The 188,717-nt window shown below is 69.9% G+C and carries 160 protein-coding genes, 1 tRNA gene and 3 pseudogenes (1 of these 164 only partly in view); 70 read left to right on the forward strand and 94 right to left on the reverse strand.

What is annotated here, in order from left to right:
- On the forward strand, window positions 1-318 hold the 3' portion of the coding sequence (locus tag BCR15_RS08980) for an NAD(P)-dependent oxidoreductase (RefSeq protein ID WP_068751862.1). Its footprint begins 291 nt before the window's first position; the window shows 318 of its 609 coding nt (coding positions 292-609); its start codon lies beyond the left edge, outside the window; it ends in the stop codon at window positions 316-318.
- Window positions 319-397: 79 nt separating this feature from the next.
- On the opposite strand, the gene BCR15_RS08985 is transcribed toward BCR15_RS08980, so the two are convergent.
- Window positions 398-2,098: a fumarate hydratase gene (locus tag BCR15_RS08985; protein ID WP_068751863.1), complete on the reverse strand. Its 1,701-nt coding sequence runs from the start codon at window positions 2,096-2,098 to the stop codon at window positions 398-400.
- 112 nt (window positions 2,099-2,210) lie between these two features.
- Here BCR15_RS08985 and BCR15_RS08990 point away from each other — a divergent pair, with 112 nt between their 5' ends.
- From BCR15_RS08990 to BCR15_RS09025, 8 genes are all read left to right on the forward strand, one after another.
- The gene (locus tag BCR15_RS08990) at window positions 2,211-2,939 is read left to right on the forward strand and encodes an SDR family oxidoreductase (RefSeq protein WP_068751864.1); all 729 of its coding nucleotides are present in this window, start codon (window positions 2,211-2,213) and stop codon (window positions 2,937-2,939) included.
- A 45-nt stretch (window positions 2,940-2,984) separates the two neighbouring features.
- Entirely contained in the window at window positions 2,985-3,401 is a 417-nt protein-coding gene (locus tag BCR15_RS08995; RefSeq protein ID WP_068751865.1) for a hypothetical protein, read from the forward strand.
- Window positions 3,402-3,570: 169 nt separating this feature from the next.
- Entirely contained in the window at window positions 3,571-5,154 is a 1,584-nt protein-coding gene (locus BCR15_RS09000; RefSeq protein ID WP_228383361.1) for an ABC-F family ATP-binding cassette domain-containing protein, read from the forward strand.
- A complete protein-coding gene (locus BCR15_RS09005; RefSeq protein ID WP_068751867.1) occupies window positions 5,144-6,211 on the forward strand; it encodes a serine hydrolase domain-containing protein in 1,068 nt (355 codons plus the stop codon). The genes BCR15_RS09000 and BCR15_RS09005 overlap by 11 nt, the downstream gene beginning before the upstream one ends.
- A 30-nt stretch (window positions 6,212-6,241) precedes the next feature.
- Window positions 6,242-7,318, forward strand: a complete 1,077-nt coding sequence (locus BCR15_RS09010) for a branched-chain amino acid aminotransferase (protein ID WP_068751868.1) — start codon at window positions 6,242-6,244, stop codon at window positions 7,316-7,318.
- Between the two features lie 16 nt (window positions 7,319-7,334).
- Window positions 7,335-7,868 (forward strand): hypothetical protein, encoded by a 534-nt coding sequence (locus tag BCR15_RS09015; protein ID WP_068751869.1) that lies wholly within the window; start codon window positions 7,335-7,337, stop codon window positions 7,866-7,868.
- A gap of 67 nt (window positions 7,869-7,935) precedes the next feature.
- Window positions 7,936-9,090 carry an LLM class flavin-dependent oxidoreductase gene (locus BCR15_RS09020; protein WP_068751870.1) on the forward strand — a complete coding sequence of 385 codons (1,155 nt, stop codon included), beginning with the start codon at window positions 7,936-7,938 and terminating at the stop codon, window positions 9,088-9,090.
- Window positions 9,091-9,101: 11 nt separating this feature from the next.
- A complete protein-coding gene (locus tag BCR15_RS09025) occupies window positions 9,102-9,698 on the forward strand; it encodes a CE1759 family FMN reductase (protein ID WP_068751871.1) in 597 nt (198 codons plus the stop codon).
- A 1-nt stretch (window position 9,699) separates the two neighbouring features.
- Here the strand turns inward: BCR15_RS09025 and BCR15_RS09030 are convergent, their stop codons facing one another.
- Genes BCR15_RS09030 through BCR15_RS09050 form a run of 5 tightly spaced genes read right to left on the reverse strand, consistent with a single transcriptional unit; the run spans window position 9,700 to window position 13,794 of the window.
- Window positions 9,700-10,164: a hypothetical protein gene (locus BCR15_RS09030; protein ID WP_068751872.1), complete on the reverse strand. Its 465-nt coding sequence runs from the start codon at window positions 10,162-10,164 to the stop codon at window positions 9,700-9,702.
- A gap of 32 nt (window positions 10,165-10,196) precedes the next feature.
- Entirely contained in the window at window positions 10,197-11,099 is a 903-nt protein-coding gene (gene mshB / locus BCR15_RS09035) for an N-acetyl-1-D-myo-inositol-2-amino-2-deoxy-alpha-D-glucopyranoside deacetylase (RefSeq protein WP_197971734.1), read from the reverse strand.
- A 44-nt stretch (window positions 11,100-11,143) separates the two neighbouring features.
- Window positions 11,144-11,779, reverse strand: coding sequence for an HAD-IA family hydrolase (locus BCR15_RS09040; protein ID WP_068751874.1), 636 nt, complete (start codon window positions 11,777-11,779; stop codon window positions 11,144-11,146).
- An 18-nt stretch (window positions 11,780-11,797) separates the two neighbouring features.
- Window positions 11,798-12,802, reverse strand: coding sequence for a Gfo/Idh/MocA family protein (locus BCR15_RS09045; RefSeq protein WP_068751875.1), 1,005 nt, complete (start codon window positions 12,800-12,802; stop codon window positions 11,798-11,800).
- Window positions 12,799-13,794: a Gfo/Idh/MocA family oxidoreductase gene (locus BCR15_RS09050; protein WP_068751876.1), complete on the reverse strand. Its 996-nt coding sequence runs from the start codon at window positions 13,792-13,794 to the stop codon at window positions 12,799-12,801. Before BCR15_RS09050 ends, BCR15_RS09045 begins: the two co-directional genes overlap by 4 nt.
- An 81-nt stretch (window positions 13,795-13,875) precedes the next feature.
- Here BCR15_RS09050 and BCR15_RS09055 point away from each other — a divergent pair, with 81 nt between their 5' ends.
- Window positions 13,876-14,505 (forward strand): cation efflux transmembrane domain-containing protein, encoded by a 630-nt coding sequence (locus BCR15_RS09055; RefSeq protein WP_228383362.1) that lies wholly within the window; start codon window positions 13,876-13,878, stop codon window positions 14,503-14,505.
- Between the two features lie 220 nt (window positions 14,506-14,725).
- On the opposite strand, the gene BCR15_RS09060 is transcribed toward BCR15_RS09055, so the two are convergent.
- Together BCR15_RS09060 and BCR15_RS09065 are read right to left on the reverse strand one after the other, a co-directional pair.
- Window positions 14,726-16,498, reverse strand: a complete 1,773-nt coding sequence (locus BCR15_RS09060) for a DUF5671 domain-containing protein (RefSeq protein ID WP_068751877.1) — start codon at window positions 16,496-16,498, stop codon at window positions 14,726-14,728.
- Window positions 16,499-16,509: 11 nt separating this feature from the next.
- The gene (locus tag BCR15_RS09065) at window positions 16,510-16,935 is read right to left on the reverse strand and encodes a hypothetical protein (protein ID WP_068751878.1); all 426 of its coding nucleotides are present in this window, start codon (window positions 16,933-16,935) and stop codon (window positions 16,510-16,512) included.
- 108 nt (window positions 16,936-17,043) lie between these two features.
- On the opposite strand from BCR15_RS09065, the gene BCR15_RS09070 reads away from it, so the two are divergent.
- The 3 genes from BCR15_RS09070 to BCR15_RS09080 are packed head-to-tail and all read left to right on the forward strand — an operon-like array spanning window position 17,044 to window position 21,023.
- A complete protein-coding gene (locus BCR15_RS09070) occupies window positions 17,044-19,404 on the forward strand; it encodes a glycogen debranching protein (RefSeq protein ID WP_068751879.1) in 2,361 nt (786 codons plus the stop codon).
- A gap of 2 nt (window positions 19,405-19,406) precedes the next feature.
- Window positions 19,407-20,411: a diacylglycerol/lipid kinase family protein gene (locus BCR15_RS09075; RefSeq protein ID WP_078919956.1), complete on the forward strand. Its 1,005-nt coding sequence runs from the start codon at window positions 19,407-19,409 to the stop codon at window positions 20,409-20,411.
- 18 nt (window positions 20,412-20,429) lie between these two features.
- Window positions 20,430-21,023, forward strand: a complete 594-nt coding sequence (locus BCR15_RS09080; RefSeq protein WP_068751880.1) for a DUF4126 domain-containing protein — start codon at window positions 20,430-20,432, stop codon at window positions 21,021-21,023.
- On the opposite strand, the gene BCR15_RS09085 is transcribed toward BCR15_RS09080, so the two are convergent.
- On the reverse strand, window positions 21,020-21,598 hold the full coding sequence (locus BCR15_RS09085) for a hypothetical protein (RefSeq protein WP_068751881.1): 579 nt from the start codon (window positions 21,596-21,598) through the stop codon (window positions 21,020-21,022). The genes BCR15_RS09080 and BCR15_RS09085 overlap by 4 nt on opposite strands.
- Before the next feature lie 73 nt (window positions 21,599-21,671).
- On the opposite strand from BCR15_RS09085, the gene BCR15_RS09090 reads away from it, so the two are divergent.
- A complete protein-coding gene (locus tag BCR15_RS09090; RefSeq protein ID WP_068751882.1) occupies window positions 21,672-23,747 on the forward strand; it encodes an NAD(+) synthase in 2,076 nt (691 codons plus the stop codon).
- Window positions 23,748-23,769: 22 nt separating this feature from the next.
- Window positions 23,770-24,135, forward strand: a complete 366-nt coding sequence (locus tag BCR15_RS09095) for an ArsC/Spx/MgsR family protein (RefSeq protein WP_068751883.1) — start codon at window positions 23,770-23,772, stop codon at window positions 24,133-24,135.
- Between the two features lie 91 nt (window positions 24,136-24,226).
- Here the strand turns inward: BCR15_RS09095 and ald are convergent, their stop codons facing one another.
- A complete protein-coding gene (ald, locus tag BCR15_RS09100; protein ID WP_068751884.1) occupies window positions 24,227-25,354 on the reverse strand; it encodes an alanine dehydrogenase in 1,128 nt (375 codons plus the stop codon).
- A gap of 263 nt (window positions 25,355-25,617) precedes the next feature.
- On the opposite strand from ald, the gene BCR15_RS15090 reads away from it, so the two are divergent.
- The 4 genes from BCR15_RS15090 to BCR15_RS09120 all read left to right on the forward strand — a co-directional run bounded on the left by BCR15_RS15090 (window position 25,618) and on the right by BCR15_RS09120 (window position 30,452).
- Entirely contained in the window at window positions 25,618-26,478 is an 861-nt protein-coding gene (locus tag BCR15_RS15090) for a septal ring lytic transglycosylase RlpA family protein (RefSeq protein ID WP_068751885.1), read from the forward strand.
- Window positions 26,479-26,712: 234 nt separating this feature from the next.
- Window positions 26,713-27,717: an ABC transporter permease subunit gene (locus BCR15_RS09110; protein WP_197971735.1), complete on the forward strand. Its 1,005-nt coding sequence runs from the start codon at window positions 26,713-26,715 to the stop codon at window positions 27,715-27,717.
- Window positions 27,718-27,730: 13 nt separating this feature from the next.
- Window positions 27,731-28,657, forward strand: a complete 927-nt coding sequence (locus BCR15_RS09115) for a carbohydrate ABC transporter permease (protein WP_068751886.1) — start codon at window positions 27,731-27,733, stop codon at window positions 28,655-28,657.
- 34 nt (window positions 28,658-28,691) lie between these two features.
- The gene (locus BCR15_RS09120; protein ID WP_068751887.1) at window positions 28,692-30,452 is read left to right on the forward strand and encodes a type 2 periplasmic-binding domain-containing protein; all 1,761 of its coding nucleotides are present in this window, start codon (window positions 28,692-28,694) and stop codon (window positions 30,450-30,452) included.
- A 148-nt stretch (window positions 30,453-30,600) separates the two neighbouring features.
- Here the strand turns inward: BCR15_RS09120 and BCR15_RS09125 are convergent, their stop codons facing one another.
- The 4 genes from BCR15_RS09125 to BCR15_RS09140 form a co-directional block, all read right to left on the reverse strand.
- Entirely contained in the window at window positions 30,601-31,203 is a 603-nt protein-coding gene (locus tag BCR15_RS09125; RefSeq protein ID WP_068751888.1) for a DUF624 domain-containing protein, read from the reverse strand.
- Between the two features lie 9 nt (window positions 31,204-31,212).
- Window positions 31,213-32,667 carry a glycoside hydrolase family 43 protein gene (locus BCR15_RS09130; RefSeq protein WP_068751889.1) on the reverse strand — a complete coding sequence of 485 codons (1,455 nt, stop codon included), beginning with the start codon at window positions 32,665-32,667 and terminating at the stop codon, window positions 31,213-31,215.
- Entirely contained in the window at window positions 32,667-35,453 is a 2,787-nt protein-coding gene (locus tag BCR15_RS09135) for a glycoside hydrolase family 3 protein (RefSeq protein ID WP_068751890.1), read from the reverse strand. Before BCR15_RS09135 ends, BCR15_RS09130 begins: the two co-directional genes overlap by 1 nt.
- 205 nt (window positions 35,454-35,658) lie before the next feature.
- Window positions 35,659-36,621: a LacI family DNA-binding transcriptional regulator gene (locus tag BCR15_RS09140; protein WP_068751891.1), complete on the reverse strand. Its 963-nt coding sequence runs from the start codon at window positions 36,619-36,621 to the stop codon at window positions 35,659-35,661.
- Between the two features lie 125 nt (window positions 36,622-36,746).
- Here BCR15_RS09140 and yicI point away from each other — a divergent pair, with 125 nt between their 5' ends.
- Complete coding sequence (gene yicI / locus BCR15_RS09145) at window positions 36,747-38,966, forward strand: alpha-xylosidase (protein WP_068751892.1); 2,220 nt, start codon at window positions 36,747-36,749, stop codon at window positions 38,964-38,966.
- A 565-nt stretch (window positions 38,967-39,531) separates the two neighbouring features.
- Here the strand turns inward: yicI and BCR15_RS09150 are convergent.
- Window positions 39,532-40,428: an iron-sulfur binding domain-containing protein gene (locus BCR15_RS09150; protein WP_408647397.1), complete on the reverse strand. Its 897-nt coding sequence runs from the start codon at window positions 40,426-40,428 to the stop codon at window positions 39,532-39,534.
- Window positions 40,419-41,639, reverse strand: a complete 1,221-nt coding sequence (gene wecC / locus BCR15_RS09155; RefSeq protein ID WP_068751893.1) for a UDP-N-acetyl-D-mannosamine dehydrogenase — start codon at window positions 41,637-41,639, stop codon at window positions 40,419-40,421. Before wecC ends, BCR15_RS09150 begins: the two co-directional genes overlap by 10 nt.
- Before the next feature lie 129 nt (window positions 41,640-41,768).
- On the opposite strand from wecC, the gene BCR15_RS09160 reads away from it, so the two are divergent.
- The 9 genes and pseudogenes from BCR15_RS09160 to BCR15_RS14650 all read left to right on the forward strand — a co-directional run bounded on the left by BCR15_RS09160 (window position 41,769) and on the right by BCR15_RS14650 (window position 54,133).
- Entirely contained in the window at window positions 41,769-43,016 is a 1,248-nt protein-coding gene (locus BCR15_RS09160) for a glycosyltransferase family 4 protein (RefSeq protein WP_068751894.1), read from the forward strand.
- Between the two features lie 25 nt (window positions 43,017-43,041).
- Window positions 43,042-44,703 (forward strand): glycosyltransferase, encoded by a 1,662-nt coding sequence (locus tag BCR15_RS09165; protein ID WP_176715218.1) that lies wholly within the window; start codon window positions 43,042-43,044, stop codon window positions 44,701-44,703.
- Entirely contained in the window at window positions 44,696-45,610 is a 915-nt protein-coding gene (locus BCR15_RS09170; protein ID WP_078919957.1) for an ABC transporter permease, read from the forward strand. The genes BCR15_RS09165 and BCR15_RS09170 overlap by 8 nt, the downstream gene beginning before the upstream one ends.
- Entirely contained in the window at window positions 45,597-46,484 is an 888-nt protein-coding gene (locus BCR15_RS09175) for an ABC transporter ATP-binding protein (RefSeq protein ID WP_068751896.1), read from the forward strand. Before BCR15_RS09170 ends, BCR15_RS09175 begins: the two co-directional genes overlap by 14 nt.
- Window positions 46,485-46,540: 56 nt before the next feature.
- A complete protein-coding gene (locus BCR15_RS09180; RefSeq protein WP_083196595.1) occupies window positions 46,541-48,514 on the forward strand; it encodes a CgeB family protein in 1,974 nt (657 codons plus the stop codon).
- Window positions 48,515-48,520: 6 nt separating this feature from the next.
- Window positions 48,521-50,476: a glycosyltransferase gene (locus tag BCR15_RS09185; protein WP_068751898.1), complete on the forward strand. Its 1,956-nt coding sequence runs from the start codon at window positions 48,521-48,523 to the stop codon at window positions 50,474-50,476.
- Window positions 50,476-51,213, forward strand: coding sequence for a DUF6270 domain-containing protein (locus BCR15_RS14645; protein WP_228383363.1), 738 nt, complete (start codon window positions 50,476-50,478; stop codon window positions 51,211-51,213). Before BCR15_RS09185 ends, BCR15_RS14645 begins: the two co-directional genes overlap by 1 nt.
- The gene (locus BCR15_RS14370) at window positions 51,210-52,850 is read left to right on the forward strand and encodes a heparinase II/III domain-containing protein (RefSeq protein WP_078919959.1); all 1,641 of its coding nucleotides are present in this window, start codon (window positions 51,210-51,212) and stop codon (window positions 52,848-52,850) included. The genes BCR15_RS14645 and BCR15_RS14370 overlap by 4 nt, the downstream gene beginning before the upstream one ends.
- Before the next feature lie 105 nt (window positions 52,851-52,955).
- Window positions 52,956-54,133, forward strand: a pseudogene (locus tag BCR15_RS14650) (IS3 family transposase).
- A gap of 51 nt (window positions 54,134-54,184) precedes the next feature.
- Here BCR15_RS14650 and wecB read toward each other — a convergent pair.
- A complete protein-coding gene (gene wecB / locus BCR15_RS09195) occupies window positions 54,185-55,336 on the reverse strand; it encodes a non-hydrolyzing UDP-N-acetylglucosamine 2-epimerase (protein WP_068751899.1) in 1,152 nt (383 codons plus the stop codon).
- 84 nt (window positions 55,337-55,420) lie between these two features.
- Window positions 55,421-57,301, reverse strand: a complete 1,881-nt coding sequence (locus BCR15_RS09200) for a glycosyltransferase family protein (protein ID WP_078920459.1) — start codon at window positions 57,299-57,301, stop codon at window positions 55,421-55,423.
- A gap of 227 nt (window positions 57,302-57,528) precedes the next feature.
- Between BCR15_RS09200 and BCR15_RS09205 the strand changes: the two genes are divergently transcribed.
- Entirely contained in the window at window positions 57,529-59,094 is a 1,566-nt protein-coding gene (locus BCR15_RS09205; protein ID WP_068751900.1) for an asparagine synthetase B family protein, read from the forward strand.
- Window positions 59,095-59,104: 10 nt separating this feature from the next.
- Here BCR15_RS09205 and BCR15_RS09210 read toward each other — a convergent pair whose 3' ends face one another.
- Window positions 59,105-59,851 (reverse strand): GAF and ANTAR domain-containing protein, encoded by a 747-nt coding sequence (locus BCR15_RS09210; protein WP_068751901.1) that lies wholly within the window; start codon window positions 59,849-59,851, stop codon window positions 59,105-59,107.
- A gap of 171 nt (window positions 59,852-60,022) precedes the next feature.
- On the opposite strand from BCR15_RS09210, the gene BCR15_RS09215 reads away from it, so the two are divergent.
- Window positions 60,023-61,432: a sodium:proton antiporter gene (locus tag BCR15_RS09215; protein WP_068751902.1), complete on the forward strand. Its 1,410-nt coding sequence runs from the start codon at window positions 60,023-60,025 to the stop codon at window positions 61,430-61,432.
- Window positions 61,433-61,454: 22 nt separating this feature from the next.
- Here BCR15_RS09215 and BCR15_RS09220 read toward each other — a convergent pair whose 3' ends face one another.
- Window positions 61,455-64,169: a phosphoenolpyruvate carboxylase gene (locus BCR15_RS09220; RefSeq protein WP_197971736.1), complete on the reverse strand. Its 2,715-nt coding sequence runs from the start codon at window positions 64,167-64,169 to the stop codon at window positions 61,455-61,457.
- A 49-nt stretch (window positions 64,170-64,218) separates the two neighbouring features.
- Here BCR15_RS09220 and BCR15_RS09225 point away from each other — a divergent pair, with 49 nt between their 5' ends.
- Window positions 64,219-64,515 (forward strand): helix-turn-helix transcriptional regulator, encoded by a 297-nt coding sequence (locus BCR15_RS09225; protein WP_068751903.1) that lies wholly within the window; start codon window positions 64,219-64,221, stop codon window positions 64,513-64,515.
- On the opposite strand, the gene dnaB is transcribed toward BCR15_RS09225, so the two are convergent.
- Window positions 64,496-65,848: a replicative DNA helicase gene (dnaB, locus tag BCR15_RS09230; protein WP_068751904.1), complete on the reverse strand. Its 1,353-nt coding sequence runs from the start codon at window positions 65,846-65,848 to the stop codon at window positions 64,496-64,498. The genes BCR15_RS09225 and dnaB overlap by 20 nt on opposite strands.
- 567 nt (window positions 65,849-66,415) lie before the next feature.
- Here dnaB and BCR15_RS09235 point away from each other — a divergent pair.
- The 4 genes from BCR15_RS09235 to fumC all read left to right on the forward strand — a co-directional run bounded on the left by BCR15_RS09235 (window position 66,416) and on the right by fumC (window position 70,755).
- Window positions 66,416-66,730, forward strand: a complete 315-nt coding sequence (locus BCR15_RS09235; RefSeq protein ID WP_068751905.1) for a metal-sensitive transcriptional regulator — start codon at window positions 66,416-66,418, stop codon at window positions 66,728-66,730.
- A gap of 26 nt (window positions 66,731-66,756) precedes the next feature.
- On the forward strand, window positions 66,757-66,966 hold the full coding sequence (locus tag BCR15_RS09240) for a heavy-metal-associated domain-containing protein (protein WP_068751906.1): 210 nt from the start codon (window positions 66,757-66,759) through the stop codon (window positions 66,964-66,966).
- A complete protein-coding gene (locus BCR15_RS09245; protein ID WP_332061135.1) occupies window positions 66,963-69,146 on the forward strand; it encodes a heavy metal translocating P-type ATPase in 2,184 nt (727 codons plus the stop codon). Before BCR15_RS09240 ends, BCR15_RS09245 begins: the two co-directional genes overlap by 4 nt.
- 220 nt (window positions 69,147-69,366) lie before the next feature.
- Window positions 69,367-70,755, forward strand: a complete 1,389-nt coding sequence (gene fumC, locus BCR15_RS09250; protein WP_068751907.1) for a class II fumarate hydratase — start codon at window positions 69,367-69,369, stop codon at window positions 70,753-70,755.
- A 336-nt stretch (window positions 70,756-71,091) separates the two neighbouring features.
- Here fumC and BCR15_RS09255 read toward each other — a convergent pair whose 3' ends face one another.
- Complete coding sequence (locus tag BCR15_RS09255; RefSeq protein ID WP_141680094.1) at window positions 71,092-72,384, reverse strand: glycosyltransferase; 1,293 nt, start codon at window positions 72,382-72,384, stop codon at window positions 71,092-71,094.
- A gap of 54 nt (window positions 72,385-72,438) precedes the next feature.
- Between BCR15_RS09255 and BCR15_RS09260 the strand changes: the two genes are divergently transcribed.
- Window positions 72,439-73,509 carry a glycerate kinase gene (locus tag BCR15_RS09260; RefSeq protein WP_068751909.1) on the forward strand — a complete coding sequence of 357 codons (1,071 nt, stop codon included), beginning with the start codon at window positions 72,439-72,441 and terminating at the stop codon, window positions 73,507-73,509.
- Window positions 73,510-73,512: 3 nt separating this feature from the next.
- On the opposite strand, the gene cydC is transcribed toward BCR15_RS09260, so the two are convergent.
- Complete coding sequence (cydC, locus tag BCR15_RS15550; RefSeq protein ID WP_408647398.1) at window positions 73,513-75,099, reverse strand: thiol reductant ABC exporter subunit CydC; 1,587 nt, start codon at window positions 75,097-75,099, stop codon at window positions 73,513-73,515.
- A gap of 147 nt (window positions 75,100-75,246) precedes the next feature.
- Window positions 75,247-77,127 (reverse strand): annotated as a pseudogene (cydD, locus tag BCR15_RS15555) (thiol reductant ABC exporter subunit CydD); the annotation flags it as partial.
- Here cydD and BCR15_RS09270 point away from each other — a divergent pair.
- Window positions 77,078-77,623, forward strand: a complete 546-nt coding sequence (locus tag BCR15_RS09270) for a DUF4395 domain-containing protein (protein WP_068751911.1) — start codon at window positions 77,078-77,080, stop codon at window positions 77,621-77,623. The pseudogene cydD and the gene BCR15_RS09270 sit on opposite strands and share 50 nt — an antisense overlap.
- A 65-nt stretch (window positions 77,624-77,688) precedes the next feature.
- Here BCR15_RS09270 and cydB read toward each other — a convergent pair whose 3' ends face one another.
- Window positions 77,689-78,762: a cytochrome d ubiquinol oxidase subunit II gene (cydB, locus tag BCR15_RS09275; RefSeq protein ID WP_068751912.1), complete on the reverse strand. Its 1,074-nt coding sequence runs from the start codon at window positions 78,760-78,762 to the stop codon at window positions 77,689-77,691.
- Between the two features lie 11 nt (window positions 78,763-78,773).
- Window positions 78,774-80,258 carry a cytochrome ubiquinol oxidase subunit I gene (locus BCR15_RS09280; RefSeq protein WP_068751913.1) on the reverse strand — a complete coding sequence of 495 codons (1,485 nt, stop codon included), beginning with the start codon at window positions 80,256-80,258 and terminating at the stop codon, window positions 78,774-78,776.
- A gap of 79 nt (window positions 80,259-80,337) precedes the next feature.
- On the opposite strand from BCR15_RS09280, the gene BCR15_RS09285 reads away from it, so the two are divergent.
- A complete protein-coding gene (locus BCR15_RS09285; RefSeq protein WP_068751914.1) occupies window positions 80,338-80,694 on the forward strand; it encodes a BlaI/MecI/CopY family transcriptional regulator in 357 nt (118 codons plus the stop codon).
- Between the two features lie 16 nt (window positions 80,695-80,710).
- On the opposite strand, the gene BCR15_RS09290 is transcribed toward BCR15_RS09285, so the two are convergent.
- The 4 genes from BCR15_RS09290 to BCR15_RS09305 form a co-directional block, all read right to left on the reverse strand.
- The gene (locus tag BCR15_RS09290) at window positions 80,711-81,757 is read right to left on the reverse strand and encodes a PPK2 family polyphosphate kinase (RefSeq protein ID WP_068751915.1); all 1,047 of its coding nucleotides are present in this window, start codon (window positions 81,755-81,757) and stop codon (window positions 80,711-80,713) included.
- A gap of 56 nt (window positions 81,758-81,813) precedes the next feature.
- Window positions 81,814-83,331: a potassium/proton antiporter gene (locus BCR15_RS09295; RefSeq protein WP_068751916.1), complete on the reverse strand. Its 1,518-nt coding sequence runs from the start codon at window positions 83,329-83,331 to the stop codon at window positions 81,814-81,816.
- 241 nt (window positions 83,332-83,572) lie between these two features.
- Window positions 83,573-84,424 carry a VOC family protein gene (locus BCR15_RS09300; protein WP_068751917.1) on the reverse strand — a complete coding sequence of 284 codons (852 nt, stop codon included), beginning with the start codon at window positions 84,422-84,424 and terminating at the stop codon, window positions 83,573-83,575.
- A gap of 27 nt (window positions 84,425-84,451) precedes the next feature.
- The gene (locus tag BCR15_RS09305; protein WP_068751918.1) at window positions 84,452-85,687 is read right to left on the reverse strand and encodes an ROK family transcriptional regulator; all 1,236 of its coding nucleotides are present in this window, start codon (window positions 85,685-85,687) and stop codon (window positions 84,452-84,454) included.
- A 76-nt stretch (window positions 85,688-85,763) separates the two neighbouring features.
- Here BCR15_RS09305 and xylA point away from each other — a divergent pair, with 76 nt between their 5' ends.
- The gene (xylA, locus tag BCR15_RS09310) at window positions 85,764-86,933 is read left to right on the forward strand and encodes a xylose isomerase (protein WP_068751919.1); all 1,170 of its coding nucleotides are present in this window, start codon (window positions 85,764-85,766) and stop codon (window positions 86,931-86,933) included.
- Window positions 86,934-86,943: 10 nt separating this feature from the next.
- Entirely contained in the window at window positions 86,944-88,335 is a 1,392-nt protein-coding gene (gene xylB, locus BCR15_RS09315; RefSeq protein ID WP_068751920.1) for a xylulokinase, read from the forward strand.
- Window positions 88,336-88,679: 344 nt separating this feature from the next.
- Here xylB and BCR15_RS09320 read toward each other — a convergent pair whose 3' ends face one another.
- The 8 genes from BCR15_RS09320 to BCR15_RS09355 form a co-directional block, all read right to left on the reverse strand.
- On the reverse strand, window positions 88,680-90,659 hold the full coding sequence (locus tag BCR15_RS09320; RefSeq protein ID WP_068751921.1) for an ABC transporter ATP-binding protein: 1,980 nt from the start codon (window positions 90,657-90,659) through the stop codon (window positions 88,680-88,682).
- Window positions 90,656-92,401 carry an ABC transporter ATP-binding protein gene (locus BCR15_RS09325; RefSeq protein WP_068751922.1) on the reverse strand — a complete coding sequence of 582 codons (1,746 nt, stop codon included), beginning with the start codon at window positions 92,399-92,401 and terminating at the stop codon, window positions 90,656-90,658. The genes BCR15_RS09320 and BCR15_RS09325 overlap by 4 nt, the downstream gene beginning before the upstream one ends.
- A complete protein-coding gene (locus tag BCR15_RS09330; protein WP_141680095.1) occupies window positions 92,386-92,988 on the reverse strand; it encodes a TetR family transcriptional regulator in 603 nt (200 codons plus the stop codon). Before BCR15_RS09330 ends, BCR15_RS09325 begins: the two co-directional genes overlap by 16 nt.
- A gap of 387 nt (window positions 92,989-93,375) precedes the next feature.
- Window positions 93,376-93,828 (reverse strand): cupin domain-containing protein, encoded by a 453-nt coding sequence (locus tag BCR15_RS09335; protein ID WP_068751924.1) that lies wholly within the window; start codon window positions 93,826-93,828, stop codon window positions 93,376-93,378.
- A gap of 69 nt (window positions 93,829-93,897) precedes the next feature.
- Window positions 93,898-94,767 carry a DUF4031 domain-containing protein gene (locus BCR15_RS15290; RefSeq protein WP_068751925.1) on the reverse strand — a complete coding sequence of 290 codons (870 nt, stop codon included), beginning with the start codon at window positions 94,765-94,767 and terminating at the stop codon, window positions 93,898-93,900.
- A gap of 14 nt (window positions 94,768-94,781) precedes the next feature.
- Entirely contained in the window at window positions 94,782-95,021 is a 240-nt protein-coding gene (locus BCR15_RS09345) for a MoaD/ThiS family protein (RefSeq protein ID WP_068751926.1), read from the reverse strand.
- Between the two features lie 39 nt (window positions 95,022-95,060).
- Window positions 95,061-96,185, reverse strand: coding sequence for a molybdopterin-synthase adenylyltransferase MoeB (gene moeB, locus BCR15_RS09350; RefSeq protein ID WP_068751927.1), 1,125 nt, complete (start codon window positions 96,183-96,185; stop codon window positions 95,061-95,063).
- Window positions 96,186-96,217: 32 nt separating this feature from the next.
- The gene (locus BCR15_RS09355) at window positions 96,218-97,243 is read right to left on the reverse strand and encodes a LacI family DNA-binding transcriptional regulator (RefSeq protein ID WP_068751928.1); all 1,026 of its coding nucleotides are present in this window, start codon (window positions 97,241-97,243) and stop codon (window positions 96,218-96,220) included.
- Window positions 97,244-97,415: 172 nt separating this feature from the next.
- Between BCR15_RS09355 and BCR15_RS09360 the strand changes: the two genes are divergently transcribed.
- The 4 genes from BCR15_RS09360 (at window position 97,416) to BCR15_RS09375 (ending at window position 103,756) form a co-directional block, all read left to right on the forward strand.
- Window positions 97,416-98,837, forward strand: coding sequence for a nitronate monooxygenase (locus BCR15_RS09360; protein WP_197971739.1), 1,422 nt, complete (start codon window positions 97,416-97,418; stop codon window positions 98,835-98,837).
- Between the two features lie 214 nt (window positions 98,838-99,051).
- On the forward strand, window positions 99,052-102,075 hold the full coding sequence (locus tag BCR15_RS09365; protein WP_068751929.1) for a glycoside hydrolase family 2 TIM barrel-domain containing protein: 3,024 nt from the start codon (window positions 99,052-99,054) through the stop codon (window positions 102,073-102,075).
- A 3-nt stretch (window positions 102,076-102,078) separates the two neighbouring features.
- Entirely contained in the window at window positions 102,079-102,531 is a 453-nt protein-coding gene (locus BCR15_RS09370) for a NanQ anomerase/TabA/YiaL family protein (RefSeq protein ID WP_068751930.1), read from the forward strand.
- 19 nt (window positions 102,532-102,550) lie between these two features.
- Complete coding sequence (locus BCR15_RS09375; RefSeq protein WP_197971740.1) at window positions 102,551-103,756, forward strand: amino acid permease; 1,206 nt, start codon at window positions 102,551-102,553, stop codon at window positions 103,754-103,756.
- 74 nt (window positions 103,757-103,830) lie between these two features.
- Here BCR15_RS09375 and BCR15_RS09380 read toward each other — a convergent pair whose 3' ends face one another.
- The 4 genes from BCR15_RS09380 to nadA all read right to left on the reverse strand — a co-directional run bounded on the left by BCR15_RS09380 (window position 103,831) and on the right by nadA (window position 108,291).
- On the reverse strand, window positions 103,831-104,640 hold the full coding sequence (locus BCR15_RS09380) for a DUF559 domain-containing protein (RefSeq protein ID WP_068751931.1): 810 nt from the start codon (window positions 104,638-104,640) through the stop codon (window positions 103,831-103,833).
- 137 nt (window positions 104,641-104,777) lie between these two features.
- A complete protein-coding gene (nadC, locus tag BCR15_RS09385) occupies window positions 104,778-105,644 on the reverse strand; it encodes a carboxylating nicotinate-nucleotide diphosphorylase (RefSeq protein ID WP_068751932.1) in 867 nt (288 codons plus the stop codon).
- Entirely contained in the window at window positions 105,641-107,263 is a 1,623-nt protein-coding gene (gene nadB / locus BCR15_RS09390; RefSeq protein ID WP_141680096.1) for an L-aspartate oxidase, read from the reverse strand. Before nadB ends, nadC begins: the two co-directional genes overlap by 4 nt.
- Window positions 107,260-108,291: a quinolinate synthase NadA gene (gene nadA, locus BCR15_RS09395; RefSeq protein WP_078919970.1), complete on the reverse strand. Its 1,032-nt coding sequence runs from the start codon at window positions 108,289-108,291 to the stop codon at window positions 107,260-107,262. Before nadA ends, nadB begins: the two co-directional genes overlap by 4 nt.
- A gap of 63 nt (window positions 108,292-108,354) precedes the next feature.
- Here nadA and BCR15_RS09400 point away from each other — a divergent pair, with 63 nt between their 5' ends.
- Window positions 108,355-109,071, forward strand: coding sequence for an NUDIX hydrolase (locus BCR15_RS09400; RefSeq protein ID WP_068751933.1), 717 nt, complete (start codon window positions 108,355-108,357; stop codon window positions 109,069-109,071).
- A 27-nt stretch (window positions 109,072-109,098) separates the two neighbouring features.
- Here BCR15_RS09400 and BCR15_RS09405 read toward each other — a convergent pair whose 3' ends face one another.
- From BCR15_RS09405 to BCR15_RS09465, 13 genes are all read right to left on the reverse strand, one after another.
- Window positions 109,099-110,802, reverse strand: a complete 1,704-nt coding sequence (locus BCR15_RS09405; RefSeq protein ID WP_068751934.1) for an amylo-alpha-1,6-glucosidase — start codon at window positions 110,800-110,802, stop codon at window positions 109,099-109,101.
- Window positions 110,802-111,653: a carbohydrate ABC transporter permease gene (locus BCR15_RS09410; protein ID WP_068751935.1), complete on the reverse strand. Its 852-nt coding sequence runs from the start codon at window positions 111,651-111,653 to the stop codon at window positions 110,802-110,804. Before BCR15_RS09410 ends, BCR15_RS09405 begins: the two co-directional genes overlap by 1 nt.
- Before the next feature lie 3 nt (window positions 111,654-111,656).
- Complete coding sequence (locus tag BCR15_RS09415; RefSeq protein ID WP_197971741.1) at window positions 111,657-112,580, reverse strand: carbohydrate ABC transporter permease; 924 nt, start codon at window positions 112,578-112,580, stop codon at window positions 111,657-111,659.
- Window positions 112,577-113,866: an extracellular solute-binding protein gene (locus tag BCR15_RS09420; RefSeq protein ID WP_068751936.1), complete on the reverse strand. Its 1,290-nt coding sequence runs from the start codon at window positions 113,864-113,866 to the stop codon at window positions 112,577-112,579. Before BCR15_RS09420 ends, BCR15_RS09415 begins: the two co-directional genes overlap by 4 nt.
- Window positions 113,863-114,819 carry a DMT family transporter gene (locus tag BCR15_RS09425; protein ID WP_068751937.1) on the reverse strand — a complete coding sequence of 319 codons (957 nt, stop codon included), beginning with the start codon at window positions 114,817-114,819 and terminating at the stop codon, window positions 113,863-113,865. Before BCR15_RS09425 ends, BCR15_RS09420 begins: the two co-directional genes overlap by 4 nt.
- 355 nt (window positions 114,820-115,174) lie before the next feature.
- Window positions 115,175-116,182, reverse strand: a complete 1,008-nt coding sequence (locus BCR15_RS09430) for a LacI family DNA-binding transcriptional regulator (protein WP_176715219.1) — start codon at window positions 116,180-116,182, stop codon at window positions 115,175-115,177.
- 14 nt (window positions 116,183-116,196) lie between these two features.
- Window positions 116,197-117,606, reverse strand: coding sequence for a GH1 family beta-glucosidase (locus BCR15_RS09435; protein WP_068751939.1), 1,410 nt, complete (start codon window positions 117,604-117,606; stop codon window positions 116,197-116,199).
- On the reverse strand, window positions 117,603-118,511 hold the full coding sequence (locus BCR15_RS09440) for a carbohydrate ABC transporter permease (RefSeq protein ID WP_068751940.1): 909 nt from the start codon (window positions 118,509-118,511) through the stop codon (window positions 117,603-117,605). Before BCR15_RS09440 ends, BCR15_RS09435 begins: the two co-directional genes overlap by 4 nt.
- The gene (locus BCR15_RS09445; RefSeq protein ID WP_068751941.1) at window positions 118,511-119,446 is read right to left on the reverse strand and encodes a carbohydrate ABC transporter permease; all 936 of its coding nucleotides are present in this window, start codon (window positions 119,444-119,446) and stop codon (window positions 118,511-118,513) included. The genes BCR15_RS09440 and BCR15_RS09445 overlap by 1 nt, the downstream gene beginning before the upstream one ends.
- 74 nt (window positions 119,447-119,520) lie before the next feature.
- Entirely contained in the window at window positions 119,521-120,831 is a 1,311-nt protein-coding gene (locus BCR15_RS09450) for an ABC transporter substrate-binding protein (protein ID WP_176715220.1), read from the reverse strand.
- A gap of 209 nt (window positions 120,832-121,040) precedes the next feature.
- Entirely contained in the window at window positions 121,041-122,552 is a 1,512-nt protein-coding gene (locus BCR15_RS09455; protein ID WP_408647384.1) for a lysine--tRNA ligase, read from the reverse strand.
- A 50-nt stretch (window positions 122,553-122,602) separates the two neighbouring features.
- The gene (locus BCR15_RS09460; RefSeq protein WP_141680097.1) at window positions 122,603-123,247 is read right to left on the reverse strand and encodes an HAD family hydrolase; all 645 of its coding nucleotides are present in this window, start codon (window positions 123,245-123,247) and stop codon (window positions 122,603-122,605) included.
- Window positions 123,244-123,528 (reverse strand): cell division protein CrgA, encoded by a 285-nt coding sequence (locus BCR15_RS09465; RefSeq protein WP_068751945.1) that lies wholly within the window; start codon window positions 123,526-123,528, stop codon window positions 123,244-123,246. Before BCR15_RS09465 ends, BCR15_RS09460 begins: the two co-directional genes overlap by 4 nt.
- Window positions 123,529-123,625: 97 nt before the next feature.
- Between BCR15_RS09465 and BCR15_RS09470 the strand changes: the two genes are divergently transcribed.
- Window positions 123,626-124,405, forward strand: coding sequence for a DUF881 domain-containing protein (locus tag BCR15_RS09470; RefSeq protein WP_228383364.1), 780 nt, complete (start codon window positions 123,626-123,628; stop codon window positions 124,403-124,405).
- 45 nt (window positions 124,406-124,450) lie between these two features.
- Complete coding sequence (locus tag BCR15_RS09475) at window positions 124,451-125,089, forward strand: aminodeoxychorismate/anthranilate synthase component II (RefSeq protein WP_068751946.1); 639 nt, start codon at window positions 124,451-124,453, stop codon at window positions 125,087-125,089.
- Here the strand turns inward: BCR15_RS09475 and pknB are convergent, their stop codons facing one another.
- The 12 genes from pknB to BCR15_RS09530 all read right to left on the reverse strand — a co-directional run bounded on the left by pknB (window position 125,090) and on the right by BCR15_RS09530 (window position 137,392).
- Window positions 125,090-126,988 carry a Stk1 family PASTA domain-containing Ser/Thr kinase gene (gene pknB / locus BCR15_RS09480; RefSeq protein ID WP_068751947.1) on the reverse strand — a complete coding sequence of 633 codons (1,899 nt, stop codon included), beginning with the start codon at window positions 126,986-126,988 and terminating at the stop codon, window positions 125,090-125,092. It abuts the gene before it with no gap.
- Between the two features lie 67 nt (window positions 126,989-127,055).
- On the reverse strand, window positions 127,056-128,483 hold the full coding sequence (locus BCR15_RS09485) for a peptidoglycan D,D-transpeptidase FtsI family protein (protein WP_068751948.1): 1,428 nt from the start codon (window positions 128,481-128,483) through the stop codon (window positions 127,056-127,058).
- On the reverse strand, window positions 128,480-129,874 hold the full coding sequence (locus tag BCR15_RS09490; protein ID WP_068751949.1) for an FtsW/RodA/SpoVE family cell cycle protein: 1,395 nt from the start codon (window positions 129,872-129,874) through the stop codon (window positions 128,480-128,482). Before BCR15_RS09490 ends, BCR15_RS09485 begins: the two co-directional genes overlap by 4 nt.
- Entirely contained in the window at window positions 129,874-131,301 is a 1,428-nt protein-coding gene (locus BCR15_RS15430) for a PP2C family protein-serine/threonine phosphatase (RefSeq protein WP_068751950.1), read from the reverse strand. Before BCR15_RS15430 ends, BCR15_RS09490 begins: the two co-directional genes overlap by 1 nt.
- Window positions 131,301-131,762: an FHA domain-containing protein FhaB/FipA gene (locus BCR15_RS09500; RefSeq protein WP_068751951.1), complete on the reverse strand. Its 462-nt coding sequence runs from the start codon at window positions 131,760-131,762 to the stop codon at window positions 131,301-131,303. The genes BCR15_RS15430 and BCR15_RS09500 overlap by 1 nt, the downstream gene beginning before the upstream one ends.
- 2 nt (window positions 131,763-131,764) lie before the next feature.
- Window positions 131,765-132,478: an FHA domain-containing protein gene (locus tag BCR15_RS09505; RefSeq protein ID WP_068751952.1), complete on the reverse strand. Its 714-nt coding sequence runs from the start codon at window positions 132,476-132,478 to the stop codon at window positions 131,765-131,767.
- A gap of 242 nt (window positions 132,479-132,720) precedes the next feature.
- A complete protein-coding gene (meaB, locus tag BCR15_RS09510; RefSeq protein WP_068751953.1) occupies window positions 132,721-133,749 on the reverse strand; it encodes a methylmalonyl Co-A mutase-associated GTPase MeaB in 1,029 nt (342 codons plus the stop codon).
- 10 nt (window positions 133,750-133,759) lie between these two features.
- Window positions 133,760-133,885 carry a hypothetical protein gene (locus tag BCR15_RS15300; protein ID WP_256094548.1) on the reverse strand — a complete coding sequence of 42 codons (126 nt, stop codon included), beginning with the start codon at window positions 133,883-133,885 and terminating at the stop codon, window positions 133,760-133,762.
- Between the two features lie 22 nt (window positions 133,886-133,907).
- Window positions 133,908-134,168, reverse strand: coding sequence for a PqqD family peptide modification chaperone (locus tag BCR15_RS09515; RefSeq protein WP_068751954.1), 261 nt, complete (start codon window positions 134,166-134,168; stop codon window positions 133,908-133,910).
- Window positions 134,165-135,019, reverse strand: a complete 855-nt coding sequence (locus BCR15_RS15305) for an acyltransferase family protein (RefSeq protein WP_068751955.1) — start codon at window positions 135,017-135,019, stop codon at window positions 134,165-134,167. Before BCR15_RS15305 ends, BCR15_RS09515 begins: the two co-directional genes overlap by 4 nt.
- Before the next feature lie 49 nt (window positions 135,020-135,068).
- Window positions 135,069-135,524: a nucleoside deaminase gene (locus BCR15_RS09525; RefSeq protein ID WP_068751956.1), complete on the reverse strand. Its 456-nt coding sequence runs from the start codon at window positions 135,522-135,524 to the stop codon at window positions 135,069-135,071.
- A gap of 260 nt (window positions 135,525-135,784) precedes the next feature.
- Window positions 135,785-137,392, reverse strand: coding sequence for an alcohol dehydrogenase catalytic domain-containing protein (locus BCR15_RS09530; protein ID WP_068751957.1), 1,608 nt, complete (start codon window positions 137,390-137,392; stop codon window positions 135,785-135,787).
- A gap of 139 nt (window positions 137,393-137,531) precedes the next feature.
- On the opposite strand from BCR15_RS09530, the gene BCR15_RS09535 reads away from it, so the two are divergent.
- A complete protein-coding gene (locus tag BCR15_RS09535) occupies window positions 137,532-138,470 on the forward strand; it encodes a sugar-binding transcriptional regulator (RefSeq protein WP_068751958.1) in 939 nt (312 codons plus the stop codon).
- On the opposite strand, the gene BCR15_RS09540 is transcribed toward BCR15_RS09535, so the two are convergent.
- Entirely contained in the window at window positions 138,467-139,126 is a 660-nt protein-coding gene (locus BCR15_RS09540; RefSeq protein WP_068751959.1) for a ThuA domain-containing protein, read from the reverse strand. The genes BCR15_RS09535 and BCR15_RS09540 overlap by 4 nt on opposite strands.
- Before the next feature lie 3 nt (window positions 139,127-139,129).
- Window positions 139,130-140,206 carry an NADH:flavin oxidoreductase gene (locus BCR15_RS09545; RefSeq protein WP_068751960.1) on the reverse strand — a complete coding sequence of 359 codons (1,077 nt, stop codon included), beginning with the start codon at window positions 140,204-140,206 and terminating at the stop codon, window positions 139,130-139,132.
- 52 nt (window positions 140,207-140,258) lie between these two features.
- On the opposite strand from BCR15_RS09545, the gene BCR15_RS09550 reads away from it, so the two are divergent.
- On the forward strand, window positions 140,259-140,468 hold the full coding sequence (locus tag BCR15_RS09550) for a DUF5302 domain-containing protein (protein WP_068751961.1): 210 nt from the start codon (window positions 140,259-140,261) through the stop codon (window positions 140,466-140,468).
- Between the two features lie 125 nt (window positions 140,469-140,593).
- Here the strand turns inward: BCR15_RS09550 and scpA are convergent, their stop codons facing one another.
- From scpA to folP, 3 genes are all read right to left on the reverse strand, one after another.
- Complete coding sequence (scpA, locus tag BCR15_RS09555; RefSeq protein ID WP_068751962.1) at window positions 140,594-142,777, reverse strand: methylmalonyl-CoA mutase; 2,184 nt, start codon at window positions 142,775-142,777, stop codon at window positions 140,594-140,596.
- A gap of 1 nt (window position 142,778) precedes the next feature.
- Complete coding sequence (gene mutA, locus BCR15_RS09560; protein ID WP_068751963.1) at window positions 142,779-144,650, reverse strand: methylmalonyl-CoA mutase small subunit; 1,872 nt, start codon at window positions 144,648-144,650, stop codon at window positions 142,779-142,781.
- A gap of 111 nt (window positions 144,651-144,761) precedes the next feature.
- Window positions 144,762-145,649 (reverse strand): dihydropteroate synthase, encoded by an 888-nt coding sequence (folP, locus tag BCR15_RS09565; RefSeq protein ID WP_068751964.1) that lies wholly within the window; start codon window positions 145,647-145,649, stop codon window positions 144,762-144,764.
- Between the two features lie 212 nt (window positions 145,650-145,861).
- Here folP and BCR15_RS15310 point away from each other — a divergent pair, with 212 nt between their 5' ends.
- A complete protein-coding gene (locus tag BCR15_RS15310) occupies window positions 145,862-145,984 on the forward strand; it encodes a hypothetical protein (protein WP_256094549.1) in 123 nt (40 codons plus the stop codon).
- Window positions 145,985-145,988: 4 nt separating this feature from the next.
- On the opposite strand, the gene BCR15_RS09570 is transcribed toward BCR15_RS15310, so the two are convergent.
- Window positions 145,989-147,416 carry an alpha-amylase gene (locus BCR15_RS09570; RefSeq protein WP_068751965.1) on the reverse strand — a complete coding sequence of 476 codons (1,428 nt, stop codon included), beginning with the start codon at window positions 147,414-147,416 and terminating at the stop codon, window positions 145,989-145,991.
- A gap of 172 nt (window positions 147,417-147,588) precedes the next feature.
- Between BCR15_RS09570 and BCR15_RS09575 the strand changes: the two genes are divergently transcribed.
- Window positions 147,589-148,017 (forward strand): hypothetical protein, encoded by a 429-nt coding sequence (locus BCR15_RS09575; protein ID WP_068751966.1) that lies wholly within the window; start codon window positions 147,589-147,591, stop codon window positions 148,015-148,017.
- A gap of 95 nt (window positions 148,018-148,112) precedes the next feature.
- Here the strand turns inward: BCR15_RS09575 and BCR15_RS09580 are convergent, their stop codons facing one another.
- Window positions 148,113-149,189, reverse strand: coding sequence for a transaldolase family protein (locus tag BCR15_RS09580; protein WP_068751967.1), 1,077 nt, complete (start codon window positions 149,187-149,189; stop codon window positions 148,113-148,115).
- Window positions 149,190-149,315: 126 nt separating this feature from the next.
- Window positions 149,316-150,062: a GntR family transcriptional regulator gene (locus BCR15_RS09585; RefSeq protein ID WP_068751968.1), complete on the reverse strand. Its 747-nt coding sequence runs from the start codon at window positions 150,060-150,062 to the stop codon at window positions 149,316-149,318.
- 242 nt (window positions 150,063-150,304) lie between these two features.
- Here BCR15_RS09585 and iolC point away from each other — a divergent pair, with 242 nt between their 5' ends.
- From iolC to BCR15_RS09620, 7 genes are all read left to right on the forward strand, one after another.
- A complete protein-coding gene (gene iolC, locus BCR15_RS09590) occupies window positions 150,305-151,303 on the forward strand; it encodes a 5-dehydro-2-deoxygluconokinase (protein ID WP_068751969.1) in 999 nt (332 codons plus the stop codon).
- Window positions 151,300-152,175 (forward strand): 5-deoxy-glucuronate isomerase, encoded by an 876-nt coding sequence (gene iolB / locus BCR15_RS09595; protein ID WP_068751970.1) that lies wholly within the window; start codon window positions 151,300-151,302, stop codon window positions 152,173-152,175. The genes iolC and iolB overlap by 4 nt, the downstream gene beginning before the upstream one ends.
- Window positions 152,176-152,195: 20 nt before the next feature.
- Entirely contained in the window at window positions 152,196-154,076 is a 1,881-nt protein-coding gene (gene iolD / locus BCR15_RS09600; protein WP_068751971.1) for a 3D-(3,5/4)-trihydroxycyclohexane-1,2-dione acylhydrolase (decyclizing), read from the forward strand.
- A 31-nt stretch (window positions 154,077-154,107) separates the two neighbouring features.
- On the forward strand, window positions 154,108-155,622 hold the full coding sequence (locus tag BCR15_RS09605) for a CoA-acylating methylmalonate-semialdehyde dehydrogenase (protein WP_068751972.1): 1,515 nt from the start codon (window positions 154,108-154,110) through the stop codon (window positions 155,620-155,622).
- A gap of 23 nt (window positions 155,623-155,645) precedes the next feature.
- Entirely contained in the window at window positions 155,646-156,839 is a 1,194-nt protein-coding gene (locus BCR15_RS09610) for a Gfo/Idh/MocA family protein (RefSeq protein WP_068751973.1), read from the forward strand.
- 87 nt (window positions 156,840-156,926) lie between these two features.
- Window positions 156,927-157,307: a phage holin family protein gene (locus BCR15_RS09615; RefSeq protein WP_068751974.1), complete on the forward strand. Its 381-nt coding sequence runs from the start codon at window positions 156,927-156,929 to the stop codon at window positions 157,305-157,307.
- A gap of 117 nt (window positions 157,308-157,424) precedes the next feature.
- Window positions 157,425-158,552 carry a zinc-binding dehydrogenase gene (locus BCR15_RS09620; protein WP_068751975.1) on the forward strand — a complete coding sequence of 376 codons (1,128 nt, stop codon included), beginning with the start codon at window positions 157,425-157,427 and terminating at the stop codon, window positions 158,550-158,552.
- A 208-nt stretch (window positions 158,553-158,760) separates the two neighbouring features.
- On the opposite strand, the gene BCR15_RS09625 is transcribed toward BCR15_RS09620, so the two are convergent.
- Window positions 158,761-159,624, reverse strand: coding sequence for a sugar phosphate isomerase/epimerase family protein (locus BCR15_RS09625; RefSeq protein WP_068751976.1), 864 nt, complete (start codon window positions 159,622-159,624; stop codon window positions 158,761-158,763).
- A gap of 164 nt (window positions 159,625-159,788) precedes the next feature.
- Here BCR15_RS09625 and iolG point away from each other — a divergent pair, with 164 nt between their 5' ends.
- A complete protein-coding gene (iolG, locus tag BCR15_RS09630) occupies window positions 159,789-160,775 on the forward strand; it encodes an inositol 2-dehydrogenase (RefSeq protein WP_068751977.1) in 987 nt (328 codons plus the stop codon).
- A gap of 24 nt (window positions 160,776-160,799) precedes the next feature.
- On the opposite strand, the gene BCR15_RS09635 is transcribed toward iolG, so the two are convergent.
- The 8 genes and pseudogenes from BCR15_RS09635 to BCR15_RS14655 all read right to left on the reverse strand — a co-directional run.
- Window positions 160,800-161,405: a histidine phosphatase family protein gene (locus BCR15_RS09635; RefSeq protein WP_068751978.1), complete on the reverse strand. Its 606-nt coding sequence runs from the start codon at window positions 161,403-161,405 to the stop codon at window positions 160,800-160,802.
- 79 nt (window positions 161,406-161,484) lie between these two features.
- Window positions 161,485-162,480, reverse strand: a complete 996-nt coding sequence (locus BCR15_RS09640) for an ABC transporter permease (RefSeq protein WP_068751979.1) — start codon at window positions 162,478-162,480, stop codon at window positions 161,485-161,487.
- Between the two features lie 18 nt (window positions 162,481-162,498).
- Entirely contained in the window at window positions 162,499-164,001 is a 1,503-nt protein-coding gene (locus BCR15_RS09645; protein ID WP_068751980.1) for a sugar ABC transporter ATP-binding protein, read from the reverse strand.
- Between the two features lie 62 nt (window positions 164,002-164,063).
- Window positions 164,064-165,092: a sugar ABC transporter substrate-binding protein gene (locus BCR15_RS09650; RefSeq protein WP_078919972.1), complete on the reverse strand. Its 1,029-nt coding sequence runs from the start codon at window positions 165,090-165,092 to the stop codon at window positions 164,064-164,066.
- A 118-nt stretch (window positions 165,093-165,210) separates the two neighbouring features.
- On the reverse strand, window positions 165,211-166,092 hold the full coding sequence (locus BCR15_RS09655; RefSeq protein WP_068751981.1) for a sugar phosphate isomerase/epimerase family protein: 882 nt from the start codon (window positions 166,090-166,092) through the stop codon (window positions 165,211-165,213).
- A 100-nt stretch (window positions 166,093-166,192) separates the two neighbouring features.
- Window positions 166,193-167,197 carry a Gfo/Idh/MocA family protein gene (locus BCR15_RS09660; RefSeq protein WP_068751982.1) on the reverse strand — a complete coding sequence of 335 codons (1,005 nt, stop codon included), beginning with the start codon at window positions 167,195-167,197 and terminating at the stop codon, window positions 166,193-166,195.
- A 20-nt stretch (window positions 167,198-167,217) separates the two neighbouring features.
- On the reverse strand, window positions 167,218-168,150 hold the full coding sequence (locus tag BCR15_RS09665; RefSeq protein WP_068751983.1) for a TIM barrel protein: 933 nt from the start codon (window positions 168,148-168,150) through the stop codon (window positions 167,218-167,220).
- A 143-nt stretch (window positions 168,151-168,293) separates the two neighbouring features.
- Window positions 168,294-168,473 (reverse strand): annotated as a pseudogene (locus tag BCR15_RS14655) (hypothetical protein); the annotation flags it as partial.
- A gap of 125 nt (window positions 168,474-168,598) precedes the next feature.
- Between BCR15_RS14655 and BCR15_RS09670 the strand changes: the two are divergent.
- Genes BCR15_RS09670 through BCR15_RS14945 form a run of 4 tightly spaced genes read left to right on the forward strand, consistent with a single transcriptional unit; the run spans window position 168,599 to window position 171,679 of the window.
- Window positions 168,599-169,153 (forward strand): type 2 periplasmic-binding domain-containing protein, encoded by a 555-nt coding sequence (locus BCR15_RS09670; protein ID WP_197971742.1) that lies wholly within the window; start codon window positions 168,599-168,601, stop codon window positions 169,151-169,153.
- A 14-nt stretch (window positions 169,154-169,167) separates the two neighbouring features.
- Window positions 169,168-170,169, forward strand: a complete 1,002-nt coding sequence (locus BCR15_RS09675; RefSeq protein ID WP_068751984.1) for a carbohydrate ABC transporter permease — start codon at window positions 169,168-169,170, stop codon at window positions 170,167-170,169.
- A complete protein-coding gene (locus tag BCR15_RS09680; protein ID WP_068751985.1) occupies window positions 170,166-171,059 on the forward strand; it encodes a carbohydrate ABC transporter permease in 894 nt (297 codons plus the stop codon). Before BCR15_RS09675 ends, BCR15_RS09680 begins: the two co-directional genes overlap by 4 nt.
- Window positions 171,056-171,679 (forward strand): hypothetical protein, encoded by a 624-nt coding sequence (locus BCR15_RS14945; protein WP_078919973.1) that lies wholly within the window; start codon window positions 171,056-171,058, stop codon window positions 171,677-171,679. The genes BCR15_RS09680 and BCR15_RS14945 overlap by 4 nt, the downstream gene beginning before the upstream one ends.
- A gap of 82 nt (window positions 171,680-171,761) precedes the next feature.
- Here BCR15_RS14945 and BCR15_RS09690 read toward each other — a convergent pair whose 3' ends face one another.
- Together BCR15_RS09690 and BCR15_RS09695 are read right to left on the reverse strand one after the other, a co-directional pair.
- The gene (locus BCR15_RS09690) at window positions 171,762-173,687 is read right to left on the reverse strand and encodes a glycosyltransferase (RefSeq protein ID WP_068751986.1); all 1,926 of its coding nucleotides are present in this window, start codon (window positions 173,685-173,687) and stop codon (window positions 171,762-171,764) included.
- A 21-nt stretch (window positions 173,688-173,708) separates the two neighbouring features.
- Window positions 173,709-174,383, reverse strand: a complete 675-nt coding sequence (locus tag BCR15_RS09695; protein WP_068751987.1) for a FadR/GntR family transcriptional regulator — start codon at window positions 174,381-174,383, stop codon at window positions 173,709-173,711.
- A gap of 162 nt (window positions 174,384-174,545) precedes the next feature.
- Here BCR15_RS09695 and BCR15_RS09700 point away from each other — a divergent pair, with 162 nt between their 5' ends.
- On the forward strand, window positions 174,546-175,088 hold the full coding sequence (locus BCR15_RS09700; RefSeq protein ID WP_068751988.1) for a gluconokinase: 543 nt from the start codon (window positions 174,546-174,548) through the stop codon (window positions 175,086-175,088).
- A 94-nt stretch (window positions 175,089-175,182) separates the two neighbouring features.
- Here BCR15_RS09700 and BCR15_RS09705 read toward each other — a convergent pair whose 3' ends face one another.
- The 5 genes from BCR15_RS09705 to BCR15_RS09725 are packed head-to-tail and all read right to left on the reverse strand — an operon-like array spanning window position 175,183 to window position 181,950.
- A complete protein-coding gene (locus BCR15_RS09705; RefSeq protein ID WP_068751989.1) occupies window positions 175,183-176,433 on the reverse strand; it encodes an endo-1,4-beta-xylanase in 1,251 nt (416 codons plus the stop codon).
- Window positions 176,430-178,739, reverse strand: a complete 2,310-nt coding sequence (locus BCR15_RS09710; RefSeq protein WP_068751990.1) for a glycoside hydrolase family 3 N-terminal domain-containing protein — start codon at window positions 178,737-178,739, stop codon at window positions 176,430-176,432. Before BCR15_RS09710 ends, BCR15_RS09705 begins: the two co-directional genes overlap by 4 nt.
- 29 nt (window positions 178,740-178,768) lie before the next feature.
- Window positions 178,769-179,632 carry a carbohydrate ABC transporter permease gene (locus BCR15_RS09715; RefSeq protein WP_068751991.1) on the reverse strand — a complete coding sequence of 288 codons (864 nt, stop codon included), beginning with the start codon at window positions 179,630-179,632 and terminating at the stop codon, window positions 178,769-178,771.
- Complete coding sequence (locus tag BCR15_RS09720; RefSeq protein ID WP_068751992.1) at window positions 179,629-180,636, reverse strand: carbohydrate ABC transporter permease; 1,008 nt, start codon at window positions 180,634-180,636, stop codon at window positions 179,629-179,631. The genes BCR15_RS09715 and BCR15_RS09720 overlap by 4 nt, the downstream gene beginning before the upstream one ends.
- Window positions 180,637-180,639: 3 nt before the next feature.
- Window positions 180,640-181,950 carry an extracellular solute-binding protein gene (locus BCR15_RS09725; RefSeq protein WP_068751993.1) on the reverse strand — a complete coding sequence of 437 codons (1,311 nt, stop codon included), beginning with the start codon at window positions 181,948-181,950 and terminating at the stop codon, window positions 180,640-180,642.
- Window positions 181,951-182,108: 158 nt separating this feature from the next.
- Between BCR15_RS09725 and BCR15_RS09730 the strand changes: the two genes are divergently transcribed.
- Both BCR15_RS09730 and BCR15_RS09735 read left to right on the forward strand, forming a co-directional pair.
- On the forward strand, window positions 182,109-183,197 hold the full coding sequence (locus BCR15_RS09730) for a LacI family DNA-binding transcriptional regulator (protein WP_068751994.1): 1,089 nt from the start codon (window positions 182,109-182,111) through the stop codon (window positions 183,195-183,197).
- An 11-nt stretch (window positions 183,198-183,208) separates the two neighbouring features.
- The gene (locus BCR15_RS09735) at window positions 183,209-184,144 is read left to right on the forward strand and encodes an aldo/keto reductase (RefSeq protein WP_068751995.1); all 936 of its coding nucleotides are present in this window, start codon (window positions 183,209-183,211) and stop codon (window positions 184,142-184,144) included.
- Between the two features lie 79 nt (window positions 184,145-184,223).
- Here BCR15_RS09735 and BCR15_RS09740 read toward each other — a convergent pair whose 3' ends face one another.
- Both BCR15_RS09740 and BCR15_RS09745 read right to left on the reverse strand, forming a co-directional pair.
- Complete coding sequence (locus BCR15_RS09740; protein WP_068751996.1) at window positions 184,224-184,625, reverse strand: hypothetical protein; 402 nt, start codon at window positions 184,623-184,625, stop codon at window positions 184,224-184,226.
- An 18-nt stretch (window positions 184,626-184,643) separates the two neighbouring features.
- Window positions 184,644-185,336 carry a hypothetical protein gene (locus BCR15_RS09745; RefSeq protein WP_141680100.1) on the reverse strand — a complete coding sequence of 231 codons (693 nt, stop codon included), beginning with the start codon at window positions 185,334-185,336 and terminating at the stop codon, window positions 184,644-184,646.
- A gap of 170 nt (window positions 185,337-185,506) precedes the next feature.
- On the opposite strand from BCR15_RS09745, the gene BCR15_RS09750 reads away from it, so the two are divergent.
- Both BCR15_RS09750 and BCR15_RS09755 read left to right on the forward strand, forming a co-directional pair.
- A tRNA-Leu gene (locus BCR15_RS09750) sits at window positions 185,507-185,589 on the forward strand.
- Between the two features lie 239 nt (window positions 185,590-185,828).
- A complete protein-coding gene (locus BCR15_RS09755; RefSeq protein WP_068751998.1) occupies window positions 185,829-186,959 on the forward strand; it encodes a tyrosine-type recombinase/integrase in 1,131 nt (376 codons plus the stop codon).
- 357 nt (window positions 186,960-187,316) lie between these two features.
- Here the strand turns inward: BCR15_RS09755 and BCR15_RS09765 are convergent, their stop codons facing one another.
- Window positions 187,317-188,021: a TIGR02391 family protein gene (locus tag BCR15_RS09765; RefSeq protein ID WP_068752000.1), complete on the reverse strand. Its 705-nt coding sequence runs from the start codon at window positions 188,019-188,021 to the stop codon at window positions 187,317-187,319.
- Between the two features lie 117 nt (window positions 188,022-188,138).
- Between BCR15_RS09765 and BCR15_RS09770 the strand changes: the two genes are divergently transcribed.
- Window positions 188,139-188,615 (forward strand): DCL family protein, encoded by a 477-nt coding sequence (locus BCR15_RS09770; protein WP_083196596.1) that lies wholly within the window; start codon window positions 188,139-188,141, stop codon window positions 188,613-188,615.
- Window positions 188,616-188,717: the final 102 nt, after the last annotated feature.

Genomic DNA, 188,717 nt, shown 5'->3' on the forward strand with positions numbered 1-188,717 from the left:
ATCGTCGGCGGGGCGGGGTCGCTCGAGGTCGAGGGAGGATCGCGGCTGAAGGACCTGCCCGGGTTCCCGCCCGAGTACTACCCGGAGGCCGACACCTTCACGACCGTCCTCGAGGAGTACCGCGCGTCGTCGGGCCTCGACTGGACGCTGCTCTCGCCCGCGCCGGTCATCTCCCCGGGTGAGCGGACCGGGTCCTACGTCGTCGGCGGGGACTCGCCTGTGGGCGACACGATCAGCGCGGAGGACTTCGCCGTCGCCGTGGTGGACGAGCTGGAGGAGCCCAAGCATCGGGGGCGCCGGTTCGCCGTCGCCAACTGAGCACCTGGTCGGGACCCTTCGAGACGCGTGTCGCCGTCCGGCGGCGACACGCTCCTCAGGCATTCGGATGGGGCCAGGATCAGAGGCCGACGCGCTTCGGGATCGTCAGCGCGATCGGCTTGTTCACCTCGGCGAAGAAGTCGTTGCCCTTGTCGTCGACGATGATGAAGGCCGGGAAGTCCTCGACCTCGATCCGCCACACCGCCTCCATGCCGAGTTCCTCGTATTCGACGACCTCGACGTGGCGGATGCAGTCCTGCGCCAGGCGGGCCGCCGGGCCGCCGATCGAGCCGAGGTAGAACCCGCCGTGGGCGTTGCAGGCGTCGGTGACGGCCTTGGAGCGGTTGCCCTTCGCGAGCATCACCATGGAGCCGCCCGCCGCCTGGAACTGGTCGACGTAGGAGTCCATGCGTCCCGCCGTCGTCGGGCCGAACGAGCCCGACGCCATGCCCTCGGGCGTCTTCGCGGGCCCGGCGTAGTAGACGGGGTGGTCCTTGAGGTACTGCGGCATGGGCTCCCCGGCGTCGAGGCGCTCCTTGATCTTGGCGTGCGCGATGTCGCGGGCGACGATCAGTGGGCCGTTGAGCATGACGCGCGTCTTGACCGGGTGCCTGCGCAGCTCGTCGAGGATCTCCGGCATGGGCCGGTTGAGGTCGATGCGGACCGCGGCGCCCTGGCCGGTGCCGGTGATGCCGTCGGTCTGCGCGTCGAGCTCCTCGTCGACGTGCTCGGGCATGAAGCGGGCGGGGTCGAACTCGAGCTGCTCGATGAACACGCCGTCCGGGGTGATCTTGCCCAGGCACTGCCGGTCCGCGGAGCAGCTGACGGCGATCGCGACCGGCAGCGACGCGCCGTGGCGCGGCAGCCGGATGACGCGGACGTCGTGGCAGAAGTACTTGCCGCCGAACTGCGCGCCGATGCCGAGCTTGCGGGTGAGTTCGAGGACCTCGTTCTCCAGCTCCACGTCGCGGAAGCCGTTGGCCGCCATCGAGCCCTCCGTGGGCAGCGTGTCGAGGTACTTCGCGGAGGCGTACTTCGCGGTCTTCAGCGCGAACTCGGCCGACGTCCCGCCGACCACGATCGCCAGGTGGTAGGGCGGGCAGGCCGCGGTGCCGAGCGAGCGGAGCTTCTCCTCCAGGAAGGTCATCATCGACGCGGGGTTCAGGACAGCCTTCGTCTCCTGGTACAGGTAGCTCTTGTTCGCCGAACCGCCGCCCTTGGCCATGAACAGGAACTTGTAGGAGTTCTCGTGACCGACCGCCGTGTCGGCGTACAGCTCGATCTGCGCGGGCAGGTTGGAGCCGGTGTTCTTCTCCTCCCACATGGTCAGCGGCGCGTTCTGCGAGTAGCGGAGGTTGAGCGTGGTGTAGGCGTTGAACACGCCCATCGACAGGGGACGCTCGTCGGTGCCCTCGGTGAGCACCTGCTGGCCGCGCTTGCCCATGATGATCGCGGTGCCGGTGTCCTGGCACATCGGGAGCACGCCCCCGGCGGCGATGTTGGCGTTCTTCATGAGGTCCAGGGCCACGAACTTGTCGTTGGGGGAGGCCTCGGGGTCGTCGAGGATGGTGCGCAGCTGCTGCAGGTGCGCGGGGCGCAGGTAGTGCGCGATGTCGTGCATGGCCGTCTCGGCCAGCAGCGTCAGCGCCTCGGGCGCGACCTTGAGGAACCGCCGCCCCTCGGGCCCCTCCACCGTCTCCACACCCTCGGTGGTGAGCAGCCGGTAGGGCGTCTCGTCGTGCCCGATCGGCAGCATGTCGACGTAGCGGAACTCGGGCATGGGACCTCCCTCAGCGAACGGTCCGACCAGTCTCGCAGACCGGTTCGCAGCGACCCACGGTGGGGGTCGTTTGGGGGTAACGCCGGGCCCGCGCGGGGAGTAGTTTCGTCCCATGACGATGTTCAGGCTGGACGGGAAGCACGCGCTCGTGACCGGCGCGAGCCGGGGGATCGGGTTCGAGGCCGCGCGGCAGCTGCGCGAGCTCGGCGCCGAGGTGACCATCGCGGCCAGACGGCCGGAGGAGTTGCGCGCCGCGGCCGAACGCATCGGCGCCCGCTGGGTGCCCGCCGACGTCAGCCGCCTCGTCGACGTGCAGCGGGCGGTCGACGCGGCGGGCGACGTTGACATTCTGGTCAGCAACGCCGGAGGGCCGCCGCCCGGGCTGCCGAGCCAGGTGGACGAGGAGGCGTGGGCCACCGGCTTCGAGACGACGTTCATGTCGACGGTGCGGCTCGTCGACGGCGTCCTGGCCGGCATGCGGGAGCGCGGCTGGGGCCGGATCATCGCCATCACGAGCCTGACGGTGCGCCGCCCTGCGCTGAACCTGCCCGTCAGCAACGCCATGCGGGCAGCGGTGACCAACCACCTGCGCACGCTGTCGCTGGAGGTCGCCGCCGACGGCGTGACGTGCAACGCCGTCGCGCCCGGCTACACCGCCACCGAGCGGCTCAAGCGCCTCCACTCCGACGCCGCCGAGGCGCGCCGCGTGCAGGAGTCCATCCCGGCGCGGCGCTTCGGGGCCCCGGCCGAGGTGGCCGCCGCGATCGCGTTCCTGGCGTCGAACGAGGCGGCGTACATCACGGGCCAGGAGATCGTGGTCGACGGCGGCTTCACGATCTGATCGGCCCGGGGTGTCGCGAGCGGCGGACCCGTCTAGGCTGACGGCGTGGCGGAGGAACTGAGCGACAGGCAGCGGGCGGCCCGGATCAGGCACGAACTGAGCCAGGGGCACGCCCGAGCCGAGGCCGCCCAGGCGAAGGTGCTCATCGACGGGTTCATCGCGGAGGCGCGGGCCCGGGGCATCGAGCCGCGGCCGCTCAAGGCAACGCTGCTCAGCGGCCACGTCGTCAAGTCAGACAAGGTCGGCTGGTACCTGCGCAACAACCACTCCGTGGCCATCGACGTCGACGGCAACTACTACACGATGACCGTGCCCGGCGGGCTCATGGAGCGGGTGCGCGGCGTGAAGCTGGAGCCGACGCTCGCGCCGCTGGTCATCGGCCGCGGCGGCCGGGACGGCGAGACGGGCGACCTCAAGGAGTTCCTGGCCTGGGTGCTCGCCGGCGAGATCAAGCAGGACTGAGCACCCCACACTGCTGCCCCGCCGCGCCTTTCGTGGCATCATGGGCGGGTCGTGTCCCCGCCCGAGGAGAGAACCGCGATGACAGATCTGATCGGCACCGCCGCCCTGCGCTGACGCCGTCGAGCCCCCGCTCCGGTCTCAGCGCACCCGCTGATCGATCGGAGTTCTGGTGTTTTCTGTCACGTTCAACCACGTCCGCCTCGCCTGGCCGGACGGCTCCCCCTGCCTCGACGACGTCACGCTCGCCTTCTCGCCGGGTGTGACGGGCATCGTCGGCGACAACGGGTCGGGGAAGTCCACCCTGCTCCGGCTCATCACCGGCGAGCTGACCCCGACGGCGGGGAGCGTCACCGTGGACGGGGCGGTCGGGGTCCTGCCGCAGAACCTGATCCTGCGCACCGACGACACCGTCGCGGAGCTGCTGGGCATCCGGGCCCGCGTCGACGCCCTGCGGGCCATTGTGGCCGGAGACGTCGATCCCGCCCACTTCGACGCGGTGGGCGACGACTGGGACGTCGAAGCCCGCGCCGTCGCGGAGTTGGCGGGCGTCGGGCTGGACCTTGACCTCGACCGCCCGGTGGGCACTCTCTCCGGTGGTGAGGCGATGCTCGTGGCGCTCGTCGGCCTCGCGGTCCGGCGCCTCGACGTCGTGCTGCTCGACGAACCCACCAACAACCTCGACCGCGACACCCGGGCCCGCGTCTACGACCTCCTGTCACGCTGGCGCGGGACGCTCGTCGTCGTCAGTCACGACGTCGCGCTGCTGCGCCGCGTCCACCAGATCGTCGAGGTCCGCGGCGGTGGGGTCGCGGTGTTCGGCGGGGGGTGGGACGTCTACCGCGAGTCGGTCGCGATCGCGCAGGAGGCCGCCCAGCGCGCCCTCCGGACGGCGGAGCAGCAGGTGCGGACCGAGCGCCGGCAGAAGATCGAGGCCGAGAAGCGCCTAGCCAGACGGGAGAACGCCGGCAAGCCGGCGGCTGAGCGCGGGGTCAGCAAGGCCGCCCGCGACTTCTACGCCAACCGCTCCGAGAAGGCGGTGGGGAAGGCCCGTGGCGAGTTCGACGCCAAGATCGCCGCGGCCAGGTCCGCCGTCGACGATGCCGAGGCCAGGGTGCGCGACGACGACCGGGTCCGCATCGACCTGCCCGACCCTGGTGTCGGAGCCGGACGGCGGCTGGCGGAGATCGTCGACGCCGCCGGGACCGCGCACGTCATGCAGGGCCCGGAACGCGTCGCGCTCGTCGGCCCCAACGGCGTGGGAAAGACGAGGCTGGTGGAGTCGCTGGTGAGATCGATCAGCGCCCGCGTCGGCTACCTGCCGCAGCGCCTGGACCACCTCGACGACGCGCTTCCCGTCCTCGACTGCGTCCGCGCCGCGGCCCCCGCCGTCGAGCCCGCGACGATCCGCAACCGCCTGGCCCGCTTCGGCCTGCGGGGCGACTCCGTCCTTCGCCCGCTCGGCACTCTCTCCGGCGGCGAGCGGTTCCGGGCCGCGCTCGCCGCCCTGCTGCTGGCCGAGCCGCCGGCGCAGCTCCTGATCCTCGACGAACCCACCAACAACCTCGACCTCGCCACCGTCGAGGTCCTCGTCGACGCACTGGCCGGGTACCGCGGCGGGCTGCTCGTCGTGTCGCACGACGACGAGTTCCTCGCGAGGCTGGGCGCGGTCCGGACCCTGGTCCTCGGCTCGGACGGGACACTGGTAGAAGGCCACGATGCGGCGCGGAGAGAGAGGAACGACGATGGACATTAACCTCACCGGCCTGGACGGGGCCCTGGCGCAGCGCTCGTTCACGGGCGTGATCGCCGTGTACGCGGACGGGCGTCGCGTCGCGGAACGATGCGCGGGCTACCGTCATCGCGCGCATCGCGTGCCCATGACCATCGACACCCGGATCGCGGTGGCAAGCGGATCCAAGGCCTTCACCGCCCTGGCCGTCATGCGGCTGGTGGACGACGGGCGGCTCCGGCTCGACCAGCCCGTTCGGGAGATGCTCGGGGCGGATCTCCCGCTGATCGACGCAGCCGTGACGGTCGAGCACCTCCTCACCCACACGTCGGGGATCGGCGACTATCTCGACGAGGACGGTGACTGGGAGGTCTCGGATCACGTCCTCACGGTCCCCGTCCACACCCTCACGACGGCCGAGGCGTTCCTCCCCCTCCTCGACGGTCACGCGCAGCGGTCGCGGCCCGGGGAGCGCTTCTCCTACTGCAACAGCGGCTACATGATCCTCGGCGTCATCCTGGAGCGGATCACCGGCGACACCTACCACGAGGCGGTCACCCGGCTCGTCCTCGAACCGGCCGGGCTCACCCGGACGGGTTTCCTGCCCCTCAACGAGCTCCCCGCGGATGCGGCGGTCGGCTACATCCATGACGAGGGCGACCTCGCCAACACCCTCCACCTACCGGTCCTCGGCAATGCCGACGGCGGAGCATTCACCACCGCTCACGACCTGCACCAGTTCTGGACGGCGTTCCTGGACGGACGGATCGTCGCCGTGGACACCGTCGCCGCGATGACGCGGCCGCGACACGACGTCCCCGGCGAAGGGCTGCGGTACGCGATGGGCTTCTGGGTCCACCCGACCCGTGACGTCCTCATCCTCGAGGGCTACGACGCCGGGGCCTCCTTCCGGTCCAGCCACGCCCCGGTCCATGGGCTCACGGTGAGCGTGCTCGGCAACAGCTCGGAGGGCGCCTGGCCGGTGATCGGCGCGGTCGCGGGCCTGCTCGACGCCGCGCTCCAGCACGCCGACGAGGTGGGCGATCCCCCCAGCGGCGCTGACGTGGACCGCCCGCGATAGCGCGCGCAGCGCGGTCTACCATCAGTGACCATGGCCATGTTCTCGCTCACCCGCACCACGACCCCCACCTCGGACGCCGCCCGGCTCGCGGCGCTCGCCGACCCCGGGTTCGGCCGCTACTACGTGGACCACATGGCGATCATCGACTACCAGGCCGGCGACGGCTGGCAGGAGCCCCGCATCGTGCCCATGAGCGAGTGGGCGCTGCACCCCGCCGCGGCGGTCCTGCACTACGGCCAGGAGATCTTCGAGGGCCTCAAGGCCTACCGCCGCGACGACGACTCGGTCTGGCTGTTCCGCCCCGAGCGCAACGCCGCGCGGTTCGTCCAGTCCGCGAAGCGCATGGGCATGGCCGTCCTGCCGGAGGAGCTGTTCCTGGCGTCGGTCAACGAGCTCGTCGAGCTGGAGCGCGACTGGGTCCCCGTCGGCGAGAACGAGCAGAGCCTCTACCTGCGGCCGTTCATGATCGCGTCCGAGCCGTACCTGGGCGTGCGGGAGGCGAACACCTACCGCTTCGCCGTCATCGCGACCCCGGCCGGCCCGTACTACTCGGAGCCGGTCAAGCTGTGGATCACCCCGAACTACACGCGCGCGGCTCCCGGCGGAACCGGCACAGCGAAGTGCGGCGGCAACTACGCGGCCAGCCTGGTCGCCACGCAGGAGGCCGCGGCCAACGGCTGCGGCCAGGTCCTGTGGACCGACGGCGCCGAGCACAAGTGGGTCGAGGAGTGCGGCACGATGAACATCATGTTCGTCACCGACGACGGCCAGCTCCTCACGCCGTCGCTCGGCTCCATCCTCGCCGGCGTGACCCGCGAGTCCATCCTGGCCCTCGCCGCGGAGCACGGTTTGGAGGCCGTCGAGCGGCCCATCTCGGTGGACGAGGTCCTCGACGGCGTGGAGTCCGGCCGCATCCCCGAGGTGTTCGCGTGCGGCACGGCCGCCGTCGTCACCCCGATCACCGGGTTCAACTCGCCGGACCGCGGCGTCCAGACCGTGGCCGACGGCACGCCGGGCACCAAGACGCGCGAGATCCGCCAGCACCTGGTGGACATCCAGTTCGGGCGGGCCGAGGACAAGTTCGGCTGGACCCGGAAGGTCGGCTGACCAGGCCCGTGACGTCATGAGCATCCCCCCGCCGCCGCGACGCCGGCCGTGGGCCCCGGCCCTGGCTGCGGTCGGGGCGGGGCTGCTCGTCGTGGCCGTGGCGCTCGGCGTGTGGGTGGGCCGGGGCTTCAGCGAGATGGTCCCCGCGCCGTCGGACATCAAGACCGTCGCCGGTGACACCGTCGTCACCATCGACGACGGCGAGACCCTCATCCTGTACGCCCCGCGGCGCATGATGCCGACCTGCGACATCACCGGCCCCACCGAGCAGGTGCCCGACATCGAGCTGCGCGGCGCCACCTACTCGTTCCCGGTCGACGGCGTGTCCTACGAGTCGATCGCGAAGATCGGCGGGTCGGGCCAACCGGCGGGCGAGTACACGGTGGCGTGCGTCGAGGACGGGCTGATCGTCGCGCCGCCGCTGGACGTCGGCCACATCGTCGCCGTCGTGTTCGCGCTGCTGGGCGTCTTGGCCATCGGCGGCCTCGGGGTGGTGGCGGTCGTCGTCGGACTGGTCGTCCGGCAGATGAACAGGCACCGCACCGCCTGAGGAATAGTTTCACTTTCAACTTGTTGTGTTACCGTAGACAGGCACACAACAGGGTTGGGAGCACCACATGCAGTTCGGCATCTTCACCATCGGCGACGTCACCACGGACCCCACCACGGGCCGCACGCCGTCGGAGCACGAGCGCATCCGCGCCACGGTCGAACTGGCGAAGAAGGCTGAGGAGGCGGACCTCGACGTCTTCGCCACGGGCGAGCACCACAACCCGCCCTTCGTGGCGCCCGGCAACCCGCCGATCCTCATGGCCTACCTCGCGGCGGCCACCGAGCGGCTGATCCTCTCGACGGCGACCACGCTCATCACGACCAACGATCCGGTCCGCCTCGCCGAGGACTACGCCTACGTCCAGCACCTCTCCGGCGGCCGCGTCGACCTCATGATGGGGCGCGGCAACACCGGCCCCGTCTACCCGTGGTTCGGCAAGGACATCCGCGACGGCATCGCCTTGGCGGTCGAGAACTACGCGCTGCTGCACCAGCTGTGGCGCGAGGACGTCGTGACGTGGGAGGGACGGTTCCGCACCCCGCTGCACGGCTTCACCGCGACCCCGCGGCCGCTCGACGGCGTGCCGCCGTTCGTGTGGCACGGCTCGATCCGCTCGCCCGAGATCGCCGAGCAGGCCGCGTACTACGGCGACGGCTTCTTCCACAACAACATCTTCTGGCCGTCCAGCCACACGCGCCGCATGGTGGACCTGTACCGCCGTCGCTTCGAGCACTACGGCCACGGCCGCGCCGACCAGGCCATCGTCGGGCTCGGCGGGCAGGTGTTCATGCGGAAGAACTCCCAGGATGCCGTGCGCGAGTTCCGCCCCTACTTCGACCACGCCCCCGTCTACGGCGGCGGCCCGTCGCTGGAGGAGTTCACGCGCGAGACGCCGCTGACCGTCGGCTCCCCGCAGCAGGTCATCGAGCGGGTCCTGGGCTTCCGCGAATACGTGGGCGACTACCAGCGCCAGCTGTTCCTCATGGACCACGCGGGCCTGCCGCAGAAGACCGTCCTCGAGCAGATCGACATGCTCGGCGAGGAGGTCGTGCCCGTGCTGCGCAAGGAGTTCGCGGCGCTGAAGCCGGCCCACGTGCCGGACGCGCCGACGCACGCGTCGCTGGTCGCGGCCCGCGGGGCCGTGGCGGCGCCGGAGCGGACCGAACCGTCGGTCGACCGCTGGACCGGCACCCGCGCCGAAGACGACAACAAGCTCTGAGGAAGGACCCCATGTCTCGCATCGTCGTGATCTCCGGCGGCCTCGGCACGCCGTCGTCCACCCGTGTCCTCGCCGACGACATCCTCGCCCACCTCCGCGACGACCTCGCCGCCCGCGGCGAGACGCTGGAGGAGACCGTCGTCGAGCTGCGCGAGCTCGCGCACCCCGTCATGGACGCGATGCTCACCGGCTTCCCGACCGGGGAGTTGGCCCGCGTCGTCGACGCCGTGGCCGAGGCCGACGCGCTGGTCGTCGTCTCCCCGACCTTCTCCGCCTCCATCAGCGGGTTGGTGAAGAGCTTCTTCGACATCCTGGAACCGGACACGCTCGCCGGCACGCCCGTGCTGCTGGCCGCGACCGGCGGCACCGAGCGGCACTCGCTGATGCTGGAGTTCGCGATGCGGCCGCTGTTCAGCTACCTCGGCGCCGAGCCGGTGCGCACGGCGATCTTCGCCGCGACCGCCGACTTCGGAGCGGGGTCCGCTGCCTTGCGAACGCGCGTGGCGAGGGGTTCGGCGGAACTCGCCGACGCCGTCGCGGGCGCCGGGCGTCGATCCTCACGGGAGACCGCGGGGTTCGTCGACTTCCAGCAGCTGCTCGCCGGCTGAGTCAGCCCTGCGGCTGGGCGAGCGCCTCCGCCATCGATTCGGGCCCCCAGGTCAGGATCTGGGCCGACGGGATGGCCATGAGCATGACCGCGTTGCCGTTGCCGACCCACACCGTGGTGTCCGGCGACGGCGTCGCGAAGACCTCGTAACCGGACTCCTCCGCGCTGGCGCGCACGGCCTCCAGCACCGCGGCCGGATCCTCGTCGGCGACCATGACGCTCACCTCGTCGGCGCTGGTCACCAGCGAGTCCTCGGGCAGGCGGATGCCGACGGGTACCCGCACGGTCTGCGGGCCCACCGTGATCTCCTCGGTGTTCACCTCGCCGGTGAACACCTCGCCCGACAGCTGCGCCTCCGAGGATGTGGCCGGGACGGGAGTGGCGCTGGGCGCCGACCCGTCGTCGGCGCACGCCGTGACGGCGAGCGCGAGGATCGCGAGGACGGCGGCACTGACCCGGGAACGCATGCCGTCCACTCTAGAGGCCGGTGGCCGACCGATCAGCAGGCGGCGGCCTCGTCGTCCAGGCCGGCGAACAGGCAGGTCGCGGGCGCGTCGCTCTCGGGGAACGGCTCCCCTGCCCCCAGCAGGTAGGCCTCGCCGGAGCCCGGCAACTCCTGCATGATCCGGTAGAACTGCCAGAATGGATGCTCGATGTCGACCTGGCTGCGGTGCGCGCCCAGCGCCCGTCGGCACACCCCGAGCCAGGGTGCCGTCTCGATCACCGCGACGATCTGAGCGGGGTCAGGGCCGAAACTGTCGGCGCCGCGCTCCTCCTCGGGCCACAGCTCGAGTCCGCGCTCCTTGGCGATGGCGTAGGCCTCCACCCAGCGCTGCGTGTTGTGCGTGTTCCACACGATCCGCTGGATGCGCCACGGCGCGCCGAGGTCCGGCCGGTGCGACGGCGACGCTGCGAGCACGCTGGCGTACATCAGCACCCGGTGCGCCTGGATGTGGTCGGGGTGGCCGTAGTTGCCGTGCGGGTCGTAGGTGACGGCGACCTGTGGCCGGCGGTCCCGGATGACCTCCACCAGGTGGTCCGCGGCCTCGAGGAGGTCGGCTCGCCAGAACGCGTTGTCCGGCATGGTGTCGGGGACGGCCGCGCGGCCGTCGGGCCCGGTGGTCATGCCGGAGTCGTGGTAGCGGCCCGGCCCGCCGAGGTACACGTGGTCGTTGACCCCCACCTCGCGGAGGGCCTCGTCGATCTCCGACATGCGGTGTTGGCCGAGCTCGGCAGGCGTGTAGTGCTGCCACTCGGGGAGCATGATCTCGCCCAGCTCGCCCAGGGTGCAGGTCACGAGCGTGACCTGGCCGCCCTCGTCCAGGTAGCGCGCCATGGTGGCGACGGACTGGCTGGACTCGTCGTCGGGGTGGGCGTGGACGAGAAGAAGTCGGTGGTTCACGGCGGACAGTCTACGCGCCCTGCCGAGGGTAATCCAAGCTTCAACTACCGGGCTGGTGCGAGCCCGAGCAGCGGACGGAGCTCGTCGAGGGTTGCGACGGAGTGGTCCGCCTCGTCGTCGACGGGGGCCTCGGGCGACTCCAGCGTCGCGGTGGCGAGCCCCGCGCCGGCGGCCGCCTCGGCGTCGATGGGGCGGTCACCGACCGCCAGGCACTGGGCGGGATCGAGGCCGTGCCGCTCCAGCATCGCGCGGTACATCGCCGGGTCCGGCTTGCGCGGATAGCCGTCGGCGGTGGAGATCAGGTCGTCGACCTCCAGGCCGATCCCGGTGAGCAGGGACTCGGCGCTGGTGCGGTCGCGATGCGTCACGACGAGGTTGAGGCCGCCGGCAGCGCGCACGTCGTGCAGCAGGGCTGCGGCGCCGGGCATCGCGGGGGCCGGGGTGGCCCGCCAGCGGGCCTTCAGCGCCTCCTCCGCGGCTTCGAACGCGGCCTCCGGTACGCCGAAGCGTGCAGAGAGGTGCGCAACGGCGTGCCCCGTCGACACCCGCGTCAGCCGCGACACCTCGTGGACGTCGACCGAGCCGCCGTGATCGGCGACGACCGCAGCCAGCGCACGGTCGAGCTGCGGGTAGGTGTCGACGAGGGTGCCCCCCATGTCCCAGAACACGTGTCGGTACATGGCACCCAAGCCTAGGCGTCAGGGGAGCGGGTCGCCCATGAGATCGCGGGCCCGCTCCATCAACGCGATGGTGCTCAGGGTGGCGTCCAACGGCCGGAGGGGGGACTCGGTCAGGCCGGCGCCGATGCAGCGCGCCACCTCGACCGCCTCGTGGAACAGGCCCACGTGCGCGACGCGCTCCTCCTCCCAGCGCAGGACCTCGCCGTCGCGGAACCGCACCTCGACGGGGCCCGGGTGGTAGAACGGCCCGTCGAGGACCAGCGTCGCGTCCGAGCCCGCGATGACGGCGGTGGTGGGGGTGTCGGCGACCATCGACGCGTGCACCGTCACCTGCCGCGCGGCGTCGTCGGTGAGGAGGGCGGCGAACTGGCCGACGGAGCCCGTGGCGTGGCGCTGCCCGGTGGCCGCGACGACGTCGAGGCCGGGGAGCACCCAGTCCACGAACATGAGCGGGTAGGTGCCCAGGTCGTTCATCGCGCCGCCGGCCTGCGCCGGGTCCATGGCGCGGTGGTGGTCGACGAGGTACTCGCCCATCTCCGCGGACACGGACTCGATGGTGCCCAGCAGGCCGGAGTCGAGGACCTGACGCACGACGTCGTAGCGCGGCAGGGCAAGCGTCCACAGCGCCTCCATGCAGAACAGGCCGCGGGTGCGGGCCAGCTCGACGAGCGCGGCGGTGTCCGCCAGCCGCGGGGTCATCGGCTTCTCGACCAGGACCGCCTTCCCGGCCTCGAGCGCGAGCCGCGCGTGCTCCAGGTGGTCCAGGTGACCGGTGGCGACGTAGACGACGTCGACATCCGCCGCGACCAGGTCCTCGTAGGACCCGAAGGCCGCATCGATGCCGAACTGGTCGGCGAACTCCCGCGACCGCCCCATCGTGCGCGACCCCACCGCGACCACCCGTTGGGCAGTGTTGGCGAGGAGAGTGGAGACGAACTGGTGGGCGATCCAGCCGGTGCCGAGGATGCCCCAGCGCAGGCTGGGCACCTCGCCGGCGGGTCGCGGCTCGGGGAGCCGCCTCACCGATCGACCTCGACGAACCGCCCACCCGAGTACATCGACTCGACGACGGCCTCGCCGACCAGCGTGGCCCGCTCGGCGTCCGCGAGGGTGGCCAGCGTCGACGGGCGTCCGGCGCGCACGGCGTCGACCCACTCCTGCAGCTCGAGGCGGTAGGCGTCGGCGAACCGGGGCCGCCAGTCGGCCGCCAGCGGCGTCGACGTGGCCAGGTCCGCGTTGACGAGCAGTTTCGCGGGCTCAGCCAGGGTCAGCACCCCGGTCTCGCAGACCGCGTCGCACCGGATGTCGTAGCCGTAGCGGGCATTGAGGAAGACCTCGACGGTGCTGAGCGATCCGTCGGCGGTGCGCACCAGGATGAGGAACGGGTCGGCGAGGTCGACGGCCGTCGAGCTGGGGTGTCCCGCGTGCCAGGCGACCTCGGTGATGGGGGCGTCCAGCAGCCACGGGATGAGGTCGAGGTCGTGGATGGCGGAGTTGAACACGACGCTCTCGTTGGTGGCGCCGGGGCCGGACGTGACGCCGCGGCCGACGGAGTGGATCATCAGCGGGCGACCGTGCCGGCGGGAGCGCAGCGCGTCCTTCATCTGCACGTAGCCGGGGTCGAAGCGGCGCATGAAGCCGACGGCGACGCGCGGCACGTCGTCGCCCACCGTCCGGCGGTGGTGCGCGATGACGTCGCCGCAGGTGGCGGAGTCATAGGCGAGGGGCTTCTCGACGAGGACGTGCTTGCCGGCGTCGAGGCAGGCCTTCACCTGGTCGGCGTGCAGGAAGTCCGGCGAGGCGATGACCACGGCGGCCACGTCGTCGGCCGTGATCAGCTGCTGCGGATCCTCGTACACGCGGGCGCCGGCGATGCCGGCGATGGCCGCTTCGGCGCGCGCTTTGTCCGGATCAGCGATGGCGACGACGGTGGCGCCGGAGATGAACCGATGGAGATTCTGAGCGTGATCGGCGCCCATGATTCCTGCGCCGATGACCCCGATGGAGAGACTCATTTGTCCTGACCTTTCTTGGGTGATCCCAGCGTACGCGATCCGTCGTCGGTGGGGAAGAGGCCGGACGGTAGCGTGTCCGCCGTGCACGAGATCGACCCCACCCGCGTCCGCGCGCTGAAGCGCACAGTCCTCATCGTCGCCCTGCTGAACCTGGGCTACTTCTTCGTTGAGAACGCCGTGGCGCTGGCCATCGGGTCGGTGTCGCTGTTCGCGGACTCCGTCGACTTCCTCGAGGACACGGCCGTCAACCTGCTGATCTTCCTCGCGCTGGGGTGGCCGCTCGCGCACCGCTCGGTCGCCGGCAAGGTGATGGCCGGGGTGATCCTCGTGCCCGCCGTCGCCGCGTTGTGGCAGGCGATCGCGAAGTTCCAGAACCCGGAGGCGCCGGATCCGCTGTCGCTGGTCCTCACCGCCGGAGGCGCCGTCGTCGTCAACACCATCTGCGCTGTGCTCTTGCTGCGGCAGCGCGACCACGGCGGCTCGATGACGCGCGCCGCGTGGCTGGCTGCCCGCAACGACGTGATCATCAACATCGGGATCATCGTCATGGGCGTGGTGACCCTGACCCTGGTGCGCAACGGCTGGCCGGACGTCGTCCTCGGCCTCGGCATCGTCGCGTTGAATCTGCGCGCGGCGAAGGAGGTCTGGGAGGTCGCGGAGGAGGAGAACCTGGCGGCCAAGGCGTTGGCCGGCGAGGTCGACGACGACTGACCCCCGTCGGTGTGCCGCTGGCGCTGCTCCCGCCGGCCGTCGCGCTCGGGGATTGAGCCTGACACGCGGTCCCGGGGCCGTGGTTGAGCCTGACACGCGGTCCGGGGGCCGTGGTTGAGCCTGATCCACGGATCGACGAGGATGTCAGCGCTATCAGACCGAATTCGCGCGTTGAGCCTTGCCGCAGGCTCAAACCATTCAGCCAGACCGCGTGTCAGGCTCAACGCACCTCGCCAGACCGCGTGTCAGGCTCATCGACGGCGGGCTCGGCCACGGCGGGGGCGACGAACGCCCGACGCCCCGACAGGTCCACCGGGATCACCCGGTAGCCTCCACCGTCGGCGACCACGACCACATCCGCACCCGGGTACTCGCCCAAGGTCGCGGCCAACCCCGCGAGATCCCACGGGGCCGCGGCCGCATCCAGCCGGCCCCACACCTCGACGCGCGAGCTCGTCGCCCGCGTCAGCTCCCGATCCAACTCCGGCCCGACGGCGCCCACGAGCACGACGCTCCGGGGGCCGGTCACCCGCACGGTCGCGCCGGCCGCGCGATCCTGCCGGAACACCGCCCCGTGGTACGCCGAGACGGCGGCGGCGCCCACCAGCGTCCCCAGCCCGTAACGCGACGACCGCAGCGTGACCCCGCTGACGGACCCCGCGACGACGTCCTGCAGCACGATCACCGCGACGGCGATCAGCGCCACCACCGCGGCGATCCCGGCCAGCCCGAACAGCACCACCAGGTAGACACGGCGCGTCGGCGACACCAGCTCAGAGTCCGGCGACACGGCCGCCGCGCGCCGGACCCGCGACCAGAAGATCCACCACACCGGCACCCCCACCACGAGGAGGGTCACCGCGGCCAACAGCGTGTTCATGACCGTCATGCCGACGTCCACGCCGGGCGTCAGCGCCTCGATGAGGCTCACCAGCACCGTGCCCACCCCGACGGCGGCCGCGGCCAGACCGATGCCGGCCACGAGGTACTCGTACACGCGGCGGGGTTCGGTTCGCCCCTCGGCGGTGCCGAGGACGGTGCGGTGGTACCACCACACCACCAGGCCGACGACGACCGCCGCGGCCTCGACCGCCGCGCTGTCGAAGTGCTGCGTGGCCGACGATCCCTGCCGGTCACCGACGAACCACACCAGCACGCTCCACAGCAGCCGGCTGCCGCCGACCAGCGCCATGATGAGCCCACCGCCGACACCCAGCGGGAGGACGACCGCCAGCCAGAGCGGCCGACGGGGCAGCCGGATCGCCGCCGTCGCCCAGTAGCGGACCCACAGCAGTCCGCCGGCCAGGACCGCGCCGAGCGACTCGCCCAGCACCCCGAGCGGCCGGCCGTAGCGCTCGAGCCCCAGGAGCAGATCCAGCGATCCACCGAGCGTGTTGACCAGCCCGGCGACCCCCATGACCAGCCCCAGCACGGAGCCCAGCAGAAGGTGAGGGGTGTTGCGGTCGCCGTCGAGCGTGCGTCTGGCGAGCCACCAGTGCACGGCCCACACGGCGGTCCAGGTCAGCACCACCGCGACGCCGTCGGCGTCGAGGTCACCGTCGCCGAGGGCCGCGAAACCCACCTGCGGCAGGGCCGTCGCCGCGACGAACGCCGCGACCAGTGCGGCCAGCGTCACGTAGGCGATGTAGAGACCCGAATCGCGTTCGGCGGGGTCGAGGCGGTGGGAGCGGCGGGTGGCCCACGCCAGCACGGCCAGCAGGGGACCGCCGACGAAGACGAACGCCAGTCCCCGGGCCAGCTCGGCGTCGGGATCCACCCACTCGGGCACGTCGGCGCCGAGCAGCATCCCGAGCAGCTCCGCGACCCCGATGGCGACGACCATCACGAGCGCGAAGAGCAGGACGTACTGGAAGAAGCGCCTGACGCTGCGGGCGTCGATGCCCGGCCCGCGCCGTCGTGCGGCGGCGACGACCAGCACGATCAGCCCCACGATCAGCGCCAGGGTGAAGACCAGACTGAACACCTGGAACATGTCGGATCGCCTCACTTACACGAGAAGATGGGCCAGGGGTGGCCGGTGAGGATCCAGCCGTCGCCGTCGGCGCGCAGGTCGAAGACTTCCCGGTGCGTCGACGAGTCGAGGAACCCGCCGGCCTGTTCCGTGACGTCGAGGACGACGCGCGCGGTCTGGCCGGTGGCCGTCGACTCCGCGACCGCCATGCTGATGCGGCTCGGGCGGTAGACCTCGGGCAGCGGCGCGCGGCAGCCGAGGGCGGGGTCGAGGTAGTCGACGGCCTCCTCGTCGTCGCCGTCGATGACGGCGAGCACGAACAGCTGCACGGTCCCCTCGGGGGTGGCGGGGTCCAGTTCCGGCGGCTCCCGCGTCGCAGTGAGCAGGCCCGCGATCACCGCCAGGGCCACCACCAGCCCGGCCACGACCGCGAGGACCAGGTTCGGGCGGTTGGTCATGGCACCAGAATCCTCCTGACTGGGGGTGTTGGCGCAGGTATCCGAAAACTGCGCCCGCCCGCCCGCGGAGGGCTGCCCGTGTTGGTGCACCGTGACACAATCATCGCCATGACACGCGTGATCGCGCTCGACAGGCGCACCTGGGCCAAGGCCACCTGGCCGCTCGGCACCCACCCTCACGCGGAGGGCGTGACCTTCGCGGTGTACGCCCCGGCGGCCACCAGGGTCCAACTCGAGATCTATCCCGAGGCGCTGGGCGCCCGGGCCACCAAGACATTCCTCCTCGCCAAGGGCCGCGACGGCATCTGGCGCGCCCTGCTGCAGGGCCTCCAGTTCGGGGCGCTGATCGGCTTTCGTGCCTGGGGCCGCAACTGGCCCTACGTCAAGGGATGGAAGCCCGGATCCGACCTCGGGTTCATCTCGGACCTCGACGAGCACGGCAACCGCTTCAACCCCAACAAGGTCCTGTTCGACCCGTATGCCCGCGAGGTCACGCATAACGTCTTCACCGACCAGCTGCATGACTTCGGCGTCAACGACGGCGTGTTCGGCACCGGCGGGGAGATCGTCGACGGCGTCCCCCGCCGCAACATCGACACCGGGCCCTACGCGCCCAAGGGCGTCCTCATCGCCGACTACACGCCGGTGACACCCAAGCCGCGCATCCCCAGCGAGAAGAACGTCATCTACGAGGTGCAGGTCGAGCAGCTGACCGGCCACCCGTCCGTGGCCCGGCTGTCGGAGCTGCTGAGCCGCGAGCCCGGGTTCGAGGGCGTCGTCGACATCCCGCCGGAGTTCCAGGGCACCTACAAGGGCGCCGGGATGATGGCGCCGTACCTCAAGGCGCTGGGCGTCACCACCGTCGAACTGCTGCCCGTGCACGAACAGAACGCCTCCGAGTCGGCCCGCGAGGGCGCCACCAACGCCTGGGGCTACATGACGTTGTCGTTCTTCGCGCCCAACCGGCAGTACGCCGCCGACAAGAGCTGGTGCGGACCGACCCGCGAGTTCAAGGAGATGGTCTCGGCGTTCCACGACGCCGGGCTCCAGGTCTACCTCGACGTCGTCTACAACCACACCGCCGAGGGCGGCAACTGGAACGGCGACGTCAACACCACCGGCTTCACCAGCCTCGGCGGCTTCGCCACGGCCGAGTACTACCAGATGACGTCGGACAAGCGGCTGATCGACGGCGCCACCGGCACGTCGAACCAGGTCAACTACTCCTCGGAGGCGGCCCGGAACCTGGTGCTCGACTCGCTGCGCTACTGGACGCAGGACATGCAGGTCGACGGCTTCCGCTTCGACCTCGCGACCGTGCTGGGCCGGCTCCCCGACGAGGCGCACCCCGACGACTGGGCCAGGCAGAAGCGCTTCTTCTCCGATCACCCCCTGCTGGTCGACATCGCCGAGTTCGCCCGGCAGGAGCGCATCGAGGTCATCGCCGAGGCCTGGGACCTGTGGGGCTACGAGGTGGGCAACTTCCCCCGCGGCTGGGGCGAGTGGAACGGCCGCTACCGCGACGCGGTGCGCCGCTTCACCAAGGGCGACGCGAACACGGTGGCGTTCACCGACATGTTCAACGGCGACTACCACCACTTCCACGACAGTGGCGGCGCGCAGAAGACCATCAACTTCATCACGGCGCACGACGGCTTCAACATGGCGGACCTGGTGTCGTACCAGGAGAAGCAGAACAACCAGGAGCCGCCGTTCGGCCCGTCCGACGGCGGATCCGACGACAACCTGTCGTGGGACTCGGGCGGCTCGCAGGCCCTGCGTCGCCAGCGGCTGCGGAACCTGTGGACCATCCTGTTCTTCTCCCGCGGGGTGCCGATGATCGTGGCCGGCGACGAGTTCGGCCGCACGCAGAACGGCAACAACAACCCGTGGGCGCTGGACTCCGTGGCGATGCGCAACAACTACGCCATGATCCCGACCAACGCGCCGCAGCGGGTCCCGGTGGCCGAGGGCATCGACGTGCCCTACCACGACAACCTCGGCGTCTACGAGACCGCAGAGCACGTCAACGGCCAGTTCCGGTTCGCCACCTTCCTCGCCAACCTCCGGCAGCGGCACGACGCGCTGCAGCAGCGGCGGTGGGGCGACATGGTGGCCGACGACAAGGACGTGTCCTACCTGTTCCACACGCCGTCGGGTGACGGCTATCCGAGCGAGGGGGACCGGGCGGTCGCCGTGCAGATCGACTCCCCGGGCGATGACTTCTGGGTCATGATCAACATGGCCGACGTCGACATCGACTTCAGGGTCCCGCCGCCCCTGGAGGGTCACATCTGGCGCCGGCTCATCGACACCTCCACGTTCGCGGAACCGGCCTGCAACCACTGGCCCGAGGGTGAGGGCATGATCGTGGCGGACGGCACCACCGTCGCCGCATGGTCCGTGGTGGTGTGGCAGGAGCAGCCGATCCCCGACGGCTCCCGAGAGATCCCGGTGTGGAAGGACTGACCATGAGCGAGCAGGGCGTGGGCGGGCAGGTCGCCGGCAGCGGGCGGCGCGCCGCCGTCGTGTTCAACCCGACGAAGATCGACCGCGGGCACCTCGAGAAGGTCGTCGAGGCGGCCGAGCGGGAGGCCGGGTACGAGCCGTCGCTGTGGCTGGAGACGTCCGCGGAGGATCCCGGCGTCGGGATGGCGAAGCAGGCCGTGTCAGAGGGGTGCGACGTCGTGTTGGGTGTCGGCGGCGACGGCACCATCCGGGCAGTGGCCGAGGGCCTGCACGGCACCGGCGTGCCGCTGGGGCTCTGCCCGCAGGGCACCGGCAACCTCCTGGCCCGGAACCTGGAGTTGACGCTGGACAACCTGCCCGAGTCGGTGTCGACGGCGTTCGCCGGGGTGGCGCGCGAGGTCGACCTCGCCGTCGCCGAGTGGCGGCGCGCCGACGGGACCCGCGAGGAGCACGCGTTCGTCGTCATGGCCGGCATGGGGCTGGACGCCCAGATCATGTCCACCACCGACGAGGAGCTGAAGAAGCGGGTCGGGATGCTCGCGTACGTCAAGGCCGGCGTCGAGTCGCTCAAGCGCAACCACCGCATGCGGCTGCAGTACCGGCTCGACGACGACCCGCCCCGCCGTGCGCGGGTCCACACCGTGCTCGTGGGCAACTGCGGTTCGATCGGCAACAACGTGCTGTTGATGCCGGAGGCCGCGGTGGACGACGGGGTGCTCGACGTCGTGGCCGTGGTGCCCGAGGGACGCTTCGGGTGGGTCCGCGTGGCGTGGAAGGTGCTGGTCGACAACGCGCTCTTCCGCGGGCGGAAGAAGAAGCAGAACGACGACCGCGAGCTGAACTACCAGCAGTGCAGGCGCATCGAGGTGTGGCTACGCGAGCCCGAGGAGATCGAACTCGACGGCGACCACTTCGGTGAGGTGATGTCGGTCGCGGTCCGGGTGGAGCCCAAGGCGCTGCACGTGATGATGCCGCCCGACTGGGAGCCGCCGTCGTCCGACGACTGAGCCGACATAATGAGCGCCATGGAACTCCTCCCCATGACGTTCGCCTCCGGCTGGGCCTCGGGCATCAACGCGTACGCGACGGTGTTCGTCCTCGGGCTGCTCGGCCGCTACGCCGGCACGGGCGGCGTGCCTGAGGGGTTCATGCGCACCGACGTCCTCGTCGTCATGGGGATCCTCGCGCTGCTGGAACTGGTTGCCGACAAGATCCCCGTCGTCGACTCCTTCTGGGACGTGCCGTCGACCGTGATCCGCCCCATCGCCGGCGCCGTCATCGGTGCGCTCATCGCCGGCGCCCAGGGCGACCTCCTCACGATCTCGCTCGCGGCGGTCGGCGGGGTGACCGCGCTGCTCAGCCACCTGTCCAAGGCGGGCATCCGGCTGGCGGTCAACACGTCGCCCGAGCCGGTGTCCAATGTCGCGGCGTCGGTGGCGGGGGACGTGGGCGTCGTGGGCGTCTCCACGCTCGCGGTGCTGTTCCCGGTGGCCGCGGCGGTGGTCGCTGCGGTGCTGCTGGTGATCATGATCGGGTTGGCGTGGGTGTTGATGTCGCGGGTGCGGCGTGGCTGGGAATGGCTGAAGGCCCGCTGGCCCTCGGGGGTGCCGTCGGCCTAGCGCCGGCGGACGAACCAGACCGCGATCCCGGCCGCGACCAGCACGGCCATCACGCCCCCGAGCAGCGCCGGGTCCGCGGCCAGGCCGACCTCCGAGGGACCGGGCGCGACCGGGTCTCCCGGCGAGGGGGCGACCGCCGTCGGCTCGCCCAGCGCAGCTGTGAGGGCATCAACAAAGTCTGCGTTGACGGGGCCGGAGCCGTCGCACAGGGAGGAACGCCACGCGGCGCCGTCGGCCTGCGCGAACAGGATGATCTCCATCCCCTGCTCGATGCCCTCCCAGCCGCAACTGGCGCCGTCGACCGCGGTGAGCACGTCGACGGTGCCCGGCGGGTCCCCCTTCCAGGCCTCGGTCAGCTGGACGGTGTAGGTGGCGTCGTCGGTGCTTGATGACGGCCGGGCGGGCCGGTCGACGGCGACGACGGTGCCGCGCGCGACGACGTCGGCCATCTCCGCCTGCTCCGCGGGGGTCATCGCGACGCAGCTGCACGCGGCGGCCCGGGGCGCCTGCTGCCAGGAGAGCACGAGTGTCGCGGCGAGCATGGCGACCACGAGGAGGAATGCCTTGACCTTCATCCCCCCAGAGTGACACGGCAACCACGTCGGGAACCAGGGCGCAGGCCCACTGCGGCGTGCAAGACTGACCCGCATGGACTTCTCCTCGCTGTACCGCCACGGGTTCGCGCGGATCGCGGCCTGCACGCTCCCGGTGACCATCGCGGACCCCGCCGCGAACGCGCGCGCCATCGCCGTCGAGGTCAGGGCCTGTCATGACGACGGCGTGGCGGTCGCGGTCTTCCCCGAGCTGTCCCTGTCCGGGTACGCCATCGACGACCTTCTCCTCCAGGACGTCCTCCTCGACGCCGTCGATGACGCCGTCGCCCTCCTCGCCGAGCTCACCGCAGACCTGCTGCCTCTGGTCGTCGTCGGCGCGCCGCTGCGGGTCGGGAACCGGCTCTACAACTGCGCGGTCGCGATCCACCGCGGGCAGGTCCTCGCCGTCGTCCCGAAGGCCTACCTGCCGAACTACCGCGAGTTCTACGAGAAGCGCTGGTTCGCCGACGGCGCCGACGACAGCCTCCCCGCCACGATCGTCCGGCCCGGCTGGCCCACCGAGTTCGGGGAGGTCCCCTTCGGCACCGACCTGCTCCTCGACGCCACCGACCTCCCCGGCCTGACCGTCCACATCGAGGTCTGCGAGGACATGTGGGTGCCGATCCCGCCGTCGGCCCAAGCCGCCCTCGCGGGGGCGACGGTGCAGCTGAACCTGTCGGCCTCACCCATCACCGTCGGCCGCGCGGAGGACCGCCACCTCATGGCCCGCTCGGCGAGCGCCCGCCACAACTCGGTCTACGCCTACGCGGCCGCGAGCTTCGGCGAATCGACGACGGACCTGTCGTGGGACGGCATGACCATGGTCTACGAGATGGGCGACCTGCTCGGCCAGACCGAGCGGTTCCCGCACAGCGCGCAGCGCACGGTGGTCGACGTCGACCTCGACCGGCTGCGCCAGGAACGCATCCGCCAGGGGTCCTTCGACGACAACCGGCGAGCCCTGGGTCTCGGCCCGGACGTGCGGATCGTCGAGTTCACCGTCGACCCGCCGTCGGGCGACCTGGGGCTCCGCCGGCCGCACGACCGATTCCCGTTCGTCCCCGACGACCCCGCCCGGCTGCACCAGGACTGCTACGAGGCGTACAACATCCAGGTCTCCGGGCTCGAGCGCCGCATGAAGGCCATCGGCGGGGGCGACGCGTCGAAGGCGCCCAAGATCGTCATCGGCGTCAGCGGTGGGCTGGACTCGACGCACGCGCTGATCGTCGCGGCGAAGGCCTGCGACCGGCTCGCGCTCCCGCGCACCCACATCCTGGCGTTCACGCTGCCGGGTTTCGCCACGTCGGCCCACACGAAGAACAACGCGACCCTCCTCGCCGAGGCGCTGGGGGTGACGTTCGAGACGGTCGACATCACCGCCATGGCCACCCAGCTGCTCAAGGATCTGGGGCACCCGGCCGGGCGAGGGGAGCCGGTCTACGACGTGACGTTCGAGAACGTGCAGGCCGGGATCCGGACCGACTTCCTGTTCCGGGTCGCGAACCAACGCGGCGGCATCGTGCTCGGCACGGGCGACCTGTCCGAGCTGGCGCTCGGGTGGTGCACGTACGGCGTCGGGGACCAGATGAGCCACTACGGCGTCAACGCCGGCGTGCCGAAGACGCTCATGCAGCACCTCATCAGGTGGGTGATCTCGAGCGGACAGTTCGAGGAGGCCGGGGTCAACGAGACGCTGGCGTCGATCCTCAACACGGAGATCTCGCCCGAGCTCATCCCGGTGGGGGAGGGGGAGAAGCCCCAGTCGACGGAGGACTCCATCGGCCCCTACGCCCTGCACGACTTCACACTGTTCGGGATCCTGCGTCGCGGGTACCGGCCCAGCAAGATCGCGTTCATGGCGCATCACGCGTGGCGCGACGTCGAGGCCGGGCTTTGGCCCGCCGGCTACCCCGAGGCCGACCGCACGGCCTACGACCTGCCCACCATCAAGCGCTGGATGGGCGTGTTCCTGCGGCGCTTCTTCGCCCACCAGTTCAAGCGCTCGGCGATGCCCAACGGACCGAAGGTGCTGTCGGGCGGGTCGCTGTCGCCGCGGGGGGACTGGCGGATGCCGTCGGACGCCTCGGCGACGGCGTGGCTGGCCGAGCTGACCCAGAACGTCCCCGACTGACGCCTACTCGAGGAGGAGATCCATGGCCGATCTGACCGTTCTGCACAACCCGCGCTGCTCGACGTCGCGGGCGGCCCTCGCGGCCGCCGAGGCCTCGGGTCTCAACCTCGAGGTGCGCAACTACCTCAAGGAGCCGCTAGACGAGGCCGGCTGGCTGGCGGTCATCGACGTGCTCGACGCCGACCCCAGCGAGCTGGTGCGCCGCGACAAGACGTTCGACGAACTGGGCCTGAGCGACGACGACGTCGCGAGCGCGGACCAGGTCGCGCGGGTGTTGGCGGCTCACCCGGCCCTCGCGCAGCGCCCGGTGCTCATCAGACACGACGGGGTGCGGGAACGGGCCATCATCGGCCGGCCGCCCGCTGCGGTCGCGCCCTTCCTGTCGTAGCGCTGCGTCACCCGCACTTTTCTCGCTGTGGGGCTTCCTGCGTGCATATGCACAGGAGAAGCCCCACAGCGAGAAAAGTGCAGGCCACCCGTCAGCCGGCGGGACTCTCGAGCACATCCGCCGCGTCGACCCACTCCCGCCCGAACGCCTCGGCCACCGGCCGCGACACCAGCGCGCCCCCATGCGTGGACAGGCCGCGGGCCAGGGACTCGTCGGCCCGCATCGCGTCCCGCCAGCCGCGGTCGGCGATCGCCTCGACGTAGGCCAGGGTCGCGTTCGTCAGCGCCCACGTCGACGTGTTCGGCACCACGCCGGGGATGTTCGAGACGCAGTAGAAGGTGGAGCCCTGCACGTCGAACGTGGGGTTGTCATGCGTGGTCGGCCGCGACGACTCGAAGCAGCCGCCCTGGTCGATCGACACGTCCACCAGCACCGAGCCGGGCTTCATCGATGCCACCATGTCGTCGGTGACCAGCTTCGGCGCCCGCGCCCCCGGCACCAGCACGGTGCCGATGACGAGGTCCGCTCCCAGCACCTGTTCGCGCACCGCCAGCGTCGACGACGCGATCTGGTGCACCCGGTTGTCCCAGCGCCAGAAGCTCATCCGCAGCTTCTGCAGGTCGGTGTCGAGGAGGGTGACGTCGGCGCCCATGCCGAGCGCGATATTCGCGGCGTTCTGCCCCGCGACACCGGCCCCCAATACCACGACCTTCGCGTTCGCCACCCCACCGATGCCGCCGAGGAGGACACCGCGACCGCCCTGGTTCTTCATCAGCGCGTGGGCCCCGACCTGCGGCGCGAGGCAGCCCGCGACCTCGCTCATCGGATACAGCAGGGGAAGCAGCCCCGACGACAGCTGGACCGTCTCATAGGCGATGGCCGTGGTCCCGGCGGCCAGCAGCGCGTCGACGAGCGGCTCATCGGCGGCCAGGTGCAGGTAGGTGAACAGCACGAGGTCGTCGCGCAGGCGGTGGTACTCCTCGGCGACAGGCTCCTTCACCTTGAGGACCAGTTCGGCGTCGCCCCATGCGGTGTCGGCGTCGGCAACGATGGTGGCTCCGACGGCGCGGTAGTCGTCGTCGCTGAACGACGAGCCCGTCCCCGCGCCGCGCTCGACGAGCACCTGGTGCCCGCGCTGCGTCAGCTCATGGACTCCGACGGGGGTGATGGCCACCCGGAACTCGCTGTTCTTCACTTCGCGCGGCACGCCGATGCGCATCTGGGCTCCTTCGCCGATCCGTGGGGCCGCGACGGTGCGGCCGACGATTCAGGCTAGCGCCGCCGCCCGGTCGCGTGTGGCGGGAACGCGGCCAAACCCTCAACCGTCACTTCTCAGTTTCACTCCGTGCTCATCGCGCATCGCGCCCAGTCAACGCAGGTTCCGCCCGATCCTGAGAGATTTCGCTGAGAATCTCTTTGGATTCTCAGGAATTCGGTGTTACGGTCGCTGCTCCCCGGCTCCGCGGAAAGGACCCCGACCCCATGCTCAAGCGCTTCCTCATGGTGACCCTCGCGGTCATCCTGGGCGCCGTGACGCTCGGCACCGTCGCGCCCACCGTCGCCCACGCCAGCACCAACCCGTACACGCAGCCGGGCCAGCACTACGTCAACGGCCGCTACTGGCAGACGGAGTGCGACATGTATTCCGACACGGTCGTGCGCTGCCGCACGGAGATCTGGGCCACGAAGGTCGTCAGCGAGTACGGGAGCCTCACCACCCGCAACGGCTGGGTGTTCAACAACCTGACCTACCTGCCCTCGGATCGCGCCCAGTGGGGGACCAACCCGCTCGCCCGCACCGGCTCGTGGACCGGCGCCGACGGTCGCCAGTGGCGCACGGAGTGCGACACCGAAGTCACCGGGCGCAACGGCTGCCGCTCCTACGCGACGGCGGACGTCATGAGCTACCAGGACGGGCGCTTCGTCCAGCGCAACGACGTCGAGGTCTTCAACAACATCGTGCAGTTCACGGCGTCGGGCATCGCTCCGGTCACCGCCATCCCGCCGCGCACCCCGAACATCGCGGGTTTCCCGTCCGAGCCGGACGTGTCGTCGATCCCGGTCCAGACGTGCAAGGCGTCCTACTACTCCTACGGGTCGGTGACCGCCAACGGCGAGCGCTACAACCCCGACGGCCTCACCGCGGCGCACCGCACGCTCCCGTTCAACACCATGGTGCGCGTGGTCAACCGCGCCAACGGGCGCAGCGTGACCGTGCGCATCAACGACCGGGGCCCCTTCGTCTCGGACCGCTGCCTCGACCTGTCGCGCGGTGCCATGAGCGAACTCGGCGGCATCTCGTCCGGCGTGATCACGGTCGACTACCAGGTGCTCCCGGGCTGACCCGGGTCCTTCCCCCTTCGACGGCGTCCGCTCAGCGGGCGCCGTCGCTGCGTTTCGAGGCTTCTGCGCTCAGCCACAAGCCCTATTGCGACGAGACCCGTCCCGGGTTATCATCAGTCATCGAAACGCTTCGCCAACGGAGGCAGAGAGAGTGATGAACGACCCAGCACCCGCACGGGGCCCCCGGCCCGCCGTCGAGGCCGCCGCGGCGCCCCGCTCAGTAAGGGCCGGCCGGTGACGGTCGCGGCGCCGATCCAGCCGCCGAAGCCCGAGGCCGTCTCCTCGGCCAAACGGCGGATCCGCCGGGCTGATGAGGGCCCCGCCCGCCCCGTGGCAGGGCGTCGTCGCGCGGGGTTCGTCATGTTCCTCAGCATCCTGCCGTTCCTGGTGCTGGTCTTCCTGTTCTCTTACTTCCCGCTCTACGGCTGGATCTACTCCCTGTACGACTACCGCCCCGCGCGAGGCCTGTCGGGCAGCGAGTTCGTGGGCCTGCAGTGGTTCGAACTGCTGGTCGGGTCGCCGACGCAGGTGTCCCAGATCGCCCAGGTGATGACGAACACCCTGGCCATGAGCTTCCTCGGCATCGCCACGTCGGTGCTGCCACTGGCCTTCGCCGTGTTCCTCAACGAGATCCGCTCCACCTGGTTCAAGAACATCATCCAGACGCTCACCACCCTGCCGAACTTCATCTCCTGGGTGCTGGTGTACATGATCGCCTTCTCGATGTTCTCGACGACGGGCCTGGTCAACACCGTGCTGCTCGACTCGGGGCTCATCACGATCCCCATGAAGTTCCTCGACACGGACCAGAACATCTGGCTCACGATGACGCTCTGGAGCATCTGGAAGGGCCTCGGCTGGGGCGCCATCATGTACCTGGCCGCCATCGCCGGCATCGACCAGTCGCTCTACGAGTCGGCCAAGGTCGACGGCGCGGGCCGCTTCCAGACCATGTGGTACATCACCGTGCCGCAGCTGATGCCCACGTACTTCGTGCTGCTGCTGCTCTCGATCGCCAACCTGCTCAACAACGGCATGGAGCAGTACTACGTGTTCCAGAACGCGTTCAACCGCAACACCATCCAGGTGCTGGACCTCTACGTCTACAACGTGGGCATCACGGGCAACAGCCTGTCGATGGCCACCGCGATCAGCATGCTGAAATCGATCATCTCGGTGATCCTGCTCCTGTCCGTCAACGCCCTCGCCAAGCGCGTGCGCGGGTCGTCCCTGATCTGAGCGGAGGCCCCCCATGACCACCCTCGCCCAACCCCTCACCCGCATCCGGGAAGAGAAGGGGTCCTACGCCTTCAAGGCCGTCAACTACCTCATCTTCGCGACGTTCGCGGTGCTGTGCGCCTACCCCTTCTATTACCTGATCATCAACTCGATCAGCGCCAACGACATCTCCGCCCTCGGCGACGTCCGCTGGTGGCCGATGGGCATCCAGCTCGAGAACTACGTGCAGGTGTTCAACCTGCCGGGGTTGCCGCAGGCCGCGCTGGTGTCGATCGGCCGCACGGTGCTGGGCACCGCCGCGACCGTCATGGCCTCGGCGTTCCTCGGCTTCATGTTCACGCAGGCCCGGCTCTGGAAGCGTCAGTTCTGGTACCGCGTGATCATCGTGACGATGTACTTCAACGCGGGCCTCATCCCGGTCTTCATCATCATGAAGACCCTGGGGCTGACCAACAACTTCTGGGTCTACATCCTCCCGTTCATCGTCCAGCCCTTCAACATCATCCTCGTCAAGACCTACGTCGAGTCCATGCCGGACTCGCTGCAGGAGGCCGCCGAGGTCGACGGCGCCAACATCTTCCAGATCTTCTTCCGCGTCATGCTCCCCAACATGACCCCCATCCTCGCGACCGTGGCGATCTTCTCCGCCGTCGCGCAGTGGAACAGCTTCCAGGACACGCTGATCTACGTCACGGACCAGAGCCTGTACACGCTCCAGTTCCTGCTCTACATGTTCATCAACCAGGCCGCGAGCCTCGCGGCCGCCGCACAGCAGGCGGGCGGCAACCTCGGCAGCGTCGCCTCCGCGGCAACCCAGCAGACCGCCACGTCGATCCGCATGACCGTCTCGGTCATCGTCGTCCTGCCGATCATCTTCATCTACCCACTCTTCCAGCGGTTCTTCGTCAAGGGGATCATGCTCGGCGCCGTCAAGGGCTGACGGGCCGGCACCCGGCTTTCAGAAAGGGAAAACAATGCAGTTTCGCAAGGTAGCGGCATTCGTGGTCGCACCCGTGATAGCGCTCTCGGCGCTCGCCGGGTGCGGTCCGGACCAGGAGGGAACCCAGCCGTCGTCATCGGCGGCGGCCAACGGGGAATTCCCGTCGGAGTGGTCCGAGGAGATCACCATCGACGTCTTCGCGGGCCTGGCTAACGCCATGGGCGAGCAGCCCGGCTGGTTCGCCAAGATCGTCAAGGACAAGTTCAACATGAAGTTGAACATCATCGCCCCGAACGTCGCGGGCGGCGGGGACACGCTGTACAACACGCGCGTCGCGGCCGGTGATCTGGGCGACCTCATCGTCACCGACAAGGGCAAGAAGCTCGACGAACTCGTCGACGGTGGCCTGCTGCTCGACGTCTCCGAGTACTACCCGGCGATGTCCAACGCCGCCAAGTACGACGAGGCCATCACCCGCCTCAACGAGGGCAAGGACGGGACGTACGCCTTCCCGACGCAGGTGTCGTCGCTCAAGGCGACCGATCCCAGCGAGGGCATCGACCCCACCTTCGGCCCGTTCGTCCGCTGGGACTACTACGCGGAGCTCGGCTACCCGGAGGTCGGCACGCTCGAGGACCTCCTCCCGGTCCTCAAGCAGATGCAGGACGCCCATCCCACCGCTGAGAACGGCAAGAAGGTCTACGGCCTCTCGCTGTTCAAGGACTGGGACGGCAACATGATGAACAACGCCAAGCAGCCCACGACGTTCTACGGCTACGACGAGGTCGGCATGGTGCTCGCCAAGGCCGACGGCTCGGACTACCAGTCGATCATCGACGACGACTCGCAGTACGTGCGCAGCCTCAAGTTCTTCTACGAGGCCAACCAGATGGGGCTGCTGGACCCCGAGTCGACGACGCAGAACTACGACACGCTGTTCTCCAAGTACCAGAACGGCCAGGTGCTGTTCTCCTGGTGGCCCTGGCAGGGGCAGTCGGCGTTCAACACGACCGAGAACATGGCCGCGGGTGAGGGCTTCATGCTCGCCCCCGTCGAGGACCTGAAGGTCTTCTCCTACGGCGCCGAGCCGTTCGGCGGCAAGCAGGTCCTGGCCGTCGGGTCCGAGGCCGAGGATCCCGAGCGCGTCGCCGCGTTCATCGACTGGCTGTACTCGCCCGAGGGCACCTACTCCAACAACAGCCAGACCATGGGTGCCGCGGGTCCCAAGGGCCTGACCTGGGATCTGAACGACGAGGGCAAGCCCGAGCTCACCGAGTTCGGCATGAAGGCCCTGGCCGGTGGCGGCGCCGACGTGCCCGCCGAGTGGGGCGGCGGCACCTATCAGGACGGCGCCTCGTGGCTCAACACCACGCTGGTGCTGCCGATCGACACCGACCCTGAGACGGGCGCTGCGTTCAGCTACAAGATGTGGGAGACGTTCCAGGAGGCGACGTCGAACCCGCTGTACGAGGACTGGTCCGCAAAGATGGGCGACGCTCCCACGACGATGGACTACCTCCGCGACAACGACAAGCTGATGGTGGCGCCCGGCGCCAGCTTCACCGCCCCTGCGGACAGCTCGGAGATCGAGACCCTGCGCAACCAGGTGAAGGCGATCATCGTGCAGGAGTCGTGGAAGATGTCGTTTGCGTCCAGCGAGGCTGAGTTCGACTCGCTGCTGGCGGGCATGCAGGAGACCGTCAAGGGCCTCGGCTACGACAAGGTGCTCGAGGTGGACATGGCCAACGCCAAGGCGCAGAACGAGCTGCGCGAGGAGGCGGCGGCCCGCTCCTGATCCAGGACTCGTGGGGGGTGTGCGGGGTATCCCGCACACCCCCCTCTACGTGTACCCGGGCAGTGACCTGCAATGTTCTCGCTGAGGAGCTTCCTCCGTGCATATGCACGCAGGAAGCTCCACAGCGAGAAAGTTGCGGGCACCTCGCTCAGCTGTGGCGGGCGAAGGCGCCGCGGAAGATGAACGCCATGCCGTAGGCAGCCAGCGAGCAGCCCAGCGTGAGCATGATGTACACGAAGCCCGGCACCACGACCGTCAGCGCGACACAGCCCGCGACGACAGCCAGCAGCCCCAGCGTCCGGATCGACTGCGCAACGGGCAGCAGCAGGGAGTTCTTCAGCGTCTGGCCGAGCGCGTTGCGGTACGCGGCGACCTGCGCCAGCCCCCACAGGGTGGCGGCGAAGAAATAGCCGGCCCCGATGGCGGCCAGGAAGCCGGCCCCGCCCGAGACGGGGCTGTCGAAGGAGAACCAGAACGCCGAGGCGAACGCCAGCAGCGCCGCGGGCACGGCCAACACGAGGTAGACGGCGGTGGCGGGCCCGAGGTTGGCGCGGAGCGCGCGGAAGTAATCCGCGATCAGGTTGCCGCGCTCCTCGTCGGCGTAGCGCATGGTCACCTCGTAGAGCGCGCTGGTCGCGACGCCGATGGTGACGATCGGCACGCAGGAGACGAGGTAGATGGCGTTGAGCGCCATGAAGGCGAGCAGCGTCGTGATGCCCTGGACGTTCCTGCTCCCGGGATCGATCTGCACCGCGACCCCTCAGCTCTGCGTCGGGCGGTAGGCGAAGTGCGTCACCCGGGGCCGCCCGACGACCGCCTGCACCGCGACCAACCGGCCCGTGAACCCCCCGGCGATCTCCGTCGACAGGTGGCGCCCGTCCAGGGACGCCAGCTGCCGCCAGCCGCCGTCGGCCCACGCCTCGAGGTCGACGACGTCGGGGCCGCAGGGCTCGTACATCATGAGGCCGGCGGCCGGGTGGGCCGCGACGCGGAGCCGGACCGCCGCCGGGTCCTCGACGGCGCAGCGCCCGAACTCCTGCTCGAACGGGGCGCTGCGTCCGACGGCGCGGACGGAGTCGCGGTCCGCCTCCACGGCGTAGACGTGGGCGTCGTCGAGGTAGATCAGAAGGCGGGCCGTGCCGGCGGTGACGTCGAGCGTCGCCTCACACTCCCAGGCCAGGTCCTGGACGCGGATGCCGACGGGGCGCGCCGGGGCGCCGCCGGCGCTGAGCGTCAGGGCCCCGCCGTCGACGGCCACGCCGTCGAGCGATCCCTGCGGCGACACCCAGCGGGGCCCCAGCGGGCCGGTGAAGTCGGCGTCCAGCGCGGTGTCGGCCGCGAAGGCGGGGGCCAGGTCCTCCCGGAACACGGGCCACCCGTCGACCCATTCGACGGGGCACAGCATGGTCTCGCGCCCGATCACGTGGTACTCGGGCGTGTAGCCGCGCGGGCGGGTGCCGTGGTAGCACGCCCACCAGCGGCCGTCCCACTCGAGGAGGTCCGCGTGCCCCACGGACTGCACCGGGTGGTCGGTGGAGCGGTGCGTGAGGATCGGGTTGGACGGGTGGGGCTCGAAGCCGCCGTCGGGCCGCCTCGACCGTGCCACGGACACGCAGTGCCCGCGCTCGGTGCCGCCCTCGGCGATCAGCAGGTACCACCAGCCGTCGACGCGGTAGAGGTGCGGGCCCTCCGGGGCCTTCATGCCGGTGCCGGACCACAGCGAACGCCGCTCCGAGAGCACCTCGCCGGTCGCGGGATCGATGGTCACCTGCGCGATGCCGTCGTCGAAGGCGCACCAGGTGAGGTAGCAGGTGTCGTCCTCGTCCCACGCGAGGTCGGGGTCGATGCCGACGGTGCCCGGGACCACGACGGGATCGGACCACGGCCCGGCGGCGTCGTCGGCCGTGAAGATGAGCTGCCCCTCGCCGGCCTGCGCGATGTTGGTGGTGGCGAACCAGAACCGGCCGTCGCGGTACCGCAGGGTCGACCCGTAGATGCCGGCGGAGGCGCGGCGGAAGGTGGCGAGGTCGAGCTGGTCGGTGCGGTGCACGACGTTGCCGAGTTGCGTCCACGCCGCGAGGTCGGTGGACCGGAAGACGGGGGCGCCGGGGAACAGCTCGAACGACGAGGTGGCGAGGTAGACCGCGTCCGGACCGGCGCACATCGTCGGGTCGGAGTAGAACCCGGGGATGGCGGGGGTGAGGTTGTGGTGCATCAGTTCTCCTGTCGGATCTCGGCGAGCTCGACGGTACCGGTCAGGCGTACCTCGAGGGAGGTCGCCCCGGGCGCCGGACAGTCGACGACGACGTCGTGCCACTCACCGCGACGCTCCTGCTCCGGCGTGCCGAGCACGCTCGCGCCGCCACAGCGGATTTCGACGTCTCCGCCGAGGCCTGTCGTCACGCGCAGCCTCATCGCCAGCCGCGCCGGCAGCGGCTCCACCGACGGCCAGCCGAGCCGCCCCGCGCCGGACCTGGCCCGGTACGCGGTTCCGCGCACGTGGTCGACGGCGACGCCCACGACCCCGGACCAGTCCGGGGCGTGCCAGGCGACGAGCGGTAGGGGCAGGGGCGCGTCGGGGGTCGCGGGCGCGGTCGTCAGCTCCAGGGACGGCCCTGCCATGCCGGCCGACGACGCCGCCACGATCCGCCACGTCGTGGCGGGGAGGTCCAGACCCCGGGCAGCGGTCCAGGTGCGGAGTCGCGCGGGGTGGAGCTCGACCGGCACTGTCGCCTCCTCGCCCGGGGCGAGGACCACCCGCTGGTGCCCGAGCAACCGGCGGCCGATGCGGTCGTCGGTGCTGGCCGCGTAGACCTGCACCAGCTCGTGCGCCGGCCGGTCGCCCTCGTTGGCCACGCGGACCACCGCGGGGCCGGCCAGGCCGTTGGGAAGGCTGATGTCGCGGTATTCGACGCGGCCGTAGGTCAGCCCGTGCCCGAGCGGGTAGCGGGGTGTGTGCGGGCTGTACCACCAGGTCATGCGGGCGTCGATGATGTCGTAGTCGAACAGGTCTCCCGCGTGCTTGGCGTCGGCCCACCAGGTCTGGGGGAGCCGGCCGGCAGGCTCGGCGCGGCCGTCGAGCACGTCGAGCAGCGCGTGTCCCAGCTCTTGGCCCGCGTGGCTGGACCAGACGACGGCTCCCGCGCGGTCCGCGAGGTCGCCAAGCGTGTACGGGTAGGACGAGATGACGATCAGCGCGGTGGCGGGGTTGGCGGCGAGTGCGGCCTCGACGAGGCGTCGCTGCGCGTCCGGCAGGTCCAGCGACGGCCGGTCCGTGGTCTCGCGGCCGTTGATGTGCGGGTCGTTGCCGACCACCATGAGCACGGCGTCGGCGCCCGCGGCGGCCCGGGCGACCTCCTCGGCGCCCGAGCTCACGACCTCCACGTCGAACCGCTCGGCCGCCGCGAGATCCTCGGCGGTGCTGCTCGCCAGCCCGCCCCACGCCTCCACGCGAACCCAGCGCCGGCTGCCGCGGTGTTGCAGCGACCAGGAGCCGTCGTCGTGCACGTGCCTGGCGAACACCTGGTGGGTGACCCATCCCTCGGGCCGCGTGGCGTCGACGTGCACCATGCCGTCGTCCGAGCCGCGCCACAGCAGCCCGGTGGCGTCGTCGGCGAGCGTGAGCATGTCGTGGCCCCGGTCGGTGACGGCGACGACGTCGTCGCCGGGCTGGTCCGCGACGAGCGCCCCGTCGGCGGCACGGGTGAGCGTCAACCCGGTGGTGCGCGAACGCAGCCGCAGCCGGTCCGCTCCGTCGTGCGCCGTGACTGGGTGCGCCTCCCCGGCCGCGTCCGCTGCGCTGACCATGTAGGGCGGGGTGCCGGAGTACCAGTCGTGTTTGACGACGGTGGCGAGCGGACCGACGACCGCCAGCGTCGACCCGGCACGCAGCGGCAGCAGTCCACGGTTCTCCAGGACGGTCACCTGGGCGGTGGCGGCGCGCCGGGCGAGGTCGCGGTGGGCGGGGGTGTCGATGTCGTCGGCGGTGATGTGGGCGTACGGGTCGGCGTCGGGCGTGAACTCCCCGGTGCGGGCGCGGGCCAGCAGCACGCGGCGGGCCGCGCGGCGGACGTCCGCGACGTCGAGCAGGCCCTGCTCCAGCGCGGCGGTGATCGCGGCGACGGTGTGCGAGGAGTCGGCGTCGCGGTCGGTGAACGAGTCCAGCCCGGCCCTGATGGCCGCGGCGTGCGACTCCGCGTCCGTGGCGTACGCGCGCTCGGCGCCGGTGAGGTTGGTCGGCGCGTAGGCGTCCGAGACCGCGAGCAGGTCCGGTTGGGCCGCGCGCACCGCCTCGTAGAGCTCGGCCGAGGTGTGCGCGGGACGTCCGTTGACGAGGTTGTAGGCGGCCATGATGCCCCCAGCGGCGCCGGAGGCGAGGGGGCCGAGGAACGGGGGAAGGTCGTATTCGTGCAGCACGCGCGGCGGCAGGCTGGACGACGACGTGCACCGGTCGGTCTCGTTGTTGTAGGCCAGCAGGTGCTTGAGCGTGGGCACGGTCTTCCACACGGTCGCGTCGTCGCCCCGCAACCCGGCTGCATACGCCTCGCCGCACCACGCCGTCACGTGCGGATCCTCCGAGGAGCCCTCCTCGCCGCGACCCCACAACGGGTGGCGCAGCGGGTTGACGACGGGGGCCCAGCAGTTGAGCGAGACGCGCTCCGGGTCGGCCGCGCGCTTGGCGCGCAACTCGGTGCCGACGGCGTCGCCGATCTCCCGCAGGAGGTCGGCGTCCCAGGCCGCGGCCATGCCGACCGGCTGGGGGAACACCGTCGCCGTCCCGAGCCAGGCGACGCCGTGCAGCGCCTCGGCGCCCGTGTGGAACGCGCCCAGGCCGTGGTCCGGCATGGCGGGGTTGGCCTGGTGGAGGAGGGCGACGCACTCGGCGTCGCCGAGGCGCGCCAAGAGGTCGTCGACGAGTGCCTCGAGGGAGGGGGCGTCATGGGCCATGAGGTCGAAGCCTTTCGATGTGTCGGCGGCGATGCCGGGACGCTGCGGTGTCACGATCAATCATGCCCCACCCCGCCTGAATGCAACAGACCGGCTGCGCGATCGGGATCCAGGCTTGCGCCGACCCCGGCCGGATGGGTTAAGCTTTGTCGAAATGATTCGACGCCGAATCGACGCCGTCGTCAGACCCCCGCGCAGCGGGCTGGAGGGGAACCATGGGGTTGCTGGAGCGCACCCGGGCCGTGGGCCCGGCGCGCGGTCACTCGACGCGCGGCGCCACCAGTCGACGTTCCGGCAGCGCGTCCCCGGTGACCAGCCCCATGAGCATGTCGACGGCGGTCGATCCGATCGTGGTGCCGGGGATGTCGATGACGGTCATGTGCAACAGCGGTGCCAGCAGCAGCGTCTTGGGGCCGATCGCGACGATCTCCACCGACTCAGTCACCTCGGGCCCGCGGCGGAGCAGCGCCTGGATGACGCCCGGCAGCGCGGACTCGTTGTGCACGACCAGCCCGGTGTACCCGGCCTCGATCACCTCGTCGATGAGGCGGGCGGCTGCCACCGGGTCGTCGTCGGCGGCCAGGCGGCGCAGCTCGATGCCGCGGGCCTCGGCCTCGCGCTCGGCCCCGCGCGCCAGCCGCACCGCGTACGACGTGCCGCGGCTGACGACCTCGGGCGACGAGCCCAGCAGCGCCACCCGGCCGTGCTTCGCCAGCCTGCGGATGGCCAGCGAGCCGGCCGCCTCGAAGTCGAAGTCGATGCAGCTGAGCGTGCCGGGGTCCTCGGGGAGCCCGATGAGCACCGACGGCTGCCGCAGCGTCATGAGCGTGGGAATGCGGGAGTCGCGGGACTCGACGTCCATGACGATGAACCCGTCCACCATGGACCGCAGCGACACGCTCTCGATGCCGCTGGCGTCCTGCTCCGTGACGAGGAGGACGTCGTGTTCGTAGTGGCGGGCCCGCGTCGCGATGCCCGCGACGAACTGCATGATCACGTCGACGTTGACGCCCGGGCGCAGTGGCGAGACCAGACCCAGCACGTGGGTCTTCGACGACGCGAGCGCGCGTGCGCCGGCGTGCGGGCGGTAGTTCAGCTCCTCGATGGCCTTGAGGACCTTCTCGCGCGTCGCGCCGGAGATCGGCCGCCGGCCGCTCAGCACGTAGGACACCGTCGACTGCGAGACCCCCGCCTTGCGGGCCACCTCTTGAATGCCGGCCATCTTCACCCCTCGTCCCGGAGCGGCGGGGGACCTCCCATGCAGCCCCGCGGGCCGGCGCCGTCCAGCATCGGACGGCATCAGAGTACGGCCGCGCAAGCGTTTCGACCAACCCGGAAGGACCCACGATGAAGTTCACCGACGGCTACTGGCAGCTGCGGCCCGGCGTCACGGCGCTGAGCCCCCGCAGCATCGCCGAGATCGTGGTGGAGGAGGGGCGCCGCCTGGTCGCCCACACCCCGACGCGCGTGATCGAGCATCGCGGCGACACCCTCAACTGCCCCCAGCTGACCATCAGCATCGATTCCCCCGCCGACGGTGTCATCGGGGTCACGATCGAGCACTGGGACCAGCCCGAGGTCGGCCCGCGGTTCGCGCTCGCGGGAGCGGCCCCGGAGGTTACGGTCACGGAGGCCGAGGGGTCGGTGTCGCTGACGAGCGGCACCCTGACCGCGACCCTCGGCCGCGACGTGCCGTGGGACCTCAGCTTCGACGGCGCGAGCGGCCACCTGACCTCGTCGACGGGGCGGGCGCCGTCGGCCCTCACCACCCCCGACGGGTCCTTCGTCCGCGAGCAGCTCGCCATCTCGCCCGGCGAGCACCTGTTCGGGCTGGGGGAGCGGTTCGGGCCGCTGGTCAAGAACGGGCAGAGCGTCGAGATCTGGAACGCCGACGGCGGCACCTCCAGCGAACAGGCGTACAAGAACGTGCCGTTCTACCTCAGCGACCGCGGCTACGGCGTCTTCGTCGACACCCCGGACCACGTCTCGTATGAGCTGGCGTCCGAGTTCGCGTCGAGGGCGCAGTTCTCCGTGCCCGGGCACCGCCTGCGTTACCTCGTCATCGACGGCCCCACCCCGGCCGACGTGCTGCGCCGGTACACGGCCCTCACCGGCCGCCCGGCCCGGGTGCCCGCGTGGAGCTACGGCCTCTGGCTGTCGACGAGCTTCACCACCGACTACGACGAGGACACCGTCAACTCGTTCATCGACGGCATGGCCGAGCGCGACCTGCCGATGTCGGTGTTCCACTTCGACTGCTTCTGGATGCGCGCCTTCCACTGGACCGACCTCATCTGGGACCCCGCGACGTTCCCAGACCCCGAGGGCATGCTGGCGCGGCTGCACGAGCGTGGGCTGAAGGTGTCGGCGTGGATCAACCCCTACATCGCGCGGCGTTCGGTGCTGTACGCCGAGGGCAAGGACCTCGGCTACCTGGTCAAGCGGCCCGACGGGTCGGTGTGGCAGTGGGACATGTGGCAGGCCGGGATGGCGCTGGTCGACTTCACCAACCCCGACGCCACCGCCTGGTTCGTCGAGAAGCTGCGCGGCCTGCTGCGCCAGGGCGTCGACGCGCTCAAGACCGACTTCGGGGAGCGGATCCCCACCGACGTCGTCTGGCACGACGGCTCGGACCCGCAGCGCATGCACAACTACTACGCGCACCTCTACAACAAGGCCGTCTTCGACCTGCTGGTGGAGGAGCGGGGCGAGGGCGACGCCGTCGTGTTCGCCCGGTCGGCCACCGCGGGCGGGCAGCAGTTCCCCGTGCACTGGGGAGGGGACTGCGAGTCGACGTTCTCGGCGATGTCGGAGTCGCTGCGCGGCGGGCTGAGCCTCGCGGCGTCGGGCTTCGGCTTCTGGAGCCACGACATCGGCGGCTTCGAGGGCACCCCTGACCCGGGCGTGTTCAAGCGGTGGCTGGCGTTCGGGCTGCTCAGCTCGCACAGCCGGCTCCACGGGTCCAGCTCGTATCGCGTGCCGTGGGCGTTCGACGACGAGGCGGTCGACGTGGCGCGCCAGTTCATCCGGCTGAAGATGCGGCTGATGCCGTACCTCGGGCAGCTGGGGGAGGTCGCGCACCTGGAAGGGCTGCCGGTGATGCGGCCCCTGTTCCTGGAGTTCCCGGAGGATCCGGGGGCCGCGATGGTGGACCTGCAGTACATGCTGGGCGACCAGCTGCTGGTGTCGCCGATCTTCTCCGACGACGGCCGCGTCACCTACTACGTGCCAGCCGGGCGGTGGACGAACGTCCTCGACGGCGGCGTCGTCGAGGGGCCGGGGTGGCGGACGGAGGCGCACGGCTTCGACTCGCTCCCGCTGCTGGCCCGCCCGGGGGCGGTCATCCCGTGGGGTGCGGTCGCGGACCGGCCGGACTACGACTGGGCCGAAGGCGTCGAGCTGACCGCGTACGGGTTCGAGCCCGGGATGTCGCGGGTGGTGGAGATCCCGCGGCCGGACGGGTCGGTGTCGCGGTTCGAGGTCGCGGCGGATGACGACGGGCAGGTGTCGGCTCGGCTGCTCGACGGCTCGGCTCCGGTCAAGGCTTGGACCCTCACCGTCCGCTGATCCGGCCCGTTGAATCACCGCGCAGCTGCCTCGGGGCCCGGAATGTGTCGACTGCGCGCGGTGATGATCTGCAACTTTCTCGCTGTGCGGCTTCTTGCGTGCATATGCACGCAGTCGGCTCCACAGCGAGAAAAGTTGCTGGTGCTCTCCCGCAATAGGGGTGCGGCGTGGCCAGTCTTGTCTCGTTCCCTGAGGATGGCCGCCCGCGCAGCGGCGTGGCCAGTCTCGAAGGGTCGTAACGCGACGTTCTCGCGTTTCTGAGGCTTCGAGGCCGCTTCGCGGCACCTCAGCCAGCGGGTAACCAGCGGCGTGGCCAGTCATTCCCCGATCCCTGAGGATGGCCGCCCGCGAAGCGGCGTGGCCCGTCTCGAAGGGTCGTAACGCGACTTTCCCGCGTTTCTGAGGCTTCGAGGCCGCTTCGCGGCACCTCAGCCAGCGGGGAGACAGCGGCGTGGCTGTTCGTTCTCCGTTCCCTGAGGATGGCCGCCCGCGAAGCGGCGTGGCCAGTCTCGAAGGGTCGTAACGCGACCTGCCCGCAGTCTTGGGGGGTCACCGAGCGCACCGCCTACGGCAGGGTCAGCCCCTTCGCGACCCCGACCGCCAGCCCGTCCGCAACCAGCGACGCCGCACACGCCGCCAACTGGTCGCGGTCGGGCCACGCGACATCCGACAGCCGCACCTCCCCATGCCCGCGCAGCGCGGCCATGATCCGGCCGCGACACTGCCGGTCCGTACCCTCCCACGACTGCGCCCGCCGCTCGGGCCCGTCCCAGGCGGGGCGGCCGGCGGCCAGCCACGCGCACGATCCCGCGACCGGGCACTCCCCGCAGCGCGGCGACCGCGCCGTGCATACCAGCGCGCCCAGCTCCATCACCGACACTGACCACAGAGCAGCGTCCGCGTCCGCGGGCGGCACGAACTCCCACGCACGCCGTCGCTCGGCGGCGGTCTCGTGCGCCCCCGGGAACTCGACGCCCCCGTCGAGCCGCGCCAGGACCCGCCGGATGTTCGTGTCGAGCACGAGCGAGCGCCGTCCGAACGCGAACGCCAGCACTGCCGCCGCCGTGTACCGCCCGACCCCGGGCAGCGCCAGGAGCGCCGCCTCGTCCTCCGGCACCTCGCCGGCGTGCAGGTCGACGACGGCGCGGGCCGTCTCCTGCAGCCGCAGCGCGCGCCGCGGATAGCCGAGCCGGCCCCAGGCGCGCAGCACGTCGGAGGTCGGCGCCTCCGCGAGCGCGGCCGGTGTGTCCCACCGCGACATCCACGCCTCCCACAGGGGCGCCACCCGAGCGGCGGGCGTCTGCTGACACATCACTTCGCTGACCAGCACCCCCCAGGGGGTGGTGCCTGGCGCGCGCCAGGGCAGGTCGCGTGCCGCCGTCGAGAACCACCCCGCCAGCCGCGGGGCGAGGTCGCCGGCCGGATCGGCGTGGGGCGCGGGCGGCGTGGAGGTCAGCGCCAGGTCCCCCGCGTGTCGATGACCCGCTTGCCGGACAGCCGCTCCCGGTCGAGCTCCTTGAACTCCCGGTGGTCCACCAGCAGGACGACGACGTCGGCGCGCTCCAGCGCCTCGTCGAGACCCACCAACTGCACCGGGCCGCCGGCGAGCTTGGCGGGCAGCTCGGTCACGTTGGGTTCGACGGCCAGCACCGTCGCCCCCGGGACAGCGCCCGGCAGGGCGGCGGCGATGTCGAGGGCCGGCGACTCGCGCAGGTCGTCGATGTCCGGCTTGAACGCCAGGCCCAGCGCCGCGATCACGGGCTGCTCGAGCCCCTCGGCGGCGGCGCGCACCTTGTCGAGGACCCACTCCGGCTTGCCGTCGTTGACGAGGCGCGCGGTGTGGATGAGCTTCGACGTCTCGGGCGCGGAAGAGACGATGAACCACGGGTCGACGGCGATGCAGTGCCCGCCGACGCCGGGGCCGGGCTGCAGGATGTTGACGCGGGGGTGCTTGTTGGCGAGTTCGATCAGCTCCCAGACGTCGATGCCGATCTGGTCGCAGATCAGCGAGAGCTCGTTGGCGAACGCGATGTTGACGTCGCGGAACGAGTTCTCGGTGAGCTTGGCCATCTCCGCGGTGCGGGCGTCGGTGAGGTGCAGCTCGGCCTTGCAGAACGAGGCATACAGCTCGCGGGCGCGCTCCGCGGCGGCGGGGGTGAGGCCGCCGATGATCCGGTCATTGGTGACAAGTTCCTCCATGACGCGGCCGGGCAGTACGCGCTCGGGGGCGTGCGCGTACTCGACCCCGGTGAGCTCCGGCCGGGCGGCGGCGATCCGGGCGGCCATGTGCTCGGTGGTGCCGGGCGGGGAGGTGGACTCGAGGATGACGAGCTCGCGGCCGGTCAGGTGCGGCAGCAGCGAGTCGGTGGCTGCGTCGATGTAGCGCGTGTCGACCCGGTAGCCCTCGGCGAAGGGGGTGGGGACGGCGACGATGTAGACGTCGGCGGCGGGCGTCTCGGCCTGGGCGCGCAGGTGTCCGGCGGCGACGGCGTCGGCGACGAAGCCGCCCAGCGCGGGTTCCACGAACGGCACCTCGCCGCGGTTGACCGCGTCGACGTGCTTCGGATTGACGTCGACTCCCACCACGTCGTACCCGTTCGCGGCGAGGATCGCGGCCGTGGGCAGACCGATGTAGCCGAGGCCGATGACGGCGACCACGCGGTCTGTGGACATGAGAAACCCCCGATTTGTTGTTGGACGCACCAGCGCAAAGATTAGCCCAGCGCCCATCCTCGGTTAGGCTGGCGGTTGGCCGGAGCGCGGCATCGGTAATCGACCAACCACCTAGGGGGCACGGGAGTCTTGCGCATTCTCGTCGTCGCCCAGTACTTCCCGCCGAGGCGCTCCACGTTCTCCTCGCGGTGGTCGTGGCTGACGACGAAGCTGGCGGAGGCCGGGCACGACGTCGACGTCGTCGCCCTCATGTCCGCCGCCCGCCAGCTCGGAAACCTTCGCTACGCACTGCTGGCCGACCCGCCGCCGGACCGGGTCACCATCCATCCCGTCCTGCCGCCCCTGCAAAGACACAGCTCCGGCGTGGCCGCGCGCGCCGTGATCGACTTCGTGATGGGCATCCAGTCCTTCCGCCGCGCGATGCGCGTGCGCCGCACCGACGTCGTCGTTGCCTCCGCACCCACCGCGGTCACGATCCCGATCGGATGGGCCGTCGCGGCCCTCAAGCGGCGTCCCTTCGTGCTGGACCTCCGCGACGCCTGGCCCGAGCTGATGGACAATTGGCGGGAGTGGGACGACGACGGGCGCGGGCTCCCCGGCCATCCCGTCAAGCGGCTGATGGTGGGGGCGTCCACGGTGGTGGTGGGCCCGCTGCTGCGCGCGCTGCGCGCCGACGCTGATGCGGTGATCGTCACCACCGAGGGCCTCGCGCGTCGGCTGCGGGAGGCCGGGCTGTCCCGGGTGCATGTGGTGCGCAATACGTCGTCCAAGCCGTGGGCCTACCCGCTGCCGGCGCCGGCGCTTGAAAGCGAGACGCTGAACGTGCTGTACCTGGGCAACGTGGGCCGCGCCCAGCTGCTGGCCACCGCCATCCGCGCCGCCGCAGTGGCGAAGCAGCGTGGGGTGCCGGTGCGGCTGCGGTTCGTCGGGTCCGGGCCGCAGTGGGAGGCGGCGCACGACATCGCCCGCGACACCGACGCCCCCGTCGAGTTCTACGAGCGCGTGCCGACCCACCAGGTGCTGCCGCACTACGAGTGGGCGGACACCGTGCTGGTGAGCCTGCGCGATTGGGAGCTGCTGGCGGAGACGGTGCCGTCGAAGCTGTACGAGATCATGCTGTCCGGCCGCCACATCACCGCCTCGGTGGCGGGGGAGACCGCGGAGCTCATCACCGAGCTCGAAGCGGGCGACGTGGCCGCACCCGAGGACGTCGAGGCCCTGGCCGATCTCTGGGCCGCCCTCGCCGCGGACCGGTCCCGGCTCGCCGTCCCCGCCACGGGGCGCGCCTGGGTGGAGCGTGAGTTGAGCGTGGACAAGCTGGCGACGACGTTCGCCGACGTGTTGGAGGAGGTGGCCGATGCCCGGGGGGCGCGTTGACCAAGCCAGACTCGTGGCCTCGACGGTGGGCCGCAACCTCGTGGACGATCCGCTGGGCTTCGCCCTTCTCGTGGGGCGCCGGTTCGGGTCGCGGAAGCGGGGGGTGCTGTCGCGGACCGAGACGGGGCTCGCTGGGGCGCTCGGCGCCTACCTCGCGGACCGACCCGAGGTGGCGGCTCGCGCTCTGCGGTCGCGGCGCCCGAGTCGCGCGACGCCGCTGGACCGCCTCGCTGCCCGGCTGGCTGTGGCCGTCGGGGACGCCGAGGCGATCCCGCCGCGGCTGCGCGACGACGCCCGCGTGCGCTCGGACCAGGCGTGGACCCGCGGGGAGCTGACGCAGGCGGTCGCGGCGCTCGGCGACGCGGACAGCGTGGTGGCCAGGCGCCGCCGCTCGGAGTTGGCACTGCTTCAGCCGGGCTTCCGCCTGCAGGTGGACATCCGGCCCCAGGGGGCCGCGGTGGAGACCACGCGCGTCCTCCACATCCTCACCAACTCGAAGCCGCACACCCACTCCGGCTACACGGCCCGCAGCCATGCCGTGCTGCGGGCGCAGCGCGCCGAGGGACTCACGGTGGCGGCGGCGACGCGCATCGGGTACCCGGTGACGATCGGCACGCTCAACGCTGCCCCCGTCGACTGGATCGACGGCATCGCCTACCACCGGCTGTTGGCCCCTGGCCTCCCCGTCGACGCCCGGCGCAGGCTCGAACTGCAGGTGGCGGCGCTGGATCCGCTGGTCGAGGCGTTCGGCCCCGGCGTCATCCACACCACAACTGACTTCACGAATGCCCTGGTGGCCGAGGCCGTGGCCCGTCGGCACCACCTGCCGTGGGTGTACGAGATGCGAGGGCAGCTGGAGCTGACGTGGATCGCGGCGCTTCCGGAGCCCTGGCGTGCCGACGGCGAACGCAGCGAGCGCGTGCGCCTGCTGCGCGCCAAGGAGGCCGAGCTCGCCGCCGCGGCCGACGCCGTCGTCGTGCTGTCCGAAGTGCAGGCCGAGGACCTGGTGTCGCGGGGCGTGGCTCGGGACCGGATCTCGGTTGTCCCCAACAGCATCGATCCGACCTTCCTGGCGCGGACCAACACGCCCGCGCAGGCCCGGGCCGACCTCGGGCTGCCGACGGACGGCGTGTGGGCGGGCACTGTCTCCTCCCTGGTCGACTACGAGGGCCTCGACACGTTCCTGCGGGCGCTCGCCGAGGCGCGGCGGCGCGGGATAGACCTGCGTGGCGCCATCGTCGGCGACGGGGTCTCTCGTCCGGGCCTCATCGCGCTGGCACGGGAGCTCGGCATCGAGGACAAGGTGCTCTTCCCGGGCAGGGTCCCGGCCGCTGAGGCCATCCGCTGGCACGAGGCGCTGGACATGTTCGTGGTGCCGCGCCGCGACACCCCTGTCTGCCGGATGGTCACCCCGATGAAGCCGGTTGAGGCCATGGCCCTGGGCAGGCCGGTGGTGGCGAGCGACCTCCCGGCGCTGCATGAGCTCGTGGGCCGCGACGCCGGCACGTTGGTACCGGCCGACGACGTGGCCGCGTGGGCCGACGCGCTCGGTGTGCTCGCGCAGGATACCGCCGCCCGCACCGCGAAGGGGGAGGCGGGCCGTTCGTCGGCTGCGCTGAGGACGTGGCAGCATGGCGCGGTGACGTACGCAGAGATCTACCGGCAGCTCGGGGTGTCGCGTGGCTGACGCGGACGGTCAGGGCGGCAGGCGGCTCAAGCACAGGGGCGCAGAACCCGCCGTGCCCCGCCGTGCCCACCCCGACTCGACCGACCACCTTTCACCGGTCAGTGGGCGTCCACCGTTCCGGGAGTACCTCTCGCAGTTGGTAGAGCGGCGGCACTTCATCGGCATGCAGGCCTGGTCCCAGAGCACGACCCAGCACCGCGGCATGCTGCTGGGCAATGTCTGGCTTGTGCTGGCTCCCGCGCTCGACGGGCTCATCTACTTCATGATCTTCGGGCTGATCCTCAGGGCCGGCGGCGCCATCGAGAATTTCTTCGGTTACCTCGTCATCGGCGTGTTCCTGTTCACCTACACCTCGCGCACGATCAACTCCTCGGCCACGTCGATCCACAACAACCGCGGGCTGATCCGGGCGTTCACCTTCCCTCGGGCGGTGCTTCCCGTAGCGGCGACGCTGCGTGAGACCTTCGCGATGCTGCCTGTGCTCGTCACGCTCATCGTGCTTCTTGTCGCGGTGCCCCCTCATGCGCTCCCGACCGCAGCGTGGGTCCTCCTGCCTGTGGTGTTCCTCGTCCACGCTGTCTTCAACCAAGGGATCGGGTTCCTGCTCGCGCGCATCGCTACGGCTTTGCCTGACGCTCGTCAACTCATCCCGTACCTGCTTCGGCTCTGGTTCTACGGATCCGCCGTGATGTTTGCCGTTGACCGGTTCGACAGCGTTCCCTGGATCGGACAGTTGGTGCGCATCAATCCGATGTATCAACTCTTGACGATCTATCGATCGCTGTTACTCGACGCGACCATCCCTCCCATTGGGCAGTGGGTGACTGTCACACTTTGGGCGCTGGGTGCGCTCGTAGTCGGAGCGTTGTTCTTCTGGCGGGCTGAGGTGTCCTATGGCCGCGAGTGAGGCGCCGGGCCGGATCTCAGTGCTGGTCGACGATGTGTCGGTGCGGTACCGGACCGAGACCTCCAACGTGGACGCGTTGCCGCCGGCTAAACGTGTCCTCGCCAGGGCCGGCCAGGCCATCGGGCTGACCACCTACACCGGGGTCGACGCCCTGAAGGGCATCAGTTTCGTCGCGCGTGAGGGTGAGCACATCGGCCTGGTTGGTGCGAACGGGTCTGGCAAGTCGACGCTGCTGCGCGTGATCGCCGGAGTCGAGCCTCCCCGCACCGGTCGCGTGCTTGCTGAGGCCACGCCGGTTCTCCTGGGAGTGAGCGCGGCGATGATGCCGGCCCTGACAGGGGAGAGGAATGTTCGGCTCGGCCTGTTGGCGCTCGGCTTCCATCCCGACGAGATCACCGAGATCATGCCCGGGGTGATCAAGCTCGCCGGCATCGGCGATGCCATCCACCGCCCCATGAAAACGTACTCCTCCGGCATGGGCGCGCGGCTGCGGTTCGCCATTGCGGCGGCGGCGCAGCCGAGCATCCTGCTGATCGATGAGGCGCTCGGGACGGGCGACGCCGCCTTCGCGGACCGCAGTAAGCGCAAGATCGATGAACTCCGCGCTGGGGCGGGCACTATCTTCCTGGTGTCGCACGCTGCGCAGACCATCGAGGAGATGTGCACCCGCGCCATCTGGCTGCACATGGGTGAGCTCATCATCGATGGACCTGCCGTGGAAGTAGCCAGAGCATACCGATGGTGGGCACACTTGGTCGCCAAGGAAGATTTTCAGGCAGCCGACGAAGCGTTCACCCTGGCTCGCCAAGGACGCCCCAGAATCCCGCCCAGTAGTGGTTCCAAACCGCTCTCAAATCACGAAGGACCCGCGTGACGCACGATCGACTACGCCGCTTTGGGAAACACCTAAAGCTCCCCAGAGCCCGGGTGATGCTATTGGTCCTCGCCTTGCTGATAGGCGGCGTCACCTTCTGGATTGCCCTGGACGCGTCATTAGGGATTCCGCGCTCTGCGACAGTCGCGATCGTTGCGGCTATCTCCCTCTCGGCCCCACTGGTAGCGACCCAGAGACTCTCAAGGACTCTTGCCCGGAGTCTTAGGGAACAGCGTGTGCAGCACAAGACGATCGTCAAGGAGCTCTCGAGGGTCCTCTACTACGCCAAGGAGTTGAAGCCAGACCGGGACAGTTTGACGACTGCACCCCGCGGAACAGCCAAGGTTGCTCCGAGCGTGCATGCAGCGGCGCCCGCCAGATCCGATGCTTCCCCCAGCCTCACCCCCCCTCGAGCCGCACCCTCCACTCCCAAGGCTGCAGGGGGGGACATCGCGTCGTACGTGCCGGTAGCGGCTTCGGAACGGGCCCGATGGAGCGAGGACCACACGGCGGGACGTCGCTATACGCCTACTCAAACCGATCCCCCTTATCGAACGACAGGACTCCCGTTCACCCGAGATGTCGTCGTCGCGATGATCGCGGACGATTTCACTTTCAACAGTTTCAAATACGAGTTCGACGTTAAAAGGCTGACGCCGACGAATTGGCGATCGGTGTTCGAGGACAGTCAACCCACGCTCTTCCTATGCGAATCCGCCTGGCAGGGGGGATCCCCGCAGGAACACCCCTGGCAGGCCAAGGTCTACGCCTCGATCAGATGGCCTCAGGAGAATCGGGTCGACCTGCTCAGTATTCTTGACTATTGCAGGGCTGCAGGTATTCCGACGGTATTTTGGAATAAGGAAGATCCCACGCATTTCTCGGATCGGATTAACGACTTCGTTCGGACTGCGTGCCTGTTCGACTATGTCTTCACTACCGCTGAGGAGTGTGTGGATGGGTACTTGAAGCACGCTGGCGCACGGCACGCGGATGTCCTCCCCTTCGCTGTGCAGCCCATGTTGTTCAATCCGCAGGGCTCCCAGGACGCGCGGGACGATGTGAACTTTGCCGGCACATGGTACGCAATGTACCCCGAGAGATCGCTCGTGGCAGAGCAGATCATGGATCTCGTGCTCGGCACAGGGCGCGAACTCGTGATCTACAATAGAATGTTCGCTGATAAGTCCGCGCGATATGCCTACCCCGAACGGTATAGCCAGTACATCCGCCCGGCTATTTCTTATCAAGAGACTGCTCGGGCCTTCCGGCGCTCTCAGTACGGTATAACTCTAAATACCGTGACGTCATCGCCGACCATGTTCGCACGGCGTATCTTCGAACTTGCAGCTTCTGGAGCCGTGGTCCTGTCTAACTCCTCCCAAGGTGTTCGGAACTTCTTTGGCGACTCAGTCATATATGCCGATGTCGAACCCGAGCGCTTTCTGTCGCTGACGGAGGACGCTCGCCGAGATCTCCAGAGGAGGGCTATGGCCATCGCGCTCGATAACACCTACGGGCATCGAGCCGAAACCATTCTTGGCGCCCTCGGCATGAAGTTCGAGAGTCGATATGCGTCTCCACAGCTGGCCGGAGTAGTCGAAACCCAAGCAGAATTTGACGCGTTGTACTCTCAATGGGCGTCGCGCCCTGACTTCGGAGATCTTCTGACAGTGGTAGGGCGCAACTCTGACCATGGACTCATCATGGACCTGATGCGTGAGAAGCGACCGCATGTAGTCGTCGTGGCGGAAGACGATGTCGCGAGCGGGAGAGTTCGCACGAGAAGCGTTATGAATCGTCCCGGTGCTATCCTCACTAAGCGCAACCGCCCTGTGCCGTCGATTGAGGACGTGAAATGGCTCCAGGCGCACTCCGTGTATGAACAGTCCGTCATAGAGTTGGCTGGCTCCGCCTCGAGTCGCTTCAGATTCGGACCGGCGAACCCCAGCGCCACCCCGTACGTGCCCGCGGCGCAGCTAGGGACATACCTGTTGCGTCCGGCAGAGTCTTTCAGCTACATGGTGTAGGAAATCATGATCACACCCACGTTAAGCATCGTCGTCCCCACCTACAACTGCTTCGACAAGATGCGGGAGTCGCTGTCCTCGCTTGAGCGAATAGCACAACTGGTAGCGCTTCAGCTCGTTATTGTTGACGATCGCTCAAATGACATGACATATGAGCACCTTCAGGAATGGGTGGACTCCCGCCCCTATGCTCAACTGACGCAACTGGCCGTAAACTCGGGAAGCGCCGCAGCTCCGAGAAATGCAGGTATTGAGCTCGCGGACGCGCCTTACGTGTACTTCCACGACGCGGACGACGTTCTTCTCCCAGAAGGCCTGGCTGCCGCGTTGAACCGGGCCCTTGCATCGGGAGCCGACGTAGTGCGTGGTCCGCTTGTAGTGCGCGAGGGGAACAGCGGCGAACGTCTGAGTGACGATATCCCGGAATGGGAGTCGCTCAAGACCGACACCGAGAAGCTGCGCGCGATAGTCAGGCGTCAGAGCCTGACCTGCAGCTCGATCTTTCGTCGCGCGTTGTTACGAGAGCATCAGATCAGCTTCGATCCCGGCCGGCGCATCGGCGAGGATATCGTGTTCACGGCCCGCGCTTTGGTCGCTGCCCGCTCTGTGCTTTTCGAAAGACAGCCACTTCGCATCTATGTGAAGTCCCACGAGCCTCGTACAGCCTCTGTTACTCAACGAATCACTTCTGCTGATTTCGGGGACTTCGTCAGGTCCTGGGAGGATGTCGAGAATATCCTCGATCTGCGTGGAATCAGCTTCGTGCGAGAGCACGGACTCGCCTCGATCCAGTACGCCGTCCGTCAGTACATTTGGTTTGGAACCGAGCCTCTGACGGAGTCCGATTTCCGGCAGTTCTCCGATTTCTGCCTCAAGCACTGGTCAGCCATCTCAACGATGCGGTTCGCTGATCGTGTATCGGACGTACTGGTCCACGCGCGCAGAGGAGATCACGCCTCGTTTACTCGCGAGACTCGACTGCGACTAGTCGTTGCGGGACACGACCTCAAGTTCATGTCGACCGTGCTCCCGGCCCTTGAAAAGCGTTGCATTGTGCGTACCGATCTCTGGGGCGGCCACAATGTGCATGATGAGCACGTCAGCAAGGAGATGGTAGCCTGGGCCGACATAGTGTGGGCCGAATGGCTACTAGGGGCATCCGTCTGGTATTCTGAGCAGCTAACGCCACAGCAACGGCTTATCATTCGCGCGCATCGCTCCGAGATGGTGGCGGATTATGGTGATCGTGTTCGATGGGACCGAGTCCATGCTGTCGTGACCATCGCACCGCACACCCTGTCGGCATTCCGGGACCGTTTTGACATCCCGAATGAGAAGATGTGGCTCTTGCCGAATAGCTTTGACTGTCCGAGCTACCGAGTCGATGACGAGCGGCGTTCACACTCCACTATCGGAATGATCGGGGCTGTTCCCCGGCTCAAGGGATTCCGCCGTGCACTGCGCGTGCTTGCCAAGGTGCGCCAGTCCGTGCCTGAGGCGGAGTTGCACGTCTTTGGCCGACGGCCGGAGGAGCTGGAGTGGCTGATGCGTGACCCCGCTGAAAGAGCATACTTCGAGGGCTGTCGCACGTTCATCGAAGAGGCGGAATTGATGGGCGCTGTCGTGTACAGGGGGTGGGTGGACACTAAGCATGCACTAACTGAAGTGTCGCTAGTGGTCTCTTGCAGCGATTATGAGGGCATGCAGGTTGCAGTTGGTGACGCGTTCTGCGCAGGCGCCGTGGCACTCATTCTGCCGTGGGAGGGTGCTCGGGAGTGTTATCCAAGCGAGTTCGTCGTGTCGGACGAGAGGGTCATGGCTGAGCGTATCGTCGAGTACATGGAGAACGAGGGGCTTCGACGTCAGCACGCGATGCAAGGACGTGAATGGATTCAAGATCGATATCACGCACAGCGCACAGAAGAAGAAATCGAAAGACTGCTGTCAGAGATTAGAACCTAATGGCATCGACCGCGATTAGCATTTCCATATATGGGAGTTGCGTATCCCGGGATACAGTAGATCTTTCGACATCCCGCGGCGCCCGTGTCTCCAGATATGTCGCACGGCATTCTCTTCTGTCCTACGGGACCGACGCCAGTAGGTATTTCCCCAGTCGCCTACCGTTAGAAAGCCCTTTTCAGCGGCGACAGGTAGCGGCTGACATTGAAGGACACCAGTTGGACAATTTTGTCAGCGAAGTGACTCATGGTGATCTCATTCTCTGGGATCTCATTGATGAACGGCATGGTTGCGTGCGGTTCGCAGATGGGTCGTACGTCACGCGTAGTGTCGAGATGCTTGCATCTCCCAGTCTACGGCGAGTGCTCGAGCTAGGCCGACTGATCGCGTTCGGGACGGAGGAGCATTATTCTATGTGGACGCATGCGGCAGATCAATTTGTCCATCGCCTGAGGCGGATCGGCGTGATCGACCAAACGGTCATGCTGGCGCCGGACTGGGCGCTCTCGACGGTGTCGGGCGTACCGACACCCGCTTCTTGGGGGTTCTCAGCCGATATGGCGAACGCTTCATATGGGCGCTATTACCGCCATGTTGCCGAGTTGGGGGTACGTCAGGTCATAGTCACTGACACGCTGGCGGATGAACAGCATCGGTGGGGGCTCGCGCCGTTCCATTATGCGAATAGTGTCTATGCCAGACTGTGGCGCGATGCAACAGATTGTGACGAGATATGACAGCGCTGCTGGCCGATGAGTGGGATACTCTTCTCCGCGAGTATGACGGTCGCTTCCCTGACGAGACGCCGCCGGGGTGGGAGGTTCTGATCGCGCATGGAAAGTTTACGGCGACATTCCCCAACCGTGTGACTCACGAATGTCGATTGGACAGCTATGAGTCGTTTTGGAACGTCTCGCCGGTCACGGACCCGACGACCAGCACCCTCTGGCGGAACTCGCTGCGCTATCTGTTAGAGATCGACGATAATGCCGAAGGTTGGTCGGTAATTGTCAATGTCCTCCAAGCTTTCATTCAGTACATCGACCGGCTAGCTCCATCCTATGATGAACTGCGCTCGGGCAGCTTGGATCATCAAATGTCACTAGGACTGAGAGTTGTTGGGAGATTGCGCTCCCGACTCGTCGCCTCAGTGCTGCCTGACTGGTCCCGTCGCGAAGTCGATGATGTTCTCTGCAACGTTGTCGCTCGGCTGGCATTGATCATCCAGGAAGCAGTTCAGTTCCTGGACAACAATCACGGCGTGATGTTGGCAATCGCGTGTGAGCAAGCCAGTCTCGTCTTCCGAGACGTGGCCGGAATCGCGGACATCAGAGCCCGCAGCGACCGTTTCTTGTCTTCATGCCTTGATATAGTCTTCGACGAGCAAGGCATCGCCCGTGAGAACACGCCGCTCTACCAGAAGATGTACGTTGAATTGCTTCGACAAGTGGTTTCTTTTCGGACTTGGTCGCGTGATTCGGCGGATGCATCGAGCCAGTTGATCACTCGCATGGCGGACCGGGCTGAGCAGGCGTTGGCGCTCATGCTCCTGCCGAATGGGCACGTCCCAGCGATAGGGGACTCTTCAGGCGGAGGTTGTTCCTACCTGCCTCAAAGCGGTACCCTCTTTAGCGCCGACAGTGGCTGTTATTTCACGAAGACTGATGAGACCTATGTATCGGCCGTCTGTGGATTTCGAGGAGTCATTCACAAACAGGCTGACGACATGTCTATGACGCTTTGGCATCGTGGGATGAGTTTGATCCGCGACGCGGGAATCATTGGCTACGACGAGAACGACTCCCGCGCAGTGGCGGTGCGTTCGCAACGAGGCCACTCGGGATTCTTCTTGCAGAGGTTTGATGGTCTCAGCGCTCGCCAGCTTATATCATTCGGACGAAACACCTCACGTATACTGGGCCATATTGAGCTCACCCGCACCCCCTCCTCGGATCTGTTGACCATGGAGAAGGTGCATGATGGACGTTCAGCCCTCCGGCGCGTGATGGAAATTGATCGCCAAGAGAATCGGATTTCGTTGGTGGATTCGGTCGTTTCACGTCCGTCGGAAGATGATCAGAGGATCAGTCGGTTTTTGGTTGATCCATCTCTGTCCTTGCGGGTAGGTCCGGATGGGTTGCGGCTGACCGGCGGGGGTCGGTGGCTAGCCATTCGAGCGATTGGCGAATACGATCTCGTAGTTGTCCGTGGGCATGAAGGAGCAATGTCCGACGGGTGGGAGGGATCACAAAGTCTCACCAGGGGCTTTGTTTCTAGCGCGCCCTACTCGAGTGAACCGACGTGGGCGGTGGAGTTCCATCATCGTGGCCGGCACGCGGGATCCTGCATCCAGTTCGACATTTCGTTCGGGTGATGCAGCGTCGCCCCAGCGTTGGTCTTGGACAGGCTTAGGACTGCTGCAGGAGTTGGTGACATCTGATCTGTGACGCCGTGGGGCGTCGCTGGAAGGATGTGTACCGTGCCTAAGCCCTACCCCCAGGAGTTCCGCGACGATGTCGTCAACGTCGCTCGCCGACGTGAGGCCGGTCAGACGATCAAGCAGATCGCGGCCGACTTCGGGATCGCCGAGTCATGTCTGCGCAACTGGATGCGCGCCGCTGGCGTCGACGACGGGGCTCAAGCCCGGCACCACGGCGACGGAGAACGCCGAGCTGCGCGAAGCGAAGAAACGGATCCGGCTGCTGGAGCAGGAGAACGAGGTCTTGCGCCGGGCAGCGGCGTATCTGTCGCAGGCGAACCTGCCGGGAAAATGATGTACCCGCTCGTGCGTGAGCTCGCCGCCGACGGGATTCCCGTCGCGGTGACGTGCCGGGTCCTCAAGCTCGCCCGCCAGCCCTACTACCGCTGGCTCACCCATCCGATCGGCGAGCGAGAGCTCGTTGCCGCGTATCGGGCCAACGCATTGTTCGACGCTCACCGTGACGACCCGGAGTTCGGGCACCGTCTGCTGGCGGACGAGGCCCGCGACGCCGGTCAGGCGATGGCGGACCGCACCGCCTGGCGGATCACCTCTGCCAATCGCTGGTGGAGCGCGTTCGGGAAGAAACGAGGCGCCAACGGGAAGAAGCCGGGACCCCGGCCCACGACGACCTCGTCGAACGCGACTTCACCGCCAAGGGACCGAACCAGGTGTGGCTGACCGACATCACCGAACACCCCACCGGCGAGGGCAAGCTCTACCTGTGCGCGGTCAAGGACCTCTGGTCCGGCCGGATCGTCGGCTACTCCATCGATGCCCGCATGAAGTCCCGCCTGGCCGTGCAGGCGCTGAACAACGCGGTCACCGCCCGCGCAGCGCTAGGCGTCGACGTCGCCGGCTGCATCGTGAATTCCGACCGCGGGTCGCAGTTTCGGGCACGCAAGTAGCTCGCCGCGCTACGGCACCACAGGCTCGTCGGCTCCATGGGGCAGGTCGGGACCAGCGCCGACAACGCGGCCATGGAGTCCTTCTTCGCCCTCCTACAGAAGAATGTCCTGGACCGCCGTCGCTGGGCCACCCGACAGGACCTGCGGATCCAGATCGTGACCTGGATCGAACGCACCTACCACCGCCGACGACGACAGACCCGACTCGGCCGCTTGCCCCCCATCGAATACGAGACGATCATGACCACACCGGCCCTCCAGGCCGCCTAACCCAACCTGTCACCAAGACGTGCAGCAGTCCCCTCTTCTTGCTGCCTTCGATCAGACGCTGCTGGGAGTGAAGTCTGAGAGTCGCTTGCCTACCGCTAGCAATTCGCAGATGGCGGCCACACTTCTTTCAGCAGCCCGTCCGTCCCCGTAAGGGTTGGTAGCCCGGGCCATCGACTCATAGAGCGCCAGATCGTCGATGAGGGACGAAGTCGCCTCAACGATCTTGGAGACTTCGGTGCCAATTAGCTTCACGGTTCCTGCTTCGACCGCCTCGGGCCGCTCGGTGTTATCGCGGAGCACCAAGACCGGCTTGGCCAGGCTGGGGGCCTCCTCCTGGACGCCGCCAGAATCGGTCAGGATGATGCGTGCCCATTTCTGGGCGTGTACAAATTCTGAGTATTCAAGTGGATCTGTAACGACCACGTTGTCGAGATCCTTGACGGCAGGCTCAACCTGTTCCCGCACCAAGGGATTCTTGTGAGCGGGGAAGACAACAAGGTACTCGGGATAGTTCTGCGCGACGGTGGCGACAGCCTCGCCGATACGGCGCATCGGCTCGCCCCAGTTCTCACGTCGATGTGTTGTTAGAAGAATCATCGGTCGGTCAGCCTCGTGCTCCTTGCGCAGCCGCTTGTCACTGAACTGCACATCATGGGCTGCCGTCCAGTTGAGCGCATCAATGACGGTATTCCCCGTCACCACGATCTTTGCCGGGTCAACGTTTTCGCGTAGCAGGTTGTCGCGCGAGGTAGTCGTGGGGGCAAGGTGAAGTGACGTGACCTGTCCCGCGATCCTGCGGTTGGCCTCCTCTGGGAACGGGGAGTGGATGTCGCCTGACCGGAGGCCTGCCTCGAGGTGAACCACCGGGATCAACCGATAGAAGCAAGCGATGGCTGCGATGGCCACTGTGGTGGTGTCGCCCTGGACCACAACCGCGTCGGGTTTCGTCTCTTCCAACACTGGATCGAGCAGGCTCGCGATGCGCGCTGTGAGCTCATTCAAGGTGCTGCCGTGCTTGAACACCTTGAGGTCCAGATCAGGTTTGATGCCGAACCAGCGGTTGACCTGATCCATCATTTCCTGGTGCTGGCCTGTGCTGACCACGAATGGCTCGAGCACCGGCGACGCTTCGAGTGCCTTGATGAGCGGGGCCATCTTCACCGCTTCCGGGCGAGTGCCGTAAATGACCATTACCCGCTTCATGCATCCTCCTGGGTTCAGCGTGACAGAGACGAATGTTCTCTGAGCATAGGCTGCGGCCGGGCCGCATATGAAGTCACGGTCCCGTCACAGCTCGACGGTGGCGAGGGGGAGCCCGGGCAGATGCACGTCGGACTTCAGGAACGACTCGTCGTCGGCCGTCCACGTGTGATCCTCCGGGCGGCCGCTGCGCCACTGCACGAAGTTGAACCGGTCCGCCGCGTAGATCCGGCCACCCTCCGCCAGCGCGCGCTCCAGAAAGTCCGAATCCTCGCCGCGGGTGCGGGGCGCGAAGCGCAGCGTCCGAGCCAGGTCACGCGCGGCGGTGAGCGTCGGGCCCGCCACGAAGTGCGTGTACCGGTGCTCGTTGACCTCCTGCGTCAGGACGGTGACGTCGCGCGCCGCCAGGTGCACGAACCGGCAGTGCTTGCCCACCACCTCGGCGTCGGAGTAGCGCATGGCTCGCAGCAGATCGGCCAGGTAGTCCGGGCCGTACCAGTCGTCGTCGTCCATCTTCGAGACCACCTCGCCGTCGGCGCGGTCGAGGAGCGCGTTGAGGCAGTCGCCGAGGGTGTCGTCGGTGCCCATTGGCAGCACGGTCACGTTCTCGATCCCCAGCGCCCGGGCCTTCGCCGCGACGTCGCGATCCTCGAAGTTGTGCGTGGCCACGAGCAACTGAAGGTCCACGTCGCGCTGCGCGGCCACCCTGGCCAGCACATGGTCGATCTGATGAGGGCGGTTCGTGGCCACGAGCGCCGACACCGTCGGCAGCCGGACGGGCTCGTTGGGGATCCCCACGGACTCCAGGATCGTGTCCACGCGATGGCCGTACGTGTGGGCCTTCCACAGGTTCCGCTGCCCGACGTGCACCATCCGGGCGCGCGCCATCTCGTCGGTGACCAGCGAGCCGATCGCGGACTCCACCTCGGCCGGGGTGGAGACCTGCGCCACGCCGTCGCCCAGGAACGCGGCCAGCGACGGTGCCGGGGTCGAGACCACGGGTGTCCCGCAGGCGGTGATCTCCAGGACCCTTCGGGCGAACATCGTCGGCGACGTCGTGACCGTGTTGACGTTGAGGAACACCTTGTAGGACCGGTAGGCGCTCAGCATCTGGTCGTAGTCCAGGCTGCCGACGACGTGCGAGGCGTACGGCTCCGGGAACTGGTACTTCTCGTCGTGGTCGAGGAAGCGGGAGAAGATGTCGAACTTGACGTCCTCGGTCTCGGCCTTGAGGGCAGCGTCGAAGAGCAGCCGCATCTGCTCGCGCCGCTCCGGGTACTTGTGGGCGAACCACGTGCCGGCGAACGCGATACCCCGCGGCTGGTGCTCCCGCGACATCCGCACCGGGTTACAAACCCGGTCCGCGACGGCGAAGGGGATGACGCCCACCCGGTCATGGCCCAGACGCTCCCGATAGGCGGGCACGCACTCGGCATCGGTGGTGAACACCCAGTCGAACAGTGCCGCGGTGTCGAGGAAGTCCTCGAAGTGCGTCGGGTCCTCCTTGTTCCAGAAGACGCTGGGGATCCCGCGACGCCGCGCCTCGGCCGCCAACTCCACCACCGCGGGCCGCGGCGCCGACGTCCCCGTCAGGTGGTACTGCCACGCCTTCCCGTTGCCCGCCCACGCCGACTCGACGAACAGCAGGTCCAGGTCCTCGGCGTCGAGCTGCTCGCGCCACGCGTCGGGGGAGAGCAGCACCTGGTGCCACTCGTATCGGAACGAGCCCAGCGTGAACGCATCGGCGATGATGCCCACCCGGAGCCGGCGGCGCGGCTCCGCCTCCGGGTACTGCCACGGCTGGAAGGAAAGCCGGCCGTCGGAGTCCTTGAACAGGCGGTCGGGGCGCCCGGCGCCGGGGCGACGACGCCGCCGCAGGAACTCCCGCAGCTGGCCCACCCCGCCCGCCCGGAGGTGCCAGAGCGCGGTGCGGACCTGCGCCAATGCCGTCGTGGACTCCTGCATCATGACTCCCTGCCCTGCCCCTCCGTCGGGCCAGAGCACCACCATATGGCGAGCCCCCGCGCGGGACGAATCCGCCCCAGCTATTCCCCCGGGGGGTCTCCCGGAGGTATGGTGCCACCCGAGTCGAGAAGCGGCTCACCCTCCGTGGAGGACCCGCTTGTCGTGTGGGCTCTCCCGTCGTCGCCCGGGGAGCCACCGTCGGCCCCTCCCGCATCCGAGAGGTGAGTCCGATGAGTGGCATTGCCGGAGCGATCGCGCTGACCAGCCGGGCGCGGCCCGACGTCGAAGCGGTCAGCCGCATGGTTCAAGCCCTCCAGGGGCACCACTGGGGACCGCGGCGCATGTGCGGCGACAGTCGAGTCATCCTCGCCCATCGACACGGCGACCTCCCCGACACCCCGGACGGCCTGCAGCCGGTCGTCGATGGCGCGACCGGAGTCGCGGCGATCATCGACGGCCACCTGGTCAACCGGGCGGAACTCATCCGCGGCCTCGGCGACACGATCCGGGGCGACGCCGTCGACGACGCCCGGCTCGTCATCGCCGCCTACGCTCGCTGGGGGAAGTGGTTCGTCGAGCGACTCGAGGGCGACTTCGCCCTCGTCCTGGCCGACCGCGCCCGCCACACCACCCTCCTCGCTCGCGACCGCTTGGGGGTGAAACTCCTCTACGTCGCCGAGGCGGGGGGCGTCGTGTGGTTCGCGTCGACGATGCCCGCCCTCATCGCGTCCCGGGTGGTGGACTCCACGGTCGACCGCGACGCCGTGCGCGAGTTCATCGCACATGCGGGCCGGGTCGCGTCGCCGGGCACTGTGCTCACCGGGGTCCAGAAGCTGCCGCCGGCCACCCTCAGGATCATCGACGCCGACGGCGAGACGCGCGACCGCGTCTACTGGCAGCCGCCCGTCCGGCCCCAAGTCGCGGACACGACCCCGTCCCGGGACCGGGTCGACGCCCTCCACGAGGCGCTGCGGGCGGCGATCCGCCGTCGTCTCCCGGACACAGGCCCCGTTCACGTGCCGCTCTCGGGCGGCCTGTACTCGAGCCTGTTGGTCGCGCTGCTCACCGACTGCCACCTCGGGCCGGTGCACACCCTCAGCCTCGGGTTCGACGGAGTCGGCCACCGGGACGGGGACGAGCTGCACCATGCCGGTGTCGTCGCGCGCCGCTACGGGACCAGGCACCAGGCGCTGCAGGTGCCGGTGGGGGAGCTCGCCGCGACGGTCCACGGCGCCGTCGACGACATGATCGAGCCCCTCGGGGACCCCGAGGCCGTCGCCCTGCACCTCGCGTCGCGAAACCTCCCGGACCCGACGCGACCGGTGTGGTTCGGGCACGGGCCGGCGGAGGCGCCGCGATCGCCCGAGCGGCTCCGCGACCTGGCCGAGGGGCCGCTGGTGCGGATCGACAGCATGACGCGGGGGTGGTCCGTGCAGGCCGAGGTGCCGTTCCTGGACCGCGCCGTCGTCGAGCTGGTGGCCGCGGACCCGGCCGGGGCGGCGCCCGGCGAGACCCCCAGGCTCGTCTCCACATTGGCGCGGGAGGTTCTCCCGCCCCGGATCGCCGCCCGACCCCGGCACTGCCCGGCGCTCCCGGCCGCGGCATGCCTCGACGGGCCGCTGCTGGACCTGGCCCGCGACACCCTCCGCTCGCGGGCAGCACAGGAACGGGCACTGGTGCAGCCGTTCCTGCTCGAGCGCTGGCTGGCGGCACCGCAGCGGCGCGGCGGGGCTGCGGGCTCGGCGCTCTGGGCGCTGACGGTCCTCGAGTTGTGGCTGCAGCGCCACGCGGCGTGACCGCGCGCGATCAGGCGGACGGTTGGAACGGCAGCTCGCCCGTGGTGACGACGCGGTCCGCGATCACCGACATCTTGAGGTTCAGGTGCTGGCTGGCCAGCCGCAGCAGGTTGAGGGCCGTCTCGCGCGTGATCATGTGGCGCCCCATCAGGACGCCGATCGCCATCGCGATCTCCCGATTGGTGCGCAGCGCGGCCTCCAGCTGCTCGGCCCGCTCCCGGCTGACGGCCACCGAGGTGCCCATCGACGCGAAGGTGGCCAGGACCACGGCCTGATCCGAGTCCCAGGACTCGGTGAAAGCGCCCTCGCGGTCCGCGTACATGTTGAGACTCGCGATCGTGTGCGCCGCGTCGATGAGGTGCAGCGGCTGCGCGAAGATGCTGCGCACGCCGAGGGCTTCGGCACCCGCCGAGTAGGCGGGCCACCGGTCGTCGGTCCGAAGGTCTGGGATGTGGTAGGGCCGCTTGTCGCGGATGGCGTCGAGACAGGGACCGATGTTCAGGTCGTACTGCAGGTCGTCGAGGCGCTGCGCCAGCTCGTCGCTCACCACGAGCGACTTGAACCCCGGCCCCTCCTGCACCGTGATGGTCGCCCACCGGGCACCGGGAATCAGCTCGATGGCGGCTTCGACGATCGCCGTGGTCGTCGGTCGGGAGTCGTCGCGCAGGCGTGCGGCCATGGTGTCGAGCCGGGCCGCGACGTCGGTCACGCCCCAGCGCCGGGCGCCCGTCGGGTCCGGCAGACTTCCGTCCTTCACAGTCCCCACCTTCCTGCGTCGGCGTCGTGTCCGCGACGACACGCCCACGGTACCCGCCCCCCGCGGGCCATCCAGAATCGCGGGGTGGGCCGGAGCCCCCGAGCGCGCGGGTTTACCCTGAGAGCTCGAGCCGGGCGCCCCCGGGAGGGCGCCCGGCGAAGGAGCCCGACGATGACCTATCCGTGGTGGAGCATGCTCCCCTTCGTGGCGATGCTGGCCGCCATCGCGATCCTCCCCCTGCTTCCGCACACCGCCCACCACTGGGAGAAGCGGGCCGTACAGCTGGGGCTGGCGCTCGCGCTCGGGATCCCGGTGGCCATCGCGGTGTGGACGTTCGACGACCCGTGGCGCGTCGGCCACGCCCTCTATGAGTACGTGCAGTTCATCTCGCTGCTGCTGGCGTTGTTCGTGGTCTCAGGCGGGCTCTTCCTCAAGGGCGACATCGAGGCAACGCCACGCAACAACACGATCTTCCTCGCCATCGGGGGCATCGTCGCGTCGTTCGTCGGCACCACCGGCGCCGCCATGCTCCTCATCCGCCCCCTGCTCAACACCAACCAGGAACGCAAGCACCGGGTGCACACCGCCCTGTTCGCGATCTTCATCGTGGCCAACTGCGGCGGCCTCCTCACGCCGCTGGGCGACCCGCCGCTGTTCCTGGGCCTGCTGCGCGGCGTGCCGTTCACGTGGACGTTCACGCTGTGGCCCCAGTGGCTGTTCGTCCTGGCCCTCATGCTGTTCAGCTACTACGCGCTCGACCGCCGCATCTACGCCACCGAGGCTCCCCAGGACGTCGCGTTCGACCGCAGCAACGTCCAGCCGCTGGGGATCCGGGGCAAGCTCAACTTCCTCTGGTTCGCGGTGATCATCGCGGCCGTCGCGTTCGCGCCGTCGATGGACCTGCACGCCATCGAGACCGGCCACGCCGTTGCGGGGGACTGGATCCCGGTGCGCGAACTCATCATGTGGGGCGCGGCCGCCGCGTCGCTGTTCACCACCCAGCGCAGCGTCCGCTACGGCGACAACGAGTTCAGCTGGGGGCCGATCGCAGAGGTGGCGGCCCTGTTCGTCGGCATTTTCCTCACCATGATCCCGGCGCTGGAGTACCTGGGCCAGCACGCGAGGTCGCTGCCCCTCGACGAGATCACCCTGTTCCTCTTCACGGGCGGGCTGTCGTCAGTGCTCGACAACGCGCCGACGTACGCCACCTTCTACGAGATGGCGTCGCAGCTGCCGGCACCCGCCGGGGTCGCCATGATCGGCACGACCCCGCCCGTCCCCGAAACCTATCTCGTGTCGATCTCGCTGGGCGCGGTCTTCTGCGGCGCCCTGACCTACATCGGCAACGGCCCGAACTTCATGGTGAAATCAGTGGCGGAGTCGCGGGGGGTAAACATGCCGTCGTTCGGCGTGTACGTGATCCGCTCGATGCAGTACCTGGCGCCGACGCTGCTGGCGATGATGCTGCTGATGATCGCCGACCACCCCGCCGCCTGGGCGGCCGGCGGTGCGGTGGTGGCGTGGATCGTGGCGCGTGGTGTCGCGGACATCCGCCGCTCGACAGCGGCCGTCCGGGCCTGAGACGGCGGGCCCCCGGCCGAGGCTAGCCCGTGTTCTGCAGGCCGGCCGCGGCGCCATTGACCGTCAACAGCAGCACCCGCGTCCACACCTGACGCTCGGCGTCGTCGATCGGAGCCTCCGGATCCCGGATCAGGCGCAGCGCCCGCAGCTGCAGGTGGCTCAGCGCGTCGATCGACGGAGCCCGCAGCCCGACCCGCCCGTGCAGGAGCGGCTTGGCCTCCAGCAGCTCGCGCTGGCCCATGGTCTCCAGCACCAGCCGCCTGGTGAGGTCGAGTTCCTCGAGGACCCGCCGTGTGACATCGGGCTGCCCGCCGAGCGCCAGGAAGGACTCGGCCAGCCGTGGGTTGGCCTTCGCCAGGCTCATCTCCGCGACGTCGATGAGGCTCGCGAACAGCGGCCACTCGCGGTACGCGGCGCGCAGCCGCTCCGGGTCGCCCACGGCGGCCAGGCCCGTCCCCAGGCCGTACCAGCCGGGGATGTTGGCGCGGATCTGCGACCAGGCGAACACCCAGGGGATGGCCCGCAGATCGCTGAGGTCGCGGCCCTCGGTGGCGCCACTGCGGCGCGCGGGGCGAGAGCCCAGCCGCAGCTCACTCAGCTCGTCCATGGGGCTGGACTCGGCCACGACGTCGGCGAAGCCGGGGGTCCGCACCAGGTCCCACCACGCCTCGCGGGACGCGCGCTCCACGGTGGCCGACACGTCGGAGAACCGGTCCGCCGCGTCCCGGTTGCGGGCGGTGGCGTCGTCGGTGTCGGCAAGCAGCACGGCAGAGGTCAGCCGCTCCAGGTGCGCCTGGGCCAACGTCTCATCGGCGTAGCGCGCGAAGATCACCTCGCCCTGCTCGGTCACCTTGAACCGGCCGGCGACGGAGCCGGGCGGCTGCGCGAGGATCGCGCGGTGCAGCGGGCCTCCGCCGCGGCCGAGGGAACCGCCGCGGCCGTGGAAGATCGTCAGGTGCAGGCCATGGCCGTCGGCCCACTCGACCAGCTCGCTCTGCGCGGAGTACAGCGTCAGGGTGGCGCTCGCCGGTCCGACGTCCTTCGCCGAGTCCGAGTACCCCACCATGACCTCGACGTGTCCGCCGGTCTGCCCCAGCCACACCTTGGTGCTGTCCGTCGGCAGCCACCGCTCGAGGATCCCCACGGCGCCGCTCAGATCCGCGCCAGTCTCGAACAGCGGCACGACGTCGAGCCGCAGCCGGCCCTCGCCGACGGCCAACCGGCCGAGCGCGCGGACGCCCACGAGATGCTCCGCCTTCTGCGTGAAGCTCACGACGTAGCGGCCGCACGACCGCGGCCCCCACCGCTCCTGCAGCCAGGACATCACCCGCAAGGTGTCGAGGACCTCGCGCGTCTTGTCGGTCACCGGCTGCACATGCTCGGGCCAGCCCTCCACCGCCAGCCGGTCCAGCAGCGCGAGCCTGGCTTCGTCGTCGGCGGGCTCGTCGTCCAGCTGCCCGAGCAGCTCGTCCAGCGCCGCCTCGTGCACGGCGCTGTGCTGGCGCACCTCGAGTTCGGCGAGGTGGAACCCGAAGGTCTCGGTCAGCCAGATGAGGTGCTGCAGCTCGCCGAACGCGGCCCGGTCGTCGCCGGCCTGGCGCAGCGAGTCCTGAATCAGCCGCAGGTCCGCCAGCAGGTCGTCGGGGCTGCGGTAGGCGAGTTCGATGCGGCCGCGCCGGGTGGCGTTGAGCCGCTCCGCGGCGAAGAGCAGCTTCTGCCGGTGCGGTTCGTTGGGCGACGACGTGCGGATGCCCGCGAACACTTCCGGGGCCGCGACGGCGTCGCGGGCGAGTTCGTTGGCCAGCTCCGGCGACGGCGGGGTGGCGTCCTCGCTCATGGTCAGGGTGCGCGCGATGCGCTCCGCCCCCGTCGCGAGCGCCCGCAGCGCGTGGTCGGCTTGGATCGCGGCGGTCTGCCGCGTGACCTCGGCCGTGACGAACGGGTTCCCGTCGCGGTCGCCGCCCACCCAGGACCCGAAGCGCAGGAAGGCCGGGACCGCGGGGTCGCGGCGGCCGGCGTCGCCGTCGGAGATCACCATCTCGACGGAGCGGTACAGCCGCGGCACGGCGTGGAAAAGCGTTTGGTCGAACACCTGCATCACGGCGCGGACCTCGTCGGCCGGCTGCGGCGGGGTGGTGCGCAGCGGCGAGGTGCGCGACAGGATGTCGACCTCCTCGAGCATCCGACGGCGGGCCGCCGCCCGCTCCTGCGTGCCCGCGGCGACGTCGTCGAATCGGTCGAGCTGGGCGCCGATCCGGTCCAGCGCCGACGACACCGCCCGGCGCCGCGCCTCCGTCGGGTGCGCCGTCAGGACGGGATGGACGCGCAGGTCTCGGACGCGGGACGCGAGCTCGCCGAGGGCGGCGACGGCGGGCCACATGTCGGGCGTGGCGTCGCCGGAGCGGGGGTCGGCGCCGCGCAGCAGCCGGGATCGGTGGCGCTGCTCGGCCAGGTTGATCAGGTGGAAGTGCACCGTCAGTGCCTGCGCGAGGCTGGCCGCCTGCTGGGCCGTGAGCGCCTCGATGATCCGGGTCGGCTCGGCCGGGTCGCCTCCGTCGGCCGCGCCCGCCGCCGCCTCTTCCAGGCGGTCCATGAGGCCCGCCAGCTCGTCGCGGCCCGACTCCGTCAGCACCTGCCGGTGCAACGACGTCAACAGGGCGATGTCCGCTGTGAGCAGCGTGTCGGGGGTGGCATCGGGACGGGGGGCGGCCAGGGTGGCGTCAGCGGTTTCGGGCACGATGGATGCCTTCCGTTTCGTGAATTGTTCCGTGGGTATTATTCAGCACATGCCCTCTGAGTGGACATTCCTCTCCAACTACGGACACGTGCTGGTGGCCCTGGCGCGAGATCCGGACGCCCGCATGCGCGACGTCGCGGAACAGGTGGGCATCACCGAACGCGCCGTGCAGCAGATCGTCGCCGATCTCGTCGAGGAGGGGTACGTCGAGAAGGTGAAACTGGGCCGGCGCAACCAGTACCGCCTGGCGGACCACAGGAACTTCCGGCACCGCCTCGAGTCTGAAGTGCGCATCGAGGACTTCCTCACCCTCATGACCGGGAGCGTCACATCGGGGCGTTGGTGAACCGGCTGTAGTGGCCCTGGAACAGGGCATCGATCTTCCCGGTCTCGCCGTTGCGGTGCTTGGGGATGTGGAATGCGGCCAGCCCGCGCTCCTCGTCGGTGGGGTTCTGCGAGTACATCTCCGGACGGTGCAGCATGAGGACGATGTCCGCGTCCTGCTCAAGCGAGCCTGACTCACGCAGGTCGGACAGCTGGGGGATGCCGTCCTTGCGCTGCTCGGTGTTTCGAGACAGCTGCGACAAGGCGATGACGGGGATCTCCAGCTCCTTGGCGAGCAGCTTGATCTGACGGGAGAACTCGGAGACCTCCAGCTGGCGCGACTCCACCTTCTTGCCCGAGCTCATCAGCTGGATGTAGTCGATCGCGAGCAGCTGCAGGTCGTGCTTCTGCTTGAGCCGGCGGGCCTTCGCGCGGATCTCCATCATGGTGAGGTTCGGCGAGTCGTCGATGAAGAAGTTCTTCTCGCCCAGGATGGCGGACTTGTCGGTGACGCGCTGCCAGTCGTTCTCGTCCATCTTGCCGCCGCGGATCTTGCCCAGGGGCACCGACGCCTCGGCGGAGAGCACCTTCATGACGATCTCGGTGCGGCTCATCTCGAGAGAGAAGAACGCCGCGGTGAGGTTGTGGTGGATGGCCGCCGAGCGGCACACGTCGAGCGCGAAGGTGGACTTACCGACGCCGGGGCGCGCAGCGACGATGATCATCTGGCCGGGGTGCAGGCCGTTGGTGATCCGGTCGAGCTCGATGAACCCCGTGGGCACTCCCGAGAGCGCGTCCCCGGAGGACGCGATGGCCTCCATCTCGTCGAAGGTGGGCTCGAGCAGTTCGCGCAGGGACTTGTAGTCCTCCGACGCCTTCTTCTCCGTCACCTCGAACAGCGTCTGCTGGGCCTCGTCGACGATCTTGTCAACATCCCCCTGGCCCTGGTAGCCGAGCTGGGCGATGCGGATCGACGCGTTGACGAGCCGGCGGAGGACGGCCTTGTCGCGCACCAACTCCGCGTAGTAGATGGCGTTGGCCGCGATCGAGACCGACGCCAGCAGGTCGTGCAGGTAGACCGGCCCGCCGACCTTGGCCAGCTGCCCCTGCTTGCCCAGCTCGCCGGCGACGGTGATCGGGTCCGCGGGCTCGCCGCGGCCGTAGAGCGTGATGATGGCGTCGAAGATGATCTCGTGATTGGGCCGGTAGAAGTCCGCGCCGCGCAGCACCTCGACCACCTCGGAGATGGCGTCCTTCGACATCATCATCGCGCCCAGGACGCTCTGCTCTGCCGCCAGGTCCTGCGGGGGAGTGCGATCCAGCTCGCGGTCGTCGAAGACGGCTGTCTGCGACATGGTCCCTCCTTGAAGCCCGACGGATTCCGGCCACAGGACAGGCTAGGGCACGCCTCCGACAGGATCCGGCGGAGCCCTGTGGGCAAGCCTGTGCACGGGGTGTGGACAGGCTGTGGACGGCTGCCAGGTCCCGGCCCGCGACCTGTGGACAGATATGTGCGTGAGCGGCCACTGGACCGTTATCAAATCGTTATCTTTGCCGCACAGGATGGTGCCCGGGGGATTTGTCCACATATCCCCCGCGGGCCCCGCGTTCGACGCCTGTTCGACGGCGCAACTGCGCCTGACGTGCGCTCTTGCGGAAAAAGCCAGCTGACTAGGCGCGTTGCTAATTCTTACCTTCGGGGGCTGGACGCCGTCGCTCCGTTGGTGCTAATGCGGAGCGGTTCGGCAGGGCGGAGGACTGCGTGGTGGCCCACTGTCCACAGGGTCGGGTCCGGAACTGTGGACAAATCGCTGCAGGTACCAGACCCCGGTGGGGAATGGCGACTCCTCGCATGCGATGATGAATCTACTTGAAGCCGATACCCCCAAGGGGTATGGTGGCGTACGAGAAGGGGGACTTGCATGACTGAGATCACCGAAGCCACGTGTCATCACGCGAACCACGGCTACACGCCCGAGAAGGCGGCCTACCTACGTCGGCTGCGCCTCATCGAGGGCCAGGCCAGGGGCATCGCGCGCATGGTGGAGGAGGACCAGTACTGCATCGACATCCTCACCCAGGTCGCAGCCGTCACGAGCGCGCTCAAGGCGGTCTCGCTGGGTCTTCTCAACGATCACCTCTCGCACTGCGTCGCGGACGCCGCCCGTCAGGGTGGGCCCGAGGCCGACGCCAAGATCGACGAGGCGATGCAGGCCATCAAACGCCTGGTCCGCTGACCCACCTACCGAACAGGGGCTTCACCATGATCACCAAGTACACCGTTTCCGGCATGACCTGCGGCCATTGCGTCAAGAGCGTCACCGAGGAGGTCTCGGAGGTCGACGGCGTGTCGAACGTCTCCGTGACCCTCGATGGCGGCCAGATGCTGGTCGAGTCCGATGAGCACGTCCCCTTCGACGCGATCATCGAGGCCGTCCGCGAGGCCGGCAACTACACCGTCGTCGAGGCGTGAGCGGCACCACCACGGTCCAGCTCGACATCCAGGGGATGACCTGCGCCTCGTGCGCGGCCCGGATCGAGAAGAAACTCAACAAGGTCGACGGTGTCATCGCCACCGTCAACTACTCGACCGAGAAGGCCACCGTCGAGGCTCCCCCCGGTATCTCGACGGACCGTCTCATCGAGGTCGTCACGCAGGCCGGCTACGGCGCCACCATGCCGGTGCCCGAGGCCGTCAAGGCCGACGAGGCAGCTGAGCTGAAGCCGAGGGTCCTGTGGGCCTTCGCGCTGAGCATCCCCGTCGTGGCGGTGTCGATGCTGCCGGTCCTGCAGTTCCCGGGCTGGCAGTGGGTCGCGCTGGTCCTCAGCGCCGTCGTCGTCCTGTGGCTGGGCCGCAACTTCCATCGCGCCGCGTACGTCAACGCGCGGCACGGCACCACCACCATGGACACGCTCGTGTCCATGGGCACCCTCACCGCCTTCGCCTGGTCCGTCTACGCCATGGTCTTCGGGCACGCCGGCATGATCGGGATGAAGCACGAGTTCTCCTTCGACCTCGCGCAACAGGACGCCCTCGGGTTCATCTACTTCGAGGCCGCCGTCACGATCATCTCCTTCCTGCTGCTCGGCCGCTACATCGAGGCCCGCGCGAAGAGCGAGTCGGGCGCCGCGATGCGGGCCCTCCTCGAGGTGGGCGCCAAGCAGGCGTCGCTGCTGGTCGACGGCGAGGAACGCCGCGTCGACGTCAAGACGCTGCGGGCGGGCGACCTCATCGTCGTGCGCCCCGGTGAGAAGGTCGCGGCCGACGGCGTCGTCGTCGAGGGCCGCTCCGCCGTCGACGCCTCCATCATGACCGGCGAGTCGTTGCCGGTCGAGGTGGAGCCGGGCACCGACGTCGTGGGTGGCTCCGTCAACACGACGGGCCGGCTCGTCGTGCGGGCCACCGCCGTCGGGGAGCAGTCGCAGCTCGCGCGCATCGCTCGGATGGTCGAGGAGGCGCAGACGGGCAAGGCGGACGTCCAGCGCCTCGCGGACAAGGTCTCCGGGATCTTCGTGCCGGTCGTCATCGCCATCTCGGCACTGACGCTCGCCGGACACCTGCTGGTGGGGCACGGCGTGACGATGTCGCTGTCGGCGGCCATCGCCGTGCTGATCATCGCCTGCCCGTGCGCGCTGGGGCTCGCGACACCGTCGGCGCTCATGGTGGGCACCGGTCGCGGCGCCCAGCTGGGCATCGTGATCCGCGGACCGCAGGTCCTGGAGCGCGCGCGCCGGGTGCAGACCATCGCGTTCGACAAGACCGGCACCATCACCACCGGGCAGATGTCCGTGGCGCGCGTCGACACCGCCGAGTCGGTGGGGCGCGACGAGCTCCTCGAGCTGGCCGCCGCCGTCGAGTCCGGGTCCGAGCACCCGATCGCCCAGGCGATCGTCGCGTCGGTCGACCAGAACCGCCCCGTGGAGGACTTCCGCAACACGCCCGGTCGCGGCGTGGAGGGACGCGTCGACGGCCGACTGGTCTACGCCGGATCGCCGGCCTACATCGCGGCGCTCGGGCACCCGGCCGTCGAGTGGCCGGACGCGCCGATCGGCAGCATCGTCGAGGTCGCGGACGAGTCGCGGGTGCTGGGGCGCATCGTCGTGGCGGACACCATCAAGCCGTCGGCGGCGCGGGCCATCGCGCAGCTCAAGGACCTGGGCCTGCACCCGGTGCTGCTGTCCGGCGACAACGAGCGCACGGCCAGGGCCGTCGCGGCCGAGGTCGGCATCGACGAGGTGCGGGCCGGCGTGACCCCCGAGGGCAAGGTCGACGTCATCAAGGAACTGCAGGCCGACGGCCGGCAGGTCGCGATGGTCGGCGACGGTGTCAACGACGCCGCGGCCATCGCGCAGGCGGACCTCGGAATCGCCATGGGCACCGGGACCGACGCGGCCATCGCGGCCGGCGACATCACGCTGATGCGCCACGATCTCGTCGCGGCCGTCGACGCTGTGCGCCTGTCGCGCGCCACGTTGCGCACCATCAAGTCGAACCTGGTGTGGGCCTTCGGCTACAACACGGCGGCCGTCCCGCTCGCGGCGCTGGGCATGCTGACGCCCATCATCGCGGGCGCCGCCATGGCGTTCTCGAGTGTGTTCGTGGTGCTCAACAGCCTCCGGCTGCGGGGCTTCCGCAGCATCGCGGAGCGCTGACCCGACGAAGGTGAAGAGTAGGTCAAGAAATTCGTGAATCCGGGTGAAGGATCGAGGATTTACGCAGACGGGCCGAGTTCAGCTAGTGTTTCTCTCGACGCCGTTGCTGGTGTCCCGCAAGACCGCCCGGCCGCTGCCGCCCCCCCAAGGGCAGCGGCCGGGCTTTTTTCTGCCCGTCGTTCCCGGCTGGGAGCGCCCGGGATCGGGGTAGGTTGGGGTCATGGCTACCCGCATCGAAACTGACTCCATGGGGCCCGTCCAGGTCGACGCCGACCGCTACTGGGGCGCCCAAACCGAACGCAGCCTCCACAACTTCGACATCGGCCGCGACACCTTCGTCTGGGGCCGCGCCATGGTCCGGGCGCTCGGCGTCCTCAAGAAGGCCGCGGCCCTCGCGAACGCCGAGCTGGGCGAACTGCCCGAGGACCGCGGCAGCCTCATCGCCCGCGCCGCCGACGAGGTCATCGAGGGCCGGCTGGATGCCGAATTCCCGCTGGTCGTGTTCCAGACCGGCTCCGGCACGCAGTCGAACATGAACGCCAACGAGGTGATCGCGAACCGGGCCATCGAACTCGCCGGCGGGGAGCGCGGCTCCAAGGCTCCTGTGCACCCCAACGACGACGTCAACCGCGGCCAGTCGTCGAACGACACGTTCCCCACCGCCATGCACATCGCCGTGGTGTCGGAGCTGAACTCCCGGCTCTACCCGGCGGTCGCCCGCCTGCGCGACGTGCTGGCCGAGAAAGCCGAGCAGTACGACGACGTCGTCATGGTCGGCCGCACCCACCTGCAGGACGCCACCCCCGTGCGCCTCGGCCAGGTGATCGGCGGATGGGTCGCGCAGCTGGACTTCGCCGTCGAGGGCATCCGACACGCCGATTCGCGCGCCCGCGACCTCGCCATCGGCGGCACCGCCGTCGGCACCGGGCTGAACGCGCACCCCGACTTCGGGCGGCTGGCGGCGTCGAAGATCTCGGAGGAGACCGGGCTGGAGTTCCGGCAGGCCGACAACCTGTTCGCCGCGTTGAGCGCGCACGACTCGCTCGTCGAGGTCAGCGGCCAGCTGCGCGTGCTGGCCGACGCACTCATGAAGATCGCCAACGACGTGCGGTGGTACGCCAGCGGGCCGCGCAACGGCATCGGTGAGCTCAACATCCCGGAGAACGAGCCGGGGAGCTCGATCATGCCGGGGAAGGTCAACCCGACGCAGTCCGAGGCACTGACGATGGTGGTCGCGCGCGTGTTCGGCAACGACGCCACCGTCGGCTTCGCCGGGAGCCAAGGCAACTTCCAGCTCAACGTGTTCAAGCCGGTGATGGCGCACGCGGTGCTGGAGTCGATCCGGCTGCTCGCCGACGGGGCGCTGTCGTTCACGGAGCACTGCGCGGTCGGCATCGAGCCGAACCTGCCGCGCATCGAGCAGAACCTGTCGACGAATCTCATGCTCGTCACCGCGCTGAACCGGCACATCGGCTACGACAAGGCCGCCAAGATCGCGAAGCAGGCGCACAAGGAGGGCACGTCGCTGCGGGAGTCGGCGCTGGCCAACGGCGTGAGCGGTGAGGACTTCGACCGCTGGGTCATCCCGGGGGACATGACGGGTCGGTAGTCGCGGTCGCGGCTGCGGGTCGCGGGCCCGTCGGGTGCTGACCCCCGCCCGCCTCCCGGCCGCCCGCTCACCTGGCACGACACGCCGTCGAACTCCGTCGTCGGCGCCCCCTACGACGGTGAGGGGCGAGTTCGGCTGTCATTCGTGCTGTCGACCGCCGGTCCCGCCCCAGCCCTGCGCCCAACACGAATAGCAGGCTCGCACGACCCTCGGCCGTGTGGAGGCGGCCGAGGTCCCAGTTCATCGGCGTGTCGTGCCGGTCAAGCCGGCCGTCGGTTCCGCGCGGCCGACGGCGGGGGTGCGGGGGCGGGGGTAGGGGTCGGAGGAACGATGCCCTCAGCGCGACCCCGCCTGTTCCGCGTACAGCCGGAGCATCTCCGCCGCCTGCGACTCGATGCTCCACTGCGACGCCAACTCGACGGAGCGCGCCGACGCGTGGGCGCGCCACTCCTCGTCGGGCAGCCGGTCGATGACGCGCATGATCCCTGCGGCAAGCGACGCCGGCGTGGGGCGCGTGATCTCACCGTTGACGCCAGGCTCGACGACCAGTGTCAGCTCGTGGTCGACGCTGACGATCGGCAGCCCCGCCAGCGCGGCCTCGTGGAGGACCAGCGCCTGAGTGTCGGTGAGGCTGGGGAACGCGAACACGTCCGCCATGCCGTAGAACGCGCCTAGGGCGTCGCGCTTCTGCTCGCCGGGCAGGATGATCCGGCCCGCCGCGCGACCCTCGGCCAGCACCTTCTTGATGCGCGTGTACCGCTCCCAGTCGCCGACGATGCACAGCCGCGCGTCGGGGCGCTGCGCGTGCACCAGCTCGAACGCCTCGGCCAGCAGCGGGATCCCCTTCTCCGGCGCGATCCGGCCCGCGTACAGCACCATCGGGCCGTCGGGGTGGGGGATCGGCGGCGGGCCGGGCGGCAGCGGATCGACGCCATTGGGCACCACCCGGATGTTGGCGTTGGGTGTGATGAGCCGCAGCCGGTTGGCGGTCTTGGGCGACGGCGTCGTGATGAGGGCGGCCGACTCCAGCATCTTCTCGCAGACGCTGAGCAGCGACGCCGTCGAGCGGCCCCGATCCTCGTAGCGGATCTCGGCGAGTCGGATGTCCTCGGCGCTGACGAACTCGCCCTTCGTGAACCGCGCGAACGCCCGCAGCACGCCCGTCAGCATGGGGAGGACGGCGGAGTAGTGGTCGGCGTAGGCGTCGAAGTCGGTGTGCCAGGTGATCATCAGCGGGATGCCCAGGCGGCGGGCCGCCCACGTCCCGAGGACGCCGACCGTGCCGAACCCGTGCACGTGGATGACGTCCGGCGCGAGCTCGCCGATGCGGTCGATGGTGCGGTCGAACTTGCGCCCGCTCGCCACCCGGGTGGGCATCTTCGGCACCCGCACCGACGGGAGGCGGATCTCCGTGCGCCCGGGGCGGCCGTGGTGCGGGTTCGGGCCCTTGGCCTCCGGCGCCACGACGATGACCTCGTGCCCGGCGTCGAGCAGGTTACCCTCCAGCTGCTGCACGGCGAACATGAGGCCGTTGCTGCCCGGGCCGTAGTTGTCCGTGAACTGCGCCACCCTGAGGCGGCGCGGGGGCAGCTCGGCAGCTGCTGGCGCTGGCGCTGCGGGAGAGGTCACCCGGCCACTCTATCGGCTCCCCCGCGCCCGGCCAGCACCTCTAGGCTCGTGGCCATGAAGGTCGTCGTCGCTCCTGATTCCTTCAAGGGAACCCTCACCGCGCTCGAGGCCGCCGAGGCGATCGCCGCCGGATGGCGCTCCGTGCGCGACGGCGACGAGCTGATCCTGCGCCCCATGGCCGACGGCGGGGAGGGCACGCTCGACGCCTTCGCGTCCGTGCCGGGGGCCGAGCGGGTGCCGGTCGAGGTGGTGGACGCCGTCGGCCGGCCGCGGTCGTCGTCGTGGCTGCGCCTGCCCGACGGGACGGGCGTCGTCGAGCTCGCGGACGCATGCGGCATCGTCGGACTGGACCCGCTGGCACCGCGCGAGGCGCACTCGACGGGGTTCGGCCTGGCGATCCGGGCGGCCCTGGAGGCGGGGGTGTCGCGGCTGCTGCTGGCGATCGGCGGGAGCGCGTCCACCGACTGCGGCGCCGGCATGCTCGTCGCGCTCGGTGCCCGGCTGGTCGACGCAGCGGGCATCGAGGTGGTGTCGCCGGGCAACGCGGCGCTGGGGCGCGTCGTCGGCGTGGATGTCAGTGGGATGCTGCGGCCGCCGTCGGGTGGTGCGGTCGTGCTGTCCGACGTGACCAACCCGCTGCTCGGCCCCCTTGGCGCGGCGGCGGTATTCGGGCCGCAGAAAGGCGGCATGGGGATGGTCGACGAGCTGGAGGATAACGTCGCGCGGTTCGCCGGGCTCCTGGGCGGGGATCCGGAGGTGCCCGGCGCGGGCGCCGCGGGAGGAGTCGGGTTCGCGCTGCAGTGGTGGGGGGCGACGACGGCGTCGGGGGCGTCCGCTGTCGCGGAGGCGGTCGGACTGGCGGATGCCGTCGCGGGCGCGGACCTCGTCGTCACCGGCGAGGGGCGGTTCGACAGCCAGTCCGCCGGGGGGAAGGTGCTCTCGGTGGTGCGGGCTGTGGCGGGTGACGCGCGCGTCGCCGTCGTCGCGGGGCGGATCGACGCGGACGTCGCGGGGTTGGCCGGGGCGGTGTCGCTGTGGGAGCTGGCGGGGGAGCGGGCGCTGTCGGATGCGGGCGGTGTCGCGGTGGAGGCGGGTCGGGCGTTGAGCCTGAATGTGGGGTCGTAGGGCTCAACCCACGCCCGCAAGCCGCGTGTCAGGCTCAACCCCCACCGCGACGACGCGGGTGCAGCGGGCGATCACGTCGGGGTCGTGCGTGATGATCAGCATCGGAACGTCGGCGAACTCGCGGAGGGCGTCGTCGATGAGGGCGTCGGCGGTCGCGCGGTCGAGGTGCTCGGTGGGCTCGTCCAGGATGACGACGTCGCGGGGACCGACCAGCAGCCGCGCTATCGCCAGTCGACGGCGCTCGCCCCCGCTCAGCGTCGACCCCGCCTCCCCGACGCGACGCGCCGGGTCCAGCCCCAGCCCCGCGCGGGCCAGCGCGAGGCGGATGTCGTCGTCGGTGGCGTCGCGACGACCGATGCGCACGTTCTCCGCCACCGTCGTCGCGAAGATGTGCGCATCCTGGGCGAGGTAGCCCACGCGGCCGCCCCGCGCGACCTCCCCCGAGAGGGGCGGGATGAGCCCCATCACGGTGGCCGCGACCGTCGTCTTGCCCGCCCCCGACGGCCCCACCAGCGCGACCCGCTCGCCGGGCGCCACCGACAGCGACAACCCGCTGACCACCGGCCCGCCGCCGGGCCACCCGACGGTGACGTCGCGCAACGCGAGACCGGCCCCGCCCGCGTCACCGGGCACGGCGTCGCCGCTGCCCACCGGCGGTTCGGACAGGAGCTCCTCGACCCGCGACAGCGCCGAGCGCGCCCGCGTGTGGGTCTGCGCGGCCTGCGCGAACGTCGCCAGCACCTCGTGCAGCGCCAGCGGCGTGAGGACGAGGACCGCCAGCAGCCGCGGGTCGAGATCTCCGCGCGCGACCGCGCCGGTGCCGAACCACAGCGCCGCCAGCACCGCGACCCCGGCCGCCACCACCTGACCGCCCCCCGCGACGCCGCGCACCCACGCACCCCGCGACTCCACCCGCCGCAGCTCCTCGTCGACGGCGTCGGCGCGGCTCAGCGCGGCGCGCTGCTGCCCGTACGCGACCAGGTCGACCGCGGTGAGCGCCAGCTCCCGGACCCGGTCCGCCAGCCGCCCGCGAGTGGGCACCGCGGCGAGGTCCGCGGCCAGGGACGCGCGCTGTGTCCACCACGGCAGGATCGCGCCGGCCAGCACCGCCGACCCGAGCAGCACCAGCCCGCTCGGCACGTCGATGAGCGCCATCGCCACGCTCGCGCCCACGACGACGACCGCCGCGGACAGCGCCGGGATCCACACCCGCACGACCACGTCCTGCACGGCCGTGACGTCGGCGACGATGCGGGTGAGCAGGTCACCGCGGCGGCGCCCGATGAGCGTGGTGCGGCTCAGCGTCGCGTAGACGCGGACGCGCAGCGCGCCCTGCAGCCGCAGCGCCACGTCGTGCCCCACGAGCCGCTCGACGTAGCGGAACACGCCGCGGGAGATCCCGAACGCCCGGACGCCGACGGCGGCGGGCTGCAGGTAGAGCACCGGCGGCGCCAGCGCCGCGAACGAGATGAGCCAGGCCGAAACCCCCATGAGCGCCACCGACGACGCCGACGCGAGCGCGGCCAGCAGCACCGCCAACGCGAACCGGGTGCGCGCCTTCGGCACGGTCGCGAGCAGGTCGAGCAGCAGGGACCGGCCGGGCCTGGGCGGGAGCGACTCGTCCGGCGCGGCGTCGTCGACCCGTGCAGCCCGGCTCTCCGCGGCCTGGGCGGTCATGGGCGCCGGGAGGGGAGAGGCAGAAGTCTCAACCGCGCGGGTCGCGGCCGCCACCACCCGGTCCGCCGCGGCCAGCACCGCGGGCCGGTGGCTCACGATCAGCGCCGCCGCCCCCGTCGCGCGGACGGCGTCGACGGCGGCCGCCTCCGTGTCGGCGTCCAGCCCGGCGGTGGGCTCGTCGAGCACCAGGAACCGCGCGCCCCCGACCCTGATCCGGACCAGCGCCCTCGCGAGCGCCACCCGCCGGCGCTCCCCGGCCGACAGGCCCTCGCCGTCGTCGCCCACCGGCTTGTCGGGCGGGAAGTCCGCGCCCGCGTCGGCGAGGGCGCGGCGGACGTCGTCGACGGTGGCCCCAGCCGCGCCGAGCGCCACGTTGTCGCCCACGGTGCCGGCCACGATCCCGGGTTCCTGCCCGACCCACGCCACCTGGGACCGCCACGTGGCCAGGTCCAGCTCCGCGAGGTCCACGCCGTCGACGCTGACCCGGCCCGACGTCGGAGCGAGGAACCCCATCGCCATTGCCAACGCCGTCGACTTCCCGCCCCCGGACGCGCCGCTCACCGCGACGACCTCGCCCGGCGCGACCTCCAGCGTCAGCCCCTCGACCGCCGGCTGCGCGGCCCCGGGATAGGTGAACGACACATCGTCGAGGCGCAGCGGCCCGACGACGGGAGCCGGGCGGCCGCCCCGCCGCGGGCCCGCCTCGTCGATGATCCGGAATGCGGCGTCGGCGGCGGCGACCCCGTCGGCGGAATCGTGGAAGTGCACCCCGACCTGCCGGACGGGCAGGAACGCCTCGGGAGCGAGGATGAGGACGAACAGCGCCGTGGGGAAGTCGATCTCGCCGTACACGAGCCGGAAGCCGACGGTGACCGCGACGACCGCCACCGACAGCGTCGCCAGGAGCTCCAGCGCGAAGGAGCTGAGGAAGGAGACGTAGAGCGTCTTCATGGTCGCGTCGCGGTACTGCTCCTCGCTGATCTCCACGCCGCGGCGCTGCGCCCGGGCGCGCGCGAACGCCTGCAGGGTGGGCAGGCCCGCGACGAGGTCCGCGAAGTGGTTGGCCAGCCGGTCCGCGACCGCGAAGCTGCGGCGGGTGGCCTTCTCAGTGGTCCAGCCGATGAGCGCCATGAAGACGGGGATGAGCGGCAGGGTGAAGGCGATGATGATCGCAGAGCGCCAGTCGGCAAGGAGAATGGCCCCGCCCACGAGGAGCGGGACGGTCGCGGCGAGGCCGAGCTGCGGGAGGTACTTGGCGAAGTACCCATCCAGCGCGTCGAGGCCCTGCGTGACGATGCGGATCAGCGACGCCGACGTCGTGGCTCCCGCGGGGGAGTTGAGGCGGGCGGCGAGGAGGTCGCGGCGGAGGTCGGACTTGACGGCCGCGGCGGAGCGGTGAGCGAGGGTGGAGCTGAGCCAGGACAGGATTGCGCGGCCGGCGAATACGGCGGCCAGGACGGCGAGCGCCGCCGGCCAGCCCGGGGGGAGCGCGCGGGTGGTGAACGCGGTGGTCACCCAGTCGGCCAGGACGCGGGCCTGCACGATGAGCAGCGCCGCGGTGGCGACCCCCACCAGCACCGTCGCCCCGAGGAACCACCGCGTGGCGCGGGCGCGCTCGAGCAGTCTGGGATGGATGGGTCCGGCCACCCCGTCAGTCTTCCACAGTGTTTCGGGGCCGCCGGACCCGGCTGGGTGGCTGGGGTTTGAGCAGATGGCACGGGTCGACGGGGCACGCGCGCTCAGCCTGAGCGTGCCGGACGTCACGAGTGGTGCCATCTGCTCAAACCCCCCCGGCCCACCCCGGGCCGGGGAATGAACGGACCCCCGCCGTCGTTGTGCAGGCGACGCGGGCCGCCGCCCGCACCCCGCGACACCGACCGGAAGACCCCAGATGAGCTCCACTCTCGAGATCCACCCCTCCGCTGCCGCCGCCGCGCCCATCCGGCTCAGCCGCGTCCCCGCCGTGGTCGACGATGTCACCGTCCGCCTGGTCGCCGGCGTGGTGGTCGCCGTCGGCGCGACAGCGCTCCTCACCCAGCAGTGGTGGCTCTACGCGCTTCTGTTCATCGACTTCGCCCTCCGCTCGGCAGTCGGTCCCCGCTGGAGCCCGGTCGCGCGGATCGCCGCCGCGGTCCGTCCGCTCGTCCCCGCCGCACCCCGGTCGACGGCGTTTGCGCCCAAGCGCTTCGCCGCCGGCATCGGTGCCGCCATGACGGCCGTCATCACCGGGCTGTGGGTCGCCCACCTCGCCACCGGGGCCGAGGCCCCGCTGGTGGCCGCGACGGCGCTGGCCGTCGTCATGATCGCCCTCCCCGCGCTCGAGGCGGCCCTGGGCTTCTGCGTCGGCTGCGTCCTGTTCGCGGGCCTCATCCGCGTCGGCCTCATCCCGGCCGACGTCTGCGTCGACTGCGCGCCATCCGCGAAGCGCCGCGGCTGACCCACCGACCCCACGACGACGACGGGCCCCGGCACTCAGCCGGGGCCCGTGTCGTGTGACGCGGATCAGGCGACCGCCGATACCTCTTCGGGGATGTTCTTCGTAGAGATGCGCCGGCTGAACACCCAGTACGACCACGACTGGTACGCCAGCACGATCGGCACGAAGATCACGGCCGCCCACGTCATGATCGTCAGGGTGGTGTCCGACGACGCCGCCGTGATGATGTTCAGGCGCTCCTCCACCGGCCGGCTCTCGTCCTGCGCGAAGCCGAGGTTGCCGTACATCCGCAGGAACATGCCGATGAACAGCGTCAGCACGGTCGTCCCCGTGAGGATGAAGCCCCACCCGTCGCGGCCCTTGCGGATCATCAGCGTCGCGCCGACGATCGCGAGGATGGCGACGATGCCCGCGGCCCAGGCTGCCAGCGAGAAGTCGCCGAACTCCGAGGTGGCCGGGTAGAACACGTTCTGGCTGATGACGTACAGCGCCACCAGGACCGCGGCGCCGAAGCCCACGCGGCCGCCGAACGCCTCGGCCCGCTCGTGGATGTGTCCCTTGGTCTTCAGCGCGATGAACGCCGACCCGTGCACGAGGAACAGCACGACCAGCATCACGCCGCCTAGCAGCGCGAACGGCCCGAACAGTCCCCAGAACGAGCCGTTCCAGAGCAGGCCGTCGTTCGCGAGGCCGATGACGAAGTTGGCGAACCCGACGCCGAACACCAGCGACGGCAGGAACGAGCCGACGATCGCGAACCAGTCCAGCATCGCCCGGAACCGGGTGCCCGGGTGCTTCGAGCGGTACTCGAACGCGACGCCGCGCAGGATCAGGCCCACCAGCACCAGCAGCAGCGGCAGATAGAGGCCCGAGAACAGCGACGCGTACCAGCCGGGGAAGGCCGCGAACATGGCGCCGCCTGCAGTCAGCAGCCACACCTCGTTGCCGTCCCAGACGGGGCCGATCGTGTTGACGACGACGCGACGGTCGCGGTCATTCTTGCCCAGGACGGGGATGAGCATCGCGACACCGAAGTCGAAGCCCTCGAGGAAGAAGAAGCCGAGCCACAGCACGGCCACCAGCAGGAACCAGACCATGGGCAGCGTCGGCACGGAGACAGTCTCCAGCAGAATGTTCATCTAGCGGCCTCTCAGTACGCGAAGGTCATGGGGGCGTCGGGATCGGTCTGCAACTCGACGGGCGCGACGTCGGGCAGGCCCGCCTTCGCGTACTTGAGGAACAGCCACACCTCGATCACGGCGAGCCCGCCGTAGATGAGGGTGTACACGACCATGGAGAACAGCACCTCGGCCGGGCTCGCCGTGGGGGACACCCCCGCTGCCGTCGGCATCACGCCGGCGACGATCCACGGCTGGCGTCCCATCTCGGTGAAGATCCACCCGAAGGAGATGGCGAACAGCGGCAGCAGCGGCATCGCGAACATGGCCCATGTCCACAGCCTCGACGGCGCCGGCAGCTGGTCCTTGCGGGTCATCCACAGCGTGAACAGCGCGATGGCGGCGCCGATCATGCCCAGCCCGATCATGAGCCGGAACGTCCAGTACGACACCGGAACGATGGGCATCGGGTCGAGGCCGGGGTAGTTCGCCGCGAGTTCCTCGGCGTACTGCGCCTGGATGGACGTCTGCGAGCCGTCGAACTGGCGGAAGCCCTGGGTCTCGTACTCCTCGCGCAGGTCATTGATGCCCTTGACCTCCTCATGACCCGACAGGATCGACAGCAGGCCGGGGACCTTGATCGCGAACACCTCCTCGGTGCCGTCGAGGTTGCCGATGGTGAGGATCGAGAAGGGGGCGTTGCGCTCGGTGTCGAACAGCGCCTCGGCGGCAGCCATCTTCATGGGCTGCACCTGCGTCATGGCCTTCGACTGCAGGTCGCCCGTGATCACGGTCACGACGGAGGCGGCCAGCATGACCCACGCGCCGAGGCGCACGGCCGAGCGGTAGCCGCCGGTGTCGCCGGGCCGCTGCTCACCGTCGCGACGGATCTTGGCGAGGTGCCAGCCGGCGATGCCGGCCATCAGCCCGCCCGCCACCATGTACGACGACGCGATGACGTGCGGGAACGTGACGAGGAACACCGGGTTGGTGAGGACCTCGAGGAAGCCCTCGACGCCGTCGAGCTCCGCGCGCCCGTTGTTGAAGACGGTGCCGACGGGGTTCTGCATCCACGAGTTGGCCGCGAGGATGAAGATCGCCGACACCATCGTGCCGATGGCGGCCATGTAGATCGCCAGCAGGTGGAGCTTCTTGGGCAGCTTGTCCCACCCGAAGATCCACAGCCCGATGAACGTGGACTCCAGGAAGAACGCCAACAGCGCCTCCAGCGCGAGCGGGGCGCCGAACACGTCGCCCACGAAGCGCGAGTACTCGGACCAGTTCATCCCGAACTGGAACTCCTGCACGATGCCCGTGACCACGCCGAGGGCGAAGTTGATGAGGAACAGCTTGCCGAAGAACTTGGTGAGCCGCAGATAGGCGTCCTTGCCTGTGCGGACCCACATCGTCTGGAGGACGGCCACCAGCATCGACATCGCGATGGTGATGGGCACGAAGAGGAAGTGGTAGACGGTGGTGATCCCGAATTGCCACCTCGCCAGGGTCACAGCATCCATGCTCGGACCGTACTACCCCCGGTCGTATTTCGCCAACGGATCGGGCGCGGCGGCCAGGGCCTGCCCGTATGCTTGGCGCATGCCGTCGCGTGGAGAACTTGAGCAGCGGGTCATGGAGCTGCTGTGGGCCTCCGACGCGCCCCGATCAGTGTCCGACGTCCACTCGCTGCTCAGCCATGAGCGCGAGCTGGCGTACACCACGGTGATGACCGTGCTGGACCGGCTGGCGAAGAAGGGGCTGGTGTCGCGGGAGTTGGTGCAGCGCGCCTGGCAGTACCAGCCGACGGCGTCGCAGGCCGAGGTCGTGGCGCGCGACGTCGAGCGCATGCTCGCCCCCATCTCTCCCGAGGTCCGCGTCGACGCGCTGCGCCGGCTCGCCGCGACCCTCAGCGAGGACGAGCGCGCGGCGCTCGCTCAGCCGGCCGTTCCCGCCTGAGCGGCGCCGCCGTCGCTCACTTCCGCGACGTGCGGGTGCCGGCCTTGTCCTTCTTGCCCGCACGCTTCTTGGCGGCGCCCTTCTTCCGCCGCTTCGTCCGGGACGAGCCGTTCGCGAGGGCGTCGGCGGCGGCATGGATCTCGCCGCTCTCGGCAGCCGCCTCCTCCGCGGCCGCCTTCGCTTCGGCCTGGGACTCGGCGAACGCCTCGGGGGACATCGTGGCGGCCAGCCGGCGGCGCTGGACCTCGGCCCGCCAGCGCGGGCGCGGCCACTCGAGATCCATCTCCGCGAGCGTCCGGGTGATGATCTCGGTGGCGGCCAGCCGCGAGTACCACTTCCGGTCCGCCGGCAGCACGTACCAGGGCGCATGGGCGGTCGAGGTGAGACGGAACACGTCGTCGTAGGCGGCTTGGAAGTCGTCCCACTTCAGACGGGTGTCGATGTCGCCCGGGTTGTACTTCCACCTCTTGTCAGGGCGTTCGATGCGCTCCATCAGGCGCTTGCCCTGCTCGTCGTGGGAGACCATGAGGGCGAACTTGAGCACGACGGTGTCGTCGTCGACGAGGGCCCGCTCGAACCGGTTGATCTCGTCGTAGCGCTTGCGCCACACCTCCTCCTCCACCAGCTCCTCAACGCGGACCACGAGGACGTCCTCGTAGTGCGAGCGGTCGAACAGGCCGATCAGGCCCGGGCGGGGGAGGGCGCGCTTGATCCGCCACAGGTAGTGATGGCGGCGCTCCTCCGGCGTCGGGACCCCGAAGCTGCGCAGCGCGACGCCCTGCGGGTCGACCATCCCCATGACGTGGCGGGCGATGCCACCCTTCCCCGCGGTGTCCAGCCCTTGGACGATGATGAGCAGCTTGCGCGTGCCGCCGGACCGGCCATGTGCGAAGAACCGTTCCTGGAGCTCCGACAAGAGATCGCCGCGGGCCTTCATCACCTCCTTCGCCTGCGCTTTGTCGCCCGCCCAGGCGGGGGTGCCGGCGCGGTCGAAGGTGGCGAGGTCGAAGTCGGGGCCGACGCGCAGGGCGCTGCGCGGGTCCTCGGTCCACAGGTCTGTCATGGCGGTCCTTCCGTCAGGGATCTCCCATTGTTGCCCGAGAATCGGCCGGCCCGGGGTCATTCGCCGCCGGTGAGGCGCCGTCGATTGCGGCCCGACGACACCCAGCGGGCCAGCGCGCCGCCCTCGTGCAGCAGCTCCAGGCGGCGCTGGGTGCGCTCGACGAGGTCCGTCCGCACGGCCATCAGCAGCTGGTCGTGTTCGTGCAGGCGGGTGGTGCGGTCGGGGACGAGGACCTCGTCGCCGCGGATGATCATCGACAGCACGGCGCCGCGCGGCAGGCGGAGGTCGTCGGCGTACATGCCGCCGAGGCGACTGCCGTCGGGCACCGTCACCTGCACCAGGGAGGCGTCGATGCCCTCGAGCGGGGATGAGTCGAACGCGACCGCGTGCGGCGAGATCGCCTCGGTGACGTCCATGCGGCGGGCGAACCGCGGCAGGGTCGGGCCCTGGAGCAGCGTGAAGGTCACGACGAGGAGGAACGTGACGTGGAACATGTGGCTGGCGCCGGGCAGGCCGTTGGTGAGCGGGACCATCGCCAGCATGATGGGCACGGCGCCGCGCAGCCCGGCCCACGAGGTGAAGGCCTTCTCGCGCCAGGGGACCTTGAACGGCGTGAGGCACAGCCACACCGAGATCGGGCGCGCGACGAACGTCAGCACGGACCCGATGACCAGAGCGTCGACGACGGCGTCGGGGAGTTGATCGGGGGAGGCCAGGAGGCCCAGCATGATGAACAGGGCGATCTGCGCCAGCCAGCCGAGCGACTCCGTGAAGCCCTCCGTCGTCGAGTGGTGGGGGAGCGCCTGGTTGCCGAGCCAGATGCCGGCGACGTAGGCCGCCAGCAGCCCGGACCCGCCGGCGACCCCCGCCCCGGCGAAGGCGACCATCGCGATCGTCAGGGTGGCCAGCGGGTAGAGGCCGGCCGACGGCAGGGAGATCCGGCCGAGAAGCAGCTGCCCGAGCCGGGCGACGATCAGCCCGATGATGGCGCCCGCGACGAGCTGGAAGACGGCCGTGCCGATCATCGCGGCGATCGATCCCTCGGCCCAGGCGTCGGAGGCGACGACGCTGACCAGGACGATCGTCGGAGGGTCGTTGAACCCGGATTCGCCCTCGAGCGTGGCCCGCACGCGCCGCTTGACGGGCAGGCGGCGCAGGATCGCGAACACCGCGGCGGCGTCGGTCGAGGAGACCATGGCCGACAGCAGGATCGCGGTGCGCAGATCCAGGCCGAGGATGACGACGGCGAGGGTCGCGGCGACCGTGACGCTCACCAGCACCCCGCCGGTGGCCAGGAGCCCGGCGCGCAGCGCGACGGGGCGGAGGTCGGCCCACCGGGTGGTGAAGCCCCCATCAGTGAGGAGGACCGCGACGGCGATGAGGGCGAGGTTGAACGCGAGCTCCGCGTCGTCGAACCGGATCCCGAGGCCCGCCTCCCCGATGATGAGCCCGATGCCCAGGTAGAGGAGCATGCCGGGCATGCCGCTGCGGGACGCCACGCGCACGGCGATGACGCCGGCGAGGAAGATCCCGGACACCGCCAGCACGACGAGGTTGAGCTCCTCGTGGGTCATGGGCGGGCTCTACGCATCGTGGACCCTTCGGCCGGTGGACACGAGCTTAGCGGGCCTGGCGCCCCCGCTCCCGCCCCGGCGCCTGCCTTAGTGCGGATCGCCTGCGCTCTCGTCCTTGGCGCCTGCCTTAGTGCGCCCCGCCTGCGCTTTAGGGCAGGCGTCGTGCGCTAAGGCAGGCGCCGGAGCAGGAAGGCAGGCGCCGGAGCAGGAAGGCAGGCGTCGGGCGGGAGGGCAGGCGCGATCAGCCGACGGCGAGCCGGATCTCGTTGCGCCAGGGGTCGAGCACGGTGAGTGTGCGACCGTCGAACGTCGGCCGGTGCCCGGCGAAGCGGAGCCGCTCATCTGCCTTGCCGAGCTCGTCGACGGTGGGCACCAGGATGTCGACGACGCCCATGCCCAGCGTGTTCTGCCGCGGTCCGGCCCCCGCCGAATTCCACACGTTCATCGCCATGTGGTGGTGGTACCCACCGGCTGCGACGAACAGCGCGGAGCCGCCGAGCGCCGCGGTCTGGTCGAACCCCAGCGCGTCGACGTAGAACGCCTTCGCCGACGCGATGTCGCCGACCTGCAGGTGCACGTGCCCGAGCTCCGCCTGCGTCGGCGGCAGCGCCGTCGGATCCACGCCCGCGAGGTGCGTCGACACGAACTCGGCCGGGTCGATGTAGAGCGTGGCCATCTGGACCTGGTCCCCGTGCCACTGCCACTGGTCGCGGGGGCGGTCGTGGTACAGCTCGACCCCGTTGCCTTCGGGGTCGGTGAAGTAGAACGCCTGGGAGACGAGGTGGTCGCCGGTGCCCGCGTAGGTGTGCGGGTACCGCTCGTACATCCGCACCAGCGTGGCGGCGAGGGCCGGCAACTCCGCGTACAGGACGGCGGTGTGGAACAGGCCGGCGTCGGAGCGGCGCGACGGCCGGAGCTCCCGCGACTCCGTCAGCCGCACGATCGGCGTCCCACCGTGGCCCAGCGTCAGCGCCCCGGGCTCGTCGGCGAGGGGTTCCAGGCCGACGCCCTCGGTGTAGTAGGCGAGCATGCCCGGCATGTCGCGGACGCGCAGCTCGAGGCGACCCATGTGGGTGTCGGCGTGAAGGCTCATGCCTCCAGTCTAATGTTGAAGCTTCAACTAAGCAAGGGATGCGCGCTCGGTGGCAGGCGCCGCCCAGTGCGCCGGGTCCTCGAGCACGCGCTCGAGCGCGACGTACGCCGCCCCGAATGCCGGCGCCGCGTGGTCGGGCGTGGCGGCGAGCAGCTTCGGTTCCGTGAAGGGGCGCGCCAGCAGCCGGATGTCCAGCTCCTGCTGCACGAGCGGCCGGTACTCCTCGATGAGGACTGCGAGGTCGCCGCCCAGGACCACCGTCGTGATGTCGAGCAGGTTGCCCGCGTTCGCCAGCGCCAGGCCAAGCGCGCGCCCGGCGGCGCGCACGGCGTCGACGGCGGCGGGGACGCCGTCGAGGTAGGCCTGGCGGACCTCCTCGATCGTCGCGACCCCCACCATCTCCGTGAGCGCCCGCGTGCCCGCGTAGCGCTCCAGGCAGCCGGTGGCGCCGCAGCCGCACTGCGGGCCGTCGGGGTCGATGCACGTGTGCCCGATCTCGCCCGCCCACCCGCGGGTGCCGAGCGAGACCGATCCGTTGATGACGAGCGCCGACCCGATGCCGACCTCGCCAGACAGGTAGAGGAAGGCGTCGAGCCCGCCTGGCCGGCCGGGGCGCTCGTGGCCGACGAAGATCGCCGCACAGTCGGCCTCGTTCGCGACCCCGTAGTCGACCTCGTCCACCTCGGGCAGCCCGCCGTCGCGCAGCAGCGGCCTCGGATCGACGTCGTGCCAGCCGAGGTTGGGCGCCCGCAGCACCATGTGCGACGCCGCGTCGACCAGGCCGGGCACCGCGAGCTGGACCCCGACGAGCGTGGCGTCGGAGGGCAGGTGCGCCAGGCACTCGCGGGCGAGTCCCGCCACGTGCGCGAGGGCCTCGGCGGGGGAGCGGCCCACGTTGTCGCCGGTGGCGTCCGCGGCGGCGACGACGGTGCCGGCGAGGTCGACCAGTCTGGCCGCGCTGTGGCCGACATTGATCTCGAGTCCCAATGCCATCAGCGTCCCGCCGCGCGGATGCAGCGGCGTGGCCGGGCGGCCGCGGCGGGTGCTCGGGAGCGGGCTCGATTCGGACAGGATGCCCGCGGCGACGAGCTCGTCGACCATGCGGGATGCCGTCGAGCGGGTCATGCCGGTGGCCTTGGCGACGTCGGCCCTAGCCGGCGCTATATCGCTGGCGAAGACGTGTCGCGCGACCAGCGACAGATTGCTGGCGCGGAGGCTGCCTTGCCTGGCGACGCCGGCGGTGGGGTCGAAATGCGTGCGCATGCACTTGACTCTAGCCCAGATCCGATATAAGTTCAGAACGAAAACAAAACTTCGATCTCTCAACGAGGAGACCACCATGGCAGACCAGCAGTACAAGTTCTCGTTCGGCCTCTGGACCGTCGGATGGCGGGGCACCGATCCGTTCGGTTCCGACACCCGTCCGGAGTTCGACCCGTGGCACTACGCCGACAAGCTCGCCGAGCTCGGCGCGTGGGGCATCACCTTCCACGACAACGACATCTACCCCTTCGACGCCGACGAGGCCACCGCCAAGGGCCGCATCAAGCAGCTCAAGGACGCCGCCGACAAGTCCGGCCTGACCATCGAGATGGTCACCACCAACACCTTCAGCCACCCCATCTTCAAGGACGGCGGGCTCACCTCCAACGACCGCTCCGTCCGCCGCTTCGGCCTGAAGAAGATCCTCAACGCCGTCGACATCGCAGCCGAGGTCGGCGCCTCCACCTTCGTGATGTGGGGCGGCCGTGAGGGCGCCGAGTACGACACCAGCAAGGACTACTTCGCCGCCCACGCGCGCTACGCCGAGGGCCTCGACACCATCGCCGGCTACATCAAGGAGCAGGGCTACGACCTGAAGATCGGTCTCGAGCCCAAGCCCAACGAGCCCCGCGGCGACATCCTGCTGCCGACGATCGGCCACGCGCTCGGGCTCATCGCGACGCTGGAGCACGGCGACATCGTCGGCCTCAACCCCGAGGTCGGCCACGAGCAGATGGCCAACCTCAACTACACCACCGGCCTCGCGCTGGCGCTGTACACCGGCAAGCTGTTCCACATCGACCTCAACGGCCAGCGCGGCCTGAAGTACGACCAGGACCTCGCGTTCGGCCACGGCGACCTCATGAGCTCGTTCTTCACCGTCGACCTCCTGGTCAACGGCTTCCCGGCCAGCCCCGACGCTCCCCGCTACGAGGGCCCGATCCACTTCGACTACAAGCCCAGCCGCACCGAGGGCGTCGAAGGCATCTGGGACTCGGCACGCGCCAACATGGAGACCTTCACGCTGCTCGCCGAGCGCGCCCGCTCGTTCCGGCAGGATCCCGCCGTGCAGGAGCTCATGCGCCAGGCGTCGATCTTCGAGCTCGCCGAGCCCACGCTCGCCGAGGGGGAGACGGTCGCCGACCTCCGCGCCGCCGAGATGCCCGACGCCGACGAGAAGGGTGCCCGCGAGTACCACTTCGTCGAGCTGCAGCAGGCCGCTGTCCGCCACCTCCTCAAGGCCTGAGGGAGGAGCCGTGACGCTGGTCGCCGGCGTCGACACGTCGACGCAGTCGTGCAAGGTCCTGGTGGTCGACGCCGAGAGCGGTGAGATCGTCCGCCAGGGCGCAGCCTCCCATCCCGACGGGACGGAGGTGCACCCGGACCACTGGTGGACCGCCTTCCAGTCCGCGTCCGCCGCGGCGGGTGGCCTCGACGACGTCGCCGCGATCAGCGTCGGCGGCCAGCAGCACGGCATGGTCGCGCTGGATGCCTCCGGTGAGGTCATCCGCCCGGCCCTGCTCTGGAACGACACCCGCTCCGCCGGCGCCGCCCGCGAGCTCCGCGAGGAGTTCGACGGATGGGTCCCGGCGGTGGGGTACCTGCCGTTGGCGTCGTTCACCAACACCAAGCTCCGCTGGATGGCGGACGCCGAGCCCGAGAACGCGGCGAGGGTGGCGGCCGTGGCGCTGCCCCACGACTGGCTGACCTGGAAAATCCAGGGCTCAGGGGTCCTGGCGGACCTCTTCACGGACCGGTCGGACGCGTCGGGCACCGGCTACTTCGACTCCGTCGCGAACGAGTATCGGCGAGACCTGCTGTCGCTGGCGCTCCGCCGCGACGCGTCGTCGGTCATCCTGCCGCGCGTGCTGGCGCCCGACGAGGGCGTCGACGGCGGGCGCTGGATCCTCGGGCCCGGCTGCGGCGACAACGCCGGTGCGGCCCTCGGGCTGGATCTTCGACCGGGACAGACGAGCGTGTCGCTCGGCACGTCGGGGGTGGTCGCGGCGGTGTCGGCGACGCCGGCCTACGACGAGTCGGGGCTGGTCAACGGGTTTGCCGACGCGTCGGGCTCCTGGCTGCCGCTGACCGCCACCCTCAACGCCGCCCGCATCCTCGACGCGGCGCGTCGGGTGCTGGGTGTGGACTTCGACGAGCTGTCGCGGCTGGCGCTGTCGGCTCCCTCCGGGGCCGAGGGGTTGGTCATGGTGCCGTGGTTCGAGGGGGAGCGGACGCCGAACCTGCCCGATGCGACGGCGTCGCTGGTGAGCATGACGCTCAAGAATTTCACCCCGGAGAACGTGGCGCGGGCCGCGGTCGAGGGCCTGCTGTGCCTGATGGGCGAAGGGCTGGAGGCGATCCGTCGCCTCGGCGTCACCATCGAGCGGGTCAGCCTCATCGGCGGCGGCTCGAAGTCCGAGGCCGTGCGGCGGCTGGCGCCCGAGGTGCTCGGCGTGCCCGTCGACGTGCCGGCTCCGGCCGAGTACGTCGCCCTTGGCGCGGCACGCCAGGCGGCGTGGGCCCTGACCGGGACGCGCCCGGCGTGGGAGTCGTCGTCCACGGAGACCTACGAGGCGGAGTCGCGGCCGGAGATCGCGGAGCGCTACCGCGAGGTCGCGGAGCGGTTGGTCACCTCCAACGGGTGGTGAATTTCGCATCCAGCAGTCTCGCTGAACTGGGCGACGTCGCACCCCGGCGTCGCCTATCAGTGCAGTGAGCCTTCCTCGGCTGTTCCCTGGAACCTGCAGCGCGCCCTGACACGAGGCCCGGGGGGCACCCCACCCTCGCGCGCACATCCCGTGGTGGAGCGCGGGTTGAGCAGATGGCACCACTCGCGACGACCTCCACGCTGAGTTCGCGCGGGGGACTGTGCGCGAGTGGTGCCATCTGCTCAAGCCCACCCCCACCCGCCGCCCCACCACAGCGTCGAGAACGCAGCGAGGGCATCGGCACCCGTCGAGACAGATGCAGATGCCCTCGAAGAATGGGCCGGTCAGGCGGCGGTCTCCTCCTCGATCGCCGCGTTGAACTGGCTCTGATAGAGCTCGTAGTACGCCCCCCGCGACTCCAGCAGCTCGTGGTGCGTCCCCTGCTCGACGATACGGCCCTCCTCCATGACCAGGATCAGGTCGGCGTCCCGGATGGTCGACAACCGGTGCGCGATGACGAACGACGTCCGCCCGGTCCGCAGCGCCGCCATCGCGTGCTGCACCAGCAGCTCCGTGCGCGTGTCCACCGACGACGTCGCCTCGTCGAGGATCAGCAGCGCCGGATCCGCGAGGAACGCCCGCGCGATGGTGATGAGCTGCTTCTCGCCCGCCGACACGTTCGAGCCCTCCTCATCGATGACCGTGTCGTACCCGTCGGGCAGCGAGTGCACGAAGCGGTCGACGAACGTGGCCCGTGCGGCGGCGAGGATGTCCTCCTCCGTCGCGTCCGGACGGCCGTAGGCGATGTTATCGCGGATCGTGCCACCGAACAGCCACGTGTCCTGCAGCACCATGCCGATGTTGCCGCGCACCTCGCCGCGGGCGACCGACGCGATGTCGACGCCGTCGATGAGGATGCGGCCGCCGTCGAGGTCGTAGAACCGCATGATGAGGTTGACGAGCGTGGTCTTGCCCGCCCCCGTCGGCCCGACGATCGCGACGGTCTGCCCGGGCTGCGCCGTCAGCGACAGGTCCTGGATGAGCGGCTGGTCGGCCTTGTAGGAGAAGCTGACATGGTCGAAGACCACATCACCCCGCGACACCTTCAGCTCACCCGCCGGCTCCTCGGTCATCTCGTCGGCGTCGAGCAGCTCGAACACCCGCTCCGCCGACGCGACGCCGGACTGCAGCAGGTTCGCCATCGACGCCACCTGCGTGAGCGGCTGGGTGAACTGCCGCGAATACTGGATGAACGCCTGGACGTCGCCGATGTTCATCCGCCCCGACGCGACCCACAGGCCGCCGACGACGGCGATGACGACGTAGTTGAGGTTCCCGACGAAGAACATCACCGGCATGATGATCCCGGAGATGAACTGGGCGCCGAATCCTGCCTTGTACAGCTCCTGGTTGCGCCGGCGGAACTCGGCCTGGACCTCCTTCTGCCGGCCGAACACCTTCACCAGCGAGTGGCCGGAGTAGGCCTCCTCGATGTGGGCGTTGAGCTCGCCGGTGGACTTCCAGTTCTGGGCGAACAGCTTCTGCGACCGCTTGCCGATGACGGAGACCACCACCATCGCGATGGGCACCGAGATGAGCGCGACGAGGGCGAGGATCGGCGAGATCCAGAACATCATGATGAGGACGCCGATGACCATGAGCAGCGAGTTCAGCAGCTGCGACAGCGTCTGCTGCAGCGTCTGCGACACGTTGTCGATGTCGTTGGTGACCCGGCTCAGCACCTCGCCGCGCGGCTGCCGGTCGAAGTACACCAGCGGCAGGCGGTCGAGCTTCTCCGACACTTCGCGGCGCATCTGGTAGATCGACTTCTGCACCGCGCCGTTGAGGACCCAGCCCTGGATGTAGGAGAAGACGAACGACACGACGTAGAGAACGAGCACGAGCAGCAGCACCGAGCCGATGGCGCCGAAGTCAATGCCTTCGCCCGGGACGAAGTCGAGGTTGCGCAGGAGGTCGGCGAAGTCGGTGTTGCCTTCGGCGACCGCGCGGTCGATCACCTGCTGTTTCGTGACGCCCGCGGGCATCTGGCCACCGATGATGCCCGACAGCATGATGTCGGTGGCGCGGCCCAGGATCTTCGGTCCGACAACCGACAGCGCCACGGACAGCACGCCGAGCGTCACGGCCAGGAGGATCCCGGCGCGCTGCGGCCGGAGGTGACCGAGGAGCCGGCGCACCGACACCTTGAAGTTCGCCGCCTTCTCGCCGCTACCGGCCATGGGGCCGTGTCCGGGTCCGCGGTGCGTGGGGGCGTGCTTGGGGCGCTCGTTGGCCTTGACCGGGACTGCCTTGTTCTCGCTCATGCGGCGGCCTCCTCGGCACTCAGCTGGGATTCGACGATTTCGCGGTACGTCGCGTTGGTGGTGAGCAGTTCCTCGTGCGTGCCGCGCCCGACGATCTCGCCGTCGTCGAGGACGAGGATGAGGTCCGCGCCGGTGATGGTCGAGACGCGCTGGGCGACCACCAGGACCGCGGCGCTCGCGGTCTCGGGCCGCAGCGCCGCGCGGAGGCGGGCGTCGGTCGCGACGTCGAGGGCGGAGAACGAGTCGTCGAAGATGTAGACGCTGGGCTTCTTCACCAGCGCCCGGGCGATCGCGAGCCGCTGCCGCTGACCACCCGAGACGTTGGTGCCACCCTGCGCGATCTCGGACTCGAGCCGGCCCTCCTTGTCGAGCACGAACGGCTCGGCCTGCGCGACGCGCAGCGCGTCCCACAGCTCCTCGTCGGTCGCGTCCGGCTTGCCGTAGCGCAGGTTGCTGGCGATGGTGCCGGAGAACAGGTACGGCTTCTGCGGGACGAGACCGATCCTGGCCCACAGGGTGTCGGGGTCGAGGTCGCGCACGTCGACGCCGTCGACCAGCACGCGCCCTGCCGTCGCGTCGAACAGCCGCGGGATGAGGCTGATCAGCGTGGTCTTCCCGGAGCCGGTGGAGCCGATGATCGCGGTCGTGGTGCCGGGGGTGAGCTCGAAGGAGATGTCCCGGATGACCGGCTCCTCGGCGCCCGGGTACGCGAAGCTGACGCGGTCGAACAGGACGTGGCCGCGCTCGCCGGAGGGCGCGACGGGGCTCGCGGGCGGCGCCACGGAGGAGTCCGTCTCCAGGACCTCCATGATCCGGTCGGCGCAGACGGCCGCGCGGGGCGCCATGACCAGCAGCATCGTCGTCATCATCACGGAGATGAGGATCTGCATGAGGTAGGAGATGAAGGCCGTCAGCTGCCCGATCTGGATGTCGCCGGACTCGATGCGCTGCGCGCCGAACCACATGACCCCGACCGTGGACACGTTCATGATCAGGCCCACGAACGGGAACAGGAAGGCCATGAGGCGCCCGACCTTGGTGGCCGTGTCGACCAGCTCGGCGTTGGCGGTGTCGAACCGGCGCGCCTCGTGCGGCTCCCGCACGAACGCCCGCACCACCCGGATGCCGGTGATCTGCTCGCGCAGCACCCGGTTGAGGGTGTCGATCCGTTTCTGCATGAGCTCGAACAGCGGGCCCATGTTGACGATGAGCACGACGATGCCCGCGCCCAGGATGACGACGGCCGCGAAGATGATCCACGACAGCCCGGCGTCCTCGCGTAGCGCCATGATGACGCCGCCCACCATCGTGATGGGCGCGCCCACCAGCATGATCGCGGTCATCAGCACCAGCATCTGGACCTGCTGCACGTCGTTGGTGGTGCGCGTGATGAGCGACGGCGCCCCGAAGCGGTTGAGCTCGCGGGCCGAGAAGGACAGCGCGCGCTCGAAGATGGCGGCCCGGACGTCGCGGCCGAACTGCATGGCCGTGTTGGCGCCGGCCCACACGGCCCCGATCTGTGCCGCGCCCTGGACGGCCGACAGCAGCAGCATGACGCCGCCGGTGCCCCAGATGAAGTCGGTGTCGCCCGTGACCACGCCCTCGTCGATGATGCGGGCGTTGAGAGTGGGGAGGTAGAGCGACATGATCGTCGCAATGGTCTGCAGCACGATGACGATGCTGAGCAGCCCCCAGTAGGGCCGGATGTAGCGGTTGATGAGCCGCGCTAGTCGCTGGAGCATGCGGAGTCCTTTCGGAGCGCCCCGTGGAGCGCGAGGCGGGCGAGGTCGTCGAGGGTCAACGACGAGGCGACGAAGCGGGAGGCGTGGCCGACGGCGAACGTGCGCAGGAGTGTGGCGAAGGCGTCGAGCGGGATCGTGATGATGTCGCGGTAGGGGGCGAAGTGGTCCGTCATCCAGGCGTCGAGCTCCGCGGTCCGGGCCTCGAGTTCGGTGCGGGCGCACTGCGCGGCGTGGGGCGCGGTGTGTTTCGCGGCCCCGTGGGCGGCGATGAACATGGTGTGCACCGAGTGGAGGTACTGCTCGATGAGCTCGATGGCGGTGCGGGTCTGAGCCTCGATTCCGCCGGTGAGCGGGGTGTCGGCCAGCCGCTTGGCGAGCCTGTCGGCGGAGAGGGCCTCGCTGATGGTGGCGGAGATGAGGTCGTCGAGCGAGTCGAAGACGCGGAAGATCGTGCCCTCGGCGACACCGGCCGCCTCGGCGACCATGCGCGTGGTGAGGGCCTCGCCGTGCCTCTCCAGGAGCGGGATGCTGGCCTCGACGATGGCCGCGCGGCGCTGCTCGGGGGGCATGGGGGCGGCTCTGGTCACGGGGCGAGTCTAGTGAGTGAACACTCACTCATCAAATGCCGGTGTCGAGCCCGCGCGCCCGGACCGGGGGTCGTCGGCCAGGGGGACGTCCGGACTATGCGAGTCGCTCTTGCCGAGACGCCGCCGGCGTGCCATGCCTGTGAGAGCGCTCTCTCGTCGAGGGCGCATCCAAGTCAATGTCTCCTCGCGCTCCACGAGGACGTCTTCCATCCCGCCGAGTTCACCGGGCGCTCAGGCTCGTTCTTCGCCTTCGAAGGCCTCGGCTCGATCTGCTGCGGAGCTCCGAGTGGACGACGGCACCGGCGACCTAGACCTCAGCGCCTCCGTCTTCAAGCGCGACGGCAGGGTCCAGGCGCTGTCCGTCCGGGGGGTCAGGTCAGCGGGGGACTAGGGCTGTTTCGTCCACGACGGCGGCTCGTCCTTGCCCGACTCCTCGGCCTTCTTCGAGTCCTCCGCCGTCTTGTGCACGGCCCCCTTGGCGTGGTGCGACGGCGCGTAGACGACGTAGAGCTGCATGGGCTCGTCGCCGGTGTTGACGATGTCGTGCCACGTGCCGGCCGGCACCTGGACCGACCAGCCGTCCTCGACGTCGACCTTGACGTTCAACTCGTCCTTGCTCGGGCCCATCAGCACGCGGCCCTTGCCCGCGTCGAGGCGGACGAACTGGTCCGTGTCCTCGTGGACCTCAAGGCCGATCGATTGCGCCACCGGAATCGACATCAGCGTGACCTGCAGGTACTTCCCGGTCCATGCGACGGTGCGGTAGTTGGGGTTCTCCTTGGTGGCGGTCTCCAGGTCGAAGACGTTGGGTTCGGGCCCGTTGTCGGTGATCTTCTTCATCAGTGCTCCCTCCGGTCGTGCTCTCCACACTAGCCGAGCGCGTGGGTCGGCGAGGCGGATCGGGCGCCGTCAGGGCGCCAGCCGGGCCAGCTCCGCGGACAGGTTGGCGCGCGCCCGCGACTCCCACCGTCGGCGCCCCTCGGCGGTGCGGAACAGGGGGTCCGTCGCCAGCAGCCCTCGCAGCACCTGCGAGCGCCCGGCCCGCCAGGCGTCGTCGTCGACATGGGCATAGTCCAGGCGGACGTCGCGCACGTAGACGTGGTAGCGGCCGGGGATCTGCCCGAGGATCGAGAGGTCGGCGTCGGACAGCAGCGACCCCTGGGCGTCGCTCGGGGAATGGGTGGCGGTCATCCGCACCAGCGCGGCGACGGCGGCGACGTCGTCGGCGGGCAGCATCGGGCTCAGCGCTCGGTCGGCCAGCTCGGCGGAGGCCTCCTCATCGCGGCCGGGGACACCGTCGTACACCGCGTCGTGGAACCAGGCGGCGAGCTCCACGACGGGGTCCGACCCGCCGAGCTCGCCCAGGGCCGCCAGGCACTGCGCCAGGTGGCGCACGTCGTGGTAATGCCGGTGCGGCTCGGACCAGCGGGTGAGGAGGTCGTCGCGCAGGGCTGAGGGGAGCCCGAGCCGGTCCCACGCCTGGACGGCCAGGGCCCGGGCGGCGGGCCGGGTGGGGGTCTTGTCCCGCGGGCGGACCCGGAGCCCCGAGGCGGCGAGCCGCCGGACCAGCTCCCGCTCCCCGACGGCTACCGCGCCCAGCGCGACGAGCTCCGCGTGCCGCGAAGCGGGGACGTCGTAGTGGTCGTGGTCGAAGGCGCGCGGCGGGATGCCGGCCGTGGCCGCGAAGTCGTGCAGCTCGTCGAGCGACGTGTCGGAGACGAGGTGCCCGAACAGGGTGCCGTGCGCCGGCCAGCGGGGCGGGTCGATCAGCACGGCCATCGTCAGATCCCGGATCAGCCGCCGGCGAAGGGCGGCAGGACGTCGAGGACGGCGTCGGCGGGCAGCGGTGTCGCGGGGTCGTCGACGTAGCGGCCGTCGTGGAGGACGGAGCTGACGTCGAGCACCCGCGCCAGCGAGTTCCCGTGCCGGGTGCGCAGGTCGTCGAGCAGGACGCCCAGCGTCTGGGCGCTCACCTGTTCCTCATCCGTGCCGGCGGCCTCGGCGGCCGCGGCGAAGTACCTCACCGTCGCCATGGGGTCCAGTCTCGCAGATCGGGTGGCGGATGCCGTCGGTCAGTACCGCGGGTAGGCGGGGTCGATGCGCTCGGCCCAGGCGAGCATGCCGCCGTCCATGAGCCGCACGTCCGGGTGGCCGAGCGCGAGCAGGTGCTCCGCCGCCCGGCGCGCGCGGGGGGCCACCTTGCAGTAGACGATGACCGGCCCGGCGGGAAGCGCCGCGAGGTCAGCCCACGCGAGCACGTCCCCGAGGGGCACGGCGAGCGACCCCGGCAGCGTGCCCAGCGCGTGTTCCGCGGGCTCGCGGACGTCGAGGAGGGTCGGGCGGGCGGGGTCGTCGAGGATCGCGGCGACGTCTTCGACACTCAGCACGGGATAGGTCACGGTCGGCTCCTTGACTGGGCGACGGCGGGCGGCGGAGGGTGCCGGGCGAAGCGGCACCTCGCGCGTGCGCTGGGTCAGGGCGTCGATGAGCAGGATCCGGCCCACGAGCGGCTCCCCGAACCCGCAGATCAGCTTGACGGCCTCGGCGGCCATGATGGATCCCACCTGCCCGACGAGCGCGCCCAGGACGCCGGCCTCGGCGCACGAGGGGACGTCCTCGGGGCGCGGCGGGACCGGGTAGAGGTCGCGCAGGGTGACCGCCTCCGCTCGGCCCGGGACGAACGACGACACCTGCGCGTCGAAGCGCAGCACCGCGGCCCACACCACCGGCAGGCCGAGCTCCGCACAGGCATCCGCGACGGCGTAGCGGGTGGGGAAGTTGTCGGCCCCGTCGAGCACGAGGTCGTGGCCGGCGAGAAGGTCGCGGGCGTTGTCGGGCGTGATCCGGGCGCGCCGGGTGACGACGGCGACGTCGGGGTTGAGACCACGGACGAAGTCCGCGGCGGAGTCGACCTTGGGCAGGCCCACGGCGTCGTCGCGGTGGACGATCTGCCGCTGGAGGTTGCTGGCGTCCACGACGTCGTCATCGATGACGGTGAGGTGCCCCACGCCCGCCGCCGCGAGGTAGGCGAGGATGGGGCTGCCCAGCCCGCCGGCCCCCACCACCGCGACCCGTGCCGCGAGCAGCCTGCGCTGCGCCGCGACGCCCATGCCGGGCACGAGGATGTGTCGCGAATAGCGGGTGAGCTGGGCCGGAGTGAGGTCGTCGCCGGGCTCCACGAGCGGGGGGAGGGTCACCCCCCCGAGCCTACCCGCGGCTGCCGGGTGCCTCAGACGCTGGCGCGCTCGATGAGTTCCATCTCGAGGACCACGGTCCTCGGCGGCTCGCCGTCGACCATGGCGAGCGCGAGCTCGGCCGCGATGCGGCCCTCGTCGCGCATCGGCTGCCGCACCGTCGTGAGCGGGGGCGTGGACGTCGCGGCGACGGCGTGGTCGTCGAAGCCGATCACGGAGACGTCCCGGGGGACCGACCGGCCGGCCAGTTCGAGGGCCGCGATCGCGCCGACGGCGATCCGGTCCGATCCCGCAAGCAGTCCGTCGATGTCGGGATGCGCCTCCAGCAACCGGCGCATCGCGTCGAACCCGGAGCTGGAGTCCCACCCCGTCGACACGCTGAGGTCGTCGTCGAAGATCCCGTCCAACGCCTGGCGGTAGCCGACGAGGCGGTCCGCGGCGGCGGGGTTGTCGAGCGGGCCGTTGATGACGGCCACGCGCCGCCGGCCGCGTTCGGCCATGCGGGCGCCCGCGAGCCGGGCGCCGCGGACGTCGTCGGCAAAGACGCTGGCGAAGATCCCTTCGTACGGCTGCCCCTCGAGCTGGCCGCACAGCACCACGGGAAGGGTTCCGCCCTTGAGCGCCTCCAGCATGTCCCCGCCGACGTAGGGGGAGATGTCGATGACGGCGTCCACGGTGTGGCGCTCGAAGTGCCGGAGGGCGCGCCGATGCTCGGCGTCCGAGGAGGCCTGCAACAGGATCGGCAGGGTGGGGGTCTCGGCCAGGCCCTCGGTGATGCCGCGGAGGATCGACGCGTAGGTCGGATCCTGGAACAGTTCGTCCAGCGGCTCGGTGACGAGGATCGCCACGGACTCAGCCCGGCCGACAGCGAGGGCCCGCCCCTGGGCGTTCATGACGAACCCCGTCTCGCGGACGGCGTCGCGGACGCGCCCCTTGGTCTCCTCCGTGACGAGGGGGGAGTCGTTGAGCGCCCGCGATGCCGTCGCCCGCGACACCCCTGCCACGCGCGCCACATCGCCGATCGTGACGCTGGGGCGGCCGGGGCGGGGGGCTCTGGGCACGGGACTCCTTGGGCTCGGGTGTCGCTCATCTTCTCACGCGGTCCGGAGCGGTCGGCCGGGCATCCCGCCAGAGGGATCGTTCAAGTCCGAAATGGCCCCCACCCGATTCTTACGGTCGCGTAAGTTACGGTACCGTAGGGATATCTTGTTCCGCGTTGTCGAGGAGAAGCCGGTGCCCATCACACATCCCCCTACCGTCATTCAGGGCGGCATGGGCGTCGCGGTGTCGTCGTGGCGTCTGGCCCGCGAGGTGTCGCAGTGCGGCGAACTCGGCGTCGTCTCGGGAACGGCCCTGGACGGCGTCCTCGCCCGCGTCCTGCAGGACGGGGATCCCGGCGGTCATCGTCGGCGGGCCCTGGCCCACTTCCCCTCCCAGGCGATGGTCCAGCGCGTGATGGATACCTACTTCCTCGAGGGCGGCCGCCCGCCCGGCAAGCCCTACCGTCCGCACCCCACGCTCACGATCTCGCCGCGACGCGCGGCGATCGAGCTGAGCGTGCTGGGCAACTTCACCGAGGTGTGGTTGGCCAAGGAAGGCCACGACGGCGTCGTGGGCATCAACATGCTGGAGAAGATCCAGACGGCCAACCTCTCGGCGATCCTCGGCGCGATGCTGGCCGACGTCGACTACGTCATCATGGGCGCCGGCGTCCCGCGCGAGATCCCCCGACTGCTGACCGAGTTCGCGTCCGCGCGCACCGGTCACCTGACGATCGACGTGGTCAACGCGACGACGACGCACCGGGCCGCCCTCAACCCGCGCACGGTCCTCGGCGACGACCTACTCCCGCTGCGGCGCCCCAACTTCCTCGCGATCGTCACCCTGCACGTGCTGGCCGACTACCTGAACCGCGACCCCGAGATCCGCCCCGACGGCTTCATCGTCGAGGGGCCCCGCGCCGGCGGGCACAGCTCGCCGCCGCGCGGGAAGGTGGAACTCGACGAGGCCGGCGACCCCATCTACGGGCCCCGTGACGACGCCGACCTGGCCAAGATCGCCCGGGTCGGGCTGCCGTTCTGGCTCGCCGGCGGCTATGCGACGCCGGAGAAGGTCGCCGAGGCGCGCGCTTCCGGCGCGGCAGGAGTGCAGATCGGGACGCTGTTCGCGCTCGCCGACGAGTCCGGGCTGACGCCCGAGCTCCGGAGCCAGCTCATGTCCGAACTGGAGGCTGATGAACTCTCGGTCCGCAACGACCCCCGCGCCTCCCCGACTGGATTCCCCTTCAAGGTGGCGCAGTTGGCCGACACGCTGTCTGAGGACGAGGTCTACGAGGAGCGGGAGCGCATCTGTGATCTCGGTTACCTGCGCGTCCCCGTCGAGCGGCCGGACAAGTCAATCACCTACCGGTGTCCCTCCGAGCCCATCGCGCCCTACCTGCGCAAGGGCGGCAGCATCGAGGAGACGGTCGGGCGCAAGTGCCTATGTAACGCGCTGATGGCCAACATCGGCCTCGGCCAGCTGCGCCCCAGCGGCTACCAGGAGCCGCCGGCCGTGACGCTCGGCCAGGACCTCGAGGGCGCCCGGGAGCTGTCGCGGCTGCACCCCGGTGGATGGACGGCCCGCCAGGCCGTCGACTGGCTCCTCCCCGCCTGAGTGACACTTTTCTCGCTGTGGGGCTTTCTGCGTGCATATGCACACGAAAAGCTCCACAGCGAGAAATGTGCGCATTGCTCGCTCGCACAGCGGGCGTGGCCTGAGCTGACTAAACCGGACCCCCGTTTGCAGGGAGCAATCGGGTGGGCTACCGTAAGAATGTAACCGGTTACATTGATCGGTCGTGAGACGCAGCAGCAAAGGAGACGCGTCCATGAGGGAGCCCCTCGACTGGGAGAACCAGGCGCTGACTGGCCGCCACCGGATGCCCGCACGGGCGTACTTCTTCGGCTACGCCACGCCCGAGCTGGCCGCCGGCCGCGACCGCACGGCCTCGCGCGGCTTCGTCGACCTCACCGGCGAGTGGCGCTTCCGCCTCTTCGACCACCCCACCCGCGTGCCGGCCTCCTTCGAGGCCACGGAGCAGGAGTGGGACACCGTCGTGGTCCCGCACCTCTGGCAGCTCGACGGTCACGGCAGCCTCCAGTACACCGACGAGGGATACCCCTTCCCGATCGAGCCCCCGCATGTCCCGGCCGACACCCCCACCGGCGCCTACCAGCGCACGGTCCGACTCTCCACGCCCGCGCCCGGCGAGCAGGTCGTCCTGCGGCTCGACGGCGTCGAGAGCTACGCCGAGATCTTCCTCAACGGCGCGTTCGTCGGCATGACGAAGGGGTCGCGACTGGCGGCGGAGTTCGACGTCACCGCGCACGTGGTCGACGGCGACAACCTGTTCGCCATCAAGGTCCTCCAGTTCTCCGACGCCACCTACATCGAGGACCAGGACATGTGGTGGGCCTCGGGCATCTTCCGCGCCCTCTACCTCGTCACCCGCCCCGCGGCGCGACTCACCGACTTCCACGTCCGCACGCACCGCGTGGGCGACGACGCCGAAGTGACGCTCACCGCCGCCGCCACCGGCGCCACCGAGCTGGCCTGGAGCATCACCGACGGCGGAGTCGTCGTCGCCGAGACCAGGCTGGCTCCCGGCGCGACGGCGACCGTCACCGTCCCTGCGGCCCGGTTCTGGAACCCCGAGGACCCGCACCTCTACGACATGCTGATCACCGTCGTCGGGCCGGACGGCGCGAGCGAGTACGTCCCGCACCGGCTCGGCCTGGCCGAGGTCACCGTCGAGGACGGCCGGCTCCTCCTCAACGGCGCCTACTTCATGATGCACGGCGTCAACCGCCACGACCACGACGACAGGCGCGGTCGCGCGGTCGGCCTGGACCGCGTCCGGCGCGACCTCGAGCTGATGAAGCGCCACAACATCAACGCGGTCCGGACCGCCCACTACCCCAACGACCCGCGCTTCTACGAGCTGTGCGACGAGATCGGGCTGATGGTGCTGGCCGAGACGGACCTGGAGTCGCACGGGTTCGCCAACGTCGGCGACCTCTCGCGGATCACCGACGACCCCGCCTGGGAGGCGGCGTATGTCGACCGGATCGAACGGCACGTGCTGGCGCAGCGCAACCATGCGTCGATCGTCATGTGGTCGCTCGGCAACGAGTCCGGCTACGGCTGCAACATCCGCGCCATGTACCGCCGGGCCAAGGAACTCGACCCCCACCGCCCCGTCCACTACGAGGAGGACCGTAACGCCGAGGTGGTCGACGTGATCTCGACGATGTACTCGCGCGTCTCGCAGATGAACGACTTCGGCGAGCACCCGCATCCGAAGCCGCGGATCATCTGCGAGTACGGCCACGCGATGGGCAACGGCCCGGGCGGGCTGAGCGAGTACCAGGCGGTGTTCGACCGGTGGGACTCCATCCAGGGGCACTTCGTGTGGGAGTGGGCGGACCACGGGCTGCTCGCGCGGACCGACGAGGGGCGCGAGTTCCACCGCTACGGCGGCGACTACGGTGATTACCCCAACAACGCCAACTTCTGCATCGACGGACTCGTCTTCCCCTGGCAGGCGCCCAGCCCTGGGCTCATCGAGTACGGGCAGGTCATCTGCCCGGTCCGAGTGACGTACGCCGGCGGCGTCGTGCGCGTGACCAACAGGCGGTGGTTCACGGACCTGAGCGACATCGAGCTGCGGGTCGACACCTGGGCCGACGGCGTCCTGACCAGGACCGATGTGCTGCAGGTCGGGGCTGTCGCCCCAGGGGAGACGGCTGAGTTTCCCTATGACCTTCCGGTGGTCGGCGCGTCGGAGGCGGCCGCGATCGCCACCGTCGTGACCAACCGCGCCGCCTCCTGGTGCGAGCCCGGCCACGAACTGGGTCGCTATCAGTTGGCTGTCCGCCCGTCGACCGACGCCGGCCCATTCCCGTTGGCTGAGCTTTGCCCTTCCCCGCTGGCTGAGGTGCTCGCCGCAGGCGAGCCTCGAAACCTAGGAAGCGCGACTCTCCACGCCTACCCGGACCAGCACCGCCTCCACGTCGACACCGCCACCGGCCGCCTCACCTTCGACACCCTCACCGCCGACCTCCTCTCCTGGACGGCAGACGGACGCGAGCTCGTCGCCTCCCCCCTCCGCGTCGGGTTCTGGAAGCCGCTCGTCGACAACCACCAGCAGGAGGCCGACGACCTCTGGTTCCCGCGACACCTCCAGCTCATGCAGACCTCCATCCGCGACGTCGCCTGGCGGGAGGACGGCGGCGACGCCGTCGTCACCTACCGCGCCCGGATCGCGCCACCGGTGTTCGACTTCGGCTGCCACGTCGACGTCGAATGGCGCATCGCGCCCGACGGCGCCGCCACGCTCCGCGCCGCCGGATCCCCCTACGGCGACTACCGCGACATCGTCCCGCGCATCGGCGTCACCCTCGAGGTCCCCGGCGACCTCCGCCGGGTGGCGTGGTTCGGGCGCGGGCCAGGGGAGAACTACCCCGACTCCGCGGCGGCGAACCCCATCGGGTTCTGGAGCAGCGACGTCGACGCCATGGTCACGCCCTACGTCGTGCCGCAGGACTACGGCAACCGCGGCGACGTCCGGTGGGTCGAGCTGACCGACGGCTCAGGGCAGGGGCTGCGGGTGTCGCGGCGCCCGGGGGAGCGGCCGTTCCACTTCTCCGCGTGGCCGTACACCTGCGAGGACATCGACGCCGCCCGTCACGTCACGGACCTCACCCCCCGCGACACCGTCACCGTCAATCTCAACGACCAGGTCCTCGGTCTCGGTTCCAACTCGTGGGGCTCCGAGGTCCTGGACAGCTACCGCACGCGATTCGAGTCGTTCTCGTTCGAGTTCACGCTCCAGCCGCTGAAGGGGAACTGAACCATGCGCATCTTCGACAGCCACTCCGCTCTGCGCGACCTCCTCGGCGCGGAGAAGAGGTGGTCGCGGACCCGCGAAGCACTCGCCGCCGCGCCGTCGCTCACCGAGGGCGTCACCTACTCCATCGGGGATTCCCTCACCTACCGCACCGGTAGCGCGGCTGATCTGGCCGCGCGCGAACTCACCGGGCGGCGTCGCTACCTCATGGTGGTGGCGTCGATGGCAGGCGAGGTCGCGGTGGAGGTGGCGCGTCAGGAGGACCTGGCCGCCGTCGCCCCCTACAGCGACCTCACCGACCGCCAGCCCTTCACCGGGCCGGCGGAGCGGGTCCTCATTCCCGACGGAGGCCTGCTGATCGTCGACATCGACGAGGCCGCCCGCATCCTCCCCACCCCCGACGCGCGGGCCGTGCTGCTGCACGTCACCGTCGAGGGCGCCAGCTTCCACAACAAGTAACACCAAGCAGCTGCCGCTCGTGCCGCCGATCAGCGACTCGGCGGTCCGGCGCGGCCAGCTTGACCAGGACCCCAGAGCGCAGCAGCGCACGCACCCCCACAACGACCGCGGCACCGCCGTCGCCGTGCTGTCGATCGTCATCTTCGCTCTCGCCACGTGGGTGTCGACGAAGGGCGCCAAGTGGATCGGCTCCGTCACCTCGATCGGTGCCACGCTGGTGCTGGTGCTCACCGCGACGTTCATCGTGCTGTCCCTGGCGTCCGTTTTCGGCGGCGTGGAGCCGGCCACGCCGATCACCGCCGGGGCGATGACGCCCGACCTCTCAACCTTCGCGCTGGCCTGGGGCTTCATGGGCACGCTGGCCTGGATTATCCAGGGCGTCGGCGGCGCAGAGTCGTCGGCGGTGTTCCTCAACGATCTCCGCGGCGGCGTCAAGGCGTTCGTCCGCACGATCGTCATCGCGGGCATCGTGATCGGCCTGCTCTACGCCACGGCGTCGCTGCTGATGAACGTGTTCGTCCCCGTCGGATCCCTCGACTACTCCAACGGCCTGTTCGTCGTCATGGGTGCCCTCGGTGAGCACTTCGGCCTGTCCGCGGTGCTCGTCAACCGCGTCGTCGGCGTCATTCTGCTCGCCGCGACCCTCGGCTCGCTCCTCATGTGGACCTCCACCCCGGTGAAGATCTTCTTCTCCGAGATCCCGCGGGGCATCTTCGGCGGCAAGCTCGTCGAGCTGAACTCCGAGGGCATCCCGTGGCGGGCGGCGTGGCTGCAGTTCGCGATCGTCGTGCCGATCCTGGTCATCCCCGCTCTCGGGTCCGGCAACATCAACGACCTCCTGGGCATCGTCATCAACATGACGGCCGCCACCGCGCTGCTGCCTCCGCTGCTGATCCTGCTGGCCTACTGGGTGCTGCGCCGCAGGTATGACGGCGTCGCGCGGGACTTCCGGATGGGTTCGCGGTCCCTCGGCCTGGGTGTCGCGACGTTCCTGCTGGTGGTCTTCGAATTTGTGTTCGTCGCGGGGACGATCCCGCTGAGCCAGGCGCTGTGGTTGACCCTCACCTACAACGTCGGTGGTGTCGTGGTGTTCCTGGGCCTCGCGGTCCTGTGGTACGAGCGCTACATCCGTCGCCTCAAGGCGTCCGACCCGGCTGCCGCGGAAGCTGAGCTCGCGCCGTCGGCCGAGCAGATGGCCCGCGCCGAGGTAGGTGTCGCGGCCTGACCGGCACTTTTCTCGCTGTGGGGCTTCCTGCGTGCAAATGCACAGAAGAAGCTCCACAGCGAGAAACTTGCAGGTCATCGGGCTCGTCTGATGTGTCGGCGAGCCCGAATCTCGCGAATCAGGCTTTGTTGGGTCGCGGGCCAGTGCAGCCAGATCTGCTGGTAGCTGAGGCGTAGCGTCGTGTACCCACGGTCTCGGGCGGCAAGGTCGCGGCGCCGATCGTTCTCGTAGTTTGTCTCCCCATGGTGCGCATGGCTGTCGCATTCAACGATCAGTCGGTCGCCCACCAACAGGTCGACCCATCCGACGCCGTCGATGTGGTGTTGAGCGGTGACGGGGACATGCCTGCTGGCGAAGAACAGCCGCACCCTCGTCTCGCTGCCCGATTGAGCCGGCGCGAGCCGTTCCTGCAAGCGGGCGTGCCGCACTGGGAGGGCCGCCAGTGCCTGGCGTGCGTCGTCGACCGTCAGCAACCTCAGATTGATGGCCGATTCTGCAACGATCACCGCGCTCTCTGGCTCGTGTCGTCGCGCGACGTGTCTCACGCAGTCCCAGACGGGCCACACCGCGCCCCGGGGCTGAGGCGCCGAATCAGGATGGAGCACGAGCCCGGGACCGCGTCGTGCGGTCGCACCTGCGCCGAAGACGACGTGGGTTCCGGACTGAGGGGGCACCCACAACCCATGCAGCGCGCAGCCGCTCAAGCACCCCAGCCGGCCGCCGGCCTTGATGGCGCTGACGACAGCCGGATCGGCCTCGGCGCTCGCGTACCAGCCGGAGGTGACGCGCTTGAGCGAGCCGTCCCGCACGAGTCGGTCGACGCGATGGCGGGTGAGACCCTCCTCGCGGAGCTGGGCAGACGAGTAGATGCCGGCTGGGAACACACCCCCGTGGTAGTGACACGGCGCCCCGATCTCCCACGGATCTGCTCATCTGTGGATGATGCGCCCGCACTTTTCTCGCTATGGAGCCCTTTGCGTGCATATGCACGCAAGAATCTCCACAGCGAGAAATGTGCCGTTCAGCGGAGGTCGAGCCCGAGGTCCAGGACCGGGGCCGAGTGGGTCAGCGCCCCGACGGCCATGTAGTCGACGCCCGCCGCCGCTACCTCGGCGGCCCGGTCCAGGGTCAGGCCCCCGCTCGCCTCCGTCCGCACCCCGGCCGCCCGGCACACCGCGACCGCCTCGCGGGTCTCGGCCAGGGTCATGTTGTCCAGCAGCACCAGTTCGGCTCCCGCGGCGACCGCTTCGCGGACCTGCTCGACGGTGTCGCACTCCACCTCGATCGCGATCCCCGGCACGTGCTCTTGCACCGCACGGAAGGCCGCCGCGACCGACCCCGCCGCCGCGACATGGTTGTCCTTGATCAGCGCCGCGTCGCCGAGCGCCATGCGATGGTTCACCCCGCCGCCGCAGACGACGGCGTACTTCTGCAGCGCGCGCATCCCCGGCACGGTCTTGCGCGTATCGCGGATCCGCGCGTCCGTCCCCACCACCTCGGACACCCAGGCGGCCGTCTCCGTCGCCACCCCGGACAGCTGCCCGAGGAAGTTCAGCAGCGTCCGTTCCGCCGTCAGGAGGCAGCGCACCGGCCCGGTGATTCGCAGCACGACGTCCCCCGCCGCGACACGCGAACCATCGTCCAGCACCTCCTCGGCCGACGCCTCGACGCCCAGCCGCGACGCCACAGCCCGCAGCACCTCGACCGCAACCGGCACGCCCGCGACGACACCAGCCTCCCGCGCCACCACCTCGGCGACACCGACGGCGTCCGCCGGCACGGTCGCCTCGGTCGTGACGTCCGGCCCGAGCCGGAGGTCCTCGTCGACGGCGACCTCGATGGTTCGCCGCACCTCGGCGGGGTCGACGGCGTTCCAGGGGGTGGTCATGCTGCGGTCCTTTCGGTGATGGCGAGGGGCGCGGAGGTCAGCTCGAGCGCACCCTCCGTGAGGCGGACGGTGATTCGTCGCTCCCAGGTGTTCGAGGTGTCGGGGAAGTCGGAGCGCCGGTGCGCCCCGCGCGACTCCGTCCGTTCCGCCGCGGCCGCCGCGACGATGGTGGCGACGGCGTGCAGGTTCGTGGCGGTCAGCGACGCGTGGTCGACCCGCCCGGCGCCCAGCGGCACCGCGGCCAACGCCGCGCCCAACGCGGCCAAGCCGGGTCCCGTCCGCGACACGAACGCCTCCCGCTGCATCCATGCGCGGATCGCGGGTACGGCGGTCGGTTCGACGACCCCGGCTGCCGCCCGCGACACCGGGACACCAACCCGGCCGACGGGGCCCGAGGCCAGCAGCGCGCCCACCCGGTCGCCCGCGACCAGCGCCTCGGTCAGCGAGTTCGACGCCAACCGGTTCGCCCCGTGCACCCCCGTCGCCGCGACCTCGCCGACGGCGTACAGCCCCGGCACCGACGTCCGCCCGTGCAGGTCCGCCGCGACACCTCCGCACGCGTAGTGCGCCGCCGGGTGCACCGGGATGCGCTCGGTTACCGGGTCGACGCCGCGGCCCCGGCAGAGCGCCAGGATGCCGGGGAAGTGTCCTTCCCACGTCGACCGCCCGAAGAACGTCGCGTCCAGCCACACGTGCGGCGCGCCGGTCCGGTCGAGGTGGGCCATGATCGCGGCCGACACCACGTCGCGCGGCGCCAGTTCGAGCAGCGGGTGAACACCCGCCATGATCCGGTGGCCCGCGTCGTCGACCAGCCACGCCCCCTCGCCGCGCACCGCCTCGGACACCAGAACCCCCCGCGACCCCGCGGCGGCGTCGGCCAGCACGGTGGGGTGGAACTGCATGAACTCGAGGTCGCGCACCTCGGCGCCGGCCCGCAGCGCCGCGGCCACGCCGTCGCCGGTCGCGCCCAGCGGGTTGCTCGTGACGGGCCACAACTGACCGATCCCGCCGGTGGCGAGCACGACGGCGCCAGCGAGCAGCTCGCCCACCTGGCCGTCGGCGTCGAGCAGCCGCACCCCGCAGGCCCGCCCCTCGGCATCCGTGAGCACGTCGACGAGCCGCGTCCGGGTCATCACCGGCGTCCGCGACCCCGCGAGAGCCGACGACAGCGCCGCCCACAGCGCCCGCTCGATCTCTGCCCCGGTCGCGTCGCCGTCGGCGTGGATGATGCGGCGCGCCGAATGCCCGCCCTCGAGATGCAGGTCCAGCCCACCCCCAGAGGCCCGGTCGAACCGCGCCCCCAGCCCGATCAGCCGCCGGATCGCGCCCGGGGCGCTCGCCACCAGATCCGACACGACCCCCGCGTCGCACAATCCCGCCCCGGCAGTCAGCGTGTCAGCCAGGTGCGAGGCGAGCGTGTCGCCGTCGTCCCACACCGCCGCGAGCCCGCCCTGCGCCCACGCGGTGGCCGAGTCCGTGACCTCGCCGCGGGTGACGGCCACGCAGTCGACGCCGGCGGCGGCCAGGTGAAGAAGCGCGGACAGGCCCGCCGCGCCCGTGCCCACCACCACGACGTCGGTCCGCCCCGTCCACGCGGGGGCAGCCGCGGGCAGCATCATTCCCCCGACCCGGGGTTGCCGATCGCCACCATCCGCTCGACGGCCTGCCGCGCCCGCGCGGCCACATCCGCCGGCACGTCCACCTCGTAGCCCCTGGTCAACGAAGGGTCGCCGAGGCACGCCTCCAGCTTCTCCGGCGTCGTCATCTTCATGAACGGGCACGCGGCCTTGGGGTTGACCGGCTGGAAGTCGGTGGTTGGGTTGGCCTTGCGCAGCTGGTGCAGCATGCCGATCTCGGTGGCCACCAGCACCTGCCGCGATGTCTCCCGCCGCGCGTGGTCCAGCATCCCGCCGGTGGACAGCACGTGGGTGCGGGCGGCGGGCAGCTCACCAGACTCGGCCAGCCACAGCGCGCTGGTGGTGCAGCCGCACTCGGGGTGCACGTACAGGTCGGCGGCGGGGTTGGCGCGCACGGACTCGACGAGGTCCGAGGGTGAGATGTCGGCGTGCACGTGGCACTCGCCGAGCCAGACGTGGATGTTCGTGCGCCCGGTGGCGCGGCGCACGTGCGCGCCGAGGAACTGGTCCGGGAGGAAGAGGATCTCGCGGTCCTCCGGGATGGAGCGGACCACGTCGACGGCGTTGGAGCTGGTGCAACACACGTCGGTTTCCGCCTTCACCTCGGCCGTCGTGTTGACGTAGGAGACGACGACGGCGCCGGGGTGCTCGGCCTTCCATGCCCGCAGCTGGTCAGCGTTGATGGTGTCGGCGAGCGAACAGCCGGCGGCCTGATCCGGGATGAGGACGCGCTTGGCGGGGGAGAGGAGCTTGGCGGTCTCGGCCATGAAGTGGACGCCGGCGAAGACGATGGTCTCGGCGTCGGACGTCGCGGCGATGCGGGAGAGGGCCAGCGAGTCGCCCACGTGGTGCGCGACGTCCTGGATGATCGGCGCCTGGTAGTTGTGGGCGAGGATGACGGCGTTGCGCGCGGCCGCCAGCGCGTGCACGCGGGTCTGCCACGCGGCCACCTCGTCGGCGGTCCACTCCCAGGCCTCGAGGCCCGCGGCGGGCTCCTGGAGGAGAGTCATCTCCTGCTCCTTTCCAGTTTTCGACTGTAAGGCGAAAACTGAGGGAACTGTAGCATGCCGTCCATGGCTCCCCACACCCCGCGCGACTCCGTGGGCGTCGCGCTGTACCGGCATGAGGCCATCGGAGCCGTCCTCCAGGTGCGCGGGGTCGACGACGGCGCGCCGCGGCTGTCCGTGCTTCTGGCCCGGCGCGACCACGAGCCCTACGCCGGCCGGTACGCGCTGCCCAGCGGCCCCGTCGAGCCGGAGGAGACGCTGGAGGCTGCGGTGCTCCGGCATCTCGCGCAGAAGGTGGATGTCGCGGGACTGACCCACCTGGAGCAGTTGGGCACGCGCTCGGACCCCGGTCGCGACCCCGCGCAGCGCACCATCGGCACCAGCTACCTCGGCCTCGTACCGACGGTGGCGGAGCCGCACCTGCCGGAGCGCGCGTCGTGGGTGGCAGTGGACGACCTTCCTGAGCTGGCGTTCGACCACGCCACCGTCGTGGCGCAGGCCGTGACCCGGCTCCGGGCGAAGCTCAGCTACACCAACATCGGGTTCGCGCTGATGCCGGCGGAGTTCACGATCGCGGAGCTGCGGGAGGTGTATGTCGCGGCGTTGGGCCACGACGTGGCGCCGACGAACCTCGAGCGCGTCCTGACGAGGCGCGGCCAGTTGGTCCCGACGGGGGAGATGTCGGCCCCGGGCACGAGGGGCGGCCGCCCGGCCCGGGTCTTCCGCTTCCGCGACCACGCGCTGGTGATCACCGACCCCTTCGCCGTCCTGCGCCCCGAGTAGGACCTCTGCGGGCGGACGGCCACATGTTCAGCCGGAGCGGGACCGGCTGACGGCGAGGTCGACGGCGAGGGCGGCCGACCAGCCGAACACCGTCGTCGCTCGGGGCGGTTTCTCGCCGGAGACTGGGTTGAAGTACTCGTTCGGGCCGTGAGCGTCCACCAGCGCCAGGGTGTCGCGCTCGAGGCGGTCGGCGGCGTCGAGGAGGCGGTCGGCTCGTGAGGGGTCGACGGCGGCCTGGCGACGGAGGCCCTCTGCGACAAGCCAGTTCGTGTTGACCCACACGGGCCCACGCCACATGCGCTCGGTGGAGTAGTCGGGGTCCGAGGCTGCCACCGTGGGCAGCGCGTGGGGGGTGGCGAAGCGGGCGGGGTCGTCGATCGCGGCCAGGACGCCGTCGACGAGGTGGACCGGCAGGCCGTCGGCCAGGAGCGGCATTAGGGAGCCGATGGTCTCGGCCGGGATCGGCTGGCCGTCCTCGCCGAGGGCGGGGAAGAACCCGCGGGCCTGACCCCAGGTGGCGACGAGGGAGTCGACGGTGGCGTCTGCCCGCCCCCGGCAGGCGGCGGCCTCGTCGTGGCGGCCGCGCTCCGCGAGCCAGCCGGCCAGCAGCCCGTCGGACAGGACGAGGTACGCGGCCAGGTCCGGCGAGGCGATGATGGCGTCGTCGTCGAAGATCGGGGAGTCGTCGAGGCCCGACGAGTAGGGGTGCAGGTAGACCGGGCGGCCGCCGCGTGTGGAGTGGGTGTACCACCACTCCTGCGCGCGCAGCACGGCGGGGAGGAACTCGTCGACGACGCCCTCGCCGATGACCTCCGCAAGTTTCGCCACGGCCAGAGCGGTCAGAGGCGGCTTGGTGAGCGGAACGCGGGAGTGGGCCAGCGACGGCGAGGCCATGGCGCGCAGGTTCTCCAGGTCGGCGGGTGGGAGGTCGTCGCTGGAGGCGAGGACGCCCTGCTCGTGCACGACGTCGGGGAGCTGGCCATCGGAGCCCTGGTGCGCGACGGCGATGCGCAGCTGCTCGAGGGCGAGGTCGGGGTCGCCGTGGCGCAGCCCGATCGCGATGAAATACGCGTCCCACTGCCACAGCCCCACGTAACCGATCTTCGACGGCACGACGGCGCGGTTGAGGCCGTCGAGGGCGTCGAGGCGCAGCGTGTTGACGCCGAGGACCCACCAGCAGAAGCGGGTGAGGTCGCGATAGGCGGGGCTGACGGCGGGGCAGCGGTCCAGCCACTCGGCGAGCTGCTGGTCGTGGGGGGCTAGGAGATGGTGCTCGGGTGAGGTGCGGATCGTTCCGTCTCTCAGGCTTCGAGACGCGTGGATCGACTCCGTCGCTCCACGCTCCTCAACCAGCGGGAAAGGGGAGCCCTCAGCGGCGAAGCCGCCAAGGGCGTCTCGAAGCCTAGGAGACGCGACGTCGTCCGCGGAGACCGACCACGACTCCGGCAGGCCCCCGATCAGGACCTCCCCGCCGTCGACGACCAGCCGCACCCCGCCGTCGAACTCGATGCCCGCAGGGCTCGCGCGCACGATCGGCACCTCGCGGCCGGCGTCGTCGAGGATCTGCAGCCCGGAGACCACGACGCTGTCGGCCAGCGGCCGCTCGTAGGCCGCCTCGTACACCGTGAGCCCCACCGCCCCGCGCCGCACGAACAGACGCGAGTACCGCGCGGTGTAGGGGACCCCCTCGAGGTCGAAGCGGTGGGCGAGGTCCCGGCCGAGGTCGGCCATCAGCGACCGCCCAGCCCCGACGTGGCCAGCGACTCGATGATCTGCCGCTGCCCGATCACGAACGCGATGAGCATCGGCACCGTCGACAGCGCGGTGGCGGCCATCACGATGCCGTAGTTCATGCCGCCGAACTGCCCCTGGAACTGGCTGAGCAGCAGCGGCACGGTGAACAGGTCGGTGGAGTTCAGCAGCACCAGCGGGAGCAGGAAGTTGTTCCACGCGTCCAGCGCGACGATGATGCCCAGCGCGCCCAGCCCCGGCCGGATGGCCGGCAGGATGATGGTCCAGTAGATCCGCCAGCGGGAGGCGCCGTCGATCATCGCGGCCTCCTCCAGTTCGACGGGCACCGACGCGATGAACTGCCGTGCCAGGAACACGCCGAACGGGTTGACCATGATCGCCGGGATGATGAGCGCGAGGTGGGAGTCGACCCAGCCGATCTTCGCCATGAGGAAGTAGAACGGCACGAGCGTGACCTGCTTGGGCACCATCTGCATCGCGAGGAACACCCAGAACAGCACCGTCGAGCCCTTGAACGGGATGCGGGCGAACCCGTAGGCGGCCATCGACGTGGTGAGCAGCGTGCCGGCCACCACGAGCACCGTGATGTAGATCGAGTTGGCGTAGGCGCGGCCGAAGGGCAGCGCGTTCCAGGCGTCGGCCCAGTTCGTGAACACCCACGGCTGGGGCAGGATCGACAGCGGATCGGTGAGCAGCTGCGGCAGCCCCTTGAACGAGGTGAGCAGCATCCACAGGAACGGCGCCACCATGAGCAGCGCGGCCGCGAGCACCAGGGGGTGCTTGAGCCAGGAGCCCCGCGACCGGGGCCGGGGGGTGGTGAGGACGGTCATGGCTCAGCTCTCGTAGTGGACGAACTTCTTCTGCGCGCCGAACTGGATGGCGGTGATCACCAGGGTCAGGCCGAGCAGGACGATGGAGGCGGCGCTGGAGAGGCCGAACTGCGACTTCGCGAACCCGAGGTCGTAGATGTGGTAGACGATCGTGCGGGTGCCGTTGTCCGGGCCCGCGTTGTTGACCAGGACGAACACCAGGTCGAAGGTCTGCAGCGAGCTGATGAACGCCACCACCGACTGGTAGAAGACGATCGGCGACAGCAGCGGCAGGATGATCTTGAAGAACCGAGCGACGGGGCCCGCGCCGTCGATGGCGGCGGCCTCCATCACCGAGGGAGAGATGGACTGCAAGCCCGCCATGAAGATCACGACGTTGAGCCCGAGCGACGCCCAGATGGTCACCAGACAGACGGCCAGCAGGGCCAGAATGGGGTCGCCGAGCCAGTCGATGGGGGCGATGCCGAACAGCCTGGTGAGCGACCCCGACAGCACGCCGTCGGCGCGCAGGAGCTGCTGCCAGATCAGCGCGATGGCCACCGAGCTGGTGACGACGGGGGCGAAGAACAGCACGAGGTAGAACGCGCGGCCGCGGATCTTGTTGAGCACGACGGCGGCGACGATGGCGAGGAACAGGCCGATCGGCACGGTGACGAGCGCGATGACCATGGTGTTGAGGATCGCGCGGCCGAGGAGCGGGCTGGTCAGTTGGTCGGCGAAGTTGTCGAACCCGATGAACTCCGGCATCCCGAAGCCGTTCCACTCGGTGAAGGCGAGGAGGAACGCGGCCGCGAACGGGAGCAGGGTGAACAGGAGCATGCCCAGCGCCTGGGGCGCGACGAACGCCATGCCCCAGTACTTGTCCCTCTCCCGCCAGCCGCGCCGGGCCGGGGGTCGCCCCCCGGCCACGAGCGGGGCAGCGGTCATGACGCGGTCTTCTCCTCGACGAGCTCGGCGACGGCGTCGAGGGTCTCCTGCGCGCCGGAGCCCGCCTCGTAGAGGGGCTGCATGAACTCCACGGCGATCTGGTTGGACAGATCGGGCACGGCGGCCTCGGTGGCGAAGTTCGAGTAGCCGAGGTCGCGCATGTCGAGCATGGTTTGAGCATGGGCCGGGAAGCCGTCGGCCAGCACGATGTCGTCGGTGCCGGCGATCGACGGGACGGCGTTGCCGGTGCCCTCGAGGCGCAGCTGCTGGCCCTCGGCGCTCAGGAAGAACGAGAAGAAGTCCCAGGCCGCGTCGTTCTCCGCGGCGTCCTTGCTGACGGCCAGGTACGACGCGGCGACGCCGGTGGGCGCGGCCTTGCCGTCGGGGGTGGGCCAGCGGACGATGTCGTAGAGGCTCTCGTCGACGCCCGCGCCGCGGATGGTGCCGATGGTGTAGCGGCCCTGCGCGAGGAAGCCCAGCTGATGGGTGACCAAGAGGGTGTCCTCGCCGGAGCCCTCGGGGAGGAGGTCGGCCAGCTTGAGCTCGCCGGTGGCGAACCGTGCGGCGTACTCGTCGAGCGCCGCGACGCTCTTGGCGTCGGTGTGCGCGACGTAGGCGCCCTCGTCGTCGTAGACCTGGCCGCCGCCGGCGGTCATGATCGAGTCGTGGGTGGCCCAGTAGTTCCAGTAGACGGCTCCGGTGAGGCCGGCGTCGGCCAGCTTGCCGGTCATCTCAAAGAACTTCTCCGTGGTCCACTCGTCGTTGGCGGCGAGCTCGGCCGGGTCCTCGGTGATGCCGGCGGCCTTGAGAGCCTCCTTGTCGTACCAGAGGGCGTCGGGGTTGACGTCGTTGGGCAGGGCGTAGAGCTCGCCCTCCCAGCGGGCGACGTCGAGGACGTTCTCGGCGAAGTCGCCCTCGTCGAGCGAGGACGAGCTCACCGGTGCCAACACGTCGTTGCGGATGACCGACGCGATGCGGTCGTCGCCGACGTAGAACACGTCGGGTGCGGTGCCGGAGGAGAGTTGGGTGAGCAGCTTCGAGTGGTAGTCCGAGTACGACGGCGTGGGCTGGAAGACCAGCTCGACGTCCGGGTTCGCTTCCTTGAAGGAGTCCTGGACGCGGTCGAACATCTTCAGTTCCTCGGGCGAGCCCCAGGTGGACCAGACGACCTTCGCGTCGCCGTCGGTGGGGGTGGAGGCGTTGCCGCCGGAGCAGGCGGTGAGCCCGATCCCGAGGGCGGCGAGGCCGGCCAGGGCGCCGACGCGGCGGCGGGTGAGGATGGTCATAGGGAATCTCCTTCTTGTCTATCTCCGTTGATGACGGGGGGGGGGGGGGGAGGGGTGTCGGCGCCCTCGGGCGCCGGAATCAGGGGGACGTCGTCGGCGGGTCCGGCCTGGCCGCCGGGGATGCCGAGGAGCGTGGCGAGCAGGATCAGGGCGCCGCCGGCGATGAGCCGGAGCGTGACGGCCTCCCCGCCGAAGCCGACGGCGAACGCCGAGGCGAAGACGGGCTCGAACGTCATGAGCAGCGCCACGCGCGTGGGGGTGATGTGCCGCTGGGCCCAGGTCTGCAGCAGCATCGTGACGATGCCGGCGACGACGGCGGTGTAGGCGATGGCGCCCCACACGCCGGGGTCCGCGGGGACGTGGTATCCGCCGGGCAGGCCGAGGAAACCGGCGGTGAGCGCGACGCCGATGAGCTGAACGATGGCCAGGCTCATGGTGTCCATGGAGCGGGACCACCGGTCCAACAGCACGATGTGGACGGCGTAGAGCGTGGCGCCCACCAGGGTGAGGGCCTCGCCGACGCCCCCGCCGCCGATCCCGGTGAGGCTGAGGACGGCCAGGCCGACGAGGGCGAGCCCGACCGCGGCCCAGGTGCGGGCGTTGAGCCGGGCCCGGAACGCGATCCACATGATGATCGGGGTGAGGACCACGTAGGTGCCGGTGATGAACCCCGACACGGAAGCCGCCGTCGTCTGCAGGCCGACGGTCTGGACGATCTGGGCGAGGCCGTAGAGCCCGCCGAGGGCAAGGCCGATCTGCCACTGGGTCGCGGTGAGCCGGCGGAGCCGTCGCCAGAAGATGGCGGCGGGGATCGCGGCGCCGACGGCGAACCGGACCGCCAGGAAGTCGATGGGGTCGATGAGGTTGACGGCGTCCTTGATGATGAAGAACGTCGAGCCCCAGATGGCGGTCACGACGAGGAGCGCGAGCGTCGCCGTCGTTGACCGTCGCATGATTCCTCCTTGAATGTAACCGGTTACATGGGAGTTTAAGTCGTGCGCGGGGCGGATGCAAACGGTCCTGTCAGCGCGGTGGGGGCGGCGCCGTCGCCAGCACTCGCGTGTACTGGCGTCGTCGCCAGCGCTCGTGTCGGCTGGCGCTCTGACGCGGCCGGCCGCGGCGGCCCTCCGCGCCTGCCCTTCTGCGCCGCGCCTGCCCTCTAGAGCAGGCGCGACACACGAAGACAGGCGGCCCGGAACTTCAGGCAGGCGTCAAGACGGGAGGCAGGCGTCGCGACGGGGGGGCAGGCGTCAGGACGGGAGGCAGGCGTCGCGACGGGAGGCAGGCGTCGGGACGGGGGGCAGGCGCCTAGCCGGACTGGCGGACGTGCAACTCCACCGGCAGGATCACCGGCGACGGGGTGTCGCGGCCCTCCACCAGGTTGAGCACCATGAGGGTGGCCTGTCGGCCCAGCTCGACGGCGGGGTTGACGACGGTGGTGAGCGGCGGGTGCGTCTGGGCTGCGGCTTCGAAGTCGTCGAAGCCGATCACCTTGACCTGATCGCCAATCCGGAGCCCCCGCGCCCGCAGCGTGTCCAGGACACCCTGCGCCATCAGATCCGACGCGGCGAAGATCCCGTCGATAGAGGGGTCCGCGTCGAGCAGCTCCGCCGCGGCGCGTGCCCCGGATTCGCGCGTGTAGTCGCCGTGTGCGACAGCCACGCTGAGGCCCGCTGCCTCCAGCACCTCCTGCCAGCCGATCAGGCGGTCGAGGGCCGCAGCCATGTCGATGGGGCCGGCGACGGTGGCAGGGTGTCGGACACCCGTGGCCAGCATCCGCTCGGCGGCGAGCCTGGCGCCGCCGAGGTTGTCGCTGTCGACGAAATACAGTGTGCGCTCAATACCCGGCGGCATCAGCGGCGCGCCCAGGAACACCGTCGGCATCGGCAGCGCGGCGGCCGCGGCTACCAGGCCGTCCGAGCGGTGGTGCGACACGATGATGGCCCCCGCCACGCGGCCCTCCAGGAGGAAGTCGACGACGGCGCCGGAACGGTCAGGGCGGGACGCGAAGACCATGACCAGCTGCATGTCGGTGCCGGCCATGCCGGCGTTGATGCCGGCCACGGCGAGCCCGAAGAACGGGTCCGAGAACACCCGCCCGTCGGGTTCCGGGACCACCATGGCCAGCGTGTTGGACCGGCCGGTCGCCAGGGAGCGCGCCGATGCGTTCGGGACGTAGCCGAGCTTGGCGACCGCCGCGCTCACCTTGGCCGCGGTCTCACCCGCGACCCCCACGTCGCCACGCACCACCCGCGACACCGTCGCCCGCGACACGCCCGCATGCCGCGCGACGTCCTCAAGCGTCGGCCTCATCATCGTCGGTCCCTTCATTACCCCCGCACGCAATTCTCGCTCGCGGCGTCCCGGAAGAACAACGCGGAGGCCTTGGGCGTTCGATGCTGCGTCTCGTAGTCCACGCGGACGATGCCGAACCGCTTGTCGTAGCCCCACGCCCACTCGAAGTTGTCCATGAACGACCACACGAAGTAGCCGCGCACGTCCGCGCCGTGCGAGATCGCGTCGTGGACGGCCACGAGGTGGTCGCGCACGAACGCCACGCGGTCCTGGTCATCGACGAAGCCCTCCTCGTCCGCGACGTCGGGCATGGCAGCGCCGTTCTCCGTCACGTAGAGGGGGATGCCGGCGGGGCCGGTGTACTCCTCGTGCAGGCGCACCAGCAGGCGCGTCAGGCCCTCGGGCTGGATCTCCCAGTCCTGGTCCGTCACGGGCAGCCCCCGCGACACCGACCGCACCCACTCCGAACCGATGTTGGGGTTGCCCCGGAGCCGTCCGTCGGGCCCCACCACAGGCGCGTAATCCGACGACGGAGTCCCGGTGACGGCCTCGCCGTGGTAGTAGTTCACGCCCAGCACGTCGATCGGCGTGGCGATGATCTCCATGTCGCCGGGCTGGATGGCGTCCTCGAGGCCGAGGCCGGCCAGGTCCTCCAGCACATCGGCCGGATAGGCTCCCCGGAATATCGGGTCGAGGAAGAACCGGTTGAACATGCCGTCGATGCGCCGGGCGGCGTCCACGTCCGTCGGTGACGACGGGTCCAGCGGGTCGGCCACAGTGTGGTTGGTGGTGATCCCGAGGGTCGCCGACGGCGCCAGCTCACGCAGCCGCGCCGTCGCCATGCCGTGGGCCAGTAGGAGGTGGTGGCCGGCGTGGAGTCCCTCGCGGCGGTCCGCGTGGCCGGGGGCGTGCTCGCCGCCGGCGTAGGAAAGGAACGACGAACACCAGGGCTCATTGAGGGTGGTCCAGATGTTCACCCGGTCGCCCAGCGCCCCGTGCATCGCCTCGGCGTACTCGACGAAGCGGTAGGCCGTGTCGCGGTTGGTCCACCCGCCGTTGGACTGGAGTGCCGCGGGCAGGTCCCAGTGGTACAGCGTGACCCACGGTGTGATGCCGTGGCCGAGGAGCTCGTCGACCAGCCTCGAGTAGAAGTCCAGCCCCGCGGGGTTGAACTGATCGTCGTCCGGCCGCACCCGCGCCCACGACGTCGAGAAGCGGTACGACTGGAGGCCCAGCTCGGACATGAGCGCCACGTCGTCGGGCATCCGGTGGTAGTGGTCGCAGGCCACCGTGCCGTCGTCGCCGTTGGCGACCGCCCCGGGCTCGCGGCAGAACACGTCCCAGATCGAATCGCGGCGCCCGTCCTCGTGGACCGCGCCCTCGATCTGGAAGGCGGCCGTGGCGCTGCCCCAGAGGAAGCCTTCCGGGAAGGTGTAGGTCGTCATCCCTTGACTGCTCCTTGCATGATGCCGGCGACCAGCTGGCGCCCGGCGACGGCGAACAGGATCACCAGCGGCAACGTGGCGACGACGACGCCGGCCATGATGAGCGAGTAGTCCTTGAAGTACGAGGCCTGCAGCAGCTGCAGTGCCACGGGCAGGGTGGGGTTGGCCGAGCCCAGGATGATGAACGGCCAGAAGAAGTTGGTCCACGAGCCCACGAACGTGAACAGCGCCAGCATCGCGGCGGCCGGCCGGGCGGCGGGCATCGCCACGGACCAGAACGTGCGGATCATGGAGGCGCCGTCGACCCGGGCCGCCTCGATGAGCTCGAACGGCAGTGCTTCGCGCAGGTACTGCGTCATCCAGAACACGCCGAACGCGGTGACCATGCCCGGCACGATGACGGCCTGCAGCTTGCCGACCCAGTCCAGTTCGGACATGAGGATGAACAGAGGCACGATGCTGAGCTGCGTCGGGACGGCCATCGTCGCGATGACGAACACGAGCAGCCCGTTGCTGCCGCGGAACCGGAGCTTTGCGAACGAGTATCCGGCCAGCGTCGAGAAGAACACCACGGAGATGGCGGTCACCGTCGACACGATGATCGAGTTGGCCAGCGCCGTCCAGAACTTGATGTCGGACTCGATGACGCGTGTCACGTTGGTCAGGAACTCCCCGGCCGGGATGAGCGACGGGATGGGGTTGCGGGCGATCTCGCCGGCGTTCGAGGAGGCCAGCAGGATCGTGAACCAGATCGGGTAGAAGGAGATGAGGACGACAGCGGCCAGCGCGCAGTAGGTCAGCCAGCCGGGGCGCTTGTCGACGCCGTGCAGCTTCCGACGGGCGGCGCGCGCCGCGCCCTTGCCCGCGAGCTGCTCGATCATGGGGGTGGACATCTGGGTGGACATCAACGGCCCGCCTTTCCGCTCGACGACGACGAGATGGACCGCGTGATGAGGAAGTTGATGACGCCGACCGCGATGATGATGAGGAAGAGCAGCCACGACACCGCCGCGGCGCGGCCGAAGCTCTTCTGCGCGCCCCAGCCGAGTTCGTAGATGTACATCGTCAGCGTCATCCACTGCCGGTCCGCGCCGCCCTGGCCCAGGGTGTCGAACATGCGCGGCTCGTCGAAGATCTGCAGGCCGCCGATGGTGGAGGTGATGACGACGAAAATGATGGTCGGCCGCAGCATCGGGACCGTGACCGAGAAGAAGGTGCGCCACCGGTTGGCGCCGTCGATGATGGCCGCTTCGTAGATCTCGCGCGGGATCGCCTGCATCGCTGCGAGGAAGATCAGCGCGTTGTAGCCCGTCCAGCGGAAGTTCACCATGGTGGCGATCGCGACGTGGGCTGCGAACGGATCGGCGTGCCAGCCGATGGGGGAGGTGCCGAGGATCTCCAGGACCGCGTTCACGAGGCCTGACTGATCGGCGAAGATCTTGGCGAAGATCAGGGACACGGCCACGGGCGCCACGACGTAGGGCAGCAGGACGCCCATGCGCCAGAAGGTCTTGGCGCGCAGGTTCGTGTCGAGCAGGTAGGCGATGACGATCGCGGCGAGGACCTGCGGGACAGAGGAGAGCAGGAAGATCGAGAAGGTGTTGCGCAGCGCCTTGAAGAAGTTGGGCTGCTGCAGCACGTCGATGTAATTGGTGAGACCCACCATCTCGCCCTGGCCGCCGATGAGGTGCCAGTCGTGCACAGAGACCCAGGCCGTGTAGACCAGCGGGAACAGGCCGACGATGAAGAACAGAATGAAGAAGGGGCTGATGTACAGGTACGGCGACGCCTTGACGTCGAGGCGACTCAGGCGTTGGCTCCGGGTGAGCTGCTGATTCATGGGGGACTCTCTCGCAGGGCGGGGTGACGGGCGGGGTCGGGGGTCGGGGTGTGACCCCCGACCCCGCGGGTGACTCAGCTGAGGCCGAGGGCGTTGTAGGCCTCGAGGGCCTTGTCCCACGAGCCGGCGGCGTCGTCGGTGCCTTCGACGTCGAGGCGGTTCAGCGCGTCGGTGACCAACTGCGCGAGCGCGAAGTAGTTCGGGCCCTTGAACGGCGCGACCTCGATGGCCTTGGCCCGCTCGGCGAGAATCTGGCCGGTCGGGGCGTCGTTGAAGAACGCGTTGGTCTGATCCAGCAGGGCCGGGTCCTCAAGGGCCTCGACCTGCGAGGGGAAGGTGCCCTTGGCCTGGAAGGCCTTGATCTGCTGCTCGGGAGCGGTCAGCCAGGCAGCGAGCTTCTTGGCCTGCTCATGGTTGGCGCCCTGTTCCGGGACGGTCAGGTACGAGCCGCCCCAGTTGCCGCCGCCGCCGGGGAACACGTTGGCGATGTCCCAGCCCTCGACACCCTGCGCGTTGCCCTCGATGACGCCGAGCATCCAGCCGGGGCAGAGCATCGTGGCGAACTTGTCGGTCTGGAATGCGTTGGTCCAGTCCTCGCTCCACTGCGCCAGGCCGGCGGACAGGTTGTCGTCGGTGGCTGCCGTCGCGATGTCGTCGTAGATCGCCTTGATCTCATCGTTCTCGCTCAGCGGGATGGGGGTGCCGTCGGAGTTTTCGAAGGGGTTCTCCACCTGGTTGACCATGCCCTGGAAGGTGGCCGAGGCGGAGTCGAACCACGCCACGCCGCCCGACTTGGCGACGAAGTCCTTGCCGACGTTGAAGTAGGTGTCCCAGTCGCCCTCGAGCAGGTCGGCCACCTCCTCACGATCGGTGGGGAAGCCGGCCTTCTCGAAGAGGTCGGCGCGGTAGCAGATGGCCTCGGGGCCGATGTCGGTTCCGTAGCCGATGACCTTGCCGTCCTCGGTGGTGACCGCCGCGGACTTCCAGTCGAGCCAGCGGCCGTCGAGCTCCGGGTCGGCAAGATCGACGAACTTGTCCGGGTACTGCATGAGCTCGGTGAGCCAGTCGATCTCGATGGCCTCGATGTCGGCCAGGCCGGAGCCGGCCGCCAGGCGGGTGTTCATGTTGTCACGGGCCTCGTTGGAGGTCGCGGCCTTGCGGGCCTCGATGGTGACGTTGGGGTTGTCGGCCATGTACTCCTCGAAGAGCTCTTCGTAGCCGAACTCGTTGAAGGTGGCGACGGTGAGGGTCACCTTCTCGTTGGGATCCGCCGAGGCGGATCCGTTCTGGGTGGCGTCGGGAGTGGTCCCGTTGCCGCTCGAGCAGGCGGTGAGCAGTGCCCCGACGCACGCGACGGCGGCGAGGTTGCGGATGGCAGCACGCACTATGACTCCTTTGTTTGCTGTGCCGATCCGAGAGCGCTCTCACCACATCGTCTGTGAGGTTCGAGAGCGCTCTCAGGGGATTGCTGAAAGGCTAACCCGGGGGTGGCGAGAGAGTCAACTCACGTTACCAACTTGTGATAATCGGCGGCTCGACCACGGTCCGCAGACCGCGTCTCAGGCTCAACGCCCCGCGACGAACGGTGGGGGTGTCAGCCGGCGGAGGGCCGAAGCAGCGGGTAGAGGATCGTCTCCCTGATCCCGACACCGGTGAGCAGCATGATGAGCCGGTCGACACCGAGCCCCAGTCCGCCCATCGGCGGCACGCCGTACTCGAGCGCCTCGATGAAGTCGTTGTCGAACTGCATCGCCTCGGGGTCGCCCCCCGCGGCCTTGATCGACTGCGCCAGCAGCACCTCGCGCTGGATCACCGGGTCCACCAGCTCGGTGAAGCCCGTGCCCCGCTCGAGACCGCCGATGATGAGGTCCCAGGCCTCGACCTTCCCGGCGTCGGTGCGGTGCTGGCGGGCCAGCGGCTGGGCGATCGACGGGTAGTCGTAGACGAACGTGGGCTGGATGAGGTCAGGCTCGATGAGCTCGGCGAAGAGCTCCATCACCATCTTCCCCTCGCCCCACTTCGGGTCGTACTCGACGTCGTGGGCGTCGGCCAGGCGGTGGAGCTCCGGCAGGGGCGTGTCGACGGTGACGTCCTCGCCGAGCTTCTCCGACAGCGTCGGGAACACGGGCAGCCAGGGCCACTCGCCGTCGAGGTCGACGGTGCCCTTCGGCGTCTCGACCTGCCGGGAGCCGACGGCGTCGGCGGAGGCCTGGACGACGTCCTGGATCAGCCGTGCGACGGTGCCCTGGTCCCCCCACGACATGTAGGCCTCGAGCATCGTGAACTCGGCGGAGTGCGTCGAGTCGATGCCCTCGTTGCGGAACACCCGGCCCATCTCGAAGACGCGGTCGGCGCCGCCGACCATGGTGCGCTTGAGGTGCAGCTCCAGCGCGATGCGCATGGTCATGTCGAGGTCGAACGCGTTGATGTGCGTGGAGAACGGCCGGGCCGCGGCTCCGCCGTGCACGAGCTGCAGGATCGGGGTCTCGACCTCGAGGAAGCCCCGGTCGTAGAGCGTGTCGCGGATCGCCCGGGTGATGGCGGAGCGCTTGCGCACCATGTCGCGGGCCTCGTCGCGCACGATGAGGTCCACGTAGCGGCGGCGGACCCGGGCCTCCTCGGACAGGTCCTTGTGCATGACGGGCAGCGGCCGCAGCGCCTTGGCGGCCATCCGCCAGCCGCTGGCCATGACGGAGAGTTCGCCGCGCTTGGATGCGATGACCCGTCCGGTGACCCAGACGAAGTCCCCGAGGTCGACGTCGGACTTCCAGGCCGCCAAGGCCTCCTCGCCCACCTCGGCCAGGGACAGCATGACCTGGAGTCGCTCCCCGGTGTCCTCGGGGCCGAAACCGTCCTGCAGGGTCGCGAAGGCGAGCTTGCCCGTGTTGCGGATGAACACGACGCGGCCACCGGTGGTGACGACGTCGTCGGTCTCCTGCCCGGCCTCCAGGTGACCCCAGCCGGCGCGGATGTCGCGCAGCGTGTGGGAGCGCGTCAGGTCCGCGGGATAAGGATCCCGCCCGTCGGCCAGCAACCGGGCGCGCTTCTCCTTGCGGACGGCGGTCTGTTCCGAGTCGCTGGGCAGGGGGGCGGAGGCATCAGTCACGCGGGCCATCCTAACGGCTGGGCCCGTGGCGCCCGGAATCGCGGCGGGCGTCAGCGCAGCGTGACCCGCACGCCCTCGGGGACCGTCTCGAACCGGACGTCGGCCAGACTCCCGACCGCCCAGTCGGCGGCCAGCTCCTCCGCGCTGTGTTCGGTGAGCACCGCGAGCACCGGCATGCCGGCTGCCCGGGCGGCCGCCACGCCGGCAGGCGCGTCCTCGCAGACCAGGCACCGCTCGGGCGCGACCCCGAGCCGCTCGGCCGCCAGGAGGAAGCTGTCCGGCGCGGGCTTGCCGCGCTCGACCTGGTCCCTCGTGACGACGACGTCCGGCCGCGGCAGGCCGGTGGCCCCGAGCCGGGCGTCGAGCAGCGCCGTCGTGCACGACGTGGCGATGGCCCGCAGGTGGGACGGGATGGCGGCGAAGGCATCGGACGCACCGGGCAGCGCGACCACGCCGTCGACGTCCGACACCTCGAGCTCGTCGATGCGGCGGCCGGCAGCGGGCGCGAGGTCGGCCGGCACCAGGGCGCGTGCCACGGCCTCGGCGGGACGCCCGGTGTACTGGCGCAGCGACTCGAGTTCGATGCCGTACTCCTCAGCCCACACCGCGTAGGCGCGGTGCATGGAGGCGACGGAGTCCGCGATGGTCCCGTCGAAGTCGAAGATGACGGCGTCGAAGGTGCCGAGCACGCTCACTTCCACATCGTCATGCCGACGAAGCTGGCGACGATGAGTCCCAGGCCGATGGCCAGGTTCCAGTCCCCGAGCGCGCGCATGAACCCGATGTGTTCGTAGGCGAGGTTCCAGGTGACCATCCAGGCGACGCCGATGAGGCCCAGTGGCAGGAACACGGCGGGCACCCACGACCGGCCGGCGGGCGCCAGGCGCGCGGTCTCGCTGCGCTGCTCGGCCAGCTCGGACCTGCTCTTGGCCTTCTTCTTCTCGACGGCGGACTTGCGGACTCTCGATTCGGGCACTGTCGTCTCCTTCTAGCGGTTCTTAGCCTAGGTCAGCCGCCCCGAATCGCCCACATCCGCCGGCCGCGCTCGGCCCGCCTGCGGGTACCGTGGGCGCATGAGCATCTGGCGCACCATCGCGGAGCGGGTCCCCCGCGTGCGCGCCAACATGGGCCGAAACCAGCTGCGCGAGCGCTCTGGCCGGGGCCGCGCGACCACCATCCTGGTGTGCGTCCTGGCCGGGTTCATGATGACCGTGGCCGCTCTCGCCGCGCGGGGAACCGACCTGCGCGCCGACCGCAACGCCGACCTCCGCGACCTCATCGTCAGCCAGGGGCGCCGCAACGAGGAGCTCCGCCTCGAGGCCGACCGACTGCGCGCAGAGGTGGCGGCCCTCGGCGATGCCGCCCCCGACATCACCTCGATCACTGGGGCCCTGGATGAGGCACAGCTCGCCGCCAGCATGGTCCCGGTCTCCGGCCCGGGCCTGCGGGTGGTGCTCACCGACGCCCCGAACGACGTGAAGCCGGCGGGGGTCGACGAAGACGCCCTGGTGGTGCACCAGCAGGACATCCAGGCCGTCGTCAACGCGCTGTGGGCGGGCGGCGCGGAGGCCATGACCATCCAGGGGCAGCGCGTCATCGCGACCACGGGCATCAAGTGTGTGGGCAACACCGTGGTGCTGCACGGCATCCCGTACGCGCCGCCCTACGTCATCGAGGCCATCGGGCCGCAGGACGGGCTGGCCGAGGGCCTCGCGGCCTCACCCGCCGTCCAGATCTACCAGCAGTACGTCGACGCCTACGGGCTGGGTTACGGCGAGGAGCGGGTGAGCACCCTGGAGTTCCCGGCGTTCAGCGGCTCGACGGGGGTCTCGGTCGCGCGGGCGTCCGGCTGACATCGTCGCCGAGGCCGTCGGGGTCCCGGATGGCACAATGGCCGCGTGGCCGCCATCCTCGTCATCGACAACTACGACTCGTTCGTCTACAACATCGTGTCCTACCTCGCGCAGATCGGCGCCGAGGTGGAGGTGTGGCGCAACGACGACCCGCGGTTCGCGGACGAGGGCTGGTACGAGCCCTTCGACGGTGTGCTGCTGTCGCCCGGCCCCGGGACTCCCGAGGAGGCCGGGGTGTGCATCGACGTCGTGCGCACCCTCGGCGGTGTCCGGCCGCTGTTCGGGGTGTGCCTCGGGCTCCAGGCGATGGCCGTGGCCTACGGCGGCGTCGTCGACCGGGCGCCGGAGCTGCTGCACGGCAAGACGTCGCCCGTGTTCCACGAGGGCCGAGGCGTCTTCGCGGGACTGCCCTCGCCGGTCACGACCACGCGCTACCACTCGCTGGCCATCGTCGAGGAGACGGTACCCGACGTGCTGGAGGTGACGGCCCGCACGGAGTCGGGCGTCATCATGGCGGTTCGCCACCGCGAGCTTCCGGTCGAGGCGGTGCAGTTCCACCCCGAGTCGGTCCTGACGGAGGGCGGCTATCAGATGCTGGCCAACTGGTTGGCCGAGTGTGGGGACGCGGACGCGCCCCGCAGGGCGGCCACGCTGTCTCCGCTGGTCACCACCGCGCTCGACTGATCAGCTGGTCTCGGCTGACGTCGACGGGTCCGGGGACGCTTCCGACCCCGCGCCGCCGTTGCCGCCCGAGTTGTTGTTGCCGCTGCCGGAGTTCTCGTTCGGCGTCGGGCTCTCGCTCGGGGGCGGGTCGGGCGTCGGCGTCAGGCTCGGCGTCGGGCTCTCGCTCGGCTCCGGCGGCGCGATCGCGACGATGACGCTGATCTCGTCCGTGCGCGACGCCACCGTTCCCGGTTGCGGATCCTGATCGAAGACCAGGCCCGGCTGGGACACGTCGGTCTCCTCTTCGCGCGCGTCCAGCTTGAAGCCGGCCCTCTGGGCGACCGCCTGCGCCTCCTCCAGCGTCAGGGTCCGCAGCGACGGCACGACCGAGTTGCCCGTGGCCACGACCAGCACGATCTCGTCCGTGGGGGCCGCGGTGGCACCGGAGGCGGGGTTGACCTCGACGACCTCGCCCGCCACGGCGTCGATGGGCTCCTCGGCGGGGTCCGCGTCGACGTTCTTGACGTTCGGCAGCCCTGCGTCGACCAGCCGCTGGCGCGCCTCGTCGGCCGTCAGCCCGATCAGTCCGTCGGGGACGGTCTTGACGTCGGGCCCGCTGGAGACCGTGAGCGTCACCGTGGATCCCGGGTCGACGAGTTCACCGGCCTCGGGGTAGGACTCCAGCACCTGGCCGCGGTCGTCGGCCGTGCCGATCTCGTAGACCACCTCGGGCACGAGCTCCGCGCCGGTCAGCAGGGCCACGGCGGCGCGCTCGCTCTGGCCGACCACGACGGGCACGGCCACCGGTTCGGGTCCCTCCGGCGCGGGTGGGTTCATGATGGCCGACACCGCGACACCGAGCGCCACGAGGAGCAGCCCCGCCACCACCAGCAGCGCCACCAGGCCCTTCCGGGACCGGCGGTCGTCCTCATCGTCGACGACGGCGGGCGTCACGGCGGTCCTCGGCCCGGGCGCGGGGACGGGCGAGATCCCGCGCCGCGCGGTCGTGGTCATGGGATCGGAGGGGATCACCTGCGTCGGCGGCTCGACGGGGAGCGCGGCGTGCACCTGGTGGCCGCCGAGCGCGCGCAGGATGTCCTCGCGGAACTCGGAGGCGTCCTGGTAGCGGTCGCGCGGATCCTTGGCCAGCGACTTGAGCACGATCGCGTCCATGGCCGGCGAGATCTCGGGATCCACCTGCGACGGCGGCACGGGCGCCTCGCGCACGTGCTGGTAGGCGACGCTGACCGGCGAATCGCCCTTGAACAGCGGCTGCGACGTGAGCAGTTCGTAGAGCAGGCAGCCGACGGAGTAGATGTCGGACCGGTTGTCGACCTTCTCACCGCGGGCCTGCTCCGGGGACAGGTACTGGGCCGTGCCGATGACGGCCGCGGTCTGGGTCATGGTCGCCGACGTGTCCGCCACGGCGCGCGCGATGCCGAAGTCCATCACCTTGACGGTGCCGTTGGGGGTCAGCATGACGTTGGCGGGCTTGATGTCGCGGTGGATGATCCCGGCGCGGTGCGAGTAGGCGAGCGCGTCCAGCACGCCGCCGGTGAACTCGAGCGCTCGCTCGGGGACGATCTTGCGGCCGTCGCGCAGGACCTCGCGGAGCGTGACGCCCTCCACGAGCTCCATGACGATGTAGGGCACCGTGACGTCGGAGGCGGAGTCGCGCTCCTCACCGGTGTCGTAGACCGCGACGATGTTGGGGTGGTTGAGGCCGGCGGCGGACTGCGCCTCCCGCCGGAAGCGCGCCTGGAACGTGGGGTCGCTGGCCAGGTCGACCCGCAGGCGCTTGACCGCGACGTCGCGCTCGAGCCGCAGATCGCGGGCGCGCCACACTTCGGCCATGCCGCCCCGCCCGATCACCTGATCGAGCTCGTAGCGGCCGCCCAGGAGGGCTCCTCGCTCTGTCATCGCTCGCGTTCCTTTCGATCGGTCAGGCTCAATACTGCGCCATCAACCTGAGACATATCTGAGAAGCTCACCGCAGGGCCTCCAGGATCGCCGTGAAGATCGGGGCCGCGACGCGGCCGCCGGAGATGTCGTCGCGCGCCACGTCGGCGTCCTCCACGAACGCCACGATCGCGACCTTCGGGTCCTCCGCATAGCCCACGAACCAGGCGTAGGGGGGACGGTCGGGGGCGGTCTGCGCCGTGCCGGTCTTGCCGCCGACGACCAGGCCGTCGACGCGCGCGGGCCGGCCCGTGCCGTCCTCGACGGTGGCGACCATCATCTGCTGCAACAACTCAGCGCTCGACGCGCTGATGGGGCTGCCGAGGCGCTCGGGTCCCTGGGCCGAGAGGACCGTGAGGTCCTCGCTGGTGACGGTGTTGACCAGATGCGGGCGCATCAGGACGCCGTCGTTGGCGATGGCGGCGGCCACCTGCAGCATCTGCAGCGGGGAGGCCGCGACGTCGTACTGCCCGATGGCAGACAGTGCCGTCTGGGCGAGGTCGAGCTCGGTGGGGAACCGCGACTCGGCCGCGCCGATGTCGATGGTCGGTTCGCTGTTGAACCCGAAGGCCTCGGCCATGGCCTGAAGTTTGTCGGGCCCGAGCGAGATGGCGAGCGAGCCGAAGGCCGTGTTGCACGAGGTCTTCAGCGCCTGCTCCAGGGTCACCGTCTCCCCGCCGCAGTTGGTGGAGTTGCCCATGGAGCGGCTGGAGTTCGGCAGCCGCAGCGACGCCGGGGCGTCGAGCTCGCTGCTCGGCACCAAGCCGTCCTCGAGCGCGGCGGCCGCCGTGATGAGCTTGAACGTCGATCCGGGGGGATACACCTCGCGGGTTGCCCGGTTCTTGAGCGGCTCGTCCTCGGCGTCGATGAGCTCGGCCCAGGCGGCGCGCTCGGCGTCGAGGTCGACGGTGGCCAGCCGGTTGGGGTCGTAGGTGGGCGTGGACACCAGGGCGAGGATCTCGCCGGTCTCGTAGTTCATGGCGACGGCCGCGCCGCGCTGGTTGCCGAGCGCCCGCACCGCCGCCGCCTGCGCTCGCGCGTTGAGCGTGGTGGAGATGTTGGCGCCCTGGGTGCGGCGACCCGACAGCAGGTCGATGACGCGCTCGACGGACTGCTCCGAGGAGGTGCCGGCCATCTCCTCGGTGTACGAGGCCTCCAGCCCGGAGCGGGCGTAGTCGTAGGAGTACCAGCCCGTGACCGTCGACCACAGCTCGCCGTCGGGGTAGGTGCGCACGAACGGGAACCGCCCGCTGCGCGGCACCGACTGCGCGATCGGCTGGTTGCCGACCAGGATGGCCCCTCGGGGCTGCGCGAACTCGGCGTCCATGATGCGACGGTTGCGTTGCTCGGCGTTGAGGGCCTCGGTCTGCACCACCGAGATCTGCGTCAGGTTGAGCAGCAGCGCCGCCATCATGAGGGCGACGAACACCGTGACCTTGCGGATGGGGCCGTTCATCGGGCGATCACCTGGGTGGCGTCGTCGACGGCGCCGGCCTCGCGGGGGGCGGCGGTGGCGGCCTGCGGCATGCGGCCGCGGTGCGAGATGATCATGAGGATCGCGATGATGATCCAGTTGGCCACCAGCGACGAGCCGCCCTGGGACATGAACGGCGTCGTGAGGCCCGTGAGCGGCAGCAGGCGGGTCACGCCGCCGATGATCGCGAACACCTGCAGCGCGAACGCGAAGCTCAGCCCGGTGGCCAGGAGCTTGCCGAACCCGTCGGGCGACGTGAGGGCCGTCTTGAAGCCGCGGGCGATGAGGAGCGCGTAGACGAGGATCACACCCATGAGCCCGAGGACCCCGATCTCCTCACCGAGCGCCGCCGCGATCATGTCGCTCTTGGCCAGCGGGGTGAGGCCCGGGCGCCCGAGTCCCCAGCCGCGGCCGAAGAGGCCGCCCCACGCGTAGCCGAACTGCGCGCTGATGATCTGCAAGTTGCGGTCGTAGTCGCTGAACGGGTCCAGCCACGCGTTGACGCGGCGCGGCACGTGGTTGGTGAACCGCCAGGCGGCGAGCGCGGCGCCGACGAACGAGATCCCAGCGAGAATGGGCCAAGCCGGTCGCTCGGTGGCGACGTAGATCATCACGGTGAACAGCCCGAAGAACAGCAGCGACGTCCCCAGGTCGTTCTGGTAGACCATCACGACGAGGGCCGTCAGCCACATGACCGCGATCGGGCCCAGGTCGCGGGGGCGGGGCAGGTCGATCCCCAGCACGCGGCGCCCGGCCAGCGCCAGCACCTCGCGCTTCTCGTAGAGGTAGGCGGCGAACGCGATCGCGAGGAGGATCTTGGCCACCTCGGCCGGCTGGAAGGAGAGCCCGAAGACGCGGATCCAGATCTGGGCCCCGCCGGAGGTGACCCCGATGACCGGCACGAGCGGGAGCAGCAGGAGCACGAGGCCGGCGATGAACATGAGATAGGGGTAGCGCTGCAGACGGCGGTGGTCGCGCAGGACGAACACCACGGCGGCGAAGAGCGACAGGCCCAGCGCGGTCCACAGCAGCTGGGTCGCGGCGTCGTTGGCCGGCGGTTCGGGGATCTGGTCGATCCGGGAGATCATCGCCAGCCCGAGGCCGTTGAGCAGGAACACCGCCGGCAGGATCACCGGGTCCGCGTACGGCAGCCGGAAGCGGACGACGAGGTGGGTCGCGATCCCCAGGCCGTACCACAGCGCGGCCGCGGGCACGAGGCCCTCGGGCAGCGTGCCGTAGAGGTTGAGGCTCGTGATGATCCACCCGGCGAGGCCGAAGGTCTGCGCGAAAAGCAGGAGGACCAGTTCGACGGTCCGGCGCTTCTTGTAGACGATGACCTCGTCGGAGACTGCTGGCTGGACGGCGGCGGACATCAGCACGCCTCGGGGTCGGCTTCGTCGCTGTCCGTCGGGGTCGCGGTGACCGCGGGGGGCGAGAGGAACGTCGGGACCCCCGGGGCGACGCCGCCCGTGGGGGTGGGGCGGGCGGTGGCGGTGGGGAGCCCGGGCACCGTGGGCGTGGGGCTCGGGCTGGGCGTGGGCTCGGCGGTGTCGACGGGGCTCGGCTGACGCCGCTCCTCGCGCACTTCGACGCACCGCTCGGCCAAGGCCCGCAGCTGCTCGGTGGTGGCGCGGCCGGCGGCGACGTCGGCCACCCGGATGGAGGACTCGACGGCGCGCTGGTAGAAGGCCGGCAGGTCGCCGATCGCGACGTCGGAGCGCTCTTCGAGCGTGCTCAGCCGGATGCCGAGGACCTCCCCGGGGAGGCCGTTGAAGATCGCGACGTTGCCCTCGTCGGCCGCGACGAAGTAGCGGGTCCGGGCGTAGGCCTGGACACCCCAGGCGCCGCCGCCGATGACCAGGGCGACGGCGACCAGCATGATGATGATGCCCGGCCAGCGCCGATGCGACTCCTGGGGCGCGTAGCGCGCCACCTCGTCGGGGCTGTGGTCCGTCGAATGCGCCGCCGGCCACGCTGCGGGCCGCCCCGGGGTGTTCGGGGCGGGGGACTGGCTGCGCGGCACGTCGAGCGCCGCCGCGGCGCCGACCAAGGTCCCCTCACGGGCGTCGAGCGCGTCGTCCTGCTCGACGACGTCGCCGAGGACGATGGTGATGTTGTCGTGGCCGCCGTTGGCGTTGGCCGCGGCTGCGAGGTTGGCCAGCGCGTCGGACGGCGAGTCGAGTTCCAGGAACTCGCGGATGGAGCCGTCGTCGACGAGTCCGCTCAGCCCGTCGGAACAGAACATGATGCGGTCGCCGAGGCGGGCGTCGAGCAGGTCGAGGTCCGGCTCGAACTCCACCTGTCCGTTGAGCACCTTGAGGATCAGCGAGCGGTGCGGATGCGTGGCGGCCTGCTCGGGGGTGATGCGGCCCTCGTCGATCAGCGACTGCACCCAGGAGTGGTCGTGCGTGAGTTGCGTCAGCTCGCCGTCGCGCAGCAGGTAGCCGCGCGAGTCCCCGACGTGCCCGATGCCGAACTGGGTGCCGTTGAACATGGCGCCGCAGAAGGTGGTGCCCATGCCGTCGAGCTCGAGGTCCTTCTCGATGAGGGCCGAGAGGATGGCGTTGGAGCGGCCGATGACGCCCGCCATCAGCGTGAGCATCTCCTCGCCGTCGGCGACGCGCCGGTCCGACCGCGCGGCCTCCTGCGCCGCGACGGCGGAGGCGACGTCGCCCGCGGCGGCACCGCCCATGCCGTCGGTGACGAGCAGCATGGTCGGGGAGGCGTAGCCCGAGTCCTGGTTGTTCTTCCGGACCCGGCCCACCTCGGAGTGTGCGGCGAAGCGGAGCGAGAACGTCATCAGATCTCGAACCGCATCAGGGTGCGACCGATCCGGACCACGTCACCGACGGTGACCTTCGTCGGCTCGGTGACGAGCTTGCCGTTGACATAGGTGCCGTTGGTGGACTGGAGATCGGTGATGACCCAGGTGCTGGGGTCCTGCTGGACGAGCTGCGCGTGGCGCGCGGAGGCGTAGTCGTCGTCGAGCAGGAGCGTCGAGTCCGCCGCCCGGCCGAGGTTGATCGTCGGCTCGACGTGAACCGACACGCCCTGCTGCGGGCCGGAGGTGACGGCGAACCGGGTCGGGTGCTTCGCGCGCTTGCGCCCTCGGCCGCGGTCCGCCGGGATGGCGGCGAGCGAGGACACCGGCACGCGCCGGCCGAACATGTCGGTGCGGACGACGTTGGCGACGAAGAGGATGAAGAGCCAGAGCAGGGCGAGGAAGACGATCTTGACGGCCGCCACGATGAGGTCTGACACGGTCAGGACCCCGCGGGCGTGTGGATCAGCATCCGCGTGGAGCCGATCTCGATCCTCGTTCCCTCGCCGACCCGGGTCTTGGTGACGCGGTTGCCGTTGACGTGCACGCCGTTGGTGGAGCCGAGGTCCTCGATGGTGACAACCGGGTGCTCAGGGTCTCCGCTCACGGTGAGCATCGCGTGGCGGCGGGACACGCCGGGGTCGTTGAGCCGGAGGTCTGCCTCGGCGCCCCGGCCGATGAGGAGCCCAGGAGCCACCAGCGGATGCCGCACTCCGTTGACCTCGAGCACCAGACGGCCGGGCCGGGGTTCCGGCGCGGGATTGTGGGCCGCAGCGCCGGTGTCGACGGAGACGGCCTGGCTGGTGACGGTGAACTGGCCCGTGGGCAGCGAGGTGTCGAGCTCGTAGTCGATGGTGACCGGCCCGTTGAAGACGTAGCTGCGCTCGGCGGCGTGGTCGCGGATGCCCGGGAGGATCTCCGCGTTGAGGGTCTTCGAGTACGGCACGAGGCGGTCGTAGTCCGCCTGCGAGAGGCCGACGGTGAAAGCGTTCGGGACCAGGCGGCGGTCGCGACTGAGCAGCGTGGCCTCGGCGTCCAGCTCGCGCTGAATGCCGGCGACGATCTCGACGGGGTGGACGAACCCCTTGAAGGCTCGGGCGAAGACCTTGCCGACCGCGGACTCGATCCGCTTCTCGGCCTTGTCGAAGACTCCCATGCGCCTCCTCTCGGTGCTCAGTTGGCGCCTCCCCACGGGCAACGGTACCGGGCAAGTCTAACGGCCCCCGTCGTGAGGGCGCGACATGGGTTAGCTCGCCGTCGCCACTCTGGGGGGGTGGGTTTGAGCAGATGGCACCTCTCAAGAGACTGCTCACGCGTGAGCTGGGCGGGGGGTTTCTCGCGAGTGGTGCCATCTGCTCAATTGCGGGTGACGTGGAGGGCTGAGCTGCCGGAGGGGGATCAGGCGGAGTGTGGGGTGTGCTGGGCCCAGGGGAGGCTCGGCAGCGCGTCGGCGAACGCACGCAGGATGATCTGGGAGCCTTCGAGGGCGGACAGGGACTCCTCCGCCAGCTGGGCCTCGACGTCGTCGGCAACCGACCGGACCAGCGGGGAGGTCCGCAGGGACTCCAGCAGCTCGTCGCGCACCATGTTCCACAGCCAGTCCCGCTGCTGGTCGAGGCGGCGCGCCGCCAGAGATCCCTCCGCCTCCAGTTCCGCCCGGTGCTTCTCGACGGCGTTCCACAGCTCGTCGAGCCCCGCGCCGGTGTACGACGAGCAGGTGAGCACCGGGGCGCGACGCTTCTTGGTGTCGCTGGTGATGAGCTTCATCGCGATGCTGAGCTCGCGGGCGGCGACCCGGGCCGCCTGCTCGTTGTCGCCGTCGGCCTTCGTGATGGCGATGACGTCGGCGAGCTCGAGGATGCCGCGCTTGATGCCCTGCAGCTGGTCCCCGGTGCGCGCCACCTGCAGCATGAGGAAGGTGTCCACCATGCCCGCCACCGCGACCTCGGACTGCCCGACGCCCACCGTCTCGACGAGGATGACGTCGTAGCCGGCGGCCTCCAGCACCAGCATGGACTCGCGCGTGGCGCGCGCGACGCCGCCCAGGTGACCGCCCGACGGTGAGGGCCGGATGAACGCGTCCTCGCGGGAGGCCAGTTCGGCCATGCGGGTCCGGTCGCCCAGGATGGAGCCGCCCGTGCGCGACGACGACGGGTCCACCGCCAGCACGGCCACCTTGTGGTGCCGCTCGTCGATGAGCTTGATGCCCATGGCGTCGATGAACGTGGACTTGCCCGCGCCGGGCACGCCCGAGATGCCGACCCGGAAGGCGTGCCCGGTGCGCGGCGCGATGAGGCGCAGCAGCTGGTGGGCGTAGTCGCGGTGCTCGGGCTTGGTCGACTCCACGAGCGTGATCGCACGGGCGATGTGCCCGCGGGACCCGGCCACGATCCGATCCGCCAACTCCTCGACCGACAGCTTCCGCATGCCCCTGACCCTACCGCCGGCCCCGGCCCGCGGGACGTCCGCCCCTGCCGTGGACCGCCGCGAGCTCGAGGATCTCCTCGGCCGCGGAGGCGACGGCGGCGATGAGCTCGTGGTCGTCGCGCAGGTCCGTGGCCACGTGGGCGACCACCCTCGCCGCGTCAGGCGTCGATCGCGATGAGGCCGTGGCCGGCCAGCTCCCGCAGCTGAGCCGCCACGGCCTCCGTCGTGTCCTGGTCCGGCGGGGCGCCGAACAGTGCTACGAGCCGTGCCTCGATGGAGTCACTCGGCAGCGGGCCGTCGGCCAGCATCTCGAGGATCGCGCCGGCCACCGGCCCCAGCCGGAAGACGCGGGAACCCATGAGCGCGACCGACTCGCCGTCGACGGTGAGGACGTCGCTCAGCGGGCCCCGGCGGATCACGGCGCCTCCCCGTCCAGCACGGCGCGGCACCAGGACAGCACCTGCGCTGACTCGCCGTACTCGACCAGCCGGCAGCCGACGGCGGCGTGCAGGTCCGCCAACAGGTGCAGCGGTCGCGGCAGCGCCGACAGCGACGACGTCTCCGGGGTCACGGCCATGATCGTGTCCAGGACGCCCAGGTCGGTGAACGTCGCGGTGGCGCGGCCGGGGGTGCGGCGCAGGACGACGAGTCCCGCGACGTGCGCGGCCTCCGGGGCGTGGCCGAGCCCGAGCTCGTCGGGTGCGTGCTCGCGCTTCGGCGGGACTCCGTCCGGGGCCAGGGTCACCGGCTTGGGGTACGGCCGCACGGCCCAGCCGCGAAGTGGACCACGGCGTCGTGCCCGCCGACCAGCTCGTCCACGACCGACGGGTCCGTCACGGAGCCCTCCACGAGGGAGAACCGTGCGGGGTCCAGGCCTGCGAGGTTGGCCGGGTTGCCCGCGTAGGTTCGCGACGCCGACGGTGGCCCCCAGTGCCGTCTTGAAGGCCGTCTCCTGCGGCCCGAGCGGCGACAGGAAGAGCAGCGACAGCACCACCGTGACGGTGCTCGTCACGGCGAGGGCCGGTCCCAGCCGCTTGAGCCGCCTGATGTAGAAGCGCCGGAACGAGATCGTCCCCGTGGTTGCGTGCTCGCGCAGCAGCATCAGCGTGATGATGAAGCCGGAGATCACGAAGAAGACGTCCACGCCGGTGAAGCCGCCGGGCACGGGCAGGCCGGCGTGCGTGACCATGACCGCGAGCACGGCGACGGCGCGCAGGCCTTGGAGGTCGCGCAGGCGACCGGTGCCGGGAGTGTCGACGGAGGAGGTCATGATTCCGTGATCGTAGGTGCTGCCGGGGCGGTTGTCGCACTGCCGAGGCTCAGTACAGGCGTCGCCCCTCGTAGCCCATCCAGGCTGCGAACGGCTCCACGGCCCGCGACCGCGGCTCATGGACGCGCGCCATGGCGCGGGGAGAGCCCGCGATCTCGTCGTAGAACGCGGCGTCGTCGAAGCCGGCCGCGGCGGCGTCGTGGCGGTCGGCCGCGAACACCACCCGCGACACCCTCGCCCAGAGCGCCGCCCCCAGGCACATCGGGCACGGTTCGCACGACGCGTAGAGCACGCAGCCGGTGAGGTCGTGGGTGCCGAGGCCGGCGGCGGCCGCCCGGATCGCCTGCACCTCCGCGTGCGCCGTCGGATCCGGCACGGCGGTCACCCGGTTCACACCCTCGAAGACCTGCCCCGACGGGGCGACGAGGACGGCGCCGAACGGACCGCCGCCGTCTGTGACGTTCGCGACGGCGAGGTCGATCGCGCGCTGCAGGTGATCAGTCATCGAGCCCTCCTGGTCCTCACTGTAGTGAGTCTGGGGAGAGGGATCGCCGCCTGCGGCGACGGCTTCGAGACTCGGGCGCGACGGCGTTGCCGTCGGCCCGCGACCTCAGCGAACGGGGAGGGTGACGGCTTCGAGACTCGGGCGCGACGGCGTTGCCGTCGGCCCGCGACCTCAGCGAACGGGGAGGGTGGCGGCTTCGAGACCGGGGCGCGACGGCGTTGCCGTCGGCCCGCGACCTCAGCGAACGGTGGCCCGCGACCTCAGCGAGCGGTCGCCAGCAACGCCTCCTCGGCCTCCTTGGTCCACACCCCGTTGTTCAGCTTCGCCGCGACCTCCGGCAGCTTCTCCGGCATGTCGACCAGTCGCGTCAGTGGCAGGTCGTGCAGCGACGGGAACACCATGATCTTCCCGCCGGAGGTCCGGTTCATCACCGACTCGATCGCATCCCGGAACCCGGCCATGCCGGTGACGGCGTCGAGGGAGATGTGCGTGTCGATGATCCCCTCCTCGATCTTGCGCAGCACCGTGCGCATGTCGGAGACGTCCGAGCCGGAGGTGCCGAGCATGAAGATGCGGCGCTCGATGATCGCCTGCAGGTCGAACTCGCCGGTGGTGCCGGCCGGGATGCCGGCGAAGGCGTTGATGATCGCGCCCTCGGCGGCCAGGTCCACGGCCTGCGCGACGAGCGCGGGCACGGGCACCATGCACGAGAGGTGCGTGTAGCCGGGCTCGAGCTTTGTGGTGCCAGTGTTGATGATGGTGAGCTCGACGCCGGCCTTCTCCGCGACCGGACGCGTGAGCGACTCGAGGTGCGCGAGCCGATCATCGCTGAGGTCCGTCCCCGCGACGGTGATGCCCGCGATCCCCGACGTCAGGGCCCGCATCGTGTGCATCTGTCCCATCGGGCCGGCGGCGCCGATGATCGCGACCTTGTCGCCCTCCCGGATCTCGCCGTTGGCGGGGATCCACGCGTAGCCGTCGGCAGGATCCTCGCCGGTGGTGCCGCAGAAGCGGATGAAGTCGTAGTGGACGCGGCCGATGTCGATCTTGACCGGGCCCTCGATCACCTCGCCGGCCAGCACGACGCACAGCACGCCGCGCATGCCCAGCAGACCGCCGAGCGCCTCCAACGCCGCGACATCGGATCCCCGGTACACGATGTCGTCGAACGCCTGCCCCTCCAGGCCGGCGATCCCGGAGGCGTCGATCCGCACCACCTCGGCGGGCGTGTGTGTCGCGGTGAGCTCGTCGATGCCGGCGACATCGCCCACCACCAGCATCCGGCCCCCCGCCTTGGGATGGTTGCGCTCCGCCCACGCGTAGGACCCCTCGACGGTGGCCCACGGCTCGATGAGGCCGACGGCGGCCGCGGACGGGCCGTCGGAGACGTGGATGAGGAACTTCTCCCCGTCCGGCGCCACGACGCAGCGCTCGTCGACGACGACGTACTCCTGCAGCGCGCCGTCGAAGTTGTAGCCGAACGCGCCGTTCGACTTGGGCGTCTTGAGGTGCTTCCAGTCGGCCTGCACGAGCACCCGGTCGCCGACGGCGAAGTGGGTCACCTGGTCGCCGACGGCGACGATGCGGGCCACGGGCTCGTGCCCGGGAACCACCGGCGCGGCGCCGGGGTGGTAGCTCGGGATCTCGGCGAGCGCGTCCAGATCGATGCCGGAGACGACGTCGGCCTTGCGCGGGTGGGAGTCGAACGCGTGGAGCAGCTTGGTGTCGCTGAAGCAGATGCCGCAGGCCTCCACCTTGAGCAGCAGCTGAGTGGGGCCGACGGGGTCGACCGCCTTGCTCTCGTTGTGGATGAACTCATCCACCCCGGTGATCTGGATGGCGTGCTGCGTGGCCGGGATCTCCGTCACTGCTACTCCTTCGTGGCGCATGGCTCGGGCTTGTCGACACTGAATCTATGCCCGCCGCCACCGCGTGAGAAGCTATCGGCAGACGATTGGGCATCTGCCCACGGCGGCGGGCGCCGCCGGAGGCGACGAGGAGGCGCGCGTGGTACTCACTCCCGGGGCCGGGGACCTCGACCTGGCCGTGCGCGCTGCGTGGCTCTACTACGAGGACGGCCTGACCCAGGCCCAGGTGGCGGCGCGGCTGTTCGTGTCGCGGCAGACCGTAGGACGGCTGCTGGAGACGGCGCGTCAGCAGGGCATCGTGCGGATCGAGATGGACGCCAACTACCTCGCGGCGCTCGGCCTCGCCAACGCGCTGCGTGACCGCACCCCGCTCACCGACGCCGTCGTCGTCCCGACCCTGGGCGGCACCCTCACCAGAGAGCGCACCAATGAGCGGGTGGCGGCGGCCCTGGCCGCCTACGTCCGCCGTTTCCTGCGCCCGGGAGTGGTGGTGGGCGTGGGCTGGGCGGACACCGTCGCGCGGGCGCTGACGATGCTCTCGGCCGAGTCGCTGGAAGGGGTGACCCTGGCGTCGGCGGCCGGCACGATCGACAACGTGGCCCAACTGGTCTCGGAGAACCCGACGGCGGTGCGCCGCCTGCGCACCGTCCCGTCCCCGCTGTTCGTGTCCAGCGTCGAGCTGGCGGAGTCGCTGCTCGCGGAGGACACCGTCGCGACCGTGTTCGAGCTGGCCCGCAGCGCCACCCTCACCCTCACCGGCGTGGGGGCCGTGCGGCCGGGCGGTTCCGCGGTGCGCACCGGCATGGTGACCGACGACGACGTCGCGGCCTATGCCGCAGCCGGGGCGGTGGGCGACATGATCGGCCAGTGGTTCGGCCGCCGGGGAGAGATCATCGACGGCCCTGTCTCCGGCCGCGCCGTCACCTTGGGCCTCGACGCGCTGCGGGCGTTGCCGAACGTCGTCGGGGTGGCCGCGGGTGAGGACAAGATCGACGCCATCAGGGGCGCCATCGCGGGCCGCTACCTCGACGTGCTGGTCACGGACGAGCCGACGGCGCAGGCCCTGCTCGGCCGCTAGCTGCCGTCGAGGCCGATCGCCCAGCGGGCCAGGTTGCGGATGAGGTCGCGGTGCCCGGGCGACCGGTACGAGCGCTCGTCGTGGCCGAGCACGTCCACCGCCACGCGGGCGTTCCGATGGTGGCGCAGCCATGCCGTCGGCTCCGGCCCGTGGGTTCCCTCGTGGGTGGCCACCACCTCGCGACTGCCGACGAACTGCAGGCTCAGGTATCGCTCGTCCTGGACGTCGAATGCCGAGTCGGGTACGCCGCCCAGGGCTTGCCGGTGCACGGTCGTGACCGAGTGCTCCGGATGCCACGACCCGCCGGGCACCCAGATGGCGCCGACGGCGGCCGCCCAGTCGGGGTAGTCGCGCAGGCTCGCCACCGCGATGTGCATCGCGAGGATGCCTATGCCCCGGTCCAGGGCGGCAGTGAGGGCGGCGGCCCCCGGATGGTCCAGCGGGAGCCGCTCGTCGGTGTCCGTCCACGGGTCGCCCGCGTTGACCACCAGCAGCTCGACACCGTCTAGGGCCGCGAGGGCGTGGTCGACGTCGTGGTCCACGGCGACGTCGAATCCGGCCCCGGTCAGGATCTCCGCCAGCAGGTCGGAGGTGGCCGCGAAGGGGTGCCAGGGGTCCGCGTACCTGCCGGACCCGCTGGCGATCAGTGCACGCATGCCTCAGTCGGCCACGAGCTGCGGCCAGCCGGTGGCGAAATACTCGACGAACGGCTCGCCGACCGTGTTGTCGCGGAGGCTCTGGCGCGTGACCGGGAAGGTCGGGCCCGCGTAGTCGCCGTCGGCGAGGATCCGCTCGGCGATGAACTGGTCGGCGATCGCGGCGCGCCCGATGTCGACGAAGTCTGCGCCGGTGGCCAACGCCGCGCGGGCCGACGGCCCGTCGACGACCTTGCCCGCGATCCCCAGGCGGGTGTCGCCGCGCGGCAGGTCGACGAAGTGCGTGACCAGCGGGGCCGCCGACGCGTGCGCGCCCTCGGGCAGCTTTGTGACGTCCCACAGCGACAGGTCGAGGTGGTCGAGTTGACCCTCGCGCATCAGGTCGGCGCTCAGCTGCACCATCTCGTCGGTGGTCAGGCCGAAGCGCTCCGTCGACAGGCGCAGGCCGACGTGGAACTGCGGCGACGTCGCGGCGCGAACGGCGTCGATGGTGTCGCGGATGACGCGCGCCTTGCCCTCCAGACTGCCGCCGTAGCCGTCGTCGCGGACGTTGCGACCGTCGAGGAACTGGCACAGCAGATAGCCGTGGGCTCCGTGCAGCTGCACGCCGTCGAATCCTGCCCGCTCCGCCCGGGCCGCGGCCGAGGCGAAATCGTCGACCAGACCGTGGATCTCGTCGACGGTGAGGGCGCGGGCCCCCGTCTCCGTATCCTCGTAGGGCGCGACCAACGGCTCGCCGGAGATGGCGGTGCTGCCCTTCGATCCGCCGTGCTGCAGCTGCACCAGCGACGCGGCACCCGCCAGGCGGAGCCCGGAGGCGAGGCGCTCGAGGCCGGGGAGTTGGGCGTCGTCGCTGACGCCGAGCTGACCGTCCCAGGCCTTGCCCGCCTGCGCGACATAGGCCGCCGCGGTCATCACCATGCCGAACCCGTGCCGCGCCCGGGCCAGGAGCCAGTCGATCTCCATGTCCGACAACGAGCCGTCGGGATTGGACTGCTTGTTCGTGAGGGGGGCCAGGGCGAGCCGGTTGCGCCAGGCCACGCCGTGAGCGAACTGGATGGGGTCGGAAAGTTGTGTCACACAACCCAGCGTAGTCCCGTGCCCGGTGGGGGCGCGGGCGTAGGGTGTCCCCATGTCAGAGTCGGATCAGAAGAACATCGAGACCGAGAACGCGCCCTCGGAGGCACTCGATCCCAAGGAGGCCATGCGCCAGGCCCTCGAGCGCAAGAAGCAGGCCGAGCACCTGTCGGCGTCGCAGGGCGTCGACGTCGGCCGCGGGCAGGCGCACGCGCACGGCAAGGTGGGTGGGAAGCGGCAGTTCCGGCGCAAGTCGGGCGGCTGATGCAAAAATCTTCCCCTGGGGCTTCATCTGTGCATATGCACACAAGAAGCCCTGGAGGAAGATGAACGTCGATCACATGACTGTGGCCCGCCCCCCGAGGGGGACGGGCCACAGTCATGTCCGGGTCAGTCGGCCAGGCGCTCGTTCAGCTTGGTGAGCAGGTCGACCGCAGCCGCCGGGATGATGGTGCCGGGCGGGTAGATCGCGTCGGCGCCGTGCTCGCGGAGCTCGTCGAAGTCCTGGCTCGGGATCACGCCGCCCACGACGATCATCAGATCCTCGCGGCCGAGCTTGTCCAGTTCCTTGCGCAGCGCGGGCACCAGCGTGAGGTGACCGGCGGCCAGCGAGGACACGCCCACCACGTGGACGTCGGACTCGACGGCCTGGCGGGCCACCTCCTCCGGCGTCTGGAACAGCGGGCCGACGTCGACGTCCATGCCGAGATCGGCATAGGCGGTCGCGATGACCTTCTGTCCGCGGTCGTGGCCGTCCTGGCCCATCTTGGCGACGAGAATGCGGGGGCGACGGCCCTCCTTCTTCTCGAACTCCTCGACGAGCTTGCGGGCTTCCTCGATGTCGTCGTTCGAGCCGGCTTCGGTGTTGTACACACCAGAGATGGTACGGATCTGCGCGGTGTAGCGGCCGTAGACCTTCTCCAACGCGTCCGAGATCTCGCCGAGCGACGCCTTGGCGCGGGCCGCGTCGATCGACACCTTGAGCAGGTTGCGGTCCGGATCGGTCGGATCCGGGTTCGCGGCCGCCCAGGTGACGCGCTCCAGCATCTCCTGCGTGACGGTCTCGTCGCGCTCGGCGCGCAGCCGCTCCAGCTTGGCGATCTGCGCCTCGCGCACCGCGCGGTTGTCGACCTTCAGGACCTCGAGGGCGTCCTCGTTGTCCAGCCGGTACTTGTTGACGCCGATCACGGGCTGACGGCCGGAGTCGATCCGGGCCTGCGTGCGGGCCGCGGCCTCCTCGATGCGCATCTTCGGGATGCCCTGCTCGATGGCCTTGGCCATGCCGCCGGCCTGCTCGACCTCCTGGATCCGCTCCCACGCCTTGCGCGCCAGCTGCTCGGTGAGCTTCTCGACGTACGCCGAGCCGGCCCACGGGTCAACCGTGCGGGTGGTGCCCGACTCCTGCTGCAGGAACAGCTGGGTGTTGCGGGCGATGCGGGCCGAGAAGTCGGTCGGCAGGGCGATGGCCTCGTCGAGCGCGTTGGTGTGCAGCGACTGCGTGTGGCCCTGGGTGGCGCCCATGGCCTCGACGCAGGTGCGCACGACGTTGTTGTACACGTCCTGCGCGGTCAGCGACCAGCCGGAGGTCTGCGAGTGCGTGCGCAGCGACATCGACTTCGGGTTCTTCGGCCCGAACTGCCGCACGAGGCGCGCCCACAGCAGACGCGCGGCGCGCATCTTGGCGACCTCCATGTAGAAGTTCATGCCGATCGCCCAGAAGAAGGACAGGCGGGGCGCGAACGCGTCCACGTTGAGGCCCACGGACTCGCCGGCGCGGATGTACTCCACGCCGTCGGCCAGGGTGTAGGCCATCTCGATGTCGGCCGTCGCTCCGGCCTCCTGCATGTGGTAGCCGGAGATGGAGATCGAGTTGAACCGGGGCATGTTCGCCGAGGTGTAGGCGAAGATGTCGGCGATGATCTTCATCGACGGCGACGGCGGGTAGATGTAGGTGTTGCGGACCATGAACTCCTTCAGAATGTCGTTCTGAATGGTTCCGGCCAGCTGCTCGGGCTTGACGCCCTGCTCCTCGGCCGCGACGACGTACAGCGCCAGTACGGGCAGCACCGCGCCGTTCATCGTCATGGACACCGACATCTGGTCCAGCGGGATCTTGTCGAACAGCTGGCGCATGTCGAGGATCGAGTCGACGGCGACGCCCGCCATGCCGACGTCACCGGCCACGCGGGGGTGGTCGGAGTCGTAGCCGCGGTGCGTGGCGAGGTCGAACGCGATCGACAGGCCCTTCTGGCCGGCGGCCAGGTTGCGGCGGTAGAACGCGTTGGACTCCTCGGCGGTGGAGAAGCCCGCGTACTGGCGGACGGTCCACGGCTGGTTGACGTACATCGTCGCGTAGGGGCCGCGCAGGAACGGCGGGATGCCGGGCGCGGTCTCCAGGAAGTCCAGGCCCTGCAGGTCCGAGTCGCCGTACAGCGGCGGCACGAGGATCCGCTCGGGGGTCTGCCATCCGGCGGTGTGGCCGGTGGTGTCCATGATGGCCTCGAACTTGGCCGCGGCGTCGGCCGCGACGGCCTCCGTCAGCTCGATGTCCGTGAAGCGGGGGACGGTCATAATCTCAGGCTCCCAACTCGGTCAGGGTGGCATCGAGCAGCTCGACCACGTTCATACCGTCGAACACGTTGCCGTCGACGGCGCCCTCGGCGCCCTCGCCCAGCTCCTTGATCTGGCCGGCGATCAGCACCGTCTCGGCGCCGGCGGCGCGCAGGGCCTCGGCCACCGCGACGCCTTGGGCGGCGTAGACCTTGGCGCTGGAGCACAGCACCGCGACCTTCGCGCCGGACTCGGTGAGCTGGCGGGCGAAGTCCTCAGGCGTCTCGCCCTCGGCGACGAGCGTGTCGATCCCGCCCACGTGGAACAGGTTCGACGTGAAGCCCTCGCGGCCGCCGAAGTCACGGCGGGCGCCCAGGCAGGCGAGCAGCACCGTCGGGGCGCTGCCGGCCCCGCGGGCCGCGGCGGAGCGGTCGCGGAGGTCCTCGAAGACCTGCGCGTCGCGGACGACCTTCAGGCCGCCGAGTTCGGGAGCCGCGGGGCGGGCCTTGCGTTCCAGCGCGGCCTCCTCGTGGTTCGGGAACATCGACACGCCGGTCAGCTGGATCTTGCGGGTGGCCAGCTGCGCCGCGCGTGCGGCGTTGACCTCATCCAGTTGGGCCTTGACGGTGCCGTCGGCCAGCGCCGCGGCGAAGCCTTCGCCGTCGAGGCCCTGGAACACGGCCCACGCCTTGTCGGAGAGCTGACGGGTGAGCGACTCGACGAACCACGAACCGCCGGCGGGATCGTTGACCCGGCCGACGTTGGACTCCTCGGCCAGCACCACCTGCGTGTTGCGGGCCGTGCGGCGCGAGAAGTCCGTGGGGAGGCCCGCGGCGGCGTCGAACGGAAGCACGGTCTGCACCTCGGCGCCCCCTGCGGAGGCGGCGAAGCAGGAGATCGTGCCGCGCAGCATGTTGACGTAGGCGTCGTCGCGCGAGATCTGCCGCTCGGAGGTCACCGCGTGCTGAATGGCGCCACGCTTGGCCTCGGTCACGCCGAGCACCTCGCCGACCCGCGACCACAGGCCGCGCAGCGCACGCAGGCGGGCGATGGTGGCGAACTGATCCGTGGTGGCGGAGACGCGGAACATGATCGCGTCGAACGCCTCGTCGACGCTCAGGCCGGACTCGGTGAGCGCGCGGACGTACTCGACGCCCACCGCGACCGCGTAGGCCAGCTCGTGCACGTCGCCCGCGCCGGCGTTGTGGTAGATGGTGGCGTCGACCACGATGGGCCGCACGCCGGGGTAGGGCTTGGCGAGCTCGACAGCCTTCGCCAGGACGCCGAGGTCCGCCTCGGTGCCGGCCAGGGCGGCCGCGCCGATCGGATCGACGCCCAGGTTGCCGGTCAGCGTCGCCGCGTCCTTGCCGGAGGCCGCGAACACATTGGCCAGCGCCATGGCGGCGTCGAGCTGCTGCGTCTTCGAGGTGACATACACCGGCGCCAGGTCCAGCAGGACGTCGCTGAGCACCGCGGCGACGTCGCCGACGGCGATCGCGTCGGGATCCACGCGCAGGTAGACCGCCGTGCCGCCACGCTCGAGATCCGTGATGACGGCGCGGCGGGTCTCCGCGACGTCCGGATCCTCATGCAGCTGCGCGATGTGCCAGGCGTCCATGTCGCCGTCGCGGACCGTGGTGCCGCGCACGAACGGCGCGACGCCCGGGTAGCCGAGCTCCTCGACCCCGTCGTCCTTGGTGTACAGCGGCTTGATCTCGAGCCCGTCGACGGTGGCGCTCGTCAGGCGCTTGTACGCGGCCTCGACACTGAGCTCCTTGCCCTCGGGGCGCTTTCGGTTCAGGACCTTCAGGACCTCCTTCTCCCAGTCGCCCCGGGAAGGAGTGTCGAAGTCTGCGGCCAGGCTGATGTCGGCCGCACTGGTGGCTTGATCGCTCATCGCTCTCCGTCTTGTCTCAAGGGGTGTGCACCCACGGCTCCACACTAAACCAGCGACGGGGGCCGCGGAGTGCGGGGCGGTGAAAGGTCGGACCGAAGCGCGGTGGTACTATCAGCGACCGCGATCGGCGCGTGCCGGAGGCCGGTCACCGCGGATCGAGGCCACCATGTCGAGGACGCGCCGCGTGGCGCGCACGTCATGGGCCCGGAACACCGTCGCCCCTAGCCATGCCGCCACCGCCGTAGCTGCCAGGCTTCCTTCGAGCCGGTCGTCCGTGGGCAGGTCAAGCGTCTCTCCGACGAAGTCCTTCCTGCTGATCGCCTGCAGCACCGGAAAGCCCAGCGCGACGACGCGGTCGGTCGCGGCGACCAGCGCGAGCGAGTTGGGCGTGGTCTTGCCGAAGTCCAGCGTCGGGTCGACCAGGACGCCGTCGGGCCTGACCCCGGCGTCCACCGCGCGACGGGCGCCGTCGGCCAGCACGCGAAGGACGTCCTCGACGACGGCGTCGCCCGGCCCGTAGTCGACCCCGACGGGATCGGTGCGTGGCGGGAGGCCCCCGGTGTGCGAGACGACGTAGCCGGCGTCGAGGCGGGCCGCGACGTGGACGAGGTCCGGGTCCGCGCCCTGCCAGGTGTCGTTGACCAGGTCGACGGCGCCCTCGCAGGCGAGCGCGACCTCGGCGCGCCAGGTGTCGAGGCTGATCGGGAGCCTGGGGTAGCGCTCGCGGAGGGCCATCACGAACGGGCGGACTCGGCCGATCTCGGTGGCCTCGTCGACCCACTCGCCCTCCTGCCCGGCACGCACGCCGCCGACGTCGATGAGGTCGACGCCCTCGTTGACCATCTCATCAGCGCGGCCGAGGGCGGCGTCGTCGTCGAGGTAGCGGGCGGAGGCGTAGAACGAGTCCGGGGTGCGGTTGATGATGCCCATCACGGCGGGCCGGGAGGCGTCGAAGCGCAGGCCGCGCAGGACGAGCGGGGCGGGCTGGGGGAGGGGCACGAGACGAGTCTAGGCGGCGGGTCAGCTCGACCCGCTGGGCCCGCGGAGCGCCGGTGGGCAGCGCAATCGACTCCGGCGTCGGATGGAAGGATGGACGCCGTGACTGAGCACCGCGTTGTCCAGGTCGGCGTCAACGGGTACGGCGCGACCGCGTCGCTCAGCGCGAACACCAGAGTCCCCGGCGCGATCCCCTCGCCCCGGCGCTAACGTCGGTGCACATTCCGTTGGAGGAGGTGGGCTACCAGGCGGTCCGGGCGGCGATCGACTCCGAGTGGACGCCGGCTCCGCTGAGCATGGAGGTCCACCTGCGCGCCAGCACGCCGCCCGTGTCCTGAGGCGTCAGCCGGCCCGGAGATTCACGTGGAGAGCGACGGCCCCCATCGCCGGCAGCTGGAGTTCCGCCGCACCGTCTTCGACGACGACGCCCCCCTCGGCGCACCTGTCCCGAGTCGTCGGTGGCGCCACGGGTCCGGCGGCATCGCAGTACTCGCCATCGGGTAGCCCCGTGCTCACGCGGACCGTCGCGGGCCGCGAACTGTCGTTGACGGCGATGAGGCCCAGCTCTCCGCGGTCCCACCCCACGGCGTAGCCCTCGCGCCACATGTTCGCGACGGGGGCATCGCCGACGACGGCCGCCCACTCCGCCAGCCCCAGCACGTCGCGGTGCTGGCACAGCCATGCCCCGTCCGCGGGATCCTCCGACGGCTCGGCGCACTCCACGTCCTCGACACGGCCCTCGCTGGAGGGCGGCCCGGCGTCCCGGTCCGAGAAGGCGTAGCCGGAGTACAGGACGGGGGTGCCGTAGTCGATCCCGATCAGCAACGCCGTCGCGACCCGGAACTCGTCCGGGTCCTTCGAGCTCAGCGTCTGCCCGTTGCGCTCGGTGTCGTGGTTGGTGACGAAGGTGTACGCGTCGTCGGACGGTACCTCGCCGTCGCGCAGCTCCACTGCACGATGCACCGAGCCGCCGGGCACGATCCCGGCCAGGTCCTTGGCGACCTGGAACGCGAAGACCGCGCCAGCGTCGAGGTAGTCCTCCGGCTGGATCGGCTCACCCGAGCCGCGGATGACCTCCGAGATGATCCGGGGGTCGCCCTGCAGCCGGCCGACGATCGCCTCGACGTCCCCGGCGGACATGTGCTTGGCGGCGTCGATGCGGAACCCGTCGACGCCCAGGGAGGTGAGGTCGTCGAGGTAGGCCGCGATGGTGTCGCGGACGGGGTCGCTGCCGGTGTCGAGGTCCGCGAGGTTGACCAGCTCGCACTCCTGCACCTGCTGCTGATCCAGGTAGTTCTCGATGTCGCCCGACACGGTGAGCGAGCACGTGTGGAAGTCGTCGCGGCCGTACAGCCCCGGATACTCGTAGTGCTCGAACTCCGTGCCCGCGACGCCGACCCCGCCGTCGATGCCGGCCATGTGGTTGATGACCGCGTCCGCGATGACGTCGACGCCCGCGTCACCGCACGCCTCCACCATCTGGGCGAACTCCTCGCGTGTGCCGAGCTTCGACTCGAGCTGGTAGCTGACGGGCTGGTACGAGGTCCACCACTGGTCGCCCTCGATGTGTTCCTGGGCGGGGGAGAGCAGGACGAAGCCGACGCCGTGGGGACCGAGGACGTCGGTGCACTCCTTCGCCACCGACCGCCACGGCCACTGGAACAGCTGGACGCCGACCGTGGGCGTGGTGTCGACCGCGGGCGGTCCGGCAGGGGAGCAGGCCGCGACGGCCAGGGGCAGGGCCAGCAGCAGGGCGAGGGGGCGTCGCATGGGCGCCAGCCTAGTTGTCCCGGCGCGGCTCGCCGGACTAACGCGGGCGATCTCGTCGGGATGGCCGCCATCTACGCCTATCCCGACGCAATCGCCGGGTTATGAACGCCACCCCCGGCGCATGGCCCCGGATCGGCGGCCGCGGCGTTGGTGCCGAACCTAGACTGGCCGCATGAGCAAGCTCAGCCTGATCCTCAAGACCGCCGGTGGTGCCGTCGCCACGACCGTGACGCTGGTGACCGCGCTGCGCGAGAACCCCGAGATCGCCAAGAGCCTCGACGGCCTGCTGGGCAAGCTGAAGGAGGCCGCGGCCGGGGACCACCCGAAGCGTCGCTTCGACGCCAAGATGGCGGCTATCGACACGGCGGCTGACGCCGTCGCGCAGGCGTTTCCGGAGGCGACGGAGCCCGCGGGTTGGCGTCGACAGGCGCAGGCGCTGCGTGTGCGTGGCGAGCTTGCCTGGAGCGCGAACCGTGGCGCGGTGCGCCGCAAGGCCATGAAGTCGCTGGACGCCGAGACGGGCGAGCTGCTGCAGCAGATCAACACCCGGCTGGCCGCGCTGCAGACCGCGCTGCCGCCCGAGGACCCCCGCGCCAGCTGATCGGCTGATCCCGCCCGGGCACGCGATGGCCCCGGTCCGTCAGGAGCGGACCGGGGCCATCGGGCGTGTCGTCTACGGCCGGATCGGCCGTCGGATCAGGGGGCGGGGATGAGGAAGTCGCGCACCAGCGAGTCGAGATCCGCGTCGGCGGCCAGGAACTGGCGCAGCGTCTTGCGGGTGGGGCCGAACAGCTCGAACTCCTCGATGCTGAGCCCGTCCACCTCGTAAGCGCGGTTGAAGTCCTCCAGCCGGCGCAGCGACTCGATGATCCGCGGGTCGACGGGGACGTCGATGCGGCTCTCGGCCACGTAGTCGGAGTTGTTGATCCGCTTGGCCCACTTGAAGGGCGGGGAGATCACCAGGTCGCCGCCGACGAGCTCGCTGTACTGCAACACATTGCGGAACGCGGCCGACAGGACTCGCGAGCGGAAGCCGCGCTCCTTGAAGATCTGGTAAGCCTTCTTGATGGCCGCGACACCGGCCCACTCCAGGTGGCCGGGATCGATGAACAGCTGCGTGCGCTCGGCCTCGGACTTCAGCCAGTCGTCGAGGCGGCCGACCATGAGCGTCACCACGGGCCACATGTCGTCGATGGACTTGCCCTCGGCGACGCGGCGCTGCAGGCCGCGCTCGATGGCCTCGCCGGAGCGGACCACCTGCGCGACGGTGAACGACACCGTCACGTTGATGACGACGCCGCGGTACGTGGCCTCCTCGATGGCCTCGATGCCCACCTTCGTCGCGGGGATCTTCACGATGATGTTGGGGGCGAGGTTGTGGAACTCCTCGGCCTGGTCGGCGAGCGCCTTGGCGTCGCGGTGGAGGCGGGGGTCGGTCTGCACCGACAGGCGGCCGTTGCGGCCCTTCGACTCCTCGAAGATCGGCAGGAGCAGCTCCGCGGCCTCCACGGACATGTCCTTGATGGCCTGCCACCCGATGGCCGACTCGCCCCAGGTGGGGTGTGCCTCGGCGATGGCCTTGATGCGCGGGCCCCAGACGTCCTTGTGCTGGTTGATCGTCGTGTAGCCGATCACGGGGTTGCAGGTGGCGCCGACGCCGCCGAACGCGATGGACTGGCGGAGCTCATCGAGGTCCGCGGAGTCGTTCCAGAGGGCGGTGGGCGTGGTCCGGGCCGCGGTCAGCAGCGGTCCTTCGGTGTACTCGATGGTCATGCCATTTCCTTCTTCGACGGTGGTGCGGTCTCGACGATGAGGCCTGACACCATTGGACACCTGTTTGGTTTGTCCTGTCAAGGATATGTCAGAACAAAATTCAATGCAAGGGCGGGGTGCGCCCCGTCAGGCGACGACCGTCTGGTCGTAGGAGTACATGGAGGCGCGGTAGACGTGCATCCCGAACTCGACGGCGCGGTGCTGCTCGTCGTACGCCGTGCGCTGCATGGTCAGCAGCGCGGCGCCGGTCGGCTCGTTGAGCAGCCGCGCCTCCTCGGCCGTGGCCAGGCGGGCGCTGATCTGCTGGAAGCCCACCGCGACCTTCACGCCACGCGCGCGCAGGTTCGAGTAGAGGCCGCCGCTCTCCAGTTGCTCGCGCGTCGGGGCGATCGACGCCGGCAGCCAGTTGCTCATGATGGCCAGCGGTTCGTCGCGCACCATCCTCAGGCGCCGCATGTGCACCACCTCGGCGCCGGGCTCGAGGCCGAGCGCCGCGGCCACGCCGGGCGTGCACGGTTCGAGCTCCCAGTCCAGCACCGTGGTGCGCGGCTCGACGCCCGACTTCTCCATATCGTCGGCCAGGGAGGTCAGGGTCATGGGTCGGTGGACGCGGGTCGGCGTGACCTGAGTCCCGGCCCCGCGGCGTCGGACGATGAGGCCCCGGTTCGTCAGCGTCTCCATGGCGCGACGGGCCGTCGGCCGGGACACGCGCAGGCGCTCGGCCATGGACACTTCGTCCTCGAGCCGGGTGCCGGGCTCGATGGCGCCGCTCTCGATCAGGCTCGCCAGGGGCTCGGCGATCTGCGCGTGCAGCGGTGTTGGGCTGGACCGATCGATCTCGATCTGGGGGATGTATGGGGCGGTGTGCGGCATTGCAGTCTCTCACTCACTAATTGACAGCATTGTAGGGCCCGGACGGTCCGATTTGCTAGGGTCATTGTCAGGAGTTTCGTGTCATTCGCCCGCGCCGCTGCGGGCGGTGACGCTGCGGCTCCCCGTTAATCCGGACGCCCTGCCGCCTGCCGGCAGGGATAACCGGGTCCGCAGTTTGTCTTGACAAATGCTCCCGCCGCGTTACGATGGGTGGGCATCACCTCGAAGAAGCGGGTTAACTCATGGGACTATTCGGCACGCGCACCGTCGATGTGCTGACGATGGGGCGCATCGGCGTCGACATCTACCCGCTGCAATACGGGGTCGGCCTCGAGGACGTCGAGTCGTTCGGTAAATTCCTCGGTGGCAGCCCCACCAATGTCGCTGTGGCTGCCGCCAGACTGCGCAGGTCCGCGGCGGTCGTCACCGCCGTCGGCGACGATCCGTTCGGCCGGTTCTGCCGGGCGGAGATGGGCCGCCTCGGCGTCTTCGACGACTACGTCAAGGTCGACGACGACCTCAACACCCCCGTCACCTTCTGTGAGATCTTCCCGCCCGACAACTTCCCCCTGTACTTCTACCGGCGCCCCGTCGCGCCGGACCTGCGGCTGCGCCCCGACGACCTGCCGATCGACGCCATCGTCCAGGCCCGCGTCTTCTGGATCACGGCCACCGGGCTCAGCCGCGAGCCCAGCCGCTCGGCGCACCTGGCCGCGCTGGAGGCACGCGGACGGCGCCCCTTCACCATCCTCGACCTCGATTACCGCGAGCAGTTCTGGGCGTCTCCGGAAGCGGCGCGGGAGGCGATCGCCGAGGCGCTGCCCTACGTCGACATCGTCGTGGGTAACCGCCGCGAGTGCGAGGTGGCGGTGGGGGAGTCGGATCCGGAACGCGCCGCCGAAGCGTTGCTGGCGCGCGGCGTGGACCTCGCCGTGGTGAAGCGCGGACCCGACGGCGTGCTCGCGATGGATGCGGACCGCGTGGTCGAGGTCGCCGGCACGCCCATCGAGGTGGTCAACGGGCTCGGATCCGGGGACGCCTTCGGCGGCGCCCTGTGCTTCGGCCTCATCAAGGAGTGGCCGCTGGTCGACACGCTCGTCGCCGCCTCCGCCGCGGGGGCGCTGGTCGCCTCCCGCCTCGAATGCTCGACCGCCATGCCCAGCGAGCCCGAACTGCTCGCCAGCGTGCGTCGGCACCCCGTCGCCACCAAGACCCGCCACCGCGTCAAGGAGAACTCATGACCGACCATGTCCTGCCCGCCGGCACCACCGGCGCCGCGCCGCTCACCGTCGACGTCACGCCCCAGAGCGCGGCCTGGACCTATTCCGGGCTGCAGATCGCGACCCTCGGCGCGGGGGAGTCGTACACGTTCGCCACCGGCGACGCCGAGTACCTCGTCCTGCCGCTCGAAGGCGCCGCCACCGTCAGCGTCAAGGATGGGGACCAGTTCGAGCTGACCGGGCGCTCCACGATTTTCGGCGAGGTCACCGACTACCTTTACCTGCCCCGCGGCGTCGAGGCCACCGTGACGTCGGTCGCCGGCGGCCGCTACGCGCTACCGAACGCGGTCGCGTCCGAGACGCTGGAGCCGCGCTACTGCCCGGCCGACGAGGCCATCGTCGGCCTGCGCGGCGCCGGCGTCATGTCGCGTCAGGTCACCAACTACGCCATCGGCAACCCGCTCCACACCGACCGGCTGCTGGTCTGCGAGGTCATCACGCCCGGCGGCAACTGGTCCAGCTACCCGCCGCACAAGCACGACGAGATGAGCGAGACCGAGCGCGAGCTCGAGGAGATCTACTACTTCGAGATCAAGGGCGACGAGCACGGCCCCGGCATGGCGTTCCACTCCACGTACGGGACCCCGGAGCGCCCGATCGACGTCGCGCTGCGCGTCTCCACAGGCGACACAGCGCTGGTGCCCCACGGCTGGCACGGGCCCTGCGTCGCGGCCCCCGGCTACGACCTGTACTACCTCAACGTCATGGCCGGCCCCGGTGGATCCGAATGGCTGTCCGTCGACGACCCCTGCTACGGCTGGCTCCGCCAGACCTGGGACGACACCGATGTCGATCCCCGCCTCCCCTACGCCACCACCCGGCACGACGCCTGAGAAAGCGAGTCTGAACCCCTATGAGCACCATCCGACTGTCGGTCGCCCAGGCCGTCATCCGCTACCTGGCCCATCAGTACACGGAACGTGACGGCGTCGAGCAACGCTTCATCGCCGGCATGTTCGGCATCTTCGGCCACGGCAACGTCGCCGGCCTCGGCCAGGCGCTCCTGCAGAACGAGGTCGCCCCCGACTTCGACGAGCCCTTCGACTACTGGATGGGCCGCAACGAGCAGGGCATGGTCCACGTCGCCGCCGCGTACGCCAAGCAGTCCGAGCGGCTCCGCACGCTGGCCGTGACGTCGTCGATCGGCCCCGGCGCCCTCAACATGGTCACCGGCGCCGCGCTGGCCACGACCAACCGCGTGCCCGTCCTGCTGTTCCCCTCCGACATCTTCGCCAACCGCGCCCCGGACCCGGTGCTGCAGCAGGTCGAGGACCCCACCAACCCCGACGTCAGCGCCAACGACGCGTTCCGGCCGGTGTCGCGGTTCTGGGACCGGGTCAACCGCCCCGAGCAGCTCATGGTGTCGCTCCCGCGCGCCATGCGGGTGCTGACGGACCCGGTCGAGACCGGCGCCGCCGTCGTCTGCCTGCCCGAGGACGTCCAGGCCGAGGTCTACGACTGGCCCGTGGAGTTCTTCGCCAAGAAGGTCTGGCACATCGACCGCCGGGTCCCCGACCGCGCTGCCCTGGCCCGCGCCGTCGAGGCGATCCGCGCCGCGAAGAAGCCGCTGGTCATCGCGGGCGGCGGCGTCAAGTACTCCGGCGCCTCCGAGGAACTGCGCGCCTTCGCCACGGCCACCGGCATCCCGGTCGCGGACACGCAGGCCGGCAAGGGCGCCATCAACTGGGACCACGAGCGCGCCGTCGGCGGCGTGGGCGCCACGGGCGCCGGTTCCGCCAACGCGCTGGCCGACGAGGCCGACCTCATCATCGGCATCGGCACCCGCTACTCCGACTTCACCACCGGGTCGCAGACCCAGTTCAAGAACCCCGACGTGCGCTTCGTCAACATCAACGTCGGCTCGTTCGACGCCGCCAAGCAGGGCGCCGAGATGCTGCTGGCCGACGCCCGCGAGGCGCTCGTCGCGCTGACCGAGGCCCTCGACGGCCACCGTGTCGACGACGACTACAGCGCGCGGATCGCCGATGAGCGCGCCGCCTGGGCCCGCGCCACCGACGAGTGCTACCACCGCGACCAGACCCCGCTGCCCGCGCAGACCGAGGTCTTCGGAGCGCTCAACGAGATGATGGGCGACGAGGACGTGGTCATCAACGCCGCCGGCTCCATGCCCGGCGACCTGCAGTGCCTGTGGCGCGCCCGCACCCCGGGCCAGTACCACCTGGAGTACGCCTTCTCGACGATGGGCTACGAGATCCCCGCGGCGCTCGGCGTGAAGATGGCCAGCCCCGACTCGGAGGTCGTCGCGATCGTGGGTGACGGCACGTATCAGATGCTGCCGATGGAGCTCGCCACCATCGTCCAGGAGCGCGCGAAGGTGATCTTCGTGCTGCTGCAGAACTACGGCTTCGCCTCCATCGGCGGGCTGTCCGAGTCCCGGGGATCCCAGCGCTTCGGCACGAAGTACCGCATGCGCGCCGAGGACGGGGGCCGCAGCGACGACCTCATCCCCGTCGACATCGCCGCCAACGCCCGCTCGTGGGGCATCGACGTCATCGAGGTGTCCACGATGGCCGAGTTCCGCGAGGCCTACGCGGCCGCCGTCGCCTCCGACACGGCGACGATGATCCACATCGAGACCGACCTGTACGGGCCCAACCCGCCCGCCACCGGCTGGTGGGACGTGCCGGTCACCTCCGTGTCCACGCTCGAGTCCACCCAGCAGGCCTACCGCGAGTACGCCGAGGCCATCAAGGCCCAGCGCCGCTTCTTCTGACCCAAGCCCCCATCGGCGAAAGGAATCCGATATGTCCACCATCACCATGCCCCACTGGATCGACGGCGAAGAGTACGTCGAGGAGGGCGTCGAGGTCCTCACCATCGACAACCCCGCGACCGGCGAGATCGTCGGCGGCGTCGCCGAGGCCAGCACCGAGCTGCTCGACCGCGCCATCGCGTCCGCCCGCAAGGCCCAGGCGGTCTGGGGCCGCACCTCGCTGGCCAAGCGCACCCGCGTCATGTTCAACTTCCGCCAGCTGCTCATCGAGCGGCAGGACGAGCTGGCCGACATCATCGTTCGCGAGGGCGGCAAGACCCGTGGCGACGCGCTGGGCGAGATCGCCCGCGGCCTCGAGATCGTCGAGTTCGCCTGCGGCATCCAGAACGCGTTGAAGGGCGAGCACACCATCGAGGCCGCCACCGGCGTCGACGTGCACACCATCCGGCAGGCCGTCGGCGTCGTCGGCGCCATCGTGCCGTTCAACTTCCCGATGATGGTCCCGATGTGGATGCACCCGATGGCGCTGGCCACCGGCAACGCCGTCATCCTCAAGCCCGCCACGCCCGTTCCGACGGTGTCGCTGACGGTGGCCAAGCTGTACCAGGAGGCCGGTCTGCCCGATGGGCTGTTCCAGGTCGTCGCCGGCGACAAGCAGGTCGTCACGCACATGCTCAACCATCCCGGCATCGACGCCATCTCGTTCGTCGGCTCGACGCCGGTCGCGAAGATCGTCGCCGCCGGCTGCGCCGCCACGGGCAAGCGGTACCAGGCGCTGGGTGGGGCGAACAACCACGCGATCGTCATGCCCGACGCGAACCTCGACTTCGCCGCGCAGCACATCGTCTCCGGCGCCTTCGGTGCCGCGGGCCAGCGCTGCATGGCGCTGCCGGTCGTCGTCGCGGTCGGCGAGGCCCACGACCCGCTGATCGAGCGCGTCAAGGCTCGCGCCGAGGCGCTCAAGGTCGGCCCCGGATCGGACCCGGCCAACGAGCTCGGCCCCGTCATCTCGTCGAAGTCGCGCGAGCGGATCATCTCCTGGATCAACGACGCCGAGGCCAAGGGCGCCAACGTCGTGCTGGACGGCCGCACGTTCCGCCCCGAGGTCGACGGCACCGACGGCGGCTACTGGGTCGGCCCCACCATCGTCGACAACGTGCCCCTGGAGACGCAGCTCTACTGCGAGGAGGTCTTCGGGCCGGTCCTCGTGGTGGTGAAGGCCGACAGCTACGAGGAGGCCATCGAGATCGTGAACTCCGGCGCCTTCGGCAACGGCTCGGCGATCTTCACCGAGAACGGCGAGACCGCGCGCCGGTTCCAGCTCGACGTGCAGGCGGGCATGGTCGGCATCAACGTGCCGATCCCGGTGCCCGTCGGCTACTACTCGTTCGGTGGCTGGAAGAACTCACTCATCGGCGACCACAAGATCCACGGCCAGGAAGGCGTGAACTTCTACACCCGGACCAAGGTCATCACGACCCGCTGGGCCGGCGGTGGGAGCCACGGCAAGATCGGTCTCGACTTCGTGGCCAGCCACAGCCGCTGACCCGGGACAAGGAGAACACCACCATGATCAAGCGCATCGGAGTCGGCGTCATCTCGCTCGGCTGGATGGGGCGGCTGCACACCCGTAGCTACAAGGCGCTGGCGGAGCGCTACCCCGAACTGGGGCTCGCCTGCGATCTGGTCGCCGCGTGCGATCCGGTCGACGCCACCCGCGAGTGGGCGGTCGACGTGGCGGGCTTCCAGCGCGCCTACGCCGACTACCAGGATCTGCTCGCGGATCCCGACGTCGACGTCGTGTCGATCTGCGCCCCGAACTACCTGCATCGCGAGATCGCGCTGGCGGCCGTGGCGGCCGGGAAGCCGTTCTGGATCGAGAAGCCGATGGGCGTGAGCGCGACCGAGTCGCGTGAGATCGCCCAGGCCGCGGCCGGCGCCGGATTGGCGACCGCCGTCGGGTTCAACTACCGGCATGTGCCGGCGATCCAGTACGCCCGCCAGCTCATCCGCGACGGGAAGCTGGGGCGCATCACGAACTGCCGCGTGTGGTTCATCGCGGACTACGCGTCGAGCCCAGACGGCCCGCTGACCTGGCGCTACGACCGTACCCGGGCCGGGGCCGGCGTCGTGGGCGACCTGCTCTCGCACGGCGCCGACCTCGCTCAGTACCTCGTGGGGCGGATCTCCTCGGTGTCCGCGCTCACCGACACCTTCATCCGGGAGCGCCCCATCCCGATCGGCTCCGGCGGCGTCGGGCACTCGGGGTACACCATCGGCGAGGAGAAGGGCCCCGTCGGGAACGAGGACTGGGTCGCGGTGCTCACCCGCTTCGACGGCGGCGCCGTTGGCGTGCTCGAGGCCAGCCGCGTGTCGGTGGGGCCGCGGGCGGAATACATCGTCGAGGTGTACGGCACGGATGGCTCCGTGCGGTGGAACTTCGAGTCGCTCAACCACCTCGACGTGTGCCTCGGCCTCGGAGAGGCGCCGATCCAGGGCTACACCCGGGTGATGGCCGGCCCGGGCATGCCGGACTTCGACCGCTTCCAGCCCGGCGCGGGCACCTCGATGGGATTCGACGACCTCAAGGCGGTCGAGGCGGCGCAGTTCCTCACGTCGGTGACGACGGGGGAGCAGGTCGCGCCGTCGGCCGGCGACGGCTGGGCCGCCGCCGAGATCGACGAGGCCGTGGTGGCGTCGGCCGCCGACGGGCAGTGGCACGAGGTGCCGACCGTGGACGCGGTCACCACCTTCGGACGCTGACCGCCCACACCGAACCGCTGACGGGCGGCTCCCTCTACGCACCCGGGGAGCCGCCCGTCAGTTCATCGGGCGGGATAACCTCGAGCTATGAAGCTCCTCCTCCGGCTCCTCGCCTCCGCCGCGGCCACCGCGGTCGCGGTGTGGCTCATCCCCGGCATCACCCTGACCGCCGACACCGTGCAGGACCAGGTGCTGACGCTCCTGGGCGTCGCGGTCATCCTCGGTCTCGTCAACGCGGTCGTCAAGCCGTTCGCCGCCGCGCTGGGGACCTGTCTGATCGTGCTGACCTTCGGGCTGTTCCTCCTGGTGATCAACGCACTCATGCTCATGCTCACGTCCTGGGTGGCCGGCCAGGTGGGCCTCGGCTTCATGGTCGACGGCTTCTGGGCAGCGCTGCTCGGCTCCCTCGTCATCTCGCTCGTCAGCGCCGTGGCTGGCTCCGTGCTCGGGCTGCGCGACTCCGACTAACTCCCATTTGTACAAACAAATAAGGTCGGATGATGGATTAAACCGCCCCTAGTGACAGGGGTGCTCGACGGGATCATACTTGGATTGTCCACACAAACTTTTGCTGAGGAGCACCCCATGGACATCCCTGCAACGATGCGAGCCGCAGTCCTCCGGGCCCCCGGTGAGCCACTGTCGATCGAGACCATCCCGACCCCCCGCCCCCGCGCCAACGAGGTCCTCCTCAAGGTCTCGGCGTGCGGCCTGTGCCATTCCGACCTGCATGTGCTCGGCGGGGCCATCGCGTTCCCCACGCCCTGCGTCCTGGGCCACGAGGTCTCGGGCCAGATCGTCGAACTCGGCCCCGCCATGCTCAACGCGGACCTCGCCGTGGGGCAGCAGGTGGCCGGCGCCTTCCTCATGCCGTGCGGGCAGTGCAAGGCCTGCCGGGCGGGCCGCGACGACCTCTGCTACCCGTTCTTCCAGCTCAACCGCCTCAAGGGCGTCCTGTACGACGGCGAGACGCGGCTGCAGGACGCGGACGGCAACCCGATCTGGATGTACTCCATGGGCGGCCTGGCCGAGTACTGCGTGGTGCCGGCGACATCCGTGACGCCCATCCCCGACACCCTGTCGCCCAAGAACACCGCCATTCTGGGCTGCGCGGCCATGACGGCCTACGGCGCGGTCCGGCGCGGCGCGGACCTGCGCTTCGGAGAGAGCGTCGCCGTCGTCGCGACCGGCGGCGTCGGCAGCATGATCATCAAGTTCTCGAAGGTCATGGGGGCGCGGCAGATCATCGCCCTCGACGTCGACGACGACAAGCTCGTCGCTGCGACCGCCATGGGCGCCACCCACACGGTCAACCTCGCGACGAGGGACGCGCGGGAAGCGGTCATGGAGATGACCGGCGGCTACGGCGTCGACGTCGCCTTCGAGGCGCTCGGCCGTCCGCAGACGTGGGCGACGGCGCTCGACATCCTCTCCGACGGCGGACGCATGGTCCCCATCGGGCTGGGTGCGGGTGTGCAGTCCGCTGACGTGCAGATCAACCGCACCGTGCGTCGCAGCCAGTCGATCATCGGGTCGTACGGCGCGCGCACGCGGGTGGATCTGCCCGCCGTCGTCGACATGGCGGATCGTGGGCTCATCGGCGTTGACGACGTCGTCAACCAGGTCTTCAGCCTGGAGGACGTCAACGTGGGCTACCAGAAGCTGCGCGACGGCACGATGTCGGGCCGCGGCATCGTCGACATGAGCCTCTGACCCGCGTCGTTGGACGGGCGATGAGCCTGAATCGAGGGTCGACGAGCGATCCGGGGAATATGAACGTTCCAACCGCCGCGACACCCCGACCCAGGCTCAACGCCGGTCCGCAAGCCGCGGGTCAGGCTCATCGCGAGCTAGGGCACACGCGCGAGGGGGCGGTCACCGACAACTGGTGACCGCCCCCTCGTCGTTCGCGGAACAGCGCTCAGGACGCCAACGCCTTCAGCGCCTCGAACGACGCCGCCGCATTGCTCACCGGGCCACCGTCGGCCGGAGGCTCCTCGTCGATCATGATGTCCTGCTCGAGGACCCAGTAGCCGTCGAAGCCGGCCTCATCCAAGAGTCGCGCGATCGTGGCGAAGTCAACGTCCCCCTGCCCGATCGGCACGAACATGCCGGCCTTGATGCCCTCGGACCAGTTGATCTCGCCCGGCAGCAGCTTCTTCGCCAGGTCCAGGCGCACGTCCTTCGCGTGCACGATCCCCACGCGATCCGCGTACTTCCGCACGAGCTCGACGACGTCGGCGCCGCCGCACGTGAGGTGGCCCGTGTCCAGGCAGAGGCCGACGGTGGAGTTGTCGAGGACCCGCTCCACCTCGTCGACGTTCTGCACCATCGTGCCCCAGTGCGGGTGCAGGACCGCGGTCACGCCCTTGGCGCGGCACACGTCGCTGATCCGGCTGAGGTTGGTGAAGAGCGTCTGCCATCCCTGCTCGTCGAGCACGGGGCGGGCGTCGTAGCCCTCCTGGCCCGAGTCGGCGGCCAGGACGAGGACCTCGCCGCCGGCGACCTCGAACGCCTTCAGCTCCGCCTCGACCATCGGGATGGGGTCGAAGTCGGGGTCGTGCATGACCGCGAGGAAGAACGAGCCGACGGGCTTGAGGCCGAACTCCGCGACGGCGGCCGCGCGGGCCTCGGGCTCCACGGGCAGCCAGCCCTGGGGACCGAACTCGGTGGCCGTGAGGCCGATCTCCTTCATCTCCTTCAGCACGCGCTCGGGGCTCATCTGGTAGCCCCAGCCCGGTACCTCACACACACCCCAGCTGATGGGTGCTCCGGCGATCTTCATGTGCAGCTCCTTCGCAGCATTCTCAGCCGCCATGTGCGGCCCTTGCTCCTATTATGTCCTGCCAATATCGCCTGCGCCACAGGGGTGTCGTAGGCTTGTCCTGACACTGGACAACGGGGCCCATCACCTCTTTACCCCGCGTATGTGCTGACAAGGAGACCACTATGATCCGCTTCGCCATCATCGGCGCCGGCCGCATCGGCCAGGTCCACGCCCGGGCCGTCGCCGCGCATCCCGAGGCCACTCTCACGCTCGTCTACGACGCCTTCGAGGCCCCCGCCAAGGCCCTCGCAGAGGCGCGTGGTGCCCGCTACACCCTCGACATCGACGAGGTGTACAACGCCGCCGACGTCGACGCCGTCATCATTGGGTCGCCGACCGCGATGCACGTCGAGCACATCCTCGGCTCGGTGCGCGTTGGCAAGCGCGTGCTGTGCGAGAAGCCCGTCGCGCTCGACATGGCTGAGGCGGTCCGCTGCATGGAGGAGCTGGGCGACGAGGCCCGCCGCGTCATGCTCGGCTTCAACCGGCGCTTCGACCCGAGCTTCGCCGAGATCAACGCGCGCGTGGCCGACGGCGAGATCGGCCAGCTGCAGCAGCTCACCGTCACCTCCCGCGACCCGCAGGGGCCTCCGGCGGAGTACGTCGCGGGCTCCGGCGGAATCTTCAAGGACATGACCATCCACGACTTCGACATGGTCCGCTTCTTCCTGGGCGACATCGTCGAGGTCAGCGCGTTCGGCACCAACGCCGACGAGGCCATCAAGGCGGCCGGCGACTTCGACCAGGCCATGGTCCTGCTCCGCAACGCCGACGGCGCGCTGGCCACGATCGTGAACTCCCGCACGTGTGCCTACGGCTACGACCAGCGGCTCGAGGCGTTCGGGGCCGACGGCGCCCTCAACGCGGAGAACCTCACCGCGACGTCGGTGCGGAAGGCCAGCGCCACCCAGACCCAGGCGCAGGGCCCCGTCCTCGACTTCTTCCTCTCGCGCTACGAGGCCGCCTACAGCCGCGAGCTCGACGCGTTCATCGCGGCCGTCGTGGAGGACCGGGAGATCAGCCCCAACATCGTCGACGGGGTCGAGGCACTGCGACTGGCCGAGGCTGCGACGCAGAGCGCCCGCGAAGGGCGCACCGTCCGGCTCTGACGCCAGGGCCGGGCGCGGGCCGAATCAGCGCATCTGAGCGGTGGGGCGGATGTGATCGCCCCACCGCTCAATCGTCCACCCCTCCGACGTCGACCCGTTCAGCACGATCCACTGCGTGTTGTGCAGGGGTGCGGCGTTCTCGAACCCGATCGACGGGTCCTGCGAGATCGCCCAGACCCGCAGGGCCGCCCCGTGGCTGACGAGTGCCACGGCGTCGTCGCCGGCCTGCTCCATGGCCGCGACGGCGTTGCTGAAGCGCGTGAGGAACTGCCGCGCCGTCTCCCCGCCGTCCAGGCCGACGTCGAGGTTGTGCGGCGCCCAGGAGTTCAGCATCCCGACGTACACGGTCCAGTCGGTGTTCATCTCCTCGACGCCGGCTGCGATCTCCTGGATGCCGTCGACGACGACGACCTCGAGTTCCCTGGACCGGGCGAGCGGGGCTGCCGTCTGCTGCGCCCGCGTGAGGGTCGACGCGTAGAGGGCGTCGATCCGCTCGTGCGCCAGGGACTCGACGAGCGCCTCCGCCTGAGCGAGGCCCCGGTGGTTGAGCGGGGCGCCGGGGTAGGCCGTGTCGAGCTGACGGTTGACGTTGCTGTCGGTCTCTCCGTGGCGGATCAGGATCAGGCGCATGGTTCCACCGTACCGGGGGAATGCGACAGGGGCGGGGCCGGTGGCCCCGCCCCTGTGGCGGTGAGAGGTGAGCGTGAACCTAGCGGTTCTTGCGCTCGTCGATGATGATCGCGATGACGATGATCGCGCCCTTGACGACCATCTGCATGAACGGGGAGACGTTCATGAGGTCCAGGCCGTTGTTGATGACGCCGATGATCAGTGCGCCGACCACGACTCCCCAGACGGTGCCGACGCCGCCGTTGAAGGAGGTGCCGCCGATGACGGCCGCGGTGATGGCGTCAAGCTCCAGCATCACGCCGAGGGTCGGCTGACCGGAGCCGATGCGGGCGGCCAGGATCATGCCGGCGAGGCCGGCCAGCAGCCCGATCAGGGTGTAGATGAAGAACTGCACCTTGCCGATGCTGATGCCCGACACGCGGGCGGCCTGGTCGTTACCGCCGATGGCGTACGTGTGGCGGCCGAAGCGGGTCCGGTTCAGCACGACCCAGATCACGACGGCCACGAGGATGAAGATGATCATCGGGACCGGGACGCCGAGGACGTTGCCCTGACCCATCCAGTTGAAGCCGGGGGCGAGGTTCGAGACCGGGCGGCCGCCCGTGTAGATGTTCGCCAGGCCGCGGGCCGCGGTCATCATGCCGAGGGTCGCGACGAAGGGCGGGATCCGGAAGTAGGCCACGAGGCTGCCGACGATGGCGCCGATGAATGCGCCCGTGAGAAGGCCGGCGAGCACCGACACGAAGACCGGCATCGGCGGCAGGCCGGGGAACATCATCGTGTCGCTCTGGACCTGCGCGAGGCTGGCGGAGACGACGGCGACCAGCGCGACCGTGGACCCGACCGACAGGTCGATGCCCTTGGTGATGATGGCGAACATCATGCCCAGCGCGATGATGCCGATGGGGGCCACCTGCACGACGACGTTGATGAGGTTGCGCGGCTGCAGGAACGTGCCGCCGGTCACGATGGCCAGGATGACCATGAAGCCGACCAGGATCAGCAGGATCGCATACGTCTTGGTGAACGACTTGGCGTCGAATTTCGCCCGAGGTTCAGCTGCGGTGTCAGACATGGGTGTGGTGATTCCTTCCTAGGCGGCGGCCGCGTCGCCGCCGGTGGCCAGATGCATGATGGATTCCTGGTTCGCGTCCGCACGGGACAGCTCGCCGGAGATACGGCCCTCGTGCATGACGATGACCCGGTCGCTCATCCCGAGGACCTCGGGGAGCTCGGAGGAGACCATGATGATGGCCTTGCCCTGCTGCGCAAGCTGCGACATGAGGCGGTGGATCTCGCTCTTGGCGCCGACGTCGATGCCGCGGGTGGGCTCGTCGATCATCAGCACATCCGGCACGGTGAGCAGCCAGCGCGAGATGAGCGCCTTTTGCTGGTTGCCGCCCGAGAGGTTCTTGATCAGCTGCTCCAGGTTCGGCGTCTTGATCCGCAGCGCCTGGCGCTGCTCCTCGCTGACGCGCTTGAGGTCGCCCATCTTGAGGAAGCCCTTGGGGCTGAACTTCGGGAGGGCGGCGATCGTGATGTTGTCGCGCACCGACAGCACGCCCATGATGCCGTTGTGCTTGCGGTCCTCGGTCAGCATGCCGATGTTGGCGGCGATGGCGTCCTTCGGCTCGCGGATGCGGATCTTCTTCCCCCGGATCTCGATGTCGCCGCTCTCGGCCGGGTGGATTCCGAAGATGGTCTCCAGCACCTCGGTGCGGCCGGCGCCCATGAGGCCCGCGAAGCCCACGATCTCGCCGGCGCGGACGTCGAAGCTGACGTCGCGCACGAGCTTGCCGCGGTTGAGGTTACGCACGGACAGCACGACCTCGCCGATCTCGGCCTCCAGCTTGGGGAACAGGCTGGTGAGCTCGCGGCCCACCATGAGCTGGATCAGCTTGTCGCGGGTCAGCTCCTTGGCGGGCACCGACGCGACGTGCTTGCCGTCGCGGAAGACGGTGATGTCGTTGGAGATCTTGAAGACCTCGTCCATCTTGTGGGTGATGTAGATGATGGCCACGCCGTAGTCGGTGAGCCGCTTGATCATCCCGTGCAGGTGCTCGACCTCGCGCTCAGGGATGGCCGACGTCGGCTCGTCCATGATGATGATCTTCGCGTCGTAGCTGATCGCCTTGGCGATCTCGACCATCTGCTGCCGCGCGACGGTGAGGTCCTTCATCTTCGCGCGGGGATCGATCTTGATGTCCCACTCGTCGAACAGTTCCTGCGTTTTGCGGATGATGAGCTTCGGGTCCAGGAGGCCGAACTTGCCCCGCTGTTCCCGGCCGAGCCAGATGTTCTCGGCCACCATCATCTCCGGCACGGGGGAGAGCTCCTGGTGGATCATCGAGATCCCGTGTTCCAGGCCATCCTTGGTGTCCTTGAAGCTGACCTGGTCCCCCGCCAGTTCGATGGTGCCGGCGTCCGGGGTGTACATCCCGATGAGGCACTTCATCAGCGTCGACTTGCCTGCTCCGTTCTCGCCCATGAGCGAGTGGACCGTGCCGCTGCGCACGTCCAGCTGGACCCCGTCGAGGGCGACCACGCCCGGGAACGTCTTGCGGATGTCGCGCATCCGCAGAATCACTTCTTGCATCTCGTTCCTCCCTGCCGAAGCCGGTGGCCGGGGCGTTCACCGCACCCGGCCACCGATGTTCGTCACTTGAAGTCGGCCATGTTCTCCGGCGTCACCAGCTGGTATGGCACGTCGATGACGGCCGGGGCTGCGTCGCCGTTGTACATGGTGATGATGGCGTCCACGCCACCGGCACCCTGGCCGGCCGCATCCTGGAACACGGTCACCTCGAGCTCACCGGCCTCCATGGCTGCCAGCGCGTCCGCGGTGGCGTCCACGCCGCCCACGAGGACGTCCTCGAGCATGCCGGCGTTCTTCAGCGCCTGGATGGCGCCCAGCGCCATCTCGTCGTTGTTGGCGCAGATGATGTCGATGTCGTCACCGGACTGGATCCAGTTCTCGGTGATCTGCAGGCCCTTCTCGCGGTACCAGTTGCCGGCCTGCTCGCGCACGACCTCCATGTCCGGGTACTTGGCGACGACGTCCTTGCACCCCTGGGTCCGCAGGCGGGCGGCCTCGTTGGCCGGGTCGCCCTGGATGATGCCGACCTTGCCCTTGCCGCCGGCGAGCTCAGCGAGAGCCTCCATCTCCAGCACGCCGGAGACCAGCGAGTCGGAACCGACGTAGGGAACGCCGGCCGGGAGGTCGGCGGGACGACGGTTCACGTAGGCCAGGGGGATCTCGGCGTCCTGGGCCTTCTGGGTCATCGGGCCGGCAGCGTCGGTGTCGACGGGAATGACGATGATGCCGTCGACGCCCTGCGAGATGAAGTTCTCGACCTGGCCGAGCTGCGTGTCGGCCTTCTCCTGCGCGGACACGATCGTTACCTCGACGCCGGCCTCTTCAGCGCGGGCCTCGATGCCGTCGGCGACCTTCTGCAGGAACTGGTCGAGGATGGGGAAGGTCACGCCGATCTTCAGGCTCTCGCCGTCGTTGGGCTTGACGACCTCGCTCGGGGCGAAGGTCACGGTCGCGCCGGCGGAGGCGGCGGGGGCGCTGGAGTCGCTGCCCGCGGGGGCGCTCGTGGTGGGGGTGCTTGCGGTGGTGCCGCAGGCGCTCAAGGCGATGGCCGCGCTGGCCAGCAGGCCCGCGAGCTTGATTCCTTGCTTCATTGCAATGCTCTCTTCCGTGGTGGGTGCGGTGGTCGGGCGACTCCGCAGGGAGGGAGTGTCGCATCTTCGCGACACGCCAATGATGACCAGTTCGTCCTGTCTATGTCAAGACAATTGCTCAGTTGTTATCGCTTCGTTGTGAAAATTCGGCCTCGAGGCGTTCCCGCATCCGGACGTGGATGGCGTCGGCTTCCTCCTCCCAGCCGAACACGCAGACCGACAGGCGGCCGTCGTACTCGACCTCGCGTAGGTAGCCGAAGACCTCGTCCCAGGGCACCTCGCCGTTGCCGATCTCGTTGTGCTGATGGATGCGCGCGTCTACGCCCGGAGGGTTGATGATGTAGCGGTTGCCCACGTTGGCCAGGTGGTTCCAGACGTCCGCGACGTGCACGTGGCGCAGGCGCTCGCCGGCGTACTCCATGAGCTCGCGGGGGTTGCTCTTCCCCAGCGAGAGGTGGAACAGATGGGGCAGGCAGAACTGGTAGTTGAACCAGTCCTTGTCCACACCTCGCACGACCTGGACGGCGCGGTCGTTTGTCTCGACAAAATCGTAGGGGTGGGCCTCGACGACGCACTCGATGCCACGCTTCTCGAAGTCGGGGATCAGCTCCTCGATGGACCGGTAGAACTGGTGCTCGCTCTTCAGCGGCTGGTTCGGGTCCCCGGAGAACTCGGTGGCCATGAGCGGCACCTCGAGCTCCTCGGCGATCTCGAGCAGCCGTCGCCAGTTGCGGACCTGGGCCTGGCGCTCCTGCTCGTCGGGGGAGCTCCAGTTGAAGACCGGGTTGAACGTCTCGATCTTCACGCCGGTGGTCTGCATGGCCTTCTTGACGCGCGCGATCTCCGCCTTGTCGACCTTGGGGTAGTGGTGCCACTCGTGGAAGTCGGCGCGCGGCGACAGCTCGATATAGCCGTAGCCGAGGTCGGCGGCCTTCTCGCACTCCTGAGCGACGCTGAGGTGGGGGTGGTACATGGAGGGGTCGAGCAGGATCTTGACCATGGGGGCTCCTCGGGTCTGTGGGGGATGGGTGCCCGCCCGGGCGCGACGCCGCAGCTCGCGGCGGGCCGGTCCGGGGTGCGCCCGGGCGGATACGTGGAGGTCAGGCGTACAGGGCGGGGCGCTCGATCATCGTGATCGGAACTTCGCCGTCCGCGGTGAGTGCGGCGACCCCGGCGTCGCAGACCACGGCGGCGGCGTAGCCGTCCCATGAGTCCGAGCCGGTGTGCCGGTCCTGCGACACGGCGGTGATCCACTCCTGCACCTCGGTGACGAAGGCCTGGCCGAAGCGCTGGTTGTGGTCCATCGTGAGCCGGTTGCGGCGCCCGAGCTTGTCGGCGCGGTGCACCAGCTCCTGGTCCCCGAGCCGCACCACGCCCTGTTCGGCCACCAGTTCGCACTGGATGTCGTAGCCGTACTGGCAGTTGACGAACACCTCGTCGTCGACCCGCACACCGGACTCGGAGGTGAGGATCAGCACCAGCGGATCCTGCAGGTGCTCGAAGCGCAGCGAGGTCTTCTTCGGCTTGTCGACGCGGGCCGAGACGAACTCCTCGCCGAGCAGCCAGCGCATGGTGTCGATCTCGTGGATGGCGGTGTCGTTGATGGCCATGTCCCACGTGTACATCTCGGGGACGGTCGGGTTGCGGTGCGCGCAGTGCACCATAAGGGCCTCGCCCACCTCGCCGTCGTCGAGGATCTTCTTCATCTCGCGGTACGAGGCGTCGAACCGGCGCATGAAGCCGACGGTGACGAGCTTCTTGCCGGCCTTCTGCTCGGCCGCCATGATCTCCTCGCACTCGGCCGCGGTGGGGGCGAGCGGCTTCTCGCAGAAGACGTACTTGCCGGCCTCGATCGCGGCGATGACGTCGGGCTTGTGGGCCGGGCCGTAGCTGGCGATCATGATCGCGTCGACGTCGGGGGAGTTGATGAGCTCGGCGCTCGTGGCGTAGGCGGTGCCGTCGATCTGCTCGGCGACGGCCTTCGCATTGTCAGGGTTCACGTCGCTGACCGCGACGACGCGGCCGCCGGAGATGACGGTGTGGATGCGCTCGATGTGCGCCTTGCCCATGCCGCCGGGGCCGATCATTCCGATCCGGAGAGTCATGTCCTGTGGATCCTTCCGGGTCAGAGGAGGCCGAGGCCGACGGAGGCCAGGTACTCGCGGGTCTTGATGGCGTTCGGCAGCGGGTAGGACGGGTCGCAGCCGTACATGTCCTGCTCGCAGATGACGTAGAGGTCCTTGTTGAGGTCGGCCAGCGCCTCGACGAGGGTGGGCATGTCGGGCTCGCCCTCCGGCGGCGCCACGGAGCAGCCGGCCTTGACGGCCCTGACGAACGGCCAGTCCTCATCGTGGGCCTGCTTGACGAGCTTCGGGTCCATGGCCTTGATGTGGACGTAGGAGATCCGCTCGGGGTAGTCCTTGATGAGCGCGATGTTGTCGGCCATGCCGTAGACGATGTGGCCCGTGTCGAGGCAGAAGCCGACGTATTCGGGATCGGTGGCCTGGAAGATGCGGTCGATGTCCTCGCGGGTCTCGATGTGCGAGTCGCCGTGCGGGTGCAGGACCATCTGGAGGCCGTAGTCCTCCTTCATCATGCGGCCGAGGCGGTTGGCGTTGTTGATGTAGAGGTCCCAGGCCTTGCCGTCGAGGTGACGGTCGTCGGTGAAGGCCCCGGTGTGCTCGTCGCGGAACATGGGGGGCAGGTGGACGACGTACTCGGCGCCGACGGCGGCGTGGGTCTCGCCCACGGCGCGGAAGGTGCGCTCGGTGTCCGCCCAGGCCTCCTCCTTGTGCAGGATGCCCCACGCGGTGCCGGCGACGACGCGGAAGCCCCGCTTGCTCATCTCCTCCTGGAGACGCTTGGGCTCGGTCGGGAAGTAGCCGAAGGGTCCCGTCTCCATCACGGAGAAGCCGGCCTCGGCCATCTCGTCGAGCGCCTTCTCCCACGGGATCTGCGCGGGATCCTCGGGGAACCACACGCCCCACTGATCGGGGCAGACGCCGATCGTCAGGCGGGAGTATCGCGGATCGGTGTTGCGGCTCTTGTCGACAGCCATCGTCATCCTCTCGGGTTGCTCATCGTCGAGCTGACCTCAGTCTAGGTTTGTGACGTTTGTACTGTCAATAGCTCGGGTGAGACTTTCGGACGCGTCGTTGAGGAGATCAAACCGTCGGAGACCGACGGCTTGTGAGGACAATTTTAGCCCGCCGTGGCCCGCCTGATCATGCGGTCGAGGACGGCCACGTCGAACCCCGGACGCTCTGGCCGGTTGGTCATCAGCGTCCAGGCGAGCCCGGCCGTCGGGTTGATCCAGAACTCGGTGCCGGACCATCCGGCGTGCCCGAACACCGCGTCGTCCGCGCCCCACCCGGGCAGTTTCCACCCAGCGCACCCAGACGTTCGAGCTCGCGCTCCGGGCCGACGGCAAGAACCTCTACACCGACGACGGCGAGCTCGGCTTCACCAAGGAGGAGCTCAAGGCCTTCTGGGAGTCCGGAGCCGCGATGTGTGACGGCGCCGGCATCCCGCAGAACAAGCTGGAGGAGATCGCGCCCCAGTCCGGCTTCGGCGCGGGCATGACCGTCAGCGAGACTAGCTGGAGCAACTTCCTGGGCGGCTACCTGGCCGACTCGGGAGCCCAGTCGATCGCCATGGTCGCGCCGCCCACCGCCAAGGAGGGTGCGAAGGACCTCTACCGTCAGGCCGGTCTGCAGAGGGCCATCTCGGCCGACACCGAGCACCCTGAGGCCGCGGCCCTGTTCCTCGACTATGTCGTCAACAGCGAGAAGGCCGGCGAGATCTTCGGCACGACGCTGGGCTTCCCCGCCTCCAGCAGCAAGCTCGACGGCGCCGTGCTCGAAGGCCCGGACAAGCAGGTCGCTGACTTCCTCGACTCGGTCGCTGACCGCATCGGCGACGCCCCGCCCGTCCCCGTCGTCGGCTACGGCGCGCTGGAGCAGAAGTTCTGGGATCTCGGCAAGGCCCTCGGTCTGGGTGCCGTCACCGTCGACGAGGCTGTCGAGCAGTTCTTCGCCGAGGCCGACGTCATCCTCGGGTGACCACGGAGCACCCCATGACGATCGCGACCCACGCGGCGGACGCCGCCACGGACCCCGTACGTGACCGGGCCCGTGGCGGCGCACCCGCCGGGGCGGGTGGCTCGACCCCCGCCCCCCGGCGCAGGCGTGCCCTGCAGCGGCGCGAGGACGCCGCCGGCTATCTGTTCCTCACCCCTTGGCTGATCGGGTTCTTCCTCCTGACCGCCGGGCCCATGCTCTTCTCGCTGTATCTGGCCTTCACGAACTACAGCATCTTCGGCAAGACCGAGTTCATCGGCCTCGACAACTTCGCCCGCATGATGGACGACGAGGTGTGGTGGGGCTCGGTCCGGATCACGCTGTTGTGCGTCCTCGTCGGGACCCCCATCAAGCTGCTGGCCGCCCTGGCCGTGGCCATGCTGCTCAACTACCGCTCGAAGGGCACCGGGTTCTTCCGGTCGGCGTTCTACGCGCCGTCGCTCATCGGCGCTTCGGTCAGCATCGCCATCGTGTGGCGCGCCATGTTCTCGACGGGTGGCCCCGTCGACAGCTCGCTGCGCATCTTCGGCATCGACATCGGCGGCTGGGTCGGGATCCCGGCCCTCATCCTGCCCATGATGATCCTGCTGGCCGTCTGGCAGTTCGGCGCCCCCATGGTCATCTTCCTGGCGGGCCTCAAGCAGGTCCCGGCCGAGCTGTACGAGGCCGCCTCCGTCGACGGCGCCGGCCCGCTGGGCAAGTTCCGCAACGTGACGCTGCCCATGCTGTCGCCGGTGATCTTCTTCAACCTGCTGCTGGAGATGATCCACGCGTTCCAGGTCTTCGCCTCCGCTTACATCATTGGCTCGGGCACCGGGGGACCGGCGGGCGCGACCAACTTCTACACCGTCTACCTCTACACGCGAGCCTTCACCAACACCCAGATGGGCTACGCGTCGGCGATGGCCTGGGTGCTGCTGATCGCCGTCGGCATCATCGCGGTGATCATGTTCCGCACCTCGAACTCGTGGGTGCACTACTCGGGAGACAAGCGATGAGCGCCACCACCGTCGACCGCGACCGGACCGCCACCCGCACCGGCAGCCTCCGCCGCCGGCGCACGTGGACCACGGTCGCCTGGGTCGTCGCCATGGTGGCCCTCACCGCGGTCATCCTCTACCCGCTCGCGTGGATGGTGTCGGCGTCGTTCAAGCCCACCGCCGAGTTTGGCGCCAACCAGGCGTTCCTGCCCGAGAACCCGACGATCGGCAACTACTTCAAGGTGCTGGAGGGCGTGGGAGGCGTGCCGCTGTGGCGGTTCTTCCTCAACTCGTTCATCCTGGCGTCACTGTCGGTGGTGGGGATCGTCATCTCGGCCTCGCTGGCCGCCTACGCGTTCGCGCGCATCCGCTTCCGGGGCAACGGGGCCTGGTTCGCCGTCATGATCGGCACGCTCCTGCTGCCGTTCCACGTCCTGATCATCCCCCAGTACATGCTGTTCCGCCGGCTCGATCTGGTCGACACGTTCGTCCCGCTGCTGCTGGGTAAGTTCCTGGCCGTGGAGGCGTTCTTCGTCTTCCTCATCGTCCAGTTCATCCGCGGCCTGCCGCGCGACATGGACGAGGCCGCCCGGATCGACGGCTGCGGCCACTGGCGGATCTTCTGGCTGATCATCCTGCCGTTGATCAAGCCCGCGCTCGTGTCGGCGTCGATCTTCGCGTTCATCTGGAGCTGGAACGACTTCCTCGGACCGCTGCTCTACCTGAACTCGCCCGACAACTACCCGCTGCCGCTCGCGCTGCGCGTCTTCAACGACCAGACCAGCTCGTCGGACTACGGCGCCACGGTCGCGGTGTCGGTGCTGGCGCTGCTGCCGATCCTCCTGTTCTTCATCATCTTCCAGCGCTTCCTCGTCGAGGGGGTCTCGACCCAGGGGCTGAAGGGATGAGTCGGAGGTCGCGGTTCGCGCTCGCCGAGCCAGCGGACGGGAGCGTGCTGCGCTGGCCCGGGGCCGCGTCGAAGTTCGCGCTGCTGGGCGAGGTGCTGTGGGTCGGCATCCTCGTGGCCGTCGCGAGCCTGCCGGTGGTGACCTGGCCCGCCGCGTTCGCGGCCGGCGCGTCCCATCTGCGCAGGTTCCTGCGCGGTGAGAGCGCCACGGTGGGACAGTTCGTCGACGACGTGCGCCGGGCAGTGCCCGGGGGCGTCGTCGTCGGGGCGGCGTCGCTGCTGGTGGCGCTCCTGATCGTGTTGGACCTCGCCATCGCGCGCGACGGCGGGCTCCCCGGGGCGACGGCGGTGGCGGCCGTCCTGAGCGTCGCGGCGGCGGCTGCCGCCGTCCTGGTGGTGACCGCGGCCGTGTCGTGGCGGCCTGGGCGGACGTGGTGGGCCGTGGTGGCCTCGTCCCCCGGGCGCCTCGCCCGCGATCCGTTCGCGGCGGTGATGACCGCGGTGGCGCTGGGGCTCGCCGCGGTCATCACCTGGCAGTACGCGCTACTGGTCGTACCCGCGGCCGGGATGCTGGTGTTCGCGATGGTTGCGGTACAGGAGAGTCGCGGCGTTCCGGCGTGACACAACTCACAGCAGCGGGCTGAAAGACGGCTGACGACGGCGAAATCGGCAACTGCTGTGAGTTACGTCACGCCACCCGGGTTCACGGCAGGTGCGGGACCTCGCCGCGCAGGCCGGTCGACGTGACGATCGTGTCCGGCTGGCCGCCGCTGTGCGTGATCGAGCGGTCGTCGTCGTGCACCGTCAGCTGGGTCCGGTGGTGGCGCAGCGCCTTGGCCACCCGCGGGCGGTACCCCTCCAAGTCGAACCAGCGCGCCGCGAGCTCACGGTTGGTGGTCAACGCGGCGAACGGGATCCCCACCTCCTCCGCCGCGGCGCGGCTCAGATGGTGGGCGCGCACGTGGTCCGGGTGGCCGTAGCCCCCGTCGTCGTCGTAGCTGACGACCAGATCCGTGTGCATCTTCCGGAGGAACGCAGCGATGTCCGCGGTCGCCTCCGCCTCGTCGGCGGACGTCAGGGACCGTTCATCGGCCTGCTCGCCCGGCCCCGCGACACCGTCGGCGATCCACCGCATGCCGGAGTCGAGGTAGCGGCGCGGCTCGTCCGCGGCGCGGGCCGGCGGCATGCCGAGATAGGCGTGGGCGTGGACGCCCAGGGAGTCGAGGGCGCCCGCGAGCTCGGCCTCGCGGCGCTGCTCCAGCGCCGGGGTCCCCGCGAGATGTGACAACGGCCCGGGGACGACGGCGCCCATCTCGCCGCGCGTGCACGTCAGCACCGACACCTTCAGGCCCTCGTCCACGAGGTGCGCGATGAGGGCGCCCGAGGCGAGCGTCTCGTCGTCGGGGTGGGCGTGGATGAAGGTGACGTGCTTGACCGCCCCGTTGGCGATGGCGCGTCGGTAGGCCTGAAGCGTGCGGTCCGCCACGTGCGCCCACGTCATCGTCTCGGCGCGCTCCCTGGCCGTCACGGCCATGCGCGCGCGCCGCTCCGGGTCGCGGAGGAGACGCAGCAGAGCCTCGGCCCAATCCCGAGGATCGTGCGTGGGGACGAGATCGCCGGTGTGGCCGTTGCAGATCGCCTCGGTGAGCCCGCCTGCGGCGGCCGCCAGGGTCGGGACGCCCGAGGACGACGCCTCCAGCGCGACCAGCCCGAAAGTCTCGGAGTGCGACGGCACCAGCATGATGCTCGCGTGCCTCATGATGCGCGCGAAGGACTCGCGGTCCTGGCCGGGGAGGAACGTGACGACGGAGGTCAGGTCGAGGTCTGCGACGAGGCGGTGTAGTTCCGCCTCGTAGTCCGCGAAGTCCGCGGACGCCTGGCCGACCACCACGAGGTGCGGCCGTTCCGCCTCCGGAAGGAGCGCGAGGGCGCGGATGGCGACATCGGGCGCCTTGAGCGGCTGGAGCCGGGCCGCGAAGAGGAGGTAGCCGGGCGCGACGCGCGGGTCCGGCGTCCAGACCTCGCCGTCGGCCGGGTGGAACAGCTCGGTGTCGACGCCGGGCCGGACGATCATCACCTGCTCAGGGTCGGCCTGGCAGCGGCCGATGACGACCGCGGCTTCGTGCCGGCTGACGGCGAGGATCAGATCGGACTGCGTGGCGCAGTAGATCTCGCCGTCGAGGCGCGCGGGGGATTCCGCCGGCTCGCCGTCGCGGAGCGAGGAGTTGGGGTGGGCGGCCACCGAGTGGAAGGTCATGAGGTGCGGGATGCCCGCCTCGCGGGCGAGCGGGATGGCCGCGACGCCGGACATCCAGTGGTGGGAGTGCACGAGGTCGAAGCGGTCGAGGGATCCTAGGTTGGCGCGGAACTCGTCGATGTGCTGGTCGATTTGGCTCTTCGGCAGGGGCCGGGGCGGTCCGGCGTCGACGTGGTGGAGCACGATCCCGTCCTCCAGCACGTGCGTGGCCGGCTGGCCCGGCGACGAGCGGCGCGTGAAGAACTCCACGTCGATCCCCGCCTGCCGCAGCGCGATGGCCAGGGCCCGGATCAGCACGTTCATCCCGCCGGCATCGGCCGTACCGGCACGCTCGGCGGGGGAGGTGTGGAGCGAGATGAAGGCGACACGCATGGGGCGGAGGTTACACCCCGGTCATCGCCGGGCGAGGGCGTCGCGGACCTCGTGGACCAGGGCCCGGGCGTGCCGTTCGGCTGCCGCGCGGTCGCCGTCCGCCACGGACCTCGCGAGCAGCAGGTGCAGGTCGAGGGCGTCGGCCTCGGGCGGGCTGGGCTGCAGGCCGAGGCGGATGCGGCCGTCGAGCACCTCGGCGACGGCGCCGGTCAGCGCGGCGAACATCTCGTTGTGGGAGGCGGCCAGCAGAGCGGTGTGGTACTCGATGTCGATGCGCGCCAGGGCGGCCCCGTCGATCGTCGTGGCGGCGTCGCGCAGGTCGTGGGCCAGGTGCACGAGCCGCTCGCGCTCCGCCGGGGTCGCGCGCTCGGCGGCCAACCGGGCCGCCGCCGGCTCGACGGCCTCCCTGAGCTCGGTGAGGGACCGGAGCTGCTCGTCGCGGTGCGGCGAGTCGAGGCGCCAGCGGATGAGGCGGGGGTTGAAGCGGTCCCACGCGTCGGGGGGCAGGACCGTGATGCCGATCCGCGGCCGCGCCGCCACGAGCGACATCTCTTCGAGGAGTCGCATCGCCTCGCGGGCGACGGTGCGCGAGACCGCGAATCGATCGATGAGGCCCTGCAGCGTGAACCCGTCCCCCGGTCGCAGCACGCCGGCGACGATGTCGGCGCCGAGCCGGTCGGCGACGACGTCGGCCATGGACGCGCGGGGAACGCCGGGCGCATGGCAACCGGGGGGCGGCGGTTGCCGTCGTGGACTGGGCCGCATGCGCCAATAGTATTACCATTGCGCCATGCAGGATCTCACTCTCCGCAGGGTCGCGGCCCGACGCGAGGCACTGGGCGTCGGGGTAGACGCGCGATGACCTCTCCCACGACAGGGCCGGTGCACCTCGTCGTCATGGGCGTGGCGGGCACGGGCAAGTCCACCATCGGACGAGGACTCGCCGAGGTGTTCGCCCTGCCCTTCGCCGAGGGCGACGACTTCCACAGCGACGCCAACCGGCAGAAGATGGCGTCGGGCGAGCCGCTCACCGACGAGGACCGCTGGCCGTGGCTGCAGTCGCTGCAGGACTGGATGACGGAGCAGGCCGCGCAGGGGCGATCCACCGTCGTCGCCTGTTCCGCGCTGAGGCAGGCGTACCGCGACGTGTTGCGCAAGGCCGAGGGGGAGACCTTCTTCGTGCACCTCGTGCTGCCGGAAGAGGTGAACCTCGAGCGGCTCACGCTGCGGCAGAACCACTTCATGACCGACCGGATGCTGGGGTCCCAGCTCGCGACCCACGAGGTCCTGGCCGAGACCGAGCACGGGATCGAGGCGCTCAACGTCGGAGACCCGCGGCACGTGATCGCCGAGATCTCCTGGCTTCTTGAGGGGCGCTTCGGGGCGCGTCTGCACGGCTAGGGCGCCGTCGGCCGGCAGCACGAAAGCACAACGAACTCGACCCCCGAGGCCCGCTACGGGCCCGGGGGTCGAGTTCATCGGCGTGTCGTGCAGGTCAGGGGGTCGGAAGCTCCCCGGCCGCGATCGAGAAGGCCGTGACGCGGCCGTCGACGACGAGCTCGTAGTCGCCCGCGAAGCCCTCGACGACGACGTCGCCGTTGTCGTCCGCGACCACCTGAGTCTCCGGAACCCACCACTCGCCCTTGATCAGCCCGTGCAGGGCGTCGAACGATGGCTTGGGGGAGCCGTCGGCGCGCAGGAACCCGATGGGTGCGCCCAGCCAGGCGCCGGCGTCGGTGATGCCCCAGTAGGTCACCGATTCGACGGCGGGGTGGGCCACCAGGGTCCGGTAGTGCCGCGACACCTCGTCCGCCTGCCGCGCCTCCCCCTCGGGGGTCGAGGGCCACGACGGGATCTGGTAGTCGTTGAGGTCCACGATCTCGGGCGGCATGATGTGCCCGGACACGAGGCTGGTCTCCGACATCTGGATCGGCAGCCCGAAGCGGGCGAACCGCTCCAGCACCTCGAGCGTGCGCTCCTCGCCCCAGTAGCCCTGGTGCATGTGGCTCTGCAGGCCGATGGAGTCGATCCGGATCCCGGCGGACAGGCACTCCTCGATGAGCCGCTCGTACTTGACCGACATGTTGAAGTCGTTGAGCACCAGCTTGAGGGTGGGGTCGGCCTCACGGGCGGTGTCGAACGCGAGCCGCACGATCCCCACCCGTCCCAGTTCGCGGGCCAGGGGCGTCACGGCGTTCTCCTCGGCGGTGAACTCCGGCATGATGACGACCTCGTTGATGGCGTCCCAGAGACCGATCAGCCCGGCGAAGTCGCGCACCTCCCGCCGGATCCGCGCCTCGATGAGGCGGCGCACCTCGGCGGTGGAGCGCCCGAGCAGCCACTGCGGCGCGAGCGTGTGCCACACCAGCGGGTGTCCCTTGACGGTGACGCCGCGCTCCACGAACCAGCGGGCGGCGGCCTGGAGCCGCGCCGTGTCCGGTTCGCCCTCCACGGGCTCGAAGGTGCGCCAGTAGAAGGGGAGCGTCGCGGTGTTGAACACCTCCAGCCACCGCTCGGCGACCGTCTCCGCCAGGGCGGCGGGTGCCTGCCCGAAGCCCGTCTCGATCGAGTGGTCCTCGCGGTTGGCCAGCCCGATGAGGTCGAAGCCGATGTTGCCGAACCCGAAGGCGTGCCGGGTCTGCCGCACCGTGACCTGCGCGCCGGCACGACCGACGCCCACCACCGCGCTGCCCATCCGGGCGCCGTAGCGGCCCGGGTCGGCCGCGGCCGTCACCCGCGCGCTCATGCCGGCACCACCGTCGACGGCGTCACCAGCACGCGACCCTCGCCGACCACCCGGCGCTCGCCCGTCATCTCGACGGAGAGCGCGGGCAGGCGGTCCTCGGAGGACCGGCCGGCCGACAGCTGGATCTCGCCGGGCTCGACGACGCGGGCCATGTCGACGCCGGTGAAGGACAGCCGGTCCGCGTGGACCTCGAACGTCACGCGCGCGGATTCGCCCGCCGACAGGTCGACCTTGCGGTAGCCGATCAGCTGCTTGAGGGGGCGGACCACCTCGGCCCAGGGGTCGCTCGAGTAGAGCTGCACCACCTCGGCGCCGTCGCGATCACCGGTGTTGGTGACCGTCACGGAGTACTCGACGACGCCGTCGACCGGCATCGTCGGCGCCGAGACCGCGGCGTCGCTCAGCTCGAACGTGGCGTACCCGATGCCGTGGCCGAACGGGAACAGCGGCGTCGGATCGAGGTTCGAGATGCCGTTGGAGAACCAGCCCAGCGGGGGAGCCAGGTAGGTGCCCGGCTGCCCGCCGTGGTGCGACGGGATCGCGATCGGGAGGCGACCCGACGGGTTGAGCGTGCCGGTCAGCACGCCGGCCAGCACATCGGCCGCCTCGACGCCGGGCATGAACGCTTGGACGATCGCGGCGCAGCGGTCGGCGTATTCGCCGAGGGCGTACGGCCGGCCGGTGACGAGCAGCAGGATCGTGGGCGTGCCCGTGGCCAGGACGGCGTCGAGGAGTTCGCCCTGCCGGCCGGGGAGCTTGAGGTCAACGACGTCGCAGCCCTCGCCGGAGGTTCCCTCGCCGAACATGCCGGCGATGTCACCCAGCGTGACGACGGCGACCTCGGCCGCGGCGGCGGCCGCGACGGCGGCGGCAAGGTCCTCGTCGGTGCCGGAGGTGAAGCCGGTCCCGGTGGCGAACGTGACGTCGTCGCCGAGGGCTGCCCGCAGCGCGTCGTCGAGTCTGCGGATGTCCAGGCCCGTCTCGGTCCCACTCTTGGCGAGGACGTGGTTGGGGAAGGAGTAGCAGCCCATGAACGCGCGCACGTCGTCCCACGTCGGGCCGACGACGGCGACCTTGCGGCCTTCGGCGAGCGGCAGGACACCGTCGTTGGCCAGCAGCGTCACCGACTCCTCGGCCACGCGGCGGGCGATGTCGCGGTTGCGGGGGGAGTCGAGGTCGGCGGCGGGGTCGGCCGGCGGCTGCCAGCCGTCGTCGAGGAGCCCGAGCTGCAGCTTCTGCCGGAGCACGCGCCGCGCGGCGCGGCGGACCTCGTCCTCCGAGAGGAGCCCGCGCCCGATCGCCTCCTCGATGGCCCAGTAGGCGCCGGTCGAGGGCAGTTCGATGTCCAGCCCGGCGCGCAGTGCCAGGGCGGCGGCCGTGGCGTCGTCGGGGGCGACGCGGTGCATGCGGGTGAGGAACGCGATGCTCCAGTAGTCGGACACGACGGTGCCCTCGAACCCCCACCGGTCCCGCAGCACCGTGGTGAGCAGCTCGTGGGAGGCGGCGGCGGGCTGTCCGTCGATGTCGCAGTAGGAGTTCATGATCGAGCCGGCGCCGCCGACGCGGACCGCCATCTCGAACGGCGGCAGCATAACGTCCTCGAGCTCGCGGCGACCCATCGACACCGGCGCGTGGTTGCGGCCGGAGCGGCTGGCGGGGTAACCGACGAAGTGCTTCGGGGTCGCAACGACGCCCGCCGACTGCAGGCCGCGCACGTAGGCGGTGCCGAGCGTGCCGACGAGGTACGGGTCCTCGCCGCAGGTCTCCTCGACCCGGCCCCAGCGGTAGTCCCGCACGACGTCGAGCAGCGGCGACAGGCCCTGCTGCACGCCGACGGAGGCGAGGTCGGCGCCGATGGCGGCGGCCATCTCCTCGATCAGCTCGGGCCGCCAGGTGGCGCCCCAGGCGATCGACGCCGGGTAGACGGTGGCGCCCAGGGCGGTGAAGCCGGTGAGGCACTCCTCGTGCGCGATCGCCGGGATCCGGTGGGGGTTCGCGGCCCGCACGTCGTCCTGGAAGCTGGTGAGCTTCGCCACGCCGTCGGGGACAGTGAGGGGGTCGGTGCCGAACACGCGGGTGAGGTGGCCGAGTCCGCCGTCGATCGCCTCCGTCCAGGGCTTGAGCTCCTGGGAGAACTCGCTCTCCATGGGGGCGACGTCGTGGTGGTCGGGGTCGGGGGCGGGCGCCTCGGTCTGGCCGGGGTGCCAGTAGGAGCCGAGCTGGTGGACGAGGTCGGTCAGGGTGAGCTCGTCCATGAGGGCGTCGAGGCGCTCGTCGATGGGCAGGGTGGAATCGGTCCAGGTCATGGGAGGTTCTTTTCCGCGCGGATGTGGGCTCAGCCCTTGACCGCGCCTTGGAGACCGCCGACGATGCGGCGCTGCATGGTGAGGAAGAAGACCATCGCGGGGATCATGCTGAGCGTGGTGAACGCGAAGACGCCCGCGGTGTCGGAGGAGTGCTCGGTGGAGAAGTCGGCCACGCCCAGCGGCAGGGTGCGCATGTCGCCCTGGAGCAGCAGCAGCGGCAGCAGGTAGGCGTTCCACGAGCCGACGAACGCGAGGACGCCGACGGTGATGAGGCCGGGTGCCGACAGCGGCACCATGATGCGGGTGAACACGCTCATGCGGCTGGCGCCGTCGATCATGGCGGCCTCCTCCAGTTCGCCGGGGATGGCTTGGAGGAACGGGCGCAGGATGACGATCGTGGTCGGCAGGGCGAACGCGGCCTGGGGGAGCGCGACGCCCCACCAGGTGTTGCTCATCCCGAGGTCCTTGCTGATGATGATGAACAGCGGGATCACCGCGACTGTGGCGGGGAACAGCAGCCCGAGGACGAAGATCATGTAGATCTTCTCGCGGCCGGGGAACTGGTAGCGCGACAGCGGGTAGGCCGCCATGAGGCCGAACACCACGACGACGGCGGTCGTCAGGAGCGCGATGATCATGGAGTTGAGGCCGTAGCGCCAGAAGTTCGGGTTGGTGAGGACTCCGGCGTAGTTGCTCCAGACCCAGGGGTCGGGCATCCCGGCCGGGGACTCGGCGAGCTGGGCGTTGCTGCGGAAGCCGCCGAGGATCGAGTACAGCACCGGGCCCAGCGAGAACGCCGCGACGACGAGCGCGATGAAGTAGACGACGGGGTTGGTGGTGCCCAGGCGACGGCGGCGCGTCGCGGCCGGTGCGGCGGCGGTGGCGGAGGTCATCGGCGGACCTTTCGCTTGTCGGAGTCGGCGGTGTCGCGGCTGAGGATGAAGCGCTGGTACAGCAGCGCCATCGTGAGCGCCACGACGAAGAGGACCACCGAGGCGGCGCCGGCGATGCCGTAGTTGCTGCGCTTGGTGCCCTCGTTGATGAGGAACGTGGCCATGGTCGTGGTGGCGTTGGCGGGGCCGCCGCCGGTGAGGATCCACACCATGTCGAAGAGTTGGAGGGCGCCGACCATGGACAGGAAGGCCCAGGTCCGCAGGGTGGGGCCGAGCAGCGGGATGGTGATGTAGCGCTGGGTCTGCCACCAGGAGGCGCCGTCGATCTGGGCGGCCTCGTCCAGCTCCTGCGGGACGCCCTGCAGGCCGGCGAGGAACAGGATGATCGCGAAGCCCAGGTACTTCCAGGTGAGCACGACCATGACGGTCCACAGGGCCAGGTCCGGCGTTCCGAGGAAGCCCTGGGCGGGCCCCTGGATGCCGAGGCCGGCGAGGATGGAGTCGATGACGCCGTAACGGGGCTGGAGCAGCTGGAACCAGACGACGCCGGCGATGACCTCGGCGAGGATGTAGGGGATGAAGACGATGGTGCGCAGCAGCCCCTGGAACTTCATCTTGCGGTTCAGCAGCAGCGCGACCGCGATGCCCAGCGGCAGCTGAATGGCCACCGAGGCGACGACGATGAACAGGTTGTGGCCAAGCGCGCCGAGGAAGACGTCGTTGGTGAGGACCGAGATGTAGTTGCGGAGACCGACGAAGTCGGTCAGCGGGCCGAAGCCCTTCCAGCGGTACACCGAGAACTGGACGGCGCGCAGCATGGGCCACACGACGAACATGAAGAACAGGACGAGGGCGGGGAGGACGAAGACGGCGATCTCCAGCCCCATCCTCCAGTTGACGGACCGCGTGGAGCGCGGTGAGGGCGAGCGCTTGGCGCGCCCGCCCTCACCTGCTGTGGTGACCGCGGCCGCCGCCCGCTTGCGCGTGGTGGTGGCGTCGGTCATGGGTTACTTCTCCGCGTCCGCGGCCGACTGGGTGGCGTCGACGATCTCCTGGGCGGTGGCCTGACCGGCGAAAGCGAGTGCGATCTCGTCGTTCATGGCGCCACCGACGGAGGTGCCGAAGGCGGTGTCGAAGTACAGCTGGACGTAGCCGGCCGCATCGCGGACCTCGAGGAGCTTGGCGAGAGCCGGGTCGGCCACGTACTGCGACGCGGTCGGGTTGGTCGGCAGGCCCATGTCGAGTTCGGCGAAGCCCTTCTGGATCTCGTCGGACAGCAGGTACTCGACGAAGTCGACGGCCTGGTCGGGGGCGTCGGCCGGGACGGCCCACGCGTCGCCGCCACCGAGCGCGGCGCTCTGGTCACCCTCGCCGCCCTCGACCTCCGGGAAGGCGAACCAGCCGGTCGCCTCGCCGAGGCCCTGCTCGTCTTCGGTCAGGCCCTGCATGACGCCGGGCTCCCAGTGGCCGGCCAGCTCCATGGCGACCTTGCGGGTGGCCAGGAGGCCGGAGGCGCTGGTCGGGCCGGACTGCGCCGGGGTGGTCAGGAAGCCGGGGTTGAACGGCTCCTTGCCCACGAGCTCGGCCAGGTCCTCGCCGGCCCGCACGAAGCACTGGTCGGTGAAGTCCAGGCTCGTCACGGCATCGGAGAGCACCTCCTCCGAGCACTCGCGCAGCGCGAAGTAGTACCAGTAGTGCGCGGCGGGCCACTTGTCGCCGGCGCCGACGGAGATCGGGTCGATGCCCGCGGCCTTCAGCTTGTCGATGGCGGCGTAGAGGTCCTCCATGGTGGTGGGCGCCTCGGTGATGCCGGCCTGCTCGAAGAGCTCGGTGTTGTACCAGAAGCCGACGACGCCCATCGAGAAGGGCAGGCCGTAGGTCTTGCCGTCGACGGTCCAGCCGTTGACGGAGCCGCCGAGCTTCTCGACGGTCTCGCCGGCGGCTTCGCTGAGGTCCTTCACCAGGCCGGCCTCAACCTTGTCGGCCAGCTCGCCGCCGCCACGCTCCATGTAGATGTCCGGAACGTCGCCGCTCTGCCAGGCGGCCTCGAGCTTGGTGACCATGTCTTCGTGCTGCATGGCCTGCACGTCGATGGTGACGCCGGGGTTCGCGGCCTCGAAGTCGGCAGCGACCTTGTCGTAGTAGTCCTTGCCTTCACCGGTGTTGGAGTTGTGCCACCACGTGAGGGTGACGTCGCCGCCGCCGGAGGCCGGGGCCGACGCGCCGTCGGTGGCCTCTTCCGTCGTTCCGCCGCAGGCGGACAGGGCGAGCGCTGCGCCGGCGACGAGCGCGGTGAGCTTGGGCAGTGCACGGGTCATCGTTGATCCTCCGAATCTTGTTCACGAAACTTTTCGTGAAACTCTGACTGACGATGTCGAGCATAAGCGTAACCACAATTAGTCTGCAAGAGCAACCAAATAGTGGTTATCGGTTCGTTAAGAAGTGGGCGAAACTTTTCGCTGCTAGGCTGTGGCGCGTGAGAACGGGCAAGGCGGTGCGGCTGCAGGACGTTGCGCGACACGCGGGTGTGTCTAACGCGACGGCCTCCAAGGCCCTCAACGACCGGGGCGGGGTGTCGGCCGAGACACGGCGTCGCGTGCTCGCTGCCGTGGACGAGCTGGGGTACGAGCCGGTGTCGGTGGAGTCGACGCCGTACCCGCAGATCGCCCTCGTTGCCGACGACCTCTCGACCAGCTACACCCTCGAGATCCTCAAGGGAGCGATCACCACGTCGATGTCGCACGGGGTGGCGCTCAGCACCTTCTACGTGCCGGAATCCGCGCCGGCGACCCCCACCCCCGTGCCGCTGGGCGACGACTGGCTCCAGCTCATCAAGGCCAAGGGCTTCCTCGGCGTCATCGTCCTGACGGCGCGCCTCTCAGAGCATCAACTCGCCAAGGTGCGCGAGCTCGGGCTGCCCCTCGTGGCGATCGATCCGGCGAACGCGCTCCCGCCGTCGGTCATGAGCATCGGGGCCACCAACTGGAACGGCGGCGTCGAGGCCACGCAGCACCTCATCGAGCTGGGGCACCGCCGGATCGGGTTCATCCAGGGGCCGTCCGAGTCGGTCCCCGCCTCCGAGCGTCTCCACGGGTACGTGTCAGCGCTGCACATGAACGCGGTCCCCATGGACTCCACGCTCGTCGTCCCGGGCGGCTACACGCACGAGGAGGGTTTCGAGGCGGCCCAGCGCCTCCTGGCCCTCCCCGAGGGTCAGCGCCCGACCGCGATCTTCGCGCCGTGTGATCCCGCGGCCATGGGAGTCTGCGAGGCCGCCCGCCAGCGGGGCATCGCGGTCCCGGAGGAGCTGAGCGTCGTGGGCTTCGACGACACCTTCCTCGCCGGGCTGGCCGTCCCGGGGCTGACGACGGTGCACCAGCCCCTGCAGCGCATGGGCGCGGCCGCTGTGCGGCGCCTGCTGGACATCCGGTCGGGTCGCGCCGTCGAGACCGGGCACGTCCGCCTCGCCACCCGGCTCGTGATCCGGGCGTCTACCGCCCCGGCGGCGGAGCCAGGACTAGGCTCGAAGGGAGCCCGGCCAGCGGGCCGCGCGACGACCCGATGAAGGAAGCGACGATGAAGACGTTCAACCTCGGCCCCACCGATCTTTCCGTGCCAGCGGTGGTCACCGGCGTGATGCGCATCCAGGACAAGACCGACGACGAGGTGCGCGCCCTGTACGACGCCTCGCGTGAGGCGGGGGTCGACTTCTTCGACCACGCCGACATCTACGGCGACGGTGCGTACCACGGCTGCGAGACGCGCTTCGCCGAGGCGCTTCGGCTCTCCCGGGCGGAGCGCGAGGAGATCACGCTCCAGACCAAGGCCGGCATCGTCAAGGACGGACCGTACTTCGATTTCTCCTATGAACACCTGGTGGCTCAGGTCGACGGATCGCTGCGCGCACTGGACACCGACTACATCGACGTCCTGCTGCTGCACCGCCCCGACGCGCTGGTGGAGCCCGAGGAGGTCGCACGGGCGTTCGACGAGCTGTCGGCCGCCGGAAAGGTGCGGCACTTCGGCGTCTCGAACCACACGCCCGGCCAGATCGACCTGCTCAAGCGCTACGTGACGCAGCCCATCGTCGCGAACCAGCTCCAGCTGTCGATCACGCACGCGCCGATCGTGGCGCAGGGCGTCGCGGCCAACATGGCAGGTCTCGACCAGTCCATCTCGCGCGACCTCGGCATCGTCGACTACTGCCGCCTCAACGACATCACCGTCCAGGCCTGGTCGCCGTTCCAAGCGGGGTTCTTCACCGGGGTCTTCCTCGGCAACCCGGACTACCCCGAACTCAACGCGGTCATCGACCGGCTGGCGGCGAAGTACGACGTCCGGCCCGAGGGGATCGCCACTGCGTGGATCACCCGCCACCCGGCCAACATGCAGGTGGTGCTGGGGACGACGACGCCGGAGCGCGTGACCTGGTCCGCGGCAGGCGCGGACGTCGCGCTGACCCGGCCGGAGTGGTACGAGCTGTACCGCGCCGCGGGGTACGTCGTTCCCTGATCGACGTCGAAACGACACGGGAAGCGCCCGACCCTCCCGAGGGTCGGGCGCTTCGCGTGACCGGCGCCGGCTGTGGCGGTCAGCGCGTGTTCGGCGGGATCGGCGGCACGATGCCGATGGGGCCGTCGGTGGGGTCGATGCGCTCGCCGTCGGCGCCCACCGGGTTCCCGTCCTCGTCCACGCGCCGGCCCTCGTGGTCCACCCGGTTGCCGAACTCGTCACGCCAGTAACCGTCGGCGTCGGGCTCGTGCTCGATGTCCATCCCGGCCATCGCGTCCGACCCCAGGGGCTCGGGCTCGGGCGGGCTGGCGGGGCTTGCCGGCGAGTCGGGGGAGTCCGGCGACTCGGGGGAGTCGGGGCTGGAGGCGGCTGGGGCGTAGGGATCCGGCGCGACGGCCGCGGCGCTGGGGTCCGGGCGCGTCGCGGGATCGGCGAACTCGTTAGAGGGAGCGGCGATGAAGTCGTCGTTCGAGCTGGTCATATCAATACTCCTTCTCGGTCAGCGGTCTTCGGGGACAGGGTTGCCGTAGGGGTCGAGCCGGCGGCCGTGCTCGTCGCGCGGCACGTCGTCGTCAGCGATGTCGCCGACGCCGCGATGCCCGCGCTGCTCACGATGCCCGTCGGTCTGGGACACGTCGTGATCTGGGCGCGCGGCGTCAGGCGTGCCGTGGTCGTGGTGAGCGGTGTGGCCCGCCTCGTCGTCGAGGTGGACGTCGTCGCGCCGGTCATGGTCCTGGGGGGCGTGGCGTTCGTGATCTGCGTCGTGTTGGCCGGAGTCGCGCACGCGCGGGTCGATCTCGTCAGCTTTGCGCAGCTTCTCCTCGCGCTCGCGCTCCAGCTCATCAAGGGCGTGCCGGCTGTGCCTGGCCTCGTCGTCGCGAAGTTCCGCCTCCTCGGCGGCGAGAGCCGCCCGCTCCTCCGCCTCCGCTGCGGCCTGTCGGAGCTCCTCCGCGCGCTCGGTCTCGGTCAGGGCGTCCTGGCGCACGGCCTCCGCCCGGGTCGTCAGGTCCTCGGCGCGCTCCTGGCGGGCCGCCAGCAGTCGGTCGTTCTCGTGGGCGCGTTGGCGCAGGTCGTCGGCCCGCTCGATCCTCGCGCCCTCGCGTCCCCGTGTCGCCGCAACGATCGCGGCGATGATCACCGCGAGCACCACGACGATGATGATCACCCACACCCATACTGGCCATTCCGGCATGGTCGTCCTCCTTCACGTGGAACTGATGGTCTATCCACACTAGACACCGGCTGGTGTCGGCATGTGGAGTTCGGGAGATCAGTGGCCGATCGCCCACAAGGCCGCGGCCGCGATTTGCGGTACCCAGCAGAGGCCGTGCTAATCTTTGGCGTCGGGTCGCAAGGCCCGTTGCGCGAGTGGCGGAATGGCAGACGCGCCGGCTTCAGGTGCCGGTGCCCGCAAGGGCGTGGAGGTTCAACTCCTCTCTCGCGCACAACGATGTATGGTCCCCTGACTACATCAAATCCCCTCTGACAAGGACTTCGGTCCTTCTCAGTTGTGGACTCCCATGGACACGGATGGCCTTCAGAGGCCTCCCATTCCCCACGTATTCCCCACGGTTCCCCACGTATACCCCACGACATCCGGGTCGTGGGGAACGCAGTTGGCGTCGTCCACTGTCCACCCGACCGTCCTCGAGCCCGTTACGGAGCGTGACGGGAGGGGCGCACCATGGGTAGACCACGGGCCAAGGTCAAGCGCGGCTTCGGTGAGGTCGGCCAGCTGCCGAGTGGGCGGTTCCGGGCACGCTACACCGGCCCCGACGGTGGCCGGCACAGTGCTCCGATCACCTTCGTCGCCAGGATCGACGCCGAGGGGTGGCTGGTCGACCAGGAACGGATGATCAGTCGCGGCGAGTGGGAGCCCCCGGCCCGTCAGGTCCGGGAGGTTGAGGAGGCACCCCTGCTGCTGGGTGAGTACGCCGCCACTGTGGTGGCCCGCCGGCGGATTCGACCCGGCACGGCGGCGCTGTACGCGAAGCTGCTCAGGTTGACCATCCTCCCGGCCTTCGCCGGCCAGCCTCTGGGCGAGATCACCGCCGCGGAGATCTCCGCCTGGTATGCCGGGATGCGGACGACGCCTACCCAACAGGCCAACGCCTATGGGCTGCTCAAGTCGATCTTCAAGGAGGCCGTCGAGGAGAGGCTCGTGGACGTGAGCCCCTGCCGGGTGAAGGCGGGCACCCAGAAGGAACGCGCCCGCGAGATCGACGTGCTCACCGTCGACCAGCTCAACCGCTACCTGGCTGCCGTACCCGAAGCGCGTCGGGTACCGCTTTTGCTGGCCGGTTGGTGCGGGTTGCGTTCCGGCGAGGTCCGCGGGCTCCGCGTGCGCGACTTGGATCTGGACATCGGTGTGGTGCATGTCCGTCAGGCAGTCGTGAGACTCAAGGGGCAGCTCCTGATCGGCCCACCCAAGACGGACGCCGGGGTCAGGTCGGTGTCCATCCCTCCCCACCTCCTACCGGCGTTGCGGGAATGGGCGGCGCGCCAGCCGGTGCGTGAGCGGGAGGCGTTGCTGTTCCCGGCCAGGGATGGACACTCCCCGCTCAACGACAGCGTCCTCCGGGTCGCCCACAACAAGGGCAAGGCGGCCATCGACATGCCCGGCTTGACGGTCCACGGGCTGCGTCACACCAGCGCGACGCTGGCGGCGCAGTTGGGAGCCACCCTCGCCGAACTCCAGGCGCGGATCGGACACAGCACACCGAACATGGCAATGCGCTACCAGCACGTCGCTGCCGAACGCGACGCCCAGCTCGCCGCCCGCATGTCAGCGTTCGCCACGGGTCGACCCGGCTGACTGGTTGCGGTGCAGGGGATGGCAGCGGTCTCCGGCCTGCCTGTTCGCCGTCGCCTCGCTCAGAAGTGACGAGCCGGGGTGATCGCCGTACTGGTCGCCTCAGATGGGCTGACTTCTCCTGCCGGTGGCCGTGTAAAGAATGCCGTCTTGTAGCCGCGGCAAGACCAAGCCGTGCCTGCGGATCGTCCGGGACCTGTTCAACGCCTTGTCAGACACTGCTGGGGTGTACTCCCAAGTGGTGACGATCGCGTACAGCTGCCGCAGCAGCGCGGCCGCGACCGCGGTCTGGGCCTGGGTCGACGTGCCGGTTACCGCGACACCCGTGCGCCTGCGCATAGTCGCCGGGCGCGTGAGCGCCTACGGATGCAGCCGCGCGTCAGCCCGTTGCACGATACGGAGAAGCAGATCCGCCAGCTGGATCACTTCGGCAGCCTCCACCGCGTCGTCGAACCGAACGGTGCGATGGCTGGCCGGATTCTTGTAGGCACCGATGGCGCCGGCGAAAAGATCGGCGGTCGCCTGCTGTTCGCCGCCCTCTGCTCCTGGATCCCGAAGAACGCCATCCTTCGGGCCGAACGCCTTTCTCATCAAGGCCACTCCAAGGAGTTCGTTCGGCAAACCGGCGACGCGGCGGACCTCGACCTCAACGGCCTTCATCGCCGCGAACGAAGCCGTCTCGTAGTCACCGAGCGCGAAGTTCGATCGTGCAGACGACAGCGCCGGATGAAGCCCGCCTGAGAGGCGGTCGTCCGCCCAGACCTTCGAGAGCGCGTTGGGATCCTCCAGCAGAGCCCTTCCCGTGCTCGTGACTCGACTCCAGCTGCTGCCTTGGGGGTTCTTGGAAGAGTGGCCAATCAGAGCATGCGACTCAAGCCATGCCCACGCATCCGACAGGCGAGCGAGCATGGCCTCGAGGTCGGGCGGAGACTGGTCGTATCCGCCTCGCTGCTTGAATCCCTGGATCAGGTTGTTGAAGTTCGGCTCGTTGCCCAACGACCGGAGCAGGTTCAGGCTCAGGTCGGGCAGAGGAAGATTCCGAACGTCGTCATATGACAGGCCCATCCAACGAGGCTACTTGCCGAACGAGTCTCTGCTCGGTCACGCCGGGCAAAGGTCTCCGCGCAGTCTCCTCCCAAGCGCTTGGTGAGGGCTCGGTGGTGACGCTCTAGGGTGCTGTATATGGCAAGAATCCCGGTTGTGCTCGAAACGTTCAGTTGGCCGACGCGCTCGGCAGCTGAGGCAGCGTTCCGCGGGATCCTACGGAACTCCGGCTACTCGGTCGGTGACGCCGTCTCGGACCCGGTCCATCACCGGATGCTCATCGAACTCCTCGAACGCCACCCGGACCACGCCGAAAAGGCTGGCCCGGGTGTCAGGGAGTTCTTCATCGGCCGAACTCGCGATGCGAGCGGCGTGTTCGTCGGGGCCAATGCGATCGGTATCTGGATCCGCCGCGTCGATGGCGAAGAGGTGGATTTCAGTTACCTCACGGCGATTCGCCAGCACTCCGCGAAGTCCGACGCCAAAGAAGCGCTGCGGACAGAAGTGGACGAACGGCGGCAGGAGTACCGTGACGCGCGTTTCGCTTCGCGCGAGGAGGTTCGGAGCGACCTGTCTGGAGATCGGGTCGAAGTTAAGTCCCTCATAGTGGTGTAGCCCTCGGTGGCCGTGACCGTCAGGGACGTCAGCGCGGTCACCGTGGGATCCTTCGAGTTCACCCTTGCAAAGCTCTCTCGAAAGGACATCGCCACGATGACC

The sequence above is a fragment of the Tessaracoccus lapidicaptus genome (assembly GCF_001693815.1).
Lineage (GTDB): Bacteria > Actinomycetota > Actinomycetes > Propionibacteriales > Propionibacteriaceae > Arachnia > Arachnia lapidicapta.

Bases quoted from the DNA above. Each gene is read 5' to 3' on its own strand.
- BCR15_RS08985 (WP_068751863.1), bottom strand. From the start codon at position 2,098: ATGCCCGAGTTCCGCTACGTCGACATGCTGCCGATCGGGCACGACGAG.
- BCR15_RS08990 (WP_068751864.1), top strand. From the start codon at position 2,211: ATGACGATGTTCAGGCTGGACGGGAAGCACGCGCTCGTGACCGGCGCG.
- BCR15_RS09005 (WP_068751867.1), top strand. From the start codon at position 5,144: ATGGACATTAACCTCACCGGCCTGGACGGGGCCCTGGCGCAGCGCTCG.
- BCR15_RS09010 (WP_068751868.1), top strand. From the start codon at position 6,242: ATGGCCATGTTCTCGCTCACCCGCACCACGACCCCCACCTCGGACGCC.
- BCR15_RS09015 (WP_068751869.1), top strand. From the start codon at position 7,335: ATGAGCATCCCCCCGCCGCCGCGACGCCGGCCGTGGGCCCCGGCCCTG.
- BCR15_RS09020 (WP_068751870.1), top strand. From the start codon at position 7,936: ATGCAGTTCGGCATCTTCACCATCGGCGACGTCACCACGGACCCCACC.
- BCR15_RS09025 (WP_068751871.1), top strand. From the start codon at position 9,102: ATGTCTCGCATCGTCGTGATCTCCGGCGGCCTCGGCACGCCGTCGTCC.
- BCR15_RS09030 (WP_068751872.1), bottom strand. From the start codon at position 10,164: ATGCGTTCCCGGGTCAGTGCCGCCGTCCTCGCGATCCTCGCGCTCGCC.
- BCR15_RS09040 (WP_068751874.1), bottom strand. From the start codon at position 11,779: ATGTACCGACACGTGTTCTGGGACATGGGGGGCACCCTCGTCGACACC.
- BCR15_RS09050 (WP_068751876.1), bottom strand. From the start codon at position 13,794: ATGAGTCTCTCCATCGGGGTCATCGGCGCAGGAATCATGGGCGCCGAT.
- BCR15_RS09060 (WP_068751877.1), bottom strand. From the start codon at position 16,498: ATGTTCCAGGTGTTCAGTCTGGTCTTCACCCTGGCGCTGATCGTGGGG.
- BCR15_RS09065 (WP_068751878.1), bottom strand. From the start codon at position 16,935: ATGACCAACCGCCCGAACCTGGTCCTCGCGGTCGTGGCCGGGCTGGTG.
- BCR15_RS09070 (WP_068751879.1), top strand. From the start codon at position 17,044: ATGACACGCGTGATCGCGCTCGACAGGCGCACCTGGGCCAAGGCCACC.
- BCR15_RS09075 (WP_078919956.1), top strand. From the start codon at position 19,407: ATGAGCGAGCAGGGCGTGGGCGGGCAGGTCGCCGGCAGCGGGCGGCGC.
- BCR15_RS09080 (WP_068751880.1), top strand. From the start codon at position 20,430: ATGGAACTCCTCCCCATGACGTTCGCCTCCGGCTGGGCCTCGGGCATC.
- BCR15_RS09085 (WP_068751881.1), bottom strand. From the start codon at position 21,598: ATGAAGGTCAAGGCATTCCTCCTCGTGGTCGCCATGCTCGCCGCGACA.
- BCR15_RS09090 (WP_068751882.1), top strand. From the start codon at position 21,672: ATGGACTTCTCCTCGCTGTACCGCCACGGGTTCGCGCGGATCGCGGCC.
- BCR15_RS09095 (WP_068751883.1), top strand. From the start codon at position 23,770: ATGGCCGATCTGACCGTTCTGCACAACCCGCGCTGCTCGACGTCGCGG.
- ald (WP_068751884.1), bottom strand. From the start codon at position 25,354: ATGCGCATCGGCGTGCCGCGCGAAGTGAAGAACAGCGAGTTCCGGGTG.
- BCR15_RS15090 (WP_068751885.1), top strand. From the start codon at position 25,618: ATGCTCAAGCGCTTCCTCATGGTGACCCTCGCGGTCATCCTGGGCGCC.
- BCR15_RS09115 (WP_068751886.1), top strand. From the start codon at position 27,731: ATGACCACCCTCGCCCAACCCCTCACCCGCATCCGGGAAGAGAAGGGG.
- BCR15_RS09120 (WP_068751887.1), top strand. From the start codon at position 28,692: ATGCAGTTTCGCAAGGTAGCGGCATTCGTGGTCGCACCCGTGATAGCG.
- BCR15_RS09130 (WP_068751889.1), bottom strand. From the start codon at position 32,667: ATGCACCACAACCTCACCCCCGCCATCCCCGGGTTCTACTCCGACCCG.
- BCR15_RS09140 (WP_068751891.1), bottom strand. From the start codon at position 36,621: ATGGCCGGCATTCAAGAGGTGGCCCGCAAGGCGGGGGTCTCGCAGTCG.
- yicI (WP_068751892.1), top strand. From the start codon at position 36,747: ATGAAGTTCACCGACGGCTACTGGCAGCTGCGGCCCGGCGTCACGGCG.
- wecC (WP_068751893.1), bottom strand. From the start codon at position 41,639: ATGTCCACAGACCGCGTGGTCGCCGTCATCGGCCTCGGCTACATCGGT.
- BCR15_RS09175 (WP_068751896.1), top strand. From the start codon at position 45,597: ATGGCCGCGAGTGAGGCGCCGGGCCGGATCTCAGTGCTGGTCGACGAT.
- BCR15_RS09180 (WP_083196595.1), top strand. From the start codon at position 46,541: ATGCTATTGGTCCTCGCCTTGCTGATAGGCGGCGTCACCTTCTGGATT.
- BCR15_RS09185 (WP_068751898.1), top strand. From the start codon at position 48,521: ATGATCACACCCACGTTAAGCATCGTCGTCCCCACCTACAACTGCTTC.
- BCR15_RS14645 (WP_228383363.1), top strand. From the start codon at position 50,476: ATGGCATCGACCGCGATTAGCATTTCCATATATGGGAGTTGCGTATCC.
- BCR15_RS14370 (WP_078919959.1), top strand. From the start codon at position 51,210: ATGACAGCGCTGCTGGCCGATGAGTGGGATACTCTTCTCCGCGAGTAT.
- wecB (WP_068751899.1), bottom strand. From the start codon at position 55,336: ATGAAGCGGGTAATGGTCATTTACGGCACTCGCCCGGAAGCGGTGAAG.
- BCR15_RS09200 (WP_078920459.1), bottom strand. From the start codon at position 57,301: ATGATGCAGGAGTCCACGACGGCATTGGCGCAGGTCCGCACCGCGCTC.
- BCR15_RS09205 (WP_068751900.1), top strand. From the start codon at position 57,529: ATGAGTGGCATTGCCGGAGCGATCGCGCTGACCAGCCGGGCGCGGCCC.
- BCR15_RS09215 (WP_068751902.1), top strand. From the start codon at position 60,023: ATGACCTATCCGTGGTGGAGCATGCTCCCCTTCGTGGCGATGCTGGCC.
- BCR15_RS09225 (WP_068751903.1), top strand. From the start codon at position 64,219: ATGCCCTCTGAGTGGACATTCCTCTCCAACTACGGACACGTGCTGGTG.
- dnaB (WP_068751904.1), bottom strand. From the start codon at position 65,848: ATGTCGCAGACAGCCGTCTTCGACGACCGCGAGCTGGATCGCACTCCC.
- BCR15_RS09235 (WP_068751905.1), top strand. From the start codon at position 66,416: ATGACTGAGATCACCGAAGCCACGTGTCATCACGCGAACCACGGCTAC.
- BCR15_RS09240 (WP_068751906.1), top strand. From the start codon at position 66,757: ATGATCACCAAGTACACCGTTTCCGGCATGACCTGCGGCCATTGCGTC.
- fumC (WP_068751907.1), top strand. From the start codon at position 69,367: ATGGCTACCCGCATCGAAACTGACTCCATGGGGCCCGTCCAGGTCGAC.
- BCR15_RS09260 (WP_068751909.1), top strand. From the start codon at position 72,439: ATGAAGGTCGTCGTCGCTCCTGATTCCTTCAAGGGAACCCTCACCGCG.
- BCR15_RS09270 (WP_068751911.1), top strand. From the start codon at position 77,078: ATGAGCTCCACTCTCGAGATCCACCCCTCCGCTGCCGCCGCCGCGCCC.
- cydB (WP_068751912.1), bottom strand. From the start codon at position 78,762: ATGAACATTCTGCTGGAGACTGTCTCCGTGCCGACGCTGCCCATGGTC.
- BCR15_RS09280 (WP_068751913.1), bottom strand. From the start codon at position 80,258: ATGGATGCTGTGACCCTGGCGAGGTGGCAATTCGGGATCACCACCGTC.
- BCR15_RS09285 (WP_068751914.1), top strand. From the start codon at position 80,338: ATGCCGTCGCGTGGAGAACTTGAGCAGCGGGTCATGGAGCTGCTGTGG.
- BCR15_RS09290 (WP_068751915.1), bottom strand. From the start codon at position 81,757: ATGACAGACCTGTGGACCGAGGACCCGCGCAGCGCCCTGCGCGTCGGC.
- BCR15_RS09295 (WP_068751916.1), bottom strand. From the start codon at position 83,331: ATGACCCACGAGGAGCTCAACCTCGTCGTGCTGGCGGTGTCCGGGATC.
- BCR15_RS09300 (WP_068751917.1), bottom strand. From the start codon at position 84,424: ATGAGCCTTCACGCCGACACCCACATGGGTCGCCTCGAGCTGCGCGTC.
- BCR15_RS09305 (WP_068751918.1), bottom strand. From the start codon at position 85,687: ATGCGCACGCATTTCGACCCCACCGCCGGCGTCGCCAGGCAAGGCAGC.
- xylA (WP_068751919.1), top strand. From the start codon at position 85,764: ATGGCAGACCAGCAGTACAAGTTCTCGTTCGGCCTCTGGACCGTCGGA.
- BCR15_RS09320 (WP_068751921.1), bottom strand. From the start codon at position 90,659: ATGAGCGAGAACAAGGCAGTCCCGGTCAAGGCCAACGAGCGCCCCAAG.
- BCR15_RS09325 (WP_068751922.1), bottom strand. From the start codon at position 92,401: ATGCTCCAGCGACTAGCGCGGCTCATCAACCGCTACATCCGGCCCTAC.
- BCR15_RS09335 (WP_068751924.1), bottom strand. From the start codon at position 93,828: ATGAAGAAGATCACCGACAACGGGCCCGAACCCAACGTCTTCGACCTG.
- BCR15_RS15290 (WP_068751925.1), bottom strand. From the start codon at position 94,767: ATGGCCGTGCTGATCGACCCGCCCCGCTGGCCGGCGCACGGCACCCTG.
- BCR15_RS09345 (WP_068751926.1), bottom strand. From the start codon at position 95,021: ATGGCGACGGTGAGGTACTTCGCCGCGGCCGCCGAGGCCGCCGGCACG.
- BCR15_RS09365 (WP_068751929.1), top strand. From the start codon at position 99,052: ATGAGGGAGCCCCTCGACTGGGAGAACCAGGCGCTGACTGGCCGCCAC.
- BCR15_RS09370 (WP_068751930.1), top strand. From the start codon at position 102,079: ATGCGCATCTTCGACAGCCACTCCGCTCTGCGCGACCTCCTCGGCGCG.
- nadC (WP_068751932.1), bottom strand. From the start codon at position 105,644: ATGACCACCCCCTGGAACGCCGTCGACCCCGCCGAGGTGCGGCGAACC.
- nadB (WP_141680096.1), bottom strand. From the start codon at position 107,263: ATGATGCTGCCCGCGGCTGCCCCCGCGTGGACGGGGCGGACCGACGTC.
- nadA (WP_078919970.1), bottom strand. From the start codon at position 108,291: ATGACTCTCCTCCAGGAGCCCGCCGCGGGCCTCGAGGCCTGGGAGTGG.
- BCR15_RS09400 (WP_068751933.1), top strand. From the start codon at position 108,355: ATGGCTCCCCACACCCCGCGCGACTCCGTGGGCGTCGCGCTGTACCGG.
- BCR15_RS09405 (WP_068751934.1), bottom strand. From the start codon at position 110,802: ATGGCCGACCTCGGCCGGGACCTCGCCCACCGCTTCGACCTCGAGGGG.
- BCR15_RS09410 (WP_068751935.1), bottom strand. From the start codon at position 111,653: ATGACCGTCCTCACCACCCCCCGGCCCCGGTCGCGGGGCTCCTGGCTC.
- BCR15_RS09415 (WP_197971741.1), bottom strand. From the start codon at position 112,580: ATGACCGCTGCCCCGCTCGTGGCCGGGGGGCGACCCCCGGCCCGGCGC.
- BCR15_RS09420 (WP_068751936.1), bottom strand. From the start codon at position 113,866: ATGACCATCCTCACCCGCCGCCGCGTCGGCGCCCTGGCCGGCCTCGCC.
- BCR15_RS09425 (WP_068751937.1), bottom strand. From the start codon at position 114,819: ATGCGACGGTCAACGACGGCGACGCTCGCGCTCCTCGTCGTGACCGCC.
- BCR15_RS09430 (WP_176715219.1), bottom strand. From the start codon at position 116,182: ATGATGAGGCCGACGCTTGAGGACGTCGCGCGGCATGCGGGCGTGTCG.
- BCR15_RS09435 (WP_068751939.1), bottom strand. From the start codon at position 117,606: ATGACGACCTACACCTTCCCGGAAGGCTTCCTCTGGGGCAGCGCCACG.
- BCR15_RS09440 (WP_068751940.1), bottom strand. From the start codon at position 118,511: ATGTCCACCCAGATGTCCACCCCCATGATCGAGCAGCTCGCGGGCAAG.
- BCR15_RS09445 (WP_068751941.1), bottom strand. From the start codon at position 119,446: ATGAATCAGCAGCTCACCCGGAGCCAACGCCTGAGTCGCCTCGACGTC.
- BCR15_RS09470 (WP_228383364.1), top strand. From the start codon at position 123,626: ATGAGCATCTGGCGCACCATCGCGGAGCGGGTCCCCCGCGTGCGCGCC.
- pknB (WP_068751947.1), bottom strand. From the start codon at position 126,988: ATGACAGAGCGAGGAGCCCTCCTGGGCGGCCGCTACGAGCTCGATCAG.
- BCR15_RS09485 (WP_068751948.1), bottom strand. From the start codon at position 128,483: ATGAACGGCCCCATCCGCAAGGTCACGGTGTTCGTCGCCCTCATGATG.
- BCR15_RS09490 (WP_068751949.1), bottom strand. From the start codon at position 129,874: ATGTCCGCCGCCGTCCAGCCAGCAGTCTCCGACGAGGTCATCGTCTAC.
- BCR15_RS15430 (WP_068751950.1), bottom strand. From the start codon at position 131,301: ATGACGTTCTCGCTCCGCTTCGCCGCACACTCCGAGGTGGGCCGGGTC.
- BCR15_RS09505 (WP_068751952.1), bottom strand. From the start codon at position 132,478: ATGGGAGTCTTCGACAAGGCCGAGAAGCGGATCGAGTCCGCGGTCGGC.
- meaB (WP_068751953.1), bottom strand. From the start codon at position 133,749: ATGCGGAAGCTGTCGGTCGAGGAGTTGGCGGATCGGATCGTGGCCGGG.
- BCR15_RS15305 (WP_068751955.1), bottom strand. From the start codon at position 135,019: ATGACCTCCTCCGTCGACACTCCCGGCACCGGTCGCCTGCGCGACCTC.
- BCR15_RS09525 (WP_068751956.1), bottom strand. From the start codon at position 135,524: ATGACTGATCACCTGCAGCGCGCGATCGACCTCGCCGTCGCGAACGTC.
- BCR15_RS09540 (WP_068751959.1), bottom strand. From the start codon at position 139,126: ATGCGTGCACTGATCGCCAGCGGGTCCGGCAGGTACGCGGACCCCTGG.
- BCR15_RS09550 (WP_068751961.1), top strand. From the start codon at position 140,259: ATGTCAGAGTCGGATCAGAAGAACATCGAGACCGAGAACGCGCCCTCG.
- mutA (WP_068751963.1), bottom strand. From the start codon at position 144,650: ATGAGCGATCAAGCCACCAGTGCGGCCGACATCAGCCTGGCCGCAGAC.
- BCR15_RS09570 (WP_068751965.1), bottom strand. From the start codon at position 147,416: ATGCGACGCCCCCTCGCCCTGCTGCTGGCCCTGCCCCTGGCCGTCGCG.
- BCR15_RS09575 (WP_068751966.1), top strand. From the start codon at position 147,589: ATGAGCAAGCTCAGCCTGATCCTCAAGACCGCCGGTGGTGCCGTCGCC.
- BCR15_RS09580 (WP_068751967.1), bottom strand. From the start codon at position 149,189: ATGACCATCGAGTACACCGAAGGACCGCTGCTGACCGCGGCCCGGACC.
- BCR15_RS09585 (WP_068751968.1), bottom strand. From the start codon at position 150,062: ATGCCGCACACCGCCCCATACATCCCCCAGATCGAGATCGATCGGTCC.
- iolC (WP_068751969.1), top strand. From the start codon at position 150,305: ATGGGACTATTCGGCACGCGCACCGTCGATGTGCTGACGATGGGGCGC.
- iolB (WP_068751970.1), top strand. From the start codon at position 151,300: ATGACCGACCATGTCCTGCCCGCCGGCACCACCGGCGCCGCGCCGCTC.
- iolD (WP_068751971.1), top strand. From the start codon at position 152,196: ATGAGCACCATCCGACTGTCGGTCGCCCAGGCCGTCATCCGCTACCTG.
- BCR15_RS09605 (WP_068751972.1), top strand. From the start codon at position 154,108: ATGTCCACCATCACCATGCCCCACTGGATCGACGGCGAAGAGTACGTC.
- BCR15_RS09610 (WP_068751973.1), top strand. From the start codon at position 155,646: ATGATCAAGCGCATCGGAGTCGGCGTCATCTCGCTCGGCTGGATGGGG.
- BCR15_RS09615 (WP_068751974.1), top strand. From the start codon at position 156,927: ATGAAGCTCCTCCTCCGGCTCCTCGCCTCCGCCGCGGCCACCGCGGTC.
- BCR15_RS09620 (WP_068751975.1), top strand. From the start codon at position 157,425: ATGGACATCCCTGCAACGATGCGAGCCGCAGTCCTCCGGGCCCCCGGT.
- BCR15_RS09625 (WP_068751976.1), bottom strand. From the start codon at position 159,624: ATGAAGATCGCCGGAGCACCCATCAGCTGGGGTGTGTGTGAGGTACCG.
- iolG (WP_068751977.1), top strand. From the start codon at position 159,789: ATGATCCGCTTCGCCATCATCGGCGCCGGCCGCATCGGCCAGGTCCAC.
- BCR15_RS09635 (WP_068751978.1), bottom strand. From the start codon at position 161,405: ATGCGCCTGATCCTGATCCGCCACGGAGAGACCGACAGCAACGTCAAC.
- BCR15_RS09640 (WP_068751979.1), bottom strand. From the start codon at position 162,480: ATGTCTGACACCGCAGCTGAACCTCGGGCGAAATTCGACGCCAAGTCG.
- BCR15_RS09645 (WP_068751980.1), bottom strand. From the start codon at position 164,001: ATGCAAGAAGTGATTCTGCGGATGCGCGACATCCGCAAGACGTTCCCG.
- BCR15_RS09650 (WP_078919972.1), bottom strand. From the start codon at position 165,092: ATGAAGCAAGGAATCAAGCTCGCGGGCCTGCTGGCCAGCGCGGCCATC.
- BCR15_RS09655 (WP_068751981.1), bottom strand. From the start codon at position 166,092: ATGGTCAAGATCCTGCTCGACCCCTCCATGTACCACCCCCACCTCAGC.
- BCR15_RS09660 (WP_068751982.1), bottom strand. From the start codon at position 167,197: ATGACTCTCCGGATCGGAATGATCGGCCCCGGCGGCATGGGCAAGGCG.
- BCR15_RS09665 (WP_068751983.1), bottom strand. From the start codon at position 168,150: ATGGCTGTCGACAAGAGCCGCAACACCGATCCGCGATACTCCCGCCTG.
- BCR15_RS09670 (WP_197971742.1), top strand. From the start codon at position 168,599: ATGTGTGACGGCGCCGGCATCCCGCAGAACAAGCTGGAGGAGATCGCG.
- BCR15_RS09675 (WP_068751984.1), top strand. From the start codon at position 169,168: ATGACGATCGCGACCCACGCGGCGGACGCCGCCACGGACCCCGTACGT.
- BCR15_RS09680 (WP_068751985.1), top strand. From the start codon at position 170,166: ATGAGCGCCACCACCGTCGACCGCGACCGGACCGCCACCCGCACCGGC.
- BCR15_RS14945 (WP_078919973.1), top strand. From the start codon at position 171,056: ATGAGTCGGAGGTCGCGGTTCGCGCTCGCCGAGCCAGCGGACGGGAGC.
- BCR15_RS09690 (WP_068751986.1), bottom strand. From the start codon at position 173,687: ATGCGTGTCGCCTTCATCTCGCTCCACACCTCCCCCGCCGAGCGTGCC.
- BCR15_RS09695 (WP_068751987.1), bottom strand. From the start codon at position 174,383: ATGGCCGACGTCGTCGCCGACCGGCTCGGCGCCGACATCGTCGCCGGC.
- BCR15_RS09700 (WP_068751988.1), top strand. From the start codon at position 174,546: ATGACCTCTCCCACGACAGGGCCGGTGCACCTCGTCGTCATGGGCGTG.
- BCR15_RS09705 (WP_068751989.1), bottom strand. From the start codon at position 176,433: ATGAGCGCGCGGGTGACGGCCGCGGCCGACCCGGGCCGCTACGGCGCC.
- BCR15_RS09710 (WP_068751990.1), bottom strand. From the start codon at position 178,739: ATGACCTGGACCGATTCCACCCTGCCCATCGACGAGCGCCTCGACGCC.
- BCR15_RS09715 (WP_068751991.1), bottom strand. From the start codon at position 179,632: ATGACCTCCGCCACCGCCGCCGCACCGGCCGCGACGCGCCGCCGTCGC.
- BCR15_RS09720 (WP_068751992.1), bottom strand. From the start codon at position 180,636: ATGACCGACGCCACCACCACGCGCAAGCGGGCGGCGGCCGCGGTCACC.
- BCR15_RS09725 (WP_068751993.1), bottom strand. From the start codon at position 181,950: ATGACCCGTGCACTGCCCAAGCTCACCGCGCTCGTCGCCGGCGCAGCG.
- BCR15_RS09735 (WP_068751995.1), top strand. From the start codon at position 183,209: ATGAAGACGTTCAACCTCGGCCCCACCGATCTTTCCGTGCCAGCGGTG.
- BCR15_RS09740 (WP_068751996.1), bottom strand. From the start codon at position 184,625: ATGACCAGCTCGAACGACGACTTCATCGCCGCTCCCTCTAACGAGTTC.
- BCR15_RS09745 (WP_141680100.1), bottom strand. From the start codon at position 185,336: ATGCCGGAATGGCCAGTATGGGTGTGGGTGATCATCATCGTCGTGGTG.
- BCR15_RS09755 (WP_068751998.1), top strand. From the start codon at position 185,829: ATGGGTAGACCACGGGCCAAGGTCAAGCGCGGCTTCGGTGAGGTCGGC.
- BCR15_RS09765 (WP_068752000.1), bottom strand. From the start codon at position 188,021: ATGGGCCTGTCATATGACGACGTTCGGAATCTTCCTCTGCCCGACCTG.
- BCR15_RS09770 (WP_083196596.1), top strand. From the start codon at position 188,139: ATGGCAAGAATCCCGGTTGTGCTCGAAACGTTCAGTTGGCCGACGCGC.